Raw genomic sequence first — 227265 nt, forward strand, 5'->3', positions numbered from 1 at the left:
AGATCACTGACATCACCGCGTGATCGACGCCTGACCGGCTCGGCACAGAACCTCTCAAGGAGTAACTGACATGGCACACAAGAAGGGTGCGTCCTCGACCCGCAACGGTCGCGACTCGAACGCACAGTTCCTCGGCGTCAAGCGTTTCGGTGGCCAGAAGGTCAACGCGGGCGAGATCCTCGTCCGTCAGCGCGGCACGCACTTCCACCCGGGTGAGGGCGTCGGTCGCGGTGGCGACGACACGCTGTTCGCCCTCGTCGCCGGCGCCGTCAAGTTCGGCACCAAGCGCGGCCGCAAGACCGTCAACATCGAGCAGCCGGAGACGGCCGCTGCTGAGTGATCGCCTGATCACCGACTGAGTTTCATCCGGAAGGGCGGGCCCGCGCGGCCCGCCCTTCCGCCTTTCCCGGGCACCCGGCACCGCCCATCGGCGTATGCCGTCAGCCCACCCTGATCTGGAAGAGTGACCCCATGGCAGTGACCTTCGTCGACCGCGTCGTGCTGCACCTCAGCGCCGGCGCCGGCGGCCACGGCGTGGCCTCCGTCAAGCGCGAGAAGTTCAAGCCGCTGGGCGGTCCCGACGGCGGCAACGGCGGCCACGGTGGGTCCGTCATCCTCCGGGTCGACCCCCAGGCGACGACGCTGCTCGACTACCACCGTCACCCGCACCGCAAGGCGGTCAACGGTCTGCCCGGTGCCGGTGAGGAGAAGAACGGCGCCGACGGCGACGACCTCGTGCTCTCGGTGCCCGAGGGCACGGTCGTCAAGGACGCCGAGGGCCGCATCATCATGGACCTCGTCGGCATGGGCACCGAGCACGTCATCGCGCGCGGCGGCCGCGGTGGCCTCGGCAACCGGGCGCTGTCGTCTGCCCGCCGCAAGGCCCCCGGCTTCGCCCTGCTCGGCGAGCCCGGAGAGGAGGTCGATGTCGTCCTCGAGCTCAAGACGCTCGCCGACGTCGCGCTCATCGGGTTCCCGAGCGCCGGCAAGTCCTCACTCGTGTCGGTGCTCTCGGCCGCCAAGCCGAAGATCGCGGACTACCCGTTCACGACTCTCGTGCCCAACCTCGGCGTCGTCACCGCCGGTTCGGCTCGCTTCACCGTCGCCGACGTGCCCGGTCTCATCCCCGGCGCGCACGAGGGCAAGGGGCTGGGCCTCGAGTTCCTGCGCCACGTCGAGCGCTGCTCGGTGCTCGTCCACGTCATCGACTGCGCGACGCTCGAGCCGGGCCGCGACCCGATGACCGACCTCGACGTCATCGAGAACGAGCTGTCGCTCTACGTGCCCGACGCCGACCTCGGCGGCAAGCCGCTCTCCGACCGCACCCGCATCGTCGTGCTCAACAAGGCCGACGTGCCCGAGGCGCGCGAGCTCGCCGAGATGGTCAAGCCCGACCTCGAGGCGCGCGGCATCGAGGTGTTCATCGTCTCGGCGGTGGCCCACCAGGGCCTGAACGAGCTGGCCTACGCGATGGCCCGTCACGTCGAGACCGCCCGCGCGGAGGTCGAGGCCGAGGCCGCCGTCCCGAAGCGCGTCGTGCTGCGCCCGAAGTCGGTCGACGACAAGGGCTTCACGATCGTCAAGGAGAACGGTCCCGACGGGCCGATCTTCCGGGTCGCGGGGGAGCGGCCCTACCGCTGGGTGCGCCAGACCGACTTCTCCAACGACGAGGCCGTCGGCTACCTCGCCGACCGGCTGGGTCGTCTCGGGGTCGAGGACGAGCTCTACAAGGTCGGAGCCCTCGCTGGCGACACGGTCGTCATCGGCACCGCCGAGGACGCTGTCGTCTTCGACTGGGAGCCGACCCTGCAGGCCGGCGCCGAGCTGCTCGGCTCACGCGGCACCGACCTCCGGCTCGCGGAGGGCTCACGCCCGACCCGCGACGAGAAGCGCGAGGCCCAGAAGGACCGCTACGCCGCGCGCGCCAAGACCCAGGAGGAGCTCGAGGCCGAGCGTCGTTCGGGCCTCTGGCACCTCGCCGCGGAGTCCGACGACGACGACGCCTGACCCCCGGCGACCCACACCCCAAGTCGAGTGCCCACTTCCCCACGTCGGAAAGTGGGCACTCGACGTAGAGCCGCCCGCGACCCCGGTCGAGTGCTCATTTCCCGACGTCGGAAAGTGAGCACTCGACGGTGGTCCGTGGGCGCTCGACGGGCGTGGGGGATGGCGGATGCCGGCCTGCGTGGCCGTCCCGCACCTTAGGGTGTCGCCATGAGCTCGTGGGGCGCGCTGTGGCGTCGCGGTCATCTCGGCACCGAGGCCGACCGTGCCACCTACCGCACCCTGCACACCGCCCTGCTCGCCTCGCCACCGCTGCGGGGGGGCCTGACCCCGGCAGCCGCCGAGCGCTCGCTCAAGCACCTGCGCTCGCTGCTCGGGGCCCCCGCCGTGGCGATGACCGACACGAGCGGCCTGCTCGCCTGGGACGGCGGACGGTCGCACCACTCGCACCAGCCCGCGGTCATCTCGGCGGGCACGCTCGGGCACGGGCGCACGACGGTCGTCGACGGTGCCGACGTGACGTGCCCCGAGGCGTCATGCGTCATCCGGCAGGCGATCGTCGCGCCGCTCGATGTCGACGAGAAGGTCGTCGGCACGCTGCAGGTCTTCACCGGCAACGCCTCCGCCGGGCTGGTGAGAGCCACCACAGAGGTTGCTCGATGGGTCTCGGGGCAGCTCGAGCTGGCCGAGCTCGACGCCTCGCGCACCCGCCTCATGGAGGCCGAGGTGCGTGCCCTGCGCGCCCAGATCAGCCCGCACTTCATCTACAACTCGCTCACCGCGATCGCGTCGTTCACCCGCACCGACCCGGAGCGGGCCCGTGAGCTGCTCGTCGACCTCGCCGAGTTCACGCGCTACTCCTTCCGCCGGCACGGCGAGTTCACGACGCTCGCCGAGGAGCTGCGCTCGATCGAGGCCTACCTCGTCATCGAGAAGGCCCGGTTCGGCGATCGGCTGACCGTGACCGTGCGGGTCGCTCCCGAGGTGCTGCCTGTCGTCGTGCCGTTCCTCTGCCTGCAGCCGCTCGTCGAGAACGCCGTGCAGCATGGCATCGAGGGCGGCTCCGGCGACGGGCAGATCAGCATCCTCGCCCAGGACGCCGACCACGAGTGCGTCGTGACGATCGAGGACAACGGGGTCGGCGAGGATCCCGAGCGCGTACGCCGGGTGCTCGCCGGCGATCCGGGCAGCGAGTCGGTGGGGCTGGCCAACGTCGACGAGCGGCTCCGCACGGCGTTCGGCGACGACTACGGCCTCGTCGTCGAGACGGCACCGGGAGCCGGCACGAAGGTGATCGTGCGACTGCCGAAGTTCAGGCCGGGGGTGCACGTGTGAGTAGCACAGCGACCACTCCAGCGAGCAACGGCGACCAGCTGCTCCGGGTGCTCGCCGTCGACGACGAGGCCCCGGCGCTCGACGAGCTCGTCTGGATGCTGGGTCGCCACGCGTGCGTGCGCCAGGTCGTGCCCGCCGGTTCGGGTGAGGCAGCGCTGCGCGTGCTGCACGAGCAGCAGGTCGACGCGATCTTCATGGACGTGCAGATGCCCGGCCTCAGCGGCCTCGACCTCGCCCGCGTCCTCTCGCGCTTCTCGACGCAGCCACCCGTCGTCTTCGTCACCGCCCACGAGCAGCACGCCGTCGACGCGTTCGAGCTCAACGTCGTCGACTACGTGCTCAAGCCGGTGCGTGACGAGCGGCTCGACCAGGCCGTGCGCCGCGTGGTGCGCCAGGTGCAGGGTCGTGAGAGCGCCGCCGAACCAGACGACGACGAGCAGATCGTCGTCGAGCTGGCTGGCGTGAGTCGGCTCGTGCCGCGGTCGGAGGTGCTCTTCGTCGAGGCCCAGGGCGACTACGCACGCCTGCACACGACCGGCGAGAGCCATCTCGTGCGTGTGCCGCTGTCGACGCTCGCCGACCAGTGGCGCGAGGCCGGGTTCGTGCGGATCCACCGGTCCTCCCTCGTCGCCCTGGGCCACATCAGCGAGTGGCGCACCGAGGGTGGCCGCACGACCGTCGTCGTGGGCGGTCACGAGCTCGTCGTGAGCCGTCGTCACACCCGTGCCCTGCGTGACCTGCTGGTGCGCCGCGCTCAGCCGCTCGGGCGGGGCGGGTCGTGAGCGAGCACCACGCGAACCCCGGCCGTATGCCGCCGGGCGAGGGGGAGCGCCCAGCGGTCGACCCGCCGGTCTCCGACACGCGTACGCCCGATGGGCGGCCGCCGCGCACCAGGGTGCGGGTGACGAGTCCGCGCACCTCGGCTGCGCGCACGCGTACGGTCTCGATCGCCTCCGAGATCGACGAGCAGACCCGGCTCGGCGAGGTCTACATCACCTCTCTGATGCGCAGCCAGCTGCGTCTCGCCCTCGGCGTGCTGCTGATGCTGGCGTCGACGCTCGGAATGCTCCCTCTTGCGTTCCACCTCTTCCCGGCCATCGGCCGGGTCGACCTGCTCGGTGTGCCCCTGCCGTGGCTGCTGCTCACCGTCGTGGCGTTCGCCGAGATCATCACGCTCGGATGGGTCTACGTGCGGCGCGCCGAGCGCAACGAGGCGACCTTCAGCGACCTGCTCGAGGGCCGGTGACGACGGTGCGCGCGTCGTGGGGGAGCGAGACGTGAGCAACACCGCCAGCATCGTCGCCGTCATCCTCGTGTCGATCGCGTCGCTCGCCGTCGGTGCCTTCGGGCTGCGCCTGTCGCGAACCATGAGCGACTTCTACGTCGCTTCCCGGGGTGTCAGTCCGGTGCTCAACGCGTCTGCGATCAGCGGCGAGTACCTTTCTGCCGCATCGTTCCTCGGTGTTGCCGGTCTCATCCTGGCTCGTGGTGTCGACATGTTGTGGCTGCCGATCGGATGGACCGCGGGCTACCTGCTGCTGCTCGTCTTCGTCGCGGCACCGCTGCGGCGCTCCGGCGCGTACACGCTGCCCGACTTCGCCCAGCTCCGTCTCGAGTCGGTCGCCGCGCGCCGGGTCTCGAGCCTGCTCGTGGTGGCCATCGGCCTGCTCTACCTCATCCCGCAGTTCCAGGGCGCAGGCCTGACCCTGCGCACGCTGACGGGGGCGCCGTCCTGGACCGGTCAGCTCGTGGTCGCCCTCGTCGTCTGCCTCAACGTGCTGCCCGGCGGCATGCGGAGTGTCACGCTGGTGCAGGCCTTTCACTACTGGCTCAAGCTGTTCGCCCTGCTGACCCCACTGTTCTTCTTCCTCGGTGCCGTCGGGTCGCGCAGCGGCGGCCCGGGTGTCGGCGCTGTCTTCGTCGCCGACTGGGTCGAGCCGCTCGGCGGCACCAACGCGCTCTATCTCACCTACTCGCTCGTGCTCGCGACCTTCTTCGGCACGATGGGGCTGCCGCACGTCGTCGTCCGCTTCTACACCAACCCGGACGGCCGGGCCTCACGCCGCACGACGCTCGCGGTGCTCGTGATCCTGTCCGGCTTCTACCTGCTCCCGGTCGCCTATGGAGCGCTCGGGCGCTGGTTCGCCTCCGACCTCGTGGCGGCCGGCCGTGCCGACTCTGTGGTGCTCGAGCTGCCCAGCCGGGTCTTCGACGGGCCACTGGCCGAAGGGCTGACCGCGCTGCTGGCCGCCGGCGCGTTCGCCGCCTTCCTGTCCACGTCCACGGGCCTCGTCGTCTCCGTCGCGGGTGTGCTGAGCCAGGACCTCGTGCGGTGGGGAGGCGGGCACCGTCAGGGGATTCGCGCCTTCCGCATCTCGACCGTCATCGTCGTGGCCGTCTCGCTCGGGCTCACCCTCGTGGCCGCCGGCGTCCCGGTGGCCAGAGCTGTCGAGCTGACGTTCGCCGTCGCCGCGTCGACGTTCTGCCCCATGCTCCTGCTCGGCATCTGGTGGCGCGGGCTGACCGCCGCCGGCGCGATCGCAGGGCTGCTCGTCGGCGGTGGGCTGTCGATGGGTGCCGTGCTCTCGACGACGTTCGGGCTCGGCAGCGCCGGATGGTTCGGCGTCGTCATGACGCAGCCGGCAGCCGTCAGCGTGCCCCTGTCGTTCGCCACCATGGTCCTCGTCTCGCTCGCGACCCGGTCGCGGGCTCCCGAGCACGTGGCGCAGACGATGGTCCGGCTCCACGCTCCGGAGCACATCGACCTCAACCGTGGCTCGTTCCACCCAGAACGCTGGAACCGCAGGCCCGCCCGCGCAGTGGGATCCTCGTCCGACGTCGCGACGGCCCAGCCTTCCGACGCAACCGACCCGGCGACCGCGGCGACGTCGACGGGGGAGCCCCCGGCATACGGGAACGGGCAGCCGACCGCTCGTCGCCCCGGAACGACCGTTCGTCGCGGCTGATCCCGCGCACGGCGAGCGCTCGCCGCCACTGGGCGACGGCCCGCTTGCTGCACCTGCCGGTCCTGCCCGCGCGCTCCTACCTTGGGTGTCGCCGGCCGTACGGCCGTGACGACCAACCGCCCCGGAGGTGGCCCCGTGAGCAAAGAAGCTCCAGAGCGCGTGGTGGACGACGCCAATGTCGCCATGCAGAACTCAGACGAGTTCGCCCAGCTGCGTACCAAGTTCCGCAAGTTCGTCTTCCCGCTGACCGCGCTCTTCCTCGCGTGGTACTTCCTCTACGTCCTGCTGTCCGTGTTCGCCAAGGACTTCATGGGCACCCGTGTCGTCGGCAACGTGACGTGGGGCCTGATCCTCGGGCTCCTGCAGTTCGTGTCGACCTTCGTGATCACGATGGTCTACGCCCGCTGGGCCGACCGTGTCTTCGACCCCGAGGCCGAGGCCCTCGCCCGCAAGATGGGAGAGCAGCAGTGAGCGCGCTCGTCATGTCCGCCCCGTCGATCGCGCCGGCCGCGACCACCGTCGGCAACCCGGCGATCAACATCGGCATCTTCGCCCTGTTCGTCGTCGTGACCCTCGCGATCGTCATCCGCGCGTCGCGCAACAACCGCAGCGCTGCCGAGTACTACGCCGGTGGCCGGGCCTTCACCGGTCGACAGAACGGGATCGCCATCGCCGGTGACTACCTCTCTGCCGCATCGTTCCTCGGCATCGCGGGAGCCATCGCGCTCAACGGCTACGACGGCTTCCTCTACTCGATCGGGTTCCTCGTCGCCTGGCTCGTCGCCCTGCTGCTCGTCGCCGAGCTGCTGCGCAACGTCGGCAAGTACACCATGGCCGACGTGCTCAGCTTCCGGCTGCGCCAGCGACCGGTCCGCATCGCGGCCGCGATCTCGACGCTCGTGGTCTCGTTCTTCTACCTGCTCGCGCAGATGGCCGGGGCAGGCGGCCTCGTGGCCCTGCTGCTGGGCATCGAGGGCGCGATCGGACAGCGGCTGGTCATCGTCGTGGTCGGCATCATCATGATCTTCTACGTCATCTACGGCGGCATGAAGGGCACCACCTGGGTGCAGATCATCAAGGCCGTGCTGCTCATCATCGGCGCCGGCATCATGACCGTCTGGGTGCTCGGCAAGTTCGGCCTCAACCTCAGCTCGCTGCTCGGTGACGCCTCGACGGCCTCGCAGTCCGCCGGCGGCAAGGACCTGCTCCAGCCGGGGCTGCAGTACAAGAACCCGATCGACTTCATCTCGCTGTCGATGGCGCTCGTGTTCGGCACCGCTGGCCTGCCCCACGTGCTGATGCGCTTCTACACGGTGCCGACCTCACGCGAGGCCCGTCGTTCGGTCGTATGGGCGATCTGGCTCATCGGCATCTTCTACCTGTTCACGCTGGTGCTGGGCTTCGGTGCCGCCGACCTCGTCGGTGCCGCCGAGATCAAGAACGCGCCCGGCGCCGTGAACTCCGCCGCCCCGCTGCTCGCCTTCAAGCTGGGTGGCGAGATCCTCCTCGGCATCATCTCCGCGGTGGCGTTCGCGACGATCCTCGCCGTGGTCGCGGGGCTCACCATCACGGCCAGCGCGTCCCTGTCGCACGACATCTACAACACGGTCGTGAAGCAGGGCCGCGCCACCCCGGAGGAGGAGGTCAAGGTCGCTCGAATCGCAGCGCTCGTCCTCGGTGCGATCGCGATCGTCGGTGGCATCTTCGCCCTCGGTCAGAACATCGCGTTCCTCGTCGCCCTGGCCTTCGCCATCGCAGCGAGCGCGAACCTTCCGACGATCCTCTACTCGCTGTTCTGGAAGCGGTTCAACACCCGCGGCGCGCTGTGGAGCATCTACGGCGGCCTGGTGAGCGCGATCACGCTGATCGTCTTCAGCCCGGTCGTCTCGGGCAAGGCCATCGACCCGGTCACCAAGAAGAGCCCCTCGATGCTCCAGGGCGTCGACTTCCACTGGTTCCCGCTCGACAACCCGGGCATCATCTCGATCCCGCTCGGCTTCCTGCTCGGCTACGTCGGCACGGTCACGAGCAAGGAGTACAACGCGGCGAAGTACGCCGAGATGGAGGTCCGCTCGCTCACCGGCCACGGCGCCGAGGCAGCGACCAAACACTGAGGTCGCGCTGACAGGGGAGCGATCAGTGGTCGAGTGGCCGTGCACCGCGAGGTGCACGGCCACTCGCGTGTCGGTGGTGCACGCTGCCCTCAGAGGATGACGAGGTCGTCGCGGTGGATGACCTCTCGCTCGTACGCGGGGCCGAGGTCGTGGGCGAGGTCCTTGGTGGACCGGCCGAGCAGGGCGGGCAGCTCGTTGGAGTCGTAGTTGACGAGGCCTCGCGCAACGGGCGTGCCGTCGGGTGAGCAGACGTCGACCGGGTCGCCGTCGTGGAAGCTGCCCTCGACGGCGGTGATGCCGGCGGGCAACAGCGACTTCTTGCGGTGGACCAGGGCGGCCACGGCGCCGTCGTCGATCACGAGACGACCGCGCGCCGTGGTGGCGTGCTGCAGCCACAGCCGGCGCGACCGGCCCCGGACGCCGATCGGGAGGAAGACCGTGCCGACGTCCTCGCCCGCCAGCACCTGCGCCACGCGGTCGGCGGCGGTCACCGACGTGATGACCCCGGCTGCGGTGGCGATGCGCGCCGCCTCGATCTTCGTCGTCATGCCGCCCGTTCCGACCTTCGACCCCGTGCCGCCGATCTCGACGTCGACCAGGTCGTGGGGGCCGCGCACGATCGGAATCCGTTGTGCGCCAGGCCGACTCGGCGGACCGTCGTAGAGCGCGTCAACGTCGGAGAGCAGTACGAGGGCGTCGGCGTCGATGAGGTGAGCGACGAGGGCGGCGAGCCGGTCGTTGTCGCCGAACCGGATCTCGCTCGTGGCGACCGTGTCGTTCTCGTTGACGATCGGCAGGACGCCCAGGTCGAGCAGCCGCTCGAGCGTGCGGCGCGCGTTCGCGTAGTGGGTGCGCCGCGTGACGTCGTCGGCGGTGAGCAGCACCTGACCGACCGTGATGTCGTGCCCGGCGAACGCCAGGGTGTATGCCGCCAGCAGCGCTCCCTGCCCGACGGAGGCTGCGGCCTGCTGGGTCGCGAGGTCGCGTGGACGGGTGGCGAGGCCGAGCGGGTGGATGCCGGCCGCGATGGCACCGGAGCTGACGAGCACGATCTGCGTGCCTTGGAGGTGCTTGCGGGCCAGGGCGTTGGCGAGCGCGACGAGCCGCGCGTGGTCGAGACCCCCGTCGACCCCCGTCAGCGAGCTCGAGCCGACCTTGACGACGAGCCGGCGCGCGCTGCTGATGACGGACCGAGGAGACACGTCGCCAGCCTAGTGACGGCCGTCGGCCGGAGGCCGCCGCGACCACATGTCGTCCAGGCGATCGCGCGCCCAACCAGGCCGACGGACCGCCACGAACCGGTGCGTCGAGCGCCCATCGCCCGTGGGCGGCCCCGCCGTGGCGGTCCTTCGTCCAGGGCACGGAAGCCACGGCGCACCGTCGCCGGCACGAATTACGCTGGTCGCATGTCCCAGACGATCGATCCCGCCGTCGTCGAGCAGGTCAACGGCCTGGCCGACCGCGCACGCGTCGCCTCCCGCCGGCTCGCCCTCATGTCCCGCGCCGAGAAGGATGCCGTGCTGCTGCGTCTCGCGGATGCCGTCGAGGCCGCGACCCCGGCGATCGTCGAGGCCAACGCGGAGGACATCGAGCGGGGCCGTGCAGGCGGCATGAGCGAGAGCCTGCAGGACCGGCTGCGTCTCGACGAGGCCCGTGTCGCAGCGGTGGCCCAGGCCCTGCGCGACGTCGCCGCCCTGCCCGACCCCGTCGGTGAGATCGTGCGCGGCTCCACGCTCGCCAACGGCCTCCAGATCCGGCAGGTGCGCGTCCCCATGGGCGTCATCGGGATGATCTACGAGGCGCGGCCCAACGTCACGGTCGACGCCGCCGGCCTCTGCCTGAAGTCGGGCAACGCCGTCCTGCTGCGAGGCGGCTCGGCCGCGGCGAGCAGCAACCACGCCCTCGTCCAGGCGATGCGCGACTCCCTTGCGGCGCAAGGCCTTCCGGTCGAGGCCGTCACGCTGCTCGAGGAGGGCGGCCGCGACGCCGCCCGAGCCCTGATGACGGCCCGGGGCCGAGTCGACCTCGTGATCCCGCGGGGAGGCGCCGACCTCATCCAGACGGTCGTGCGCGAGTCCACCGTGCCGGTCATCGAGACCGGTGTCGGCGTCTGCCACGTCTACGTCGACCGCGCCGCCGACCTCGACAAGGCCCAGGCCATCACCCTCAACGCCAAGACCCACCGGCCCAGCGTCTGCAACGCCGCGGAGTCCCTGCTCGTGCACCGTGACGTCGCCGCCGACTTCCTGCCCAAGGCCCTCACCGACCTCGCCGGTGCGGGCGTGCGCCTTCACGTGGCGCCCGAGGTCACCGAGTACGCCGAGGCCGCCGGTGCGGCATACGACCTCGCGAGCGAGACCGACTTCGGCACCGAGTGGCACGGCCTGGAGATGAGCGTGGCCGTCGTCGACGACGTCGACGAGGCGATGGACCGCATCCGCCGCTATGGCACGGGCCACACCGAGGCGATCGTCACGGAGGACCGTGCGGCGGCCCGGCGCTTCACCGCCGAGGTCGACGCCGCCGCGGTGATGGTCAACGCAAGTACGCGCTTCACCGACGGCGGCGAGTTCGGTTTCGGCGCCGAGATCGGCATCTCGACGCAGAAGCTCCACGCCCGCGGCCCGATGGCGCTACCCGAGCTGACCACCACGAAGTGGGTGGTCGAGGGCGACGGCCACACCCGCTGACGGGCGGCCGGAACCCCCACCCCGGACGGGTGGCATGATGTCCGTCCATGGAAGGCACCGAGGTCCGCAAGCTCGCTGAGCTGGAGGACGACCACTGGTGGTACCGCGAGCGGCGCCACCTCCTGGCCAAGGCCATCTCGGGGCTCACCCCCGGGCGCGCGCTCGACATCGGCGCGGCGGGCGGCGGGAACACCCGTGTCCTGCGTGAGCACGGTTGGGACGCCGTCGCTCTCGAGTACGGCGCCGACGGTGCCGAGGTCGCCCAGGGTCGCGGCCTCGCGACCCTCCGCGCAGATGCCACCAGGTTGCCGTTGGCCGACCACTCCCTCGACCTCGTCATGGCCTTCGACCTGCTCGAGCACCTGCACGACGACGACGCCGCCGTCGCCGAGGTGCACCGGGTGCTCAAGCCCGACGGCACCTACCTGGTGGCGGTCCCGGCCGACCCCAGGCTGTGGTCGAGCCACGACGAGGCGGTCGACCACGTGCGTCGCTACACCCGCGACGGCCTGCTGTCGTTGCTCGACCGGGGTGGCTTCGACGTCGTGGACGTGCGCTCCTGGAACGTGCTGCTGCGCCCGGTCGTGGCCATGCGTCGCAAGGTGAGCTCGGGCTCCGACCTCGACGACCTGCACCCGGTCGTGAACTTCGGACTGCGCACGATCATCACCGCCGAGCGCTACCTTCCGGTCAAGCAGCTGCCGGGCGTCAGCCTGCTGGTGCGGGCTCAGCCGCGCAGCTGACTCCGCTCCGGGTCTGCGGGCTGGCCCGCCCCGTTCACGGCGGCTGCCGCCCCGTTGGCGGCTGCCGCCCCGTTGGCGGGGGCAGCCTGCGCGACCTCGGGCGAAGGCATCGACGCAGGTGTCGACGCCGTGTGGGCAGCGCTCGTCGTCGTGGGGATGTGGGCCTCGCTCGGCTGCGCGGGCAGTGGCGTGTCGGTCGGGCCGTGCGCCCCGGTGTCGGCCGTCAGCGAGTCGTAGGCGATGAAGTAGGTGGGGCGCCCCTGCATGTGGGAGTACATCCGGCCGATGTACTCGCCGAGGATGCCGACGCAGACGAGCTGGACGGCGCCGACGCCCGCGACGATCGCCACGGTCGAGGTCCAGCCCGCGACGGTGTGGCCCTGCGACCGTGAGATGAGCGTGTAGAGCACGAGCAGCACGGCGAGCACCGCGCCGCCGAAGCCGGCGAACGTGGCCAACCGCAGCGGGGCCGTCGAGAAGCCCGTCAGGGAGTCGAGCGACAGCTTGATCATCTTGATGAGGGGGTACTTCGACGCGCCGGCCGCGCGCTCCTCGCGCTTGTACTCCACCGTGTCGGAGGGGAAGTTGAGGGCCGGCACGATGAAGCGCAGCACGCGGTTGTGCTCGGGGAGGCTGTTGATGGCGTCGATGGTGGCCCGTGACATGAGGCGGTAGTCGCCGGCGTCGGCGTGCGCGGAGGTCTGGGACATCAGGCCGATCAGCTTGTAGAAGGCCTGCGCCGACACCCGCTTGAACCACGTGTCGGTCGACCGGTCGTTGCGCACGCCGTAGACGACGTCGACACCGTCGTCCTTCGCGGCCGCGAGCATCTCGGGGATGATCTCGGGCGGGTCCTGCAGGTCGGCGTCGATGGTGACGACGTAGTCGCCGAGGGCGCTGACGAGGCCTGCGGAGATGGCTGCCTGGTGGCCGGCGTTGGCGCGCAGCCGCACGACGCGCAGCTGCGGCCACTCACGGTGGTAGCGCTGGAGCAGCGCGGCGGTGAGGTCCTTGCTGCCGTCGTCGACCGCGACGACCTCGTACGTCGTGCCCATGCCGTCGAGGAGGGGGCGGAGCCGCTCGACGAGGAGGGGGAGCACCTCCTCCTCGTTGTACATCGGGATGACCACGGACAACTCAGGAACCATGCGAACAAGGGTACGGCCGCTGGTGGGCTGCCGCTGTCACCGTGCTGTGGCCGGGCTGTGTCGCGTGCCACCGGGCGGGTTCCCGGCCCCGGCGGTAGCGTGCCCGGCGTGACCGAGCCCGACGAAGCCGCTCCCGACGCGTCCGTCAGACCCGGCCGAGGTATGCCGTCCGGCGGGCTCGCGCCGGGGACACGGGTCGCCGGGCGGTTCACGAAGTGGGGCGGCGGTCGGCACTGGGAGTGGGTCGGCCAGTACCTGGGCGCGGACGAGCACGGGCACTGGTGGTACGCGCCCGCCGGGACCCGCTGCGTACGGCCGGGAGCCGACTTCGTCGACGAGCACGGCTGGGTGTCCCTCGTGCCGCACGAGGGGGCGTATGCCGCCGGGTTCTATCCCGAGACGAAGCACGTCCGCGTCTACGTCGACATGACCACCGAGCCGGTGTGGCAGCGCCGCGCCGGTGACGACGGCGGCCCCGAGTGGGAGGTGACGATGGTCGACCTCGACCTCGACGTCGTGCTGACCCGGGACGGACACCTCTACGTCGACGACGAGGACGAGTTCGAGCAGCACCGCGTCGAGCTCGGCTACCCCGCCGAGGTGGCGACGCTCGCCGAGCGGTGGCGCGACCTCGTTCTCGCGGCGGTTGCGGCCGGCGACGAGCCCTTCGCCCGAGTGGGGCACGCCTGGCTGCGGCGCGCCTCTGCGGGCGCTGGGGCGGCTGGTGAGTCGGGGCACGGGTCCGGGCGCTAGGCTGGCCGCATGTCTGATCGTGTCCTCGCACTCGTCACCGAGGGGGAGGAAGCCGCGCGCGAGCTTCCGATGCCGGTGATCGCCTACTTCTTCATCACCTTCGCGCTCTTCCTCGTGGCCCTGGCCGTGACGTGGAGCTTCCGCAACACCGCCTACAAGGTGCAGGCGCCGCGACGCGGCGAGGGCACGCACGGCACGGCGAGCGGACCCGACGCAGCCCGTCACTGAGCATGCGCCTCGGCGTCATGGGTGGGACGTTCGACCCGATCCACCACGGCCACCTGGTGGCCGCCAGCGAGGTCCAGTCCCTGTTCGACCTCGACGAGGTCGTGTTCGTGCCCACCGGCCAGCCCTGGCAGAAGGCCGACCGTCGCGTCTCCCCGGCCGAGGACCGTTACCTGATGACCGTCATCGCGACGGCGTCCAACCCGCGTTTCACGGTCAGCCGGGTCGACATCGACCGGCCCGGCCCCACCTACACGATCGACACGTTGGGCGACATCAAGGCCGAACGTCCTGACGACGAGCTGTTCTTCATCACCGGAGCCGACGCCCTCGCCGAGATCCTGTCCTGGAAGGACGCCGAGCAGCTCTTCGAACTGGCCCACTTCGTCGGCGTGACCCGGCCGGGGCACGAGCTGTCCGACAAGGGACTGCCGGAGCACCGGGTCACCCTCCAGGTGGTGCCCGCGATGGCGATCAGCTCGACCGACTGCCGCGTGCGCGTCGCCGCCGGCGAGCCCGTCTGGTACCTCGTTCCCGACGGGGTCGTCCAGTACATCAACAAGTACCGCCTGTATGCCGCCGACCTGGCGAGCGCAGGCACCGCGCCGGCGACGTCGTCGGCAGTGCCACAAGGAGATCCGTGACCGCAGCAGACCGTTCGCTCCAGCTCGCCAAGGCCGCCGGCCTCGCCGCCGAGGAGAAGCTCGCCGAGAAGGTGCTCGCCATCGACGTCAGCGAGCAGATGCCGCTGACCGACGTCTTCGTCATCGCGTCGGCGCCGTCCGAGCGTCAGGTCGGTGCCATCGTCGACGAGGTCGAGGACCGGCTGCGCGACCTCGGCAGCAAGCCCGTGCGGCGCGAGGGCGAGCGTGAGGGGCGGTGGGTGCTCATCGACTTCGGCGACATCATCGTGCACGTGCAGCACGAGGAGGAGCGCGAGTACTACGCGCTCGAGCGCCTCTGGAAGGACTGCCCGGAGATCGACCTGTCGACCGTCGACGCACCGGCCACACCGGGCGACGACGCAGAGCCCGAGGCCGAGGAGGCGTGACCTCCGGTTCGCCGGGTCCGCGGCGGATCGTCCTCGTCCGGCACGCCGAGACCGTCGACAACGCGGCGCGCATCTGGCAGGGCCACAAGGACACCGCGCTCTCGGAGCTGGGGCGCGAGCAGGTCGCCGCCGCGGCGCCGCACCTCGCCGCCTACGACCCTGCGCTCATCGTCTCGAGCGACCTCCAGCGAGCCGCCTCGACCGCCGATGCGATCGCTGGGCTCACCGGCGTCGAGGTGCGCCTCGATGCCAGGCTGCGCGAGGTGCACGTCGGGGAGTGGCAAGGCATGCACGCCGACGACGTGCGGGAGCAGTACCCCGACCTCGTCGCGGCGCTCGACCGCGGCGAGGACCCGCCGCGGGGCGTCACGGGCGAGACCCGCGCCGAGGTCGCCGTGCGCGCCGGGGCCGTTCTGCGCGAAGTCGCCCGTGAGCTGCTGCCCGGTGAGACCGCCGTCGTGGTCGCCCACGGTGTGTCCGCGCGAGTCGCGGCGAGCGACCTCGTGGGTCTCGACCAGGACGTCTCCGACGCCGTCTTCCGCGGTCTAGACAACTGCCACTGGATCGAGCTCGTCGAGGTCGGCAAGAGCTTCTCCGCACTGACCCGCTGGCGGATCAGCGGGTGGAACCTCGGCCCCTGGAACGTCTGACGCCGAGGGTCGCCCCCGATTTTGGCGATGGGCAGACGATTCGCTATGGTTACGCAGTCGCTTCACGGAGCGGCCACCCGCACGGGGCTGTGGCGCAGCTGGTAGCGCACCTGCATGGCATGCAGGGGGTCAGGGGTTCGAGTCCCCTCAGCTCCACAAATGCAAGAAGACCGGACACGCTTTTCGTCCGGTCTTCTTGCATTTCCGGATGTGTATGGGGGGACTCGGGAGGAGGCGGAGCGCAGCGGAGCCGACGGCTCCCCTCAGCACCACCGTTCAGAGCCGCGGCCGGTTCGTCACGACGAAGACCGAGTCGGTGCGCCAGTCGGCGACCGCGGCGGTGCCGGTGCTCGGCCCGAGCCGCCGCGTCCTCGTGCCGCTGAGCGCGCGCTCCAGGTTGGAGGTCACCGCAGGGGTGTCAGCGCTGCGTGTCGCGCCCGGCGAGACCGACGGCGCCGCACTGACGTCGAGCTCCTCCTGCTCGAGGCTGCGAGGGTCGAACTCGATCGTGCTCGTGACGACCATGAGCTGGTCGCGCAGCGACACGGTCCCGGCCTGCCACAGCGCGTCCGCGACCTGCCCGACGAGGTCGAGGGCGGTCGCCTCCCCGGGGCCGAGGGCGACCGACCCGGCCGGGAAGGCGTCGGTGAAGATGCCGTACGTCTCGGTGAGGTCGATGAGGGCCGCCCACAGCGGGTGCGTGGTGGTGTTCGCGAGACGCACGGTGAAACGGGGTGGCGCGCTGCCGGCATACGCGACCGTGAGGGTGCCTCGCGCTCGCACTGCCCCGCTGCCCGAGCCGACCTCGATGCGCACCGCGTCGTCGGGCAGGCGGGTGGCCGGGTTGGCGAGGGCCGACAGGCGCAACCAGCGCGCCACCTGCTCGAGCGCACGGATCGTGCGCTCCTCCCTGGCGTCACCCTCGACGACCGGCACGAGCGGTCGCGTCACGCCGGGGCGGGTGATCACGAACCCGTCGGCGGTCGCCTCGACGAGCAGGTCGGCCTGCGCGGACTCCGTGCCCTCGGCGAGGTCGAGGAGCGTCTGGTCGGCCTCGTCGGCGGCCTTGCGGAGGGCGGCCGTGCCCGCGCTGTCGCCGACCACGCCGACGAGCACCGGCTCGAGCGGGATCGACGTCACGACGGCGCGGTAGACGAAGGCGGGGTCGAGGGACGCGGTGAGCGTGACGATGCTGCGGTCCGGCAGGACCTTCGTGACCGCCGCGGTCGCGAGCGGTGAACCCGACGTCTCACCGCCGAGCGGGTAGACGGCGAGCTCGGTCGTGTCGTCGCCGATCGGGGCGGGGACGCCGTGCACGGCTCCGGAGTCGATCGACCAGCCGTCGGGCAGGCAGCTCAGCGTGAGTGGTCGCGGTGTGGACGGGATGGCACCGCCCAGGAACGGCCGGTCGAGCTCGGTCGCGTCGGCGGTCTCGACCTGCGGGTGCTGGTCGCGCACCCGGCTCGACACGTCGGCGGTCACGAGGCGCAGGACGTCTCGGTAGGACGGTCGCCCGTCCGTGTCCAGGACGGCGGCCTCGAGCGCCGCCGACAGGGCTCCACGTTGACGGCCCTGGACGGTGACCTCTTTCGCCGTCTCGGACGAGCGGCAGGCGGCGAGCAGTACGTGGCGGCCCGCCGGGGTCCACCGCCCCGAGCGCGTGGCCCGGGCTGCCTCGCCAGGGCCGTCGCCGCTCGCGGGGAAGAGCCCGAGGAAGGTCGACGCGGGCCGAGGTCTCGGGTCGGGCGGCGCCAGGCGTACGACGTCGTCGGCGTCGCGGGTGCCGTCGCCGGCATGGCAGCAGTCGAGGACCACGAGCGTGTGACAGCCGGTCGAGGCGATGTCGTGCAACAGGCCGGCGAGCTCCTTGTCGGCGAGGTCCCAGCTGCCCTCGGTGCGGCTGTCGACACACACGAGGGTCTCGTTGCGGTGGTCCGGCTCGAGGTCCCACAGCTCCTCGGGCGTGGCCTGCTGCGACCCGTGGCCGCTGTAGTAGAAGAGCGCGACGTCCTCTGGGCCGGCCCGACCCAGGTGCCGCGCGCACGTGGCGGCGACGGCTGCCCTGGTCGCCTCCGCGTCGGTGAGCACGGCGAGCTCGAGGGCCGCGTCTCCGACACGTTCCCGCAGCAGTCCCGCCATCCCGTCGACGTCGTTGACACACCCCGACAGGGGCGGGATCGGTGACGGGTAGGCGTCGATCCCGACGAGGAGGGCATAGAGGCGGCCGGCCAACGGTCAGCCCGAGTCGCCGAGGGCGACGCTCTGCCAGCGGGCCGGCAGGTTCTGGTTGGGTCCCGTGCGCTGCGGGTTGCTGCTCAGCATGGTGCGCAGCGTCCAGTCCGCGCCGGAACCCGTGGCGTCGCTGATGTTGACGTTCATCGCCAGCACGTCGCCGCGTTGCGGGGCGACGGTTCGTCCGATCGCCGACCACGGGACCCGGGCCTCGAGCTCGTAGCCGCCGTCGGCCAGGCGTGCGACGACCGAGATCTCCGGCCGCTCGGCGCCCGTCGCGAAGACGGGCCTGCCCTTCGAGCTGAGCCCGACCGTGTTGACGTCGGCCGCTGCCCGGCGGTCGGTGCCGGCGCGTACGGCGAGGATGACGTGGAAGTCCTGTCCCTTGCGCAGGGCAGCCGTGCGGCCGAGGGCGCGCGCGTCTGGACCGATCTCGAACGAGACGGCGTCGCCGTTCCACCACTGCGCGGCGGCCCCCTCCGCCGGGGTGACGAGCGGGTCGGCGACGACGGCGTGGAGGTAGAGGGCCTCGCCGTCCCACAGGCCCTGCCAGGTGCCCGTGAGACCGGCACGCCGGTTGGCTGCGCCGAAGACGGCGGCGTCGACGTCGTGCTCGGGAACCGATCGCCAGTCGTCGAACGAGCCGTCGACCGTCGGCGCGATCGGGGCGCACCCGATGACCAGGTCGGTCGCCCCGGGTCTGGCCGCACTGGACCCGCAGGCCGCGGACACGAGCGGGTCGGCCTTCTGGAGCAGCGTCGGCAGGACACGCCAGGCGATCCAGCCCGCTACTAGCACCACCACGAGGAGGATCGCCCGGACCCACGTGCCGACCGGCCGTTTCCGCCGGCGATCCGGCTGGTCGGGGGTGGGGGAGGGCCTCGGTGCGGTCTCGACCGGGAGGGTGCGCGGGCGGGGTGTCTCGGGCGCCGCCAGGGTCGACGCGGACCCCGTCGTCGCCGGGCCGCTCGCGACGGGCTGGGTGGGCTCGGCCCCGGTCGGTCCGGTCCGCGGGATCGGCTCGTGTCCGGTGTCCAGCTCCTGCTCGGCCGCGGGCCGCACGCGCTCGAGGAGCTGCGTCACGTCCTGGTAGTCGGGGCGTTGCCCGGCGATCTGCTCGAGCAGCGGCAGGGCCATCGCCGGGGCGTCGGCCTTGATCGCACCCTGCGCCGCGTCGTAGAGGGACTCGAGCCGGCTCTCGGGACGGTCCGCTGCCGCGGTGGCGCTCGCGGTGAAGCTGAACGGCTGGTCGGCGCCCGACCGCAGCAGCACGGCGGTGCCCCATTCGGAGGCCTCGTCGGAGACGGCCATCGCCTTGCGCACCTCGCAGATCGCGGCGTCGATGCCGAGCCCACGGGTGAGGAACCAGTAGAACTCGTGGCTGAAGACGAGGGCAGCCCGGTCGGAGATCTCCGTCTGCATCGCGACGACGGCCGGCAGCCCCTGCCGCGCGAGTGCCTGCCCCACGCCGGAGAACGCGTCACGGCCCGACGTGCGGGCGCCCTCGCACGCGTTGAGCACGGCCAGCTGCATCGTCCGGGCGTCGTGGAGCAGGGTGCCGAGGCGAGCGCCGGAGACCCGGTGGGCCGTGCCGTCCTCGCGCTCGAGCACGAGCACGCCCTCCTGGGCCTGCTGGTCGAAACCGCCGTGGCCGATGAAGTGGAACACGTGGTAGTCGTCGAGCAGCGCCCGCTGCAGCCCGGTGAGGGTCGCGTCGTCGAGCACCGTGATGGTGAGCCGGCCGCTCGCGACCAGGTCGCCGGTGGTGGCCCGCAGCAGCTTCTCCTCGCGGTCGACGGCGAGTGGGGGCATGTCGCTCGGGCTGGAGACCATCACCAGCACCCGCAGCGGCGCGTCGACCGTGACGACCGGTGGCCGCTCCAGCGAGTCGATGAGCCGAACCACCGGGGTCTCCTGCGAGAGGGCGATGAACCGGCCCAGCCTCGAGTCGTAGAGGTACTCCCACGGCACCGGGTCGAGGTCGGGCACGGCGTCGAGGCGCAGCCGCAGCCGCAGGTCGCGCCCCTGCGCGCCGGCGGCGGTCAGGCTCTCGCGGAACAGGCGTCCGACGTCGCCCCCCAGCAACGCGTCGCCGAGCCGCCGCCCGTACTCCTTGACGTCGACCACCCGGGCCTCGGCCGGCACGAGCCGGCGTGACGCGACCCGCGGCGGCCCGACGGCGATCATGAACTGCGCGAGGTCGGTGGCGGCGAACGGGAGCGTGAACGGTGCCGTCGCCTCACCGGCGGGCGACGCCACCACGTGGGCGGTGTAACCCTGGCCCTCACGGGTGACGGCGACGTCGAAGTCGAAGTACTCACGACCCATGGCGGTCCTCTGTCCGCAGGAACGCGCTTGCAGAAGACAGTACGCCGGGGGTGCCTGCCTGATACGTCGTTTCGACCCGATCGCGTCGGGTCGGTAGAATCGTGCCGAACGCGTGCTGCGTTCGCGGACGAGGGAGCCGTACCCGCCCAGCGACAAGACGGCCAGATCGGAACGCCATGCTCTGGCTCGTCCTCATCCTCTCCGGCGCGCTCGAGGCGGTCTGGGCCACCGCGCTCGCCGCCTCCGACGGCTTCCGTCGTCGCCGGCCCACCCTCCTCTTCGCCGTCTCCCTCGTGCTGAGCATGCTCGGTCTCGCGTGGTCGATGACGGGGCTCCCCACCGGCACCGCGTATGCCGTGTGGGTCGGGATCGGTGCCGTCGGCACCGTGCTGCTCGCCGTCGCCCGGCGCGAGGAACGCCTCGGCGCGGCCCGTGCCGCATTGCTCCTCGTCCTCGTGGCATGCGTCGCCGGTCTCAAGGCGGTGGCGTGATGCCGTGGGTCGTGCTTCTCGCCAGCGCCGTGCTCGAGGCGGTCTGGGCTTCGGCTCTGGGCGCCTCGGACGGCCTGAGCCGCCCGGTTCCCGCGGGCATCTTCCTCGTCGCGGGTGCACTCAGCATGGTCGGGCTCGCGCGCGCCGTTCGCGTCATCCCGATCGGCACGGCGTATGCCGTCTGGACCGGGGTGGGTGCCGCCCTGACGGTCACGTGGGCGATGGCCACCGGCGGGGAGCCCTTCTCGCTCGTCAGGGTGCTGCTGCTGACCGGGATCGTCGGCGCCGTCATCGGGCTCAAGCTCGTCGGCCACGAGGGGCCCGACCAGCCGGCACCCTCGGAACCCTCCTCGCTGTCGGGGTCCTCGGGGGTGTGACAGGTCCCTGGGCTTCGGTCCGGGGCTTCCGGTCCGGTTGTCGGGAAGTGGACCTGTTTGTCCCGTTCGGGGGTGCGATGTCGGACCGCCCGGTGATGATGGTCGCGTCGCCCGTGGCAGCCGGCCGAGGGCACGACACGAAGGGACTCTCACGTGCGCAGGACCACGACCTGGTCGATCGCTCTCGTCACGTCGCTGGCCATCTCGGGGGCCACAGGAGCAACGGTCGCGTCGGCGGCTTCGACGACAACACCGAGCGCAGCCGGCGCAAGCGCGGCAGCCACCGGACCCGCCACCGCCCCGAGCTCTGCGAGCCTGCTCGCCGCCCTCCGGGCGAGGCTGCCCGCCGACTGGAAGGCCCGCCAGGCAGCCGCCCTCAGCCGCCTCGGGGTCGAGCGGTCGGCAGCACAGGAAGCCTTGGAGCGGGCGATCGACCCGTCGCAGTACCGCTGCGCCCCGACCCGGCTCGACGCGTACGTCGGCGGTGTCCTCGCGGGCATCGACCCGACGAGCCTGGCCATCCTCGGGAACGTCGGTGCGTTCGACTTCGCGACCTTCGACGCGATCCTCTTCGGCTCACCCGGCGACCAGCGCTACGCCCTGCCCAAGGCGTACTCCAACGAGCTGTCCCAGTCGTTCCGCGCCGCCCAGAAGTTCTGGGACACCGACGGCTCCGGGATCCAGCTCATGGCGATGCACGGCGACCTCATGACCGACCCGGCCCGGATCGCCCGGCTTCTCGAGACCCTCTTCGGGATCCCCCAGCCGGACGCGCGGGAGATCGCGGCGATCCTCGCGCAGGTCGTCGCCGCCGACCCGGGGCTGAAGGGCGGCCAGAGCCCGATCTTCACGCTCAACGCGTTCGCCTTCACCGCCGCGGGCGAAACCGACCCGGTCATCTCCGCGATCCCCGACAAGCTCGTCTTCGGCGACGGGATGCTCGATGCGCTGCAGGCGATCGGGGTCGGTGACGTCGGTCCGCGCGCGGTGCTCGGGCACGAGTACGCCCACCACGTCCAGTACGACGCGAGCCTCACGGCCTCGCCCCTGACCGGTGCGGAGGCGACCCGCCGGACCGAGCTCATGGCCGACGCCTTCGGCACGTACTTCGTGACACACAAGCGCGGTCTCGCCCTCAACGCTGCCCGCGTGCTCGAGGCTGAGCAGTCGTTCTTCCAGGTCGGCGACTGCAACTTCGAGAGCGACGGGCACCACGGCACGCCGGACCAGCGTCTCCGGGCATCCACCTGGGGCTGGTCGGTGGCCAAGGCCGCCCAGAAGCAGGGCCAGGTCCTGCCGTCCCGGGCGCTCGACGCGCAGTTCGAGGCAACGCTGCCGCAGCTGGTCGCACCTGACGCCTGACCCGGTGGCGAGTGCCTCGCCGACCGCGGTCGGCGAGGCACTCGCCGCGCTGCCTCCGTCGCACTAGTGTCGCCGCATGGGTTCGTGGTGGCTCGAGGTCATCGGTTGGATCGGGTCGGCGGTGCTCGTCTGGTCGCTGCTCCAGACGCAGCTGCACCGGCTGCGCATCATCAACCTCGTGGGCTGCGTCGTCCTGATCGGCTACAACGCCGTCAACCACGTCTGGCCGATGGTCGGGCTCAACGTCGTGCTCGCCGGCATCAACGTCTTCTACCTCGCCCGGATGTCGCGCGAGAAGCACGACGCCCGCGCGTACGAGGTGCTCCAGGTCGCCGGAGACGACACGTACCTGCGTCACGTGCTGCGTGTCCACGAGGCCGACGTCCGCCGCTACAACCCGGACTTCGTCTACGACCCGTTCGCGGGTGACGTCTGCTATCTCGTGCTCAAGGGGGACGAGATGGTCGGGGTCGTCATCGGGCGCGACGCAGGCGACGGCACCGCCCAGCTGCTCCTCGACTGGGTGACGCCCCGACACCGTGACCTCTCGCCGGGGGAGTTCATCCTCGGCAAGGACGGACTGCTGCGCGGCCGCGGCTATCGCCGGTTCCTGCCCCCGCCCGGCATGGTCGAGCCCTACTACGCCGGGCTCGGTCTGCGCCGTGACGGCGACGCGTACGTGCTGTGACCGGTGTCTGCCGGGGCCCGGGGTGATCCGCCGCACGGTCGGCGTCCGGACCCGGCCAGGCTGCCTACGCTGGACGTAGGGAGCCGCGCGGAACGCGCGCGGCGGCCCGAGAAGGACCGGTGACCACCATGACCGCGAACCAGCTTCCGGTCGATCCCACCTCCGATGCGCCTGAGCCCAGAGTCGGCCCCACGGTCGACCCCACGGTCGACCGCGTGGTCGCCGAGGACGACCTGCGCGGCAGAGCGCTCGACCGGCTGAAGAAGAAGGCGGACTTCCGGGCCCACCTGCTGATCTACTGCCTCGTCAACGCCGTGGTCCTCGTCGTGTGGGCCATGACCAGCCATGGCTTCTTCTGGCCCGTCTTCGTGCTCGCCGGATGGGGGATCGGGCTCGTCGCCAACTTCTACGAGGCGTACGTGCGCGACGACCCCAGCGAGGCGCAGGTGGCCGCCGAGATCGAGCGCCTGCGTCGTCGATGAGCCCGGCGCGTCAGAGGACGCGCTGGCACTTGCTCATGAAGCGGTCGGGGTCGACGACCGCGCGGTGGATCTCGCCCTTGGCGAGCTCCTCGCCCTCGGCGTCGGTGACGGTCACGTGGCACACGAGGCGCCGGCCGTCGTTGATCGGCTCGGCGCAGTGCACGGTCACGTCGGAGCCGACGGGACTGCCCTTGATGTGCTCGATCTTGACCATCGTGCCGACGGTGGTGTGGTCGGCGTCGATGTTCTGCTTGCAGACCTGGAAGGCGGCGTTCTCGCACCACGTGATGATGCGTGGGGTGGCGAGGACGTCGAGGTCACCGCTGCCGACCTGGGCAGCCGTGTCGTCGGCGGTGACGGTGTGCTGGAACTTGCGCATGGGCATTGGACGAGTCTGGCAGAGAACCGATCGTCTGCCGATTCGTCTCGACAGGTGATGCGCTCAGGACGCGTGTTGGCGGGCGGGAGCAGCCGGCGGCTGGGAGCCTTTCCCACGTGACGACCTCCCTCTGGCTCCTCGGCGCGGCTCTCGTGCTGACCGCAGCCGTCAACTGGCGATCGGTGCTGCGCGCGGAGCACGCCGTCGAGAGCATCACCAAGCCACTCGTCGTCGTGCTGCTCATGTGTCTCGCCTGGACGCTCCACCAGCAGGGGCGGGTGGAGGGGGCACCCGCCCTCCTGCCGGTGATGGCGGCGCTGGTCCTCTGCCTGGTCGGCGACGTCGCCCTCCTCGAGTCGACCGAGACCCGCTTCCTCGTGGGGCTCGGGGCGTTCCTGCTGGCTCACCTGGCCTACATCTGGGCGATCCTCGGGACGACGCCGGCAGCCGGCTTTCCCTGGCTGCTGCTCGTGGCGGTGCCGGCGGTCGTGCTCCTTCTCGCCAAGGTCGGGCGGGACATCGTGACCCACTCCGGCGAACAGAAGGTGCCGGTGCTGCTCTACCAGCTCGTCCTCTGCACGATGCTGCTCGTCGCCGCCTCCCGCGGGGACTGGCTGCTCCTGCTCGGGTGCGGCGTGTTCGTCACGTCCGACGCGGTGCTGGGACACAACCGCTTCGTCCGGGCACGTCCGTGGGCGCCGCTGACGGTGATCGTCACCTACCACCTCGCCCAGGCGCTCATCGTCGTCGCACTCTTCCGCTAGACGTACTGACCGAGGGCCGTGAAGGTTTGCCGTCGCCCCGGCGACCGCAAACCTCCACGCGGGCGCGTCGCGGGCTGCGCTAACCTTGGGCGCATGGCCGGCCTGCTGCTCCTTCCGCAGCCGCGTTGACGAACGTCGGGACTCCCGACATCAACGCGGCTCCCCCTCCTGTGTGAGGGGTTTTCTTTTGCCCCGACGAGCAGCGACGAGAGAGACGACATGAGCGAGCAGACGAACGAGACTCCCTTCCGCTACACGGCCGCGATGGCCCAGCAGATCGAGACGGCCTGGCAGGACCGCTGGGAGGAGGAGGGGACGTTCAACGCCCCCAACCCGGCCGGGCCGTGGGCCGAGCCCGGGAAGGTCGCCGCCCGCGGCGAGAAGCTCATCGTGCTGGACATGTTCCCGTACCCGTCGGGTGTCGGCCTGCACGTGGGCCACCCGCTCGGCTACATCGCGACCGACGTCTACAGCCGGTTCCACCGGATGCTCGGCAAGAACGTCCTGCACGCCCTCGGCTATGACGCGTTCGGGCTGCCGGCCGAGCAGTACGCCGTCCAGACCGGGCAGCACCCTCGGAAGACGACCGAGGAGAACATGACGAACATGAAGCGCCAGCTGCGCCGCCTGGGCCTGGGCTTCGACAACCGCCGCACCTTCGCGACCATCGACGACGAGTACTACCGCTGGACTCAGTGGATCTTCCTGCAGATCTGGGACGCCTGGTACGACGCCGATGGGGTCCGTGAGGACGGCGGACGCGGGAAGGCCCGCCCCATCAGCGAGCTGGTCGAGGACTTCGCATCCGGCCGTCGCGCCGTCGATGATGCCGAGGGCCGCGTCTGGGCCGACCTGTCGGTCACCGAGCAGGCGAAGGTGCTCGAGGGGTACCGCCTGGCCTACACGTCCGAGGCGCCGGTCAACTGGTGCCCGGGACTCGGCACCGTGCTCTCCAACGAGGAGGTCACCAACGAGGGACGCTCCGAGCGTGGCAACTTCCCGGTGTTCCGCCGCAACCTCAGCCAGTGGAAGATGCGGATCACCGCGTACGCCGACCGGCTGGCCGACGACCTCGACGGCGTCGACTGGCCCGAGAAGGTCAAGCTCATGCAGCGCAACTGGATCGGTCGGTCCAAGGGCGCCCGCGTCACCTTCCCCGTCGTCACCGGCACGGGCGAGCAGGACGGCATCGACGTCTTCACCACGCGCCCCGACACGATCTTCGGCGCCACGTTCATGGTCATCGCGCCCGAGCACCCGCTGGTGGACTCCCTGGTGCCGCAAGGGAACTGGCCCGAGGGCACCAAGGATGCCTGGAAGGGGACGGACGCCGACGCGAGCGCGACCCCGAGGGAGGCCGTGACGGCATACCAGCTGGCGGCCTCGCGCAAGGGTGACGTCGAGCGACAGACCGAGGGCAAGGACAAGACCGGTGTGTTCACCGGCTCTTGGGCCACGAATCCCCTGACGGGAGAGCGCATCCCGGTCTTCGTCGCCGACTACGTCCTGATGGGCTACGGCACCGGGGCGATCATGGCCGTGCCAGGGCAGGACACCCGTGACTGGGAGTTCGCCGAGAAGTTCGACATCCCGATCATCCGGACGGTCCAGCCCACCGAGGGCCACCCCGACGACGAGCCGTACCTGGGCGACGGCGTCGCCATCAACTCCGCCAGCGAGCGCGTCTCGCTCGACGGCCTCCACGTCGCCGAGGCCAAGGCGCGCATCATCGCGTTCCTCGAGGACGAAGGCATCGGCGAGGGCACGATCAGCTACCGCATCCGCGACTGGCTCTTCAGCCGCCAGCGCTACTGGGGCGAGCCGTTCCCCATCCTGTTCGACGAGGACGGCGTCGCGTACGCCGTGCCCGAGCACGAGCTGCCGCTGGCCCTGCCCGACGTGCCCGACTACAGCCCCAAGACGTTCGAGCCCGACGACGCGCAGAGCAGCCCCGAGCCGCCGCTGTCGCGCGTGCCCGAGTGGGTCGAGGTCGAGAAGGACCTCGGCGACGGGCGTGGCCTGCGGAAGTTCCGCCGCGAGACCAACACCATGCCCAACTGGGCCGGGTCGTGCTGGTACTACCTGCGCTACCTCGACCCCGCGAACCACGACGCGTTCGTCGACCCGGTCAACGAGGCGTACTGGCTCGGCCGTCACGATGCCGCGGTCGAGGGCGCGCCGGCGGGCACCCGCGACCCGGGCGGTGTCGACCTCTACGTCGGCGGCGTCGAGCACGCCGTGCTGCACCTGCTCTACGCGCGCTTCTGGCACAAGGTCCTCTTCGACCTCGGTCACGTGCGCAGCGAGGAGCCTTTCCGGAAGTACTTCTCGCAGGGCTACATCCAGGCGTACGCCTACACCGACAGTCGCGGCCAGTACGTCCCGGCCGCCGAGGTCGAGGAGCACGCGGGGAGCCACGGCACCGAGCCGACCTTCACGTGGGAGGGACAGCCGGTCAACCGCGAGTACGGCAAGATCGGCAAGTCGCTCAAGAACTCCGTGAGCCCCGACGAGATGTACGACGCCTACGGCGCCGACACCTTCCGCGTCTACGAGATGTCGATGGGCCCGCTCGAGCTGTCGAAGCCGTGGGAGATCCGCGCAGTCGTCGGCTCGCAGCGCTTCCTGCAACGGCTGTGGCGCAACGTCGTCGACGAGGCGACCGGTGAGGTGCGCGTCGCCGACGTCGAGGTCGGCCAGGCGCTGACGACCCAGCTGCACCAGGCGATCGCAGGCGTCCGCGAGGACTTCGAGGGCCTGCGGTTCAACACGGCCATCGCCAAGCTCATCGAGCTGAACAACGCCGTGACGAAGCTCGACGCGCCCCCGCGCGAGGTGGTCGAGGCGATGGTGCTCATGCTCGCGCCCGTCGCGCCGCACATCGCCGAGGAGATGTGGCAGCGCCTCGGTCACGAGGGCGGGGTGGCGTATGCCGCCTTCCCCGTGAGCGACCCAGCGAAGATCGTGGAGGAGCAGGTCACCTGCGTCATCCAGATCAAGGGCAAGGTGCGCGACCGCGTCGAGGTGAGCCCCGACATCACCGAGGACGAGCTGCGCGAGCTGGTGCTCGCCCGGGAGAAGGTGCAGGCGGCCACCGCGGGCGGCATCCGGACCGTCATCGTCCGCGCCCCGAAGCTCGTCAACGTCGTCCCCGCCTGACCGGCGCAGCCCCGACCGAACGTCGCCCGATCGAGAGAACACTCCGTCATGACGGAGTGTTCTCTCGATCGGTGTCGGGGCGGTGGTCGGGCGTGAGATCGCGCAGGGGGTGTCGCCGGGGCGCAGCGGGCGCGCGATCTCGCGCACGAGCACGTGCGGGCTACCGCGGGCATGTCCTGGCCGCCACTAGGTTGGGACCAGCCACCGGCCCCGTGCGGAAGGAGCGCGACGTGACCACGCGGATCGTCACCGACTCGACGGCATACCTCCCGGCCGACGTCATCGAGCAGCACGGCATCGAGATCGTGTCTCTGCACGTCGTCGTCGGCGGCCGCGACCACATCGAAGGTCGCGACATCACCGCCCAGCAGGTCGCCGCAGCCCTGCGCGACTACACCATCGTCACGACCTCGCGGCCGACTCCGCAGGTGTTCGCCGAGACCTACCAGCGCCTCGCCGAGGAGGGCGCGACCGCGATCGTCTCGGTCCACCTCTCCTCACAGATGTCGGGCACCGTCGAGGCCGCCCGGCTCGCTGCCGCAGAAGCACCCGTTCCCGTCGAGGTGGTCGACAGTGAGACCATCGGGATGGCGATGGGCTTCGCGGTCGTCGCGGCGGCCGAGTCGGCGGCCGGGGGTGCCGACGTGCCAACGGTTCTCGAGGTCATCCGTGCCCGACTGGAGCCCTCCGGCGTGCTCTTCTACGTCGACACGCTCGAGCACCTGCGGCGGGGCGGGCGCATCGGAGCCGCCTCGGCCCTGCTCGGGTCGGCCCTCGCGATCAAGCCCATCCTCGCCGTGCGCGGCGGCCGCATCGTCCCGGTGGAGAAGGTGCGCACCTCCTCGCGAGCCGTGGCCCGCATCGAGGCCATGGTCGTCGAGCACGTCGAGAAGGGCGGCAACGTCGCAGATGTCGCCGTGCACCACCTCGACGCCGCGGCGCGAGCCGACCAGATCGCCGCCGAGCTGCGCGAGCTCGTTCCCGGCTCCCCGAAGGTGCTCGTCGTCGAGCTCGGCGCGGTCGTCGGCGCCCACGTCGGTCCCGGCACCGTGGCCATCGCCGTGTCGCCGCACCCTGGCGAGTCCCTGCCCGAGCCGCCGGCCCAGGGCCCAGACGGGCACGCCGGGTCGTGAGCACCGGCACCGTGCTCACCTGGGCCGCAGTGGTCCTCGGCGCCTTTCTGATCGGGGCGCTCAACCCGGCGACGATGATCGCGAGGCTGCTCGGCAAGGACCTCGCCTCATCGGGCTCCGGCAACCCCGGGGCCACCAATGCCGGTCGGGTCCTCGGCCGCAAGTGGGGCGTCGTCGTCGGGGTGCTCGACGTGCTCAAGGGGCTGGTTCCGGCCTTCGTGGCCGGCCACTGGTTCGGTGGCGCACATCTGGCCTACGCCGCCGGCATCGCCGCCGTGCTGGGCCACATCTGGTCGCCCTACCTCAGGGGCCGCGGTGGCAAGGGGGTTGCGACGACGCTCGGCGCCCTGCTCGGCGTGCACCCGTGGGTCGCGCTCGTGGTGGTCGTGGTCTTCGCGGTGGGCGTCGCCCTGACCCGATGGGTGGCGGCGGGCTCGATCTTCGGGTCGCTCGCGATGCTCGTGGTGGCGGTCGTCATCTGGACGGGGCATGCACCGGGCGACGTGTGGACCGGCTTGTGGCTCACGGCGATCGGGCTGCTCGTGCTCGCTCGCCACAAGAACAACGTCGTCGGCTGGTGGCGTCAGCGGCACGTCAGCGACGAGACCTGAGCAGCGCCTCGAGTGCGGCGCGGGTGCTCGCCGCGCGGGGCTCGCCGACCTGCTCGCGGATGGCCAGCGAGGCGGTGAAGGCCTCGACCGCGTCGTCGCTGCGTCCCTCGTCCACGAGGAACCGGCCGAGGTGGTGCAGCGCGTAGTGCTCGAGCTCTCGGTCGGCGCCCGCGCGCGCCACCGCCAGCGCCTCGTCGAAGTGGGGCTCGGACTCTGCTGGGAGACCGGCGTAGTGCTCGGCGGTGGCGAGCGCCAGCAACGCCCAGCCGAGGCTCTCGGTGCGGGCGGCGTCGCGAGCGAGCTGCACGGCGGGCGCGGCCAGGGCGATCGCCTCGCCCTCGTGCCCGGCGATCGTGAGCGCCTCGGCCAGGTCGATCGTGGCGTCGAGCAGGTCGGGAGCCCCCGGCTCCGTGAGGTCGGCAGCGACCGCCGTCGTCAGGGCGTCCCGTGCCTCCGCCAGTGCCCGCGCGTTCTCCTCGGGGGTGCGGGTGAAGCGCCCGAAGTGTGGCCGACCGACGACGAACTCCCTGTCGCTCATGCCACGCACGCTACCGGCGCCGACGAGAGGGCCCGCCGGGCGGCATACGCCCTCGGTCGGTCAGAAGACGATGGTGCGGCGACCCGAGAGGAAGACTCGCGACTCGGCGTGGTCGCGAACCGCACGGGAGAGGACCCGCCGCTCGACGTCGCGGCCGAGCGCGACGAGCCGGGACGGCGTCTCGGCATGGGTCACGCGGACGACGTCCTGCTCGATGATCGGGCCCTCGTCGAGGTCGGCGGTCACGTAGTGCGCGGAGGCCCCGATGAGCTTGACGCCGCGGTCGTGCGCCTGGTGGTAGGGCTTGGCGCCCTTGAAACCCGGCAGGAACGAGTGGTGGATGTTGATCGCGCGCCCCGCGAGAGAGCGGCACAGCGAGTCGCTGAGGATCTGCATGTAGCGGGCGAGCACGACCAGGCCGACGCCGTTGGCCTCGACGAGGCGCAGCAGCTCGGCCTCGGCGTCCGCCTTCGTCTCCGACGTCACCGGGATCACGGTGAAGGGCAGCCCGTAGTACTCGACGAGCGCGCGGCAGTCCTCGTGGTTGGACACGACACCGACGATGTCGATGGGCAGGTCGCCGGACTTCCAGCGGTAGAGCAGGTCGAGGAGGCAGTGGTCGAACTTGCTCACCAGGATGATCGTGCGACAGTGCTCGTCCTCGGGACGCACGGCGAGGTGCTGGTGCGCGATGGCCGGGCTCTGCCGGATGGCGTCCAGCACCTGCTCCACGTCCTCGGCCTCGGCGTCGAAGACGGTGCGCATGAAGAAGAGGTCGGTGTCCTCGTCGGAGTACTGCTGGTTCTCGACGATGTTCGCCTGGACCTTGAGCAGCCCCGACGAGACGGCTGCCACGATGCCGGGGCGGTCGTCGCAGGTGAGGGTCATGATGTGCCGAGCCATTGGAGCAGTCTGGACCAGGCGGGCGCGGTGGCGTGAATCGACGCGCGGAGCGTCTCGGGCTGTGGCCGTCCACACCCCCTCGGCTCCGGGGCGCGTTGTCCCCAGTCCCGTGCCGGCCTCCGCACGTCGGTGGTGCGCTTCCTACCGTCGACGTATGCCGTTCCGTGCGTCCCAGAGACCGACCGACCTCGAGCGGGCGGCTCGGGTGCTCGGTGCGCGACGGCACCATTCCGAAACTGCATGGCCCGGGGGTCTCGAGCCTGAACAGGCGACGGAGGAGGCGGACGATCCGTTCGTCGGCCCCATCGAGCGGCTGGCGCAGCCGGCGTCCGACGGGGGCTGGGTGCCGCCGCCCCCTGGTGGGTCGAGGCTTCTTTCGCGGGGCTCGGTGGCGGGCTCGGTGGCGGGCTCCGTGGCGGGCTCGGTGGCCGCAGCGGGGGACGCCGTGCGCCGCCGGACGGCGTCCACTGCCGACGACGAGGTGTCGCAGCTCGACGCCGACCTGCGTCGCGCGCGTCGGCCGGGGCTGCTGACGGTTCCCGACGAGCTGCGGTCGGGTCGGCGCAGCATCAGCAGCGCGGCGCTCATCTCCCTGATCGCCCTCGTGGTGGCCGTCGGGTGCGCGTTCGTGCTGCGGGTGCTCTGGGCCGAGAGGTCGGCGTCGGCGCCCGACGTCGCACCGAGTGCGTCCCGCTCCGTCCGGGTCGTCGGCGGCACGGCTCCCGCCCGGGCCTCGGTGCCGTCCACGGGTGGCGTGGGGTCCACGGGCGCGCGCGAGCCCACCGGGGCAGCCACGCCCACGCCCAGCGCCGAGCTCGTCGTGGACGTCGTCGGGCAGGTCCTGCGTCCGGGACTCGTCCGACTGCGTGCCGGGTCGCGGGTCGCCGACGCGATCAGGCTGGCCGGAGGTGCACGAGCGGGCGCCGACGTCGCCGCCCTCAACCTTGCCCGCGTGGTCGTGGACGGTGAGCAGATCAGGGTGCCCCGGCCCGGCGAGGCTTCAGCCGCCCCGGGACCCGGGCCGGGAGGCGCCGGCGGGTCCGCGTCGGGCAGCGGCGCGGGGCCCGGGACGGCGTCCGGGGCGCCCGTGAGCCTCAACTCGGCGGATGCCGGTGCGCTGGACTCGCTGCCGGGCGTCGGCCCGGTGCTGGCGCAGCGCATCATCGACTGGCGCACCGAGCACGGCCGCTTCACGTCGGTCGACGAGCTCGGCGAGGTGAGCGGCATCGGCGACAAGCTCCTCGAGCGGCTCCGTCCCCGGGTCACACTGTGAGGGCCGAACACGAACCGGCCCGGGGCGCGGCGCGGGGGTCAGCGCGGGAGCAGCAACCGCGGGGTCCGTCTCTCGTCGTCCTGACGGGTCGCTCGACCGTGCGCCGGGTGCGTCCTACGACCGGTCGCCGCCTCGACCTCCGGCTGCTCGTGCCCGTGCTCGTGTCCTGGCCGGTCGTTGCCTTCTGGGGACTCGTCGCCCCGGACTGGTGCGTGGCCCTGGCCGCCGTCGGCGCCCTGCTAGTCGCCATCCTCGCCAGGCACCAGACGGCGGTGCGTGGGTTGGGGATGGGCAGCGCGGTCCTGGCTCTGCTGCTGGGTGCGGCAGCGTGCCATCGGGCCGTGGCCTCGGTGGGTCCGCTCGACGCCCTGACGGCCGAACGGGCCGTCGTGACCCTGACGGCCACCGTCTCGGCCGAGCCTCGTCCCGTGCGCACCGACCGTGGCGGTGGACCAGGCGGCGGCGCCCCGGCGCTCAGCGTGGTGCGTCTCGACGTGACCCAGGTGCTCGGGCGAGGACGCCTGACGACCGTGGCCTCGCCGGTGCTGGTCATCGGCAGTGGTGCGGCCTGGTCGGGGTTGCGTTGGCGCGACGAGGTCGAGGCCGTCGTGCGGCTCGAGCCGGCCGAGCCCGGTGACGACGTCGTCGCGGTGGCGAGTCCCAAGGGTCCGGTGACGCTGGTGGCTCACGCGGGTGGCGTCTTCGCGGCCGCCGACGTCGTGCGCGAACGGTTCCGTGCGGCGACCGACGCCGTGTGGCCCGACGCCCGAGGGCTCGTGCCGGCCCTCGTCGTCGGCGACACCTCGCGCACTCCTCCTGACCTGACGGTGGCGATGCTCGCCACCGGCCTGTCACACCTCAGCGCAGTCTCGGGCAGCAACGTCACCTTCGTGCTGGCGAGCGTGATGTGGGGCTGCAGCCTCGTCGGCGTGCGTCGGCGATGGCGCCCACCGGTCGCCGGGCTCGCCCTGCTCGGCTTCGTCATCCTCGCCAGGCCCGAGCCGAGCGTCGTGCGCGCCGCCGTCATGGGACTCGTCGGCCTGTTGGCACTGTCGACTTCGAGGCGTCGCGCGGGCATCCCGGCGCTCGCCGGCGCCATCACCGTGCTGCTCGTGTGGGACCCGTGGCTCGCCCGCTCCTACGGGTTCGCCCTGTCCAGCCTCGCAACGCTCGGTCTGCTCGTCCTGGCGCCGCCGTGGGGAAGGTCGCTCGGCCGCCTGCTGCCGGGACCGCTGACGTCCCTGGGGCCGGTCCTCGCCATCCCCCTTGCCGCCCAGGCCGTGTGCGCCCCAGTCGTCGTGCCCCTTCAGGGCAGCGTCTCGCTCGTCGCCGTGCTCGCGAACCTTCTCGCCGCCCCGTTCGTGGCGCCGACCACGGTCATCGGCGTCGCGGTGGCGGTCGTGTCGGTCGCGTCGACCACGGGTGCCGCCTGGCTGGCCTGGGCAGCAGCCGCGCCGGCGCAGGCGATCGCCGTTGTCGCACGCTGGTGCGCCGGCCTGCCGTTCGGGAGCGTGGGTTGGGGTGACTCGGCCGGTGCGGCAGTGTTGCTCGCAGCGGTCACGGTCGCCGTCATCGCGCTGGGTCCCTGGGCCTGGCACCGCACCCGGCACCGGCCGACGGTGGCGGTCGCGGTCGTGGTCCTCACCGCGGGGATGGCGGTTCCGACGACGGCGATCTCGTGGCCGCCGCCCGGCTGGGTGCTCATCGCCTGCGACGTCGGGCAGGGAGACGGGCTCGTCGCCGACAACGGCGGGGGCCACGTGGTCGTCATCGACTCCGGTCCCGAGCCCGAGCCGATGCGCCGGTGCCTCGACCGCATCGGGGTCACCGTCGTCGACCTCGTCGTGCTCACCCACTACCACGCGGACCACGTGGGTGGACTCTCCGCGGTCCTCGAACGTCCGGTGGCCGAGATCCGAGCGTCACCCGTGCTCGACCCTCCTGCCGAGGCGCGGCGGGTGTCCCAGCTGGCCGCAGCGCACCACACGCCTCTGGGTGAGCTGCGAGCAGGTGAGTCGCTGAGTGTCGGCGGTGTCACCGCGGACGTGTGGTGGCCGGCGCGTCGCATCGACGCAGGCTCGGTGCCCAACAACGGCTCGGTGGTCCTCACGATGCACGTGCGCGGCGTCACCGTGCTGCTGGCCGGCGACATCGAACGGGAGGCCGCGGCGCAGGTGGTCCGCGAGTCGCAGCTCGACCCGCTGCGCTGGGGCAGCATCGACGTCCTGAAGGTGGCCCACCACGGCTCCAGCAACCGAGACGACCGCATCCTCGACGAGGTCGCGGGCCGCCTGGCGGTGATCAGCGTCGGAGAGGGGAACGACTACGGCCATCCGGCTCCGGCGACCATGAAAGCCTTGCAGGACAGGGGTTTTGCCATCCATCGCACCGACACCGAGGGAGACGTCGCGATCGTCACCGACGGCAACCGAGGTCTCAGCAGAGTCTGGATGACACCCGTGCCTCAGGCCGGGTTCGTGGGCGCCTCGGGGGCGACGGGCTCGTCCTCCGGGCCGGCTGTGGCCCGTTGCACGTCGGCGTCCTCGACCAGCTCGAAGTCCTCGAAGTCGAAGCCAGGGGAGACGAGGCAGCTCACGAGCGCATCGGCGTCGCCCGGCACGGTGCGCTGCCACACGCCCGCGGCCACGACGGCCTGGGCCACCTCGCCGCCCGTGAGGTCGAGACCGACGACGACCGACTGCGCGGCCGCCTCGGGCGCAGCGCCGCCGCCACCGAGCTCGAGCACGACCGACCCGGTGTGCGCGATCCAGACCTCGTCGGAAGCGACCCGGTGCCACGCCGACGACTCACCCGCCGGCAGCAGGAAGTGGATCAGGGTCGCCGTGGCCCGTGTGCGACCGTCGGGAAGCGTCACCGTGTCGGGGGCGGCCCACGTCTGGCGGTACCAGCCGCCCTCGGGGTGCGGTTGCAGGTCGAGGACGTCGGCGAGTGGCGGGCGCATGCCTCCATCATCCCCGACCCCCGCGGCGCACGCGCGGCACCCGCCGAACGAACCGCACCGGGTCAGCGAACCCGCTTCGGAGGCAGGGGGAAGAAGCCGCTCGTGCGGCGGACGTACTCGGCGTACTCCGGTCGGCGGTTGCCGATGTCCTTCTCCAGCAGCTTCTTTCCCGTTCCGCCGTAGAGGTTCCAGACCATGACGGCAGGCGACAGGATCGTCAGGACGCCGGGCCATGCGCTCGCGGCGACGAGGAAGAGTCCCGTCCAGACGCTCGCGTCGCCGAAGTAGTTGGGGTGGCGGGTGTAGTGCCACAGGCCGGTGTCGAGCACCTTGCCCTTGTTGGACGGGTCGTCCCGGAACCGGGTGAGCTGGAGGTCGCCCACCGACTCGAAGACAAACCCGACCGCCCACACGGCGACGCCGGCCCAGAGGACCCAGCCGAGGCCACCACGGACGACCATCGCGACCTGCACGGGCAGCGAGACGAACCACATGATGACGCCCTGCGGCAGGTAGATGTGCATCAGCGCGTACGCGTCGGGGTTGCCGTCTGCGCGAGCCAGCATCGCTTCGTACCGGGGGTCCTCGCCCTTCCCGCGCGAGCGGCGGTAGATGTGCGTGGCGAGCCGGACCCCCCACGCGGCGGTCAGCAGCAGTGCCAGCCACCGACGCAGCGAGTCACCCTGACCGTCGGTCACGACGAACGCGGTCACGGCGATGGCGACGAAGCCCAGCCCCCACGTCACGTCGATGACGGCCTGCTTGCCGACCCGCAGGGCGACGAGGAACGTGATGCCCAGCACCACGACGACGGCGAGAGCCGTGCTGACCATCACTCCGAGGACGCCCACGCCGTCACCAGGTCCGGACCGGCGGCATGCTGCTGAGACCGTCGCTCGTGGGCTTGACCGCGAGGATCTGGTCGACTCCCATCCGACCCTCCTCGAAAGCGAGGGCTCCGCCGACGAGGTAGAGCCGCCAGACCCGCGCGACCTCCTCGCCGACCATCTCGACGACACGGTCCCAGTTCGCCTCGAACGTGTCGTACCACGCGTTCACGGTCCACACGTAGTGCTCGCGCAGCGCGTGCACGTCGCGCACCTCGAGGCCGGCCTGCTCGACGAGGCCGACCGTCTCGCCGACGGGTCGCATGTGCATGTCGGGGGCGATGAACGCCTCGATGAAGGGCCCTCCACCCGGCCTCGACGTGCGCGACATCTGCTGGATCAGCGCACGGCCGCCGGGACGCAGCAGGCGCTCGATCTGGCGGGTGAACGTGGGGTAGTTCCTCTGGCCGACGTGCTCGCCCATCTCGATCGAGCTGACCGTGTCGAACGGGCCGTCGGGCACCTCGCGGTAGTCCTGCAGCCGGATCTCGACCTGACCCTGGAGCCCGCGCTCGCGGATGCGTTCGTCGATGAACGCCTTCTGCTCGCTCGAGATCGTCACGCCGACGACGTGCGCGCCGAACTGCTCGGCGGCGTGCAGCGAGAGCGAGCCCCAGCCGCAGCCGATGTCGAGGTGCCTCCCGCCGGGCTCGATGCCCAGCTTGCGGCAGACGAGGTCGAGCTTGTCGCGCTGGGCGTCCTCGACCGTGTAGCCGGGGCCGGTGCTCGTCCAGTAGCCGCAGGAGTACGCCATGTGCGGGTCGAGGATGAGCGCGTAGAAGTCGTTGGAGAGGTTGTAGTGGTGCTCGATGGCGCTCCGGTCGCGCGACTTCGTGTGCAGCCGACCGCGGAGGCGCGCCTGCGACACGGGCGGCTCGGGCGGGAGCCCCACCACCCCGAGGTCGAGCGCCAGCTTGATGCCGGTCCTCGCCACGGAGGCCAGGATCGCGGCGGACGGTCGGCCGCCGGAGAGCGAGCGCGCCCTCGACCACACCCGTCGGAACCCGTCGAGCAGGTCACCCTCGACGTCGAGCTCACCGGTGACGTACGCCTGGGCCAGTCCGAGCTCGCCGGGATGGCGCACGAGACGCCGCAGCGCCGCCGGGTCGCGCAGCACGACGGTGGGGGCGTCAGTCGGCCCCTCGACGCTGCCGTCCCAGGCCTTGAGGCGCACCGGAAGCCGGCCCCCGAAGAGCGGGGAGACGACGGCGGCCACCCGCGCGGCGACCGCGTCGGGTCGTGCGGGTCTCGGCGCCGCCGTCAGGGAGGCGTCGGCGTCGGGGCGGTCGTCGGTCATGGTCATCGCAGGTGGCCTCTCGTAGGGGTCGACGCGAGATGTTCGGCGCCGGCGGCGACCCGGATGGGTGGCGTGCCGGGTGACGTCCGTCGCACGGGGACACGGTGCGTTGGCGTCAGCCATCAAGGAGATACCCCGACGGCGGCCTCCCGCCGCGCGTCGCCGGCCGCGACGAGGCCGTCGGCTCCGAGCAGGGCTGCGCCGACGCCCCCGAAGTACATGTGGGGTCCCGGGTAGCGGTGCGCGGGCAGGCCTCCGGCCGAGGCGGCCGCGGCGATCTCGTCGGACGGCTCGTGCTCGACGCGCGGCGAGCCGTCATCGAGGAACCGCACGTGCAGCCGCGGTGCGTCGATGGCGTGCTGAAGGTCGTCGCCGAGCAGCAGGCTGCGGCCCAGCACCTGCATCAGCGCCGTCGTGATGCGGTCGGCACCGGGGGAGCCGACGGCGAGCGCGGACCCCATCGCGCTCCGGGCGGTCGTGGGAGCCATGTTGGAGGCGAGCCGGGTTCCGGGCGGGACGGCGTGCAGCCCCAGCCGGTTGAGCTCGGGCTCGCCGAGCGCGTTGTTGAGCAGGATGCCGGTGCCGGGGATGACCATGCCCGCGCCGTATCCGCTCGACATCGTTATGGCACAAGCGTTCCCGTGCTCGTCGACAGCGGACACATGGGCCGTGGAGGCCGACGTCGGCAGGCCGGCGAGCCCGTGGCGCTCGACCGATTCCAGCAGGGCGTGACCGTCGGCGTCGAGGTCGCGCGACCGGTCGTGCACCGAGAGCCGATAGGCGAGGACGTGGCGCTGGATGTCGATGACCTCGGGCCACGTCCAGTGCTCGTGGCGGGCGAGCTGCCCGAGCATCGCCGCCAGCATCGGGCCGCCCACTGAGGGTGGCGGGTTGAGGGCGACGCTCCAGGTGCCGACCGCCCGCATCGTCGGGGCGCGCACGACCGCCTCGTATGCCGTCAGGTCGGCTGCCGTGACGAGCCCTCCGTTCGCGGCCATGTCGTCGACGAGCACCCGACCGACGGCGCCCGTGGTGAAGAGCGAAACGCCCTGCACGGCAAGCAGCTCGAGGATGTCGGCGAGGTCGATGTTGAGGCAGGTCTCTCCCGGTTGCACGGCGCCGCCGTCGGCACCGGTGACAAGGGCGTGCGCCTCGGCGTCGGCTCCGAAGAGGGTGTCCCGGACGATGCCGAGGTAGAGCGCTGCGGCGGCCCCGATGCGGTACCCGTCGCGGCAGGCTCGCGCTGACGGCTCGACGAGCCGGCGCCACGGCAGCAGGGCAAACCTGTCTCGTGCGAGCGAGAGGGCTTGCAGGGCACCGGAGTTCGCGACCGAGCCGTGCCCGGCACCGATGGTGACGCCGCCGCCGTAGTCAGTGCGCACCTCGCGCACGCCGTGACCGAAGGCCGAGGCGTCGAGGCCGCGGCCCGGCATCTCGACGTTGCCGTCGACGACGACGGGATCGGAGCCGGCGGGCCACACGTTGACGTAGGCGCCGCCCATCAGGCTGACGACACCCGGCTCGGTGCTCATCGCGCTGAGTGCCGCCGCGATCGCGGCATCGACGGCGTTGCCGCCGTCGGCCGCGGCCTCGAGGCCGGCCTCGAGCGGAGCTGGACCGGTGGCGGCGAGAGCAACCCGTGTCATGTCCGCATTCTGCCGGTCACGAAGGCGTCCGGCGCGGCGCGGAGGGTGTGAGTGTCAGGCCTTGGCGCCGACGAGCTCGGCCGTGGAGGTCGCCGGATCGGCGCCGGCGGCCTCGCAGAGCGCATCGAGCGCCGCCGCCACGGCCGGTACGCGCTGCAGGTCGGGGGTGGTCACTGCGAGGATCTGGCGCCGTGAAGCGGGCGACAGCGGCAGGGTCGCGACCTCGTCGTGCTTGGCCGCGGTGAGGATGAGGTCGGGGACGAGCGCCACGCCGAGGCCGGCAGTGACGAGGCCGAGCTGCGCCACGTAGTCCTCGGTCTCGAAGGCGACGTTGGGCCGGAAGCCGGCCGTGTCGGCGAGTGAAAGCAGGTGGCCGCGGCACCGGGGACAGCCGGCGATCCACTCGTCATCCGAGAAGTCGGTGAGGACGGCGGCCGCGTCGCGGGCGTGGGGGTGGGAGCCCGGCACGACGAGGCGCACCTCGTCGTCCATGAGGCGTCGGGTGACGAGCAGCGAGAGGTCCTCCTCCAGCTCGCCGAGGTCACCGCCCTCGTAGGCGAACGCGACGGCGACGTCGCAGTCGCCGTTGCGAAGGGCGGCCAGCGACTCGGGCGGCTCTGCCTCGGTGAAGGTCACCGTGATGTCGGGGTGCCTCGCCTTGAGGATCGCCAGGGTGCGGGGCACGAGGGTCGCCGACGAGCTAGGAAAGGCCTGCATGCGCACGCGACCGGCGCGCAGCCCCGCGATCGCGCTGATCTCCTCCTCGGCGGCGTCGAGGGCGGCGAGGACGCCGACCGCGTGGCGGGCCAGCACCTGCCCGGCCTCGGTGAGCCGGACCTGCCGACCGTAGCGCTCGACGAGCACCGTGCCGGTGCGCTGCTCGAGGCGCCGCACCATCTGGGAGATGGCCGGCTGGGTGAAGCCGAGCGCGTTGGCGGCGCTGGTGAAGCTTCCCTCGTCGGCAATGGCCTTCATGACCCGCAGGCCGGCAGCGTCGATCATGCACCGATCATAACCGAAGATTATGGAATCCTGCGCGTTCCTCGCGCTCGAGCGAGGTCGCGTCGCCCACGTAGGCTGGCCGGGTGCACCAGCCGACCGGCATACCTCCTCGGGCGACGGACGCGACAGGCGCCACGGGCGCTCCGGGCGCAACAACCCGGCTGTCGACGTCGCGCACGCTGCCGCTGCAGACGCACGACCTCGGCACCTTCGACGACCTCGTCGACCTCGTCAGCGCCGGCGGCGTGGTCGTCCTGAGCGGCGCGGGCCTGTCCACCGAGTCGGGCATCCCGGACTACCGGGGGCCCGACGGGACGCGCCGGGTCGAGCCGATGACGTACGGCGAGTTCGCGGGCAGCAGCGGTGCTCGTCGTCGCTACTGGGCCCGCAGCTACATCGGCTGGCAGCGGTTCAACGCCGCGTCCCCCAACGAGGGCCACCGGGTCGTCACCGACCTCCAACGAGCCGGCTACGTCGGCCCGGTCATCACGCAGAACGTCGACGGCCTGCACCAGGCAGCGGGCGCGACCGACGTCGTCGAGCTGCACGGGTCGCTGGAGCGCGCCGTGTGTCTGACCTGCGGCGAGTACACCTCACGAATCGGCCTGCACGAGAGGATGACCGAGGCCAACCCTGGCTTCATGGCGCGCTTCGCCGAGGCCGCGACCTCGGTCGGGTCCCAGTGGGGCGAGCAGGTGCGGCCCGACGGTGACATCGTGCTGGCGGACGCCCTCGTCGAGTCCTTCCACGCGCCGCGCTGCCTCGTCTGCGGCAACGACACCGTCAAACCCGACGTCGTCTTCTTCGGCGAGTCCGTGCCCAAGGCGCTCGTCGAGCGCTGCTTCGGCCTGGTCGAAGCGGCCGGCGCCGTGCTCGTGCTCGGCTCGTCGCTGTCGGTCATGAGTGGCTACCGCTTCGTGCGCCGCGCCCACCAGCGCGCCGTGCCCGTCGCCATCGTCACCCGGTCGGCGACCCGCGCTGACGCCGAGGCGACGATCCGCCTCCACGCGCCGCTGGGGCAGACCCTGACCGAGCTGCGCGATGCCCTCGGCCACTGACTCGGAGGGCGGTGCGGACCGCCCCGACGACCCGCCGAGGAGGTATGCCGCCCTGCCGGAGGAGGGGCCCGGCCCCTCCGTGCGCTGGGCGTCCGAGGGGTTCGCCGCCGAGCTCCGTACGTGGCTGGAGGAAGCCCTCGGTGGGCTCGGCAGCGAGCTCGTCCGTCTCGAGCCCGTCCACCAGCGACCATGGTCGACGGTGTGGCGTGCGCTGGCGTCCGACGGCACGACCTACTGGGCGAAGCAGAACTGCGCGCACCAGTCCTTCGAGGCCGCGCTGCTCGTCGTCCTCGACCGGCTCGCCCCCGACCGGGTGGTGCCGGTCGTCGCCGCCGACCTCGAGCGAGGCCTGCACCTCGCGCCCGACCAGGGCCCGGTCTTCGCCGACACCGTGGCCGATGACGACGTCGACGCGTGGTGCCGCGTCGCCGCGGAGGCTATGCACCTGCAGCGCGAGCTCGTCGGGCACGAGCGTGAGCTCGAGGCGGCCGGCGCAGCACTGCTCCACCCGACGCACGCGGCGGCATACGTGAGCGGGAGGACGGCCTCACTGGTCGCGCTGCCCGAGGGGGACCCGCGGCGGATGGGGCCGGAGGTGGCAGCGAGGCTCGACCGACTCCTCCCCACGGTCGCACGCTGGGGCGAGGAGCTCGACGCCCTCGGGACGGGCGTGAACCTCGTGCACAACGACCTGCACCCCAACAACGTCTTCGCCAGGCCGGGGGGCATGCGCTTCTTCGACTTCGGCGACGCAGTGCTGACGCACCCCCTCACCGCACTGTTCATCCCGCTCAACGTGCTTGTGCACCGCTTCGAGGCAGCCCCCGACGACCCACGGCTGCGACGGGTGGCCGACGCAGGGCTCGAGGTGTGGAGCGACGTCGTTCCCGCGACCCGGCTCCGCCGGGCGCTGCCCGCGGCACTGCAGTTGGGACGGCTCGCTCGCGCCGAGTCCTGGCTGCGGGTCGTGGCCACCATGACGGCGGAAGAGCGGACGGAGTACGGCGACGCGGGCACGTGGTGGCTCGGGTCGCTCGGCGAACCGACGCCCCTGTCGTGAGCCGCAGAGGGCTACTCGACGCGGGACCCGAGGTCGCGCGCCTCGTCGGCTGAGACCTCGCCGAGGTCCCACAGCTCCTTCGTCTGGACGCCCCAGTACGTCGCGAAGAGCACGATGACGATCACCTCGGCGACGAGGACGAGGTGGGCGAAGCCCCTGACCGTCAGCGCCGCGACGACCGTGGCGGCCAAGGCGACGGTGAGTGCGACCGCGATGGCGAGGTAGATGCGGCGATAGCCCCGCCCGTCGTCGTCGTCGCCGACCGCCCGGTGGCGCGCCTCGGTGCGCAGCGCGCTGAGCACCATGACGGCGATGACCCCGGCCACCATGGTTGCCGCGGCGATGCCGTGGCTCAGGGCGATGAAACGGTCGCGAAGGACGAGGAAGAGGGTGAGCTCCACCAGCAGAACGCCCGCGCACCCCAGGGTCACGAGCACCGACCGCGTCGTCGGTCGCGCAGCGGCATCGCGCCGCACGGCGCCCCGCTTGAGCGCTGCGACGATGACGGCCGCGATCACGGCGACGACGACGAGCGACCAGATGTTGTTGCGCACCGCCGCCGCGATCTCGGCCGGTGTCTGCGTGTAGGCGTTCGGCCCGCAGCGGTCGTCGGGCACGGTCGGCACCATGGCGACGACGAACGCCATGAATCCCGAGAAGTTGAGCAGCACGTCCTCCTCGGACGAGTGCCCCTTGTAGGCGATGAGGCTCGCGCCTAGGGCGCAGAGGGAGCCGACGAAGACGGTCCGCGCGGGCGTGTAGTAGTAGGCGCTGATCGAGCCGAGCCAGCAGGTGTGGCCGGTCTCCCACCACCACTCGTAGCCCACCGAAAGCAGCAGCATGAGCAACAGCGCGATCATCGCGCCCCGCAGGTAGCGGTAGGTGTAGACGACGTCGCGGGTGCGCCCGGCTGCCATGGCGGTCTCCTCTGCAGGACTCACTCGTCAGAGTGTGGCGCCCGCCGAGGCGATACGCCTACTGGAAGCGGGCCCCCGCCGCGGCGGGCGACCCCGCTCGTCAGATGCGGCGCAGCACGGCGGTGACCTTGCCGAGGATCGTCGCGTGGTCGCCGTCGATGGGGGAGAAGTCCTCGTTGTGCGGCATCAGCCAGACGTGACCGTCGACGCGCTTGAACGTCTTGACGGTGGCCTCGTTGTCGAGCATTGCCGCGACGACGTCGCCGTTGTCGGCGTGCTGCTGCTGGCGCACGACGACCCAGTCGCCGTCGCAGATGGCGGCGTCGACCATGGAGTCGCCGTTGACCTTGAGCAGGAAGAGGTCGCCCTCGCCCACGAGCTGCTTCGGCAGCGGGAAGACGTCCTCGACGACCTGCTCGGCCGTGATGGGGACGCCCGCCGCGATCTGGCCGAGGACGGGCACGTAGGACGCCTCGGGACGGGCGTCGCCGGAGTCGGTCTCGGTGTCGTAGTGGTCTCCGCTGCGGTAGCCGACCTCCTCGGCCGTCGCGTCGGGGGAGACGATCTCGAGGGCGCGCGGGCGGTTGGGGTCGCGGCGCAGGTAACCCTTGGTCACCAGAGCGTTGAGCTGGTGGGAGACGCTCGAGGGGCTCGCCAGGCCGACGGCGTCACCGATCTCGCGCATGCTCGGCGGATAGCCCCGGCGGTCGACGGAGTTGCGGATCACCTCGAGCACGCGCCGCTGGCGCACGGTCAGTCCGTCGCCGGTCTCGCGATCGGGAAGCTCGGTCACGCCCATGGTGATCCCCTTCGTCGGCTCGTCAGACCGTGTGCTGAACCTGGCTCGAGACCGCGTGAGAAGTGCTCGAGGACCGCTCGAGGGCCAGTGTCAGTGGTGGCTGGTGAGGTGTGTGGTGTGAGGAAAGAGTAACGAGGTTCGAACACAGTTGCCAAACACCTGTTCGATGCGTGTCTCGACTTCCTCGAACATACGTGCTACAAATCGTACAGACGTTCTATCGAACACATGTTCGCCAGTTCAGGAGCAAGGGGAGGTCACCATGAGCGCCATCGTCCTCGAGGCCGTTCGTCAGCCGCAGACCACAGAGCAGCCCGCGGCCCGTCCGCACCTCGTGCTGGTGCCGACCGGGCGTGAGGCCGTCCGTGCCGCCCGGGCCGCCCAGCCGCCCCTGCGCCTGACCCGGTTCGGTCGGCTCGTGGTCGCGCTCCTCGTCGCCGCGCTCGTCTCTTTGCTGGCGGTCGGACTGGCCGGCCAGCTGGCCTCGGCGTCCTCCGGCTCCCACACGGTCACGGTCGGCTCGGGTCAGACGCTGTCGGGCATCGCCGCGCGGGAGCTGCCTCAGCTGTCCGTCGCCGACGGTGTCGTCGAGCTCCAGGTCGCCAACAGCCTCAGCACCACCGAGATACACGTCGGGCAGCAGCTCGTCGTCCCGAGTCGCTGACAACGGGAGCCCCCTGGGCCTGAGGCTTCCTTGCGTATGCCGCCCGGCCGGCTCCCGCTCGTCTCGACCCACCCCATCGGCCGCGTTGGCTCCACCTCCAGCGGCTGGCGGTGACGGCGCTTCGACCCCGCCGTCGCCGCCCGGACGCCGCACCCCTGAAGGGGGTGCGGCGTTCTGCTGTGTGCGTTCTGGGTCTGGGGTGCTGCCGTGTCACGACCACCCTCCCGAGCCTGTGGATGACGCCAGCCGGGCCCCGAGTCGGCGACCTAGCGTGGCTGGCCTCGGGAAGGGAGCAGGTCATGAGATACCAGATCGACACCGCGGCACTGCGGGAGAGCGTGGCCACCATCGAGGACGTGCTGGGGCAGGTGCGGCGCCTCGGGGTGGCCGACGACCTCCGGCCGGTGGCGATCGCCCTGCCGGGTGGTCGCTGCGCCTCGGGGCTGTCGCAGGTGGCGGTTGCGTGGCAGGCGCGGCTGTCGACGGCACAGTGGGAGCTGCGCGAGCTCGGTCGCCGCGTCAGCCTCGCCGCCGACGGCTACGACGCCGTCGAACAGGTGGCCCGGCAAGCGCTCCGCGCCACCCGGCGTGACGCACGTGGCGCCGCCGCCGACGGCACGCGGTGAGCACCACGGCCGTGGGCCCGGGCCTGTCCGTGCGCGACATCCGCGCCTCCCGTCCGCAGCTGCTGCTCGAGGTGAGCCGGCGGCTGGAACAGCGGCGGTGCCGGCTCGTCGTGCTCGCCGAGCTGGTGCTGTGGCGCCGCTCGGCCGCGCCCCGCTGGACCGGTGCCGGTTCGGGCGCCGCGGCCGACCGCTACGGCACCGTCGTCGCCGGGTTGGGTCAGCTCGCGAGCAGCATCGCGGTGGCGGCGAACGCCGTGGCCCACGCCGCCCAACGCCTGCAGAGCGCGCTCGAGCTGGTCGGGCGTGCCGACCACCGCGCGTCCGACGAGGGTGCCTGGGTCGACGCCGACGGGCGACTGTTCCTCCCGGTGCGATCCTCCCTCGGCGACCCGGTCGGGGAGTCGCACCGAGCGCGCCTCGACGACCTGCTCAAGGCCGAGGTCCACGCCTGCCTGCAGCAGGCTCGGCGCGCGGCCACCCGCACCGACGAAGACCTGCACCGCGCGCTCCTGGCCGCGGCGCGAGGAGCCACCTCTCTCGCTGCGGCGGGATCGACGGCTCGACCGGCGGCTGAGTCGACCACCGACTCCGACCTCGAAGGGAGCGACCTGACGGTGCCGCCCCAGGCGTCCGCCGGCGTCTTCGCGTCGGCGGCGTGGTGGCGGTCCCTCACTGACGAGGAGCGACACCAGGCCCTTCGCGAGCGACCTGAGTGGGTGGGTCCTCGCGACGGGGTGCCGGCGGCCGCGCGCCACGAGGCGAACCTGGTCCTTCTCGACCGGGCCGAGCGCACGGCGACCGCTCGGGCACGCGAGGCGCAGCGCCAGGCGTCGCCCTGGAACGCCGCCGAGCGAACGCGAGCACAGGAGCAGCTCGACGGCATACGCGCGGTGCGTGACGTCCTCGCCCGCCGTGACGGGGCGCCGCGAAAGCTGCTTCTCCTCGACGCTCGGGAGCCCGACCTCAAGGCCGTCGTCGCCGTGGGAGACGTCGACCGTGCCGAGCACGTCGTCACCTTCGTGGGCGGCCTGTCCACCATGGTGGGTGCAGACCTGGGGCGTTACGACGACACGTTCGTCAGGATGCGTTCCGAGACGCGGGCGATCGCAGAGGGGGAGGATGTCGCCGTCGTCACGTGGATCGGCTACGACGCACCCCAGGTGCACGAGATCACGTCGTCCATCGACCGGAACGTCCTCAACGGCAAGCTTGCCCGCGAGAACGCAGGAGCCCTCGCGGACTTCGTGACCGGGCTCGAGGCGGCCCGTGACGGGCCCGCGCACCAGACGGTGTGGGCGCACTCCTATGGCGCCACGCTGGCCGGGTTCGCCAGTCTGCGCACGAGCTCGATCGACGACGTCGTGGTCTTCGGGGCTCCCGGACTGCCGTTCACCGACATCGCGCAGACCGCACTGAAGCCAGGTGCGCTCAACGTTCTGGGCGCCGTCGGCGACGACGTGTTCAGCTACGGCTGGATGGTGCACGGCACGCGCCCGTCCGAGGTGGATGGGTCCTTGCGGCTCTCGACGTTCGCACTGAAGGACCCTGGCTCAGGCTGTAACCACTGGATGCGGCCCCGGGCCGCCTTCGTCGACGCGGGCCGCACGTCAACAGGCCACTCGGACTACCTGAGGGCGGGCACCGACAGCGCGCACAACCTGGTGGCGGTCGCGGCCGGCCGGCCCGAGCTGCGCATCGTGCAGGGTGCCGACGAGCGCGCCTGCACCACGACGGGGCCGAGTCTCGGGTCCGACCCGCTGCGTTGGCCGAGGCTCGTGCCGTGAGCGGCCCCCTCACACCGGGCCGAGCCACATCGCGTCAGGTGCAGCGTCGGATGCCCGGACCGGCTCACGGCGACGCGACGCGGGCAGACCCGCTGCGATGGGGCGGCCAGGCGAGGGGCCACTCCCACGGACGCCTGGCCCGAGACCGCAGGGACTCCCTCGTCGCGCGGGCATGCCTGGGTAGTGCGGTCGTGCAGGCGGTTCCACCGGTGCTCGTCGCGTGGGCCGGCTACGGCCCGGCCGCGGCCGCCGACGCTGTGCTCATCGCCGCGTCGTCACCGGTGCTGCTGGGTGTCGCCGGCTTCGGCGTCACCTTGGCTGCGGCCCTCACCCGGTCCGGGCTGCAGCCGCGCAGCGACCCGGTGAGCGGGCCCGTCGACGAGCCCGGCGCGCAGCCTGCCGCGCAGGACCGTGCCGAGCCGCTCGGGGAGCTCGGGGCCCTCGAGGCGGTCGGGCCGCTCGATCCGCTCGATCCGCTCGGGCCGGACCGGCTGGTCGGCCTCTCAGGACCGATCCGTCAGGGTGCTCCGTCGGGCACGGTCGGGGAGCGCCTGCGCTGGGCAGCACTCGCAGCTCTGGTCGATGTCGCAGTGCTCGCCGCGGCCGCGGTGCTCGACGGTGGTGTGGCTGCGGGCGCCACGTCCTTCCTGCAGTCGATGGACGACGGCACCGCCGCATCGACGTTCGCGCTGCTGGTCGTCCAGGGCGGATTCATCGACCTGCGTGCGCCGGTGTCGTTCGGGGTCGCCTGGTTGGTGCTTGGGCGGGCGCAGAGGCCGGTCAGGACTCGCGGACCTCGTCGGAGCTGTCGGCCGCCGGTAGCTCGAACCACACGATGGTGCCGGGTCCGTCGACGGGGCTGATCCCGATCGAGCCGCCGTGTGCCTCGATGATGCGCTTGACGGTCGCCAGCCCGATGCCACTGCCGTCGACCGAGGTCTCGACCCGGTTGAAGAGGTCGAACACCCGCCCGCGGTCGGCCGGGGCGATGCCGATGCCGTTGTCGCGCACGCAGATCCGCCACGACCGGTCGTGCTGGTCTGCGGTGATGGCGATGGCCGGCGGCACGTCGGGACGGGCGTACTTGATCGCGTTGGAGACGATGTTGAGCAGCACCGAGTAGAGCTGCTGGGCGTCCGCCGGGATGCTCGGGAGGTCGCCGACATCGACGGAGGCCCGTCGGGCGGAGAGCGTCGGGGCGAGGTCCTCGAGCACCGAGTCGAGCACGGTGCGAAGGTCGGTCGGCGACTTGTGCAGCTCGGCTCCGACACGGGCATGGGCGAGGATCTGCTCGATCATGCCGGCCATGCGCGTGGCGGATCGGAACGCCGTGGCCACGAGGCGACCCGACCACTGGTCCGCGACGACGGCCTCCCGCTGGCCGAGCATCTCGGTGCTCGCCATGATGGCCGTGAGGGGCGTCCGAAGGTCGTGGCTGACCTGGCCCGCGAAGACCGAGAGCGCCTCGTTGGAGCGGTGCAGCTCGTCGCGGGCCTGGGTCAGAGCGGCCAGCGAGTCCTCCAGCTCGCGCGTGCGCAGGCGCAGCTCGAGCACGTCGACGACGCGCTCGGCGATGGCCACCAGTGCCTCCTCCTGCGCCTCGTCGAGCTCACGGGGCACGCCGTCGAAGACGCAGAGGCGACCGACGATCACGCCCTCGGGGGTCGTGAGGGGGGCCGAGGCGTAGAACCGGACGTCGCCCAGGATCCCGGTGACGAACGGGTTGTCGCGAAAGCGCTCGTCGACGCTTGCGTTGGGCACCACGACCCGGTCGGTGTGCTCGAGCACGGCCGCACACATCGAGTCCTCGCGCGCGCAGATCGACGGTTCGAAGCCGGTGGTGGCGATCTGCTGCTGCTCGGTCGACGTGATGAGGTTGATGGCGGCCGTCGGGACGGCGCACAGCTGCGCGGCGATGTCGACGAGCGCTTGCAGCTCGCGGCCCGGCGCGCGACCGAGCACGTCGTAGCGCCACAGGGCGACGTCGCGCCGCTGCGCCTGGTCCGAGTGCTCGTCCACGACCGTCCGGTTTGTCACGAAACGAAGCCTGCGTCATCGAGGTGGCCCTGGGCAAGGATCTGCTGCGTCATGTCGCGCGCGTGAGAGGCGGAGGCCGTCGACGTCATCGCGTGCGCTTCGGGGTTTCGGCTCACGCGACCGTCACCTGGGTCTACCGTCTGAAGAGCGGATTTCTGGTCGCAACCTGTGGTGAGGAGGGCCCATGAGCCTGAAGGACTCGCTGTGCGCCGTCGAGCTCTTCTGCGAGCTGCCGGACGACCTCGTGGAGGAGATGATCGCCCGCGGCTCGACCGTCGAGGTGGGGCCCGGTGTCCCGTTGGTCCGTCAGGGCGACGCCGGCGGCGGGATGCTCATGCTGATCCACGGATCGGCCGAGGTGGACGTGGACGGCAGGCGCTCCTCCCAGCTGTCGACGGGCGACTACTTCGGCGAGATGTCCCTCATCGACGGCGCCGATCGTTCGGCGACCGTCACGAGTGGACCGGACGGGGCGACGGCCTTCCGGCTGTCGCAGGCAGCACTCAACGACCTGATCGCCAAGCACCCGCACACGGCGATCCTGCTGCTCAAGGGTCTGGTCGGGCGGGTGCGGCAGCTCGAGGCACGCCTCACCGAGGTGGCCGGCTGACCGCTCGTCCGTGGCGCCCCGGGGATCCGGGGCTCCGGCGTGCCGACGTGCCCGCAGATGCTGGTGTGGGCGATGCTGGGCACCCCAAGATGTTGGGGTGCCTCGGCGCAGACGCGGTGCCTGGCCTGGGTGCGACACGCCGGGGCGGATGAGGCTTGTGTGACGTTTGTGCAGGTCAGCGACACGTCGCGACGGACGTTCGCGATTCGCTTGCGATCGAGGTCACAGCGTGCCTACAGTTACCCCTACATCTAGTAGTTACACAGATGTAAGACGTCCACATGTAGTCCCCAGCCGCAAGGGGGTTACGCACAGGTCATCCCCACGTCATCCCCAGTTCTGTCCCCAGCCCCGACCGGTCCCACGAACACCGGTCTGCGTTGGGTCCCGACCCGGACGGCATACGGGAGCGGCCGCACCACGCTGAACGACCGGGTCTCGGGGAAGGAAAGGTAACCAGACGTGCACTGCCCGTTCTGCCGCCACACCGACTCGCGGGTCATCGACTCGCGCACCACCGACGACGGCGCCTGCATCCGGCGACGGCGTCAGTGCCCGCAGTGCAACCGCCGCTTCACGACGCTCGAGACCTCGAGCCTCAACGTGATCAAGCGGTCGGGCGCCTCCGAGCCGTTCAGCCGGGCCAAGGTGCTCTCCGGCGTGCGCAAGTCGTGCCAGGGACGCCCGGTCAGCGAGGACGACCTGGCCCTCCTCGCCCAGAAGGTCGAGGAGACCATCCGGTCGCAGGGAAACGCCGAGATCGAGGCGCACGAGGTCGGCATGGCCGTCCTCGAGCCGTTGCGTGAGCTCGACGAGATCGCCTACCTCAGGTTCGCCAGCGTCTACCAGGCCTGGGAGAGCCTCGAGGACTTCGAGGGAGCCATAGCGCTCCTCCGAGCCGAGCGCGACGCGCTGGGGGAGGAGCCTCATGCTCCCTCTCAGCTCGACGCCCAGCGGTGACCACCCTCGACGAACACCCGGACCCGACCACTGTCGGTGCCACCAGCAAGACTCAAACCACCAGCACATCGGTCAGGGAGGCCGCACGAAATGACGGAGATCGGTAACCGCAGCTCACGCTCCAAGGCAAGCGCCAAGGGCGTCAAGATCGAGCGCATCTACACCACGCCCGGCGTGCACCCGTACGACGAGGTGACGTGGGAGAAGCGCGACGTCGTCCAGCAGAACTGGAAGACCGGCGAGACGATCTTCGAGCAGCGCGGGGTCGAGTTCCCCGACTTCTGGTCGATCAACGCGAGCACCATCGTCACCACGAAGTACTTCCGCGGTGCCGTCGGCACGGCCGCCCGCGAGGTCTCGCTCAAGCAGCTCATCGACCGGGTCGTGCTGACCTACGTCGCGGCCGGCAAGAGCAACGGCTACTTCTCGTCTCCCGCCGACGCCGACATCTTCGAGCACGAGCTGACCTACGCGCTGCTGCACCAGGTCTTCTCGTTCAACTCGCCCGTCTGGTTCAACGTCGGCACGAAGAGCCCGCAGCAGGTCTCCGCCTGCTTCATCCTGGCCGTCGACGACTCGATGGACTCGATCCTCAACTGGTACAAGGAGGAGGGCAAGATCTTCCAGGGTGGCTCCGGCGCCGGCCTGAACCTCTCGCGCATCCGCTCCTCCAAGGAGCTGCTCTCCTCCGGTGGAACGGCCTCCGGCCCGGTGTCGTTCATGCGCGGCGCCGACGCGTCCGCCGGCACGATCAAGTCGGGCGGCGCCACGCGTCGCGCGGCCAAGATGGTCGTCCTCGACGTCGACCACCCCGACATCGAGGAGTTCGTCGAGACCAAGGCGCGCGAGGAGGACAAGATCCGCGCCCTGCGCGACGCCGGCTTCGACATGGACCTCGGCGGCAAGGACATCGTCTCCGTCCAGTACCAGAACGCCAACAACTCGGTCCGCGTCAACGACGAGTTCATGAAGGCCGTCGAGGACGGCACGGAGTTCGGCCTGCGCTCGCGCGGCGACGGCTCGGTCATCGACACCGTCGACGCCCGTGAGCTCTTCGGCAAGATCGCCAAGGCCGCGTGGGAGTGCGCCGACCCCGGCATCCAGTACGACGACACGATCAACGCCTGGCACACCAACCCCGAGACGGGCCGCATCACGGCGTCCAACCCGTGCTCCGAGTACATGTCGCTCGACAACAGCTCGTGCAACCTCGCGTCGCTCAACCTGCTGAAGTTCCTCCGCGACGACGACACCTTCGACGGTGTGACCTTCCAGAAGGTCGCCGAGCTCGTCATCACGGCCATGGACATCTCGATCTGCTTCGCCGACTTCCCGACCGAGCCCATCGGCGAGACCACGCGCAACTACCGCCAGCTCGGCATCGGTTACGCCAACCTGGGCGCGCTGCTCATGGCGACCGGCCACGGCTACGACTCCGAGGGCGGCCGCGCGCTCGCCGCCTCGATCACCTCGCTGCTGACCGGCGCCGCCTACAAGCGGTCCGCCGAGATGGCCTCGGTCGTCGGCGCCTACGCCGGCTACGCCCGGAACGCCGACGCGCACAAGCGGGTCATGCGCAAGCACCAGGCCGCTAACGACAACATCAAGACGCTCGACGCGATGGACTCCGACGTCCACGCGCTCGCGACCAAGGCGTGGGACGACGTCGTCAAGCTCGGTGAGAAGCACGGCTACCGCAACGCCCAGGCCTCGGTGCTCGCCCCCACCGGCACCATCGGCTTCATGATGGACTGCGACACCACCGGCATCGAGCCGGACTTCTCGCTCGTCAAGTTCAAGAAGCTCGTCGGCGGCGGCTCGATGCAGATCGTCAACCTGACGATCCCGCGGGCCCTCAAGAAGCTCGGCTACCAGCAGGAGTCGATCGAGGCCATCGTCGAGTACATCGCGGACAAGGGCCACGTCATTGACGCCCCCGGCCTCAAGCCCGAGCACTACGAGGTCTTCGACACCGCGATGGGAGCGCGCTCGATCTCGGCCATGGGCCACGTGCGCATGATGGCCGCGACGCAGCCGTTCCTCTCCGGTGCCATCTCCAAGACGGTCAACCTTCCGGAGACGGCCACGGTCGAGGAGATCCAGGACGTCTACATGCAGGGCTGGAAGCTCGGCATCAAGGCGCTCGCGATCTACCGCGACAACTGCAAGGTCGGCCAGCCGCTGTCCGACGGTGGCTCCACCGCCAAGGACAACAAGGCCGCCGCCGATGCCGCCGCGGCAGAGGTCAAGGTCGAGAAGGTCATCGAGTACCGCCCGGTCCGTCGCCGCCTGCCCAAGCGCCGCACCTCGCAGACGACGTCGTTCGCCGTCGGTGGGGCCGAGGGCTACCTCACGGCCGGCACCTACGACGAGAAGCAGCTGGGCGAGATCTTCCTCAAGTTCGGCAAGCAGGGCTCGACCCTGGCCGGCGTGATGGACGCGTTCTCGATCGCTGTCTCCATCGGCCTGCAGTACGGCGTTCCGCTCGAGACCTTCGTCGAGAAGTTCACCAACCTGCGCTTCGAGCCGGCCGGCCTGACGGACGACCCCGACGTGCGCATGGCGCAGTCGATCATGGACTACGTCTTCCGCCGTCTGGCGCTCGACTACCTCGACTTCGACACCCGCTCGTTCATGGGCATCCACACCGCCGAGGAGCGGGCTCGCCAGGTCGAGACCGGCTCGTACGAAGCCATCGAGGCGGACGAGTCCGACGAGGAGCTGGCGGACGAGCTGAAGTCGCTGCAGCAGTCGGCACCGGTCGCCAAGAAGGCCGAGCCGAAGGCTGAGGAGCCCAGCCCGAAGAGCCAGCCGGTCGACGTGAAGTTCGGGGCCGGCGCCGCCTCGGCCCGCGCAGCGTCGAGCGACGTCCACAGCTCGGCCGAGCTGCTCGAGAAGTTCGGTGGAATCACCGCCGACGCGCCGATCTGCATGACCTGCGGCACGAAGATGCGTCCGGCCGGCTCGTGCTACGTCTGCGAGGGCTGCGGAAGCACCAGCGGTTGCAGCTGATGTCATCGGTCAAGGAATGTCATGAGGGGCTCGGTCACGTGTGACATTCCTTTGGTCAGCAATGTCATCAGATTCGTCAGATGACATTCCCTGAGCAGTAACGACGCCGGCCTGGTCCCTCCACAGGGGCCAGGCCGGCCTTCGTAGGGGGAGCGGGTGAGCACCCCACAAGGTCGGTCTGCGGTCGGTGTGTCTCGGAAGTGCCGTCTGTGCCACGGCCGGGAGCAACGGGATGCTTTTCGGAACAGGGGGTGGCATGTGAGCCAGAGCAGCGACGTGGAGGCCGCGATCGCGGCGCTCAGCGCCCGCAGCTGGCTCCTGCACTATCCCGGCTGGTGGCCGACCCCGGACAGGACGATGCAGCAGCTGCTGAGAGAGCTGCCCCTGCGGCAGGAGCACATCCGCCCCTACGGCAAGACGGTCCCGCAGCCGCGGCTCACCGCGGTGGCCGGCCGGTCGATGGACCCCGCCAGCCGCTACCGGCGCGCCAACCCGGATGCGCCGTGGACAACCACGGCGAGCACGGTTCGTGACGCCGTTGCCGAGGCGGTGTGTACGGTCGCCGGCGGGTGGCAGCCCAACGGCCTGATAGCGAATCTCTACCGCCGCGGTGCCACGGATTCCATCGGGTGGCACGCGGACGACGAGCCGGCGCTCGGCGTGGACCCGGTCGTGGTGAGCGTGTCCTTCGGGGGCACTCGCCGGATGCGGTTCAAGCGCCCCGGCCCGGGGCCGCACCGTCCACGCAGTCGACCTCTCGGCAGGTGACCTGCTAGTGATGGCTGGCGCCACACAGTCCGAGTTCCAGCACGCCATCAACCGACAAGCCGACGCCGGGCCGCGACTGTCCCTGACCTTCCGCCAGTACGCGCGCGACTCCTTGTCCGGAACAGCCAGCTGACGGCGGTCGGTCCTTCAGGGTCAGCCAGGCGGGCCTTGCCGGTTTTAGAGACGCGCCCGTGTTGTCGGAGCTTGTGACGCTCCCTCCAAGGGGGTCGGCGACCCGTCCCTCGATCGACGTCGCTGCGGTCGGCGATCTCGAGTAGCCGCTCGCGCAGCCACCAATGCCCCGCGTCCAACCTCGAGAGCCTATCGGTGACCTTCTGGTCGGTTCGTGCTGCACGCGGCGAGCCCGGCCAAGGCGGTGGCTCGTGACGGCTACCGCCGCCACGAGCGGTCGACTGCAAGTAGGTTCACCGCTCAGGCCGGCCGGGTGGCCGACACGGTCACTGTCACCACGGACTGGCTACCCGCCGGCGCCTTGTCCGTCGGTGTGACGGGCCGCGCCACCACCTCGGCGGCGGTGGCCGGGTCCGCGTTCGGGTCCGGGCCTGGGCGACCACTTGCGCGCCAACCGCCGAGGTCGACGGCGCCGTTGTCGTGGAAGTGCCAGGCCGCGTCGAAACGGGCGTGGAAGTGCTGTCCGACCTCCGTCGGCGTCTGCGGGGTCGCGTACACGAGCGTGACCGTCGACGATGTGCGAATGGCGTTGTTGCCGCCGCCCTTCACGCTGCTGCGGGACAGCTCGGTCGCGCCCGCAGGAACGGTCAGCACGTCGAGCTTCGAGAGCCGGTCGATGACCTTCTGGTCGGCGGCCTCGGTGCTGCACGCGGCCAGTGCGGCCACGGCGACGGCCGTGACGGCTGCCGCCGCCACGAGCCGCCTGCCGCCTCCACGCGTCATGCCTCCAGTGTCCCCCCGGAGGAACCTCTTCATGGGAGACCACCGTCCCCGGCGGTCACAGCGATGCCCGCAGCGTGCTCGCGTACCCGGTGAGCCGGGACCGCCAGTCCGCCTCGACCCCGCCACCGTTGCCGACGTGCGCGATGAACGTGTCCAGCTGCGTGCGCGCGGTCGCCGCGTCACCGCCGGTGATGGCGCGAGCAACCCGCTCGAGCCGGTTCGACTCGGACACGTACAGCCCGAACGGGGAGACGGCCCCGGTGTCCTGGGCTGCCTTCCACATCTGCTGCAGCGTCGTCACGTTCGGCGTGCCGCCAACCCACTGCGCCGCATCGAGCAGCCCCGTCTGCACCGTGTGGACCCGGTCGGTGTTGCGCGGGTTGTCCACCTCGGTCACGGTCAGCCCGGCCAGCGAGTACCGGCCGGAGCCGTTCGCGCCGACGAGCTCACCCGGGAAGTCGATGGTGTACCCGGGCCGTCCAGCCGGCAGCGAGACGGTCTGGTCGAACGTCCCGATGACCAGGCCCGTCGGTGAGAGCAGCTTGGCCGTGACCAGGTAGTCCCCGGCCGCGGGGACGGACACGCCGCCGGCGAACCGCAGGGTGTCGAAGCGCCCGTCGCGGTTGCTGTCGACGCTGGCCGCCGTCGGCTGCCCGAGGGTCACCTGCGCCGTCGCCACCTGCGCGACCTGGAACGGGCCGGTCGTGCCGACCTTGGCCTTCTGCGCCACGATGCGACGGGTGCCGCCACCTTCGGTCAGCACGGCCGAGGTGACGTCGAACGGGCCGTCGACGCCGGTGAGCAGCAGCTCACGGACGGGCACGTCCAGGGTGACGACACCGGCCCCCGCGGGCAGCTGCGCGCTGCCGCCGGCGCTGAGCACCATCCCGGCGCCGGTGGCCAGGTCCGCCGCCACCTGGTACGTCCCGGCGGAGGCGACGTTGACCTGCACGGGGATGCGGAACACGTCCGGCTTCCCGTCGCCACTGGTGTCGACCAGCGCGGTGGCGCCGACACCGGTGAACGAGCCGGTCCCGTCCGCGACGACGAGCCCGGTGGTCAGCATCCGGGAGCGCCCGTCGACGTTCACACTGATGTCGACCGGGACGTACGCCCCGGCCGGCGGGACGAACGAGCCCCGGAACAGGTCCGCCGCCGTGTCGTACGTCAGCGTCGCGGTGCGCCGGGCGGCCCCGTCCCGCCAGGCGGCGGTGACCGTGCCGGCCTTGGCCGCCGCGGAGCTGATCCCCGGAACCTTGACGGCCAGCTGCGTGGCCGCCCCGGCCGCGCCGGGCGTGATCGTCGCGCTGGCCGTGGTCGACCCGGCGATGACGGTGCTGAGCAGCCCGACCTGTGCGGAAACGGCGGGGGTGACCCGCACGAGACGGCTCTTGCCCGCGAGGCCGGTCATGCTGACCTGGTAGCCGGTGTCCCCGAGGAGGTCCACCGGGGTGACCGTGGCGGCGGTGTCCGGGGCGCCGGCAGCGTCGAGAACGCTGACGGTGCCGGTCACGCCGGCCGGCAGCACGACGGTCGCCTGGGCCCGGTCGCCGCCCTCCGGGTTGACCGTGAACACGGCCGGGGCCGTCGGGGTGCCGACCGCGACCTGCGGCACCTGGTCAGCCGAGCCGGCGGTGCCGAAGAAGTCGCCGCCTCCGCTCGAGCCGGACGTCGTAGCACTCGCGCTCGTGCTGGTGCTCCAGGAGGCTGCGAGCGAAGGGCTCCGGGCCCCGCACGAGCCGCCGGTCAGCCACATGTTGTTGACGCTGTCGAGCGGGTAGACCTCGGCGAGCACTCTGGTGACCGGACACTCGTCGGACCGCATGCTGGTGTGGTCGAGAGCGAAGATCGGTGAGAGGGCGTGCGCGAGGCCGCCGCCGGAGGCGGTGGTGCGCGCGAACGCGCTCTCGATGCAGACGACCTTGTCCCCCGGCTTGGACCCCTGGTTTCTCGTCGGGTCCGCCTTGCACCCGGCGAGGGCGTTCATGCTGTTGCACCCGGCGTAGCTGACTCCCGAACCGCTGCAGTCTCCTGCGACGACGACCTTGAGGTGCTCCGGGTGGTCGCGCACGATCTGGTTGAAGAAGTCGCGCATGTAGCCGGTCTGCAGGTCGAACAGGCCGTCGGCCTCACTGTCGCAAAGACCCATGTCTGCCTGCGCCTGGTCGCCCCAGGGCAGGCGCCGGATGAAGCACAGCTTGTCGGCCGAGCCGGAGCCCCCGTTCGGGGTGGCGAGCATCGCGAGGGAGTCGAACAGCTCCGGGTGGTTCCACATCGCCACCTGCGTGTCCAGCCCGCCCTTGGAGTGCGCGATGACGTTCGCCTTCGGCGCCCCCGACCGTCGCAGCAGGCTGTTGCGCGTGAAGTCGATGATCGTCTGCCCGTTGGTCCATACGCTGCTGATGGCGCCGGTGGGCACGCTGTCTCGGACCAGGCCGGGGATGGTGGCGAAGGCCGTGTCGAGCGCGAACGTCATGTCCGCGGCCTGACCGGTGATCCCGTGAGCGCCGAGCAGCGGGTACGTCGTGACCGGCTTGCCGTTGGAGGTGACGTCGATGTTGCGGGTCACGATCTTCTCGGCCGCGTTCTCAGCGCCCGTCGTCACCGAGATCGGCTGCGTCCCGACGAGGGACGCGTCCACGGGTGTCACCGTCCACGTCACCTGCTGGGTGTCGTTCTTGTCGAGGGGTTCCCGCAACGGCACCAAGGTCGGGCCGGAGACGGTGAACCCGGACGGCACGTACAGCCGGGTGAAGCCGCGGGTCGCCGGGCCGGTGCCGACGTTCGTGACGTACGTGCTCACCTGGAACGGAACGCCGAGCGAGGCCTGGGCGGGCGCGAGCAGCGTCACGCTCAGCGGGGGCCGCAGGTCCGAGCTGGTGGCGGCGCGCCCGTACCGGGTCGTGAAGGTCACCGATTTCCCCGGCGGGATCGCGGCACCGTTGGTCGGCGGGCGGAAGTACGTGGCGACCGCGCTGTCCATCGTGATGGCTCGGGTCGGGTCCGTCGTGACCTCCCAGGCGTTCCCGCGCAGGTTCGGCCACGTGCCGAACACGACCCGGTTCGGGGCGATCTCTCCGGGCACCTTGAGCAGGCCGGCGCCGATGTGCTCGAGGTCCTGGAAGTCGGCGAACGCGGCGAAGTAGTCGGGCACTTCCGGGCCGGTGAACTCCCGCTCGGTCGTGACCGGGCCCGCGCCGGGCACCTGGAACGGGGCGCCGTCGTTGTTGTTGAGCTCGGTGTCGAGCATGATCCGCAGCTCGGCCGGCACCGGCTCACCGGTCGGGTTCGCGATCGTGTAGCTCATCTTGAGCGTGTCGAGCCGGTTCGGGGTGAAGCCCGCGTCGATCGACAGCTTCTGGGTGACGCGCAGCCCGGACGGCAGCAGGTACTCCCGTTCGGAGAATGTGTCCGAGCTGCCGGCGACCGGGTCGGTCGAACGGATCGGGGTGACGTCCTGCCCGAGGACGTACGTGTTGCTGCCCGACTTGACGGTGGTGAACGACGTGCCGGGCCCGTACGGCCACCGGTACATCAGGTCCCACGCGCCCGGCTGCAGCTCGCACGCGGCGTTGGTGCCGACGCCCGCGTTGAAGTAGCCGGCCGCGTCCACCTGGTAGGCCATGAAGTCCGTGCACGGGTCAGGCGCCGCAGGTGGCGTCTCTTTCCCCTCGGCGGTCGCTGACGCGACCGGGAACACCAGTGCCGACACCAACGTCGAGCACACTGCCAACAGCCATCCGCGTCGCATCTTTTCCCCTGTCAGCGAACCAGCGATGATGCGAAACGTAGCGGCGGTATGGGCGATTTCGATCGAAAACGCAAACTTGAGTCGTCGTACCTAGACCTGGAAGTGGCTGCACCAACGGGAGCTCGCAAAACCGAATGCTCACGATGACGTCGCGAAAGGCCAGCAGTCAGCCCAGTTTCGACTCGTGACCGCACGGCCGCGGCGACGCCAAGCTCGCCGAACTGGGACGGGCGGCCGATGCCGAAGGTTGTGCGCAGCCCGTTCGCGGCGTGGCCTCACCTGACGCGCCGCCAGGATTCCCGGACTCCGTGCTGACGCCGACTCGCCACGGTCCCGCCGGCCACTCCTTGCCATCATCAGCAGGCTCGTTGCTGCAGATGCTTGGGGCACGCGCTGCGTTTCGCTGTTCGTGGAGGGAGTCGCTGGCATCATCCCCTTGGGTCAAATCGGACAGGACAGGGGAGCGAGAGTGGGTTTCTTCAGACGACTGCTGCGCCGGCAAGGAGCGGCAACGACGCCATCGCATCTGCCGAACGGCGAGGCGTCCGGCGCCTCCCCTGGGAACTTCTGGGAGCTCCCGCGGTTCGCGGTGGTGGATGTAGAGACCACGGGGCTACGTGCGGACGAACACCGAGTCGTCGAGATCGCGGTGGTGACGACCGATGCACGTGGTCGCATGCTGGAGGAGTGGTCGACGCGGGTGAATCCCCAGGGGCCGATCGGCGCGACGCACATCCATGGACTTACGCAGGATGACGTTGCAGACGCACCTGTCTTCGCCGAGGTGCTCCCGGAGCTGAATCGACGCCTCTCGAAGTCCGCGGTCGCGGCGCACAACGCGAGGTTCGACCTGGCGTTCCTGCGTCACGAGTACCGCAGGGCGGGTTGGAATCTGCCCTTCGTGCCGGCGCTGTGCACGTTGGAGGCGTCCGCCTACCACTTGCCGACGCTTGACCGGCGTCGTCTGGCCGACTGCTGCTGGGCGGTCGGCGCTCGCGTGGACGGCGCTCACTCGGCCTTGGGTGACGCGAGAGCGACAGCCTCGCTCCTTGCGGCCTTCATGCATCCCACGACCGGGTACCCGCCGCTGCCGGAGCACACGAGGATGCTCGAGCAGGCGTTCTCGATCGAGTGGCCAACGCGAGCCGGACTTTCGCTGGGGCCGGCCGTAGAGTCTGGCCCGCGCCAGAGCAGGGCTTTGAGCCCGCGGGCGCGGCACGTGATCGCGGTTCAGTCGACGGCGACACCAGCCGCCAGCCTGTTGGCGCTGATCGGGCGCTTTTCTCTCGTGGACGCGCTCGATGAGGGCGCGCCGGAGGGGGCACTGGCCTATCTCGAGAAGCTGGCCGAGGTGCTCGAAGACGGTGAGATCACCGGAGAAGAGGCCGCGGATCTTGCTGCCGTCACGACTTCTATGTCTCTGTCGCCCGCCGAGGTTGCCGTGGCCAACCAGGCGTTCGTCCTGGCCCTCGCGAACGAGGCCCTCGCTGACGGCAGGGTCAGCAGGGCCGAACGCGAGGAACTGACGACCGTCGCGAACCTGCTGGGCGTCAGTCCCAAGGTCATCCCGACGCTGCTGGATCGAGCTGAGGATGCACGGCACGCGCGGCTCAGCGAAGGACTCAAGCCGCTGCCCGAGACGTGGCAGCACGGTGCGCCCGTTCGGGTGGGGGACAAGGTCGTCTTCACCGGGTGTGACGAGGCGGTGAGAACCCGCTTGGAGGAACAGTCCGAGCGGCTCGGCGTTCGGGTGCTGGGGTCGTTGTCTGCCAAGGTCGCGCTCCTAGTCACCGACGGCTCAATGAATGGCGGCAAGGCGCGAAGGGCCGCGGAGCTGGGTACTCGCGTCGTTCACCCCGACGTCTACGCGGTCATGCTGACCTACCTGCAGCCGCCGCTGTCGAGGACGTGGGGCAGCGCCCGTCCGTGCTCGCCTCGGCAGCCCGATGAGGCGCTGGCGGCCGCTGAGGGGTCGATCGGCGCGCCGGTCGTTGTGCCCTCGGTTGGCGGCCCAGGCCCAGCAGCACCGAACCCGGCGCACGTTCGATCCTGGGCCCGAGCAAACGGTCTCGAGGTCGGGGTCCGCGGACGCCTCTCGAAAGACGTGGTGCAGGCCTTCGTGGACGCGCAGGCTGCCGCGTCCTCAGCCCCGGTGTGAAGGTCTGCTGGCAGAGCTGACGCGCATGATCGAGCACGTCACCCCAATGTCATCGTGACCGTCGGACGGACATCGTTTGACCGATGACAGCTGATGGCATCGGTCAGGAATGGTCACGCATGTCCGTGGCCATGAAAAAGTCCCCACTGGTGGCCAGGTGGAGGTCCCCGGTGGCGGCCGAGTAGAAGTCCCCATTCCTCGCTCGTCGTGTCGACCCGGAGCGTGAAGCCCTGGGCGGTGAGGTGGCGGTGTCTAGCCAGCCACGTTCACCGCCCAGGAGGGCTCCATTGTGATGTCTGCGAGGGAACGAATGAACATCATCTCGGCCTACCAGCAGGCGGGCACTTACCGTGGGGCCGCAGCGATCTGCGGGACCACGCACAAGACCGTGAAGCGGGTCATCGAGCGTGAGGAGGCCGACGGTCAGCGGCCGGGCCGGCAGCCGCGTCCGGCGAACTTCGAGGCGGTCCGTGATCTGGTCGCGCAGGCCGTGGGGGCCACGAAGGGGCGGATCAGCGCGAAGCGGCTGCTGCCGAAGGCTCGTGCGGCGGGGTATGCCGGCTCGGACCGCAACTTCCGGCGTCTGGTGGCGCAGGAGAAGCAGGCGTGGCGTCGTGATCATGGCCGGTGGCGGCGTCCGGCGGTGTGGTCACCGGGTGAGCACCTGGTCATCGACTGGGGGGTGATCGCCGGTGTCCACGTGTTCTGTGCGGTCCTGGCGTGGTCGAGGTGGCGGTTCGTGCGCCTCGCTGCGGATGAGAAGGCGGCCACGACGTTGGCGTTGCTGGCGGAGTGTTTCGAGGTCCTGGGCGGGGTGCCGAAGGTCGTGCTCGCGGACCGGATGGGCTGCCTCAAGGGTGGTGTGGTCGCGAATCGTGTTGTCCCGACAGCCGATTACGTCCGGTTCGCGACCCACTACCGGTTCCGGCCGGACTTCTGCGAGGCCGCGGACCCGGAGTCCAAAGGCATCGTCGAGGCCCTCGTCGGGTACGGCAAGGACGACTTCCTCACCCCGCTGCTGCTTCAGGCCGGCGGCCTGGACGCGGCGGCCGGAGCGGCGGTGCTCGGCGAGCTGGCCGGCGCGAACGAGCAGGCCCGGGCGTGGTGCGAGGAGGTCAACACGGCCGTCCACAGCGAGGTCGCGGCCGTCCCGGCCCAGCGGTGGGTCACCGAGCGGGAGCTGCTCACCGACCTGCCGTCGCTCCGACCCTCGATCGGCCCCGCGCCGACCGTCCGGAAGGTCGACAAGCTCGGCACGATCCGGATCGGGTCGGCCCGCTACTCCGTCCCGAACGCGCTCGTCGGAACCAACGTCGCGGTCGAGGTGACCGGGTCGAGGCTGGTCATCTTCGATGCGGCCACCGGGCTCGTGCACGCCGAGCACGCCCTCGTCGGTCCCGGGGAGGCCTCCATCCTCGACGAGCACTACGGCGGCCCCAGGCCCGCGCCGCGGCGCGCGATCCGACCGAGAACTGTTGCGGAGAAAGCCTTCTGCGCGCTGGGTCCGGTCGCGGAGGCGTTCATCGCCGGCGCCTGCGCGGCCGGGCACACCCGCCTCGGGCCGGAGCTGGCCGAGCTGAACACTCTCGCCGCCGCGCACGGTGACCAGGTGTTCGTGGCGGCCCTCGAGCGGGCCGTCGCGTTCCGCCGGTGGCGCGCCGCCGACGTGCGGTCCATCCTCGCCGCCGGAGCGGGCACCCAGCAGCCGGTCGGGGCCGGGGACGCCCTCGTGATCGACCTGCCCGTGTCGCCCGGCCGGTCCCTGACCGAGTACGCCCCTACCCGAGCGAACACGAATCACGTTGGTGAGAAAACGGATTCGTGCCAGTCGGGTACCGCGGATGCCGGTGAGGCGGTGTCCTCATGAGCGTCAAGACCCCGCCGCCGCTACCGGCCGACCTGACCGCGGGCCTGCGCCGACTCAAGCTGGCCACGATCCGCGAGCTCGCACCCGAGCTGCTGCTCACCGCGAAGACCCAACGCTGGGCCCCCGAGGAGGTCCTGCGCACCCTCATCGAGGCCGAGGTCGCCGCCCGCGACGCCTCCAACCAGCGAGCCCGGCTCAAAGCCGCCGGGTTCCCCGTCCTGAAGACCATCGAGGAGTTCGACCTGACCGCCTCCTCCATCCCAGCCCCGACCTGGGCGTACCTCACCAGCCTCGAGTGGATCGCCGCGAAGGAGAACCTCGCCCTCATCGGCCCCGCCGGCACCGGCAAGTCCCACACCCTGATCGCGCTCGGACACGCCGCCGTCACCGCCGGCCACAAGGTCAAGTACCTCACCGCGGCCGACCTCATCGAAACCCTCTATCGGGGCCTCGCGGACAACACCGTCGGCAAGACCATCGAAGCCCTGCTCCGGCACGACCTGCTCCTGGTCGACGAGGTCGGCTTCGCACCCCTGGACGACACCGGCGCCCAGCTGCTGTTCCGGCTCGTCGCCGCCGCCTACGAACGCCGAGCCCTCGGGATCGCCTCGCACTGGTCCTTCGAGGACTGGGGCCGGTTCCTACCCGAACACACCACCGCCGTCAGCCTCCTGGACCGGCTCCTGCACCACGCCACCACCGTGGTCACCAGCGGCCAGTCCTACCGCGTGCGCGAGGCCAGAACCCGGACAGGAGGGCGCCCCACCACGAACTGAAACAACCGCGAGGAGTGGGGACTTCTAGTTGGCCACCAGCGGGGACTTCAGCTTGGCCATTGACAACGCAGGGCTCGGTCACGACTGACATTTCTTTGGTCAGTAGTTTCACCAGATCGGTCAGAACGACATCCCACTAGTGGAACGGCCCGGCCCCCAAGGGGGCCGGGCCGTTCCGCCTCGTGGGCCGGCGGGCCGGCGGGCTGCGGCAGCCGCGGTCATGCCGCAAGTCGACCGTGCTTGCTGACGCCAAGAAGGCATTCTGTGCCACATGGACGGGCTGACTCAAGCAAGGTCAAGCCCCGAGGAGTGGTGTACGACGGTGATCCGTCGTTGAAGGTTGTTTAGGCGCTGAGGGCGGTTGTCGTGGTGGGCTCCTGCTGCTGGTCGGTGCTGGTAGTGGGAACGATGGTGAGCCTGGCCTTGGTGAGGATCTCTAGGCCGAGGTAGCGGCGGCCGTCGGCCCAGTCGTCGTTCTGCTCGGCCAGCACGGCCCCGACGAGCCGGATCACCGAGGCCCGATCGGGAAAGATGCCCACGACGTCGGTGCGTCGGCGGATCTCGCGGTTGAGGCGCTCGTTCGGGTTGTTGCTCCAGATCTGGCGCCACAGCCCGTTCGGGAACGGGGTGAACGCGAGAACCTCTTCGCGGGCGGCGTCGAGGTGGGCCTGGACCTCGGGCAGGGTCGCGGTGTGGTCGAGCAGCTTGTCGTACTGGGCGTGCACGGCGTCGGGGTCGACCTGTTCGAAGACCGAGTGCAGCATCGCCTTGACCCCGCCCCAGGCGTGCGTCGGGCACACGGCCATGAGGTTGACGGTGTAGTGGGTGCGGCAGCGCTGCCAGGACGCGTCGGGCAGGTTCGCCCCGATCGCCTCGACGAGCCCGGCGTGCGCGTCGGAGGTGACCAGCGCGACCCCGTTCAGGCCGCGGGCCACCAGGTCCTTGAAGAAGGAGTTCCAGCCGGCGCCGGACTCGGCGGAAGAGGCTGCGACGCCGAGGATCTCGCGGTAGCCGTCGGCGTTGACGCCGGTGGCGACCATGACGGCGATCTTGACGACGCGGCCGCCCTCACGGACCTTCATCGTCAACGCGTCGGCGGCCACGAACGTGTACGGGCCGGTGTCCAGGGGTCGGTCCCTGAAGTCTGCGACCAGCTGGTCGAGGTCACGGGCCATCACCGACACCTGCGACTTGGACAGTCCGGTGATCCCGAGCGACTGGACCAGCTTGTCCATCCGGCGGGTGCTGACCCCGAGCAGGTAGCAGGTGGCGACCACCGAGGTCAGCGCTGCCTCCGCGCGGCGTCGGCGCTGCAGCAACCAGTCCGGGAAGTAGGCGCCCTCGCGCAGCTTGGGCACGGCCACATCCAAAGTACCGACACGCGTGTCGAGGTCACGGTGGCGGTAGCCGTTGCGCGCGGTGACACGGTCGGGGTCGCGTGTGCCGTACGCGGCGCGCCGCACACCCGGTCCGCATCCGCGGACAACAACGTGTTGACAAAACCTTCCATCAGCTCGCGCAACAGATCCGGGCTCGCCTGGGACAAGTGCTCGTGCAGGAACCCGGCTGGGTCCTCGATACTGGAGCGTGCGGTCATCGCAGTGACTTTCTCTTCGAGTGGGTTGTAGGAGATCTCTCGAAGAATCACGCGGTGACCGCACCTCTGTCGATGCCCGGGCCAGTCACCTCGTCGTACACCACTCTGCTGGACTCGACTCTCAAGCAAAGCTGGACCTAGCGCAAGGAGACGTGCGAAAGGCACGTGACCGGCTCAAGGGACTCGTCACGACCTATCCACACAACAGAGAAGTACGCGCACTCCTGGCCGAGGCGTACAGACGCGACCGCCAGTGGCCAGAAGCCGGCAGGTGGGGGTATCTCGATGGCCCGGCTGCTACCGACGAGGAACGGTCGGCGTTCGAGAGGCACTGCGCCTTCGGGTGGTCAACACGGATCAAGGAGTCGCGCCTTCGATGGCTTCTACGCGTCGACGATCTGGCGGTCATTGCAGACGACACAGGGCGCGCTCTCTTGGCGGACCTACCTCACCGGCGCAATCCCAATCCGCCAGACGCGGAGGGCGTCTTGGCAACCCTGGTTCGCGATTTCGCCGTTTGGCTGGCGAAGCGGCCTCGAGATTGAAACGGCGGACCCGAGGGCGAATCGAGCGCGCGGACTTCCTCTCTTGCCGCTCGACGGTCGTGAACACGACGGGTGCTGTCTTGCGGCACGTCGGGCTACTAGGCGCTTCGAGCCACGAGGTAGAGCGGCAAGAAGAGCACTACGGCCAATAGGCAAAGGGCCGCCCACACTTGTGGCCTGTCAATCGTGAGCTCACCTATGGTCGCGACGACGGGTCGATTGTGCTCCATTTGCGCACGAGCGTCCTCGAGCACCCAAAGGCTGACCGCCCCAACGACCAAGACTGCTGAGAGCACACCCATCACAGTTGGACTCACGCCTTCAGTATCGGCCCTCGGAGGCTCGATGCTGCCACTCGTCGGAGGTCGTCCGACCATGAGGGCGGTGGATTTCAGGTCCCATCGGCCCCGACGACACGGTCCGCGCATGCAATCTCATGCCGCCGATCGTCGTGCCGAGAGTCGGACGTTGCCGAAGGGGTCTTGCGTGGTCGGTCGATTGTGCCCAGGACGTCCGATAGCGCTCATCCGTCCAGCCCCTCGAGGACGTCCACGCACCAGCAAGCAACGATCTGCGTCGGCACTGTGTCTCCAAGGCAAGCCATGTGCCAGTTCCGGTTCAGTGGTGCGCTGTGCGCTGGAGGGCTGAACGGGAATGGTCGTCTGATCACTGCCCGGCGCAGACGCGTCGCCTGCCGCAAAGGTCGAAAGTACTGAGAGGAGCCAACCGTGAATCCACGGCTCGGTGGAGCGGTTCTCAGCGTCTTGCTGGCTGCGGCTGTCGCGGGATGTGGGTCGTCCACGGGTGCCGCGCCGGGGTCGACGTCCGGTTCAGTGGTCTGTCCCACGACCGGACCGGTCAAGGCTTCTGACCTGGGACGGCTTGCCCCGTGCGACTTGGCAGGCCTGGAGATCGTGATGGACGTCTGGACCCACGAGGAGGTCGGCGGGGCGGTCCAGAACGTCGGTGAATGCAGTTCAGCCAGCGAAGGCACCCCAGTGGTCGTCTGCACGTTCGCCGCGCCCGTGGGCACCGGCGGCTACGTCGGAGCAGGTTCGGCGCGGGTTTGGTTCGGAACAGCGGCAGCCATCACCCAAGTGAGATCCGCCCCCGGGTGAGGAGCCGAGTCCCGCGGTCGTGACCGGTATGCCGTCGAAGTATCCCGGGCTTCAGCTGGTGAAGGTGTGGCCAATGGGGCGACCATCACTCCCGGCACCGACGAGATCATCGGGCGACCGGCGGCGAATCCGGACGTTCGGGTCGGGCCAGCCCGCGATCGATCGTGCAGACGTGCGGGCGCGAGCGAGGCGCCGGCCACTTCGTCAAGAAGTCTGCAGCCGGGACGCTGGAATCTGGAAACGCCGCACCTCCTGCGGCCAACCGCAGGCCACCGCGATCCTTCCTGCCCACAGCGCGCCGCGTCCTCGTCGGCCACATCCACGACCGCGAAGCCGCCGAGGTGCTCCTTCGTCTCGACGTACGGGCCATCGGTGAACAGGAGGGTGCCGCTCGACGCGTCGACGCGGAAGACCGCGCTGGCGTCGTCGAGTCCACCCATGAAGATGAGCACTCCCGCAGCCTTCATCTCTGCTCTCAGTGCGCTGACGCGCTTGGAGGCTTCGCTGACATCCTCGTCGGTGAGGGCAGGCAACCACTCGCCGTTGAAGGCGATGAGGTACGCGGTCATGTCTCGTCCCATCTGTGTGGATGGGCCTGTGTGGGCAGCGCCATCCATCTGCTCAACGAACGGCGGAAGCCCTTACGACACTTCACCAGGTCCAAGGCGTCCGCACCGGAGCGCCCTGGCAGAGCCAACTCTGTCGCGCGGGGGTTGCACTTTCGGCACTGCTCCCGCCGCCCCGAGTGGCGAAAGCCGAGCGCTGTCACGTGCTGCAGCCCGAACCACACGTTGTAGCCGGGGGCCATTGCGGGTTCTGTGCTGGGCCGGACCTCTGGAGCCTCGTCATCAAGGGTCATGGCTCGCATCGTGACACGAGGAGCGGACGTGGCAACGCGGAGCGACGACGGTCCGTCGCTTGCGCATCCGTCCCCACATGCCGGGGAGGGCGCCCGGTGCGCGTCACTCCGCGAACCGGATCAAGCCCACGCAGGGGTTGCGTCACTTCCCGGTGCTCGGGCTGGCGTTTCCTTTTCGGCTTCGAGGGCGACTTCGACGCGCCAGCGTTCTATGCCGCTGTTGGCACGAACCCGCGGCGGAGTGGCGCGCCCAGTACCTACCGAGCCGCCCGGAGACTCAGCGGCTGGCGTCGTCGAATCGTTGGCTTCGACGCCTCAGCGTTACTCGGCGACAACGTCGATCCTGCCGACGTCGCGCTGTCCCGGTAACTGCAGGGAGTTGGGAGGGAGCGAACTGGAGGGCCGGGCCGTTCTGCTCCCGACCCGGCATCGGGCCGAGGAAGAAGGCGCCACCCGGAATGTCACGGTCTCATCTCACTTGTCCCGGACCCTGCGGTCCCGCACGGGCAGTCCGGGCACGCTGCTCCTCATGGGAGGGTCACGGTGGCGCTGGGCTGCTACAGGCGGGCTCGCACTCTGGGTCGCGGCTGCCGCGGCCTCCGCGGCGGGGTGCGCCGTGCGGCCCTCGCCGCCATCGTGTGACCCGTGTGCGGCTCCACCGACGTCGCGCCGACCGGCACCGTTGACCACGACGATGTCCCTCGATCTCAAGGTGGGCGGGGAGCTGCCCGAGGACGATGTTCGTGCAATGGTGGCCGGAACCTCCCGGGCATGCCCACTGACCATCCATCGCCCCGGCAACCGGCTCGGCCTGGGACTCGGGAGCGTGGTCCGCTTCACCCCGACCGAGCCCGCCTACGGGCGCAGCGCGTCCATGACTCGAGTGACGGCCACGGTCACGGTGGACACGGCGGTGACGGCATTCATCTACCTCGGACCGCACACCGACGCGGCGGGAAACGCGGTCGGAGCCGGGTGCCGCTTCACCGGGCACGGGGTGATTCCCAACGCCTCCGAGTGGAAGGTGCAGCTGCCCGACGGCACCACGTTCACGCACCGCGCCGGCACAGGCATCACGGACAAGCTCGGCGCGACCTTCGGCAGCGGCTGACGTCCGTAGCCCCGCCGGGCTGCCGCGCCCACCGGATCCGGAGCCACGTCACGGCGTGAGCGGAATGAGTGCCAGCACGTCCTGCGGAAGTGCGTACCATCGGCAGCATGGGGGCAGGTGTCCTCGCGGCTCTGGGTCGTCCGCGTCGTCCGCGTCGTCCGCGTCGTCCGGACATCGTGCGCGTCATCGAGCGGATGTCGCGCATCGGAGCCGCGGGCCTCACCGAGGACGAGAGCCTGCGCCAGGGCACCTTGATCCTCGCCTCGCTCCTGATCGCCGTCGTCTCGACCGTGTGGGTCGGGATCTACCTCGCCTACGGCCTGGTCCGCTCGGCCGCCATCTCGGCCACGTATCAGGTCGTGACCGTCGTCGGTCTGCTCATCCTGGCCCGAACCCACGACTTCGCACGGTTCCGCCGGGTCCAGTTCGTCCTCTTCCTGGTGCTCCCGGGCCTCTTGCAGGTCTCGCTGGGCGGGCTGGTGGCGTCGAGCGGCATCGTGCTCTGGGCCCTCGTCGTGCCGCTCGCGGCGTTGGCGCTGGCAGGGCTGCGACGTTCGGTGCCGTGGCTGCTCGCCTACGTCGTGGAGGTGGCCCTGCTCGCCGTCTTCGACTCACGGATCTCCCAGGCACCGCCCGAGCTGCCCGGCGGTCTGATCACCGCCTTCTTCGTCCTCAACGTCGGGGGCATGACGACCTGCGCGTACCTGATGCTGGGCTACTTCGTGGAGCAACGCGAGCGCGTCCGGCAGGCCTTGGAGATCGAGCAGGAGAGGTCGGAGCATCTGCTCCTCAACGTCCTCCCCGAGGCCATCGCCCAACGCCTCAAGGCGGGGGCCGGCGTCATCGCCGAGCACTACGACGACGTGTCGGTGCTGTTCGCCGACCTGGTCGGGTTCACCGAGCAGACGCAGCTGATGGAGCCCGAGGATCTCGTCACCGTGCTCGACCGCATCTTCACGGCATTCGACCGGGTCGTCGACCGCGAGGGGGTCGAGAAGATCAAGACGATCGGAGATGCCTACATGGTCGCGGGGGGCCCGCCCGACCGACGCCCCGACCACCTCGTCGCCATCGTGAGGGTGGCGCTGAGCATGCGCGAGGACATCTGGCGTCTGGCGCAGCAGCAGGGCGCCGCCTGGCTCCAGGTGCGCATCGGCATCGCGACCGGACCAGCGGTCGCCGGCGTCATCGGTCGGCGCAAGTTCATCTACGACCTGTGGGGCGACACGGTCAACACGGCGAGCCGGATGGAGTCGCACGGGCTGCCCGGACAGATCCACGTGACCGAAGCGGTCGCCCATGCCATCGCGCCCCACTTCTCCGTCAGGCGACGCGGCATCGTCGACGTCAAGGGCAAGGGACCGATGCGCACGTTCCTGGTGGAGGCGCCCCCCGAGACGCCGGAGTGAACGTCCGCCCCCTCCCGGGGGCTCACCCCGGCTGGTACTCGTACGCCCCGCGGTCGTCGTACGCGCGTACGCCGATGCCGGTGTTCGGGGTCGCCGGGTCATTGACACGCGAGTGCGCCAGCGCGTCCGTCGCCGACTGTCCGAGGGCGTTGGAGTTGGCTGAGTCGATGGCGGGGGAGCCTGCTGCGAGGGTGAACACGCTGGTGGACGGGCTGGTGAACCGAGGGTCGGCCTGCAGGCCGCGCGCCTCCTGCCCGCTCGCGGTGCGGAAGGCAGCGACGGTCGAGTAGGACGTCGTGCCCCAGATGACCATGAGCCCGGCAGAGCTGAGGGAGAGCAGGTCGAAGTCCACGCTCGTGCCGAGACGCGAGTTCGTGTCGACCCGGATGTTGCCGCCGTTGCGCGGGCACTTCACGGTCCCACCCGCTCCGTCTGGGCAGCTGATGGCGTTGTCGGTCGAGATGTTGTTCGCGATGGTGAAGCCGCTGGACGTTCCCGCGGGCACACCCTCGAGGTTGATGCCCGACGTCGCGTTGCCGTAGACCGTGTTGCCGACGATCTGCCCGCCGGTCACGCCGCTGCTGTCGATGCCGTGGTCACCGGTCATGCACCCGGCGGTGTTGCCCGTGAGGGGGTGGGTGCAGTTGGTCTGGACAGTCGTCGTGAAGCCCTTGTTGGAGTACACGACGTTGTTGACGATGCGTGTGCGGTCGCCTCCGGGGAAGACCTGGATGCCGGAGTCCTCGTTGTGGTGGACCCGGTTGCCTTTGATGAGGTTCCCCGGGCCGCGCACGTCGATCCCGGCTGCGCTGCGCACGTAGCCGTACGCGTTGCTCGAGACCTCGTTGGACTCCACCTCGTTGCTGTTGGACGTCGCCGACAGGAACATGCCGGAGGCGGAGTTGTTGGTCACCCGGTTGCTCTTGACGATGGAGCCGACCATGCCGTTGAGGTACATGCCGTACGCGCTCGAACCGCTGACTCGCCGGCCGGACGTCTGCACGGTGTTCCCGAGCAGGATCACGCCCCGGGCGTTGGACACGTACAGCCCGATGCCCGTCGTGTTCTGGATGTGGAAGCCCATCACCGTGATGAAGCTCTGGTTCGAGATGGTGAACGCGTGCCGGGGGCCGGAGATGGTCACGGTCGCCCCGGTGGCCGCCCGGTAGGTGATCCGTGAGCTCTGCAGGCCGGAGTGCAACGGGAGGACCTCACCGGTGTAGGTGCCGCTCGAGACGACGACGGTCTGTCCGGCCACGGCGACCTTCGCCGCCTTGACGATCGTGCAGTAGGGCAACGCAGCGGTTCCGGCCCCCGCGTCCGAACAGCTGGTCGGACGGACGTACAGGGTGGCTGCCACGGCTGAGGCGGGGGCGACCGGAAGCGTGACGAGTGCGGCCGCGACCGCGACGCCGACGGCGACCACGCGTCGGGTCGTGGGGGCCAGGGCGTATGGAGATGGTTTCGTACCGAGCATGACGAGGGTCCCCCTTCTTCCAGAGTGCTCCGAGTGGGGCGTATGCGTCCTACTGTGCGTAGCCACCTGGCGGGAGCGCTTCACACAGCGGTGGTGGGCTGCACTACGTCGAACGGCGTAGTCCTGCCGTCGGGTGCGTCTCGCCCTGGTCGTGCGTCTCGTCGTGAAGCCGGTAAGACCCGCGTCGTGCACCGGCGCTAACAGGACTGACCACCGACCCCGCGTCGAGGAGGACACGTGACGATCGCATTCGTGCTCACGGGTGGCGGGAGCCTCGGCGCCGTGCAGGTCGGCATGCTGAACGCCCTCCACGAGCAGGGCATCCACGCCGACCTTCTCGTCGGCACGTCCGTGGGGGCCGTCAACGCGGCATACCTCGGCGGTCCGGGCCGTCGGGCCGACCGTCTTCGTACCCTTGCGATGCTGTGGCGGGGAATGCGCCGACACGACATCTTCGCCGTCGACCTGCGCCGCTGGTTCGGGGCGGCCGTCGGCACCCGCAGCTCCCTCTTCGACGGCCAAGGTCTGGACGGGCTGCTCCGGCGCAACCTCGGCTACGAGGACCTCGAGCAGGCTCGCATCCCCGTCGAGGTCACCGCCACCGACCTCGTCACCGGGCACGGCCTGGTTCTCGCGACCGGTCCGGCCGTCAGCGCGGTGCGCGCCTCGGCGGCGGTGCCAGGTGTGCTGCCGCCGGTCACCAGGGACGGCCGGACACTCGTCGACGGCGCCATCGGCGAGCTCGACGTCCTCGCCCACACGGCGGCGCACGGCGTCAGCGACATCTACCTCCTCCCGGCGGGCTATCCCTGCGCCGGGGCGCCGCCCACGTCCGCCCTCGGCGGTGCCCTGACCGCGTTGAGCCTGCTGCTGCACCGGCAGCTCATGGCGCAGGTGAACGGCTACCGGGGCGACGCCAGGCTGCACGTGGTCCCACCCCTGTGCCCGCTGTCCGTCTCCCCAGCGGACTTCACCCAGACGCCCACACTGCTGGCCCGCGCGCACGAGAGCACCAGCACGTGGCTCGCGGCCGGACGGCGGATCGATGACGCCAGCGTCCTGTCCCTCCATGTGCACCACCGGCCACCGGGAACGGTGGGGGAGCAGGCGACCCACCCCGAGAGAGGACTCATCACATGAACCAGGCGACAGCGGCTCCGTCCGAAGATCCCGACGCACGCCACCGCCAGCACCCGACGTGGCGCGGGACCGGGGCCGTCCCTGAACGCGACCTCGCCCAGGCGACGGCCGGGGCCCGAATCATGCTGGAGGCATTGGGAATCGACCTGGACAGCGAGTCCATGGCGCGGACCCCCGAACGGATGGCCAAATCGTTCGTCGAGCTCGTCAGCCCGCGGCCGTTCCAGATGACGACGTTCCCGAACGACGGCGGCTACGACGAGCTCATCGTCGCCAGGAGCATCCCGGTCAGGTCGCTCTGCGAGCACCACATGCTGCCCTTCGTCGGCACGGCGCACATCGGCTACCTCCCGGGCGAACGTATTCTGGGACTCTCGAAGCTGGCCCGTGTGCTCGAGCACTTCTCGTCGCGCCCGCAGGTGCAGGAACGCCTCACGGTCCAGGTCGCCAACTGGCTCGACGCCCAGCTCGGACCCGTCGGGGTCGGTGTGGTCATCGAGGCCGAACACCTCTGCATGACGCTCCGCGGCGTCCAGGCACCAGGGACGACGACGATCACCTCGAGCCTGCTCGGCGTGCTGCGCGACGACTCCCGGTCGAGAGCCGAGTTCCTAGCCCTGACGCGACCTCCCCACTGACGAGTCCTCCGCGCTGCGGCGTCCCCCGGCGGGGCATCCACGGCGCGGACGCGCCGACGGGTGCAGGATGGGCTGGTCGGCAGTCGCACACGCGAGAGGACGGCCATGGCCACACCGAGTCCTGGGTACTCCATCACCATCCGGGTCGAGGTGCCGGCCGCGTCCAACGCCACGGCCGCCCTGACCACCGCGGTGGCGTCGGCGGGCGGAGCCCTCACCGCGCTCGACGTCGCCGAGAGCCGCACCGACCGACTCGTCGTCGACGTCACCTGTGACACCAAGGACGAGGAGCACGGCCGGCTGATCACCGACGCGATCGCCGCGATCACCGGCGCCGTGGTGCGCAAGGTCAGCGACCAGACGTTCCTGTTGCACCTCGGGGGCAAGATCGAGGTCGTGCCCAAGGTGCCGCTCAAGCACCGGGACGACCTCTCCCGCGCCTACACACCGGGCGTGGCCCGCATCTGCCGTGCCATCGCCGAGCATCCGGAGGACGCCCGACGCCTCACCATCAAGCGCAACACCGTCGCCGTCGTCACCGACGGGACAGCCGTGCTGGGCCTGGGCAACATCGGCCCCCTCGCCGCCCTGCCCGTCATGGAGGGCAAGGCCGCGCTGTTCAAGCAGTTCGGGGGAGTCGACGCGTGGCCGGTCTGCCTCGACACGCAGGACTCGGACCAGATCGTCGAGATCGTGCGGGCGATCGCCCCGGTCTACGGGGGCATCAACCTCGAGGACATCTCGGCGCCGCGCTGCTTCGAGATCGAGCGACGCCTGCGAGACCTGCTCGACATCCCGGTCTTCCACGACGACCAGCACGGCACGGCGATCGTGGTGCTGGCCGCGCTGAAGAACGCCCTCCGCGTCGTCGGCAAGTCCATCGACGGGGTGCGCATCGTCGTCTCGGGCGTCGGCGCGGCCGGCCACGCGATCATCCGGCTGCTGCTCAGCCAGGGCGCCCGTGACATCGTCGCCGCGGGGCGTGACGGTGCGGTCCACAACGGCGACAAGGACATGGAGCCGTTCCGCCAGTGGATCGCCGACCACACCAACGCGCGGCACGAGAACGGCTCGCTCAAGGAGATCCTCGTCGGCGCAGACGTCTTCATCGGGGTGTCGGCGCCGGACCTGCTGACCGGCGACGACATCGCGACGATGGCCCCGGACGCGGTCGTCTTCGCCCTGGCCAACCCGATCCCGGAGGTCGACCCGATCGCGGCGGGCGAGCATGCCGCCGTGGTGGCCACGGGTCGCTCCGACCACCCGAACCAGATCAACAACGTGCTGGTCTTCCCGGGCTTCTTCCGCGGACTGCTCGATGCCGGGGTGTCCGACATCACCGACGACATGATGGTGGCGGCAGCGACCGCCATCGCCGACACCGTCGAGCCCGGTGAGCTCAACGCGAGCTTCATCATCCCGAGCGTCTTCGACTCCACCGTCGCCCCGGCGGTCGCCGAGGCCGTACGCCGGGTGGCGGGGTCGGTGTAGCCGCCCCGGCCGTGTGCCGTGTGCCGTGTGCCGGGTGGTGGGTGGTCGGCGTGGTCGTGTCCCGCACCCGGTGTGACCGATGGATCACGTGGAGACGCCCACGACGCGCTGCCCCCGGTGGGACCCTGAGAGGGACGCGAGGACACCCCGCGCCACGCGCCCACGTCACGGCAGTCCCGGAAGGAACGTGGCCATGATCGCGATCATCGGCGGCACCGGCCGCCTCGGTCGGCTCGTTGCGGCCCGTCTGGTCGACGGGGGGCACGATGTTCGGGTCGTGGCACGTTCCCCGGGCGACCCGCCCGTTCCCGGCGCGCAGTTCGTCGCCGCCGATCTGCGTGTCCCGTCGACGTTGGCGGCGGCTCTCGATGGCGTCGAGACCGTCATCGCGGCTGCGCACGGCATGGACCCGGCCAAGGCTGAGTCCCCGGCATCGGTGGACCGCGACGGCAACATCGCGCTCATCGATGCGGCGCGCGCGGCCGGTGGGGTCGACGTCGTGCTGGTCTCCGTCGTCGACGCGTCACCCGAGCACCCGCTGGAACTGCACCGGATGAAGTGGCAGGCAGAGGAGCATCTGCGAGCCAGCGGTGTCGACTGGACCATCGTGCGGGCCAGTGCCTTCGCCGAGATGTGGATCGAGATGCTCGCGGACTCGGCGCGAGACGGCAAGGGACCGCAGGTCTTCGGGCAGGGCGACAACCCGCTCAACCTCGTCAGCGTCGGCGACGTCGCCTACGCCGTGGCGCGTGCCGCCACGGACCGCAGCCTGCGCGGGCGCGTGGTGGACGTCGGTGGCCCCGAGGACCTGACGTTCAACGAGCTCGCCGACCTCGTGCGACCACGGTCGGCTCCACGTCACGTCCCGCGACTCGCTCTGCGCGTCCTGGGTCAGGCCGCTCGGCCGTTCAGGCCGGCGCTGGCGCGCATGGCACGGATGGGCCTGGCCATGGACCGCGCCGACCTGCGCTTCGACCCCGCAGCCAGCCGCGCGGCATACCCCTGGCTCCCGTGCACCTCGGTGCGCGACCTCATCGGCAGCGCACCGGGCTAGCGACCAGAGGGGAAGCCGCGTCAGGCCGCGCGGCGGCTCCGTGAACCGGGCCGGACGACAGAGCCCTCGGGCACGACGTCATCGCCGTCGACGCGCGCAGCGTCCCAGATGTGGGCGTGCGCGCCGATCTTGACGCGAGCTCCGATCCGGGCCTCCCGTCCGACGACGGCGCCGGTACCGACGTGGACGGTCGAGCCGATGACGGCGTGTGGGTGGACCACAGCCTCACGATCGACCCACGCGCCCTTGCCGATGCGGGCTCCAGCTCCGACGACCGCGTCACGGTCGACGTACGCAGATGGCCCGATGTAGGCGGTCGGGTCGACGTGGGCGTGCGACTCCACGAATCCGCCGCCGTTCTCGTGACGGACGTAGCGCAGCATCGTGCCGTTGTCCTCTTCGAACTCCTCGTACTTCCTCTGCCGCATCGGGTGCACCCCCTTCAGGTCCAGGCGTGGACACTCTGCCCACGCGTCACTCATGCGGACCAACGTTCAAGCGAACATGAAGATTCCGCCGAGGCCAGCAGCGTGACTGCTGGTTTCACCCCAACGTCTGTACCCGCCCCGGCAGTTCCATCGACACCCGTCTCACCACCCGATGTGGCCGTTCCGCCCGAATCGACCCGGCGGCATACGGTGGGGGGATGAACTTCCGATACCTGGGCAACAGCGGACTCAAGATCTCCGAGATCACCTACGGCAACTGGCTGACCCACGGCTCACAGGTCGAGAACGACGTCGCGACGCAGTGCGTGCGTGCGGCGCTCGAGGCGGGCATCAGCACGTTCGACACCGCTGACGTCTATGCCAACACCAAGGCCGAGACCGTGCTCGGTGACGCTCTCAAGGGCGAGCGGCGCGAGAGCCTCGAGATCTTCACGAAGGTCTACTGGCCCACCGGCCCCGGTGGCAAGAACGACACCGGGCTGTCGCGCAAGCACATCATGGAGTCGGTCAACGGCTCGCTGAAGCGACTGCAGACCGACTACGTCGACCTCTACCAGGCCCACCGCTACGACACCGAGACGCCGCTCGAGGAGACGATGCAGGCGTTCGCCGACGTCGTCCGCCAGGGCAAGGCGCTCTACATCGGCGTCAGCGAGTGGACCGCCGACCAGATCCGTGAGGGCGTCGCTCTCGCAAAGGAGCTGGGCTTCCAGCTCATCTCCAGCCAGCCGCAGTACTCCATGCTCTGGCGGGTCATCGAGGGCGAGGTCGTGCCGGCGTGCGAGGAGCTGGGCGTCAGCCAGATCGTGTGGAGCCCCATCGCGCAGGGCGTGCTCACGGGCAAGTACCAGCCGGGGCAGCAGCCTCCCGAGGGCTCGCGCGCCGCTGACGAGAAGGGCGGCGCCGACATGATCAAGCGGTTCATGAACGACGACGTGCTCACTCGCGTCCAGGGTCTCCAGCCGATCGCAGACGAGGCCGGTCTCACGATGGCGCAGCTCGCCGTGGCGTGGGTGCTCCAGAACCCCAACGTGGCAGCCGCGCTCGTCGGGGCGTCCCGTCCGGAGCAGGTGGCCGAGAACGTCAAGGCGGCCGGCGTGAAGCTCGAGCCCGAGCTGATGGCCAAGATCGACGACGTGCTCGGCGACGTCGTCGAGAAGGACCCGGGCAAGACGGCCGAGACGGCACCGCAGCAGCGCGTCGCCTGACAGACGCCGTCACCGAGCACGTATGCCGCCCAGCCGGATTCGCGAGGCTGGGCGGCATACGTGTGCGTGGCTCTGTCAGGCGAGTGTCACGGCGTGATCTTCGTGATGCGCGTGGACCAGTTGCCCAGCGAGGTCCGCGTGCCGCCGCAGCTGCCGAACGGCGTAGCGACGTACTGGGCGAGGGTGCACGTCTGGGCGATGTACTCCGAGGCCATCCAGATCGAGCGGCCGTCGGTGACGGCGGCGCCGTAGTCGCCCCAGCGGGTGCGGATCGGCGAACCCACGAACGCCTTGTAGCTGGTGAACCCGTCTGCCGGGCCGAGGCCCGCTCCGACGATGTGGATCGGGCCCACTGCTCCCGCCGACGAGATCGCGGCGTAGCCGGCGCTCGGGTAGCGGTCGGCGCCACCGACGGTGAACGCGATGGCACCCTTGCCGTTGGGCAGCATCGTGATGGCGGGGTAGGTGAGGTTGCTGTTCGCCAACCCGAGGTAGCCCTGCTTCTCGACCTTGCCGCCGACCTTGCCGGCGCCGTTGATCTTCGGTTCCACGGCGAACCAGGCGACACCGGCCTTCAGCTGGCCGTTGACGCGGACCGCGGTGTCCAGGGCGCCCCAGAGGACGCCGTTGGTGTACCAGGTCTGCTGCATCCGGCTGTCGTTCGCGTCGAGGTGGGAGATCACCTCGTCGTGGGCCGGCTCCGGCGGGTTGAAGAAGAACTGCCAGCAGCCCGGGCCGAACGGGGTCGCGAGCGTCGTGTCGTTGATGCACTGACCGAGGGGGAACGGACCGGGCTTCTGCTCGGCCTTGGGCGGCACGACGTACGTCTCGCTGTTGATCACCCGGTTGGTGACCCGCAGGTCCGGCGTCGCCGCCCCGAGCGAGGCGGTGTTGGTCAGTGCCCAGAGTCCGATGCGTCGGGCCGTACCCGTCGGGTTGCCGGTCTCCGAGCCGTCACCGGCGACCGAGCTGAGCATGAACTCCGTGCCGTTCGCGTCGGTGGCGTACTGGTTGGCCGGCGACGTGGCAGGCCACACCGTGAATCCGGGTGTGCCGGCGAGGTGCAGGTTCGGGACCAGCGTCACGCGCACCGAGGTCGGGTGCGCGGCCAGTTGTGCCTTCGAGAACGCGAAGACCTGCGCGGCGTTGAAGTTCGGGCCGAAGAGGTCGTACTCGTTCGTCGTGATGTAGATGCCGTTGGCGTCGCCGCCGATGTGCGGGTAGTCCTGGAAGCACGGGCCGGGCGTGGTGCCGTCGGTCGTGCAGCCGTGGTTCGGTGTGCCCTCGGTCCCGTCGTTCTGGGCCGGGACGGAGTAGACGGTCCAGGAGCCCGTGGGGTCACCGGTGTTGGAGACGGCGACGTCGATGGTGTTGCGGCCAGTGAAGTCACCCGTGGCAGGCACGACGTGAAGGGTCGTGATGGCCACGACGAAGCGCCCGAAGTCCGGGTCGAAGTGGCAGACGGGGTCGATGACGTCGGGGCCCTGATTGCCGGTGGCCCGGTTGAACGCTGCGGGATAGCCGAAGAACGTGTTGAGGTCCTGCACGCCGGTCACGGGCACGGCGTTCGCGTTGTAGACCCGCAGCACGCTGTTGACCGACTCGACCGTGAAGCCGTTGCCGACGCAGAGGGCCTGGTCGGGCGGCTCCGTCGAGAACTGGTTGCCGCCGTTCGCGAGCCGCTGGTCGCGGTGGTTCAGGCCCTGGATGCTCGCGCGGACCGCCGGGTTGGTGGCCGCGACCGCACTGGAGGCCACGACTGGGGCCTCGAGCGGGTGCTTGGGGAAGATGCCGTGCTTGAAGTTCGGGTCGGGCCGGGTCGACGGGGCGGCGGGCCCCTCGTCGTCCGGTCCGGCCCGGAGCTCGGGCTGCTGGAGCCCGTCGGCGCCGGCGGCGAGGCTGCGAATACTGGTCGTGCCAGAGGACGTGATCTGGCGGGTGTCAGAAGGGGCGGCGTTCGCGGCTCCTGGCAGACTCAGCAGAGCCGCAGCGATGGCTGCGGCTCCGCTGGTGGCGATGATCTTTCGCATGAGCACCTCCGTTGGGGAATCTGCGCTGAATCGTCGCGAGGCCTCTTCCTTGGTCGTACATGCAGAACCAAGCCCACACGACTTTCCAACGTACGCTCGCGTTGACCGGCCCGGAGGGCTTTGCGGTTTTTGCCCTCGACGGCCCCCGCTGACCCCGTACGTCCCCTACGGCTCGCCGGACGGCATACGTCCGAAGTGCCGCACCGTGTCGGCGCGGGTGGCTAGCCTGCGGCCATGGCACAGGGGGAGGGGGCGCGCTTCGCGCACGAGTCCGAGCGTCTCGTCTGGGAGCGGCTGAGCGGCACGGTGGCGGACGGCACGGTGCTGCTGCCCAACCTGCGACTGACGTCGCAGCGCAAGGACCACGAGCTCGACGTCGTCGTGCTGATGCCGGGGGTCGGCGTCGTGGTCGTCGAGGTCAAGGGCGGCAGCGTCTCCGTCGACGCGCAGGGCCACTGGTGGTCGGGCGGCGGCACCCGCAAGAGCCGGGTGCGCCCCGTGGAACAGTGCCGCGACGGCAAGTACGCCCTTCGCGAGTTCGTCGAGGCCGACCCACGGTGGAAGAACCACCGCGGCCGGGTGCGGTTCGGCCACGCGGTCGTCGTGCCGTTCACCGACGTCGCCTCCGACTTCGCCACCCCTGACTGCCCACGGTGGATGATCAGCGGGAGCGGCGACCTCGACGACCTCGCCGGACGCATCCACTCCGTCGCCGCCCACCAGGAGAACGACCAGCGCGTCCCGACCCGCGACGACGTCGACCTGATCGTCGAGATCCTCACGGGCAGAAGCTTTCCCGCGCCCGACATCGCGGCGGATGCCGACGACCGCGAGGCCGCGGCCGACCGGCTGACGCTCGAGCAGGCGGCCCTGCTCCAGGTGACGCGGCTGATTCGGCGGATGGAGATCCGCGGCGGCGCCGGCAGCGGCAAGACGATCCTCGCTCTCACCCAGGCCAAGGACCTCACCCGCGGGCAAGGCGACCGCAAGGCCCAGCGGGTGGCGCTCGTCTGCTACTCGATCGGGCTGTCGCAGTACTTCAAGCGGCAGCTCGCCGGGGTGCCACGCAACCACCGGCCCGCGTTCGTCGGTTCCTTCGAGGACCTCGCCAACCTCTGGGGCATCGTCACGGCCTCGCACGACCGCAATGACGCAGCCTTCTGGGAGCGTGACCTCGCGGCCCGGATGGCCGAGGTGGCTTCGGCGCTGCCCGACGGCAAGCGGTTCGACGCCGTCATCGTCGACGAGGCCCAGGACTTCGCCGACCACTGGTGGCACCCGCTGATGAAGGCCCTGCGCGACGAGGACGAAGGCGGCCTGTACGTCTACAGCGACGAGAACCAGCGCATCTTCGCGCGCTACGGGCGGCCGCCGGTGCCGCTCGTCCCCCTCGTGCTCGACCACAACCTCCGCAACACCCAGCAGATCGCCAAGGCCTTCGGCCCCCTCGCGCCGACCCGGATGCAGCTGCGCGGCGGAGACGGTGCCGAGGTGACCTTCGTGCCGGCCGCCATCGACGAGGTCATCGCCGCGGCGGACGACCAGGTCGACGTCCTGCTGACCGCTGGGTGGCGTCCCGACCACGTTGCCCTGCTGACCATGGGATCGCGCCACCCCGCGCAGGTGGAGCGTCAGGAGGCCGACGGCCACCTCGGCTACTGGCGCTCCTTCTGGGAGGACGACGACGTCTTCTACGGACACGTCCTGGGCTGCAAGGGCCTGGAACGGCGGGCCGTCGTGCTGTGCGTCAACGCGAAGTCGACCGACCGTGCCCGCGAGATGCTCTACGTCGGGATGTCCCGAGCCACCGACCAGCTCGTCGTCGTCGGCGACCCCGACTTCGTCCGCGAGATCGGTGGCGACCAGGTCGCGCAGCGTCTCGGACTCGAACCTCGCTGACAAGCCGTCGCCGGGGACGACGCCGGGGACGACGCTGGGGACAACGCTTGGGGACAACTCTGACGGGGCAGGTCCTGGCGCCGTCACGATGGCACGCATGACCTTCCAGGACCTGCCCCCACGAGCCAGCGAGATCCCTCTCACCGACCCCCGCGTCGCCGGCGACGTCATCGACCTCATCATCGGCGAGACCGATCGGGCCAACGGCTGCGTCGGCCTCATGATCTGCGACGAGCAGCACCGAGGCGTGCAGCCCATCCTGCTGCACGACGTCCCCGCAGACCGCGAGGCCGACGGGCTGGGCAAGCTGCTCGAGCTCGTCCTGCCGCTCGTCGCCCGACGCAACGGCTCGCTCCTCATCGGTCGAGGCCGTCCGCGAGGCACCGTCGCCGACGACGTCGACCGCGTGTGGCACCAGATCACCATCGAGCGTTGCTCCGCCCATGGGGTGCGGCTGCTCGGCTTCCACGTCGCCACGGGCGACGGTGTCTTCCGACTGCCGGAGCCGCTCACCGCCGCCTCCTGACGGCGACGGTGAGGGCTGCCCGATGGGCCGACAACCGCAGTCCCGGGTCGACGACCCACTCTTGCGTGCCTGCCCTCCGGGCGAGGAACGTGCGCTCCATGGACTCCGACCTCGAGCAGCTCTTCACCCGCGCCGCCGCCGAGGGGGCCAGGCACCGTGGGTCCGTGACCGACCGGCCCGTGCACCCCTACCCGGACCCTGGAGCCCTCGCCGAGGCCTTCGGGAGACCACTGGACGCCGGCGCGACCGCGCCCGCGCAGGTGGTGGACGAGCTGGTGGCCGCGGCCACCCCGGGTCTGGTGGGCACCGTCGGCCCGCGCTACTTCGGCTTCGTCATCGGGGGCTCGTCGCCTGCCGCCACGACCGCAGACCTGCTCGCCACCGGCTGGGACCAGTGTGCCTACAGCGAGGTGCTCTCCCCGTCCGCGGCGGCGGCGGAACGTGCCGCCGCGACCTGGGTCAGACAGCTGTTGGGACTGCCCACGACAGCGTCCGTCGGCTTCGTCACCGGCGCACAGGCGGCGAACACGGTCGGGCTCGCCGTGGGTCGGCAGCGGGTCCTGGCCGACGTGGGCTGGGACGTCGCACGCGACGGCCTGTTCGGCGCGCCGCACGTCGCGATCGTCGCGGGCGACGAGCGGCATGCCACGATCGACCGCGCCGCGCGCCTGCTCGGGTTCGGCACCGCGAGCATCGTGCCCGTGGCATCCGGCGCTCAGGGAGCCATCGACCTCGACCAGCTGGCTGTGACGCTCGACGCGGTTGCGGGCCGCCCCGTCGTCGTCTGCCTGCAGGCGGGCAACGTCAACACGGGCGCGTGCGACGACCTCCGCGCCGCCATCCCGCTCGCACGCGAGCACGGGGCCTGGGTGCATGTCGACGGCGCCTTCGGACTGTGGGCGGCCGCGAGCCCCCGCACTGCTCACCTGGTCGACGGGCTCGACCTCGCGGACTCATGGGGCGTCGACGCTCACAAGTGGCTGAACGTCCCGTACGACTGCGGTCTCGCCATCTGCGCCGACGCCGCCCTGCACGCGTCCACGATGTCGTATGCCGCCTCGTACCTCACCGGGTCAGGGGCGTCCTCGGACTGCATCCTCGGAGACCTCACCCCCGAGTCCTCCAGACGGGCAAGGGGATTCGCTGTCTGGGCTGCGCTGCGCGAGCTGGGCACCGACGGCGTGGCAGATCTCGTCGACCGCTCGTGCGCGCTGGCACGACGCATGGCAGAACGGCTGAGCGCAGGTGGTGCGACGATCCACAACGACGTCGTGCTCAACCAGGTGCTCGTCAGCGTCGGGGACCCGGCGTGCACCGACGCCGTCATCGAGCGCGTCCAGCGCGACGGCACCTGCTGGGTCGGCGGCACCACTTGGCACGGGCTGCGGCTCATCCGCATCTCGATCTCGAACGCGACGACGACAGAGGCCGACATCGACGTGTCCGCCGACGCCATCCTGCGAGCCGCGGTCGCGCCGTGATCCTGAGCGGAGGCAGCGGCAGCGTCAGCACAGGAGCACGTCCAGCTCTTCCCTCAGGTGCGCCACGAGGGGGCCGCTGTCCGCGACGACCTCGGGGTCGGTGACGACGCTGATCGCCAGGGTTCCTGCATACGAGAGCGCGACGAAGCTCACGGCGACGTTCCCGGGCGTCACCGCGATCGGCACCAGCCGTGTGACCGCGCAGCCACAGAACCTCAAGGCTGCGTCCGGGCCGTGGACGTTCGTGACGAACGAGTTGACGAGCCGCTGGTGGTCGACGAACCACTGCAGCAGTCCGACGCGTGCAAGCCCGCGGAAGGCGACGCCCAGTGGTCCCGCCGAGGCTGCCCTCGGCCGACCGTGCTGCTGCCTGGTGAGCTGCACGACGCTCCGGAGCCTGGTGAGTGCATCGCTGTCCAACGGGATCCGGAACGGCACGACCCCGGTCGCGTTGCCGAGACTGCCCGCCGTGGTCGCGGCGCGTGACGAGTAGGGCACCGATAGGACCACCGAGTCGGGGCGCTGCCCGTCGTCCGCGAGAGCCCCGCCGATCGCCCCCGACACCGCCGTGAGCAGGAGGTCGTTGAGGGTCGCTTGATGCCGGTGAGCCGCCGCGATGACGGCGGTGAGCGGGGTGTCGAGGACGCATACCTGGCGGCGGTCACCGGTCGGCCGGTTGAGCGACGTCGCCGGGCAGAGCCGGGGGCGCGCCGCGCGTACGCCCAGGTCGCGCAGGCCCGACCGGACCAGGCGCAGCCGCGGGCCGACCGACACGGCGGCCTGGAGTCGCCCGTGCCACGCGTCGGCGGCCAGGGCCTGCCGGCTGGGGGCGGTCCGGCTCCGCCCGGGGCCCGAGGGGACCGCACGTGTTGTGAGGTCGGTGGCGTCGCCGGTGGCGGCGGCGCTGGTGGGGCCGGCATCGGTGAGGGCTGCCAGCACTGCGAGCCCACCGATCCCGTCCGTCAGCACGTGGTGCGAGATGAACACCAGCGCGCCGCGGTCCTCCGGCAGCCCGACGATCCAGTGCGCCGCCCAGAGCGGACGATCACGGGGGAGGGGTCGGCACACGAGCTCGGCGACGCGGCGCCAGAGGTCCGCCTCCCGGCCCACCCGCTCGAACAAGACGTGGCGACCCAGCCCGAGGTCTTCGTCGTCGAGCCAGTAGGGCCGACCACACCCGAGAGGCGCAGTGCAGAGGCGCTGTCGCAGACGCGGGACCCGCGCCACGCCACGTGCGAGAACCGCCGTGACCGCCGACCGATCCAGCGTGGAACCACCGTCGACGACGAGCACCGCCGCGATGTTCATCGGAGCCGGACCGCGGTCGCTCAGCAACGTCGTCAGGTCGTTCGGCGTGACGCGCAGGATCTCGTCGTCCCAGCCGGGGCTGCCGGTCCCACGGGCTTCGGCCGGCGTGCGTGCAGGCGCCCCGGTGCGCATGTCTCCACGCTAGGCCGGTCCGGCCCCCGCTGCGGTGGCTCCCGGAAAGGGGCGCTGTCTCGTGCGTCACGTGTCTCTCCGCCGGTGTGTCTCTGTGGTCACAGGTCGCCGTCGCGGCCGCCGCCAGGCGAGACGATGGAGGTGGCCGGAGCACACGGCCCCGACCAGCATGGAGGGGGAGAGCGATGGGCGCCGAAGCCAGCCCGACGAACACCACCACGAGCCACGGCATCGTCGTCGGCTACGACGCATCGCCCGGGGCACGCCTCGCTTTGGACTGGGCGGTCGAGACCGCGAGGCGTGACGACCGTCCGCTCACGCTGTTGCACTGTGTGGGCCTGACCATGACCCCGACGTTCCGCGCCTACGACCCCGGAGTCCATGCCCACACCTATGAGGAGCTGTCGCGCGGCGTCCTCTCCGATGCGATCGAGGTTGCCTCGAAACAGCTGAGCCGCAAGGACGTCCGCCCGTTGAGCGCCGTCGGCAACGCCTCGGCGGAGCTCGTGGGGGTGTCGGCGCAGGCAGACCTGCTCGTGACGGGGTCTCGCGGTCACGGCACGATCTCGTCAGGGCTGCTCGGGTCCACGTCGTATGCCGTCACCGCCCACGCGCACTGCCCCGCAGTCGTCGTACGTGGTGCCGCGGTCGTCCACGCCGGCCCATCGCACCCCGTCGTCGTCGCCTTCGACGACTCGAAGCCGGCCCAGACGGCTCTCCAGACGGCCATCCAGGTCGCGGCAGCGGCCGAGGCCTCCCTGCACATCGTGTCGGTCGACAACGTCGGGGGCCTGGAGGCGTGGCCCGAGACCGACACGATGCTCGGTCGGGAGGAGGTCGTCGAGACGATGCACCGGCAGTTCGAGAAGACCGTGCTCGACGTCGCCGAGGAGGCGCGGCGAGCCCATCCCGGGCTCGACGTCCGCACCAACATCGTCGCCGGCGCCGCCGGCCAGGCGATCGCCGGCTACGCGAGCGACGTCTCGGCGGGCCTCATCGTCATGGGCTCGCGAGGCCACGGAGGGTTCACCGGGATGCTGCTCGGCTCGGTCAGCCACCGCGTCATCCACGACGCGCCGTGCCCCGTCATGGTGGTGCGCTGACACGACGGCGGTCCGCGGACGATCGAGTCCCTGATCCGGGGCTCGATCGTCCGCGGTCCCTGGCCTGGTGGTCCTCAGCGGGCCGGTGGCCGCTGGAAACCCGGGCGTCCGGCGGTGCCGGCCGCACGCTCGACCGATCGGCCGAACCTTCCGACCGCCTGAGCGAGCGGGCCCGTGCCCCGGTCACCGAGAGCAGGCGGCACCACGACGACGGGGCACCGTGACGCCCGGGCGATCCGGCTCCCGAGCCAGCGCGCGCCCACCTCGGTCGAGCGCCCGGCGTCGATGACGACGAGGTCGGCCGTTCGGCTCTCCTCGAGCATCACGGCGCGCCGTTTACCGCCGACGACGCGGGTCTCGACCACGTGGTCGTGGCCGAGCACCTTCGCGACGTCCGCAGCGAGACGCTCCTCCTCGACGGCACGCGCGCTGTCGTCCGAGACGACCGATGGCACCCGGCCGCCGGTCGCGGTCTCGGGAGCGTGCGGTCGCCAGGCGCGCACCGCCACGACCCGCCCGCCGCGGACTGCGGCCTCCTCGGCGGCCCAACGCAGTGCACCCGGCGACCCGCTCGTCGGGCTCACCCCCACGACGATCGTGTAGGGGCGACCCAGCGCGGCGATGTTCATGCCGCCGCTCCCGACTCCTCCGAGACCTTGCTCAACGGGTCGGCGATGTCCTCGAGGGACTTGCGCTCGGCGTCGATGCCGATGGCGAGGGCCACAGCACCACCGATGATCATGATGACGGCGCCCGCGACGTAGCCCCAGGTCAGCGGCATACGGTCCTTGCCCTCACCGATGAGCGTGCCGTAGAGCACGGGCGCGATCGCGCCGGCGCACTGGGCGATGACGAAGAAGTACGAGATGGCCTGCCCGCGCACCTCGAGCGGGAAGATCTCGCTCACCGTGAGGTAGGCCGCCGACGCACCTGCCGAGGCGAAGAAGAACGACACGCACCAGAAGATCGTGTGGGTCGTCGCCGTCAGGGCCTGGGCCTGGAACAGCCAGGCCGACACCAGCAGGACGATGCCCGCGACGGTGTAGGTGAAGAAGATCATCTTGCGTCGGCCGATGGTGTCGAAGAGATGGCCGAGCAGCAGCGGGCCGAGCAGGTTGCCGGCCGCGAACGGCAGGAAGTAGAGCGAGGTCCCGGCCTTGTCGATGTGGTAGAAGTTCGTCAGCACCAGCGCGTACGTGAAGAAGATCGCGTTGTAGAGGAACGACTGGGTGATCATCATCGTGAGCCCCAGGACCGTGCGCTTGCCGTAGCGGCGGACGAACACGTCCCACAGCACCTTCGGACCCATCGCGTCCTCCGGCTTGACGAGGATCGCCTTGCTCTCGTCGACCTCGGGGAGCTCGCCGCCTTCGCGGCGCACCCGTTCCTCGATCTCCTCGACGGTGCGTTCGGCTTCCTCGGCGCGTCCGTGGGTGAGCAGCCAGCGTGGGCTCTCCGGGATGTGCCGGCGCAGGTAGATGATCGACAGGCCCAGGATCGGGCCGATGAAGAACGCAAGGCGCCAGCCGAGGTTCTCGGCGACGTTGTCGGGGTTGAGCAGGTAGAGGTTCGCGAGGGCGCCGAAGAACGCGCCGAACCAGTAGGTGCCGTTGATGGCGATGTCGACGCGGCCTCGGTAGTGCGACGGGATCAGCTCGTCGATGGCGGAGTTGATGGCGGTGTACTCGCCACCGATGCCCATGCCGGCGATGAAGCGGCACACCCAGAGGAAGCCCATGCTCGGCGCGAAGCCGGCCAGGCCCGAGCCGATGAGGTAGATCACCAGCGTGATGATGAAGAGCCGTCGGCGGCCCCACCGGTCGGTGAGCCTGCCGAAGGTCAGCGCTCCCACGACCTGACCGACGAGGTAGATCGTGCCCGTGAGGCCGACCTGCGCGGCCGACATGCCGAGCGACTTCTGGAAGCCGGACTCGGAGACGATCTGGATCTCGAGACCGTCGAGGATCCAGGAGATGCCGAGCCCGATGACGACGGACCAGTGGAACTTCGTCCATGGCAGCCGGTCCATGCGCGCCGGCACGAGGCTTCTGATTGCCCCGTCCGTGCGTTGTTGTGCGACAGCCTCGCTCATCACATCTCCTTTGATCGATCGCTGTAACCGTCGGGTGGAGTCGTGCGGCGCCACGGCCTCACCGTCTCGGTCCGTACCCTGTGCCGCGTCGCGAGCAACGCCTTCGGCACAACTCGCCACCGCCCGTACGCCGCCGCCCGTATGCCGCCCGTACGCCGCCGGGATGCCGCCCGTATGCCGCTCGTATGCCGTCGCGTCCGCCCGGGTGGGTACGTGAGAGTCGCGTGACGGGTGAGGGATCCCGTCGGTGCCACCCAGGAGGAGCGACATGCCGGCCAGGAAGCGATCGGGCAGCACGGACCTGCCCTCGACCCTCGAGCGCTCGTCGAAGAAGGCCCAGGAGACTTGGCTGGCGACCCACGACGCCGCGGTGGAGCAGTACGGCGAGGGGGAGCGGGCGCACCGCACGGCGTTCGCGTCGCTCAAGCACTCCTTCGAGAAGGTCGGCGACCACTGGGAGGAGAAGGCCGAGAAGGGGCCGAGCGACCCGCAGGCGGCCAGACGCGGCGCGGAGGCGCGGGCGCACCTCGACGACGGGGACTCCGCCGGCGGGGTCGATGCCAACGCCTCGAAGGCGCACCTCTACGAGATCGCCAGACGCCTCGACGTCGAGGGTCGTTCGCGGATGAGCAAGGACGAGCTGGTGGAGGCGATCCAGCGCGCGAACGACCGGGCCACCGCCGCTGCACGCGACTGACGGAAAGACTCGCCCGCCGCTTCCGACAGTTCTACGCTGATCTGTTGGGCCGCCACGGAGACGGCCGGTGCGGTGGGGTGACCACGCCGCCACCGCGGAGGAGTGGGCCATGTCGGTGTCACGAGCACGGAATGGATCTCGCAAGAAGGTTCGGTCGGTAGCCGGAGTGGGGGCAGCCGCGCTCGTCGCTGCCGCTGCGCTGGCGACGGGGGTGGCGGCCGCGGGGGCGACGGCCGCGGGGGCCGCAACGACCTATCTGGTCGTCTACCGGAGCGGGGCTGCGACCAACGGTGCGGCTGCGGCCGTGAGCGCTGCCGGCGGGCAGGTCGTCGCGAGCTACGCACCCATCAGTGTCGTCGTCGCGCGTTCGACCGACGTCGACTTCGCCGCACGGATGAAGACGGTCAACGGGGTCGAGGGCGCCGTTGCCACCACGCGTTTCGCCACTGCTGTCGGCGCCGGCGGAGCGGCCGGTGCCGCGACCGCGAGCACCACGCCCCGGGCAACGGCCGCCGCGGCCGGCGTCATCTCGCTGACCGACTCCCTGTCGGGCCTGCAGTGGGACATGAACCAGATCCGGGTCGGCAACGCCCACACGGTGACCACGGGAAGCCCGTCGGTCCTCGTCGGTGACATCGACACCGGACTGGACTACACGCATCCTGATCTCGCTGCGAACGTCGCCGACGGTGCCAGTGCCAACTGCACCAGCGGCGCTGCTGTGCCCGGCAAGGTCGCCGCCGCGGACGACAACGGTCACGGGACCCACACGGCCGGCACCATCGCCGCCGCAGCCAACGGCATCGGCATCGTCGGGATCGCGCCGTCGGTGCGCATCGCGGGCATCAAGGCCGGCGACGCCAACGGGTTCTTCTTCCCCGAGGCTGTCATCTGCTCGTTCATGTGGGCCGGTGACCATGGTGTCGACGTCACCAACAACAGCTACTTCGCCGACCCGTGGCTCTTCAACTGCAAGAACGACCCCGATCAGCGGGCGATCTGGAACGCCGAGCGTCGCGCCATCAAGTACGCCCAGAAGAAGGGCGTCCTCGTCGTCGCGGCCGAGGGCAACCAGGCCGACGACCTGTCCCACCCGACCCAGGACCAGACCAGCCCGGACAACACGACTCCCGTGACGCGAGACATCACCAACGCGTGCGCGGTCGTGCCGACGGAGGTCCCCGGTGTGGTCGGTGTCAGTGCCACCGGCAACCTGCAGATGAAGTCGTTCTACTCGTCCTTCGGCACGTCGTCGGTCGACGTCGCAGCACCCGGTGGCGACTCGCTCCTGCAGCTGACTGCCGCGGCCCCCAACGGCCGTGTCCTCTCGACGTGGCCGGCCGCGCTGCTCAACGTGACGTGTCTGCCGGCGCGACGGGTGGTCGACGCGAGCGGAGCGGCGTACTGCTACCAGCAGGGCACGTCGATGGCCTCGCCGCACGCGGTGGGTGTCGCCGCACTCATCGCAAGCCGCACCGGACAGAGCGGTAGCGCCCTCGCTGCGGCCCTGCAGCGTGCGACCAACCCGCTCGCCTGCCCTGCGGACGTGACGCCGTACGCCTTCTTCCCGGCCCTCGACGGCGGCGCCCTCCAGCAGTGCCAGGGCGGAGTCGGCCACAACAGCTGGTTCGGCTCAGGGGAGGTCGACGCCTTCAAGGCCGTCAGCTGACCCAACCCGTATGCCGTCGGGTCGGGTCCCGTGACCCGGCCCGGCGGCATACGCGGTCGTGGCCGTCCCCACCTGTCTGAGTGGTCACACCCACCCGCTGGGGACCTTCCCGGGGCGGGACGATTGGGGTGGCCGGAGCGGAGCGGCCCCGGCGACATCGATCGTCACGCCCAGGAAAGGGGCGCACCATGAACCGCCAGGCTCGCACCAAGTACGGCATCGTCGTCGGCTACGACGGATCGCCCGGATCCCGACTCGCGCTGGCGTGGGCCGCCGAGACGGCGCACGTGCAGGGCACGCACCTGACCCTCGTGCACAGCGTCAACGTCGCGACCGTGCCGGCGTTCCCCGCCATGGACCTCAGCCAGCTCGAGCCCACGCTCGCGCACGCGGCCAAGAGCCTCGTCGACGACGGCGCCGTGCGCGCCGGCGAGAAGCTCGACGCCGCCAAGATCGAGACGCAGTACTGGCTCGGCAGCCCCGCCGCGCAGCTCGTGGACGCCTCGAAGGACGCCGACCTCGTCGTCGTCGGCAGCCGAGGGCGCGGGCGGGTGCTCGCCGGCCTGCTCGGGTCGACCTCGTACACGGTCGCGGCCCACGCCACGTGCCCGGTGGTCGTCGTGCGCGGGCCGGTCGACCCCTCGTCCGACGACCTGCCGACGCCGCCACGGCCCGGTCGGGACCACGACGTCGTCGTGGGTGTCGACGACTCGGACAGCTCCACTCGCGCAGTGGACGCGGCCGCCGAGGTGGCCGAGCGGGAAGGCGCCGCCCTGCACGTCGTGCGCGTGGCGCAGTCGGCCTCGATGGAGGCCTGGACCTACGCAGAGGTGGCCAAGGGAGGCACCGAGGAGACCCACGCGATCCGCGACCACGCCGAGCAGTCGGTGACGCGGGCTGCCAACCGGGTGCGGGCCCGGCACCCGAAGGTGCTGGTGACGACGGAGGTGCTCTACGGCGACCCGGGCCAGTCCCTCGCCGACCTCGGCGCTACCGCCGGACTGATCGTCGTGGGCTCGCGCGGGCACGGCGGGTTCACAGGGATGCTGCTCGGGTCGGTCAGCCACCGGGTCATCCACGACGCGACCTGCCCGGTCATGGTCGTCCACTGACGCAGGTCGGCCGCGCTCCCGCCCAGACGAGTGCGGTCTCCCGACGGTCGAGTGCCCAGTTCCCTGCCCAGTTCCCTGACCAGTTCCCTGACCAGTTCCCTACGAGTCGAGGGCCTGGGCGAACCGTCCGAGGGCTTCGTCCCATCGCGACTTGTCGCCCGCACCGTCCTCGGCGATGCCCTGACCCTCGTGGTACAGGTCGACGCGCGTGCCGTCGCCGTCGGGCTTGAGCTGGAGGTCGACGATGCTGAGGGGGCCGTCCTCGTGCGGGTGCCAGGAGACGCGGATCTGCTCCATGGGGTGGTAGCTGCGCACGACGCCGTGGGGACCGTCCGCGCTGTGCCACGACTCTCCCTTGTTGCCGAGCGTGACACCGGGACCGAGCAGGGCCTCGGTGCCGCGGGAGCTGATGAGGTGGCGCCACACCTGGTCAACGGGTGCACCGACGGTCAGCGTCGAGTGCACGCCCGCGGGAGATCCCTCGAAATCTGCGTCCTCTGCGTTCTCGGGGATCGACTGCGTTGAACTGCTCATGGGCACCTCCGGGTCGCGTGGACCGGCCCCTGATGGGCCGGACCCACCACAGACAGTCGACCAAAGACTGGGCCCGAAGACAATGGCTAGCCTGCGGTCATGATCGATCACTTCGGCATCAACTGCTCCGACCTCGCGGCCAGCGCCCACTTCTACGACGAGGTCCTCGGGGTTCTCGGCTACAGCCGCCAGATGGACTTCGGGGTCGCCATCGGCTACGGCTCCGAGGACCACCCCGACTTCTGGATCAGCGCGTGGCGGGGCGCCGAGCCCAACCGTGAGATGCACTGTGCGTTCGGGGCCACGGGCGTCGACGCGGTGCGCGCGTTCCACGCCAAGGCCCTGGAGCTGGGTGCCGAGTCGCTGCACGAGCCGCGCCTGTGGCCGGAGTACCACCCCGGCTACTTCGGCGCCTTCGTGCGTGACCCCGACGGCAACAACGTCGAGGCCGTCTTCCACGGAGCGGGGCCCGACGCCTGAGCGCGCCGGGGCGACGCCCCGGCGTCAGCCGGTGTAGCCGGCCCGGCGCAGCGCGTCGGCCATGGCGCTGTCGGCAGGTGCGTTGCTGCGGCGTGCCGGGGTGGCCAGGGTGGCCCCCTTGTCCCCGTTGCCCCGGGTGTCCCGGTTGCCCCGGGTGCCGTTGTCGCCCTGGCGAGGGCTGCCGCCCCGTCCGCCCCTGGCGCCCTGTCGCTGGCCTCCTGAACCCGTCCGGCGCGAGTCACCACGACCGGAGGTGTCGGCCTTGGACCCAGCGGCCGGCAGCTCGTCGTCGAGCCGCAGCGTGAGGGAGATCCGCTTGCGGGCCACGTCGACGTCGAGCACCTTGACCTTGACGACGTCGCCGGACTTGACGACGTCGTGGGGGTCGCGCACGAAGCTCTTCGACAGTGCCGACACGTGCGCGAGGCCGTCCTGGTGGACGCCGACGTCGATGAAGGCGCCGAAGGCCGCGACGTTGGTGACCACGCCTTCGAGCGTCATGCCCGGCTTGAGGTGCTTGATCTCCTCGACACCCTCCTTGAAGGTGGCCGTCCTGAAGGTGGGCCGGGGGTCACGACCCGGTTTGTCGAGCTCGCTGATGATGTCGGTGACCGTCGGCAGTCCGAAGGTGTCGTCGACGTAGTCGGCGGGCCGGATCGCCTGCAGCGCAGCGGTGTTGCCGATCAGTGAGGTGAGCTTCTGCCCGGTCGACTCGAGCATGCGTCGCACGACGGGGTAGGCCTCGGGGTGCACGGCGGACGCGTCCAGCGGGTCGTCGCCCCCCGGGACCCGGAGAAAGCCGGCCGCCTGCTCGAACGCCTTGGGGCCGAGCCGCGGCACGTCCTTGAGGGCGCTGCGGCTGCGGAACGGCCCGGTGGCGTCACGGTGGGCGACGATGCTGTCGGCCAGTCCGGCCGTGATGCCCGAGACCCGGGTCAGCAGGGGAGCCGAGGCGGTGTTGACGTCGACGCCGACCGCGTTGACGCAGTCCTCGACGACGGCGTCGAGGGAGCGCGAGAGCGCGGTCTGGGAGATGTCGTGCTGGTACTGCCCCACGCCGATGGACTTCGGGTCGATCTTGACGAGCTCGGCGAGGGGGTCCTGCAGGCGGCGCGCGATGGAGACGGCGCCACGCAGCGAGACGTCCATGCCCGGCAGCTCCTGCGAGGCGAACGCCGACGCGGAGTACACCGAGGCGCCCGCCTCCGAGACGACCGCCGTCGTGAGCTTCAGCTCGGGGTGACGCTTCACCAGGTCGGCCGCGAGACGGTCGGTCTCGCGTGACGCGGTGCCGTTGCCGATCGCGACGAGGTCGACCGCGTGATCCTTCGCGAGGCGCGCGAGCGTGGCGAGCGACCGGTCCCACTCATTCTGCGGGACGTGGGGGTAGATGACCTCGGTCGCGACCACGCGGCCCGTGCCGTCGACGACGGCCACCTTGACCCCGGTGCGGAAGCCCGGGTCGAGGCCCATCGTGGCGCGCGCCCCGGCCGGGGCAGCGAGCAGCAGGTCGCGCAGGTTGGCGGCGAACACGCGTACGGCCTCCTCCTCGGCGGCCCGACGCAGCTGCATACGGGCGTCGATGCCGAGGTGGACGAGGATCTTCGTGCGCCAGGCCCAGCGGACCGTGTCGGCGAGCCACTGGTCGGCTGGTCGACCGGCGTTCTCGATGCCGAAGCGCCGCGCGATGGCCCTCTCGTATGCCGTCGGGCCGGGCTGGGGCTCGACCGCAGGGTCATCGGGGCTGATGTCGAGCGAGAGCACGTCCTCCTTCTCGCCGCGGAAGAGCGCGAGGATGCGGTGCGACGGCAGCGAGGCGAGAGGCTCCGAGAAGTCGAAGTAGTCGGAGAACTTGCCGCCCTGCTCCTCCTTGCCGGCACGGACCTTGGAGCCGACGTGTCCCTGCTTCCAGACCCGCTCGCGCAGGTCGCCGATGAGGTCAGCGTCCTCGGCGAAGCGCTCGACGAGGATGGCGCGGGCCCCGTCGAGCGCGGCAGCAGCGTCCGCCACCTCTCGCCCGGCATGAACGAATTCGGCTGCAGCCGTGGACGGCTCGGTGTCTGGCGAGCCAAGAAGCAGATCGGCAAGCGGTTCGAGACCGGCCTCGCGGGCGATCTGGGCCTTGGTGCGCCGCTTCGGTTTGAAGGGCAGGTAGATGTCCTCGAGGCGCGCCTTCGTCTCGGCGCCGAGGATCTGCGCGCGCAGCGTGTCGTCGAGCTTGCCCTGCTCCTCCACCGACGCGAGCACCGCTGCCCGTCGTTCCTCGAGCTCGCGCAGGTAGCCGAGGCGCTCCTCGAGCGTGCGCAGCTGCGCGTCGTCGAGTCCGCCCGTGGCCTCCTTGCGGTAGCGCGCCACGAAGGGAACCGTCGAACCGCCGTCGAGCAGGCCGACCGCCGCGGTGACCTGCCCGTCGCGGACGCCGAGCTCCTGCGCGATACGGCGCTCGATGGATGCAACCTTCACCTGCACGCTCACGGGGCTGTTCTCCTTGTCGCCGACGCTTGACCGAGTCACGCATTCTGCCGTGCGGCCCCGGTCGGGCGTCGAGCAGGGTCACTCGTCGAGCAGCGCCTCGAGGGCGGCGCGCTCGGCCTTGGGGACATAGCTCGCGTAGTAGTCGTGAAGGCTGTGCAGCGAGGCCCGTGCGGCCTCGGGGCCGTTCGGGTCGCCGGGCCGCGACCGCACCACTCCGTTGCTCTCGAGGACGCGCAGCGCCTCGCGCACCGTCGCGCGGCTCGTGCCGAACTGCACGACGAGCTCGCGCTCGCTCGGGAGGCGCTCGCCGGGTCGCAGCTCGCCGCGGGCGATCGCCTCCTCGACCTGCTCGACGATGCGCTCGTAGAGGCGGACCGACCGCACCGGCTCGAAGCCGCGTGCGGTCGCTGCGGCCGGAGGGGTCTCAGGCACGGTCGTCTCCTGTCGGCGGGATCGGCCACACGGGCGTCGCCGCCGTGCCCCGGTGCTGCTCGTACCAGTCGACGGCACGGAGCACGCCGACGTCGTCGAAGCGACGGCCCGAGACCTGCAGCCCGATGGTGCGTCCGTCCGCGGTGAAGCCGCAGTTGACCGACGCCGCCGGCTGGCCCGACATGTTGTACGGCACGGTGAAGCCGATGTGCGCCATGCCCTCGTCGCGGTCGCCCCACGGCATCGGCCACTCCGCCGGGAAGGCCGCGACGGGCGCCACGGGGGAGAGCACGAGGTCGTAGCTCTCGGTGGCCGCGACCGTCGCCTGCTGCAGGGCCATGATGCTGGCGTAGTCGCGCAGGACCGAGCGGCCGTCGACGTCACGCACAGCGAGCACCCACCGCCGGATGAACGGGAGCACCCGCTCCCGGGCCTCGGGCGCGAGGGCGTCGAAGTCGGTGAGTGACCGGACCCGCCAGAACTCGTCGAGGTCGCGGAGCATCTGGGGCGTCATGAACGGGTCGAGCGGCGTGACCTCGGCGCCCGCGTCCGTGAACACCTGTGCTGCGACCTCGACGGCAGAGCGGACCTCGGGGTCGAGCGGGAGCCCGCACCCGGCGTCGAGGTGAAGGCCGACCCGCAGGCCCCGGACGTCGAGCGGCTCGGCTGGCAGCACCGCACCGAGGTCGGACGGGGGAAGGCTGGTCCAGTCGCGTGCGTCGGGTCGGCTGATGACCGAGAGGAGGAGCGCGGCGTCGCGGGCCGAGCGGGTCATCGGGCCGGCGGCGCGGCCCAGGTAGGGCGTGTCGAGGGGCACCCGCCCGGCGCTCGGCTTGAGGGTCGTCAGGCCGAGCCACGTGCCTGGCAGCCGGATCGAGCCGCCGATGTCGGTGCCCACGTGGAGCGGGCCGTAGCCGCCGGCAGCCGCCGCACCCGCACCCGAGCTCGAGCCGCCGGTCGTCAGCGCCGGGTTCCACGGTGAACGCGTGATGCCGTGCAGGCTCGAGACCCCCGAGCTGAGCATCCCCCAGTCGGGCATGACCGTGGAGCCGAGGATGACACCGCCCGACTCCTCGACCCGTTCGACCACCGGGCTGCTGCGGGTCGGCACCACCGGCTCGACACCCGCGTTGCCTGCCGGCATCGGCACACCCGCTCGACCCAGGTTCTCCTTGATCGTGACGGGCACGCCGTCGATGGGGCCGGCGGGCTCGCCTCTGCGCCAACGGCCCTCGCTCGCCCGAGCAGCTGTGGCAGCGCCCTCCAGGTCGAGCTGCCAGAACGCGTTTAGCTCGGGCTCACGGGCGCAGATGACGTCGGCGACGTCGCGGAGCGCCTCGACGGGGGAGAGGTCACCCGACGCGTACGCGTGGACGAGGTCGGTGGCGGTGAGACCGGCCGGTCGGTCGGACGGTCGGCCGGACGGGTGCGGCGGCATGGGCGTCCTTCCGCGTGGGCGGCCCTCGGGCCGCCTCGGCCGCCGGACCAGGTCTCGCCATCCGGCCTGTGATGGGAAAACGGTACCTCTCACGGGCGGGGGGGCGCCGGGCATGTGGACAACGCCGACCCACTGTCACCGGTCACCGGCATGCTCGTTCCATGCGCTTCGAGGATCTGCCGAGGGACTGGGCCCAACGACCGATCACCGACCCTGACGTGCTCGAGGGCGTGGTCGACCTCATCGTGACCGGCCAGGCGAGAGACGACGGCGCGACCTATCTGCTGCTGTGCCACCCGAACAGGCGGCTGCTGCAGCCCGTGCTCCTTCCCGACCAGCCCCGCTGTGTCGACGTCGCAGCCGTTCGAGAGCGGGTTCTGCTGGCAGTCTCCGAGGCCGCCCGGCAGGGCGTGCGAGATGTCGTCATTGCGATCGCCAGGCCGGGGCGCCCCACGGCCACACCACGCGACCACGACTTGCGCACCGCCTTCGAGGGCGTGTGCCGCGTTGCTGGGCTGACGCTTCACGCGGTGGCGATCGCGGCCCCTGATGCCGTTGCCGTCCTGCCGGCGCAGCGCGACAGCGCGGCGGCCTGAGCGGGCGCGCTCGTCCAGCCGCAGACGTCGTTGACAGACCCGCTGCTGCCTCCGTCCCGAGGGAGGCAGATCGGGGTACCGTCCAAGCGGTGGTCGCCGTTGCGGCCCTGAGCCGATCTTGGAGGACCGATGGCGCTGGCTCATTCACCCGGGACGTCCGACCCTCGTTCGCGTCGCGCCGTCGGCTGGCAGTGGTGGGCCGCGCTGGTGATCGTGACGGTGCTGTTGGGTTTCGCAGGGCGTGGCGACGGCGGATTCTGGGGCGTCTTCCTCTGGAGCATCGTCGGTTTCGTCGTCGGCTCGCTGGTGGCCATCGCCATCACGGGTCGGGGAGCAGCGGGGCGAACTGAGCCCGATGCGGCCCCGGGTGACGCGGCAAGCGCGTCAGGGGGTCGGCGATGAAGTGGTGGCTGGTCCTGGTGGCCTTCGTGCTCGGCGTCCTGGTGACCTGGCTTTTGTCGAGGCGAGGCGGTGGCTCCGTCCCGACCACTGGACCCGCGGTCTCACACAGCGAACCTTTGGACGGTGCGGCTCCCTCCGACGCGGCGAGCGACAGTGATGACGACCCCGACGTCTCGGATCCGTCTGCCTTCGCCGGAGCACCCTCGGAGTTCACGTCCGATGTCGGAGCCGCAGAGAGCTGGGACCGAGACGCGCAGGACGAGGACGCGCTGCTGCCGCACGAACCCGTGTCAGCCGCCGGGATCGCCGAGGCGGAGGTACCACCGGTGGCGGAAGCGACTCCCAACGGCGACCTGGCGGGGGTCGGAGAGCCCGAAGCCGTCCAGGCCGTCGACGCCGTCGAGGTCCAAGCCGAGGTGGTCACACAGGACGAGGCGCTCAACCGCGGCCCGTCCAAGGCTGAACAGGGTGCGTTCACCTTCGACGAGGTCGACGCCGAGAACGAGGACACGTCGGCCGACAACGACGACAAGCCGGGCGACTCGCAATCCAGAAACTGAAGTCGGCGCGCCGCACGCCCCTGACGGGGCCCTCTGCGTTGGTTCGCCCCGTGACCCAGTCCACGCCACGACTCAATGCAGAGTAGTCAGCGACGGACGGTCAGTTGTTGACGAGAACGCCCTTCGCCTCACGAACGGTGACCACAGTGCTGGGGCCGGGAACGGTCACGGTTGACGGGATCTCGTCCCAGGTGGCGCCGTCGAGGCTGAAGTCGGCTCCGAACGTCGTGTTGACGCGGACCGGGAACTTGCCCTTCGAGCCGTAGACGTGGGTGATGTCGCCGTCGGGATAGACCCCGCCTGTCGATGTCGTCGGACCGACCGAGGAGCCGTCGCCGAAGACGTACGTGAAGCCGACCAGCTTGGGCCGGATCTGAACCGGGATACCGCGCAGCACGGATCGGTCGACCTCGCCGGGCTGGAACCCGTTCGGAGTCCAGTTGACCTTGTAGAAGGTCAGCAGGTTCACCAGGGTCGTGTTACCAGCTGGCTGGCTCGAGATCTGCGGCTTCGACCAAGGCGTCCGCATGAATTGACCTTTCAGATCGGCCATCGTCAGCGTGGGTCTGGCGCCAGGAGCTACATCAGATGCACAGGTGAAACCACGAACGCTCCAAGGCTCCGTCACCTTGCCCTCCACGAGCGTTCGACGCCATATCCGGAGTAGGGGTCCTACTTCAGCCTTGGGACAATCTCTGAGGGCATGGCTGCACGTGACTTGTTCAGTAACGCTTTCCGGGCGGGCCTGCGCACAGTCATTCAGCGATAGGTAGTCATACCGTGGGGCGGTGGGTGGCAACGGAGCTTCGATCGGACCGCCCTTGTCGTTTGGATGTTTGGGAAGAGCCAGCACCTCATCGCGCGAGAGTAGACCGACACTCGCCTGTGTCGGATCGACATTGCAAGTTGTGTACACCCCGCAGGGCGGGTTGGGGACAGCGCCATCAGCCTCGGGATGCCGCCCATGCACGAAGCCCGAGGGAGCGCCGACGACCAGCGCGAGCGTCGCGGCAACCAGAGTGGACGTGGCAGCCACGACTAGTTCTCGGTCTTCTGAAGGCGCGTGACGATCCAGTGGCCCTCGTACTTGAGGGAAACTACGAACGACGCATTGCCCGTGGGTGTTGTGCCAACCTTTTTGTTGTTGGAGTTGAGGATGGGGACCGCAAGCTGCGACAAGTCCACAAGCACCCTCGCGTTCGGCAACTTGACCTCTAGCGGCGACGAAAAATCGATCCTCGCGAGGTCTGCCCCATAGTGCGTGCCCTTCGCATTCTGCTCCTTGATAGCCGACGCAAAGGCATTGCAAGTAACGCAGTCTGGTTGTGCAAGTCCGTGCACATCGGACGTGCTTCCAGTTCTGAAGCCAGAGTTGACCCGCTCAAAGTAGTACTTGCTAAAGGCGGCGGCGCCGGCATCGGTGCTCGGGCGGGCGGCGGCGGGGATCTTGGCGAGGACCGGGTCGACCGTTGCCGTTGGGGTCGGCGTGGTTGTCGTGGAGGGCGCCGACGAGGTCGTCGTTGCCGCCGCCGACGTCCTTGGGGGAGTCGTCGAGGTCGGCGCAGGCTCACTGCCCGTGCAGGCACCGAGCATCGCCAGCGCGACGAGCGCGGCGGCATACGGAATCAGCCTTCGGTGTCGATGGGCCCTGGCGGCGGCGGTCATCGGCGTCCCCTGTCGATCGTCGACCAGCGTGCGGTTGCGTCCTGGGAAGGGCGTTTCGCCCCTCGTGGTTCCACCTCGGAACCTATGACCATCCTGCCCGAGACGCACCCCGAGCCGCCCGCCTCGTCCACAGCCCCCCGGCTGCGCATCGTCCGGTGCAACAGGTCACAATGATCACGATTCGCTGCCGTCAGGGGCCGTTCGACGCTGCGATTCCGGGGACTCACCGGTGACACACCCACGAGTTCGGAGCACGGGCGACTGGCAGGTAACCTTTCCGCGGTCCTGCGCGCACCTCCACGCGCGCAGTAGCTATTCGCCCTAGAAGTGGGCGTGCAAGGGAGCCCCATGTCTCGCACCGACAGCGTCGACGTCAAGCGTTGGCGCGCGAAGTACGCGCTGATCGAACGTGCCGCCGAGGCCGACAAAGACGCCCAGGCACTGTTCGCCGAGCTCGACTCGGAGCGTGCGTCCCGCAACGGCGAGCTGCGTGAGATCCTCGCCGACCTCGTGGCCTCCAGCGACCTGGTCGCCTTCAAGGAGGCGATCAACCAGTGGACCCGCAAGGACGGTCCCTACGTGGGCTTCGGCCCCATCGGCGGGCCGTGGCTCGCGTCGCTCGTCCGCCGCGCCGAGGAGGAGTACGCCGAGGTCGTCGGGCTGCTCAAGCTGACCCTCCAGACCCCCGCGTCCCCGCAGGACGCCGCCGACAAGCTCCAGTCGATGGAGGCCTTCCTCGCCAGGGGTGGGGCACGCGGCCAGCGTGCACCGGGGCCGGGGCACACGGCATACGTCCTCTCGCTCTTCTGGTCGACCGACGACGGTGGCGAGTGGCCGCTCATGTGGGAGAACGCCCCGCACATGCTCCAGCGACTCGGCTGGCTCGAGCGTGGCCTCAGCCACGCCGAGCGCTACGTCGCGTTCGCCGACCTCTGTGCGGCGCTGCGCCCCGAGGACCCCAAGTACGCCGCCCGCATCCTCTGGTACCTCAAGGAGACCGAGGCCTTCGTGGGCATCGCCCCCAAGGCGCTCGACGTCTGCGTGGAGGCCGCCGAGATCGCGGCCGACTTCCGCCCGTCCTCCGGCTACGGCAACGGCACCCGTGAGGAGCGGGCCGCCGACCTCGCTCGCCAGCTGCGCGGCGAGGCCGACCACATCTCCGACAGCCTCATCGAGCGTCTCTCGTCCGAGACCGGTCTCTACCTCGAGGCTCCCACCCTCGCGCTGCAGCAGCACGCCGGCGAGGACGCCGCCTACCGCTCCGACCTGTACGCCGCGTGGATCCTCGTCGGTGGAGCGGGCGCCCCGGGCTTCCGCCTGTGGATCACGCCCTCCGGCGTCGCGTTCGGGCTGCACGGTGGCTGGGAGGGCGAGAGCGACCAGCAGCACCGCGAGGTCGGCACCATCGTGCAGGAGCACCTGCCGCGTGGACTGACCTTCTTCCGCGTGCACGAGGACGGTCGCCCCGACCGTCTCGAGCCGGTCGGGCGCGAGTACCCGTCGGGCGAGGCGTTCGTCGGTCGCTGGTGGAAGGGCGACGAGGCGCTCGGCCGTGCCGACTTCGCCGACGAGATCATCGCCACCGCCCGTACGCTGACGCCGCTGCTGCGCTTCATGACCTCGAGCCAGCGCGGGCCGCTGGACGACCCCAGCCTCGAGCTCGCGGCCATGGTCGACCTGCAGGGCGAGGTCGAGATCTTCCGGACCGAGCGGCCCTACCCGAGCGAACGAGACGCGTGGCACCAGGAGCAGCGGCGCGTCTTCGCGGCGTGCGTCTCCCGCGACGGCCTCGAGGACTTCGACCTCGCGACGTTCAAGCGCATCGTCTCCACGCGCGGCTACGGCGACATCGGCGGCCAGTCGGTGCTCATCAGCAGCATCAACGCCCTCGACGCATCCGGCATCGACGAGCTGCGCATCATGGTGCGCGACCTGCTGTGGGGCGAGGGCCGCGACGAGGAGCGGATCAACCGCGTCCTCGGCTCCGACGACGTGCCGGTCCAGGGCTTCGGCGAGAGCGTCGTGCTCAAGCTCTTCGCGATCGCCCACCCGGAGCACTGGCTGCCGCTCTTCGCCCTCGGCGGTGACTCCGGCAAGATCGCGATGCTCACCCGCCTCGGTGGCCCGGCGCGCTGGACCGACGGCAAGTCCCGCGGCCGCACCCACGTCGAGACCAACGCCCTGCTCAAGCAGACGCTCGACCCCCTCCTGCCCGACGACCCGTGGGGGCAGGCGCAGCTCGCCTACTGGCTCATGCGTCGCTCGGACAAGGCACTCATGCCCGACCACGACGCGCTCGGCGAGGCCGCCCAGGAGCTGCTCATCGAGGAGGACTTCCTCCGCGAGATCCGCAGCCTGCTCGAGGAGAAGAAGCAGGTCATCTTCTACGGGCCTCCCGGCACCGGCAAGACCTACCTCGCGCAGCGGTTCGCCCAGGCCCTGCAGCCCGACCCCACCAAGCGCGACATCGTCCAGTTCCACCCGAGCAGCAGCTACGAGGACTTCTTCGAGGGCTTCCGGCCGCAGATCGACCACCAGGGCCAGATGGTCTACGAGCTGCGCAAGGGTCCCCTCGCGCTGCTCGCCGAGGCGGCCGAGGCCGACCCGCTGACACCGCACATCATGATCATCGACGAGATCAACCGGGCGAACCTGCCGCGCGTCTTCGGTGAGCTGCTGTTCCTGCTCGAGTACCGCTCTCACTCGGTCAAGACGAGCTACCGCCCCGACGAGGGCTTCGAGCTGCCACCGAACCTCTACTTCATCGGCACGATGAACACTGCCGACCGGTCGATAGCGCTCGTCGACGCAGCGCTGCGCCGTCGCTTCGACTTCGTGCCGTTCATGCCGCACGACGGGCCCATGGAGGGCCTGCTCCGCAGATGGCTCGAGGCGCACGACGGTCCTGTCTGGGTAGCCAACCTCGTCGACCGCGTCAACGAGGACCTGCGGCGTGCCCTGCGTGGCCCGCACCTGCAGATCGGGCACTCGTACTTCATGCGGCCCGGTCTCGACGGTGACGAGGCGACGTTGCGCCGCATCTGGGACTACAACGTCTACCCCTTCATCGAGGACCAGCTCTACGGCCGCGAGCACGAGCTGGCCCAGTTCCGCTGGGAGAACGTGAAGGCTCGCTACGGCCAGCTGGACCTGATGCGACCGTGACGACGCCGCCGCCCCTCGTCGTCAGCCGCCGAGCCGTCGCGCCGATCTACCGATGACCCTCGAGCTGCCCCCGATCCCCGAGCACGGACGCTCGGGGCCGGTCCGCCTGTCCCGCGACACCCGCGCCGCCCTCGTGGCGGCCGCGGGGGAGCGGCTCGTCATCCACGCCACCGCCGATCCCGACGTCGTCACCATCGGGGCGACCAGCTGGGTGGGCGCGCTGGCCGTTCCGGGACTCGTCGTCCGGGTGATGCCGAAGGTGTCGGTCACCAACTTCTTCGCGATGCTGGGCGCCGGCGTCTCACCCGACGCCTTCGACCACGAGCACGTCACGTGGAGCGACACCGACGAGCTCATCGACGGCGTCGCCTACTTCGCGATCCGCCTCATCGACTCCGCGACGATGCGCGGCCTCGTGCACGGTTACGTCGCCCGGGAGGAGCGGATGCGCACCATCCGCGGGCGCTTGCTCGTCGAGGAGTTCGCGCGCCGTCCGTGGAGCGCCGCCGAGCCGCAGTGCCGCTTCGACGACTTCACGGCCGACATCGTCGAGAACCAGCTCTTCCGGTGCACGCTGCAGGCGATGCTCGCGTGGCCGCAGCTCGCGCCGCACGTGCGTCGGGAGGCGCTGCGCGTCCTCGGGCGCTTCGACGGCGTCGCCGACACGCCCGCGACGAAGCACACCGCTCCGCTGCCGATCACCCGCCTCAACGAGCACTACGAGGACGCCATGCGTCTGAGTCGCCTGGTGCTGCAGGCGATGTCGCTGAGCCACGAGGCCGGTGACCAGCAGGCCAACAGCCTCATGGTCGACATGGACGACCTCTTCCAGCGCTGGATCTCGCAGGAGCTCGACCTGCGACTCGCCCCAGACCTGCGCATCGAGACCGACGAGAACGTCTGGCTCGACGAGGGTCGGGCCGTCACGATGGCGCCCGACCTCGTAGTGCGCCGGGGGAGCGAGGTCGTGCTGGTCGGCGACGCCAAGTACTCCATGGGTGCCGACGGCTACATGGCCTCGCGCGACTACCTCGAGCTCATCGCGTACACGACCGCCCTGGGGCTGCCCACTGGCGTTCTCGTGCACTGCAACAGCGACCGGGCGCCCGAGTCCGAGATCGTCATCCGCAACGCGGGCACCCGAATCCTCTGCCGCCCGATCCGTCTCGACGGGTCGTATGCCGCCGTGTGCACGTCGTTGGACGCGCTCGCCGACCTGGTGCGCGAGCTCGCCGAGACGCCGGGCGAGCTCGAGGTGCCGACACTCATCCGCTCGCACCGCTGACCCTGACGGCGCGGCTCGGTGCCAGACCTGTCTCGCACCTCACACTCCTACGGCTTGTAGTAGTGAATCTTCATTACTACGCTTTGTAGTACCGACAGAAAGCCTGCCGGGAACACGCATCGAGTTCTGGAGATGAGTTCCATGGCCACCATCCACCGCGACACACACACTCCCGCGGTCGTCTCGCACGACCCCACCCAGGGCGTCGTGACGTTCCAGGAGGAGGTGGTCCGTTCGGTCGTGGCCCGTCGAGTTCTTGCCGGCCTGCGCATCGTGCTCGGCTTCACCTTCCTCTGGCCGTTCCTCGACAAGCTCTTCGGCCTCGGCTACGCCACCCCCGCCGCCAAGGCGTGGGTCAACGGCGGCACCCCCGCCCAGGGCTTCATGAAGCACGCGGAGGGCCCCTTCGCCGGCTTCTTCAAGAACATCGCCGGCCCGTGGGCCGACTGGGTGTTCATGCTCGGCCTCCTCGGCATCGGCGTCGCGCTCCTCGCAGGTGCGGGCCTCAAGATCGCCGCCTGGAGCGCCGCGCTTCTCCTCGCGCTCATGTACCTCGCCGAGTTCCCCCTCGGGGCCTCGGGGATGACCAACCCGCTCATCGACAGCCACTGGATCGAGGCATTCGGCATCGCGGTGCTCGCCGCGACGCTGGCCGGTGACACCTGGGGCCTCGGCAAGTGGTGGGGCCGTCATGTCGGTAACGGCATCATGCGGTGAACGGGTGGGGCGGCCGGGKCGCGACCCCGCCGCCCCCCCGAGGCGGGTGGCGGTGAAGGCGCAGAACTCGTTGCCCGCGGGATCGCGCATCACGGTCCAGCCGATACCGTCGTCGCCCTTCGCTCGAGCGACCGTCGCGCCGCCCGCGACGAGAGGACCCAGGTCCGCGACTGTCACATCGACGTGGATGCGGTTCTTCGTCGTCTTGTCCTCTGGCACCGGCTGGAACACGATCGACTCGAAAGGCAGCCCAGGGACGTCCTCGACGTGGCTGAACCCGTCGTCGCGGACGGCCCTGCCACCGAGGACGTCAGCCCACCATCGCGTCAGCCGGTGGGCCGCGAACTCGTCGCCCGTGACGTCCCAGACGAGCTCGTAGAACGGCTGGGTCACCAGCTCGTCGCGTACGAAGACGCAGAACTCCTGGCCGTCGGGGTCGAGCAGCACCGTCCAGCGGGGCTGCTCGTCGTGCACCACCGCACCGGCATCGATCGTGGGCTGCAGCGACGTCGCGTTCACATCGAGGTGGAGCCGGTTCTTGACGGTCTTGGGCTCGGGCACGCGGTTGAACCACACCTTCACCTCGTCGCCCACACGCAGGCACGAGTCGCCGTCATCGTGCGGGTGCGGCTCCCAGCCGAGCACCGGGCCCCAGAAGGCCGACAGCGCATGGGGGTCCGACGCGTCGATGCAGAGGTCCTTGTACGTCGCGAGCGGCATACAGCGACGGTAGACGCCGACGGGGACGGCGGGCGGTCAGGGACCGTCGCCGCTCGCGACGGAGCCGCGGGCCGACCCCGTCGTGTCGGTGGCGGACGGCATACTCGGCGGCATGCAGCGCAACGACGGTCACCTGGTCCTTAGCCCGACGGACCTCACGAAGCACGTGGCCTGCGCGCACATCACCACGCTCGACCTCGACGCACTCGATGCCCCAGGGGGTCGCGGCCCCCGGCCCTCGGGCACCGACGACTCGCTCAACCTCGTCTTCGCCAAGGGGCTCGAGCACGAGCGCGCCTATCTCGACCGACTCGTGTCCGAGGGCCTCGTCGTCGAGGACATCGCCGCGCTCGAGCTGCGCGGGGTGGCTGCCGAGGCTGCGACGGTCGACGCCATGCGGCGCGGCGTCGACGTCGTCTACCAGGCCACGTTCTACGACGGCCACTGGGTCGGCCTGGCCGACTTCCTGCTGCGGGTCGAGCTTCCCGATGGCGAGCGCAGCAGGTTCGGCACGTGGCGCTACGACATCGCCGACACCAAGCTCGCGCGCCGGCTGAAGGTTCCCGCGCTGCTGCAGATGGCCACGTATGCCGCCCGCCTCGAGACGCTCCAGGGCCTGCCCCCGCAGTGGCTGACGGTCGTCACCGGCGACGCCGAGCTGCACCCGTGGCGCCTCGTCGACGTCGCACCCTACGCGCGTCGGCGTCGGGCCGAGCTGCTCGACGCGATTGCCAACCCTCGCCAGACCGAGTCCTCCCGGGTGCAGCACTGCGGGCAGTGCCGCTGGAAGGAGCGTTGCGCGCAGGAGTGGCTCGACCGCGACGACCTCATCCAGGTCGCGGGCATGCGCACCGACCACCGGGCCGCCCTCATCGACCTGGGCATCCCCACCCTTCGGGCGCTCGCGGGCTCGACCGACGAGCAGCTCGCGCCCCGGCTCTCGACGACCACCCGACGCAGGCTGCTCCAGCAGGCCCGGCTCCAGCTCGCCGAGCGCGAGACGGGGCAGGCGCAGTTCGAGCTGCTCGACCCCGAGCCCGCGCGCGGCCTGCAGATGCTGCCCGAGCCCGACGACGGCGACGTCTACCTCGACTTCGAGGGCGACCCGTGGGCCGAGGGCGGCGCCGGTCGCGAGTACCTCGCCGGCATCTGGACGCGGCAGGGGGAGTTCGTCGACTTCTGGGCGCACGACTTCGACGAGGAGGGGCGGCTCACCACCGACCTGCTCGACTGGCTCACCGAGCGGTGGCGGCACCACCCGGCCATGCACGTCTACCACTACGCGCCCTACGAGACGACCGCTCTGAAGCGCCTCGTCGGTCAGCACGCGACGCGCGAGGCCGAGCTCGACCAGCTCCTGCGTCACGAGGTCTTCGTCGACCTCTACGCGGTCGTTCGTCAGGGCGTCCGCATCAGCAAGGGCTCCTACTCGATCAAGAAGCTCGAGGAGTTCTACTGGGGCCACACGCGCACCTCCGAGGGCGATGGCGTCGCCGACGGCCTGTCGTCCGTCATCGAGTACGAGCGGTGGCTCACCGGTCGGGTCGAGGGGCGGGCCGACCAGTCGATCCTCGACGACATCCGCCGCTACAACCGCGACGACGTGCGATCCACCCTCGACCTCCACATCTGGCTCGAGGCGCGGCGCGCCGAGCTCGCCGCATCCGGCCACGCGCTCGCGCGGCCCGTGCCCGAGGGGCTGCGCGAGATCGGCGACGACGAGCGGGCGGAGATCCAGCTCGCCGAGTCCCTCGTCGGCGCCGGTCACCACCTGCTTGCCGGTCTCGTCGGCTGGCACCGGCGCGAGAAGCGGCCCGAGTGGTGGGACTTCTTCCGCTACAAGGAGCTCGAGACTCCCGAGCTCGTGGAGGACGGCACGGCCATCGGTGACCTCGGCGAGCCCGAGGAGATGCGCATCGTCAAGCTCTCCAAGGTCTGGCGCTACCCCTTCCCGCCGCAGGACTGCAAGGTGTCGATCGGCAAGTACGTCCCCGACGTCGACACGCACGCGCCGGTCGGCAAGGTCATCGACCTCGACGCTGTCGAGGGCTGGGTCGAGCTGTCGATGAAGAAGTCGCTCGACCCGCCGCGCCCGCGCGGCCTCGGAGGGCCGGGTCCCGTCATGGACCAGGTCCTCCGCGCCAGCATCGCCCGCTCCGGAGCGCTGGCTCTCGCAGGTGGGAGCAACCTCGCCACCCGCCTGCTCCAGCGCGTCGTCCCGGCCGCCGACGTGCTCACCGCCCGACCGGGCGAGACGCCCAAGGACGTCGTGGTGCGGGTCGGTCGCGGGCTCCGCGGTGAGGTGCTCGCGGTCCAGGGGCCACCCGGAACGGGCAAGACCTATGCCGGGTCGGCGCTCATCCGCGAGCTGCTCGACGCCGGGCTGCGGGTGGGGGTCACGGCGCAGTCGCACGCCGTCGTGCTCAACCTCCTCGACGAGGTGCAGCGCCCTGCATGGCACAAGGACGGCACCAACGCCGAGGAGGGTGCCGAGCCCGACGACCCCAACGCGCTGATCCGGCACACCACCGACAATGCCGCGATCGCAGCGGCACTCGCGTCGGGCGAGGCCAACCTGGTCGGCGGCACCGCCTGGCTGTGGTCCCGCGACGACCTGGTCGACGCCGTCGACGTGCTCGTCATCGACGAGGCCGGGCAGTTCTCCCTCGCCAACGCCGTCGCGGTGGCTCCGGCGGCTCGCTCGCTCGTACTGCTCGGAGACCCGCAGCAGCTGACTCAACCCACCAAGGCGGTGCACCCCTACGGCTCCGGGGTCTCGGCCCTCGACCACCTCCGCACCGACGCCGACGGCGTCGTGCACGACGTCATCCCGCCCCAGCGGGGCGTCTTCCTCGACCGCACCCACCGCATGCACCCGTCCCTCACCGCATTCGTGTCCGAGCTCGCCTACGAGGGTCGCCTCGAGTCCGCTCCGGGCCGTGAGCTGCTGGCGGTCGATGCGCCCGGCGCGCTGTCGGGCGACGGACTCCGCTGGGTGCCCGTCGAGCACGATGAGCCCAGCGAGCAGTCGAGCCGACAGGAGGCCGCCGTCGTGCGCGACCTCGTGGCCGACCTCGTCCGCGGCACCTGGACCGATGCTGCCGGTGACACCAAGCCGATCGGCATCGACGACATCCTCGTCGTCGCCCCCTACAACGCCCACGTCGCCACGCTCGCGGCGGCCCTGCCCGAGGGTGCGAGAGTCGGCACCGTCGACAAGATCCAGGGCCAGCAGGGTGCCGTGGTCATCTACTCGATGGCCAGCACGACGGCCGCGCTCGCGCCGCGAGGCGTCTCGTTCCTCTACGACCTGCACCGGCTCAACGTCGCGATCTCCCGGGCCAAGGCGATGGCCGTCATCGTCGGCAGCCCGCTGCTCATGGACGCCGAGGTGCACACGCCCGAGGAGCTGCGTGCCGTCAATGCCCTGTGCCGCTACGTCGACGAGGCCAAGTCTGTCTGACGCCGTCCGGCCAGCGGCCCAGGGCGCCTTCTGTCCTGTGGCGCCCCAGGTGCCACTTGGCGAAAGGGTGGCAGATTGTCTGTGGCACAGCGGAATTCGCTGTCCACAGATCCGCCCATACCCTTGCATTCCAGTCGAACGCCTGTTCTACTGGGGGTAGTCCAAGAGCCGAGGGGAGGGGCCCGATGCCATTCATCGCAGCGTCGAGCCAGTCCCTGCGTCCCGAGCTGCGCGGGTCGCTTCACGTGCTGCGGGTGAGCGCATCCGATGAGCCGACCGAGCTCGCGCGCGCCCTCGAGTCCGCGCTGGCTGTGCGTGCCAGGGTCAGGCCTGTCGAGGACGCTGACGCTGCGGATGCCGACCGTGCCGAGGCGGTCGGAACGGCCGACCGGGCTGAAGGAGTTCGTTCGGTCGAGGTCGCCGGGAGCCTGCTGCGTGCTGGCGATGCAGCAGGCCGCGCCGAGGCGACTGACCGCGCCGAGGCGACTGACCGCGCCGAGGCGACTGACCGCGCCGAGGCGACTGACGTCGCCGCGGCGACGGACCGAGCGCGGTCGGTCGAGGTGACCGAGCGGCTGTTGCGGGCGAGCGAGCGGGTCATGGGCGAGATCGAGGCGCTCGAGGTGGCGAAGGCGCGGGTCGAGGCCGACCTGCTCGCCGCGTACGGGGCGTTGCACTCGATCCAGGCCCAGCAGGTCGCCGCGCTGCCCCGGGGTGGCAGTGCCGTGCGGATGGCGGCGCTGGTCTCGCCCGAGCGGGTCGTCGCCGAGGAGATCGCGCTGGCGACCGGGGTCGGGGTCGGCGAGGTGTCGCGGCGGCTGGCGTTGGCGACGGCCCCGCGGCGGCACCGGCGGGTCCTGGCCGCGTTGCGGGCCGGAGGCACGTCGTTGTACCGGGCGGTGCAGGTCGCGTCCGAGACGGTGCGGCTCTCGGACGTCGATGTCGCGGCCGTGGAGGAGGCGGTGCTGGCGCCGTCGCGGGACGGGCGCCCGGTGGGACAGCGGACGTTCACGGCGCGGCTCACGCGGGCGGTCACCTCGGTCGACGCGCGGAGTGCCGACGAACGGCGGGCGCACGCCAGGTCGAGGCGTGGCGTGTTCGGGCGGATGGTCGGTGACGGGATGGGCTGCCTGACCCTCACGGCCGACGCGGGCACGGTCGCGGCGATCCTGGACCGGCTCGACACGAACGCCCGGAACCTGCGCGGCGGTGGGGACCCGCGCACCCTGGACCAGCTGCGCTGCGACCTGGCCACCGAAGCCCTGCTGCGCAACGCTCTCACCGCCGCCGGTCCTGCCGGCACCGCCCGCGCTGAGGACGGCACCGACGCCAAAGAGGCCAAGGACGACGCTTCGGGGGCGCCCGGGGCGGCCGGTCCCGCCGTCGGCAGCGTCCCGGCGGGTGAGCGACCGGTGTCGTTCACGGGGGATGCCGCGGCGCGGGTGTGGCTGGTCGTGCCGTTCGAGGTCGCCACCGGCCAGAGCGACGCGGCGTGCGAGCTGCCCGGGCACGGTTGGGTCACCGCCGCCCACGCCCGCGAGATCATGACCCGCCCCGGCTCGGTCTGGCAGACCCTGCCGGTCGACCTGCGCGACGGCCACGCGATCACCCGCCCCACCAAGGCCTACCGGCCCACCACGGCGATGCTCGAGCACGTCCAGGCCGTCGACGGCACCTGCCGCGGCCCCGACTGCCAGGTCCCTGCCACCCGCTGCGACCTCGACCACGAGACCCCGTGGCCGAAGGGCGAGACAGCCGTCTCGAACCTGTTCGCCAAGCACCGGCTCCACCACAACGTCAAGACCGACGGCATCTGGACCAGCACCCAAGTCGCCGGCGACGGCCTGGAGTGGACCACCCTCACCGGCCGGACGTACACGACCTACCCCAAGAACTGGCGCGAAGCCCTCGACCCATCGGGTTCAGGGCCCCCCGACCCTCTTGTGGCAGAACGCGATCCGTCAGACGATCCCCCGCCACCTGCCGCACTCGACGACCGCCTACCGCAGTTCTGAGCCGTGCCGAGGTCGACCGGGCCCCTCCCGCTCCGACTTCGCAGCGAGCACCTGCCCGGCCGCGTGCCCGACAGGGTCCGGCCGAGAACGTGTGGCCGAACTGGTGGAGTGGCTCGTCTCGGTCCTCTACCGCCTGACCGACCCTGCCTTGCACCGCGAGGATGGTGTCGCGTGCTGGGAGGGCCGACTAACGATGGGGGAGCGTCGCGAGGTCGGACTCGACCACGGCACGGTCGTCGGCGTCGGTGACCGAGGCCAGCGCCTCGCGGGCCAGCACCTCGAAACGGTCGGCTGCCTCGTGGTCACCGGCGACGGCCGCGGCCCGCGCCGACGCCTCGAACGCCGCGGCGAGGTCCCAGTCGTCGACGTCGCCGCTGCGCGCGATCGAGACGTATCGGGCCGCATGATGCGCCGCGGCATCCGGCAGGCCGAGCACCGCATGGACCCGCGAGACGAGCCAGTGGCCGCGACCGAGGTTGGCCGCCCGCACCTGCGGCACCTGGCTCCAGTGGTGCAGCGACGCGTAGGCGCGGGCCAGCATCGCGTCGTCGTCCTCAGCAGTCCGGTCGTCGCGGTCGAGCAGCTCCCAGGTCGCGTTGAAGAGGTCTGCACCCAGCTGCCGATGGTCGAGGTCGCTCATGGAGGCAACCTAGGCGCCGTGAGCGGCCACGTGCCAGAGGCGACCCTCGCCGCGGATGCCGGGAAGGGCGTCGCGGATCGAGCGCTCGGCGAGCTCGGGGGCGACCCCGAGGTCGACGGCATACCGCAGGGCGACGGCCGGCGTGCGTTGGCTGCCGAGGCGGCAGTGCACGAGCACGCGCTTGCCCTCGGCGCGGAACTGTCGCAGGGCGGACGAGGCGTCGTCGAGGACGAAGTCGAGGTGCGGGTTGGAGTCCTCGTGCTCACCGTCGTTGATCCAGAACTCGATGTGGTCGCGCGCGGTCATTCCCTCGGCCGGGATGTCGTCCAGCCCCAGAGGACACAGCGAGACGATGGCCTGGACCCCGAGCTCGCGCACCCGCCCGAGATCGGTGATGGTGCCGAGCACGATATCGGGGTCGATGGGGTGCGGGATGCCGAGGGCGGGGATGTCGGGGTCGACCATGGTCTCGACGGACGGCCAGACACCGGGGCGTCGGCCGCCCACCGAAACCGAGACGGCGAGCTCGACGAGGTCGTGGGCGCGCAGGCCGGGCCAGCCGTGCACCATGCGACGCCACTGGGTCGGCACCGCCGACGCCCCGTAGCGAGCGCCGAGCAGCGAACCCGCTATCGCGGCCACGGTGTCGGTGTCGTGGCCGGCGCGGACGGCGGCCTGCAGCCCGCGCTGCAGGTGCATGGCCGAGCCGTCGCCGCGGTCGGTGGTGGTGATGGCGGCCCAAGCGTCCTGCAGCGCCGTCACCGTGAATCCGTTGTTGCCGAACTGCCCGGGCTCGGAGCCGGTGGCGGCTTCGATCCAGTCGCCCCACTTGCCGATGTTGGCAGCGCAGACGAGGTCGAGGCCCGCCGTGAGATCGAGGCGACCCTCGGTGACCGCGACGCGGATGGCCTCCGACCACAGCACGGCCGAGTCCCCGGCGAGCGGGTCGGTGTGGGTGAGCCGGGCGATGGCACGGGCCGCGCGGGCCGTGGCGTCGCGGTCGTCCAGTGCCGACAGCCCGACGATCGGGGTGCGCATCAGGGCGCCGTTGCCCGCGGTGAGACCCGTGCGGTCGTGGAGTGCTTCGCTGGCCGCCGTCAGGCGCTCGTGCGGTGACCCCTGCAGAGACTTCGCCTCCGTCAGCACGGCGTGCGTCTGCACGCCGACGTCGGTGGCGCCACCGTCGAGCCAGGCGGTGAAGGCGTCCGACACCGCGTCGAGCGCCTTGGCCGACGTCAGGTCGAGTCCGTCGGCAGCCACGCGGGCGACGCACAGCGTCATCTGGGTGTCGTCGCTCCACTCACCCGGGTCGTAGGGCCCGAGGCCGCCGCCCTTCATGACCGCCTCACCGACCGGCGGGGCCGCCATCTCGTAGGGCACGCCGAGCGCGTCGCCGCAGGCCTCGCCGAGCAGCACGCCGGCGGCACGGTCCATGGCGAGGGGCCGGATCGACACGGTCTCTCCTCGAGGTCGGGCCGCACGACGGTCAGCGGCGGTGGGTGGCTCGTCGAGAGAAAACTACCCGGCGCCTCGCGCCCGACCGGCTGCCGGGCCGCACCCGCGTACGCCGTAGGCTTCTCGCGTGCTCCAACCCCTGACCGTCGTGCTACTCGTCGCGTGCGGGCTGCTCGGCCTGCTGGCCGCCCACCACCTGCTGCGCGGCCGCCTCGTCGACGACCCGCTCGTCCTCGTCGGCGCGGCCCTCGAGCTCGCCCTGCTCGTCCAGCTCGTCGTCGGGCTGAGCAAGGCCTCGGCCATCGGCGACGGGGCCGAGCGCGCCACCTTCATCGCCTACCTCTTCACCGTGCTGCTCGTCGTGCCGGCCGTCGTGGTGATCGCCATCAAGGAGAAGACGCAGTGGGCGATGGGCGTCGTCCTCGGAGGCGCGCTCGTCGTCGCGATCCTCGTGGCCCGCCTGCAGCAGGTCTGGACCCTCAATGTCTGAGTCGTCGATGCCCGAGCCGCCCGCGACCCCGGCGTCGAACCCAGGGCATCACCCGGTCGACCCTGAGCGGCCGCACACCGGTCACGGGTTCGGGCGCCTGCTCGTGGCCGTCTACGGACTGCTCGCCCTCGCGGCGACCGGTCGCTCGATCCTGCAGATCACCGAGTACTTCGACCGCGCACCCGTGCCGTTCCTCCTGTCGGCGCTCGCCGCGCTCATCTACCTCGTCGCCACGATCGGCCTCGCTCGCGGCAACCGGACCTCCGTTCGGGTGGCCACCATCGCCCTCACCGTCGAGCTGCTGGGCGTGCTCGTGGTGGGCACGTGGTCCCGCGTCCAGCCCGAGGCGTTCCCCGAGAAGACCGTCTGGTCGCACTTCGGCTCCGGCTACGGCTACGTCCCGTTGCTGCTGCCGGTCCTGGGCCTCTGGTGGATCCGTCGCACGGTCCGCGCGACCGCTGCCTCTGCCGCTGTGGCCACCACGCCGGCTGACCCTGCCGGCCCCGCTGCGCAGGCCCCGAACGAGCACGGCGACCCGACCGGCACCGACCCCGCGCGGTCTGCGGACTGAGCCCACGCCGATAGGGTTGCGGCCATGACCGAGCAGACCCCTGCCTCCGCGCCGACCTCCGCGCCGACCCCGGATGCCCCGTCCGCGACAGCGCCCGTCGTCGGCCCGCTGACGGTCCGTGAGATCAGCGCCGACGAGGCCGTCGACACGCTCCTCGAGCTCGGCGGCAGCTTCCTGCAGACTCCTGCGTGGGGTCGCGCCAAGCAGGGCTGGCGACGCACCCACCTCGGCTGGTTCGACGCCGGTGGGGCCCGGGTCGGGGCAGGACTGGTGCTCTCCCGCACGATCCCGCGGCTCTCGCGCTCGTACGCGTACCTGCCCGAGGGGCCCGGCCTGCCGTGGGACGTCGTCGCCGGCGACCCGTCCCGGTGGCTCGACCCGCTCGTCGCGTGGGCCAAGGGCCGCAAGGCCTTCGCGCTGCGCCTCGGCTACCCCGTCGTCTCGCGCGTCTGGGACCGCGAGCCGGTGAAGAAGCAGGTCGTCGACAACGGCCTGCTCAGCTTCAAGGACCTTCCCGCGTCCGTCGACAACCCGACCGCGCGCACGCTCGAGGCATGGCTCGACCGCAACGGATGGCTGCCCCTGGGCGCCGACGGCGTGGCCGTCGGCCAGCCCCGGTTGCTCTGCATCGTCGACCTCCGCGGACGCACCGAGGCCGAGCTGCTCAAGGGCATGAACCAGCAGTGGCGGCGCAACGTCAAGAAGGCCGAGAAGGCGGGCGTCCAGGTGCGCGCAGTCGGCCCCGAGGGCCTCGACACCTTCCACGACCTCTACGTCGAGTCGGCCCAGCGCGACAACTTCCTCCCGCGCCCCAAGGCGTACTTCGACGCGATGGCCCGCGCCTTCGACTCCGAGGGTGCCGGAACCAGCGGCCGCGAGCCGCGTGTCTCGGCCCGCTTCTACGAGGCGCACGTCGACGGCGACGTGCTCGCCTCGGCCCTGATGATCCGTTTCGGGCGCACCTTCTCCTACCTCTACGGCGGGTCGACCGAACGCAACCGCGACGCTCGGGCCTCGAACGCCCTGCAGTGGCAGGCGATGCGGGATGCGGCCGCTGCCGGGTGCGACGCGTACGACTTCCGTGGCTTCAACACGTCGCTCGGTGCCACGAGCCCGCTCACCGGACTGCTCCTCTTCAAGCTCGGCGCGGGCGCCGACGTGGTCGAGATGGTGGGTGAGCGCGAGCTCGTCATCAGCCGCTTCTGGCACTTCGCCTTCGCGCGGGCCATGGCCGCCCGAATCGCGATCAACAAGCGCCGCAAGGCCACCCGGGCCAGCGCCGACAGCGCCGACGTCTGACGAGGTGGACCCTCGGCCTGTCGCGCTACGGTAGGCCGAGGGTCCGCAGATTGGGCGTGTCTAGCCCGCCACCGTGGAGGTCGCTGGGGAAAGACGGACCGTTGTCGCGAAACTCGCCTTGCGACCGGTCACCGCCACCTTGACCGTCCTCCCTCGGTCCGCCGCCTGCAACACATAGCTTGTTCCCCGCGCGCCGGTGATCGCCACGCCCGAGCGGTACCACTGGTACGACAGGGACACTGGCGCAGGGCCCCACGTGCCCGCCCGCAGCGTGAGCCGGCTCCCGACGCGGGCCGTTCCCGTGAGGGTCGGGGTGGGGGCGACCAACAGGCCCAAGGCCACAGCGGCCGTGTTCGCCGAGGACCGGGTGGCAGATGCGTATCCGACCGCGCGGCCGACCACCTGGACACGCATGGACTTACCGAGGTCCGCGGGGCCCAGAAGGTAGCTGGAGGTCGTGGCGCCGGCCACCGGCGTGCCCGTGCGGAACCACTGGTAGGACAGCGTGACCATGCCGGGTCCCCAGGTGCCGGGCCGGGCGACGATGCGTGAACCCACCCGGACCGTGCCGGCCACTGTCGGAGTCGGCGCAGGGGTCAGCGTGCCGGCCGCGACGGGCCCGGTCGGTGCCGAGGAACGAGTCACGGGGGTGTAGCCGGCCTGCTGTCCGGTCACGGTCACCGTGATCTTCTGAGCCAGGTCGCCGGCCGTCAGCTTGTACGTCGAGGCACGCGCTCCGGTGATGGCGGCACCGGATCGATACCACTGGTAGGTGAGCGTGACGGCCCCTGGACCCCAGGTGCCCGTGTTGGCGGTCAGCGTGGAACCCACACGCGGACTTCCCGTGACCGTCGGCGTCGGCGTCGGCGTCAGGGTGCCCATCGCCGTGAAACGCCGCCACTCGCTCGCGCCGAGGTCACCGCGGTTGGTGTCGACGGCAACGACCCGCCACTCCCAGACCCCAAGAGGCAGAGCCGAGGTCGGGGCCCAGGCCTGGGCGCTGGTGGAAACGTTCTCGGCCTGGTTCGTCGCCTCGGGCGCACGCCGTTCGAAGCGATAGGTAACGGCACCCGGCACCGTCGTCCACGAGAAGTACGGGCTCGACTGGCTCATCACCGCACCCGAGGTGGGTGACGTCAATGTCGGGGCCGCGCCCGCGGAGAAGAAGCGCCCGGTCTGCGACCACGCGCCGGGGAGGTTGTCTGCGTCGAGTCGAGCGACCCGCCAGACGTACGCAGAGCTGCTTGCCTGTAGCGGGACGGAGTGGGCGTAGGCCACCTGCCTGCCCGTGAACGTGAGCACGCGGTTGACCGGTGACCAGTTCGTGTCGTCGTTCTTGTAAACCTCGAGCACATAGTTGCCGGCGTAGTTCGCGGGCTGCCACCTGAACGGGGCCAGACCGTCGGTCACGGCGTCTCCCACGGGTGAGAGCAGAGCGGGAGGTGGGCTGAGCTTTCGGAACGACCAGCCCGCCTGTCCGACCTGGTCACCGACCGACCACGACAGCCCGTTGCCGGCGGCGTCGATGGCCTGGACCCGCCAGTAGAGCGGTCCCTCGGGGTAGGTCCGGTCCCAGGCGGTGTAGGTCGCCTGGTCGACGAACTGGTCGTCGATCAGGGTCGCGAAGCTACGGGTCTGGGATACCTGGATGTGGTAGCGCATCGCAGTCTGGGTGCCTCGCTCAGCGGTCGCGTCGTATGCCGTCGACTGGTTGGTCGTGAGGTAGTCCGCCCACGTGAACGTCACGTCGTCGGCGACCTGGGCGCCCGACGCCGGCGCGGTGAGGGACACCGGTGGAGACGTCTTGCTGAACCCGTGGTCGGCGGCTGCGAGCGTCGAGACCGGATCCGGGGCGCAGATCCCGTTGGCCTTGCACGGGCGGACATACCAGTAGTACGCCTGTCCAGCCTGACTGTCCGGGAGTGCCATGGGCCCGTGCCACGCCGCGGGCGTCCATCGGCTCGAGGTGGTCCGCGGAGGATCCGTGTAGACGAGGTTGGTGAGCTCACGGTCACGCGCCAGGTAGACCATGTAGTAGGCAGCCTCCGGCACGGGGTCCCAGTCCAGGACCGGGGTCGTGGGCACGTCGTGACAAGGGTCGGGGTCCGTCGCGGGCGAGGTGATGGGAAGCGAGCAACCGAGCCCTGCGTCGAGCGCGGAGCCGTTGAGGGCGATCCTCTGGCCGCTGACCCGGGGCAGCTCGGCGATGGTGAAGTGGCCGACGTCTCCGCGTCCCAGGCTGGCGTTGCTGCTCGTGAAGGCCTCGACCTGGTAGTCGTAGGTTGCGGGCGCGAGCATCTGCGCGGATGTGTCTGTGGCCGCCGGGTAGACGTGTCTGGTCGACAAGATCGGCGCGTAGGAGTCCTCGAACCAGAAGCCACTACCGGAGATGCGGATGTCAACGCGGTAGTAGGCCGCGCCGGCCATCGGCTGCCAGGTCAGGTTCGGAAGGCGCGCCGTCGACGAGCCAGCGGTGAGGGGCGTCAGGGCGCTGGGGCTGGTGGGGATGGTGGCGCTAGCCAGGGAGAAGGTGCGGGGTGGGTAACGCGGCGACATCCGACCGTCGGCGGTGATGGTCTGGACGGTCCACGCGTACGGGCCCCGGGCCGGGTCGAGCGTCGTGGTCGGCGTCCAGCTGAGCGAGTAGGTGGTCGTGTCGGCAATCACGTCCCCCGACGCGTTGGCCAGCACCACGCGGTAGCGCTCGACGTCGCGGGCGGCCGCCCACTCGAGCGTCGGGACGGACACGGTTGCTCCATCGGCCGGCTGGGTCTGGGTGACGACGGACGACGAGTACACGAAGCTGCGGATCGCCGAGTAGAGCCCTTGGACGTTCGCCGGGGCGTCGATCGCGCGGACGCGCCAGTAGTACACGCGACCCTGGGTGGGGAGGCACGCGTCCTGGCCCAGGTAGCCGGCCGTGTAGGTGGTCGAGGCGGTCTCGCACGTCCGGTAGGTCCCCGGCGAGAAGTTGGGGTCGGTACCGAGGTCGACCTGGTAGCGCGTCGCGTGCTGGACCGGAGTCCACTGGAAGTAGAAGTCGTCGCCGGTCGGTGGGGACAGGGTGCTCTCCGGGTGCTGCAACGTCGGCTGGTCCAACCAGTTGCGCTGGAAGAGCCGCTTGGGCGTCACGAGCTGCCAGTCATAGGTCTCGCCCTGGAGGTTGCGAGCCCGGACGCGCCAGTAGTACTGGTCATTGAGGTACGTCGTTGGCGGCGAGTATCTGGTGCTCTTGATGTTCGTCTTGGAGTCGATGATCGTGTTGAAGTCCTGGTCCGTGCTCACCTGGAGCTCGTAGGTCTTCGCGCCCGGGACGGGTTCCCAGGCAAGCACGATGTCCTCGACGGCCGCGCCCTCGGCTGGGAGGCTCGGGGTCACCTGGGCAAGCGGTCCGATGCGGTAGCTCCAGACCGATGAATTGCGTGTGTACCGGCCGTTGCTGAGCTGGGCACGAACGCGCCAGTTGTACGTACCGTCGGCCTTGGCATCGGGCACGACCAGGGAAGTGGTCTTGGTGCTGTAGGTCGAGGCACCGATGAAGTCGGTGTCGACGTCGACGTCGATCTCGTAGCCCACTGCGCCCTGCACCGCAGTCCACGAGAGAAGCGGCGGGTTGGCCGGCTGCGCCAGCGGCTCTGCACCGTTCGGTGGGCTGAGGGGCACCGGGGGCGGAGTTGTGAGCACCGTGAAGCTGGCCGTCGCCCAGGTCCCCGTGCCAGTGGAGTCGACACTCCTGACGCGCCAGTACACCGGCCCTTCAGGCAGCACGCTCGTCGGTACTAGCCGGGTGTTGGTCGTAGACATCGAGACGAGGTTGGAGGAGTAGTCCGGTGCCGACGAGACCTCGACGTCGTAGCGCGTCGCCGCCGTTGCGGGCTGCCAGGCCAGCACCGGGGTGGGGGTGGTCGTGACGCCGCCAGCGGGAGATAGGCCGCTCGGCGCCTGCGGCAACGCCAGGCTGGGCGCCGCGGTCAGCGGTAGCGCCGCGACCGCCACCGCGGCGGCGACGAGCGCCCTGATCCACAACCCGCGGCGGCGCGTCGTCGTCGATGACATGTTCTCCCCCTGATCACCGGATGATTCGGGGGTCAGACTAGGCGGATTGCCAGATGATGGTGCTGGAACAGAAATAATCCGCAAATGGTGCATTTTGCATGCGCGTTCGGTCTGTCGGCTGTAGACACCTCGACCGGTCAGGACGTCAGCGACGCTGGATGTCGTAGTACGGGCTGATGTAGCAGTTCGTGGAGCCGCGACCCTGCTGCGAGGTGACGACGATGCCGTCCACGAGGATGCGGCAGGACACCGCGCCGAGATCACCAGACCCCGCGGGGTCGTAGAGGCGCACCCGCAGGCTGTAGTAGTCGTTGCTCGATGCGTTCTTGGCGAGCGGCGTCTCGAAGGCGAACGGCGCGTTGCGGACGGGGTAGTCGTAGCGGGTGTGCCGGGCGTCCGAGAGGGAGACCTCGACGCGCGCGCCGCCGGCGGCGTACGACTCGAAGCGGATCGTCCTGGCATCCGTGGGAATCGGGGTGACGGGGATGTCGGGCACCTTGACGACACGCGGCGGGGCCGTCTGGGCCGAGCGCGTCGGCGTGGGCGGTGAGGCCGCGCCCGGGGCAGCCGGCAGGGTTGCCGAACGCGGGGGGACGGTCACCGGTCGTGTGACGGTGGGGCGGATGCGGGTGGCGGCCGCGGTAGCCCGGGCCACGGGGTCGAGTCCGTCGCCGAGGCTCGACACGGCCCAGAAGCCTGCCGGGACCAGCAGTCCGGCGGCGATCGCGACGACGTGCCACGGCTGCAGTCGTCCGCCCAGCCGCCTGGTCGCACGACCGCCGCCGCGCCCGCTCAGGTCCAGCGTGCGGGCGGCCGGCGGCATGGGCGAGCCGGGCCCTGGAGGCGCGTGGCCGAGGGGCGGCGGCCCAGAGCGCTGTGGCACCCAGCTGGGCTCGGCCGACGTCTCCCGCCCGAACACCATGTCGTATGCCGGCGCCCCCGCGGGTGCGCGTTGCCCGGGGGAGTCGTCCCGTCCGTCAGGCAGGTCGTCGGGCGTCGCCACCTCGACCGCCGGCAACGTGCCGTGCGCGTCACCGGTGGCGTTACCGGTGGCATCGCGTGCCGGGTCGGGAGGGTCCTGTGGTGGTCCCGGCGGGTGGTCTGACATCCGATTCCCCTGTCTGGCGTTCAGGTCTGGCGAGGTCGCACGGCTGTGCTGCGGCACACGTCCGGGTTTCGGGGCCCACGTCGTGTCACATCTCGGGCGAGCAGGTCACCGTGGCGCCCCCACTGCTGATGGCCACCAGCCGGTCGCCTGCGTACACGCGGCACTGCAGCTGTCCCGTTCCGGACACGACGCTCGCGGTCATCTGCAGCCGCGACGGCCGCTCGTTCAGGTGCACCGTGGCGGCGAACGGGAGCGCACCCGACGACGTGTCGGTGGCGAAGTCGTTGGCAAAGGTCTGGACCATGACCTCGGCCGAAGGGCCGGCGTCGGCCGTCGGGAGGCTCACCACCTCGACACGTAGCTCGGGGGCACCGACGGGCACCGCCGCGGTCTTGGGCTTGCCCGTCAACGGCGGGAGGACGCCTGACGTGTCGGGTGCCATCTCGACCACCACGGGGTCGACCGACACCGGGTCGGCCGCCATCGGGATGTCACCACCCATCGGCATCTCGACGCCGGTGCCGCCGTCACCCGTGTAGCCGTACTGGTCGTGCGAGCCGCTGGAGCAGAAGGCCATCGCCATCGGCACCAGGACGAGTGCGGCGAGCACCTTCGCCCCGGTGGACCCGGTGGACCCGTTGGTCCTGCGGGCAGCGGGCTGGTACGGACGGTTCGGCGGGGTGGTCAGGATCGAGCCGGGTCGCACGTCGGGCTGCCAGGTGCTCGTCGACGATGCAGAAGCAGCCGACGAGGTGTTCTCCACGGGTCGTGGGGCCCAGGCCTCCGGGGGGAGGCTCGCACCGAAGGCACCAGTCGAAGCAGCACGACCGTCGACACCCTCGTCGGGGAAGGCGACATGGTGGTCGTGCTGGGGGTCCGGGAGCTCCGGACGCTTGGTGTCGGGGTCGGACAACGCTGCCTCGTTTCGGGATGGGACCACGGTAGGTCCTGCGGCCCACTGTTCGCCGCACATCAGACCGCGCGCGTGGTCCCGGCGTTCCCGTGCCTGGGACGAATGCTTGCGGCAGTCAGTCGGCGCCCGGCCGCCAGCCGCCGACCCGCACCTCGGTGCCGTCCACGATGTCGACGGGCGACGTCGGGTCGAGCTGCACCACAGCCGGCGTCGAGCCGGCCGTGACCACGAGCCACAGGATGCCCACACGTTCGACCCCGGCCGCGGCGAGGTCGCTCCGCCACCCCAGGTCTGCGTGGGCGCTGCCTCCAGGATCGAGCGGAACGGTCTGCGCCTCGGAGCCCTCGCCCGTGAGCCGGCCGACCGGGTTGCGGAACGTGGTGCCGCCGGTCCCACGCGCCACGACCGTCGCGTAACCGGCGAGCACGCACGGCACACGGCTGTGGTTCGTCACCCGGACGCGCATCTGCCGGTACCCGAGTGCGGGCTCCACCGGGCCCGCGACGACATCGAGCTGACCGGGCGAGCACGGTCCGTCGGGGAAGAGCGGCTCGGCAGGGTCGACGGGCGTCGACGAGCCGCCACCCGGAACGGAGAGGGGTGGTTCGGTGGGCAGCACCTGGCTCGTCGGCGGAGTTTCACCGGGCGGCGTCGACTGGCGGGTCGGCCCCGAGGTGGCGGCCTCCGAGGTCGCCGTGGGCGGAGCCGGCGGCGACGCGCACCCCACGAGTATGCCGGCAGCCACGGTCACGGCGGCCCCGACCAAGGGCTGGGTCAGGCTGGGGCGCACGACCGCAACGCTAGGCGAGGGAGGGCCGTTCGTGCCGCCTGAGCGGTCCTCACCAGCGGACCTTCACCACTCCGTCACCTGTCGACCACGGCGGCACCCGGTGCGGCGCACTGATATCCGTTCGGAGGCACGGACCCGGCACGCCTATCCTGTCGGTCATGTCCGAGGAGCCTGCGCACGCCACCGCGCGTTCGCGGACACCTCGCCGCCGCGGCCGGCGGCGGCCGGCAGGGTCGGACGCGGCGCCGACCCAGCCGCAGGGCCAGACCCCCGAGCAGTCGCCGGACCGCGGGCGACGGACTCAGAGTGGTCGTGCCAGGCCTGCACCGCGACATGTGACGCCCGAGCAGCAAGAGGCGCGGCGTGCCGCGCGCGCGGCAACGGTGCCCCCGATCACCTATCCCGCAGACCTGCCGGTCGTCGACCGGCGCGACGACATCGCCGAGGCGATCCGCGACCACCAGGTCGTCGTCATCGCGGGCGAGACCGGCTCCGGCAAGACGACCCAGATCCCGAAGATCTGTCTCGAGCTGGGGCGCGGGCTCGACGGGGTCATCGGCCACACGCAGCCGCGGCGCATCGCCGCCCGGGCCGTCGCCGAGCGTCTGTCGGACGAGCTCGGCGTCGAGCTCGGCACCGCCGTCGGCTACCAGGTGCGGTTCACCGACCAGAGCAGCCGCGACACGCTCGTCAAGGTGATGACCGACGGGATCCTGCTCGCCGAGATGCAGCGCGACCGCGAGCTGCGCCGCTACGACACGATCATCATCGACGAGGCGCACGAGCGCAGCCTCAACATCGACTTCATCCTCGGCTACCTCAAGCAGCTGCTGCCGCGCCGCCCCGACCTCAAGGTCGTCATCACGTCGGCGACGATCGACCCCGAGAAGTTCGCTGAGCACTTCGCCGACCCCACGACGGGCCGGCCCGCGCCGATCATCGAGGTCTCGGGCCGCACGTTCCCGGTCGAGCTCCGCTACCGCCCCCTCGTCGACCCCGACCGGCCCGGCGACGACGAGCGCGACATGGTCACCGGCGTCTGCGAGGCCGTCGAGGAGCTGTGGACCGAGCGGCACGGCGGCTCGAGCAGCGACATCCTCGTCTTCTTCTCCGGCGAGCGCGAGATCCGCGACGCGGCCGACGCCCTCAACGGCATGAAGCTGCCCGTCACCGAGGTCGTGCCCCTCTACGGTCGCCTGTCCGCGGCCGAGCAGCACCGGGTCTTCGCCTCGCACGCGGGGCGCCGGATCGTCTTGGCCACCAACGTCGCCGAGACCTCACTCACCGTGCCGGGCATCCGCTACGTGATCGACACCGGGACCGCCCGCATCAGTCGCTACAGCCAGCGAACCAAGGTCCAGCGTCTGCCGATCGAGCCGATCAGCCAGGCCTCGGCCAACCAGCGCAGCGGACGGTGCGGGCGCGTCTCCGACGGCATCGCGATCCGGCTCTACTCCGAGGACGACTTCGAGAGCCGGCCCGAGTTCACCGACCCCGAGATCCTGCGCACCAACCTCGCCTCGGTCATCCTCCAGATGACGAGCCTCGGACTCGGTGACATCGCGCGGTTCCCGTTCGTCGACCCGCCCGACTCGCGCCAGATCGTCGACGGTGTCAGGTTGCTCGAGGAACTGCAGGCCTTCGCGCCGGAGGACGACACCCAGCCGACCGGTCGAGGTCGGCGGCGTCCGGGACGCCGCCTGACGGCATACGGCCGCACCATCGCGACACTGCCCATCGACCCGCGCCACGCGCGCATGGTGGTCGAGGCCGACAAGCGCGGGGTGCTCCGTGAGGTGCTCGTCATCGTCGCCGCCCTGTCGATCCAGGACCCGCGCGAGCGGCCGCAGGAGAAGCAGGAGCTCGCCAACGCCTCGCACAAGCGGTTCGCCGACGAGACGAGCGACTTCGTCAGCTGGCTCAACCTCTGGGCGTACCTCAAGGAACAGCAGAAAGCATTGAGCTCCAGCGCATTCCGCCGAATGTGCAAGGCCGAGTACCTCCACTACCTGCGCGTCCGCGAGTGGCAGGACCTCCACACCCAGGTCAAGCAGGCGGCCAAGCAGGCCGGCCTCGACGTCAACCGCGGCAGCGTCCACGGCGAGGTCGACTCCGACGCCGTGCACCAGTCGCTTCTCGCCGGTCTGCTCTCGCACGTGGGCGTGCGAGACGAGCAGAAGCGGGAGTATGCCGGCGCGCGGGGTGCGCGCTTCGGCATCAGTCCCGGGTCGGCACTGTTCCGCAAGCAGCCCCAGTTCGTGATGGCCGAGGAGCTCGTCGAGACCTCGCGCCTGTGGGCCCGGATGAACGCCCGCATCGACCCGGGCTGGGCGGAGCAGCTCGGCGAGCACCTCGTGAAGCGGCAGTACTCCGAGCCTCGCTGGTCGGGTCGACGCGGCTCGGCGGTGGCGACCGAGCGGGTCACCCTCTACGGTGTGCCACTCGTCGTCGGCCGCCTCGTCGGGCTCGGTCGCATCGACCCCGAGCTGGCGCGCGACCTGTTCATCCGGCACGCGCTCGTCGAGGGGGACTGGCACACCGAGCACGCGTTCTTGCGCGACAACGCGGCCCTCGTCGAGCGCCTCGCCGAGCTCGAGGCGCGCACCCGGCGACGCGACATCGTCGTCGATGACGGCACCCTGGTCGCCTTCTACGACAAGCGGATCCCCGCCGAGGTGGTGTCGGGACGCCACTTCGACACGTGGTGGAAGAAGGCGCGGCGCGAGACGCCCGGCCTGCTCACCTTCACCGAGGAGCTGCTGCTCCGCGAGACGGCAGGCAGCCTCGCCGACGACGACCACCCGACGACGTGGACGCAGGGGGAGAACGTCCTGCCGGTCACGTACCAGTTCGAGCCCGGCTCCGCGCAGGACGGCGTCACGGTGCACATCCCCGTCGACCGCCTCAACCAGGTCGCGGCCGACGGCTTCGACTGGCAGGTCCCCGGCTTCCGCGAGGAGCTCGTCACGGCTCTGATCCGCAGTCTCCCCAAGGGGATTCGTCGAAACCTCGTGCCTGCTCCCGACCACGCCCGTGCCGTCCTGCCCGAGCTCGACCCGTCGAGCGGCCCACTGCTCCCCGCCCTCGCGACGGTGCTGCGCCGACGGGCCGGCGTCGCGGTGGGGCCCGACGACTTCGAGGTCGAGCGCGTCCCCGCCCACCTCCGGGTGACCTTCCAGGTGGACGGGCCCGACGGCCGAGCCGTCGCCACCGGGAAGGACCTCGAGGCCGTCCGCGAGGTCGCGACGCCACAGCTGCGGCGACAGGTGAGCCGGGCCGGATCCGGCATCGAGCGCACCGGCCTGACCGAGTTCCCCGACCAGGGGGTCGCGCCCTCGTTCGAGAGCTCGAGCGGCATCCAGGGCTTCCCCGCGCTCGTCGACACCGGCGCAGCCGTCGACCTGCGCGTGCTGCCCACCCGCGCGGAGGCCGACGCCGAGCACCGGCTGGGTGTGCGCCGCCTGCTCCTGCTCGGGATCACCCCGCCGTGGAAGCAGATCCTCGCGCGCCTGACCAACACCCAGAAGCTCGCGCTCGGCCACAACCCGCACGGCAGCGTGCCCGCCCTGCTCGACGACTGCCTCGCTGCAGCGATCGACGCGATCCGCGACGACGCGGTGACCGACCGGGCCGACCACACGGTGCGCACGCGCGAGGACTTCGAGTGGGCCATGTCGGCGGTCCGCACCCACACCACGGCCAAGGTCGTCCAGGTCGTCGGCCTCGTCGAGCCGATCCTGGCCAAGCACCTTGCCCTGACGAACCGTCTGGCCGAGCTCGACCGCTCGAGCAGCCCGGCCATCCGGCCGATGCTCGCCGACGTCCGCGCCCAGCTGCGTGAGCTCGTTCGGCCGGGTTTCGTGGCCGACACCGGCCTGCGCCGGCTACCCGACCTCGACCGCTACCTCAGAGCCATCGCCCACCGGATCGACAAGGCGCCGGCCAACCTGGCCCGCGACGCCCAGTCCCTCGACCAGGTCGACCTCGTCGAAGGCCGTTATGCCGACCTGCTCGACTCGCTCCGGCCGGCGCAGCGCGGCGCGGCAGACGTCGTCGACATCGGCTGGATGATCGAGGAGCTGCGGGTCTCGCTCTTCGCGCAGACGGTCGGCACGGCCTACAGCGTCTCGCCGCAGCGGATCCTCAAGGCCATTGCGAAGGTCGGGGCCTGAGGCTCGGCCCCCGATTCCCGACCTCGCCATGGCTACGGTGGGATCCATGACGACACAGTCCGATCCACGTGCCAGGTCGGTCCGGACGGTGGCGGTCCCGGGTGGTGACCTCGCGTACGAGGTGCTCGACGGCGACACGCGGCCGGTCCTCGCCGTGCACGGCATCAGCAGCCACCGTCGTCTCTGGTCATGGCTTCACGCAGCAGCCCCGGACCTCACGCTCGTGGCCCCGGACCTCCGCGGCCGGGCCGACAGCGTCGACGTGCCCGGGCCGTGGGGCATCGCCTGCCACGCCGACGACCTGGCGCTCCTGCTCGACGCCGAGGGCCTCGACCGCGTGCCGGTGCTCGGCATGTCGATGGGTGGCTTCGTGGCCGTCGCCCTCGCCGACCGGCACGCCGACCGCGTCGAGAGCCTCGTCCTCGTCGACGGCGGCTTCCCGATGACGCCGCCGCCGGGACTCACGCGCGAGAACGTCGCCGGCGCCTTCGCCGACCGGGTGGGTCGGCTCGAGCGGCGCTGGGAGTCGGTCGACGAGCTCCTGGACTACTTCACGGCGACGACGGCGCCGCTGCTCGACCGTGACGACCCGCTCCTGCGGCACTACCTCGAGCACGACCTCCACGAGGGCCTGGTGCGCCTGTCCGGAGACGCGCTCGTCGGCGACGCGAGCGACATCTTCTTCGGACAGGGGGCGTGGCAGCGGGTGGCCCAGCCGATCCGCTTCTTGCGCGCTGAGTGGAGCGTGGGCCGCGACACCCCGCCCGCGTATGCCGCCGCCGACCTCGGGCGCTACGCCGCCGTCACCGAGCGCACCGTCGCCCTCGGCGGCGTCGACCACGCCGCGTCGATCATGAGCCCGCGCGGTGCGGCCGCCACTGCGGAGCTCGTCCGCGAGGCCCTCGGATGACCACCACGGCCGTCTCGTCCGCCGTCCTCGCCGAGGCGCTGGGCCGCGGGATCGCGACCGAGCGCGTCGTCGTCGACCCCGACGTCATCGCCGGCATCTCGGCCGACGACGCCGAGTGGGCCCCGGTGGGGCGCGCGGCCGTCGCCCTGCGACCGCGCACCGAGGCCGAGGTCGCCCACGCCGTGACGGTCTGCGCCGAGCTGGGCGTGCCGGTCGTCCCGCGTGGTGCCGGCACCGGGCTGTCGGGCGGCGCCAACGCCGTCGACGGGTGCCTCGTGCTCGACCTGTCGCGGATGAACGAGATCCTGGAGATCGACGCCGACAACCTCGTCTGCCGGGTGCAGCCGGGCGTCGTCAACGACGACCTCAAGGCCGCGGTGGCCGAGCACGGCCTCTGGTACCCGCCAGACCCCGCCAGCGCGCCGTGGTCGACGATCGGCGGCAACGTCGCGACCAACGCCGGCGGCCTGTGCTGCGTGAAGTACGGCGTGACCCGCGACTACGTCCTCGGCATGCGGGCGGTCGTGGGGGGACCGGCCGGCTACGGCAGCGTCGTCCGCTACGGGCGGCGCACCGCCAAGGGAGTCGCGGGCTACGACATGACTGCGCTCATGGTCGGGTCGGAGGGCACGCTGGGCGTCGTCACCGAGGTGACGCTCCGGCTGCGCCCGGCGCTGCGCGGCACGCCGCGGACCGTCGTCGGCGCCTTCTCCAGCCTTGTCGACGCCGGCCGGGCCGTGGCCTCGGTGACCCGCCGCGGGCTCACGCCGTCGGCGCTCGAGCTGCTCGACCGCGAGTGCCTGCAGGCCGTCGAGGACTGGAAGCACCTCGGCATCGAGGCCGACGCCGAGGCCCTGCTCCTCGCCCGGGTCGACAGCCCGGGCGACGGCGGGGCGATGGAGGCCCAGGGCGTCGTCGACGCCTTCGAGGAGGGCGACCCCCTGTGGGCGGTCGTCTCGGGCGACGACGCCGAGGCCGAGACCCTCTTCGCCGCGCGACGCCTCGCCTACCCGGCGCTGGAGCGCTTGGGCCCGGTGCTCACCGAGGACGTCTGCGTGCCGCGGTCGGCCGTGCCCGAGATGCTCGGCCGGCTCGTGGAGATCTCGGGTCGCCACGGCGTCCGGATGGCGACGATCGCCCACGCGGGCGACGGCAACCTCCATCCGCTGCTGCTCACCCCGGCCGGCGACGACGCCGCCCGCGACGCGGCCCAGGCCGCGTTCGAGGAGATGCTCGACGCGGCCATCGGGCTCGGTGGCACGGTGACCGGCGAGCACGGCGTCGGTCTGCTCAAGCGCGACGGGATGCGCCGCGAGGTCGACCCGCTGTCGCTGCGCATGCAGGAGGCCGTCAAGACGGCCCTCGACCCACTCGGCATCTTCAACCCCGGAAAGGTGCTCTGACATGACGGTCCCAGGAGTGCGCGACCTCGACCCCGTGCGGCTCCCCGATGGGCGGACGCTCGCCGTGACCCAGGTGGGCGACCCCGCTGGGCGTCCCGCCTTCTACCTCCACGGCACGGGGTCCTCCCGCCTGGAGACGCACCTGTATGCCGCCGCTGCCGCCGAGCAGGGCGTCCGGCTCATCGGTTGGGACCGCCCGGGCAGCGGGCGTTCGCCCGCCCAGCCCGGCCGCACCATCCGCGACGTCGTCGGCGACGCGCGCGCCGTCGCAACCTCGCTGGGCGTCGAGTCCGTCGCCGTCGTCGGTCTGTCGGGCGGCGGCAGCCACGTGCTCGCCCTGAGCGCCCTGGGCGACGGGCTCGTGCGACACGGCATCGCGATCAACCCCGGGCCCCCGTCCGACCCCGAGGTGCTCGCCGTGCTGCCTGACCAGGCCGCAAAGCTCATCGGGCTCGCGCGCACCCGTCCGGCGCTGTTCCGTGTCATCGCCGACGTCCTGCAGGCGCGCGGCAACGGGCCGGTCGGCAGACTGGCAGACCGGCTCCGCCGCCGGCAGGTCGACCCGAGCGACGCCGCCGTCCTCGAGCGCCCGGACGTGCGCCCGGTCATGGAGGCGGCCGCTCTCGAGGGAGGCGTCCAGCCGCACGCGTGGCGCACCGAGGCGCTCATCCTGTGGCAGCAGCCGTGGGGCGTGCCGCTCGACCGGTTCCCGGTGCCGCTCGACGTGTACGTCGGAGCCGACGACCCGTTCCGGCCGTTCGGTGAGAGCCTCGGCCGCGGTGGGGCGAACGTGCACGTCTTCCCGGGTGGCCACGTGTCCGGCTTCGTGCCGGAGGTCATGGGCCAGGTGATGGCGCTCGCCGCCCGCGAGTGAGGCGCGCCCGAGCATTCGTCGCCGACCCGGCCACACGGCATACGTCCTCGGCGGCGATGGGGAATCATGGGTGGTAGCGGGACGTTGGACGTGAGGACCGCGTACGACGAAAGGCCACACCGTGCAGGACCCGACCGAGCTCTTCCAGTTCGAGAGCGACACCTCGCCGAGCATGCTCCAGGAGCTGCAGGCCTCGGTGCTCGTCGTCGCCCTCGGCGGATTCATCGACGCCGGCCACACGCAGCGCCTGATGGCCGAGCACATCCTCGAGACCCACGAGTCGCGGGTCATCGCCTCGTTCGACGTCGACCAGCTGCTCGACTACCGCGGTCGCCGGCCCGTCATGGTCTTCGACCGCGACCACTGGACGAGCTACGACGACCCGAGCCTGCTGCTGCACCGCGTCGTCGACAAGGAGGGTGTGCCGTTCCTGCTGCTCGTCGGCCCCGAGCCCGACTACCAGTGGAACCGCATGGTCGAGGCCACCACGGCCCTGATCCGTGCCTTCGGCGTCGACCTCACCGTCAGCGTCCACGGCATCCCCATGGCCGTGCCGCACACCCGTCCGCTAGGCGTGACCGCGCACGGCACCAACCCACGGCTCATCGTCGGCAACGACCCGGCGTTCGGCCAGGTGCAGGTGCCCGCGAGCTTCTCGTCACTGCTGGAGTTCCGCCTCGGCGAGGCCGGCCTCGACGCCATCGGCTTCGCTGTGCACGTGCCCCACTACCTCGGCCAGAGCGAGTTCGCCGACGCCGCCGTGCTCGGGCTGGAGCGCGTGCGCGCCGCCACCGGTCTCGACCTCGACCTGCGTGAGCTCGCCGCGACGGCAGGGCTCAACCGCGCCGAGATCGCGCGCCAGATGGAGGAGAACGACGAGATCACGGCCGTCGTCCGGGCGCTCGAGCAGCAGTACGACACGTTCCTCGAGGGACGCCAGCAGCGCAGCCTCCTCGCCACGGACCTCTCCGACCTGCCCACGGCCGACGAGATCGGGGCCGAGTTCGAGGCCTTCCTCAAGGACGTCGCCGACGACTCCGACAACCCGGGCGACCCTCCCGCCTGAGGCGCGCCGGCCCTCGCACCACCAGGCCCCGCTCCGTCAGGTCGAGTGCCCAGTCCCGACGCACCAGGTCAGGCCTTGGCTTCGCTCCAGCGGCGGATGATCGAGGTGTCGGCGACGAAGCGGACCTGGTCGGTGCCGGCCCACGTGCGGGCGGCGCTGACGAGCGTCTGCTCGACCGCCTGAGCGGCGGCATCGGCGTGCCGCTCGGGCACGTGCACGAGCAGCTCGTCGTGGAGGCAGAGGACGATCTGCCCGTCCAGCGGACGCACAGCGTGCCGCACGGTCGCGGCCCAGGCCTTGAAGAGCTCTGCCGCTGATCCTTGGATGACGGCGTTGCGGGCGTAGCGGCCACGCGCGCCGTCGGCGCCGGTGGCGGAGAACTCGCCGGCTCCCGGCGAGGCGGCGGTGACGTCCTCCGCCTGGGCGCCGGCGACGGGGGCGCTGCCGAAGCGGATCAGCCGGCCACCCCACGTGCGCACCGGTCGGCGGGCGACACCGTCGGCGTACGCCTGGTCCAGCAGGCCCATGGCCACCGGGTAGGCGCGCTCGAGGTCCTTGAGGGCCTCGCCCGCCGCACCGGAGCGCTGGCCGTACATCGCGGCGAGCACCGCGATCTTGGCCTTGGGCCGTTCGGCCCCGAGCTTCGCCGCGACCGGTGCGTAGAGGTCATCGGAGCGGGTCGCCTCGGCGAAGGCCCGGTCGGCGCTGACGACGGCGAGCACACGCGGCTCGATCTGGCCGAGGTCCGCCCGGACGAAGACGTGCCCCGGCGCGGCGCAGATGGCCGGGCGCAGGGGGGCCGGCAGGTTGTGCAGGCCGTTCTGCGCCGTCATCCGTCCGGCCGCGCCGTCGCACGCCGTCCAGCCGCCCCGCAGGCGGTCGTCGGGGCCGACGTGCTGGTCGAGCCACCGGTAGCCGTAGGTGGTCGCGATGCGTTCGTCCTTGCGCCAACGCAGGAGGGCGTCGACGAGGGGGTGGGTGTGACGGTAGGGCTCGAGCACCCACGCGCGGGTGTTGGGCACGTCGACCCCGACCGACAGCAGCAGCTCGCGCACCTGGCCCGGGTTCCGCAGGTCGGTGCCCTCTCGCCCGCGGGCGTGGCGCAGCACCGCGGCGTCGCGCCCGCCCCGGATCTCGACGGCGTGGGCGTCATCGCGGGCCCGTGGGCCGGCCGAGGCCGCGATGAGGTCCTCGGCGGCGGGGCGGTCGACCGGCAGGCCGTCGCGCTCGAGCTCGAGGCAGAGCACGGCCGCGGCGGACTCGGACCAGACGGTGCGCTCGAGCCTGGCGGCGTGTTCCCCGCCGATGCGGTCCAGCGCCTCGCGCTGGCCGCGCTGGCACTCGAGGGCGAGCTGCGCGAGCCCGCGCAAGGCTGCGTCGTCGCCGACCCGGGTGAGTGCGTCGGCAATCAGGTGGCCGTCCGCGGTGAAGAGGGACACGTCGTCGCCGGCCGCGAGGTCGAACAGGTCGCCGTCGAAGCCGCTCAACCGAGGGGCTCGAGGGGCCGGCACCTGCGACTCGTCGAGGCCGCGGCACCCCGCGACGACGTGACCGGGAGTGGCCCACCACCCCCCGTGGATGATCCGGTGGGCCTCGGCGAGGTCCCACGTGCGGTTGACCTCGACCCCTGATGCGACGACGCCACGCAGGGCTGCCGCCGCAGACCAGACGACCCAGCGGGGCGACAACCGCGCGGTGGTGTCGACGAACCGCCGAGTCACCTCGGCGAGCGGCCACGGCTCGTCGACACCCGGCCCGACGGCATACGCCCCGGACGAACCCAGCACGAGCGCGACGAGGGATGCGCCGGAAGCCTTGTCAGCCAAGGGAACCCGCGATGCGGTCGACGGCCTCGCGGAGGATCTCGGGTGAGGTGCCGTAGTTGAGCCGCGCACAGGTGGTGTTGCCGCGGCCGAAGATCGGGCCGGGGGAGAGGGCGACACGGGAGCGTTGGAGCAGCTCGAGCGCTGGGTCCGGGCCGAGACCGAGTCCGTCGAGGTCGAGCCAGGCGAGAAACGTCGCCTCCGGCAGCAGGAGACGGACGCCCGGGAGCTGCTCGGCGACCAGGGTGGCGAGCAGGTGCCGGTTGGCATCGAGCTCGGCGACGAGCCGGTGCAGCCAGTCGCGCCCGTCGCGGTAGGCAGCGGTCTGTGCGATGACCCCGAGCTGGCTCGCGCCGTAGGTCAGGAAGGGATGCAGGCGCCGGAGGTCGTCGACGGCTCCGGGGCCGGGCACGATCACTGCGGCCTTGAGCCCAGCCAGGTTCCAGGTCTTCGAGGCCGACGTGACGACGAAGTCACGCTCGGTGCCCGGGACCGTGAGGTAGGGCACGAAGGTGCTCGTGGGCATGACGAGCGGACCGTGGACCTCGTCGGAGACGACACGCACTCCGTGCGCGTGGGCAAGGTCGGCGAGGGCGGCCAGCTCTGCGGCCGAGTGCACCGTGCCCGTCGGGTTGTGCGGGTTGGAGAGCAGGTATGCCGTCCGCTCGCCGGCCGCGGTCAGCTCACCGAAAACCGTTGCGAGACGGTCGAGGTCGAGTCGGTGCCCGACGGTCAGCGGAGCCTGGACGACACGGCGACCACACGCCTCGATCACCTCGAAGAAGGCGTTGTAGGCCGGCACGCTGGTCACGACCGGTCCACCCGGATCGGTGAGGAGGCGGAGCAGGTGCGTCACACCGGAGAGCACGTCCGCGACGCCCACCGCTGAGGCACCGTCGACGTGCCAGTCCCACTCGGCAGCCACGAACTCCGTGAAGGCCTCGACGTAGGGGCCGCCCATGGCGTAGCCCGTGTCACCGCGCCTGACTGCGGCCTCGACGGCCTCGACGACGGGTGGGCAGGGGAAGGCGTCCATCTCCGCGATCCACATCGGGATGACGTCGTCGGGGTATCTGCCCCACTTGACCGAGGTGCGCTCGCGACGCAGCTGCGCGAGCGGGACCGACAGGATCGCCGGCTCGGCGCCGGGCCGCTGGAGCTCGTCGCACGTCTCACCCATGGCTCGACCCTACGAGACGGGGCCGACGACCGTCGGACCGCCGCCTCGCTGGTGGTGACGCGCCGACCGCGGGTAGGGAAGGGGCAGGCAACGGCATACGGTGTCGTGGGCGAGCCGGCCGGCCGCGCACAGAGTTGTTCGAGCGAAGGAGTGGAGCCCGTGGGCATGTTCGGTTGGGGCAAGAGCGAGACCGTGGAGGCGTCGGACGCCACCGCAAAGCGAGTCCGCGACGCCAAGAACGCCGGGGCCCTCGAGCGCGCCGCCCAACCGGCCGAGGGCGGGCTCTCGGGCGCCGCCACCCGGCTCGTCGAGCGGCTGCTCGATGTCGGCATCGACGGCAAGGGCCCGTTCGACTCGGCCCACAAGGTCGCCACGAAAGCGCTCGAACAGGCCCACGGCGACCGCGACCAGGCCTTGCGCGTGCTGATGCGCGACCACCGCCAGCTCGGAGCCGTCGGCGGTTTCGCGACGGGGCTCGGTGGGTTCTTCACCATGCCGGTCTCGTTGCCCGCCAACATCCTCGAGTTCTACCTGCTGGGCACGCGCCTGACGGCCGCCACCGCGAAGGTGCGCGGCTACGACATCGACCAGCCGGAGATCCGTTCGGCGGTCCTGCTCACCCTTGCGGGGGCCGACAGCGACGACCTGCTGAAGAAGGCCGGGCTCCAGGTCGCGGGCGGCAAGCTGTCCTCGCTCGCCTTCGAGCGTCTGCCCGCACCCGCCCTCATGGTGCTCAACAAGGCCGTCGGTTTCCGGCTGCTCGGTCGCATCGGGCAGGGCACGTTCGCGAAGCTCGGGCGCGCCGTACCCCTCGTCGGGGGACTGATCGGCGCCGGCGTCGACGTCTACATGCTCGGGCGCATCGGCAAGCAGGCGGCCAAGGAGTTCCCGCCCGTCGCGACCTTCGGCCGTTGAGCGGCCGCACCCGTGCGAGCGGCGCGCACATCACTGTTTCGCAACGCCCGCGGCGTGGGGGAATCGCGTCGCTGACCCGCTCGTTGGGCCGGGCATGAAGACCCCGTCCCGCATCAAGATGGCCGCGACCGTCGCGTCCGTCGTGCGTGCCTCCTCACGACCCGGCGCTCCGGGCCTCGCGCAGCGGGCGCAGGCGGTGCCGCGCCTCGTGCGGTCCACTCTCGACGGCACGTATGCCGGCACGACCGTGCGGCGCCTCGGCCTCGTCGGTGCAGCGGTCGCGTACGTCGTGTCTCCCGTCGACCTGCTGCCCGAGGCGGTGCTCCCCGTGCTGGGGGCGGCCGACGACGCCGTCGTGATCACGTGGGCCATCAAGGTCCTCCTCGAGGAGACCGACCGTTTCCTCGCGTGGGAGGCCCGTGACGTGCCTGTCCGGGCGGGCGGCGTCAGCGACGGGATGCGCCGCGACCGCGACACCACGGGGGCTGCCGCGCCGGGGCGCGTCGCCGGATCGCGCACGGATCCGGGGCGGTCCGAGCGCGTGAGCCTGCCCGAGGGTGTGCGCCAGGCCGCGACGGACTATGTGCTCGAGTCGGTGCGCAAGCGTCTGGAGCGCTGACTCTCGAGCCTGCGACGACCGCTCCTCCAGCCCGGGTGCCGGTGGCGATCCACACCCCCTCGGGCCGAGCGGCCTTGGTCCACAGGCCTGCCCGGGGGCCTGTCGGCGTGTGGCCGGCGCGACCACGCTCGATCCATGCCGAAGATCTCATTGTCAGGGCCAGCTGAGCTGCTGACCATCATCCCCTTCCACCTCGGATTCCAGCCCGAGCGCAGCGTCGTCGTCGTGTGCTTCCACGGCAAGCGGCTCGGACTCGTGGCCCGCCAGGACGCCGTCGACCATCCGGTCGCGACCGAGTCCGCTCCCCAGCTGCTGCCGACCGTCCTCGACGGGAAGCCCTCGTCGGTGGCCGTCGTCGGCTTCGAGGACGAGCCCGACCAGTCGCTGCCCCTCCTCGAGGAGCTCGTCGAGGGTCTCGAGCGGGCAGGTGTCGTCGTGCGCGAACGGCTCGTCGTCCGCGGCGGGAGGTGGCGCTCGGTCGGGTGCGACTGCTGCCCCGACGAGGGGTGGCTGCTGCCCGAGCAGGCGGACGTGCCTGCCGTCGCGAGCTACGTCGCCCTGGGCCACTCCGTGCTTCCCGACCGAGCCTGCCTGGCCCGACTGGTCGAACCTCTCGACGCGGGCGCCCCGCGCCATGCCCTGACGGTCGCAGCCATCGACGACTGGCAACGCCGCTACGCAGATGCCGGCGGCTCGATCTCGGGTTCCGTGCCGGGCCCGGAGGCTGCCCGGTCGCGCAGGTCGGGTTGGAGGCGCCGGCCCGCTGACGCCGGTCTCAGTGTCCTCGACGGTGGTGACCTGTCGGCGAGACAGTTCCTCGTGAACGACGCGCTCGTCGCCTGGAGCGGCCTGCTGCACGGCGAGATCGAGGGCTTCGGGCTGGAGCACTGGCTCCCGGCGGTCGTCGGACCCCTGCGTGACGTGGAGTTCCGTGACGCCGTCGTGGGCTGGCTCTGCCCGGGCTCGGTGTCGCTGGAGTCGTTCCCCGACGAGCTGGTCGCCATGCTGGAGGTCTTCCTCGGCCCCGATCTGCACGTCCGCTCCTCGGCCGTTGCGGGTTCGGCATCGGCACCCGCGTCGCCCGCCTCCGCCTTCTCGTCTGGTGCCGGGCGCGGCAGTATGGCCGAGTGGATGAACGACCTCGACGGTGACTCGGAGGTACGAGACGACGCACTCGCGCCGAGCGCGCTCGACGGTGGCTGGGACGACTGGGACGATGCAGCAGCACCGCGCCTGCTGCTCTCGCGGCTCGAAGTGGTCTGCCGCATGACGCCGGCGGCCCATGCCGCGCCGCTGCTGTCCGTCGTCGCGTCGCTCGCGTGGTGGTGCGGTGACGGGGCCCGTGCCGGCGTCGCGGCCGACAGGGCGCTCGACCTCGAGCCAGACCACTGTCTGAGCCTGCTCGTCCGGCAGTCGCTCGACGTCGGGCTCCGACCTCCGGCGTGTGCCTAGGTGGTGCGTCCGCGACCCCACGGGGCTCGCTCGCGCTCCCGCGCTGGGGCGTCCCATGTCGTGGACCAGAGGGTCTGCTGCGGTGCGGCCCTCGGTTATGGTGGGCGAAGGTCATGAGTACCAGCGACAAGCCCCGGCTCGCTGGTCGGCAACCCTCCGTCGCGGTGGGGTGCCCCGGGTGAAGACCTGGCCGCACCCGCCGCGGGTGTGCGCAAGCGCGAACACCAGGAGTGCCTCGATGACCGTTACGCACCGGAAGCAGAGCACGCGTCGTCTCGCGCGCCCGGCCCCGGGCGCTGAGCTCGCGGGCGGGTCTCGTCCGGTCGGGCACGAACCTGCGCACGACGAGCCGTTCCGACGACAGCGCCCGGACGGCGCGTGGCGTGACGGTGACCACGTGGGCCACCGCCAGTTCGCGGACATCGGCGACGTGGAGCTCGAGCGCGGGGGAGCGGTGCCCGACGTCCGCATCGCGTACGAGACGTGGGGCCGGCTCAACGAGGCCGGAGACAACGTCATCCTCGTGGAGCACGCCCTCACCGGCGACAGCCACGTGGTCGGTGAGGCCGGCGACGGTCACGCCTCGCCGGGTTGGTGGAACTCCCTCATCGGCGCGGGTCGCACGGTCGACCCCGACGAGTGGTTCGTCGTCGCCGCCAACGTGCTCGGGGGCTGCCAGGGCAGCACCGGTCCCTCCAGCCCCGCCCCCGACGGGCGGGCCTGGGGAAGCCGTTTCCCGTACGTCACCGTGCGAGACCAGGTGGCGGCCGAGCGGGCCCTGCTCGACCACCTGGGCATCCGCCGACTGGCGGCTGTCGTCGGCGGATCGATGGGGGGCATGCGCGCCATCGAGTGGGCCGTCACGCATGCCAACGACGTCGACCGGTGCATCGTCCTCGCGTCGACCGCCTACGCGACCGCCGACCAGATCGCCTGGTGCCAGCCACAGCTGCTCGCGATCCGCAACGACCCCGACTTCGCCGGCGGCGACTACTACGCCGGCGACCGTCGCCCCGATGTAGGGCTCGGCCTCGCGCGCCGTATCGCCCACATCACCTATCGCACCGAGAGCGAGCTCGACGAGCGCTTCGGGCGCGAGGCGCAGCTGGGTGAGGACCCGTTGCGTGCCGGCGACCGGGGCAGGTTCGCCGTCGAGTCCTACCTCGACCACCATGCCGGCAAGCTCGCGCGCCGCTTCGACGCCAACTCGTACGTCGTCCTCACCGAGGCGATGAACTCGCACGACGTCGGCCGCGACCGCGGTGGTGTCGCGGCGGCCCTGGCGAGCGTCGAGGCTGACTGCACCATCGTGTCCGTCGACACCGACCGGCTCTACCCGCCGCGCCTCTCGGACGACCTCCATGCGGCGCTGCCTCGCTCGCACCGCGAGCACATCACGTCGGCGTTCGGGCACGACGGCTTCCTCATCGAGGAGGACCAGGTGGGGCGCATCGTCAGTGCCGCGCTCGCGCGCGGGCGGGCCGACCACACCTGAACCGTCCTGCGGCTCGGGGTGTTTCGGGCCGCGTCGGAGGCACCGACCGCAGGCTCAGCGCGGCACGCGCCGTGTGACGTGATTTCGGGTACGGTGCGAGCACTGCTTGTTTCCGTCCCAAGGAGGTCCGGGAAAGTGGCCATCGTCGTTGGTTATGTCGCCACCAAGGAAGGTCGCGCGGCGCTCAAGCGAGCCGCCGAGGAATGCGTCCTGCGAGGCACGAAGCTCGTCGTCATCAGCTCCCACCGGGGAGGCAAGGACTTCGACGCCAACGAGGCGCACCAGTTCGAGACCGAGCTCGCCCGCGTGCAGGCACTCCTCGATGAGAGGGGCCTCGAGCACGAGGTGCGCCAGCTCGTCCGCGGCAACGACCCCGCCGAGGACCTCATCTCCGTCGCCGAGGAGGAGAAGGCCGACTTCATCGTCATCGGCCTCCGGCGCCGCAGCCCGGTGGGCAAGCTCATCCTCGGCTCGAACGCCCAGCGGATCCTGCTCGACGCGAGCTGCCCCGTCCTCGCCGTCAAGGGCGATTGACGCCCCTTCCACCCGGTCGCGACGGACCCGGTTCACGTCCCGCGGCTGGTCCGGCGCCACGCTGCACACCGGTGCGTTCGCTCGGACGCCCTGAGGCGCTTTATAATGTCTGAGTACCGGATCGCACGAGGCGGACCGAGAGATCGACTCAGGGGTCGACTCCGACAGGCCAAGCCCTTCCGGCACCAACCCCCATTCTCGTTCGTTGTGATGATGCATGCCCGCTTTCGGGTCGATCATCCGACGAGACCGTGCGACGAAAGGCGACTGCATCCGTGCCCAAGGCAACAACCGCTGGAGCTCCGAAAACCCTGCCGAAGGTGTTCCAGCACGAGGCGATCATGCAGCTCCTGGTCAAGGGCAGCACCAACGGAACCATCACCGGCACTGAGATCGCGCGAGCGCAGGTCGACGCAGGTCTCGACCTCAAGCAGATGAAGCCGGTCCTCACGACTCTCGAGGCCCACGACATCGAGATCGTCGTCGACGCGCCGCACTCCAGCACGACGAAGAAGACCCGTTCAGGGACCAAGGGAGGCAGTGTGGCCACCGCACGCAACACGACTGCCGCCGCGACGAAGTCCGCCACACGGACGACGACCGCGACGACGAAGACCGCCGCCAAGAAGGCTGCCACCAAGACGACGTCGGCACCCGGCGCCGTCGAGGGTGACGAGACGGCCGGCGCTGCTACCGGCCGGTCGACGGCAGCCAGGACGACGGCCAAGAAGGCCACGACGAACGCCGGTGTGGCCAAGGCCGCCGCCAAGCCCGCGGCGAAGAAGACGGCTGCCAAGAAGACGGCGGCGAAGTCCGCCGCCACCTCCGCCGACGGTGCCGCAACCGCCGGTGCCGAGGACGCTGACGACGCCGAGCCCGACGACGCCCCGGTGGGCGAGCTCGAAGAGGTCGTCGACGATGCTGCCGAGGACTCCGACGACGGCGAGGGTGGTCCTGCTGCCGGAGCCAAGGCCGAGGAGGCAGAGGAGTCCGGCTTCGTCATCCGCGACGACGACGAGGACGACGCCCCCGCGCAGCAGGTCGTCACGGCTGGTGCCACCGCCGACCCGGTCAAGGACTACCTCAAGCAGATCGGCAAGGTCGCCCTGCTCAACGCCGAGCAGGAGGTCGAGCTGGCCAAGCGCATCGAGGCCGGCCTCTTCGCCGAGGAGAAGCTCAACTCGGGCGACAAGATCGAGATGAAGCTCAAGCGTGAGCTCTGGTGGATCGCCCAGGACGGCAAGAAGGCCAAGAACCACCTGCTCGAGGCCAACCTGCGACTCGTCGTCTCGCTGGCCAAGCGCTACACCGGCCGCGGCATGCTCTTCCTCGACCTGATCCAGGAGGGCAACCTCGGTCTCATCCGTGCGGTCGAGAAGTTCGACTACACCAAGGGCTACAAGTTCTCGACGTACGCGACGTGGTGGATCCGCCAGGCCATCACCCGCGCCATGGCCGACCAGGCGCGCACCATCCGCATCCCGGTCCACATGGTCGAGGTCATCAACAAGCTCGCCCGTGTGCAGCGTCAGATGCTCCAGGACCTGGGCCGTGAGCCCACCCCGGAGGAGCTGGCCAAGGAGCTCGACATGACGCCCGAGAAGGTCGTCGAGGTCCAGAAGTACGGCCGCGAGCCGATCTCGCTGCACACCCCGCTCGGCGAGGACGGCGACAGCGAGTTCGGTGACCTCATCGAGGACTCCGAGGCCGTCGTCCCGGCCGACGCCGTGAGCTTCACGCTCCTGCAGGAGCAGCTGCACTCGGTGCTCGACACGCTCTCCGAGCGCGAGGCCGGCGTCGTCTCGATGCGTTTCGGCCTGACCGACGGCCAGCCGAAGACGCTCGACGAGATCGGCAAGGTCTACGGCGTCACGCGTGAGCGGATCCGCCAGATCGAGTCGAAGACGATGAGCAAGCTGCGTCACCCGAGCCGCAGCCAGGTGCTGCGCGACTACCTCGACTGACGGATCAGCCCGCAGCGTTGCGCAGGTCAGGTGCCCATCCGGGCGCCTGACCTGCTGCATTTTCGGGTCGCACAGCGTGCGAGGACGTCGACGCCGCCCGGCTCGAGCGGGCCAGCCGCCGCGGCTCCGCTGCGCCCGGATCCCTTCCCGTCGTCCTGCGGCTGTAGTCGTTGTCGTTGCGCTGACTGTCAACGCGCCGGTAAGGGAATGCGCAGGATGAGCGGTTTGTGCGAACTGCTGACCCAGAGAGACCCGAATGCGATGACGACGCTTCCGGAGGTGAATCCGTCGCCAAGGGTGTAGCGGTGGAGGTACGTGCCGTCGTCTCCAACGTGGACGAGGTATCCGGGGGCGTTGGGGGAATAGTCCGGATCGCCGCCGGTGACGAACCACACGGTGTCGTGGTCGCCCGCCATCCAGATGACCCTCCCGCCGGTGTCCATGACCGTTGTCGCCGTGTTCGTTCGCGGGTCGATGCGTCCGACGTGGTTGCCGTCCAGGCACTCGGAGACCCAGATCGCCCGACTGGTGGCCGCGACCCCACCGCACGGCTCCATCTGGTCGTGGAACGAGATCGTGGCCAGAACCTTGTCCGACCGGGCGTCGACGCGCACGACGGAGGCGTTGTTGCCCACCCCGACCCAGACGCTGCCGAAACCGGTCGTGGCGAACTGGGCGCCGCTGCTGCCTGGACGGGTGATGGGTATGCGTTTCACAACCGTGTTCGTCGCGGGGTCGATTCGGTCGAGTGTGCCGCCATGGTGCGAGGCGATCCAGACTGCCGAGGCGGTGATGGCGATGCCCTCGCCAAGCCCTGTGTAGCCCGGTGCCTCGATGGTGACGGTTGCGGGGGGGAGTGGTGACGCGGCGGGGCCGGGCGGCGTCGTGGTGCCGGCTAGAGCCGGGCTGGGGGCGAGCGACGAGGCGTTCGGCGATGACGCGGTCGCCGACGACGTCGTAGGTGACGAGTTCGAAGCCGCACTGGTGCAGGCGACCACAGTCAGCATGGACCCCGTCACCGTCATGAGTAGGACCGCTGTCCGGAGTGCTGACCTCACGACGCGGACCCCCTCGGTCGAGGTGACGGTGCACAAGTCCACCCACGTCAACCAGCTGGCTTGGTGAAATCAGTCTGGTTCCGCCATCAACCGGGAGTCAATCTGGCAGGTTGACTCGCCGGGCCTCGGGTGTGCTCATTTGAGCTGCCACGACGGTTGCGGGTGGAAGGGCGAGTTGTCGTCACCTATCACCAGCACGCTGGGGAACCCGCCCTCGGTCACCAGGAACCGGGGGAGTTCGGCTTCGGGGGCCGTCAACCCGATCGGCGGAAGATGGCGGCTGGATCCGCCGGGCAGCCTGGAGGCGAGTCCCGGCACGATGACTTCGTCTCGTCGGCCGTGGTGGAGCAACCACGCCCGGGGCGTGTCCGGCGCCTGCTCCCGGTGTCCTTGGTTCTGCACGGCCAACACGACCTGGACGGTGTCGCCGGTCCTGACCGCCGAGGTGACCGAGACGCACCAGTCGTCGAAGCACTTCCACTCCCCGTTGGCCAAGCTCCGAGCCGGAGCGGTCGCGCTGACGCCTAACAGCGAGACGGCGTAGACGGCCACCAGCAACCCGGCCGCGAGCGCAGCCCTCAGCGACTGACGCCAGCGTCTGCGTGCTGCCCAGGTCACCGCGGCGATCCCCAGCACGAGGAACAGGAGCATCGCCCCGATCAACACCAGCGATCCCAGTGCGCCCACGCCGCCGTTCGCCTCGACCGGTCAGCGGCGGCGGAGGCTGAGCAGCCGGTTGGGCAGGGAGCGCCAGAACGAGACCGCCGCCTCGGGCCAGAGGAAGCCCCGGACGCGGGTCTGCCAGGCGCGGGTGCGTCCGACCTGCCTGCGGATCGTCTGGATGTCGTGGTGCAGGCGGACGGCCTCCTGCGGTGAGGTGCGCTCGGGCCGGTCGTAGCGGGACTTCTCCAGGGTGGCGGTGACCCGGCTCATCGCCGTCGCGTTCTCCTGGTCGAGGTGACCGTCCGTGACGTAGCGCCGGGTCAGCTGTCGAAGGGTCACTCCGTCGGGTGCACTCAGTCCGAGGTCACCGAGGTGGGAGGTGAGGTCCTGCCACTCGGCCTCGATGAGGTCCTGCTGCGTCACGGCGGCGCGCCGTCGACGCAGGCGCAGCCACCAGGCGGTGATCGGCATGATGAACGCCGCGAGCAGCCCGATGAGCACGGCCAGGACGGTGACGACGTTGCGCAGCGTGAACGCGGACCCGAGGGAGTCGAGCAGTGACACCTCCTGGGGGACCGGGACGGCAGTCGGCGTGGCGGAGGTCGTGGGGGTGCGGGATGCCGTCGCACCCGGCGTCTGGCTGTCGACGTTGCGACCACCGCCGGTCGGCCCGCCGCCTGGACCCAGCACGGCGTACGGCGGTGGGGTGCCGGAGCGGGAGCCCGGGGTGGGCTCGAACCGGAGCCAGCCGTAGCCCTGGAAGTACAGCTCGGGCCACGCGTGGGCGTCGCTCGCGCGAACGGTGTAGCGGTTGTCGCCGGAGGCGAGCCCCGGTAGGAAGCCGATGGCCATGCGGGCCGGGATGCCCTGCGCCCGGGCCATCATGATCATCGCCGTCGCGAACTGGACGCAGTAGCCGCGGCGGGTCTGGTAGAACGCCTGGATCGGTTCGAGCAGCCGGCCCTGGTCGTCGCGGGGCTGCTCGCCGAGGTCGAGCGTGTAGGTGTAGCGCGAGGTGTCGCGCAGGTGGGTCTGGATCGCGATGGCGCGGTCGAGCGGGTTGTCCGCACCCTTGGTCACCTGGTTGGACCAGCTCTGGATGAGGTCGCGCGACCGGTCGGGGATCGTCAGGTCGTCCTCGGTGATGTCGGGCGAGTCGGGCGTGCCCGACTGGCGCAGCTGCGGTGGGGTCGGGGCGAGGTCGGCGTAGGTGACCTTGTAGTTGCTGACGGCCCGGCCGACCCGCACGTCGCGCGTGACGGGATCGATGGTCCAGGGCGTGCCCTCCATGGCTACCGCCACCACGGGATACGGGGCGGCGATGCGGGGAGCCGCGAGCGTGTTGTCGCTCACGGTCATCTCGTAGTGCTGCTGCGCGGCCGGCAGGGGCGCGGGGTTGTCGGGAGGGTTGCCCCCCGACCCGACGACCATCCACTGGCCGCGTGAGTAGTACGACGTGGCGAGCACCCGAAGGGGAGCTCGGGTGAACGCGGTCGTGGTGTAGGTCAGGACGGGGGACTGGTCCTGGTTGTTGAGGCTGCGCGCCAGGTCGAGGGTGTCGTTGAATCCGACCGAGCCCTCGCCGCCGCCATCGCCCGACCGGCCGAGACCCTCGGTGAGGTAGCGCGGCGGGAAGTGCGGCGTGACCGCCGGCACGAGCAGCGCCACGACGACGCCGATGGCGCCGAGCTTGAGCGCTCCGGCGGTGAACGAGCGCAGGGCGTCGCGGTCGTGTGCGGCCTCGTCGATCTCACTCTGCTCGTTGGCGCTGGCCGTGCCCCAACGGCCGAACTGCGCGCGTGCCGTGGTGTGCAGCATGACGAGCCAGAGCGCCACCGGCACGACGAAGTAGCGCAGTGCCAGCGCGGTCTGCCCGTTGGCCGCGGTGATGAGGTATGCCGTCAGCAGTGGCAGTCCCGCTGCGGCGGGGCTGCGCCAGGTGGCGGCCATGGCGTCGACGGCGATGGCCACCGCAGCGATCGCGACGAGCAGGCAGAAGGTGACGCCGTCGTTGAGCGGGGCCGGCGCGGAGTACCGCTGGACCGTCTCGAGGGCTTGCAGGCCAAAGGAGTTGGCGGCCTCGAGGGTGGTCGGGGTCGGCAGCGCGAACCAGAAGCTGTCGCCCGTCCACCGGGCGAGGATGACGTAGGTGGTGACGAGGACCTGCACCGCCACGATGAGCAGGCGCGAGCGGGTGAGGCCACGGGCGACGAGGCCGAGCCCGGCCACCAGCGCCACCACGAAGATGGCCTGGGGCAGCCAGCTCGACTCGATGAAGAGGCTGGTGATGGGGAAGACCGCGGCGAGCGTCGCGAGCGCCCCGAGCAGCGTGATCCTCCATCGGCGACGGGTCATCGACTGCCTCCCACGGTTGCTGCCGTCAGGACGGCCCAGACGTGTGCGACGTCCTCGTCGCGCTGCACGGCCACGGCGCGCCACCCGGCGAGGCGCAGCGAGTCGACGTGCGGCTCGGCCTCGTCTGCATCGGTCGAACCGAACGTGCGGGCATCGAGCACGAGGGCCAGCCCGGTCGTGCCGGGCTGGCGCAGGCTCGCCACACGCGAGGTCACATCGCGCCCGTGCGCCCCGACGATCGCGACGAGGAAGCCCCCGGCCGCCGCGAGGGCCTGCGCCGCCCGGAGGATCTCGTCCTCGCCGGTGTCGTCGCGGGGTGCCGCCACCGCCAGCACCTCGAGGATCTCGTCGGGCGTCATCGTATCGGCGGCACGGCTCGTCTCGACGGTCTCGGCGCAGACGAGGTGGACGGCATACCCGGACTCGCAGAGGTGCACCGCGACCGACGCAGCCGCGGTCACCGCCCACTCGAACGAGCTGCTGGCCCCGGACCCGCCGTGCGCGGAGGGACGCGGGTCGAGCAGCACGACGGCCCGACGCTGGGCCGGCCGGTCCTCCTGGCGCACCATGAGGTCGCCGGTGCGGGCGGTCGCGGGCCAGTGGATGCGGCGCAGGTCGTCGCCGTCGCGGTACTCGCGGATCGTCACGTCGTCCTCGCCGTGCAGGGCGATGAGGTGGGCCTGCTCGCCCTCGGAGCCGACACCCGCGCTGGGCTGCCGGTTCGAGGAGAGGGGGTGGACGGCCGGCAGCACGACGAGCTCGGCCGTTCCCTGCAGCACCGCGTGGCGGTTGGCGAGGCCGAAGGGGTCCTGCACCTGCACCCCGAGCGGGCCGAGGTGGTGGCGGCCGCGCAGGTGCGACCGGACGGCGTAGTCGATGGCGCGCACCCGGCCGGGCGGGATGCGGCCGACGACGAAGCGCGGGCGGTCACCGAGCACGTAGTCGAGGCGCTCCTCGGCCAGGAAGATCGGCGTCGTCGTGGTCGAGACGTTCTCGAACGAGAGGGTGACGTGGGCGTCCTGGCCGACGCTGATGCGCTCGGGGTGGGTGTGCCGCTCGATGCGCATGCGGGTCTTGCGCGTGCGCACGAGCACCGACGAGATGAGCGGGAGCGCGACGAGCAGGACGCCGAAGCGCGTGATGTCACGGAACCCGAGGACGACCCCGGCCAGGAAGAGCAGGATGCCGGAGAGGAAGAAGGCCATCCCCCGGGTGGTGAGGACGCTGCGCAGGGCGCGCACGGCAGTTCGCCCCGCTCAACGTGCTGCCGGGGGCACCGGCACCTGGCGCAGCAGGTCGGTGACCACGTCGGCGGTCGTTCGGCGGGCGAGCTGGGTCTCGCTCGAGGGCATGAGGCGGTGGGCCAGCACGGGGCCGGCCAGCACCTGGACGTCGTCGGGGATGACGTGGTCGCGGCCCTCGAGGGCGGCGTAGGCGCGAGCCGCGCGGAGCAGGTGCAGGGCGGCGCGTGGAGACGCACCGAGCCGCAGCGCCGACGTCGATCGCGAACGGCTGACGAGGTCGACGATGTACTGGCGAACGGCAGGGCTCGCGTGCACGTGCGCAACCGCCTGGACGACGCGATTGATGGTGTCGGCGTCGGTGACGGCGGTGAGCCCCTCGAGGGGCGAGGACGCGCCGTGGCTCTCGAGCAGGTCGAGCTCGGCGCCGGGCGAGGGGTAGCCCATCGAGATGCGCGCCATGAAGCGGTCGCGCTGGGCCTCGGGGAGGGGGTAGGTGCCCTCCATCTCGATGGGGTTCTGCGTCGCCATCACGATGAAGGGGGCCTGCAGCGGGTAGGTCGTCCCGTCGACCGTGACCTGCCGCTCCTCCATCGACTCGAGCAGGGCGGACTGCGTCTTGGGTGACGCGCGGTTGATCTCGTCGCCGACGACGACGTTCGCGAAGATCGCGCCGGGACGGAACTCGAAGCGACGCGCGTCCTGGTTGAAGATGCTGACGCCGGTGACGTCGCTCGGCAGCAGGTCAGGGGTGAACTGGATGCGACGCACCGTCGCGTCGATCGACTTGGCCAACGTCTTGGCGAGCATCGTCTTGCCGACGCCCGGCACGTCCTCGATGAGCAGGTGACCACCGGCGAAGAGCACCGTCACCGTCGTGCGGACCACGTCGGGCTTTCCTTCGATGACGCTGGTCATCGCCGCCATCAGCCGGTCGGCCACGTCATGGATGAGGCCGAGGTCGGCCGCGCCGGCTGTGGTGCCCCGGTCTGCCGTGGTCTCGAGCCCGGTGTCCGTCGTCGTCACACTGTCCTCCGCTTGTCGTCCCCATGTCCTGCGCCTCGGGTGGCGCAGCCCTGCCCGTCGCGGGTGCGCGACCCGTCAGGAGATCTTCTCCCATGGACCCCGGCCGCGGGTAGGGATGCCGCACTCGTGTCATGCGGAACTCGGCCCCGACGGTGCTCCGGGCGCTGCCGAGCACCTTTCCACTTTCCTCCACAGGCAACGTCTGTGGGACTCGATCGGTTCGTTTCGGGGGGTTGCACGAGACCTCTGAGCACGGGCGGACCCTCCGACGAGGGACGTCGTGCCTCCGCCGGGCGGCTGCCGGCGTGGCTGTGCCGTGATCGTGGGCCGTCGTCGCCTCGAGGCACTCCACATCACTCCACCCCGGCTGACCTGCACAAATGCAGGACGCGCCCGCCCAATTTGGGCCAAAGTTCGTTGACGGTGGAGCAAAGTGGAGTATCGTGGGGCATCAAGGTAGGGAATGGGGATGCCCGCGGGTCGACAAAGGGGAGGTGGCGGTCCATGTTTCTCGGCACGCACACCCCCAAGCTCGACGAGAAGGGCCGGCTGTTCCTTCCCGCGAAGTACCGCGAGCGCATGGCCGGCGGTCTGGTCGTGACTCGCGGCCAGGAGCGCAGCCTGTTCATCTACCCGATGGACGAGTTCGTCAAGGTCGCCGATCAGATGCGCCAGGCGCCGACGACGAGCAAGGCGGCGCGCGACTACATGCGCGTGTTCCTCTCCGGCGCCTCCGACGAGATCCCCGACAAGCAGGGTCGTTTCACGATCCCCGCCAACCTGCGCCAGTACGCCGGCCTCGACCGGGAGGTCACCGTCATCGGTGCCGGTTCCCGCCTCGAGGTCTGGGACAGCGCCGTCTGGAACGCCTACCTCGAGCAGACCGAGCAGAGCTTCGCCGACACCACCGAGGAGGTCATCCCCGGTCTCTTCTGACCCACCGCTCGAGGCACGACGCACCTGAGTGCCGGCCTCCAGCCGCTCCGCTCCCGGGACGACTTCCCCCGTACCGGGCGAGGCAGCGGATGGGGACCAGCCCCCAGGTCGACACGCCGGACAGCGCAGGCCACTCCAGACCAGCAGACCCCCGACCGACACCGACGAGCCACCCGACGAGCCACCCGACGAGCCACCCGACAGCCACCCGACAGCCGACCCGGCCCGACCAGCACCCTCCACCTGGTCACCGCCCCCGGCAGCAGGCGCACCACCCCCCAAACCCCGACATGGCGCACCTCCAGGCTCCGCCAAGTCACACCAGCCACATCAGACACATCTGTTTACAGGCGCCCCAGCGGGCGAGCAGGGCCACCAGCAGCACCAGCGTGAGAGGGACGCACCCATGAGTGATCGAGGACCGGCGCACGGACGCCACGTCCCCGTCATGCGCGACCGGATCCTCGAGCTTCTCGCGCCGGCCCTCGAGCGCCCCGGCGCCGTTCACGTCGACGGCACGCTGGGCATGGGCGGTCACGCCGAGGGAGTGCTCGAACGCTTCCCGGAGTGCGTCGTCGTTGGCATCGACCGCGACCGCGAGGCGCTCTCGCTCGCGGGGGATCGGCTGGCGCGCTTCGGCGATCGGTTCCGGCCCGTGCACGCGGTCTACGACGAGATCAAGGACGTCGTCGCGGACCTGGACGTGCCGACCGTCGACGGCATCCTCTTCGACCTGGGTGTCAGCTCCCTCCAGCTCGACGAGGCAGACCGGGGCTTCGCCTACCGCGTCGACGCCCCGCTCGACATGCGCATGGACCAGTCGACGGGCAAGACCGCGGCCGACGTGCTCAACACCTACTCGGTCGAGGACCTCACCCGGATCCTGCGCGACTACGGCGAGGAGCGGTTCGCCCGCAAGATCGCGAAGATCATCGTCACCGACCGTGCGGCCGAGCCGTGGACGACCTCGGGACGCCTCGTCGAGATGCTCCGCCGGGTGATACCCGCCGCGTCCCAGCGACAGAGCGGGCACCCGGCCAAGCGAACCTTCCAGGCCCTGCGCATCGAGGTCAACGACGAGCTCGAGGTCTGGCGCCGCGCCATCGACGAGGCGATCGACGTGCTCGCCGTCGGTGGGCGGATCGCGGTGCTGTCCTACCACTCGCTGGAGGACCGGGCCACCAAGCGTGCCTTCGCCGAAGGCGCGACCTCGAGCACGCCGCCCGGACTGCCGGTCGAGCTCCCCGAGCACGCGGCATACCTCCGCCTCGTCACGCGCGGCGCCGAGGCGCCCCCGGACGACGAGGTCACCACCAACCCCCGGGCCGCCTCGGCCCGTCTTCGCGTCGCCGAGCGCGTCCGCGACACGCACTCCTCAGCCAGCACCACCAGGAAGGGAACCCCCCGATGAGCCAGATGACCGCCACGGCCCGGCCGCTTCGCGTCCCGCGGCGTGGCCCCGCTCCCGCGCCGCTCCGCGTCATCCCGGCGCGGATCACGCGCTCCGGGAACGGCTCGTTCGTGGCCACCTGCATCGGGCTCCTGACGGGCGGCCTCATCGCTCTGCTGCTGCTCAACACCGCCCTCGCCCAGGGCTCCCTCGCCCTCGGTGACCTGAACCGCGAGTCCGCTCGCCTCGGCGACACGGCCGGCAACCTGCAGGAGGAGATCGACCGTGCCTCCGCTACGGGTGCGCTCGCCCGCAGCGCAGCCGAGATCGGCATGGTGCGGATGAACACGCGCGGCTACATCGACCTCGCCAAGGGCACCGTGACCGGGCAGGCCGAGGCCGCGACGACGAACAACGCCTTCCCGATCGTCACGAGCCCGACGCCGCCGGCCGTGACGGCCAAGGTCAAGAAGCTGCTGTCGTCGGCGACAACAGCCACCAATGCGGCGTCCGCCGCCGACCTCGCGCTCGCGGCGGAGAAGGCCAAGAACGACCAGGCGAAGGCCGACCAGGCGAAGGCCGATAAGGCGAAGGCCGATAAGGCTGCCAAGGCGAAGAACGGCACGAGCAAGAACGGCAAGGTGAAGCCCGGCCAGACCGCTGGCGGCGCGGACGCCACGCCGACGGCACCCGGTGCAACGACCGGGACGTCTGCGGCGCCCACACTGGGCACGACGGACTAGCAGACCCGAGAGACGACGGTGAGGTGAGACCGTGACGCAGGACCGAGGTGCCGCCCCCAGGCGGACCGGCCGCGGCGCCACGCCCGCTCGAGAGACCCCCCGCGACCGCGGGGGCGTCCGAGCGTCCACGCGAGGCTCGGGCGGGACGGCCCAGTCCCGCGCTGCGACCTCGGGCTCCTCGTCGCGAACGGGCCAGCCCCGCAAGCCCGCCGGAGTCGCCCGCGACTCGGCGTCCCGCGCCGCCGCGACCGGGCGGGGAGCGTCGGGCTCCAAGGCCGACGCCAGTCGGCCCGCACGTTCGTCGGGTGCCGCTTCCACGCGTACGCGTGCTGCACGTCCCGCTGCGCGCGCCGGGAGCGCCGCAACACCCTCCTCCCGCGGCCGCGGGCCGGCTCCGAAGCGGGCCGGCGCCGCACGCGCCCCCCTCGCGGCGTTCGGCCCACGCGGTCCACGGGGACCGCGCGGTCCACGGGGTCCCCGCGACCCCCGGCGCCCGCTGAGGATCTCGAAGGCCAACCCGCGCCGCAGGGCGCGGGTCATGTTCGTGGCCATCCTGTTCGTCTTCACGATCTTCGCGGGGCAGCTGCTGCGCATCCAGGCGTTCGACGCGTCCGCGACGCAGGAGGCAGCGCAGTCGAAGCGCACGACTAAGACGACCACTCCGGCCATGCGTGGGCAGATCCTCGACACCAACGGCCAGGTGCTCGCCGACTCCGTCGAGCGCTTCACCATCGCCGCCGACCCGACGATCATCGGCTGTTTCGTCAAGGTCGCGGGCGAGTGCACCCCCGAGGGCGTCACCAAGGCGTCCGCGGCGCTGGCACCGCTCCTGCAGCGCAGCGCCGATGACCTCACGCCGCTGCTGACCCGCCCGAACAAGCGCTACGTCGTGGTGGCCCGCGACGTCAACCCGGCGATCTACCGGGAGATCCGCGCGCTCGGCATCCCCGGCATCACCGGCACGCGCACGGCCCAGCGGATCTACCCGACCTCGATGGCCCTCGGCCAGCTCGTCGGCTTCGTGCGTCCCGACGACCAGAGCGGCGCGGGCGGCGTCGAGCAGATGCTCGACACAGAGCTCAAGGGCACGCCGGGCGTCAGCGTCTCCGAGCGGGCCCGAGACGGCTACATCATCCCCGGGTCGCAGCGGGTCGACACCCCCGTCGTCAACGGGCGCGACGTCAAGCTGACCATCGACGCCGACCTCCAGTGGTACGCCCAGAACGCGCTGGCCAAGCAGGTCACGGGTGTCGGGGCCGAGTCGGGCACCGCGGTCGTGCTCGAGGTGGCCACCGGCAAGGTGCGCGCCGCCGCGAGCTACCCGACGTTCGACCCCAACGACCTCGCGGACGCCAAGAAGGCCGCTCTGGGCAACTACGCCTTCAACGACGCCTTCGAGCCCGGGTCGACCGGCAAGCTCATGACGATGGCGGCCGCACTCGAGCAGAAGGTGATCACGCCCGACACCGGCGTCATCGTGCCGCCGCGCCTGCCTCGAGCCGGCACCTCGTTCAAGGACAACGAACCGCACGGCGTCGAGAACATGACCGCCACCGGGGTGCTCGCCAAGTCATCCAACATGGGCACGATGCTCATCGGCGAGCGCGTCCCGCCGGCGGTCATGGAGGCGTACTACCGCAAGTTCGGCATCGGGTCGAAGACCCCCGTTGGCTTCCCCGGTGAGTCCGCCGGCCTGCTGGCGGGTGCGAAGGACTGGGTGTCCACCCGCCGCTACACGATCCTCTTCGGCCAGGGCTACGCCGTCACCGCGATCCAGCAGGCCGGAGTCTTCCAGACCATCGCCAACAAGGGCGTACGCGTGCCCCCGTCCCTCGTCGAGGGCACGGTGAGCGACAGCGGGACCTTCATCCCGTCGGCGCCCACGACGCCGTCACGGGTCGTCACCGAGGACACCGCCGTCAAGCTGTCGCGGATGATGGAGGAGGTCACGGGCCAGAACGGCACCGCGAGCGCCGCTCGCATCAAGGGCTACCGCGTCGCCGGCAAGACGGGCACGGCCGACCGCTACGACGACAAGCTGAAGCGTTACAACGGCTTCACCGCCTCGTTCATCGGCTTCGCACCTGCCGAGGCGCCGAAGTACGTCGTCGCCGTCTTCATCCAGAAGCCGTCCGCCGGCATGTTCGGCGGCATGCTGGCGGGGCCGGTCTTCAACCAGATCATGAGCTATCTGCTCGAGCGCACCAGCGCACCGCCGAGCCCCAAGTCGAACCTCGACTACCACGTCTGGGCCGAGAAGCCGCTGTCGTCCGACGACCCCCAGGTGATCAGCAATGCGCGGGCCCAGCGGGATGGCCTGTAAGTTGGGATGACGTGTCACCTTCCCTCCCAAGACCCGCCACGTCCGGCGTGCACCTTCGCGACCTGACCGCACGGATCGGGGCCCCGGACGGCGCCGACGGCGTGCTCGTGACCGGAGTCACGCTCGACAGCCGTGCTGTGGTCCAGGGCGACCTGTATGCCGCCCTCCCCGGCTTCAACGTGCACGGCGCGCGCTTCGCCGCGGACGCCGTGGCCGCCGGCGCGGTGGCCGTGCTGACCGACCCGGAGGGCCGCGAGCAGCTGACCGACTGCCCCGTGCCGGTCGTCGTGAGCGCCGACCCGCGTGGCGTCCTCGGCGACGTCGCCGACCTCGTCTACGGGCACCCGTCCGCGGCGCTGACGATGCTCGGGATCACGGGCACCAACGGCAAGACCACCACCGCCTACCTGGTCGAGTCGGCGCTGCGGGCCCACGGCCGGCGCACCGGGCTCATCGGGACCGTCGAGACACGCATCGGCGACGAGCGCATCGAGTCGGTGCGCACCACTCCCGAGGCCACCGACCTGCACGCGCTGCTCGGCGTCATGCGCGAACGGGGCATCGACGCCTGCGTCATGGAGGTCTCGAGCCACGCGCTCGAGCTGCACCGCATCGACGGGGTCGTCTACGACGTCGCCCTGTTCACGAACCTCTCGCAGGACCACCTCGACTTCCACGACTCCATGGACGACTACTTCGCTGCGAAGGCGTCGCTGTTCACACCACGGCGCTCGCGCTCCGCCGTCGTCTGCGTCGACGACGAGTGGGGGCGACGGCTGGCGGGGGAGTCGGGCGTGCCCACCACGACGCTCTCGACGAACGCGGCAGCCGCGAGCACGCAGACGGCGCGGGCTGACTGGTCGGTCGACGAGTCGACGGGTGGTGAGTTCACCCTCGAGGAGCGCGCGACCGGCGCGACCCTCTCTCTGGTGTCGCACCTGCCCGGCCACTTCAACGTCGCCAACACCGCCCTGGCCGCCCTGGCACTGCTGCGCATCGGGCTCGAGCCCGCCGCGGTCGAGGCCGCCATGGCAGTGCCGCCGGAGGTGCCCGGGCGCATGGAGGTCGTCGCTGCCGGCGGCCGCGGTGCCCCCCGCTGCATCGTCGACTTCGCCCACACGCCCGACGCCGTCGACGCCGCCCTGGCGGCCCTGCGCGCCTCGACCGAGGGCCGGCTGATCGCCGTGCTCGGCGCGGGAGGCGACCGCGACCGCGGCAAGCGGCCCGCGATGGGGGCTGCGGCAGCGCGCCAGGCCGACGTCGTGGTCGTCACCGACGACAACCCCCGCTCCGAGGACGCCGCCCAGATCCGGGCCGCTGTCGCCGCGGGGGCCCGCGAGGTGGTGCGTGACGGCAGCGCGCGGGCGACTGACATCATCGACGGCGGCACGCGCGCGAGCGCGATCGCCGAGGCCATCGCGCTCGCGGTGGTCGACCCGGGGGACGACCGCCCTGTCGACACCGTCGTGGTGCTCGGCAAGGGACACGAGAAGGGTCAGGAGATCCACGGAGTGAAGCACCCGTTCGACGACCGCGACGCCGTGCGCGCCGCCCTCGCAGCCGCCACCTCGTCGGGGGTGACGGCTTGATCCCCTTGTTGCTGAGCGAGATCCGCGACCTCACGGGTGGTGAGGTCCACGGGACCGGCACCCCCGAGGCGATCTCGGTCGACGGCACCGTCACGACCGACTCGCGTGAGTGCGGCCCCGGCAGCCTCTACGTCGCCCGTCTCGGCGAGACCGCCGACGGGCACGACTTCGTGCCTGCCGCCGCCGCCGCAGGCGCCGTCGCGGCGCTGACGTCCCGGGTCGTCGACGGGCTCCCGTGCGTCGTCGTCGACGACGTCCAGACGGCGTTCGGTCGCGTCGCGCGCGGCGTCGTCGACCGCGCGCCCGAGCTGCGCGTCGTGGGTATCACCGGCTCGTCCGGCAAGACGAGCGTCAAGGACCTGCTCGCCTCGGTCCTGTCGTCCGTCGCCGAGACCGTCGCTCCGGTCAACTCGCTCAACGGCGAGATCGGCGTGCCGCTGACCGTCTGCAGGGTCACGCCGACCACCCGTTTCCTGGTCGCCGAGATGGGCGCCCGCGGCATCGGTCACATCGACTACCTCACACGCATCGCGCCGCCGCAGGTGGCGATCGTGCTCAACGTCGGCACGGCGCACGTCGGCGAGTTCGGCTCGCGAGAGAACATCGCCGTCGCCAAGGCCGAGCTGCCCCGGTCCGTGCCCGCTGAAGGGCTGTCGATCCTCAACGCCGACGACCCCGTCGTCGCCGCGATGGCCGCGGGCCTCAGCTCACGCGTGCAGCTCGTGGGCCTCGCGCCCGAGGCTGAGGTTCGCGCCGAGGACGTCGTGCTCGACGAGCGCGGCCGGGCGGCATACACCCTCGTCTGCCCTCAGGGCAGAGCGTCGGTCTCGTTGCGGCAGAGCGGCGCCCACCACGTGGGCAACTCGCTCGCCGTCGCGGCCGCAGCCCTCGAGCTCGGTCTCTCGCTCGACCAGGTCGTCGCCGGTCTCTCTGCTGCTGAGGCCGTGAGCCGGTGGCGCATGGAGATCACCGACCGGCCCGACGGGGTCGTCGTCGTCAACGACGCCTACAACGCCAACCCCGACTCGATGCGCGCTGCGCTCGACGCCGTCGCCACCATGCGGACGACGGGAGAGCGCTGGGCCGTGCTGGGCGGGATGCTCGAGCTCGGAGCCGACAGCGACGCCGAGCACGCAGGCGTGGGGGCGTATGCCGCCGAGCTGGGTCTCGACCACGTCGTCGCCGTGGGCGAGGGGGCCCGTCCGATCGCCGACGCCTTCCCGGGGGCCGATTGGGTCGCCGACACCGACGCGGCCCACGAGCTCGTGGCATCGCGCGTGCGACCGGGCGACGTGGTGCTGCTCAAGTCGAGCCGTGACAGCGGTCTGCGCTGGCTCGGCGACCGACTCGCCGCGGAGGGTGGCGCCTCCGCCGACCCGGCGGCGGTCCCGGCGGGCGACGAGGCGGTGACGCGGTGAAGGGCGTCCTCCTCGCAGCGTCGATCTCGTTGCTGATCTCGCTGTTCGGCACACCGCTGTTCATCAAGTTCCTCGTCAAACGCGGCTACGGCCAGTTCATCCGCGACGACGGCCCGACCTCGCACCACACCAAGCGCGGCACCCCGACCATGGGCGGCGCGGTCATCCTCGCGGCGACGCTGGGCGCGTACCTCCTGGCCCACCTGCTCACCCTCAACCCGCCGACCGCGAGCGGACTGCTCGTGCTGTTCCTCATGGCCGGACTCGGTTTCGTCGGGTTCCTCGACGACTTCATCAAGATCCGCAAGCAGCGCAGCCTGGGTCTGCGGTCCAAGCAGAAGCTGCTCGGCCAGGCTCTCGTCGGCATCACGTTCGCAGGGCTCGCCCTGCAGTTCCCCAACGAGCAGTACCGCACGCCGGCCTCGCTGCTCGTGTCGTTCGTGCGCGACACGAACATCAGCCTCGCGCTCGGCGGCAGCACCGTCGTCGGCGTCATCCTCTTCGTCATCTTCGCCAACGTCATGATCGCCGGCGCGTCCAACGGGGTGAACCTCACCGACGGCCTCGACGGCCTCGCGACGGGTGTCTCGACGATGGTCTTCGGCGCGTACGTCCTCATCAGCATCTGGACCTACAACCAGAACTGCCAGACCAACCCGGGCATCAAGTGCTACGAGGTGCGCGACTCGCACGACCTCGCCCTGGTCGCGGCAGCCGGCATGGGCGCGTGCTTCGGGTTCCTCTGGTGGAACGCCACCCCGGCGAAGATCTTCATGGGCGACACCGGCTCGCTCGCCCTCGGCGGTGCGCTCGCGGGTCTGGCGATCGCGACGCACACCGAGATGCTGCTCGTCATCCTCGGCGGCATGTTCGTGCTCGAGACGCTCTCGGTCGTGGCGCAGGTCGCCTCGTTCAAGACCACCGGTAAACGGGTGCTGAGGATGGCACCGCTGCACCACCACTTCGAGATGGTCGGGTGGAACGAGGTGACGGTCGTGGTCCGCTTCTGGATCATCGCCGGACTCTTCGTCGCCTTCGGCCTCGGCGTCTTCTACGCCGAGTGGGTGGTGGGGTCACAGTGAGCTTCGACCCGCTCTACGAGCCCCGCGAGGGGCTCACGCACCGCGACGCCGACTGGTCGGGCATCAACGTCCTCGTCGTCGGCCTCGGGGTCTCCGGCTTCGCCGCCGCCGACGCCCTCGCCGAGCGAGGGGCCCGCGTCACCGTCGTCTCGCGCGACACCACGGACGTCATCACCGAGCGCGCGACGATCCTCGGCATCCTCGACGTCGACGTGCGCCTCGGCGCCGAGCACGTCGCCGAGCCGCCTCCCGGCACCGAGCTCGTCGTCACCTCGCCGGGCGTGCCGCCGCACGACCCGCTCATGCTCGCGGCCGCCACGGCCGGCACACCCGTCTGGGGCGAGGTCGAGCTGGCGTGGCGCATGCGGGCGCGCGAGGGCGCCGCGCCGTGGCTCACCGTCACAGGCACGAACGGCAAGACGACCACGGTCAACATGCTCGCCTCGATCCTGCGGCACGCCGGCCTTCGAGCGACGTCGGCCGGCAACGTGGGCACGCCGCTGCTCGAGGCAGTGCTCCACCCCGAGCCCTACGACGTGCTCGCGGTGGAGCTGTCGAGCTTCCAGCTGCACTGGCAGCGGTCGATCTCGGCCGTCGCGTCGGCCGTGCTCAACGTCGCCCCCGACCACATCGACTGGCACGGCAGCTACGCCGAGTACCTCCGGGCCAAGGGCAAGATCTACGAGAACACCCACCTGGCCTGCATCTACAACGTCGCCGACATCCAGACCGAGCAGCTCGTCATGGAGGCCAACGTCGTCGAGGGCTGCCGTGCCGTCGGCTTCACCACTGGCATCCCGGCACCCTCGATGGTCGGCATCGTCGAGGACGTCCTCGCCGACCGCGCGTTCGTCGAGCAGCGACAGCGCTCCGCGGCCGAGCTGTGCACGCTCGCCGACCTGCAGGGCGACGCGCCGTCGGTGGCTCCCCACTACGTGGCCAACGCCCTCGCGGCGGCCGCCTTGGCTCGCGCGTACGGCGTGGGTCCGATCGCGGTGCGCGACGGGCTGCGTGCCTTCCGCCCCGACCGCCACCGCATCGCCGAGATCGCCACCGTCGAGGGCGTGCGCTTCGTCAACGACTCCAAGGCGACCAACCCGCACGCTGCCGCGGCGGCGATCCGGTCCTTCGACTCCGTGGTCTGGGTCGCGGGCGGACTGCTCAAGGGCGCCGACGTCGACAGCCTCGTCGAGGAGATGGCCTCGCGGCTGCGCGGCGTCGTGCTGATCGGGGCCGACCGGGCGCAGATCGCCCTGGCCCTTTCCCGACACGCGCCCGATGTGCCGGTCGTCGACGTGTCCGAGACCGACACTGGAGTCATGGACCGTGTCGTCAGGGAGGCCGCCCGCCTCGCCCAGCCGGGCGACGTCGTGCTGCTCGCACCTGCCGCCGCGTCGATGGACATGTTCACCAACTACGGAGCCCGCGGAGACGCCTTCGAGGAGGCGGTCCGGCGGCACCAAGAGGCACACGGGGGCCCGGAGTGAGCGCGACGACCGCCGACGACAAGGCGGGCACCGCCTCCTCGGGGCCGAGGCCGCTACCGGTCATCGGCAAGCTCGAGTCGCCGCTGACGACCTACTACCTGATCCTCGGCGCCACCTCGACGCTGGTCGTCTTCGGCCTGATCATGGTGTTCTCCGCGTCTAGCGTCGAGGCGCTCATCGCCGACCAGGCCTCCTACTCGATCTTCGTCCGCCAGCTGCTCTTCGCCGTCATCGGGGCCGTCGTCGCCGGCTTCGCCAGCCGACTCGACGTGAGCTGGTGGAAGCGCCTCGCGTTCCCGACGATGGTCGTGTCGGTGATCCTGCTCGCCGCCGTCATCCCGTTCGGCAAGTCGGTGAACGGCAACCGCAACTGGATCGCGCTCGGACCGGTCCAGTTCCAGCCCGCCGAGTTCGCCAAGGTCGGACTCGTGCTCGTCGGCGCGGTCATCTTCGCCAACAAGTCCTCGCGGATGACGAGCATGGTCCACGTCGTGCTGCCCTACCTCATCCCCATCTCGACCGTCGTGCTCGGGCTCATCCTCGCGGGGCACGACCTCGGCACGGCCATGGTGGTCCTCGTCATCATCGCAGCGGTCCTGCTCGTCGCGGGGGCGCCCAAGCGCGTCTTCGGCATCGCCGGCGGCCTCGCCCTCGTCGGGGTCGCGGTCATGGTGACGGGCAGCAACAACCGCATGGACCGCATCGCCCGCTGGCTCGACCCGACGTGCCAGGCCGACCCCGACGGCTGGTGCGGTCAGTCCGTGCACGGGCTCTACGCGCTGGCCGACGGCGGCTGGTGGGGCGTCGGCCTCGGGGCGTCCAAGGAGAAGTGGGAGTGGCTCTCCGAGGCCCACAACGACTTCATCTTCGCGATCATCGGTGAGGAGCTCGGACTTCCGGGCACCTTGATGATCCTGCTGCTCTTCGGCATCCTCGCGTGGGCCTGCTTCCGGCTCGTGAGCCGCACCCAGGACCGCTTCGTGCGCGTTGCCGGCTTCGGCATCATGGCGTGGCTGCTCGGCCAGGCCATCATCAACATCGGTGCAGTGATCGGTCTCTTCCCGGTGATCGGGGTGCCGTTGCCGCTCGTCTCCGCCGGTGGCTCGTCGCTCGTCACGACGCTCGTGGCCCTCGGCATCCTGCTGTCCTTCGCCCGCAACGAGCCGGGCTGCAAGGCCCTGCTCGACGCCCGCCCCAGTCTCGTCCGTCGGTCGCTCTCGGTGCTCCCGTCACGCGTCCGCTCGGTTCCGCAACGTCGCAGAAGTCGGTGATCCCCCTGTCCTCGCCCACCTCCGTCCTGCTCGCCGGGGGAGGCAGCGCCGGCCACGTGTCGCCCCTGCTCGCCCTCGCCGACGCGCTGCGTCGACGTCACCCGGAGATCAGGGTGACGGCGCTCGGCACGCAGGAGGGGCTCGAGGCGCGCCTCGTGCCGGCCCGTGGCTACGAGCTGCGGGTGGTGCCCAAGGTGCCGCTGCCACGACGCCCGAGCGCCGACCTGCTGCGCCTGCCGGGCCGCCTCAAGGCGGCCGTCGACGCCGCCGGCCGAGCCATCGACGAGACCGGGGCCGAGGTCGTGGTGGGGTTCGGTGGCTACGTCAGCACGCCGGCGTACCTCGCCGCCCGACGCCGTGGCGTTCCCATCGTGATCCACGAGCAGAACACCCGACCCGGCCTCGCCAACCGCCTCGGCGCCCGCTGGGCCGATGCCGTCGCGACGACCTTCGCGAGCACGTCCCTGCCCGGCGCCCAGCGCATCGGGATGCCGCTCCGCCACGAGGTCGCGACCCTCGACCGGGCCGCGGTGCGGGCCGAGGCCCTCGCACACTTCGGCCTCGAGCCGCAGTGGCCGACCGTCCTCGTCACGGGTGGGTCGCTCGGCGCGCAGCGCCTCAACGACACCTTCCGGGCCAGGGTCGAGGTGCTGGGCCGCGCCGGCATCCAGGTCCTCCACGTGACCGGCCTCGGCAAGGAGTTCACCCCCGAGCCCTCGGCCGACGGGGCTCCCTACGTCGTCGTCCCCTACGCCGACCGCATGGAGCTCGCGTATGCCGCCGCCGACCTCGTCGTGGCCCGCTCCGGCGCCAACACGGTCTGCGAGCTGACCGCGGTCGGACTCCCCGCCGTCTACGTGCCGCTGCCCGTCGGCAACGGCGAGCAGCGGGCCAACGCGGCCGAGGTCGTCGCCGCCGGTGGGGGAGTCCTCGTCGACGACAGCGCCTTCACGCCCGCCTGGGTCGACGCCGAGCTGGTGCCGCTCGCCACCGACGGCGAGCGTGTCTCACGGATGGCCGCGGCGGCCAGCGCGCTCGGCGAGCCGGCTGCCGACGAGAAGCTCGCCGACCTCGTCGACCGCGCAGCAGAGAGCAGGAGCTCGTGACCCAGACCCCCCGCACGCCCACCGTCGACGATCCCTTCGCGGCGGCGCGCTTCGACTTCCGGGCGGCGGTCCCGAACGCCGCAGACCTCGGCCACGTGCACTTCCTCGCGATCGGCGGCGCCGGCATGTCGGGCGTCGCACGGATCATGCTCGCCCGCGGCATCCGCGTCACCGGTAGTGACGCCAAGGACGTCCCGGTGCTCAAGGCGCTGGAGAGCGAGGGAGCCGGCGTCTGGGTCGGTTTCCACGAGGGCCACCAGGAGCGCGCCGACGCCATCGTGATGAGCAGCTCGATCCGCGACGACAACGTGGAGCTCGTGGCCGCGCGTGGGCGCGGCGCCACGGTGCTCCACCGGGCCCAGGGGCTCGCGGCGCTGATGCAGGGCCGTCGGCCGGTCGCGGTGGCCGGCGCCAACGGCAAGACGACGACGACCTCGATGCTGACGGTCGCCCTGCAGGGGTGTGGTCTCGACCCGTCGTTCGCCGTCGGCGGCGAGCTGGCCAAGCACGGGACGAACGCCCATGACGGGTCCGACGACGTGTTCGTCGTGGAGGCCGACGAGAGCGACGGCTCGTTCGTCGTCTACCGACCCGAGGTCGCGATCGTCACGAACGTGCAGCCCGACCACCTCGACTTCTACTCGAACTTCAAGGTTGTGCAGGCGGCCTACGACGCGTTCGTGGCCACGATCCGGCCCGGTGGGCTGCTGGTCACCTGCGCCGACGACCCCGGCGCGGTCGCCCTCGCCGAGCGGGCCCGCACGACCGGAACGCGCGTGCTCACCTACGGCTTCGACGCCGGAGCCGACGTCGTCCTCGGCGACCACCAGCAGGACGGCGTCACCTCGTCGGTGACCGTGCTCGACCGGGTGGACGACCCGGACGCCGGTCCCCATGGCGGCGACGGGGTCGCTGCTGCGGGCGCGCGTGCAGCACGTCTGCGGATGACGCTCGGCGTGCCCGGCCGTCACAACGCCCTCAACGCCGCGGCCGCCTATGTCGCGGCGGTCCACGGACTCGGCCAGCAGCCCGAGAGGGTGCTCGCAGGGCTCGCCTCCTTCACCGGCACCCGGCGCCGGTTCGAGCCGAAGGGTGAGGCGGGTGGTGTCGTCGTCGTCGACGACTACGCCCACAACGCGGGCAAGGTCGCGGCCGTCGTCGAGACGGCGAAGGCGCTCGTCGGTGAGACCGGCCGGCTCGTCGTCGTCTTCCAGCCGCACCTCTACAGCCGCACCCGCGACTTCGCGACCGAGCTCGGTGCAGGCCTCTCCCCGGCCGACGTCGTCGTCGTCATGGATGTCTACGCGGCCCGCGAGGACCCCGTGCCCGGGGTCTCGGGGCAGCTCGTCGCCGATGCCGTCCGGGCCGCGCGGCCCGAGGCCGAGGTCCACTACGTGCCCTCGTGGTCCGAGGTCGCAGGACGTACGGCCTCTCTCGCCCGACCGGGTGACCTCGTGCTCACCGTCGGTGCCGGCGACGTGACCATGGTCGGCCCGGAGGTGCTGCGCATCCTCGGGGGCGAGGCGTCGTGATGCTCGAGCGCGGGGCTGCGCGGCGCGTCGCGGGCACCGGCCTCGCGTCGTCGCGCACGCGCTTCGAGAGGCGCGCCGCGGCCGCGCGCCGCCGGCCGCGGCTGGTCGCGGGCGTGCTCATCGGTGCGCTCCTCGTGGTCGGCTTCCTCGCCTGGCTCGGCTGGTTCAGCAGCCTGCTCACCGCGTCGAAGGTCGAGGTGACGGGCGTCGGTGCCGGCGCCGCGGCGCAGGTGCGCAGCGTGGCCGCCGTTCCCCTCGGTGGCCCCCTGATGGGGGTCGACACCGACGAGGTGGCGCGACGTCTCGTGGAGGGCAAGGCCTGGAGCGGCGTCGCGGTGAGCCGGAGCCTGCCCGACACCATCGTGATCGACGTGACGCCGAGAGTGGCAGTCCTGGCGGTGCGCAACCCTCGAGGTCAGGTGGACGTCGTGGATCGCGACGGCTTCGCGTTCCGCACCGTGGCCACGGCCCCGACCGGCGTGCCGCTCGTCAGCTCGGGCTCCGCCCAGGTGACCAAGGCCGGCGTGACGGCGGCGCTGCAGGCGATCGGCTCGCTGGAGTCGGCGCTGCGGGCCGACGTCTCCGGCGTGTCGGTCTCGTCGGCAGACCAGGTGTCGTTCACCGTGCAGTCGGGGGAGCGGCGCAAGACGGTCGTGTGGGGCGGAGCCGGCGAGGGGGAGCGCAAGGCCAAGCTCGTGAAGATCCTTTTGGGAGAGCCGGGTTCGACGATCGACGTCAGCGTGCCGTCGTCTCCCGTGACGCGCTGAGCCGTCCCCGGTGAGCGAGGTCGCGGCGATCCGTGAGTCGTGTGTTCCATGGGGCTGCTGGGACCACTGGGACGCGCTAGCGGTAAATGTGGCAATCACCCTGACGACACGCCGCGACGTGGGTTGATCGGCCTTGCGGCTCGTCATACCGTCGGGGCACTGGTTCGTGACCCAACTGTAACCTTTATCTCGACGTTTAAGGTTTGAGGGCTTACAGGCTCGGAACGAGCCGCGACACCGACAGCTCCACGCACGTCCCCAGCCCATCGCAGCACCGGCACCACCAGTCAGGAAGGCCCACTCTCGTGGCAGCAGCACCGCAGAACTACTTGGCCGTCATCAAGGTCGTCGGCATCGGCGGCGGCGGCGTCAATGCCATCAATCGCATGATCGAGGTCGGCCTCAAGGGCGTCGAGTTCATCGCCATCAACACCGACGCGCAGGCGCTGCTCATGAGTGACGCCGACGTCAAGCTCGACGTCGGCCGCGAGCTGACCCGCGGGCTGGGCGCCGGCGCCGACCCCGAGGTGGGCAAGAAGGCCGCCGAAGACCACGCCGAGGAGATCGAGGAGGTCCTCAAGGGGGCCGACATGGTCTTCGTGACGGCCGGTGAGGGCGGTGGCACGGGCACCGGTGGCGCTCCTGTCGTGGCCCGCATCGCCCGACAGCTCGGCGCGCTGACCATCGGTGTCGTGACGCGTCCGTTCACCTTCGAGGGCCGGCGCCGCGCCAACCAGGCCGAGTCGGGCATCGGCAGCCTCCGCGAGGAGGTCGACACGCTGATCGTCATCCCCAACGACCGCTTGCTGTCGATCAGCGACCGCAACGTCTCGATGATGGATGCCTTCCGCTCGGCCGACCAGGTGCTGCTGTCGGGTGTCCAGGGCATCACCGACCTCATCACGACGCCGGGCCTGATCAACCTCGACTTCGCCGACGTCAAGTCGGTCATGCAGGGCGCCGGCTCGGCCCTGATGGGCATCGGGTCCGCCCGCGGTGAGGACCGCGCCGTCCAGGCGGCCGAGCTCGCCATCAGCAGCCCGCTGCTCGAGGCTTCCATCGACGGTGCCCACGGCGTGCTCCTGTCGATCCAGGGTGGCTCCGACCTCGGTCTCTTCGAGATCAACGAGGCGGCGCGTCTCGTCCAGGAGGCGGCACACCCCGAGGCCAACATCATCTTCGGTGCGGTCATCGACGACGCGCTCGGCGACGAGGTCCGCGTCACGGTCATCGCGGCCGGGTTCGACAGCGGCGGTCCCACCCAGCGTCACGACGACCGTGCGCTCGGACAGGTCATGGGACGCCCGCAGGCCCAGCAGCAGCGCCCGGCGGCGCCGGCACCGCAGCACACCGCCCCGCAGCACACCAACGGTGTGGCCCAGCAGCCGAGCGCTCCGCAGCAGTCCCCGCAGTACGCCGCGCCCGCTCCGGCACAGGCCCAGCAGCTGCCCACCCAGCAGCCGGTCGGGGCCCCGGTGCAGCAGCACCAGCCGGCCCAGCACCAGCAGGCGCAGCAGCCCCAGCACCACGCCCCGTCGCAGCCGGTGCAGCAGCCCCCGCGTCAGGTGACGTTCGACGAGGGCGACGACCTCGACGTGCCCGACTTCCTGAAGTAGGCCCTGCAGCAACCACTGTCGAGTGCCCACCTCCCCACACCTGCGGATGCCCGTCCGGCCCGCCGCGTGGGGACGTGGGCACTCGACGTAGGTTGTCCTCGTGTTCTACTGGCGCTCCGCGATCGGCGGCGACTCTCCCGGCGGCCGCGTCGAGCTGGGCTTCACCGGACGGTCCGCCGGGCGGGGGAGCGGCCCGTTTGCCGGGCTGAACCTCGGCGGCCACGTGGGCGACGACGCCGACGAGGTCGAGGCGAACCGCCGGGCCCTGGCGGGTGAGCTCGACCTCGATCGCGAGCAGATCGTGTTCATGAACCAGGTGCACGGGGCCGACGTCGTCGAGGTGGACTCGCCGTGGCACGGCGAGCCACCGCCGGTCGACGGGATCGTCACGCGCACACCGGGCCTCGCCCTCGCGGTGCTGGTGGCCGACTGCGTGCCAGTCCTTCTCCACGACGTCGACGCCGGCGTGCTGGGCGCGGTGCACTCGGGTCGGCCCGGGATGGTCGCCGGCGTGGCCGTGCGCGCGGTCGAGGCGATGCGCGACCTCGGCGCGCGCGAGATCTCTGCGACCGTGGGGCCGTCCGTGTGCGGGCGCTGCTACGAGGTGCCGGAGGAGATGTCCAGGGCTGCTGCCGCGACGGCACCGGCCTCGGCGGCGAGATCGTGGACGGGCACGCCCGCCATCGACGTCGCAACGGGGGTCGTCGAGCAGCTCGCCTCGGCCGGGGTCGCCGTCCACTGGGTGCCGGGCTGCACGCGCGAGAGCGGCGACCTCTATTCCTACCGCCGCGACGGTCGCACGGGGCGGTTCGCCGGTGTCGTCCTGCGTCGGGCGGCACACGCATGACCGGCCCTGACGGCCCGCAGCTCGAGCCGCAGGACGAGCCGCAGGACGAGCGGCAGGACGAGCGGCAGGACGAGAAGAGGCTGGGGCAGCTGCGCGATAACCTCGCCGCGGTCCACGCGCGCATCGAGCGCGGCTGCGAGGCGGCGGGCCGTGACCCCGGCGAGGTCACCCTCGTCGTCGTCACCAAGTACTTCCCGGCGTCGGACGTCCTGATGCTCCATCGCCTTGGGATGCGTCACTTCGGCGAGAACCGGGACCAGGAGGCCGGGGAGAAGTTCCGCGTCGTCCGCCACTCCCTCGCGGAGGAGGGCGAGACCGAGCTGACGCTGCACTTCATCGGGCAGCTCCAGAGCAACAAGGCAGGGCACGTCGCCGGCTACGCCGACGTGGTCCAGTCGGTCGACCGGCCCAAGCTCGTGGCCGCGCTCGACCGCGGGGCGCACGCCGCCGACCGGCAGCTGCGGCTGCTGCTCCAGGTGAGCCTCGACGGCGACACCGCGCGTGGCGGGGTCCTGCCCGAGGCAGCCGCCGGTCTTGCCGACGCGGTCGCCGGGCACGGGCTGCTCACCCTCAAGGGCGTGATGGCCGTCGCCCCGCTCGGGGCCGACCCCGACGAGGCCTTCGCCCGGCTGCGCGAGGTGGCTGACGGCATACGTGCCCGTCACCCCGGAGCCGACTGGCTGTCGGCGGGCATGAGCGCCGACCTCGAGGCCGGCATCCGGCAGGGGGCGACACACCTGCGTGTCGGCACGGCAATCCTCGGATCACGTCCGTCACTTCTGTAACGTCGGCAGCGACCGCAATCGAGCGTTTGGGAGTTGGCCATGGCAGGGGCACTGCGCAAGACGATGGTGTACCTCGGACTCAGCGAGGAGGACCAGCGCCACGACCGTTACGACGACTACGACGCCTACGACGAGTCCGACCGCTACGACGACGAGCCCGAGCACACCGCAGCCGTGACGCAGCTGCCGACCAAGCGCCCCGTCGCCGCCGTGGTGCGCGACGTGGAGGTCGGGTCGCTCAACCGCATCACGACCATCCACCCGCGCACCTACAACGAGGCCAAGAACATAGGTGAGTGGTTCCGCGACCAGGTGCCGGTCATCATGAACCTCAGCGACATGGACGACGCCGACGCCAAGCGCCTCGTCGACTTCGCCGCCGGCCTCGTCTTCGGACTCCACGGCACGATCGAGCGGGTCACCTCCAAGGTGTTCCTGCTGTCGCCGGCCCACGTCGAGATCGCTGCCGACGAGCCCGAGACCCCCACCACCTCCACCCGCGGCTTCTTCAACCAGAGCTGACCCCACCGGTCCGTCACGAGTCCGATCGGGGGTCACGGTCGCATATGGATCATGGCCCCGGTTCACACTCTTGCCCGCACATCAGGGACACTGGCCGACATGGACGCGTTCTGGACCATCTACGGGGTGGTGGTCTTCACCTTCTTCATCGCCCTCATCGGTCGCTTCGTGATCGACTGGGTGCAGGTGCTCGCCCGGTCGTGGCGGCCTTCCGGGGTGGTCCTGGTCCTGGCCGAGGCGGTCTACACCGTCACCGACCCACCCCTGCGTGCCCTGCGCAAAGTGATCCCGTCACCGAGCCTCGGTGGCGTCCGGCTCGACCTCAGCTTCCTCGTCCTGATGCTGCTGACCTCTCTCGCCCTCAACGTGCCGAGCTTCTTCTGACCCCTCGGCGCACGTCGGATCCCGCAGCTCGGGAGGCGGCGCGCGCGCCGATCGGTGAGGATGGCTTTGGTTCGTGACCGGAACGTTAGATACCGTTGACCCGAACCATTCCGTCTGTATCGAGGTGACCCATGGCGCTTACGCCGGAACAGGTGCTCAACAAGCACTTCCAGACCACGCAGTTTCGCCGTGGCTACGAGGAGCGGGACGTTGACGACTTCCTGGACGAGATCGTGGCGGAGATGCGCTCGCTCATCGAGCAGCGTGACGACTACCTGAAGCAGCTCAACGACTGCCGCGCGAGCAAGAACCAGTCGGCGGTCCGTGCCGACGGCGCCACCGCGGCCATGCCGGCCGTGGGTCGTCCCGGCGACGACGCCAAGCTCGGCGGCCTCACCGCGAAGATCCAGGACGCCGAGCGCGCCTTCAAGGCGGCCACGGACCGCGCGGCCAAGGCCAAGGCCGACGCCGAGAACGCCGAGCGCGCGGCCAAGGAGCGCGTCGAGCGTGCCAAGGCCGAGGCCGAGCGTGCCGAGGCCGCCGCGAAGTCCGCGGTCGACTCGCAGGCGCTCAACGACGCGCAGGCCAAGCTCAACGGCCTGAACTCGCAGGTCGCCGAGGCCGAGGCCAAGCTGAGCAAGGCGCAGGAGAACGCCCGGGCGGCCGACGAGCGCGCCGCCAAGGCCCAGTCCGACGCCGAGGCTGCTGCCGCCGACGCGAAGCGTCTGCGCGAGGAGGCCGCCGCCGACGCCAAGCGCCAGCGCGACGAGGCCGCCAAGGCGCCCGCCGTTTCCGCCGCCGCTGCCGCTGCCCCTGAGGCCCCGGCCGTGTCCGGCAACCTCGACGCCGCCGGGGTCATCGCCCTGGCCCAGCGCCTGCACGACGAGCACGTCGCAGCCGGCGAGACGCGACGCAACGAGCTCATCTCCGAGGCGGAGAACCGCCACCGCGACATGCTCGCGGCTGCACAGGCCCGACACGACGAGCTCATCAACACCGGCCAGGCCCGCCACGACGAGGCCACGCAGCAGGCCGAGCAGCTCGCGGCCGCGGCGGCGACGCAGCGCGACCAGATGATCGCCGAGGCCACCTCGCAGCGCGACCAGATGATCGCCGAGGCCACCTCGCAGCGCGACCAGATGCTCAGCGAGGCCGGCTCGCAGCGCGACCAGATGCTCACCGAGGCCCGCGAGCGGGCCACCGGCATGGTCGCCGAGGCGCAGCAGAAGAAGGCAGCCCTGCTCGAGGAGCTCGACAAGCAGAAGGGCCTGCTCGACCGCAAGATCTCCGAGCTGCGCGGCTTCGAGAAGAACTACCGCACCAACCTCAAGTCCTACATCGAGGGTCAGCTCCACGACCTCGACTCGAGCGTCCAGGAGCCGGCCCACGCCGGCGCCGGTGACGGCAACCAGGGCTGAGCCCCTAGCTCGATCAGACGCACGCAGGCCGTCCGGGAACCCTCCCGGGCGGCCGGCGTTGTATTCGAGGGGCGAACTCTTGAGCCGCATCTGCGTTTCGCGTTTGTGCGGGCACCCCGAGGGGCTTATTGTCAGCCCCACTTGTCAGCGTCGACGGCTCGAGCGACGGAGGATCTGATGGCGGCGAAGAAGACGACGGCAGCGGCGACCGCGGCCACGCGTTCCACCGCGACCAGCAGGACGGGCGCCGAGACGAAGGCGACCACGAAGGCGACGGCGGCGAAACGCACCGCGGGAGCGACGAAGACCGCTGGCGCGCAGAAGGTCTCACCCCCCGGATCCACCGCCAAGAGCGCCGCCAAGAAGAGCCCGGCCACCAGCCACACCGGCAAGGCCGCGTCCGCCAACGGCACGAACGCCCGAACGGCGGTCGCTCGCACTGCAGCCAAGGCCGCCGGCGCGGTGAAGGGCGCCGTCGCACGTGCCGCAGGCCGCAAGGCGACGAGCGCCGGTGCGGCAACGGCGGCCCCGACGAAGGCCGTCGGCACGAAGTCGTCGCCCGCGAAGAAGGCAGCGACAAAGGGCGCGGCAAAGGGCGCGGCGAAGAGCGCGACGAGGGCCACGACCGCGAAGACGACCGCGAAGAAGGCCCCCGCCGCCAAGACGACCGCGAAGACGGCCCCCGCCGCGAAGGCCACCGTGAAGAAGGCGAGTCCGACGAAGAAGGCCCCGTCGAAGCAGAGCGTCGCTGCGACGAAGGTTGCGACGAAGGCAGTCCCGGCTGCGAGGTCAGCGGCCGGGTCCGGCAAGGGCGGCGCGACGAAGAAGGCGACGCCCGCCACGAAGGTCTCGACGGCGAAGAGCTCCACGCCCGCCAAGAAGGCCGCCACGAAGAGTGCGTCGGGGTCGGCCCCGCGCACGTCCCCCCGAACCGCAACGGCCGCCAGGCCGTCTCCCACGACATCCACCAGAGCGGGTGCGGCGAGCGCGAAGCCCGCCACCAAGGCCCCCGCCACGCGTACGAAGAAGGCAGCAGTGACGACGAGCTCAACCGCAGGTCCCCGCGCCAGCGCGACGAAGACCTCATCGAAGACGGCAAGCAAGCCCACCGCCCGGTCCATCGCCGAGCGCCTTCGGGTCAAGGACGACGAGAGCCCCTGGAACGAGGACGAGATCCGCGAGGTGCGCGGTGTCCTGGTCGACGAGATCGAGCAGCACCGGGTCGAGCTGAAGCTCGCCGAGGACGAGCTCGACGACCTGCTGCGGGCGTCCGGAGACGGCGCCGGCGACGACCAGGCCGACGCCGGAGCCAAGACGGCCGAGCGGGAGCACGAGATCTCGGTCGCGGCGAACGCGCGGGCGAGCCTGCTCCAGGCGGAGCACGCGCTCGAGCAGCTCGAGGCCGGCACGTACGGCATCTGCGAGAACTGCGGCAACCCGATCGGCAAGCTTCGACTTCAGGCACGTCCTCGTGCGACCCTGTGCATGACATGCCAGCAGAAGCAGGACCGCCACTGACGCCCGACCACGCCACGACGACGCCCCCTGTGGGCGTCGACGGCGTGTCCACCACTACGACCCGCGAGACCGTGAGCTCGACCCCCGTCGACGAGAGCCGCCCGACGCCTGCCCGGCGCAAGCGGCTTTTCGTCGTGCTCGGGGCCGTCGCGGTGCTCGCCTACCTCAGCGACCAGCTGAGCAAGATGGTTGCCCTCGATGCGCTCGCCGACGGCGAGCCCCGGCCGTTCATCGGTGACCTCATCCGCTTCAAGCTCATCGGCAACCCGGGGGCGGCGCTGTCGTTGGGGGCCAGCAACACGTGGGTGATGACCGGTATCGCGCTCGCGGTGCTCGTGGCCATCGTGGTCGTCGCGCGACAGCTCGGGTCGCGCGCCTGGGCCGTCGCCCTCGGGCTGCTGCTCGGGGCGGCCATCGGCAACCTCACCGACCGCTTCGTGCGTCCGCCGGGGGGCGGCCAGGGTCACGTCGTCGACTTCATCGACTACAACCGGTGGTTCATCGGCAACGTCGCCGACATCTGGATCGTGTCGGCCGCCGGCCTCATCGTGCTGCTCGCCCTGCTCGGGATCGGGGTCGACGGCCGACGCGACCGCGGTGGGCCGAGATCCGACGACCGGTCGCCGCTGCGTCACGACGACGACACGCCCAGGGGGCGGGGCGACGATGCCTGACGTGCGCACCGTCCTCGTCCCCGACGGTCTCGAGGGTGAGCGCGTCGATGCCGGCGTGGCGCGCCTCTTCGGCGTCTCACGCACCAAGGCGGCCGACCTCGCCGCCGACGGTCACGTCGTCGTCGACGGCAAGACCGTCGCGAAGTCCGAGCGGCTCTCGGCCGGCGCGATGCTCGAGGTGTCACTGCCAGCGGCCGAGCAGAGCCCGAGCATCGCGGTCATCGCCCAGCCCGTGCCGGGCATGACGATCGTCCATGACGACGACGACATCGTCGTGGTCGACAAGCCGGTGGGGGTCGCTGCGCACCCGAGCCTGAACTGGACCGGGCCCGACGTCGTCGGTGGACTCGCCGCCGCGGGCTACCGCATCTCGACCTCGGGTGCGCCTGAGCGCCAGGGCATCGTGAGCCGCCTCGACGTGGGCACGTCGGGCCTCATGGTCGTCGCCAAGAGCGAGTACGCCTACTCCCGCCTCAAGCAGATGTTCCGCAGCCGCCAGGTCGACAAGACCTACAACACGCTCGTCCAAGGGCTGCCCGACCCGCTCGTCGGCACGGTCGACGCGCCGATCGGTCGACGCCCGGGCGCCGAGTTCAAGTTCGCGGTCATGAGCACCGGCAAGCACTCGGTCACCCACTACGAGGTGCTCGAGGCCTTCCGGCACGCGAGCCTGCTCGAGATCCACCTCGAGACCGGGCGCACCCACCAGATCCGCGTCCACATGGCTGCGCTCAAGCATCCCTGCTGCGGCGACCCCCTCTACGGCGCCGACCCCAAGCTCGCGTCGCGGCTGGGCCTCGACCGTCAGTGGCTGCACGCGACCGGCCTGGGTTTCGAGCACCCGGGCACGGGGCAGTACGTCCACTTCGAGAGCGCCTACCCTGAGGACCTGCAGCGCGCCCTCGACGTCGTCGCAACCCTCTGAGGGTTAACCCTCGAGAAGAGGGTGAACGCTGCCCCGAGCGTGGGGCGGGTGCCGTCTCCGACACCCCCGACGACACGCGCGGGGGCGTCGGTGGGCGGGCTTAGACTCGTCCACGATGTCGACCGAAGCAGCCCCGCGCAACGACCAGAACTTCGTGCACCTCCACGTGCACACGGAGTACTCCATGCTCGACGGTGCGGCCCGCATCGGCGACCTCTTCTCCGAGGCGGCACGCATGGGCATGCCGGCGCTTGCGACGACCGACCACGGCTACGTGTTCGGCGCCTACGAGTTCTGGAAGAAGGCGCAGGGCACCGGCGTCAAACCGATCATCGGCGTCGAGGCCTACATCACGCCCGGCACGCATCGCACCGACCGCACGAAGGTCAGCTGGGGCGACGGCGGCCGCGACGACATCTCCGGCAGTGGCGCCTACACCCACATGACGATGCTCTCCGAGAACAACGAGGGCATGCACAACCTCTTCCGGATGACCTCGATCGCGAGCCTCGACCAGGTCTACACGAAGTGGCCGCGCATCGACCGTGAGCTGCTCTCGACCTACGGCAAGGGCCTGATCGTCACGACGGGCTGCCCCTCGAGCGAGATCCAGACCAAGCTCCGGTTCGGGATGTACGACGAGGCTCGTGAGGTCGCCGGCGAGCTGCGCGACATCTTCGGCAACGAGAACGTCTACGTCGAGCTCATGGACCACGGCCTCGACATCGAGCGGCGCACCCAGAAGGACCTCATCCGCCTCGCCCGCGACCTCAAGCTGCCCCTCGTCGCGACCAACGACCTCCACTACACCCGCGCCGAGGACGCCAAGGCGCACGCAGCCCTTCTCTGCGTCCAGTCAGGCTCGACCCTGATGGACCCCAACCGGTTCAAGTTCGACGCCGAGGACTTCTACCTCAAGTCCGCCCAGGAGATGCGCCACCTGTGGCGTGAGCTGCCCGAGGCGTGCGACAACACGCTGCTCATCGCCGAGCGCTGCGAGGTCTCCTTCGAGGAGGGGGAGGGGCGCTACATGCCGCGCTTCCCCTGCCCCGAGGGTGAGAACGAGACGTCGTGGTTCATCAAGGAGGTCGAGACCGGCCTGCAGCGGCGGTTCCCCGAGGGGGTGCCCGACTACGCGCGCAAGCAGGCGGCCTTCGAGGAGGACGTCATCGTCTCCAAGGGCTACCCCGGCTACTTCCTCGTCGTCGCCGACTTCATCAACTGGGCCAAGCGCAACGGCATCCGTGTCGGCCCCGGCCGTGGCTCCGGCGCCGGCTCCATGTGCGCGTACGCCATGGGCATCACCGACCTCGACCCCGTGCCCCACGGACTCATCTTCGAGCGGTTCCTCAACCCCGAGCGCATGTCGATGCCCGACTTCGACGTCGACTTCGACGAGCGCCGGCGCGGTGAGGTCATCCGCTACGTCACCGAGAAGTACGGCTCCGAGCGCGTCGCGCAGATCGTCACCTACGGCACCATCAAGGCCAAGCAGGCCGTCAAGGACGCCAGCCGCGTCATGGGCCACCCCTTCGCAGTCGGCGAGCAGCTGACGAAGGCGATGCCGCCCGATGTCATGGGCAAGGGCGTGCCGCTCTCCGAGATCTACAACCCCGAGCACAAGCGCTACAACGAGGGCGTCGACTTCCGGGCCCTCGTGCAGACCGAGAAGCACTTCCAGGACGTCGTCGACACCGCCAAGGGCCTCGAGGGGCTCAAGCGCCAGTGGGGCGTGCACGCGGCCGGCGTCATCATGAGCAGCGAGCCGCTCGTCGACGTCATCCCGATCATGAAGCGGCTGCAGGACGGCCAGGTCATCACGCAGTTCGACTACCCGAGCTGCGAGTCGCTCGGCCTGGTCAAGATGGACTTCCTGGGCCTGCGCAACCTGACGATCCTCGACGACGCCATCGAGAACATCAAGGTCAACCGCGACGAGGACATCGACCTCGACGCGCTGTCCAAGGACATGACCGACAAGGCGACCTACGACCTGCTCGGGCGGGGTGACACGCTCGGCGTGTTCCAGCTCGACGGCGGCGGCATGCGGGCGCTGCTGCGTCTCATGCAGCCCGACAACTTCGAGGACATCTCGGCCGCCCTGGCGCTCTACCGGCCCGGTCCGATGGGTGTGAACGCCCACACGAACTTCGCGCTGCGCAAGAACGGCAAGCAGGCCCTCACCCCCCTCGACCCGAAGCTGGAGGGCAAGCTCCAGCCCGAGATGGTGGAGGCCCTCGACCCGATCCTCGGCATGACCTACGGCCTGGTCATCTACCAGGAGCAGGTCATGGAGATCGCCCAGAAGCTCGCCGGCTACACGCTCGGCAACGCCGACCTGCTGCGTCGTGCCATGGGCAAGAAGAAGAAGGAGGTCCTCGACGCCGAGTACGTCCCCTTCTCCACGGGCATGAAGGCGCAGGGCTTCAACGAGGCGTCGGTCAAGGCCCTGTGGGACGTCCTGGTCCCCTTCTCCGACTACGCGTTCAACAAGGCGCACACGGCGGCATACGGCCTCGTCTCCTACTGGACCGGCTACCTCAAGGCCAACTACCCCGCCGAGTACATGGCGGCACTGCTCACCAGCGTGCGCGACGACAAGGACAAGTCGGCGCTCTACCTCAACGAGTGCCGGCACATGGGCATCAAGGTGTTGCCCCCCGACGTCAACGAGTCGGTCGCCAACTTCGCGGCCGTGGGCACCGACATCCGCTTCGGTCTCGCCGCCATCCGCAACGTGGGCCTGCCCGTCGTCCAGGCCATCGTCAAGGCCCGCGAGGAGAAGGGCGCCTTCGCCTCGTTCAAGGACTTCCTCTCCAAGGTGCCGGCGGTCGTCTGCAACAAGCGCACCATCGAGTCGCTCATCAAGGGCGGCGCCTTCGACTCGCTCGGTGAGAGCCGCCGCGGCATGGTCGAGGTGCACGAGCGCTACATCGACGCCCTCGTCGAGGTGAAGAAGCAGGAGGCCATCGGCCAGGACAGCCTCTTCGGCAGCTTCGCTGACGAGGCCGACACCGGTGCCGCTGGTGAGGCCGGTGCCTTCGACGGGCTCCCGCCGGTGCCGACGATGGAGTGGGACAAGGCGACGCTGCTCTCGTTCGAGCGCGAGATGCTCGGTCTCTACGTCAGCGACCACCCCCTGTTCGGCATCGAGCACATCCTCGCCACCCACGCCGACACCTCGATCGCCTCGCTCATGGGCGACGACCCGAAGGGTGACGGCACGCCCGTCACGGTGGCCGGCCTCATCACGAGCCTGCAGCTGAAGCGCACCAAGAAGGGCGACCTCTGGGCCATCGCCACGGTCGAGGACCTCGACGGTGCGATCGAGTGCCTCTTCTTCCCGTCTGCCTACATGACCTACTCGACGATGCTCGCGCAGGACACCGTGTGCGCCGTCAAGGGTCGCATCAGCGCGCGCGACGACTCGATCTCGATCTTCGCGCAGGAGCTGATGATCCCCGACATCAAGGAGGGTCCGCGCGGTCCCGTCGTGCTGACCCTCCCACTCGGGCGCGCCACCGCGGCGGTCGCCGAGAGCCTCAAGCGTGTGCTGGGCGAGCACCCCGGGGCCACCGAGGTGCAAGTCAAGCTGACCCAGCCCGGGCGATCGGTGCTCATGTCGCTCGACGACTCCCTGCGCGTCAACGCGACGTCGGCGCTCTTCGGCGATCTGAAGGCCCTCCTCGGTCCGGCGTGCCTGAGCTGACGTGAGCCCGATGGCGGCGGCCGACCGCAAGCGTCTGCGCCGGGCGCGGATGGCCGCGCTCGGACTCGCCCCCGCCCTGGGCAGCGCAGCGGCTTCCGTCCCGGCCCTCGAGGTCACGCGCAGCCTCGGAGCCCTGCAGGCCCAGGACTACGGCAGCGGCGTCTGGTCGCTCGGAGTCCGCTCCGGGCTCACCCTGGCCGAGGTCGAGCAGGCCGTCGAGCGCCGCGAGATCGTGCGCACCTGGCCGATGCGCGGCACGATCCACTGGGTGCCGGCCGAGGACGCCCGTTGGATGTGCGAGCTGCTCGCCGCGCCGCGCGGCAAGCAGCTCGCGACCCGCTACGCGCAGCTCGGCATCGGCGCAGCCCACATCGACCTCGCCGGTCGCCTCTTCGAGGAGCACCTCAGAGAGCCGGTGAGCCGGCCCGACGTCATCGCCCTGCTCGTCGATGCTGGCATCGACCCGACCGGCCAGCGGGCCTACCACCTCGTCGGCCACCACTGCATGACCGGGCTGCTCTGCCAAGGACCGATCATCGGCCGGCAGCCGAGCTTCGTCCTCATCGACAGCTGGGTTCCGCACTCGCGCAAGCCTTCCCGCGAGGAGGGCCTCGCCACCATGGCCGAGCGCTACCTCCGTGGCCACGGCCCGGTCACGGAGAAGGACCTCGCCGGCTGGCTGCTCAAGCCGCTCGGCCTCACTCGCGAGGCGCTCGCGCTCGTCGAGCACCAGCTGGTGCGCGAGGAGGTCGACGGCCAGGTGTGGCTCTCTCATGTCGACAGGGCGGGTGGACCTCGCGCCGGCGCCCTTGACACGTCAGAACCCTTGGGGCACAGCGGCGTCCACCTGCTCCCGCAGTGGGACGAGTTCCTCCTCGGCTACAAGTCCCGTGACGTCACGCTGCCGCCCGAGCACTTCCACCGCGTCGTCCCCGGCCGCAACATGGTGTTCAAGCCGACTCTCGTCATCGACGGTGAGGTGGCCGGCACGTGGCGGCGGCAGCAGGGCACCCGCCGCACCGTCGTCGAGGTGTCTCCGTTCGTCCCGCTGGGCGCGAGCCGGAGGCGCGACGTCGAACGGGCCGCGGCGGCATACGGCCGGTTCCTCGGTGCCGACGTCGAGGTCGCGCTCGCCGAACCCGCGAAGGTGCGCTGAGTGGCGCGCGGCGCCATCCCGCCGTCGCCGCTACCCCTTCGTGACGGCGTCGACGCCCAGCGCTTCCGTATGCCGCAGGGTGGACCGTGGACGTCCCTGCGCGACCACCTCGTGGAGCGTCTGGCTGGCGGCCTGACCCCGAACGAGGTCGACCGAATGCTCACCGCCGGCGAGTTCGTCGACGCCGCAGGGACGCCCGTTCCCGCCGATGCCCCGTTCGTGCCGCAGTCGGTCGTCTGGGCACACCGTGACCTGCCCGCCGAGGTCGTGCACCCCGACACGCTCGACGTCCTGCACCGCGACGACCGCATCGTCGTCGTCGACAAGCCGCACGACATGGCCACGATGCCGCGCGGCCGGCACGTCGTGCAGAGCGCCCTGGCGCGCACGCGCGTCCTCACCGGTCTCGACCGGCTGACCCCGGCCCACCGGCTCGACCGACCGACCGCGGGCGTGCTGATGTTCACCGCCGAGCAGCGGTGGCGCGGTGCCTACCAGCGCGTCTTCGCCGAGGGTCTGGCCCACAAGGAGTACCTCGCCGTCGCGCCCGTGCGTGACGACCTCGTGCTCCCGGTCGTGCGCCGCACGCATCTGGTCAAGCGGCACGGCACACACCAGGCGCACGAGGTGCCGGGTGCCGAACCCAACGCCGAGACGCTCGTCGAGCTGCTCGAGACAGCGCGACGACCGGGAAGGGGCCCGGGCGTGGGGGAGCTCATCGGGCTCTACCGGCTGAGCCCGCGCACCGGTCGCACCCACCAGCTGCGCTGCCAGCTCGACGGGCTGGGCATCCCGATCGTCGACGACCCGCTCTACCCCGTCGAGATCGACGTGCCCCTCGACGACTTCTCACGTCCGTTGCAGCTGCTCGCGGCCGTCCTCGCCTTCGACGACCCGGTCGACGGGAGACCGCGCCGGTTCGTCACGCGACGCCGACTGTCAGCGTGGCCGGGCAGCTGCCCGGACCTCGGGCAGGGGGCGGGGGAGAGCCTCGGTCCGACGCCCTGACGAGGTGCCGGACCTACCGTGCCCGCCACCCCTCCGGGCGCCGCTGCGATGTCACCGGCCGTTCAGCAGGCCGTCGGGATCTCGACGCGCGAGACGGCGCGACCCCGTCTAGGGTGACCCGCAGACCGAGCGGAAGAGCCGGTCCCAGGGAGGATCTTCAATGCGTCAATCTCGTCCTGCCCTGCGTCGGGTAGCCGCGGTCACCACCGCTGCGCTCGCCGTGGGCATCACCCCTTTCGTCGCGGCCGCACCGGCCTCAGCGGCGGCCCCGTCGGAGCTGTTCATCAGCGAGTACGTCGAGGGCTCGAGCAGCAACAAGGCCCTCGAGATCTACAACGGCACGGGCGCGACCATCGACCTGGCCGCGGCCAAGTACGACGTGCAGGTCTTCGCCAACGGCGCCACGGCCGCCACGAGCACGATCGCCCTCACCGGCACCGTCGCATCGGGTGACGTCCACGTGCTCGCCAACAGCGGCGCCGTCGCCGCTCTCACGTCGCTGTCCGACCAGCAGAGCGGCAGCGCCAACTGGAACGGCGACGACGCGGTCGTGCTCCGCAAGGACACCACGGTGGTCGACGTCCTCGGCCAGGTGGGCGTACGGCCGACGAACGAGTGGGGCACGGGCCTCACCTCGACGATGGACAACACGCTTCGCCGCCGGTCGTCCGTCACGAGCGGCGACACCAACGGTGCCGACGCGTTCGACCCATCGGTCGAGTGGAACGGCTACGACAGCGACACGTTCGACGGTCTCGGCAGCCACACGGTCGACGGCGGCCCGGCGAACGACGTCGCCCCGTCGGTCACCTCGACGACCCCGACCGAGGGGAGCAGCTCGGTCTCCGCCGGTGCGAACGTGTCGGTCACGTTCTCCGAGCCGGTCACGGCGCCTGCGAGTGCGTTCTCCCTCGTCTGCTCCGTCAGTGGCACGAAGGCATTCGCGCTGAGCAACACGGGGCAGACCACCTACACCCTGGACCCGGCTCGCGACTTCGCCGCGGGCGATGCGTGCACCCTGACCGTCACCGGCGGCTCGGTCTCCGACGTCGACGCGATCGACCCGCCCGACACCCTCACGTCGGACTTCGTGCTGCACTTCGCCACGCCGGCGGGCAACCCGTGCGAGGCACCGACGACGTCGATCCCCGTCATCCAGGGCAGTGGCGACACCGCGGCCGTGACCGGCCGGGTCACCACCCGCGGCGTCGTGGTCGGCGACTACGAGGGTGCCTCCCCGGCCCTGCGTGGCTTCTTCATCCAGGACCCGAACGGCGACAACGACCCCGCGACGTCCGACGGCATCTTCGTCTTCGAGAGCAGCAGCGCCGACTCGGTCAAGGTCGGTGACCTCGTCACGGTGACCGGCACCGCGGGCGAGAACCAGGGCCAGACGCAGGTCAGCGCGAGCACCGTCGCCGTCTGCGGCACGGGCTCGGTGACCCCCACCGACGTGACGTTCCCCGTCGCCTCGGCCACGACGCTCGAGCGCTACGAGGGCATGCTCGTGACGCTCCCGCAGGCCATGAGCGTCACCGAGCACTTCCAGCTCGGTCGCTTCGGGCAGGTCACCCTGTCGCAGGCAGGCCGCCTCGAGCAGCCGACCAACGTCGCCGCCCCCGGCGCCGATGCTGCTGCGGTGCAGGCCGCCAACGACAAGCGCAAGATCATCCTCGACGACACGTCGCAGGCCCAGAACGTCGACCCGATCGTCTTCGGGCGCGGTGGCCAGCCCCTCTCTGCCGCGAACACGCTGCGCGGCGGCGACACGGTGACCGGACTGACGGGCGTGCTCAACTACACCTGGGGCGGCAACGCGTCGAGCCCCAACGCCTACCGCATCCGGCCGGTCACACCGGCCGACACTGTCGACTTCCAGCCGACCAACCCGCGGCCGGAGACGTCGCCGGCGGTCGGTGGCCACACCCGCGTCGTCGGGATGAACCTACTCAACTTCTTCAACACGCTCGACTCGAAGGCGAACAACTGCAAGGGAGGCACGATCGGCGCCCCGATGGACTGCCGTGGCGCCAACACCCCAGCCGAGTTCGACCGGCAGTGGCGCAAGACCGTCGCTGCCGTCTCGGGCACGAAGGCCGACGTCGTGGCCTTCATGGAGATGGAGAACGACGGCTACGGCGCCGACAGCGCAGAGCAGTTCCTCGTGGGCAAGCTCAACGAGAAGGACGGCGACGGCGTCTGGTCGTTCATCGACGCCGACGCCCGCACCGGGCAGGTCGACGCGATGGGCACCGACGCGATCAAGGTCGGCATGCTCTACAAGCCCACGGCCGTCACCCCGGTGGGCACCACCGCCGCGCTCAACACCGTCGACTTCGTCAACGGTGGCGACTCGGCCCCGCGCAACCGGCCGTCCCTCGCGCAGGCCTTCCGCGACAACACCACCGGCGGCACGTTCGTGGCCGTGGCGAACCACCTCAAGAGCAAGGGCAGCGCGTGCGACCAGCCCGACGCCGGTGACGGTCAGGGCAACTGCACCGCGGTGCGCGTCCGTTCGGCCCAGCTCCTCGCGGACTGGCTCGCCGGCGACCCGACGGGCACGGGCGACCCCGATGTGCTCATCCTCGGCGACATGAACTCCTACGCCAAGGAGGACCCCATCACGACGCTCGAAGGGGCTGGTTTCACCAACCTCATCGAGCAGCGCAACGGCCGCGAGGCGTACTCCTACGCGTTCGACGGGCAGTGGGGCTACCTCGACCACGCGCTCGGCTCGGCCTCCATCAGCAGCCAGGTGGCCGGGGTCGCCGACTGGCACATCAACGCCGACGAGCCCTCGATCCTCGACTACAACACCGAGTTCAAGACGGCGAACCAGGTCGGCACGCTGTACGCGCGTGACGAGTACCGCATCTCCGACCACGACCCGGTCGTCGTGGGTCTCGACCTCACCAACGCCGCTCCCGTGGTCGGCGCCGTGAGCGGGCCGTCGGCCGCAGTCCCGGTCGGCTCCCCGGTCGCTGTGAGCGCCTCGTTCACCGACGCCGACGGCCTCGACACGCACACCGCGTCGGTCGCCTGGGGCGACGGATCCACCGGTGCCGGCACCGTGACCGGTTCTGCCGTCAGCGGGAGCCACACCTACGCGGCCGCCGGTGTCTACCCGGTGACGGTCACCGTCACCGACCAGTGGGGCAACAGCGACACGAGCACGACGACGGTCGTCGTCTACGACCGCGCCGCAGGGTTCCTCACCGGCGGTGGATGGTTCGCGTCGCCGAAGGGCGCCATCACGGGCGACCCATCCGCCACCGGCAAGGCGCAGTTCCAGGTGTCGGCGCGGTACGCGTCGCGGACGAGCCGCCCCGACGGCTCGTTCACGCTGTCGACGCCCGGGATGGTGCTTGCCTCGAGTGGCCTCGACTGGCTCGTCGTCACCGGTGACACGGCCCGCCTCGCTGGCTCGGCCACCGTCGGGGGCGCCCCGGGCTACCGGTTCGAGGTGACCGCCACCGACGCGGCGAGCGGCGACACCCTGCGCCTCGTCGTGCGTGACCCGGCCGGTGCCGTGGCCTACGACAGCGGCACGCAGCGGGTGCAGGGCCAGGTCAAGATCCACTGACCTGCCACACCCCCGTCTTGAGGACGGCCCGGGATCCCTGCGATCCCGGGCCGTCCCGCGTTCGGGCACACCACGGCGACGCCGTGCAGCGTGTCGGGCGCACCGCCCCACCTGCCGGGTCGCACCACGCTGCCCTCCTAGACTGCACGGATGCTGGAGCCCCCCGTCGCGCGACGCGACCCCGTCGTCCGTGAGCACCACGGTGACCGCTTCGAGGACCCGTACGCCTGGATGGCCGACCGCGACTCGGCGGAGCTCCGCGCGCTGCTCGCGGCCGAGAACGCCTGGGCGACCGAGCGCACGGAGCACCTGCGTCCGCTCGCCGACACGATCTTCGAGGAGTTCCGTTCGCGCATCGAGGAGACCGACCTGTCCGTGCCGGTGCGCCACGACCGCTGGTGGTACTACTCGCGCACCGTCGAGGGCGAGCAGTACGCCGTCGAGGCGCGCGTGGTCACCGCCGACCACCCCGAGCGCCCCGTTCTCGACGAGGGCCGCCCGCCGGTGGGAGAGCAGGTGCTGCTCGACCACAACGAGGAGGGCCGCGACCACGAGTTCTTCGCCGTGGGCGCCAGCGAGGTGTCACCCACCGGCGACCTGCTCGCGTATGCCGTCGACGTCGTCGGCGACGAGCGCTACGACGTGCGGGTGAGACGGATCGCGGACGGGGTCCAGCTCGACGACACGGTGCGCCGCACCGGGGGCTCGCTGGCGTGGTCGCTCGACCAGCGTCACCTGTTCTACACGAGGGTCGACGACGCGTGGCGCCCGCACCAGGTGTGGCGCCACGAGGTCGGCACGCCCGCAGAGGCCGACGTGCTCGTGCACGAGGAGACCGACGAGCGGTTCTTCGTCGGGGTCGGCTCCTCGCGGGACGACCGGCTCGTCATCATCGCCATCGGCTCGAAGACGACGAGCGAGTTCCGGCTCCTCGACGCACACGACCCGCTGGGCACACCTCGGGTCGTGGCACCACGCCGGCAGGGCGTCGAGTACGACATCGAGCCGTTCGGCGACCAGCTGCTCGTCACCCACAACGCGGGGCGCGTCAACTTCGAGCTCGCCATCGCGCCCGTCACCTGCACCTCAGCCGATGAGTGGGTGTCGCTCGACGTCACGTCGGAGGACGAGTACGTCACTGGCGCAGAGGGATTCGACGACTTCATCGCGGTCTCGCTGCGCCGTGAGGGCGGCACGGGCATCCGTGTCGTGCTGCGCGACCCGTCGGCGGCGAACGGGCTCGGTGAGGCGCACGACGTCGCCGTGGGCGAACCGATCGGCACGCTGCTCGTCGGCGTGAACCCCGAGTCGACCACGCGCACGCTCCAGGTCGTCCACGAGTCGCTCGTCACGCCTCGCACCGTCGAGGACTACGACGTGCACACGCGTACGTTCGCGCTCCTCAAGCAGCAGCACGTGCGCGGAGACGTCGACCTCGGTCGCTACCGCCAGCGCCGCGAGTGGGCCACGGCGCCGGACGGCACTCGCATCCCGATCTCCGTGGTCCACCGTGACGACGTCGCGGCCGACGCCACCGCGCCGGGGCTGCTCAACGCGTACGGCGCCTACGGCATCCCGAGCGACCCGTGGTTCTCCGTGCGGCGGCTGTCGCTCCTCGAGCGTGGCTGGGTCTTCGCCATCGCGCACGTGCGCGGCGGTTCCGAGATGGGCAGGACGTGGTACGACGACGGCAAGCTCGAGGCCAAGCCCAACACCTTCACTGACTTCGTGGCCTGCGCCGACCACCTCGTGCAGGCACGCATCGTGGCGCCGGGCCGCCTTGCGGCAGAGGGCGGTTCGGCTGGCGGTCTGCTCATCGGCGCGGTGGTCAACCAGGCGCCGGACCGGTTCCGCTTCGTGCACGCGCAGGTGCCGTTCGTCGACGCCCTGAGCTCTGTGCTCGACCCGAGCCTGCCGCTCACGGTCGTGGAGTGGGAGGAGTGGGGCAACCCGCTCGACGACCATGCGGCCTACGACCTCATCCGGTCCTACACCCCCTACGAGAACGTGAGTCCGGGCAGGCGGCCCAGCATCCTCGTGACGGCCGGGCTCGACGACACGCGAGTCTTCGTCACCGAGCCGGCGAAGTGGGTGGCGGCCCTCCGGCACGCCGACCTCGCAGCTCCTCCGGGCACCGAGACGCCGCAGCTGCTCTTCCGCACGGAGATGGCGGCGGGGCACGGAGGCCGCTCGGGCCGCTACGACCTGTGGCGCCAGTGGGCCTGGGAGACGGCCGTGCTCATCGACCAGACGTCGTGAGCACGGCCGGCGCCCTCGTGTAGGGGCAGCGAGGGTCAGGATCCCCAGATCGCGGTGACCCACTCGGGGTGATCGATGAACGGGTTGCGGTTGTGCTGCCACGTGTCGTAGATGACCTGGTTGCGGCGCTTCTCGAACGCGTCCGGCGGGTCACCGGCGCTCCACGCCTTGAGCACCGAGAGCTTGCCGATGGAGGGAGCCGTCCCGTTGTTCACCGACTCGTTGGGCTCGAGGTTCGGCCAGCCGTCCTCACCCTCGTAGCGCAGTGCCATGTAGAAGATCATCCGGGCGACGTCGCCCTTGACCGAGTCGCGCGGCTGGAAGGAGTCGCCGTCGCGCAGGCACCCGGTGCACTGGGCCACCGCGGAACCACCGTTGTCGAAGTCGAGGTTGCCGCGGTCGCTGTTGACGGTGACGTCCTCGGGACGAAGGTGGTGCACGTCGGTGCCCGGGCCGTTGACCGTGCCGAAGTCGCCGTGGCTCTTGGCCCAGACGTGCTCGCGGTTCCACTGGTCGGCGCCACCACCGTTGTCGGACTTGGCGATCGAGCGGCCCGAGTAGATCTCGATGACGTTGTTGGTGTTGTTCGGGTCCTGGTCGGTGTCCTTGAGAGCCGTCCAGACCTGGTCGTAGGTCAGCACGGTCTGCGCCTTGATGATGCTGTGGAGGGACGTCCGAAGAGCGGAGCCGGTCTTGCCCATGGCCGGTGCGTAGTACGTCGAGTCGTACGGCCCGCTGGTGCCGGTCGTGCTGGTGGGCGGCGTCGTGGTGGGTGGCGTGGTCGTCGACCCGCCGCTGAAGGCGAAGGCGGACGTGCCCGTCATGCCCGGGTGGGAGAAGTACGCGGCCAGCGCGCCCGTCACGTCGATCTGGCGGCCCATGAGCGAGGGGTTGGTCCTGAGCCCCCACGACGCCCGGAAGGCGGAGGGGATCTGGAGGTAGAGCATCCGGCTCGTGGCCGTCTCGGACGCCGAGTCGGCGACGGCGAGCGCGTAGTCGTTGGGGAAGCCCGAGGTCACGACCGTGCTCGTCGCGGTGGGCTGGCCGACGACGAAGCCGCGCACCGTTGCGCTCTGGCCGGTCTGGCCCGCGATGGCCTGCGAGACCGTGAGCGGTGTCGCCGCGACGGCTGCCGGGGCGACGGCCGGGATGGGCAGCGCCGCAGCGGGCGAACCCGCCGCCGTGGTCAGCGCCACGCTGGCCGGCACGACGGCGACGACGACGCCCGCGAGCGCGGCGGCGATGCGACGCCTGGGGATGATGACGGGCACGGGATCTCCTGTCGGGTGGGGGAGTCGGAGCGCTGGCGCCCGGTCGGGTGTCAGCCCCACGAGCGTGGCGGAGGCGCGGTGGGTGCCGGGTCAGTCGTTGGTCAGTCCTTGCCCTGACGCGGGTCAGGATTCAGCAGGCCGGTGACGGCGGGGAGAGACGGCCGCGGATGTTCACGCGTCGTTCGCGGTGCGGACGCAGGCGCGGGGTCGGCTCGTTACGTCGCGTACCTATGGTCCGCTCATGGGTGACACCGCGCTCGAGCTCGTCCGTGGCGTCATGACCTCGCCGTGGCTCTATGCCCTTCTCGTCGGGCTGGCGGTCCTCGACGCGTTCCTGCCCCTCGTGCCGAGCGAGACCGCCGTGCTGCTCGCCGGCACCTTCGCTGCCGGTCAGGGTCCCGACCTCGCGCTGGTCGTCCTCGCGGGGGCCTTCGGCGCCGTGGTCGGCGACCACGTCGCGTATGCCGTCGGCCGCGTGCTCGGCGCGCGCGTCCTCTGCCGCGTCCCGGCGGGCACGCGCACGGCGAGGGCGCACGCGTGGGCCGCCGAGGCGACGGCACGCGGCGGCGGCCCGGTGCTGGTGGGCGCGCGCTTCGTTCCCGGTGGTCGCACCGCGACGACGTTGACGATGGGGGCGACCGGGTTCCCGCTGCGATGCTTCACCGGCTACGACGTCGTGGCCTGCGTCCTGTGGGCGAGCTGGTGCTCGGGCATCGGCTACCTCGGGGGTCGCGTCTTCGCCGACCACCCCTTCGTGGGCGCTGCGACGGGCACCGGCCTCGCCCTTCTCGTCGGCCTCGTCGCCGCCCTCCTGCGCGGCCGGTCCGCCGCTCGCTGAGACGTGGCGCCGGGCGATCCCGGGCGGCTTTTAGACTTGGGCGCATGATGTCCTCCCTCGACCTGCGCGGACGCACGCTCGACGTGCGCTTCCTGCGCCGGGCCCTGCCCCGAGCCGAGTTCGACGTCACGGCCGCCCTCGAGCAGGTGCGGCCGATCTGCGAGGACGTCGAGCATCGGGGAGCCGCGGCGCTTCGCGACCTCGGCGAGCGCTTCGACGGCGTGCGCCCCGGGCACCTTCGCGTGCCCCGCGCCGTGCTGCGGTCCGCCCTCGACCGCCTCGACCCCGACCTCAGGGCCGCGCTCGAGGAGTCGATCCGGCGCGCCCGACTCGTCCACGCCGACCAGCGACGCACCGACACCACGACGCAGGTCGTGCCCGGCGGCACGGTGACCGAGCGCTGGGTCCCCGTCGACCGCGTCGGGCTCTACGTGCCGGGCGGGCTCGCGGTCTACCCGAGCAGCGTCATCATGAACGTCGTGCCCGCCCAGCTGGCCGAGGTGGGCTCGCTCGCCGTGGCCTCGCCGCCCCAGCGCGAGAACACCGGAGAGTTCGCCGGCTACCCCAACCCGACGATCCTCGCGGCCTGTGCGCTGCTCGGCGTCGACGAGGTGTACGCCGTCGGCGGGGCGCAGGCAGTCGCGATGTTCGCGCACGGTTTCGTCGACGACGACGCCGAGTGGGGCACCGTCGACGGCGAGCAGGTCTCGTGCGACCCCGTGTCGCTCGTCACGGGGCCCGGCAACATCTGGGTCGTCGCTGCGAAGCGTCTGCTCAAGGGGCTCATCGGCATCGACGCGGAGGCGGGTCCGACGGAGATCGCGATCCTCGCCGACGACTCCGCCGACGCCGACCACGTCGCGGCCGACCTCGTCAGCCAGGCCGAGCACGACCCGCTGGCGGCCTCGGTGCTCGTCACCGACAGCGAGTCGCTCGCAGACGAGACCCAGCGCGCGCTCGCGCGCCGGGTGCCCGCGACGAAGCACTCCGAGCGGGTCACCGAGGCGCTCGAGGGCACGCAGTCGCGCATCGTCCTCGTCGACGACCTCGACGCCGGGCTCGAGGTCGTCAACGCGTACGCCGCCGAGCACCTCGAGATCCAGACTCGCGACGCCGCCGACGTCGCCGCCCGGGTGCGCAACGCCGGCGCGGTCTTCGTCGGCTCCCACAGCCCGGTGAGCCTCGGCGACTACGCCGCAGGCTCCAACCACGTGCTGCCCACGGCCGGATGCGCCTGCCACAGCAGCGGCCTGTCGGTGCAGTCATTCCTCCGCGGCATCCACGTCGTCGACTACGACGAGGCCGCCCTGCGCGGTGTGGCCCGGCACGTCGTCACCCTCGCCCAGGCCGAGGACCTCCCGGCCCACGGCGAGGCCGTGACCGCTCGCTTCGGCGACGAGGTGCCGAAGTGAGCGACGACAGCACCGTCGAAAGCGCTGCGACGACGGTTCCGAGCGCGGCGCAGGAGGTGCAGCGGCTGCTGCGCCCCGACCTGCGCGGCCGCTCGCCGTATGGCGCGCCTCAGCTCGACGTCCCCGTGCGGCTCAACACCAACGAGAACTCCTACCCGGTGCCGCAGGTCGTCGTCGACGCCGTGCTGTCGGCGCTCGCCGGTGACGTCGCAGCGCTCAACCGCTATCCCGACCGCGAGTTCACCGAGCTGCGCAAGGCCCTGACGGCATACCTCGAGAAGCAGTCGGGGGTGGCGCTGACGCCCGAGCAGGTCTGGGCCGGCAACGGGTCGAACGAGGTGCTGTCCCACGTCGTGCAGGCGTTCGGCGGTCACGGCCGCGTCGCTCTCGGCTTCACGCCCAGCTACTCGATGCACCCGATCATCAGCGAGACGCTGGGCACGACCTGGGTCGACGGACTGCGCTCTGCCGCAACCGAACCCGATGCATTCGACCTCACCACGGAGTCGGCCGCGCGGCAGGCGCGCGAGCACGACCCGTCGATCGTCTTCCTCTGCTCGCCCAACAACCCGACGGGCACGGCGCTGCCCTTCGAGGTCATCGGCGCGGTGCTGCAGGCGGCGCCCAACGCCGTGGTCGTCGTCGACGAGGCCTACGCCGAGTTCGCCCGGCCCGGCACCCGGTCCGCCCTGTCGCTCCTCGCCGACCACCCGCGGCTCGTCGTCACGCGCACCATGAGCAAGGCCTTCGCGTTCGCCGGTGGCCGACTCGGCTACCTCGTCGCGGCTCCCGAGCTCGTCGACGCGCTGCGCCTCGTCCGCCTGCCCTACCACCTGAGCAGCCCGACGCAGACGATCGCCCGCGTGGCGCTCGAGCACGCCGACGTCATGCTGGGCACCGTCGAGGTGATCAAGCACCAGCGCGACCGCATCGTCGAGCGGCTCGGCGAGCTCGGCGCGCGTCCGGTCGCCAGCGACAGCAACTTCGTGCTGTTCGGCGGCCTGCACGACGAGAAGGCCACGTGGCAGGCGCTGCTCGACGAGGGGGTGCTCGTGCGTGACATGGGCATCGCCCGTCATCTGCGCGTCACGGCCGGCGACCCGCACGAGACCACTGCGTTCCTCGAGGCGATGACCCGTCTCGCCCCCACCCACGTCGACCGCCAGGAGCCCACGCCATGAGCACCTCGAGCCCCGCCAGCCCCGCCTCCCGCACCGCGAAGATCACGCGCGCGACGTCCGAGTCGTCCGTCGAGCTCTGGCTCGACCTCGACGGCACCGGCACGTCCGACGTCTCCACCGGCGTGCCGTTCTACGACCACATGCTCGCCTCGCTGAGCAAGCACTCGCTCATCGACCTCACGGTGAAGGCCACCGGCGACATCGACGTCGATGTTCACCACACGGTCGAGGACACCGCGATCGTCCTCGGGCAGGCGCTGCGCGAGGCCCTCGGCGACAAGGCCGGCATCTCCCGCTTCGGTGACGCCACCGTGCCGCTCGACGAGGCGCTGTGCCACGCGGTGGTCGACGTCGCCGGCCGTCCCTACGTCGTCCACGAAGGTGAGCCCGATGGCCAGCAGTACGCCCTGATCGGTGGCCACTTCACCGGTTCGATGACACGCCACGTCCTCGAGTCGTTCGCCTACAACGCCGGGCTCTGCCTCCACGTGCGCGTGCTCGCCGGTCGCGACCCGCACCACATCGTCGAGGCCCAGTTCAAGGCGGTCGCGCGGGCACTGCGTGCCGCCGTCGCTCCCGACCCGCGTGTCGTGGGCATCCCCAGCGCCAAGGGAGCGCTCTGACGATGGCGGACTCCCGGTGAGCGCCGACGTCGTCGTCCTCGACTACGGCAGCGGCAACGTCCGATCGGCCGTCCGCGCCCTCGAGCGGGTCGGTGCGACGGTCACCCTGACGGCCGACCCCCACCGCGCGCTCGAGTGCGACGGCCTGTTCGTCCCCGGCGTCGGCAACTTCCACGCGTGCATGGCCGGACTCGCCGCCGCGCACGGCCCGCGGATCATCGGCCGCCGCATCAGCGGAGGCCGGGCGGTGCTCGGCGTCTGCGTCGGCATGCAGGTGCTCTTCGACGGCTCGGCCGAGCCGTCGGCGCACCCCCTCGAGGGCCTGGCCGAGTGGCCCGGCACCGTCGAGCGGCTGCCCGCCGACGTCGTGCCGCACATGGGCTGGTCCGAGGTCGAGGCGGCCGAGGGGTCGCGGCTCTTCGCGGGTGTCGAGCAAGAGCGCTTCTACTTCGTGCACTCGTATGCCGTCCAGCAGTGGACCCTCGAGGCCACCGGAGCCTTCGCGCGGGTCGCGCCTCGAGTGACGTGGGCGCGTCACGGTGCGAAGTTCGTCGCGGCGGTCGAGAATGGCCCCCTGAGCGCGACGCAGTTCCACCCAGAGAAGTCCGGCGATGCCGGCATCCATCTTCTGGAGAACTGGGTCCGCAGCCTGTGAGCTGAGCCCGGATCCCTTTGTCAGTCAAGGGGACCGGGTCGAAGAGGAGGAGCCATGGCGACGAGGAAGTCGGCAAGCACGAAGCGTTCGACGTCCAGGGGGACGGCGAGCCGGGCCTCGACGCGCCGACGCACGTCGTCGGGGTCGCTCTACCCGCGCCGCCGCGCCAGCCGGCCCGGTCTGCCCACCACGGTCGGCACGGCCATCGGCGCCCTCGTCGTCACGACGTTGCTCGACCTGTCCTGGCCGATGCGACTGCTGCTCATCGGCATCGTGCTCGTTCTGGGCCTGGCCTACGTGCTGTGGCGCCACCGGGCCGAGATCACGGCAGCAGCCTCGCCCGAGCCGGACGACCCTGCCGCCCCCACCACCACCCCAACCCCCTGATCGAGAGAACACTCCGTCACCCCGTTCCCGATCGAGAGAACACTCCGTCCTGTGCCCGGCGCCCGACTGACGGTCCGGTCGGTCGGGATCCCGGACCCCACGGCATACTCGGAGGTCGACGATCGACCCGAGGAGTGCGTGACCGAATGACCACACCCACCGACCAGCCACGGCTGGAGCTGCTGCCCGCCGTCGACATCTCGGGGGGCCAGGCGGTGCAGCTCGTGCAGGGCGTCGCCGGCAGCGGCGGCCAGTTCGGCGATCCCTGGGAGGCCGCGCAGGCGTGGCAGCACGCCGGAGCCGAGTGGATCCACCTCGTCGACCTCGACGCGGCGTTCGGCCGCGGCAGCAACCGCGAGCTCATCGCCTCGATCGTGGGCCGCCTCGACCTGCAGGTGGAGCTCTCCGGGGGCATCCGCGACACGGAGTCGCTCGAGGCGGCACTGGCGACGGGCTGCCGCCGGGTCAACATCGGCACCGCAGCGCTCGAGGACCCCGAGTGGACGGCCCGCATCATCGCCGACCACGGCGACCGCGTCGCGATCGGCCTCGACGTGCGCGGCACGACCCTCGCGGCCCGGGGCTGGACCCGCGAGGGCGGCGACCTGTGGGACACCCTCGAGCGCCTCGACCGCGAGGGCTGCGCCCGCTACGTCGTCACCGACGTCAACAAGGACGGCATGCTCCAGGGCCCCAACGTCGAGCTGCTCCGTGACGTCTGCGCCCGCACCGACCGTCCGGTGGTCGCCAGCGGTGGGGTCTCCACCCTCGACGACATCGCGACCATCCGCACCCTCGTCGGCGACGGCGTCGAGGGCGCCATCGTCGGGTCTGCGCTCTACCGGGGCGCGTTCACGTTGCCCGAGGCGCTCGACGTCGCCGGTCGTCCGTCCGCATGAGCGGATCCTCCGAGCTCCGGGCCGGGCAGGGCCACGTCGACGCGCAGGGCCGCCCTGCTGACTCGGCGGGTCAGGCGTGGGAGGGCAAGTTGATCCCGTCGCACGGGTTCTCCGGCGACGACGGGTCTGCGGACCAGCGGCTTCTGGCTGCCCTCCGTGCCGCCCAGTCGGCGCCTGACGACGACACCGAGTCGCTCCTGATGTCGAGCGTCGCGCGGAGCCGGTGGCTCGTGCCCGTCGTCGCCGTCGCCACCGAGGTCGACGAGACCGGCGAGCACGCCGTCGACACCCGCAGCGACATGGCCGCCGTGACGCTGACCTCACCCGACGGCTCGCGCGCCCTGCCGATGTTCACCTCGCTCGAGAGCCTCACCGCCTGGGACCCCGCCGCGCGACCCGTTCCCGTTCGCGCTGCCGCCGCTGCGCAGGCCGCGATCAGCGAGGAGTGCCACGTGCTGGTCGTCGACGTCGCGTCGCCGCACGCGACCGTGCTGCGGCCCAGCATGCTGTGGTCGCTGGCCCAGGAAAGGACGTGGCTGCCCAGCCACCTCGACCCGCACGTGGCCTCGGCGGTGAGCGCCGCGGTGGCCGCCGAGCCCCGTGTGGCACGTCACCTCCTCGAGGCGGGCGAGCCTGCGGGCGCCGGTGTCCTGCGCGTCGTGCTGACCCTCAGCCCGGGTCTCGTGGCCGACGAGGTGAGCGCGATCGCCACCCGCATCGGCGAGCGCATAGCGACCGATGGCGAGACGCGTGCGAGGATCGATGCTCTGACCTTCGCGCTCGAGACGGCGCGCTGAGCACACCATCCTCGGAGGTGCCGCACGTGGACACCACACCCCAGGCGACGCGAGAACGCGACCCGGAGGGCAAGCACACGCCTGCCCCCGGCGCCGGAGCACACCCGGGCTCGAAAGACACCCCGTCCGCCACGCCGGCGACCAGCCCCGGCGCGTCCGAGCCGACCGGCGCGAGCCCAGACAGGCCGGAGGGACGCACGGGGGGCCGGCGGCGCGGGAGTGGCGCGGGCGGACCGCTCGGGTTCATCGTCGACCCCGCCCTGGAGGCACAGCGACGCCGTGACCTGCGCCAGATGCGGCTCGTGGCCACGGGCCTGCTCGTGCTCGCGGCGATCGTCTACGTCCTCACCCGCGGCCACGACGACGGCATCCTCGGTTTCGTCAACGCCGGGGCCGAGGCCTCGATGGTGGGTGCCTGCGCCGACTGGTTCGCCGTGACGGCCATCTTCCGGCACCCGCTCGGCCTGCCGATCCCGCACACCGCCCTCATCCCCCGCAAGAAGGAGATGATCGGCCGCAGCCTCGAGGAGTTCGTCAGCGAGAACTTCATGCGCGAGGACATCATCCGCGAGCGGGTGCTCGACGCCGAGCCGACCCGGCGCGCCGCCGAGTGGGCGCTCACCCCGGGTCACGCCAAACGCCTCGTCGACGAGGTCGCGACGGTCACCGTCCACGCCTTGCACCGCATCCCCGACGAGGACGTCCGTGCCGTGATCGAGCAGGCCGTCCTGCCTCGTCTGGCCCAGGAGCCGATCAGCTCGCTCGCGGGTGGCCTGCTCGACCAGGTCGTGCGCGACGAGGCGCACGTCGGGCTGGTCGACCTGGCGCTCGACGAGATCCGCGTGTGGCTCGTCGACAACGAGGACCTCTTCGAGTCACTCATCACCCAGCGCGCTCCCGCCTGGGTCCCCGACGCCATCAACGACATCGTCGCCCGCAAGATCCACGTCGAGGCCCTCAAGTGGCTGGCCGACATCCGCAACGACCCGCGCCACGACGTGCGCCAGGCGCTCGACAAGCTGCTCATCGACCTCGCCGACGACCTCCAGCACGACCCGGTCACGCAGGCCAAGGCGGAGCGCCTCAAGGAGCGGGTGCTCTCACACCCGCAGGTGGCCGACACGGCGATGTCGCTCTGGGGCTCACTCCGTGCCGTGGTGGTGGCTGCACTCGAGGACGAGGGCGGGCCAGTCCGCGCCCGCGCCGTCCAGGAGGTCACGGCGCTGGCCAAGCGCCTCCTCGCCGACGAAGCGCTTCGCGACCGCATCGACGCCCGCATCTGCGACGCCACCGTGTACGCGGTCGACCGCTACGGCACCGAGCTGACCCGCATCATCAGCGACACCGTCGACCGGTGGGACGGCAAGGAGACGGCCGAGCGGGTCGAGCTGCAGGTCGGCCGCGACCTGCAGTTCATCCGGATCAACGGCACCCTCGTCGGCGGTCTCATCGGCATGCTCATCCACGCGATCTCGATCGTGCTGCCCTCGTAGGTCCCAGCACGGGACGCGACTGGTCCCCGCGTGGTTCAGGGCCGCGTGTCGATCATGTAGCCCCGGATCTTGCGGTAGATCGTGGCGCGCGACATGCCGAGGTGCCGAGCCGCCAGACCCTTGTTGCCGCCGTGGTCGTCGAGCGCGCGCGTGATCGCGTCGCGTTCCAGCGCCTCGAGCGGGGTGAGACTGCGTCGTCCCACCGCCATGCACTCGGGCGGGAGGTCCGCGAGCTCCACGGTGCCGCTCCGCTTCGTCGCCACGATCTTGCGCAGGGTGTCTCGCAGCTGGCGCACGTTGTTCGGCCACGGGTGGCGCGTCAGCTGGTTGACGGCAGACTGCGAGATCTGCAGCTCACGGTTGGGCGAGAGCGATCGCAGCAGGTGCGGGATGACGACCCGGATGTCCTCCGGACGGTGCCGCAGCGGCTCGAGCACGACGGTCCGGTCGAAGCACGGCATGAGCTGCGTCTCGACGGGCTCGCTGCGGCCTGCGCGGGTGCAGGTGGCGACGACCCACCGGGCCGCGCCCCGTGAGCGGTCAGCGTGCTCGACGAGCAGCGTGGCCACCGACTCGACCAGGTCGGGGTCGATCCGGTCGAGGTGACGGATGACGAGCGTGCCCTCCTCGGTCTCGAGCTCGTCGACGAGCGATGCGAACCACGAGTCCGGGTCGGTCGGAGAGGCTGCGGCGTCCAGCACCCGGAAGTGCCGCTCGGGGGAGTGGGCCAGGTGGATGCCCCGCGCCAGCGAGAACGACCCCACCCCGGGCTCGCCCTCGACGACGACCCAGGCGCCGGAGCGGTGGGCTTCGCGCAGCTGCAGGATGACCCGCACCCACTCCGGGCTGGTGCCGGCCACGCCGGGCAGCGACACCGACACGGGCCGCAGCTGCTTGGGCCCGCCGCCGATAAGCTTCGACGGCTGCTGCAGCTGCACCCGGAAGACGCCCCCGACGACTCGGGGACCCACCGAGGTGGGCCGGTAGTCGAGCCGGGCCACCGTGCCGCTCGGCAGGTCGGCGACCAGGGTCAGGGGCGAGCCCTCACCGATGACGTCGCCGGTGCGAGCCACCAGTGCCGTGCGGTCGGCGACGTCTAGCCGTTGCTGGGTCAGGTGGTTCATCATCACGACCTCGTCGCCCAGGGCCAGGACCGGGCCGGTGGCGTGACGGCAGGCGGCGAGGTAGTCGCGCAGCAAGGTCAGCTCACCCACCGAGACCTTGGCCAGGATCTCCGACTCGATGCGCTCGGCGATCGATCGCGCGTACGACAGCAGGAGCCCGTTCGAGACGCTGGCCGAGCACGTGAGATCCACGACCCCCACCAGCGCCCCGCTGATCGGGTGGTGCACCGGTGCGCCGGCGCACGCGAACATCATCAGCGGTTCGGTGAAGTGCTCGCCGCCGGTGATGAGGGTCGGCGTGCGGGTGAGCAGGGTCGTACCGATTCCGTTCGTGCCCACGGCCTCCTCGGCGTAGGTGAAGCCGGGCGCGAGGCTCACCCGTTCGAGCCTCTTCGCCAGAGACCGGTCGGTGCAGAGCCGGTGCACGACGTGTCCCTCGGCATCGGCGAAGATCATGCTCACGGGCTCGTCACCGAGCTGCTCGGCCGCCCTCGCGAGCACCGGCCACACGAGCCGGTGGACCTCGGACTCACCCAGCGTGGCCGCATACTCGGGCAGGACGAGCTCGGGATTGACGCCGGCCTGCGTGCTGCGCTGCCACGACTGGCCGACGACCTCGCGCACGGTGCCCTCGAGGACGCCCGACTCGATGAAGTGGCCCCTGGCGAGCTCGAGGGCCTGGGTCCGGTCGGCCACCGCCACCTCCTCGTCACGGGGCGCCTCAGTGCGCCCGAACGTCCTGCCCCAGTGTCAGTTCCCGGCCGCCGTTCGGCAAGGAACCGTCCGACCCGCACGCTGGGACCGTCTCAAAGTGAGACGGCGCAGGTCCGGGCCTGCGCCTGCTCTCACATTGAGACACCTGCGCACGCTGCCGCCGACCAGTCTCCTGCCACACGGCGAAACGATCCGCCGAACCGGCTCGGTCCACCCGGACCGACCCGACACCAGGAGGCAAGAGTGAGCAGACAGAGTCTGACGAAGGCCCACGCCAAGATCTCCGAGCTGACGTGGGAGCCGACCTTCGCGACGCCCGCGACCCGCTTCGGCACGGACTACACGTTCGAGAAGGCCCCGAAGAAGGACCCGCTCAAGCAGATCATGCGGTCCTACTTCCCGATGGAGGAGGAGAAGGACAACCGCGTCTTCGGAGCCATGGACGGCGCGGTGCGCGGCAACATGTTCCGCCAGGTGCAGCAGCGCTGGCTCGAGTGGCAGAAGCTGTTCCTGTCGATCATCCCGTTCCCCGAGATCTCGGCGGCCCGCGCGATGCCGATGGCGATCGACGCGGTGCCCAACCCGGAGATCCACAACGGGCTCGCGGTCCAGATGATCGACGAGGTGCGTCACTCGACGATCCAGATGAACCTCAAGAAGCTGTACATGAACCAGTACATCGACCCGGCCGGCTTCGACATGACCGAGAAGGCCTTCGCGAACAACTACGCGGGCACCATCGGCCGCCAGTTCGGCGAGGGCTTCATCACCGGCGACGCGATCACCGCCGCCAACGTCTACCTCACCGTCGTCGCCGAGACGGCCTTCACCAACACGCTCTTCGTCGCGATGCCCGACGAGGCGGCGGCCAACGGCGACTACCTGCTGCCAACGGTCTTCCACTCCGTCCAGTCCGACGAGTCGCGCCACATCTCCAACGGCTACTCCATCCTGCTCATGGCCCTTGCCGACGAGCGCAACCGGCCGCTCCTCGAGCGCGACCTGCGCTACGCCTGGTGGAACAACCACTGCGTCGTCGACGCGGCCATCGGCACCTTCATCGAGTACGGCACGAAGGACCGGCGCAAGGACCGCGAGAGCTACGCCGAGATGTGGCGCCGCTGGATCTACGACGACTACTACCGCAGCTACCTGCTGCCGCTCGAGAAGTACGGCCTGACGATCCCGCACGACCTCGTCGAGGAGGCCTGGAACCGGATCACGAACAAGGGCTACGTCCACGAGGTCGCCCGCTTCTTCGCCACCGGCTGGCCGGTCAACTACTGGCGCATCGACACCATGACCGACACGGACTTCGCCTGGTTCGAGGAGAAGTACCCCGGGTGGTACAGCAAGTACGGCAAGTGGTGGGAGAACTACAACCGCCTCGCCTACCCCGGCAAGAACAAGCCGATCGCCTTCGAGGACGTGGGCTACCAGTACCCGCACCGGTGCTGGACGTGCATGGTGCCGGCCCTCATCCGCGAGGACATGGTCGTCGAGAAGGTCGACGAGCAGTGGCGGACCTACTGCTCCGAGACGTGCTACTGGACCGACGCCGTCGCGTTCCGGTCGGAGTACGAGGGCCGCGAGACGCCGAACATGGGCCGCCTCACCGGCTTCCGCGAGTGGGAGACGCTGCACCACGACAAGGACCTCGCCGACATCGTCAAGGACCTCGGCTACGTCCGCGACGACGGCAAGACCCTCATCGGTCAGCCGCACCTCGACCTCGACCCGAAGCGGATGTGGACGCTCGACGACGTGCGCGGCAACCGGTTCATGAGCCCCAACGTGCTCCTCAACCAGATGTCCGACAGCGAGCGCGAGGCCCACGTCGCGGAGTACCGCGCGAACGGCACGAAGGTCGCCTGACCGATCTCGTGACCGGGGCGTGCTGCTCCACGCCAGATCGGGTTGGCGGCGCCACCAGGGATGAGTGTCGCCGCCAACCCCCGGCGGGCCCGTGCCCGCCCCGATCCCGTCCACACCCCACCCGAGAGGAGGCCACCGTGGCCGACACCCACAAGATCCGCTTCGAACCCGTCGACATCGAGATGGAGGTCGCCGAGGACGAGAAGATCCTCGACGCCGCCTTCCGCCAGGGCATCCACCTCATGCACGGGTGCCGCGAGGGCCAGTGCTCGGCCTGCAAGAGCTACGTCCTCGACGGCGAGATCCAGATGGAGCGCTACTCGACATTCGCCTGCAACGACGCCGAGGTCGACGAGGGCTACGTCCTGCTCTGCCGGGCACACGCCTTCAGCGACTGCACCATCGAGCTGCTCAACTTCGACGAGGACGAGCTGCTCGGCGGCGTGCCCATCCAGGACGTCCGCGCCCGGGTCACCGCCATCGAACCGGTGACGCGCGACATCGTGTCGCTGCGCCTCACGGCGGTCGAGCCCGCGGCGTACGAGTTCAAGCCCGGCCAGTACAGCGACATCGGCATCCCCGGGACGGACGAGCACCGCTCGTTCTCCATGGCGACGACGCAGTCCACGCCGGGCGAGGTGGAGTTCCTCATCAAGAAGTACCCGGGCGGCCGCTTCTCGGCCCTGCTCGACGACGTCCTCCGGGTCGGCGACGAGCTGCACGTCAACGGCCCGTACGGCTCCTTCACGATCAAGGAGGGCCACGTCCTGCCGGTCGTGTGCATCGGCGGCGGCGCGGGCATGGCCCCGATCCTGTCGCTGCTGCGTCACCTCAACGAGACCGGCAGCACCCGGCCGGTGCGCTTCTACTACGGCGCCCGCACGGCTGAGGACCTCTTCTACGTCGACGAGATCCTCGCCCTCGGGGAGGGGCTGCGCGACTTCGAGTTCGTCGCCTGCCTCTCGGAGGCGGTCGACGCGACGCCGTCGCCGAGCGGGCGTATGCCGTCCGCCGTGGTCCCCGAGGCCGGCAACGTCACCGACGTGGTGGCGCGCCGGGAGGCCGAGCTCGCGAGGTGCGAGGTCTACCTGTGCGGTCCGCCGCCGATGGTCGACGCCGCCCTCGTCTTCCTCGAGGGGCAGGGCGTGCCCGGTGACCAGGTCTTCCACGACTCGTTCACAAGCCCGGCGGTCGTCACGGCCTGACCGCTTCACATCCACGAATCACCAACACCAACAACGGAGTTGACATGGTTGACATCACCGACCAGAAGACGCGCAGCTTCCCGAAGATCGAGTTCACCGACTCCGAGGCCGGCGCCCTGGAGTTCCCGAGCTCGAAGAGCCGCACGTACAACTACTACAAGCCCGCGAAGCTGCGGGCGACGATGTACGAGGACGTCACCGTCGACGTGCAGCCCGACCCGGACCGGCACCTGACCCAGGGTTGGATCTACGGCTTCGGCGACGGCCCCGGTGGCTACCCCAAGGAGTGGACGAAGGCCCAGTCGTCCGACTGGCACGCCTTCCTCGACCCCAACGAGGAGTGGGAGCAGACGATCTACCGCAACAACGCGGCGGTCGTCCGGCAGGTCAACCTCTGCCTCGAGAACGCGAAGCGGGCCCGGGCCTACGAGGCCTGGAACCACGCCTGGGTCTCCTTCATCCAGCGCAACCTCGGCGCCTGGATGCACGCGGAGAACGGCATCGCCCTGCACGTCTTCACCTCGATCCAGCGGTCCGCACCGACGAACATGATCAACAACGCGGTCGCGGTCGCCGCCGCGCACAAGATGCGGTTCGCGCAGGACCTGGCCCTCTACAACCTCGACCTGTCCGAGGCCGGCATCGACTTCGACGGGGCGGCCCACCGCGACGTGTGGCAGAGCGCGCCGGAGTGGCAGCCGACCCGTCGGACCGTGGAAGAGCTGACCGCAGTGGGTGACTGGGCCGAGCTGACCTTCGCGACGAACATCGTCTTCGAGCAGCTCGTCGGCCAGCTCTTCCGCAGCGAGCTCGTCATGCAGATCGCCGCGCGCAACGGCGACTACATCACGCCGACGCTCGTCGGCACCGGTGAGAACGACTACGCCCGGGACCTCGCCGCCTCGCGCAACCTCTTCCAGCTGCTCGTGCGCGACGAGGAGCACGGCGCGGCCAACAAGGTCCTCTTCGGGCAGTGGCTCGCGACGTGGGTCCCGAAGTGCCTCGAAGCCGCCCAGGCGCTGCAGCCGATCTGGTCGCAGCCCGCCGAGAAGACCGTCACCTTCGCCACGTCCCTCGACGCGGCCAAGGACAAGTTCCGCAGCCTGCTCGACGAGATCGGGCTCGACCTTCCGAAGGAGCTGGACCAGTGAGCATGCAGTTCGGACCCTCTGCCTCGTTCTCCAACATGTGCGGGGTCACCCTGATGAACACCCCGGTCGGGCGCGTCGTCGCCGAGGTCATGGGTCGCAAGGAGGGCGTCGAGCTCACCGAGTACCCGTCGATGATCCGGGTCGACGGGACGAAGCTGCTGAGCTTCGACTACGACGAGCTGACCGACGCGCTCGGCACCGAGTTCGACGGCTCCGTCTTCGAGGAGATCAGCTCGACGCACTACGGGCGGATGGTCCACCTCGACGACAAGACGATGCTCTTCGCGAGCCCGGAGGACGCTGCCGAGTACATCGGCTTCGACCTCAGCGTCCACTGAGCACAACGGAGATCCACTGGCGCGCAAAGCAGTTCGTATGCCGCTGGGCCGGCCACCAGCCCGGCGTGGCCCCGCAGCCGGCCCAGCGGCATACCGCGTTTCATCCCGACACCACGAAGAAGTGAGGAAGAAATGTACGAGAAGAACGGCGAGAAGTACTACGTCGTCGACGCGCACGTCGCCCTGTGGGACGCGCGTGAGCCGAACCTCAAGAACGTGCACGGAAAGCAGTTCATCGACTGCTTCTACGACTACCACAAGAACCTCAGCCCCGAGGAGGTCGTGTGGGACTACGACACGTACACGTACTACGGCGGCGAGCGCCTGATGAAGGACCTGTTCGAGGAGGGCTACGTCGACCACGCGATCTTCCAGCCCGCCCACCTCGGTGACTTCTACAACACCGGCTTCGGCCAGACCGAGGAGGCATGGGCACTGACGCAGGCCAACCCCGGGAAGCTCACCTACAACCACAACTTCGACCCGCGCAACGAGCAGGCGGGGCTGGACCAGCTGCGCCAGGACGCCGAGCGGTTCGGCCTGAAGGGGGTCAAGCTCTACACCGCGGAGTGGCACGGCGACTCGCGCGGCTACAAGCTGACCGACCCGTGGACGTACAAGTACCTCGAGGCGTGCGAGGAGCTCGGGGTCACGAACATCCACATCCACAAGGGCCCGACGATCATCCCGCTCGACCGTGACGCCTTCGACGTCGCCGACGTCGACGCGGTGGCCACCGACTTCCAGGGACTCAACTTCGTCGTCGAGCACTGCGGGCTTCCGCGGCTCGAGGACTTCTGCTGGATCGCGACCCAGGAGACGAACGTGCACGCCGGCCTGGCGGTCGCGATGCCGTTCATCCACACCCGTCCCCGGTACTTCGCGCAGATCATCGGTGAGCTCCTCTACTGGATCGGCGAGGACAAGATCCAGTTCTCGAGCGACTACGCGATCTGGACCCCGAAGTGGCTCATCGAGAAGTTCGTCGACTTCCAGATCCCCGAGGACATGACGGAGTACCCCGAGCTGACGGCCACGGCCAAGAAGAAGATCCTCGGGCTCAACGCCGCGAAGATGTACGGCTTGGACGTGCCAGCGCAGCTGCGGCTGGCCGACGACGAGGAGGGCGAGCCGGGCCTGGAGGTAGCGGCGGGTGCCAAGGAGAGTGCGCTCTCATGAGCGCCGTCGCCACCCCGGTGGCGTCATCGACCCGACGGGGAGCGGTGACGCGACACGGGGCATCCCTGGCGAACGAGGTGCTCGACGCGCTGGCCACGGTGATGGACCCCGAGCTGGACGAGCCGATCACAGAGCTCGGCTTCGTCCGGTCCGTGGCCCTGCACCCGTCCGGCGTCACGGTGCACCTCCGGCTGCCCACGTCGTTCTGCTCCCCGAACTTCGCCTACCTCATGGTCTCGGACGCCCAGGACGCGCTCCGGCGGGTGCCGGGTGTGGGGCAGGTGACGGTGCTGCTCGACGACCACCACGACTCGGACAAGATCAACGCCGGCATCGCTGCCGACGCCGGCTACCTGGGCACGTTCGGTGCCGAGGCCGAGGAGAGCCTCGACGCGCTGCGGCTCACCTTCCAGCGCAAGGCGCACACCGCGGCGATGGAGCGGTGCGTCATGGCGGCCCTCACCTCGGGCAGCGCCCGGCTCGAGGATCTCGGGTGCCTCACCCTCGGCGACCTGCCGGCCGGGCGCACCAAGGAGGCGCTGCTGCGACGTCGCACCGACCTCGGGCTCGGGGTGGCGCCGGATCACCCGGTGGTCGTGGACGAGCACGGTGTCCCCGTGCCCGACGACGAGCTGCCCCTCCGGCTGCGCCTCGCGACGTCGGTGCGGATCTCCATCGAGGGCAACGCCCACTTCTGCCGCGGACTGCTCGCGACCCGCTACGCGGACGGCGACGCCACGGCCATCACCACGCAGGTCACGGACACGAGGAGCACGTCATGAGGGCCGTCCAGGTCGTCGGGTACCACACCAAGCTGCAGCTGACGGAGGTGCCGGAGCCGAAGGTCGAGGGACCGCTCGACGTCATCGTCAGGATCGGGGGCGCCGGTGTGTGCCGCACCGACCTCCACATCCTCGAGGGCCAGTGGGAGGCGAAGAGCGGTGTCGCCCTGCCGTACACGATCGGCCACGAGAACGCCGGCTGGGTGCACGCCGTCGGCGACGCCGTCACCAACGTCGCCGTCGGCGACACGGTGATCCTCCACCCGCTGATCACGTGCGGGCTGTGTCGCGCGTGCCGCTTCGGCGACGACGTCCACTGCGAGAACAGCCAGTTCCCCGGGATCGACACGAACGGGGGGTACGCGGAGTACCTCCGGACCACGGCCCGCAGCGTCGTGCGCATCGACGCGTCCCTCGAGCCGTCGGACGTCGCGGCGCTCGCCGACGCGGGCCTCACGGCGTACCACGCCGCCGCCAAGGCGGCCCGGGTCACCCGCCCGGGTGACGTCTGCGTCATGATCGGCGCCGGCGGTCTGGGCCACATCGGCATCCAGGTCATGAAGGCGATCTCCGGGGCGACGGTCGTCGTCGTCGACCGCAACCCCGACGCCGTCGCCCTCGCGGTCGAGATCGGCGCGGACCACGGCGTCGTCGCCGACGGCACCCACGTCGAGAAGGTCCTCGAGCTGACCGGCGGGAAGGGCGCCGAGGCCGTCATCGACTTCGTCGGCGAGGGCGGGGCGACCAGGGAGGGCACGGCGATGCTCCGCCGGGCCGGCAGCTACTTCGTCGTCGGCTACGGCGAGAACATCGACGTCCCGACCATCGACGTCATCTCGACGGAGATCAACTTCGTCGGCAACCTCGTCGGTTCGTACAACGACCTCCAGGAGCTCATGGTCCTCGCCGCCCAGGGCAAGGTCACGCTCCACACCACGAAGTACCCCCTGGACGACTTCCAGCAGGCGATCGACGACCTCGACGCCGGGCTCGTCCGCGGACGCGCGATCCTCATCCCCTGACGCCGGGCCCGGCCACCGTGCCCTGACGGGTGCCGGCCGGGCAGCGTCGTCGCCATTCACCCGAAGGACTGAAGACCATGGCAAAAGAACTGCGCTTCAACGAAGAAGCCCGCCGCCTGCTCGAGGTCGGCGTCAACGCCCTCGCCGACGCGGTCAAGGTGACGCTCGGCCCGAAGGGTCGCAACGCGGTGCTCGAGAAGCTCACCGGGCCACCCACCATCACCAACGACGGCGTCACGATCGCCAAGGAGATCCAGCTGCGGGAGCCGTTCGCCAACATGGGCGCCCAGCTCGTCAAGGAGGTCGCCATGAAGACGAACGGCGTCGTCGGCGACGGCACGACCACCGCGACGGTGCTCGCGCAGGCGATGGTCCGTGAGGGCCTCCGCGCCGTCGACGCCGGGGCCAACCCGATGCGGGTGCGTCGTGGCATCGAGCAGACCGTCCCCGTCGTCGTCGACACCCTGCGCCGCCTGGCCACTGAGGTGACCGGTCAGGCGGCCCTCGAGCGCATCGCGACCCTGGCCGCGAACGACGACGACGCCATCGGCTCGGCCGTGGCGGAGGCGGTGACCCGGGTCGGCAAGAACGGCATCGTCGCCACCGAGGAGTCGGAGACGCTCGGGCTCTCGGTCGACGTCGTCGACGGCATCGAGTTCGACCACGGCTACATCTCGCCGTACATGGTCACGGACCGCGAGAAGATGGAGGCGGTCTACGACAACCCGGTCATCCTCCTCACGAACAAGAAGATCACCCAGGTCCAGGACCTCATGCCGACCGTCGAGGCGGCCAAGCGGGCCGACCGTCCGCTCGTCATCCTCGCGGAGGACGTCGACGGCCCGGCGCTGCAGCTGCTCGTCGGCGGCAACATGCACCACACGATGCAGTCGGTCGTCGTCCGGGCCCCGGGGTTCGGGCACCGCCGCCTCGCCGAGCTCGAGGACCTCGCCATCGCCCTCGGTGGACGGGTCGTGGCCAACGACACCGGCATCGAGCTGCACGAGATCAGTGCCACCGACCTCGGCACGTGCGACCGCATCACGATCACCGAGCACGAGACCACCATCGTCGGCGCCCATGGCGACCCGGCGCTCGTGGACGCGCGGATCTCCCAGCTGGAGAAGCAGTTCGAGCGGTCGAAGATCGAGGGCGACCAGGACAGCCTGCAGCTGCGGCTGGCGCGGATGACGGGTCGGGTGGCCGTGATCAACGTCGGGGGAGCGACCAGCGTCGAGCTCAAGGAGCGCATGCTCCGGGTCGAGGACTCCCTGGCCGCGGCCCGGGCGGCGCTCGCGGAGGGCATCGTCGCCGGCGGTGGCACGGCACTGACCCAGGCGCAGGACGCGGTGTCGCGCATCGAGCTGACCGGTGACGACGCGGTGGGACGCGAGATCGTGCGACGGGCACTCGTCGAGCCGCTGCGGTGGATCGCCATCAACGCCGGGTACGACGGCGACGAGGTGGTCTCCCGTGTGGCGGCGCTGCCCATCGGCCACGGGTTCGACGCCGTGACCGGGCACTACGGCGACATGCTGGAGGCGGGGGTCATGGACCCGCTCAAGGTGACCCGGGCGGCCCTCGAGGCGTCCGCGTCCATCGCCGGGCTCATCATCACGACCGAGACCGCGATCGTCGAGGAGGTCATGGGCAACCCGGGCGCCATCTACGCACCCGGCTTCGGTGACCTGGCCGAAGGTCTCGTCCGTCCGAGCAACATCTACTGAGATGGTCGTGCTCGAGGTCCTGCTCGTCCTCGCACCCGTCGTCGTCCCGCGGGTGCTCTGGGCACGGGCGCAGCAGCAGCGCCTGAGCGACCTGGTGTCGCCCCGACGTCTGCCGACCGCCTGAACACACGCAGCCGCCCCCGCCGCGAACGGCGGGGGCGGCTGCACTGTGCGGTCGCAGCGGTCGCGGCGGTCGCGCTGCTCAGGTGGGGACGTCGGGGTCCTGCAGCGCCGCCGTGACGTCGCGAAGCGTGCGGTGGAGGTCGACGAGCTGGCCCCGCGTCAGGCCGCTGCGCCTCGCGATCTCGAGGGGGACGTCCCCCAGGGCGGCAAGTCGGTCGCGGCCCGTCGGGGTGATGGAGACGAGCACGCGGCGCTCGTCCTCGGGGTCGCGTGCGCGCCCGACGAGCCCGGCCTTCTCCATGCGCTTGAGCAGGGGGGAGAGCGTGCCGGAGTCCAGGTGCATGAGCTCGCCGAGGCCGCTCACGGTCAGCGGGCCGTGCTCACCGACACCCATGAGGGCGATGTACTGGGGGTAGGAGAGCCCGTGCTCGCCGAGCAGCTCTCGGTAGACCGCGTCGAAGGCGCGCACGGTGGTGTGCATGGCGTAGCAGATCTGCTGCTCGAGGCTCAGGTGGCCGGCCGCGGTGGTCGGATTGGACGGGCTCATGGCTCAAGCGTACTATCAAATTGCGCACAACTTAATTGCTGACCATTCCTTGACTGAGGAGCCACATGACCACCGCCACCCAGACCGCCCAGTACGTCGCCTCCGCCACCGCCTCCGGCCGCGAGGGACGCGCCGTCAGCACCGACGGCCGCCTCGACGTCACCCTCGCGGCGCCCCGCGAGCTCGGCGGCAGCGGCGAGGGCACCAACCCCGAGCAGCTCTTCGCGGCCGGGTATGCCGCGTGCTTCGCGAGCGCCCTGGGTCTGGTCGCGCGCAAGCGCCGGGTGGAGGACTTCGACGTCGCGGTCACCGCGGACGTGAGCCTCAGCGGCTCCTCGAGCACCGGCTTCGGCCTCGCCGTCGTCCTGCACGTCGAGCTGCCCGAGGGCATCGACGCCCAGCTCGGTCGGGAGCTCGTCGAGGTCGCCCACCAGGTGTGCCCCTACTCCAACGCGACGCGCGGCAACATCCCCGTCGAGATCATCATCGACTGACACCACGCACCCACCAACCCCAGAACCACTGTCGTACAAGGAGATCCGATGACCACCCCCCGTGAGGTACAGCTCGTCAGCCGCCCCGTCGGCTGGCCCAAGCCCGACGACTTCGCCCTCGTCGAGAGCGCACCCGTCGACCTCGCCGACGGCCAGGTCCGCGTCCGCAACGAGGTCATGTCGGTCGACCCGTACATGCGCGGCCGCATGAGCGACGCCAAGTCGTACGCCGAGCCGTACGCGCTCGGCGAGGCGATGCACGGCGGCGCCGTCGGCGTCGTGACCGAGTCGCGGGCTGACGGCATCAGCGTGGGCGACCACGTGCTGCACGGTCTCGGATGGCGCGAGCAGGCCGTCCTCGACGGCACGGCCGTCCGAGTCGTCGACACCTCGGTGGCCCCGGCGTCGGCGTACCTCGGCGTGCTCGGCATGACCGGCCTGACGGCATACGCCGGCCTCACCCGCATCGCCAAGATCAAGGAGGGCGACGTCGTCTTCGTCTCCGGCGCGGCCGGGGCCGTCGGCTCCGTCGTCGGCCAGGTCGCGAAGGCACTCGGTGCCAGCCGGGTCATCGGGAGTGCGGGGTCGCAGGAGAAGATCGACCACCTGCTGAACGACCTCGGCTTCGACGCCGCGTTCAACTACAAGGACGGCAAGGTCTCCACCCTCCTGCGCGAGGCCGCTCCCGACGGCATCGACGTCTACTTCGACAACGTCGGAGGCGAGCACCTCGAGGCCGCCATCGGCTCGCTGCGCCTCGGCGGCCGCATCGCGGTCTGCGGCGCCATCTCGGTCTACAACGACACCGAGCCGGCGCCCGGCCCGCGCAACCTGGCGCGGCTCATCCAGACCCGCGGCACGATCACCGGCTTCCTCGTCGGAGACCACTGGGACCTCGGCGGCGAGTACGCGCAGCGGGCGGCCGGGTGGATCGCGGACGGCTCGCTGACCTCCCGCGAGACCTTCGCCGACGGCCTCGACCACGCCGTCGACGCGTTCCTCGGCGTCCTGCGCGGCGAGAACACCGGCAAGATGGTCGTCCGCCTCTGAGCCGGCGGACCCCGCACACGCGTTACCCCCCTTCATCCAATCGAGAGAACGCTCCGTCACGTGACGGAGCGTTCTCTCGATTGGATGAAGGGGGAGGCCTTTCGGCGGCGTTCAGGCCTTGAGGAGGTCGCGCAGCTTGTCGGCCGGGAGCAGGTCGTGGCGCACCGGCTCGCGCGCGAACGAGCCGGTGCCGTGCGACACCGAGCGCAGGTCGATCGGGTAGCGCGACAGCTCGGCCTGCGGCACCTCGGCGTGCACGACCGTCCAGCCGCCCTCCGGGCCCATCTCGTCGGCGGGCTCGGTGCCGAGCACCTGGCCGCGCCGGCCGCGCAGGTCTGACATGACGGCACCGAGGTACTCGTCGGCGATCGTGATGTCGACCCGGTCGATCGGCTCGAGCAGCGCCATCGTCGACTCGTTGGCGGCCTCCTTGAGCGCGAGCGCTGCCGCCGTCTGGAACGCGACGTCCGACGAGTCGACGGAGTGGGCCTTGCCGTCGGTGAGGGTCACGCGCACGTCGACGACGGGGTGGCCGGTGAGCAGGCCCTTCTCGAGCTGCATCCGCGCCCCCTTCTCGACCGAGGGGATGAACTGGCGCGGAACGGAGCCGCCGACCACCTTGTCGACGAACTCGAAGCCCGACCCGCGGGGGAGCGGCTCGATCTCGATCGAGCACACGGCGTACTGACCGTGCCCGCCGGACTGCTTGACGTGGCGGCCCTGAACGCTGCACTTGCGCACGAAGGTCTCACGCAGCGCAGTGCGGTAGGGCTCGGCCGCCACCGTCACCCCGTAGCGCTCGGCGAGCTGCCCGATGAGGTCGTCGACGTGCGCCTGCCCCATGGTCCAGAGCACGACCTGCTCGGTCTCCGCGGAGTGGTCGAGCCGCACCGTGACGTCCTCGGCCACGAGACGCTGGAGGGCTGCGGCCAGCTTGTCCTCGTCGGACTTCGTCGCCGCGCGGATCGCCACGGGGAGCAGTGGCTCGGGCAGCAGCCACGGAGCCACGACCGCAGGCCGCTCGAGCGACGAGAGCGTGTCCGACGTCTCGGCCCGCGTCAGCTTCGACACCAGAGCCAGGTCGCCGGCGATGGCGGTGCCGCGTGGTCGGTGGCCGTCGACGAAGGGCGATGCGAGCGGACCGACGCGCTCGTCGTCGTCGTGCGCGGGGTGGCCCGTCACCTCGTGACCGACGAAGTCGCCGAGGTGGCCCGACACGTGAACCGTCTCGTCGACCCGGAGGGTGCCGGAGAACACGCGCACGAGCGAGAGGCGCCCGACGTACGGGTCGGTGGTGGTCCTCACGACCTCGGCCACGAGCGGCTGGCTGGGATCGCACGCGACCCCAGTGATGGCCCCGCCGGCCGGGCTGGTCACCGTGGGCAGCGGGTGCACGGTCGGGTCGGGGAAGGCGCGCTCGACCATGCCGAGCAGCTCCTCGACACCCGCGCCGGTGAGCGGCGACACCGGGACGATGGGGAAGAAGGTGCCCTGCGCGATCGCGGCGCGCAGGTCGGTGAGCAGGGACTCGGTCTCGATGGTCTCGCCCTCGAGGTAGCGGTCGAGCAGCGTGGCGTCCTCGGACTCCTCGATGACCGACTCGATCAGGGCCGACCTGGCGTCCTCGTGCTCCACGGACGTCTCGCCCGTGAGCAGGCCGACGACCCCGGTGACCTCACCGGCGGTCATGGTGGGCCAGTGGGTGGCGCGAGCGTCGCCGAACGTGCGGCGGCACGTCTCGACGGTGGCCGCGAAGTCGGCGCGGGGCTGGTCGAGGTGCGTGACGACGACGGCGCGGGGCATTCCCACGGCTGCGCACTCGCGCCACAGCAACGAGACCGGGCGGTCGATGTCATCGGCACCCGAGATGACGAACACGGCGGCGTCGGCGGCTCGGAGCCCGGCTCTCAGGTCACCGACGAAGTCGGGGTAGCCGGGGGTGTCCAGCAGGTTCAGCGTGACCTGACCCGACTCGAACGAGGCTGCGGTGAGGGTGGTGGTGCGCACGTGGTCGGTGGTGCCGGTGCGCTGACCGGGCACGCGCGCCGCCACGAGCGCCTCGAAGAGTGCGGTCTTGCCGGCCCCGCCGGGTCCGACCAGCACGACGTTGCGGATGTCCTGCGGCGAGGCGGGGTTGGGGGCCGCAGGAAGGTCTGATCTGCCGGGCGTCTTTGCCATGACCCCACCCTTCTCCTGTCGCCCACCCGTCACAAGACCCAGGCGTATGCCGTCTGGCCGCCTCCGCTACGACGCCGACGACGCGACCACGCGGGACCACGACGGCACCCCGACAGGACCCGACGAGGACCCCGACAGGACCCCGAGGACGCGCATGGCCACGAGCGCGAAACGCGCGTGCGTCCTGTCGGTGCGGGGTGACAGGCTGGCGTCATGGATCTCGGGGCCTACCGGCCGGTGCTGGCCAACCGCGATACGCGCGGCGCCCTGCTGCTGGGCTTCTTCATCCGGGTGCCGATGTGGGCCGGGGGCGTCATCCTCACCCTCCACGTCGTGTCGTCCCTCGGCCGCAGCTACGGCGAGGCCGGCCTGGTCACGGCAGCCTCGACCATCGCCGTCGCGATCTCCGGGCCCTGGCGCGGGCGCCTGCTCGACCGCATCGGCCTTCGGCGCACCGTCGGGCCCTCGCTCGTGGTCCAGGCGGTCTGCTGGTCCATCGCACCGTGGGTCGACTACGCCCCCCTCATCGGTTTCGCGGCGCTCGCCGGCCTCTTCGTCGTGCCGACCTTCTCGATCCTGCGACAGGTCATCATCCGATCGGTCCCGCCCGAGCAGCGGCGCACTGCCCTCTCGCTCGACTCGTCGGCCACCGAGCTCTCCTTCATGGTCGGACCCGCCATCGGGGTCTGGCTCGCCACGACCCACGACACCGGCTGGGCGTTGCTGATCTGCGAGCTCACCTCGGTCGCGGCGGGGTTCGTGCTGTGGCTCGTCAACCCGCCTCTGACGTCCGAGACGTCGACGCCGGCCACCGACGAGGGCGAGAGCGCCCGCGCCGACGCGATCGCCAACGCCGAGGCGGGTCCCGACGACGAGGCAGAGGCCGCGCGGCCGCCCAGGTCGCGAGCGGTCCGCGGCTTCATCACCGTGCCCGTCGCGGCCGTCTACCTCGCGGCGGCCTGCTCCACCCTCGTGCTCAGCGGCACCGACGTCTCGATCGTCGCAGCCCTCCGCAGCTTCGACGCCACCCAGTCGATCGGCTGGGTCCTCGCCCTCTGGGGCGCCGGCTCGCTGGTCGGTGGCCTCGTCTACGGCGCCTGGCACCGGTCGTTCTCGGTGTTCTGGCTCCTCGGCGGGCTCGCGGCGCTCACGCTGCCCGTCGCCCTCGCCGTCGGCGTGCCGACCTTTGCCGTGCTCGTCACGCTCTCGGGCCTGCTCTGCGCCCCGACCATCACGGCGACGGTGGAGCAGCTGAGCAGACTCGTTCCCGAGCGTTTCCGAGGCGAGATGATGGGCTGGCACGGCTCGGCGATGACGGCCGGCTCGGCGCTCGGGGCGCCTCTCGCCGGCTTCGCCATCGACCGTGGCGGGTGGGCGTGGGGGTTCGTCGTCGTCTCGCTCGTCGGGGTCGTCGTCGCCGGGGCTGGGCTCGTCGCGGCGGGTCGCCGCAGCGCGGCGACCGCCGAGGCCGACGAGGCGACCACGGCGACCGAGCCGACCGAACCGGCGGGCCCGGTGCCGCTCGGGGCCGATTCGGAGCGAGGCGTCCCGGCTGCTAACATGGAGCACTGACCAGCCGTCACCCTGTTCCCGCTCCGGCGGAGTCGGGTGACGACGTGCAAAGAGAAGCTCGCTTCCACCCGCGTCGACCTCACGGTTGCCGGGTCAAGGTCTGCTCGACAGGCGTGCCGCTGCCGCGGTGTGCGTGCCGAGCCGTGTGACGCGACGGCGACCGTCCGGCATACGCGACCCTTGGGCTCCTCGTGCACACACGGGGAGCCCTTTTCTCGTTGTGGTCGCAGCAGGACAGCAGTACCCGTCTGGTCACCCATTTCTCGAACTTAGGAGCACCACATCAGCGAGCCTCGCATCAACGAGCGCATCCGGGTCCCGGAAGTGCGCTTGGTTGGCCCCAACGGCGAGCAGGTCGGCATCGTCCGCGTCGAGGACGCGCTGCGTCTGGCCGAGGAGGCGAACCTCGACCTCGTCGAGGTGGCCCCCATGGCCAAGCCGCCGGTCGCCAAGCTCATGGACTTCGGCAAGTTCAAGTACGAAGCCGCCATGAAGGCACGGGAAGCGCGCAAGAACCAGGTCAACACCGTCATCAAGGAGATCAAGCTCCGACCGAAGATCGACCCGCACGACTACGGCACCAAGAAGGGCCACGTCGAGCGGTTCCTCAAGGCCGGCGACAAGGTCAAGGTGACGATCATGTTCCGCGGACGCGAGCAGTCGCGTCCCGAGCTCGGACGCCGTCTGCTCGAGCGCCTCGCCGAGGACATCGCCGAGCTCGGCTTCGTCGAGTCGGCCCCGAAGCAGGACGGCCGCAACATGATCATGGTGATCGGCCCGACCAAGAAGAAGGCCGAGGCCAAGGCCGAGCAGCGCCGCTCGCGGGAGCAGCACGACCAGCGCCCGGAGGCGGACGAGCAGGAAGCGGCCGCCCAGGCCGACACTCCGCAGCCCGCAGCCGCACCGGCCGCAGCCGCACCGGCCGCAGCCGCACCGGCCGACGCCCCGCAGACCGACGCCCCGCAGACCGACGAGGCCACCGCAGCCGCCGAGTGATCGGCCCACGATGACCCGCCGGAGGCCCGAGCACAGTCTCGAGCAACCGGCACGACAGACCACGTACGTCCACTGACGCACGCAACACGAAGGAGATCGGCCCCCATGCCGAAGATGAAGACGCACAGCGGTGCGAAGAAGCGTTTCCGCCTGACGGGCACCGGCAAGGTCATGCGCGAGCAGGCCGGCGGCCGCCACCTGCTCGAGCACAAGTCGAGCAAGAAGATGCGTTCCATCGCGAACGACGTCGAGCTCGCCAAGCCGGACGCCAAGAAGGCCAAGAAGCTCCTCGGCAAGTGAGCCGGGACCCCCAACAGTCAGCATCTCGCTGAGCAGCCGGGTCCCCGGTAAGCCAGCAGCACGAAGCACTGCACCAAGCAGAGAAGGAGTATTCACGTGGCACGCGTGAAGCGGGCGGTCAACGCCCAGAAGAAGCGTCGCGTCGTTCTCGAGCGCGCGAGCGGTTACCGCGGTCAGCGGTCGCGTCTCTACCGCAAGGCCAAGGAGCAGGTCACCCACTCGCTGGGCTACGCCTACCGTGACCGTCGCGCCAAGAAGGGTGACTTCCGTCGCCTCTGGATCCAGCGCATCAACGCTGCGGCCCGCGCCAACGGCATGACCTACAACCGGTTCATGCAGGGCCTCAAGGCCGCCGGGGTCGAGGTCGACCGCAAGATCCTTGCCGACCTCGCCGTCAACGACGCGCCGGCCTTCACCGCGCTCGTCGAGCTCTCGCGCGCCAACGTGCCGGCCCAGGCCGACGCCAAGGCCGGCGACGCCGCCTGAGCGACGCCGCCGCTCTGACCACCACAGCGCAGACCGAGCGCCGGGACGCCCCGTGCTGACCAACCCCCGATCCGATCGGGTCAAGGCAGTCCGGGCGCTGTCCCGGCGCTCGGTGCGTTCGCGCACGGGCGAGTTCCTCGCCGAGGGGCCGCAGGCCGTCCGTGAGGCGGTGGCGTTCCGTCCCGATCTCGTGCGCGACGTGTACGTGACGCCCGACGCCGCCGAACGGCATACGGCCATCGTCGAGGCGGCCCGGTCCGCCGAGCTGTGGGTGCACGAGGTGACCGCCGAGGTGCTCGCGGCCATGGGCGACACCGAGTCCCCGCAGGGCATCGCGGCCGTATGCCGGGTGTTCGACGTCCCACTCGAGGAAGCCCTGGCGGGCCTCCCCACCGACGCGCTGGTGTGCGTCCTCACCAACGTGCGCGACCCCGGCAACGCCGGCACGGTCATCCGGGGGGCCGACGCGGCCGGTGCCGACGCCGTGGTGGTCAGCGACGCGAGCGTCGACATCTACAACAGCAAGGTCGTCCGCTCGACCGTCGGCTCCCTCTGGCACCTGCCGGTGAGCACGGGGTCCACGGTCCCCGCGATCCTCGCTGCCCTCAGGGCGCGCGGCATCCGGCTGCTCGCCGCCGACGGGGTCGGCACCACGCTGCTGCACGACACCGACCTCGGCGGCGCGCACGCGTGGGTGATGGGCAACGAGGCGTGGGGCCTGCCCCAGGAGACCCGCGACGCGTGCGACGACGTGGTGCGCGTCCCGATCTACGGGCACGCTGAGTCCCTCAACCTCGCCATGGCGGCCACCGTGTGCCTGTACGCCTCGGCCGAGGCGCGCCGCACCCGCCGCTGACCCCGATCCACGCGGACCCGTGGCTATCCTCGGACCCATGACCACCGACGGGACCGGTTCCGACCTTCCCGAGACGCCGGCCTCCGTCGCCCCGGTCGCACAGATGGGCGAGATGCTGCCCGACGGGCTCGTCGTCGTGGGCGGCGACCGCCGCATCCGCTTCGCCAACTCCGAGGCGCTGCGCATCCTCGAGTGCGACAGGGCTGACCTCGAGGGCAGGCCGCTCGACGAGGGCCTGCCGTTCACCGACAAGTACGGCCGTGACTGGTGGGCGCACACCGACCCGTGGAACGGGCTCGCCAGCCGGCCCGGCCATCGCGAGAAGCTGCTCGTCGCGCCCAAGGGCCACGACGTCCTCGTCACCGCCCGCTACATCCGCAGCGAACCGGGCGGCGCCGTGGCGCGGGTCATGCTCGGCCTGCGCGACGCCGAGGCGCGCCAGCGCGCCGAGCGCGACCAGGCCACGGTGCTCTCGACGGTCGCGCACGAGCTGCGTGCGCCGCTGACGTCGGTCACGGGGTTCACCAGCAGCCTGCTGCGACGCTGGGAGCGCTTCACCGACGAGCAGAAGCGCCTCATGATCGAGACCATCGAGGCCGACGCGACCCGCCTCACCCGGCTGATCACCGAGCTGCTCGACATCTCTCGCCTCGACTCCGACAACCTCAACCTGCGTCGAGGGCCGGTCGACCTGCACGCCCTGCTGTCGAAGCACATGGTGCGCTACGAGCTCGGTCGCTCGACCGGCACGGTCCGCCTGCGGCTGGGCGTTCAGGCCACGGCCGACGGCCTGCCCGAGATGTGGGCCGACACGGACCGCCTCGAGCAGATCTTCTTCAACCTCATCGAGAACGGCCTTCTCCACGGAGACGGACGGGTCACGGTGACCCTCGACCGTGGCGGCGAGCTCGACGGTTCACCGGAGTCGGTCGTCGTCGAGGTCGACGACGAGGGCGACGGCATACCCCCCGCCGACCGCGAGAAGATCTTCGGCCGCTTCTGGCACGGGCCGTCCAACGCGAGCACCGGCCTGGGCCTGTACGTCGTCCGCGGTCTGGTCGAGGCACACGGCGGCACGGTGCGCGTGTGCGACAGCGACGCCGGCGGCGCCCGCTTCGTGGTGCGCCTGCCCGCTGGGCTGCCCGAGGCCTTCGGAAGCTGACCGCGGGCCGGGCGGGCGGCAGGCAGATTTGGCGCCGCCCCTAGACTGACTGCCCAGAACCGACCCCAGCGAGACCCCCACCGAGCGAGAGCAGCGAACGCACGCCGATGTCCGGACCCAACACGAACTACGACCCGGTCGAGGTCTCAGCGCTCGACCCGGCCAACGTCGACTCAGCCGTTCAGGAGGCCCTCGCCGCGATCGCGGCCGCCGCCTCGCTCGACGACCTCAAGGCCGTGCGCATCGCGCACCAGGGCGAGAAGAGCCCGCTCGCGCTGGCCAACCGCGAGATCGGCGCGCTGCCTCCGAGCGCCAAGGCCGAGGCGGGCAAGCGCGTCGGCCAGGCTCGTGGGCGAGTGGGCCAGGCACTCTCGGCGCGGCAGGCCGAGCTCGAGGTCGAGCGCGACGAGCGGATCCTCGTCGAGGAGCGCGTCGACGTCACCGTCCCCGCCCTGCGTCGTCCGACGGGTGCGCGGCACCCGATCGAGCTCGTGGCGCAGCGCCTGGTCGACGCGTTCGTCGGCATGGGCTGGGAAGTCGCAGAGGGTCCCGAGCTCGAGAGCGAGTGGCTCAACTTCGACGCCCTCAACCTGGGCCCCGACCACCCTGCGCGCCAGATGCAGGACACCTTCTTCCTCGACCCGGTGGACTCGGGCCTCGTCCTGCGCACCCAGACCTCCCCGGTCCAGATCCGCACCATGCTCGAGAAGGAACCGCCGATCTACATCGTGGCGCCGGGCAAGGTGTTCCGCACCGATGACCTCGACGCGACGCACACGCCGGTGTTCCACCAGATCGAGTGCCTCGCCATCGACAAGGGCCTGACGATGGCCCACCTGCGCGGCGCGCTCGACGCCTTCGTCCGCATCATGTTCGGGGCTGAGACCCGCACGCGGGTGCGCGCCAACTACTTCCCCTTCACCGAGCCCAGCATGGAGACCGACTTCCTCTGCTTCGCCTGCCACGGCGAGGAGACCTGGGGCAGCGCCGAGCCGTGCCGCACCTGCGGCGGCTCCGGCTGGATCGAGCTGGGAGGCTCCGGCATGGTCAACCGCAAGGTGCTGCGGACGTGCGGCATCGACCCCGACGTCTACTCCGGCTTCGCCTTCGGGCTGGGCATCGAGCGCGCGCTGCAGCTGCGCCACGGCGTCCAGGGCATGCACGAGATCGTCGAGGGCGACACGCGCTTCTCGCAGCAGTTCGGGATGGGGGCCTGACATGCGTACGCCGCTGAGCTGGCTCGCCGAGTACACCGACCTCGCGCCCGGGGCGCGGGGCGCCGACGTCGCCGCGAGCCTCGTCCGCGTCGGCCTCGAGGAGGAGGACCTCCACGGGGGCGACATCACCGGTCCGCTCGTCGTGGGGCGCGTCCTCGAGCTCGAGGAGCAGGTGCAGAAGAACGGCAAGCCGATCCGCTACTGCGTCGTCGACGTCGGGCAGAACGGCCAGATGCTCACCGAGGGCAGGCACCAGGAGATCGTCTGCGGAGCCGTCAACTTCGAGGTCGGCGACCTCGTCGTCGTCGTGCTGCCGGGCGCGGTGCTGCCCGGCGGCTTCGAGATCTCGGCACGCAAGACGTACGGCCGCATGTCCAACGGCATGATCTGCGCCGAGGACGAGATCGGCCTGGGCCACGACCACGAGGGCATCATCGTGCTCAGCCGGCTGCTCGGCGAGGACCGGGCAGCGACCCTGAGCCCTGGCGACGACGCGATCGCCCTGCTGGGACTCGCCGACGAGACCGTCGAGACCAACGTGACCCCCGACCGCGGCTACTGCTTCTCGCTGCGCGGGCTGGCCCGCGAGTACTGGCACGCCCAGGGCAGCCCCGAGGGCGGCTTCCGTGACCCCGCAGACGTGGCGACCCCCGAGGCCAACAGCGACGGCTACACCGTCGAGCTCAAGGACGACTCGCCGATCGACGGCAACGAGGGCTGCGACCGCTACGTCGCGCGCATCGTCCGCGGCATCGACCCGACACGACAGACGCCGGCGTGGATGGGCCGACGGCTGACGCAGGCGGGCATGCGGCCGATCTCGCTGGCCGTCGACGTGACCAACTACGTCATGCTCGCCGTCGGCCAGCCGCTGCACGCCTTCGACGTCGACAGGCTCTCCGGCTCGGTCGTCGTGCGCAGGGCGCGCGGGGGCGAGAAGCTCACGACGCTCGACGACGTCGAGCGCACGCTGCACCTCGACGACCTGCTCATCACCGACGGCGGAGAGCTGCCGCTCGCGATCGCCGGCGTCATGGGCGGTGCCTCGTCCGAGGTGTCCGACACCACCACCGACGTGCTCATCGAGGCCGCGCACTTCGACCCCACCACGGTCGCGCGCTCCTCCCGGCGCCACCGGCTCATCACCGAGGCCTCCAAGCGGTTCGAGCGGGGCGTCGACCCGAAGGTGACCGCGGCCGCCGCGCAGCTCGCCGTCGACCTCCTCGTCGAGCACGGCGGTGGCACCGCCGACGACGGCGTGACCGACGTCGACCGCACGACCGACCGCGTCGCCTACCGCCTCGACGTCACCGAGCCGGCCCGCATCGTCGGCGTCGACTACTCCCGTGAGCGGGTCGTCGGCATCCTGCGTGACCTCGGCTGCGCCGTCGACGAGCACGCGGCAGGCAGCGACGACCTGCACGTGCTCGTGACGCCGCCCTCGTGGCGGCCCGACCTCGTCGACGCGCCGGACTACGCCGAGGAGGTCGCGCGGATCGACGGCTACAACAACATCCCGTCGATCACGCCGACTCCGACCGAGGGTCGTGGCCTGACTCATGCGCAGAGAGCCCGTCGCGTCGTGGCGGACGCCCTCGCGGGTGCCGGTCTCACCGAGGTGCTCAGCTACCCCTTCGTCGGCGAGGGGCTCGCCGACCAGCTGATGCTCCCCGCCGACGACGACCGCCGACAGGCGGTCCGGTTGGCCAACCCGCTCTCCGAGGAGCGGCCGCTGCTGCGCACCTCGATCCTGGCGAGCCTGGTCGACACGCTGCGCCGCAACGTGGCCCGCGGCCAGAAGGACGTCGCGATCTACGAGCTGGGGCTCGTCTTCCGCCCCGGCGGGCCGCTGGGCACCGCGCCGATCCCGAGCGTGGCGGCTCGTCCAGACGCCGAGACCCTCGAGCGACTGTATGCCGCCGTGCCGGCCCAGCCGCGCCGTGCGGGCATCCTCGCGACCGGCCAGGCCGAGCCCGCCGGGTGGTGGGGCCCCGGACGCGCGGCCGACTGGAGCGACATGGTGGCTGCGGTCCAGACCGTCGCGGCGGCGCTCGCGGTGCCGATCGTCGTCGCCAACGACGCCGGTCACGCACCGTGGCACCCCGGCCGGTGCGCGCGTATCTCCCTGCCCGACGGCACCCTCCTGGGTCATGCCGGCGAGCTGCATCCGAAGGTGCTGGCCGCGCTCGAGCTGCCCGAGCGCACGGTGGCGGCGGAGATCGACGTCGACGTCCTCGTCGCCGCCAGCGTCGAACCGGTCCAGGCGCGCCCGTTCTCGACGTTCCCGCCGGCACTCACCGACGTGGCCCTGCTCGTCGGTGCCGACGTCGCAGCGGCGGACGTCGAGGCCGCCCTGCGCTCCGGCGCGGGGGAGGCGCTCGAGTCGGTCGCCCTGTTCGACGTCTACGAGGGCGAACACGTCGAGGCGGGCCGCAAGTCACTGGCCTACCGGCTGACGTTCCGCGCGCCCGACCGCACCCTGACCACCGACGAGGTCAACGGCTTCCGCGACGCGGCCGTGGCGGCTGCGGCCTCGGCGACCGGAGCCGTCCAGCGCTGAGGCCAGCCATGCACGAATATGCATGATCGTGTATAGTCATGCATTGTGATCAGGGCAGCAGTAGCGGGGGCGAGCGGCTACGCCGGAGGAGAGATCCTCCGGCTGCTGCTCGCCCACCCGCAGTTCGAGGTCGGTGCCGTCACGGCGGCGAGCAGCGCGGGGGAGCGGCTGGGGGCGGTGCACGCGCATCTCGTGCCACTCGCCGACCGTGTGCTGGAGGCCACCACCGTCGAGATCCTGTCGGGTCACGACGTGGTCTTCCTCGCGCTGCCGCACGGTCACTCGGCCGCGCTCGCGGCGCAGCTTCCCGAGTCCCTCGTCGTCATCGACTGCGGCGCCGACTTCCGACTCGAGTCCGAGTCGGCATGGACCACCTTCTACGACACGGCGTATGCCGGCTCGTGGCCCTACGGGCTTCCTGAGCTCCCCGGGCCGGCCGGCTCGGTGCAGCGCGAGAGGCTCGCCGGCGCACGGCGCATCGCCGTCCCCGGCTGCTACCCCACGGGCATCTCGCTCGCCCTGGCCCCCGGCTTCGCCGCTGGGTTGCTCGAGCCCGACGACGTCGTCGTGGTCGCCGCCTCGGGCACGTCCGGCGCCGGCAAGTCCCTCAAGCCGCACCTGCTCGGCAGCGAGGTGATGGGCTCGATGTCGCCGTACGGGGTCGGCGGTGGGCACCGGCACACCCCGGAGATCGAGCAGAACCTCGGTCGGGCGGCGGGTGAGCCGGTCACCGTCTCGTTCACGCCGACGCTCGCTCCCATGCCGCGCGGCATCCTGGCAACCTGCACGGCCCGGCTGCGGCCCGACGCCGACCCGGCCGCAGTGCGCGAGGCCTGGGAGAAGGCATACGCGGCAGAGCCCTTCGTCCACGTGCTCCCCGAGGGCTCCTGGCCCACCACCGCCTCCGTCATCGGCAGCAACCACGTCCAGCTCCAGGTCGCGGTCGACGAGCGCCTCCGCCGTGTCGTGGTCGTCTCGGCCGTCGACAACCTCACCAAGGGCACGGCGGGCGCAGCGGTGCAGTGCGCCAACATCGCCCTGGGCCTCGACGAGACCCTCGGCCTCCCGGTGGCGGGGGTGGCGCCGTGAGCGCGCCCGGGGTGCAGCTCCCCGCCGGCTTCCGGGCTGCCGGGGTCACCGCAGGACTCAAGGCCAGCGGCACCCCCGACCTGGCCCTCGTCGTCAACGACGGCCCCGACCACCACGCCGCGGCCGTCTTCACGACCAACCGGGTCGAGGCGGCTCCGGTCACGTGGTCGCGGCAGGTCGTCGCCGACGGCCGGGTGGACGCCGTCGTGCTCAACTCGGGCGGCGCCAACGCCTGCACCGGCGCCCAGGGCTTCCTCGACACGCACCGCACCGCCGAGCACGTCGCCGAGGTGCTCGGCGTCTCCGCGGGTGACGTCGTCGTCTGCTCGACGGGCCTCATCGGCGAGCTCCTGCCGATGGACAAGATCGTCGCCGGCACCGACGCGGCTGCGGCCGCGCTGTCGGCCGGCGGCCACGAGGCGGCCGCGGTCGCCATCAAGACCACCGACACCGTGCACAAGGTCGCCGCACACGACGGTGAGGGATGGTCGGTGTCCGGCATGGCCAAGGGGGCCGGCATGCTCGCTCCCGCGCTCGCCACGATGCTCGTCGTCCTCACCACCGACGCCGTCGTCGATCCCGCCGACCTCGACGCAGCCCTGCGCTCCGCCACCGCCGTCTCCTTCGACCGCATCGACTCCGACGCCTGCATGTCGACCAACGACACCGTGGTCGTCCTCGCCTCCGGAGCCTCTGGCGTGCGCGTCGACCTGGCAGCCCTCACCGAGGCCCTGACGGCCGTCTCGTCCGACCTCGCGCGGCAGCTCATCGCGGACGCCGAGGGTGCGGCACACGACATCGCCATCGAGGTGACTGGGGCCGCCACGGTCGACGAGGCCCTCGAGGTGGCCCGCGCCGTGGCCCGCAACAACCTGTTCAAGTGCGCGATCTTCGGCAACGACCCCAACTGGGGCCGCGTCCTCGCGGCCGTGGGCACCACCAAGGCTGCGTTCGACCCTGCAGCCCTCGACGTGACGATGAACGGCGTACGCGTGTGTCGGGCCGGCGGCGTCGGCGACGACCGCGCTCTCGTCGACCTCACGCCACGCGAGGTCCACGTCCTCGTCGACCTCCACGCCGGGCCCGAGACCGCCACGGTCTGGACGAACGACCTCACCCACGACTACGTCCACGAGAACTCGGCCTACAGCACATGAGCCGCAACGCCACACGCCAGAGCTCCACGCAGGGCAACCTGCGCGGTCTCATCGACGCCGCCGCCATCCGGGTCGCAGCCGGCAAGGCCGCCACGCTCGTCGAGGCGCTGCCCTGGCTCGAGAGGTTCCGGGGCGCGCTGGTGGTCGTGAAGTACGGCGGCAACGCCATGGTCGACGACGAGCTCAAGGCCGCGTTCGCCGAGGACATCGCCTTCCTCCGGTATGCCGGCCTGCGCCCGGTTGTGGTGCACGGCGGCGGCCCGCAGATCAAGGCCATGCTCGAGCGCGTCGGGCTCGAGAGCGAGTTCAAGGGGGGACTGCGGGTCACCACGCCCGAGGTGATGGACGTCGTGCGGATGGTGCTCACCGGTCAGGTGGGGCGCGAGCTCGTCGGACTGCTCAACCAGCACGGGCCCATCGCGGTCGGTCTCTCCGGTGAGGACGCCGGCCTCCTCGGGGCCCGGCGCCGCGGCACCGTCGTCGACGGCGAGGAGGTCGACCTCGGCCTCGTCGGTGACGTCGAGAGCGTCAACCCCTCGGCGATCATCGACATCCTCGACGCCGGGCGCGTGCCGGTCGTCTCCACCGTGGCGCCCGACCTCGACGTCGACGGCCAGGTGCTCAACGTCAACGCCGACACCGCAGCGGCGGCCATCGCCGTCGCGCTCGGCGCCGAGAAGCTCGTCGTCCTGACCGACGTCGAGGGCATCTACGCGAGCTGGCCCGACCGCAGCTCGCTGCTCTCGACGATCACGGTGAGCGCGGCGCGCGAGCTGCTCTCACGCGTCGACCACGGCATGGTCCCCAAGCTCGAGGCCTGCATCCGCGCCGTCGAGGGCGGGGTGCCGCAGACGCACGTCGTCGACGGGCGCAAGCCGCACTCGATCCTGCTCGAGATCTTCACCGACGAGGGGATCGGCACCATGGTGCTGCCCGAGATCACCGGTTCGCTGCGCGGGCCTGACCAGTCAGGCCAGTCCGGCGAGTCCGGCGAGTCCGGCCGCTCCACCGAGGAGGACGCATGACCACCGGAAGCGACCTGCTCGGGCGCTACGCCGGCGCGATGGTGCAGGTCTTCGGCACCCCGCAGCTCGTCCTCGCCGAGGGCCACGGCTGCTGGGTGACCGACGTCGACGGCAAGCGCTACCTCGACCTGCTCTCGGGCATCGCCGTCAACGCGCTCGGGCACGGCCACCCGGCACTGGTGCAGGCGGTCGCCAAGCAGGCGGAGTCGGCGATCCACGTCTCGAACTTCTTCACGTCCGAACCAGCCATCGCGCTCGCCGAGCGGATCCTGTCCGTGAGCGCCGCCCCGGCCGGCTCCGGGGTGTTTTTCGCCAACTCCGGCACGGAGGCCACCGAGGCGGCGGTCAAGCTGTCGCGCCGCACCGGCCGTAGCCGCATCGTCGCGCTCGAGGGCTCCTTCCACGGGCGGTCGACAGGGGCCCTGGCCCTCACCCACAAGGCTGCCTACCGCGAGCCCTTCGAGCCGCTCATCCCCGGCGTGGTCTTCGTGCCGCCCAACGACGTCGAGGCCCTGACGGCGGCGGTGGACGAGACGACGGCCGCGGTCTTCCTCGAGCCGATCCAGGGCGAGGCCGGCGTGCGCGAGCTCACGGCCGACTACCTGCAGGCAGCGCGGCAGGTCACGTCACGGCACGGGGCGCTGCTCGTGCTCGACGAGATCCAGACCGGCATCGGCCGCACCGGTGACTGGTTCGCCCACCAGCCCTCTGGCGTGGTCCCCGACGCGATGACCCTGGCCAAGGGCCTCGGCGGCGGCGTGCCCATCGGCGCCCTCGTGACGTTCGGTCCCGCGGTCACCGGTCTGCTGGCCGCAGGCCAGCACGGCACCACGTTCGGCGGCAACCCGCTCGCGTGCGCCGCGGGCCTCGCCGTGCTCGACACCATCGAGCGCGACGGCCTTCTCGAGCACGTCCGCGAGGTCGGCGCCCTGCTCGACGACCTCCACGTCGACGGCGTCGCCGGCACCCGCGGGCGTGGGCTGCTGCGCGCGATCGAGCTCGACGGCATACCGGCGGCGGCGGTGATGGCGGCCGCGCGCGAGGCCGGCTTCATCGTCAACGCCGTCACCCCGACGGCCATCCGTCTCGCGCCGCCGCTCGTCATCTCCGAGAGCGAGCTGGGCGGCTTCCTCGACGCCCTGCCGGCGATCCTCGAGGCCGCTCGGGCGACGGAAGCCACGCCGTGAGCCGCACCCAGCGTCAGCGCCGCATCGTCGAGCTCCTCGGCGCCAACGCCGTCCACAGCCAGGGCGAGCTGTCCGACCTGCTCGTGGCCGAAGGCACCGAGGTCACCCAGGCGACCCTGTCGCGCGACCTCGTCGAGCTCGGCGCCGTGAAGGTGCGCCGCGGGCGTGCGCTCGTGTATGCCGTCCCGGGCGATGGCGGAGAGGTGACCGCCGTCGGGTCGATCGGCGACGCCGCCTCGGCTCGCCTGCGCCGCACGTGCGAGGAGCTGCTCGTGTCGGCGACGCCGGCGCAGAGCCTCGTCGTGCTCCGCACCCCGCCGGGCGCCGCAAACTACCTCGCGTCGGCCATCGACCAGGCCCGGGACCCCGAGGTCGTCGGCACCATCGCCGGCGATGACACGATCATGATCGTCACGGCCGGCGCCGAGCAGGCGGTCACGGTGGCCGCGCGGCTCCAGGCCCTCGTCGGCACCCGCGACTGACCGGACCCACGACCACCACTCCGTCCCACTGCAGGAGGCACCACCGATGACCACCGACGCCCCCACCGGCACCGGCGAGCAGACCGCCGCCCGCGTCAGCCTCTGGGGCGGCCGCTTCGCCGGTGGTCCCGACCAGGCCCTCGCCGCGCTGTCGAAGAGCACCCACTTCGACTGGCGTCTGGCCCCCCACGACATCGCGGGGTCGCGGGCCCATGCGAGGGTGCTCCACGCCGCCGGCCTGCTGACGCAGGAACACCTCACAGGCATGCTCGACGGCCTCGACAGGCTGGAGGCCGACGTCGTCTCGGGCGTCTTCGTGCCGGCCGAGGACGACGAGGACGTCCACACGGCTCTCGAGCGGGGGCTCATCGAGCGGGTCGGACCCGACCTCGGCGGCCGACTCCGCGCGGGGCGCTCGCGCAACGACCAGGTGGCGACCCTGTTCCGGATGTACCTGCGCGAGCACGCCAGGGTCGTGGGCGGCCTCGTCCTCGACGTCGTCGACGCCCTCCTGGCGCAGGCGAAAGGGCACCTCGGGGTCTCGATGCCCGGTCGCACCCACCTGCAGCACGCGCAGCCGGTGCTGCTCAGCCACCACCTGCTGGCGCACGCCTGGGCGCTGCTGCGCGACGTCGACCGCCTGCGCGACTGGGATGCCCGCACCGACGCCTCGCCCTACGGTTCCGGCGCCCTCGCCGGGTCCTCGCTGGGGCTCGACCCCGAGCTCGTCGCGAAGGACCTCGGTTTCGCCCGTGCCGTCGAGAACTCCATCGACGGCACGGCGTCGCGCGACTTCGTGGCCGAGTTCGCGTTTGTCGCGGCGATGACGGCCGTCGACATCTCCCGGTTCGCCGAGGAGGTCGTCATCTGGGCCACCAAGGAGTTCTCCTTCGTCACGCTCGACGACGCCTACTCCACGGGGTCGAGCATCATGCCGCAGAAGAAGAACCCCGACGTCGCGGAGCTCGCGCGCGGCAAGGCCGGTCGCCTCGTCGGCGACCTCGCGGGCCTCCTCACGACGCTCAAGGCGCTACCCCTCGCGTACAACCGCGACCTCCAGGAGGACAAGGAGCCCGTCTTCGACGCGGTCGACACCCTCGAGGTGCTCCTTCCGGCGTTCTCCGGGATGGTCGCAACCCTGACGTTCCACACCGACCGGCTCGAGTCCCTGGCACCGCAGGGCTTCGCGCTCGCCACCGACATCGCCGAGTGGCTCGTGCGCGAGGGCGTGCCGTTCCGGGTCGCCCACGAGGTGGCCGGGGCGTGCGTCCGCGACTGCGAGGCCCGCGGAATCGAGCTGTGGGACCTCACCGACGACGACTTCGGGCGCATCAGCGAGCACCTGACGCCCGAGGTGCGAAGCGTCCTTTCGGTGGAGGGTTCGCTCGCCTCCCGCGATGCCGTGGGTGGCACGGCACCGGTCCGGGTCGGCGAGCAGCTCGTCGCCGCCACCGAGCGGACGGCACTCGCCCGAGCCTGGGCCGACGCCGGAGTCTGACGCCCCGGCTCTTCGACCGGCGGCGCCTGCGGTTTACGGTGACGACGTGAGCGCCGACGAACGCCTGCCACGGGACTTCTTCGCCCGCCCGTCGGTGGAGGTTGCGCCAGACCTGCTCGGTCGCCACCTCTCGTACGGCGGGGTCACGCTGCGCCTCACCGAGCTCGAGGCGTATGCCGGTGAGCTCGACCCGGGGTCGCACGCGTACCGCGGCGTGACCCCTCGCACCCGCCCGATGTTCGGGCCGGCAGGCTTCACCTACGTCTACTTCACGTACGGCCACCACTGGTGCGTCAACCTCGTGGTCGGCGAGGTCGGCACCGCCTCTGCGGTGCTCGTCCGTGCCGGAGAGGTGCTCGAAGGCCACGACCTCGTCCGGGGCCGCAGGGGACCCGTGCGTGAGCGCGACTGGGCGCGCGGCCCCGGCCGGCTCGGCCAGGCCATGGCGATGGGCCGTGAGCAGACCGGCCTCGACTTCTGCCGGCCGCCCATCGGCGAGCCCATCGACCTCGTCGTGAGCGCGGGGGAGCGCGTGGCCCCTGCCGACGTACGCGTGGGGCCGCGTGTCGGGGTCAGCGGACCGGGAGGCGACGGCACCGTCTACCCCTGGCGCTTCTGGGTCGACGGTGAGCCCAGCGTGTCGGCGTACCGGCCGGGCGTCGTGCGCAAGCGACGCTGACGACGGACGAGCCTGCGGCGTTCACGGTGGCCCTCGGCCAACGGGCGGTACTCGGTGGCTGCGGCAGGGCGGCATACGGCAGGCTTGGCAGCGGCGGGCAGCGAGCCCGCCCGACAGAGAGGACACCGATACCCGTGACGGACATCTTCGACGAGCTGCAGTGGCGCGGCCTGGTGGCACAGTCCACCGACGAGGCGGCGCTGCGCGAAGCACTCGCTGAGGGACCCCTCACGCTGTATTGCGGGTTCGACCCGACCGCGCCGTCGCTGCACTTCGGCAACCTGGTGCAGCTCGTGGTGCTGCGGCACTTCCAGCGGGCCGGGCACCGGGTCATCTGCCTCGTCGGCGGGTCCACCGGCCTCATCGGTGACCCGCGGCCCACGTCGGAGCGGCTGCTCAAGACGAAGGAGCAGACGGCCGACTGGGTCGCGCGCATCCAGGAGCAGGTGCGCCCCTTCCTCGACTTCGAGGGCGACAACGCGGCGCTCCTCGTCAACAACCTCGACTGGACGGCGCCGATCAGCGCGCTCGACTTCCTGCGCGACATCGGCAAGCACTTCCGCGTCAACCAGATGGTGCGCAAGGACGCGGTGGCCGCCCGGCTCGAGAGCGAGCAGGGCATCTCGTACACCGAGTTCAGCTACCAGATCCTGCAGGCGCTCGACTTTCTCGAGCTCTACCGGTCGCACGGGTGCACGTTGCAGACCGGCGGCGCCGACCAGTGGGGCAACCTCACGGCCGGGGTCGACCTCGTGCACCGGGTGGAGGGGAAGTCGGTGCACTGCTTCACGACGCCGCTGCTCACCGACGCCGCCGGCACGAAGTTCGGCAAGTCGGAAGGCAACGCCGTGTGGCTGAGTGCCGACATGACGAGCCCGTACGCGTTCTTCCAGTACTGGATCAACGTGGAGGACGCGTCGGTGGTCAAGCTGCTCAAGGTGTTCACCGACCGCACGCCCGACGAGATCGCCGACCTCGAGAAGCAGGTGGCGGAGGAGCCCTTCCGGCGCACCGCTCAGCGCATCCTCGCGGCAGACGTGACGACGCTCGTCCACGGTGCCGACGCGACCGCAGCGGTGCAGGCGGCGTCAGAGGCGTTGTTCGGCAAGGGCGATCTCGCGGGACTCGATGCGCGCACCCTCGGCGACGCGACGGCCGAGCTGCCGGGTGCGGACGTCGAGGTGGGCACCTCCCTCGTCGACGCGCTCGTTGCCGTGGGGCTCGTCGACTCCCGCAACGGGGCGCGTCGCGCCATCGGTGAGGGGGGCGCCTCGCTCAACAACGTCAAGGTCACCGACCCCGACCAGGTGCTGGCTGAGGACGACTTCCTGCACGGCGCCGTTGCGGTGATCAAGCGCGGGCGGCGCAACCTCGCGGCAGCCAGGCGAGGCTGAGCACGCCGGCAGGCACGCATCGGCTCTCTGAGGGCTTCTGAAGGGGCGGATCTCGTTGTGACACAACGGGATCCGCCCCTTCAGCACTCTCCGGGGTGGACGGATTTGTGTTTTCCGCCGAGCCCCGGTTAATGTTCTCTTTGTCAGCCCGACAGGGAGGAACGGACACCACCGCAGAGCGAGTGATCGCGACGCGAAGCAGGCCGGTCCCGGGGTTGAGAGAAGGTCCGAAGCACACTGGTTCGTCCGGTAGGCTTTGGTGGGTAGGAACCGCTGACACCAAGCGGGTTGAATCTGGACGGTCTGAAGGCTGGTTCGCGGGTTTGACTCCCAAGCTTGAGGCGGGTAAGTTTGAAGGGTTGCCCCGGAGGCC

187 protein-coding genes, 1 tRNA gene, 4 pseudogenes and 2 riboswitches (1 of these 194 running past the window's edge) are annotated in these 227265 nt (G+C 71.0%); of the genes and pseudogenes, 142 read left to right on the plus strand and 50 right to left on the minus strand.

Annotated elements, in window-relative coordinates; translation table 11 throughout:
- The 9 genes from rplU to AB4091_RS18615 form a co-directional block, all read left to right on the plus strand.
- Window positions 1-23: the 3' end of a 50S ribosomal protein L21 gene (gene rplU, locus AB4091_RS18575; protein ID WP_045190103.1), read on the plus strand. The gene continues 286 nt to the left of window position 1, outside the view; only the last 23 of its 309 coding nucleotides appear in the window; the start codon falls outside the window, past its left edge; it ends in the stop codon at window positions 21-23.
- Window positions 24-70: 47 nt separating this feature from the next.
- Entirely contained in the window at window positions 71-340 is a 270-nt protein-coding gene (gene rpmA, locus AB4091_RS18580; protein ID WP_030200289.1) for a 50S ribosomal protein L27, read from the plus strand.
- 131 nt (window positions 341-471) lie between these two features.
- Window positions 472-2007 carry a GTPase ObgE gene (obgE, locus tag AB4091_RS18585; RefSeq protein ID WP_442293741.1) on the plus strand — a complete coding sequence of 512 codons (1536 nt, stop codon included), beginning with the start codon at window positions 472-474 and terminating at the stop codon, window positions 2005-2007.
- Between the two features lie 207 nt (window positions 2008-2214).
- Window positions 2215-3339 (plus strand): sensor histidine kinase, encoded by a 1125-nt coding sequence (locus AB4091_RS18590; RefSeq protein WP_442293743.1) that lies wholly within the window; start codon window positions 2215-2217, stop codon window positions 3337-3339.
- On the plus strand, window positions 3336-4121 hold the full coding sequence (locus AB4091_RS18595; RefSeq protein WP_442293745.1) for a LytR/AlgR family response regulator transcription factor: 786 nt from the start codon (window positions 3336-3338) through the stop codon (window positions 4119-4121). The genes AB4091_RS18590 and AB4091_RS18595 overlap by 4 nt, the downstream gene beginning before the upstream one ends.
- Window positions 4118-4585 carry a hypothetical protein gene (locus AB4091_RS18600; protein ID WP_442293747.1) on the plus strand — a complete coding sequence of 156 codons (468 nt, stop codon included), beginning with the start codon at window positions 4118-4120 and terminating at the stop codon, window positions 4583-4585. Before AB4091_RS18595 ends, AB4091_RS18600 begins: the two co-directional genes overlap by 4 nt.
- A gap of 31 nt (window positions 4586-4616) precedes the next feature.
- Window positions 4617-6305: a sodium/solute symporter gene (locus tag AB4091_RS18605; protein WP_442293749.1), complete on the plus strand. Its 1689-nt coding sequence runs from the start codon at window positions 4617-4619 to the stop codon at window positions 6303-6305.
- Window positions 6306-6488: 183 nt separating this feature from the next.
- Window positions 6489-6776, plus strand: coding sequence for a DUF485 domain-containing protein (locus AB4091_RS18610; RefSeq protein ID WP_442294092.1), 288 nt, complete (start codon window positions 6489-6491; stop codon window positions 6774-6776).
- Window positions 6777-6787: 11 nt separating this feature from the next.
- Complete coding sequence (locus AB4091_RS18615) at window positions 6788-8419, plus strand: solute symporter family protein (protein WP_442294094.1); 1632 nt, start codon at window positions 6788-6790, stop codon at window positions 8417-8419.
- An 89-nt stretch (window positions 8420-8508) separates the two neighbouring features.
- On the opposite strand, the gene proB is transcribed toward AB4091_RS18615, so the two are convergent.
- On the minus strand, window positions 8509-9621 hold the full coding sequence (proB, locus tag AB4091_RS18620; protein ID WP_442293751.1) for a glutamate 5-kinase: 1113 nt from the start codon (window positions 9619-9621) through the stop codon (window positions 8509-8511).
- A 204-nt stretch (window positions 9622-9825) separates the two neighbouring features.
- Between proB and AB4091_RS18625 the strand changes: the two genes are divergently transcribed.
- The gene (locus AB4091_RS18625; protein WP_442293753.1) at window positions 9826-11109 is read left to right on the plus strand and encodes a glutamate-5-semialdehyde dehydrogenase; all 1284 of its coding nucleotides are present in this window, start codon (window positions 9826-9828) and stop codon (window positions 11107-11109) included.
- 47 nt (window positions 11110-11156) lie between these two features.
- Complete coding sequence (locus tag AB4091_RS18630; RefSeq protein WP_442293755.1) at window positions 11157-11852, plus strand: class I SAM-dependent methyltransferase; 696 nt, start codon at window positions 11157-11159, stop codon at window positions 11850-11852.
- Here AB4091_RS18630 and AB4091_RS18635 read toward each other — a convergent pair.
- The gene (locus AB4091_RS18635; RefSeq protein ID WP_442293757.1) at window positions 11837-13000 is read right to left on the minus strand and encodes a glycosyltransferase family 2 protein; all 1164 of its coding nucleotides are present in this window, start codon (window positions 12998-13000) and stop codon (window positions 11837-11839) included. The genes AB4091_RS18630 and AB4091_RS18635 overlap by 16 nt on opposite strands.
- A gap of 108 nt (window positions 13001-13108) precedes the next feature.
- Between AB4091_RS18635 and AB4091_RS18640 the strand changes: the two genes are divergently transcribed.
- The 6 genes from AB4091_RS18640 to AB4091_RS18665 all read left to right on the plus strand — a co-directional run bounded on the left by AB4091_RS18640 (window position 13109) and on the right by AB4091_RS18665 (window position 15835).
- The gene (locus AB4091_RS18640; protein WP_442293759.1) at window positions 13109-13753 is read left to right on the plus strand and encodes a DUF402 domain-containing protein; all 645 of its coding nucleotides are present in this window, start codon (window positions 13109-13111) and stop codon (window positions 13751-13753) included.
- Window positions 13754-13762: 9 nt separating this feature from the next.
- Window positions 13763-13981: a hypothetical protein gene (locus AB4091_RS18645; RefSeq protein ID WP_442293761.1), complete on the plus strand. Its 219-nt coding sequence runs from the start codon at window positions 13763-13765 to the stop codon at window positions 13979-13981.
- 2 nt (window positions 13982-13983) lie between these two features.
- The gene (nadD, locus tag AB4091_RS18650; RefSeq protein ID WP_442293763.1) at window positions 13984-14622 is read left to right on the plus strand and encodes a nicotinate-nucleotide adenylyltransferase; all 639 of its coding nucleotides are present in this window, start codon (window positions 13984-13986) and stop codon (window positions 14620-14622) included.
- On the plus strand, window positions 14619-15029 hold the full coding sequence (gene rsfS, locus AB4091_RS18655) for a ribosome silencing factor (RefSeq protein WP_442293765.1): 411 nt from the start codon (window positions 14619-14621) through the stop codon (window positions 15027-15029). The genes nadD and rsfS overlap by 4 nt, the downstream gene beginning before the upstream one ends.
- Entirely contained in the window at window positions 15026-15679 is a 654-nt protein-coding gene (locus AB4091_RS18660; protein ID WP_442293767.1) for a histidine phosphatase family protein, read from the plus strand. The genes rsfS and AB4091_RS18660 overlap by 4 nt, the downstream gene beginning before the upstream one ends.
- A gap of 83 nt (window positions 15680-15762) precedes the next feature.
- Window positions 15763-15835, plus strand: a tRNA-Ala gene (locus tag AB4091_RS18665).
- Window positions 15836-15955: 120 nt separating this feature from the next.
- Here the strand turns inward: AB4091_RS18665 and AB4091_RS18670 are convergent.
- Together AB4091_RS18670 and AB4091_RS18675 are read right to left on the minus strand one after the other, a co-directional pair.
- Window positions 15956-17911 (minus strand): caspase family protein, encoded by a 1956-nt coding sequence (locus AB4091_RS18670; protein WP_442293769.1) that lies wholly within the window; start codon window positions 17909-17911, stop codon window positions 15956-15958.
- A 3-nt stretch (window positions 17912-17914) separates the two neighbouring features.
- The gene (locus tag AB4091_RS18675) at window positions 17915-20239 is read right to left on the minus strand and encodes a CHAT domain-containing protein (protein ID WP_442293771.1); all 2325 of its coding nucleotides are present in this window, start codon (window positions 20237-20239) and stop codon (window positions 17915-17917) included.
- A gap of 103 nt (window positions 20240-20342) precedes the next feature.
- Window positions 20343-20405: riboswitch (guanidine-III (ykkC-III) riboswitch) on the plus strand.
- 10 nt (window positions 20406-20415) lie between these two features.
- Between AB4091_RS18675 and AB4091_RS18680 the strand changes: the two genes are divergently transcribed.
- The 5 genes from AB4091_RS18680 to AB4091_RS18700 all read left to right on the plus strand — a co-directional run bounded on the left by AB4091_RS18680 (window position 20416) and on the right by AB4091_RS18700 (window position 23639).
- Window positions 20416-20730 carry a DMT family transporter gene (locus AB4091_RS18680; protein WP_442293773.1) on the plus strand — a complete coding sequence of 105 codons (315 nt, stop codon included), beginning with the start codon at window positions 20416-20418 and terminating at the stop codon, window positions 20728-20730.
- A complete protein-coding gene (locus AB4091_RS18685) occupies window positions 20730-21107 on the plus strand; it encodes a DMT family transporter (protein ID WP_442293775.1) in 378 nt (125 codons plus the stop codon). Before AB4091_RS18680 ends, AB4091_RS18685 begins: the two co-directional genes overlap by 1 nt.
- Before the next feature lie 153 nt (window positions 21108-21260).
- On the plus strand, window positions 21261-22469 hold the full coding sequence (locus AB4091_RS18690) for a hypothetical protein (RefSeq protein ID WP_442293777.1): 1209 nt from the start codon (window positions 21261-21263) through the stop codon (window positions 22467-22469).
- 76 nt (window positions 22470-22545) lie between these two features.
- Window positions 22546-23157: a hypothetical protein gene (locus tag AB4091_RS18695; RefSeq protein WP_442293779.1), complete on the plus strand. Its 612-nt coding sequence runs from the start codon at window positions 22546-22548 to the stop codon at window positions 23155-23157.
- 128 nt (window positions 23158-23285) lie between these two features.
- Window positions 23286-23639 carry a 2TM domain-containing protein gene (locus AB4091_RS18700; RefSeq protein ID WP_442294096.1) on the plus strand — a complete coding sequence of 118 codons (354 nt, stop codon included), beginning with the start codon at window positions 23286-23288 and terminating at the stop codon, window positions 23637-23639.
- Window positions 23640-23649: 10 nt separating this feature from the next.
- On the opposite strand, the gene AB4091_RS18705 is transcribed toward AB4091_RS18700, so the two are convergent.
- Window positions 23650-24024, minus strand: a complete 375-nt coding sequence (locus tag AB4091_RS18705; protein WP_442293781.1) for a thioesterase family protein — start codon at window positions 24022-24024, stop codon at window positions 23650-23652.
- A 110-nt stretch (window positions 24025-24134) separates the two neighbouring features.
- Between AB4091_RS18705 and AB4091_RS18710 the strand changes: the two genes are divergently transcribed.
- From AB4091_RS18710 to AB4091_RS18725, 4 genes are all read left to right on the plus strand, one after another.
- The gene (locus tag AB4091_RS18710) at window positions 24135-24782 is read left to right on the plus strand and encodes a lysoplasmalogenase (protein ID WP_442293783.1); all 648 of its coding nucleotides are present in this window, start codon (window positions 24135-24137) and stop codon (window positions 24780-24782) included.
- Between the two features lie 219 nt (window positions 24783-25001).
- Entirely contained in the window at window positions 25002-27941 is a 2940-nt protein-coding gene (gene leuS, locus AB4091_RS18715; protein WP_442293785.1) for a leucine--tRNA ligase, read from the plus strand.
- A gap of 230 nt (window positions 27942-28171) precedes the next feature.
- Window positions 28172-29074, plus strand: coding sequence for a DegV family protein (locus AB4091_RS18720; protein ID WP_442293787.1), 903 nt, complete (start codon window positions 28172-28174; stop codon window positions 29072-29074).
- Window positions 29071-29685 carry a glycerol-3-phosphate acyltransferase gene (locus AB4091_RS18725; RefSeq protein ID WP_442293789.1) on the plus strand — a complete coding sequence of 205 codons (615 nt, stop codon included), beginning with the start codon at window positions 29071-29073 and terminating at the stop codon, window positions 29683-29685. Before AB4091_RS18720 ends, AB4091_RS18725 begins: the two co-directional genes overlap by 4 nt.
- On the opposite strand, the gene AB4091_RS18730 is transcribed toward AB4091_RS18725, so the two are convergent.
- Both AB4091_RS18730 and purU read right to left on the minus strand, forming a co-directional pair.
- Window positions 29669-30223: a tetratricopeptide repeat protein gene (locus AB4091_RS18730; RefSeq protein ID WP_442293791.1), complete on the minus strand. Its 555-nt coding sequence runs from the start codon at window positions 30221-30223 to the stop codon at window positions 29669-29671. The two genes, AB4091_RS18725 and AB4091_RS18730, sit on opposite strands and share 17 nt — an antisense overlap.
- A gap of 60 nt (window positions 30224-30283) precedes the next feature.
- Window positions 30284-31126: a formyltetrahydrofolate deformylase gene (gene purU / locus AB4091_RS18735; RefSeq protein WP_442293793.1), complete on the minus strand. Its 843-nt coding sequence runs from the start codon at window positions 31124-31126 to the stop codon at window positions 30284-30286.
- 400 nt (window positions 31127-31526) lie between these two features.
- Between purU and AB4091_RS18740 the strand changes: the two genes are divergently transcribed.
- Window positions 31527-32399, plus strand: coding sequence for a helix-hairpin-helix domain-containing protein (locus AB4091_RS18740; RefSeq protein ID WP_442293795.1), 873 nt, complete (start codon window positions 31527-31529; stop codon window positions 32397-32399).
- Between the two features lie 833 nt (window positions 32400-33232).
- Window positions 33233-34576, plus strand: a pseudogene (locus AB4091_RS18745) (ComEC/Rec2 family competence protein); the annotation flags it as partial.
- A 287-nt stretch (window positions 34577-34863) separates the two neighbouring features.
- On the opposite strand, the gene AB4091_RS18750 reads toward AB4091_RS18745, so the two are convergent.
- The 5 genes from AB4091_RS18750 to AB4091_RS18770 all read right to left on the minus strand — a co-directional run bounded on the left by AB4091_RS18750 (window position 34864) and on the right by AB4091_RS18770 (window position 40193).
- Window positions 34864-35361, minus strand: a complete 498-nt coding sequence (locus AB4091_RS18750; protein ID WP_442294098.1) for a cupin domain-containing protein — start codon at window positions 35359-35361, stop codon at window positions 34864-34866.
- A 62-nt stretch (window positions 35362-35423) separates the two neighbouring features.
- Complete coding sequence (locus AB4091_RS18755; RefSeq protein WP_442293797.1) at window positions 35424-36212, minus strand: DUF1295 domain-containing protein; 789 nt, start codon at window positions 36210-36212, stop codon at window positions 35424-35426.
- Between the two features lie 4 nt (window positions 36213-36216).
- Complete coding sequence (locus AB4091_RS18760; protein WP_442293799.1) at window positions 36217-37551, minus strand: class I SAM-dependent methyltransferase; 1335 nt, start codon at window positions 37549-37551, stop codon at window positions 36217-36219.
- Between the two features lie 116 nt (window positions 37552-37667).
- The gene (locus tag AB4091_RS18765) at window positions 37668-39191 is read right to left on the minus strand and encodes a gamma-glutamyltransferase (RefSeq protein WP_442293801.1); all 1524 of its coding nucleotides are present in this window, start codon (window positions 39189-39191) and stop codon (window positions 37668-37670) included.
- A gap of 54 nt (window positions 39192-39245) precedes the next feature.
- The gene (locus AB4091_RS18770) at window positions 39246-40193 is read right to left on the minus strand and encodes a LysR family transcriptional regulator (protein ID WP_442293803.1); all 948 of its coding nucleotides are present in this window, start codon (window positions 40191-40193) and stop codon (window positions 39246-39248) included.
- Window positions 40194-40276: 83 nt separating this feature from the next.
- Here AB4091_RS18770 and AB4091_RS18775 point away from each other — a divergent pair, with 83 nt between their 5' ends.
- Window positions 40277-41251: a Sir2 family NAD-dependent protein deacetylase gene (locus AB4091_RS18775; protein WP_442293805.1), complete on the plus strand. Its 975-nt coding sequence runs from the start codon at window positions 40277-40279 to the stop codon at window positions 41249-41251.
- Window positions 41235-42311, plus strand: coding sequence for a phosphotransferase (locus tag AB4091_RS18780; RefSeq protein WP_442293807.1), 1077 nt, complete (start codon window positions 41235-41237; stop codon window positions 42309-42311). The genes AB4091_RS18775 and AB4091_RS18780 overlap by 17 nt, the downstream gene beginning before the upstream one ends.
- Window positions 42312-42322: 11 nt before the next feature.
- Here AB4091_RS18780 and AB4091_RS18785 read toward each other — a convergent pair whose 3' ends face one another.
- Together AB4091_RS18785 and lexA are read right to left on the minus strand one after the other, a co-directional pair.
- A complete protein-coding gene (locus AB4091_RS18785; protein WP_442293809.1) occupies window positions 42323-43252 on the minus strand; it encodes a hypothetical protein in 930 nt (309 codons plus the stop codon).
- A gap of 76 nt (window positions 43253-43328) precedes the next feature.
- Window positions 43329-44027, minus strand: a complete 699-nt coding sequence (lexA, locus tag AB4091_RS18790; protein ID WP_442293811.1) for a transcriptional repressor LexA — start codon at window positions 44025-44027, stop codon at window positions 43329-43331.
- A gap of 262 nt (window positions 44028-44289) precedes the next feature.
- Between lexA and AB4091_RS18795 the strand changes: the two genes are divergently transcribed.
- The 4 genes from AB4091_RS18795 to AB4091_RS18810 all read left to right on the plus strand — a co-directional run bounded on the left by AB4091_RS18795 (window position 44290) and on the right by AB4091_RS18810 (window position 47964).
- Window positions 44290-44691, plus strand: coding sequence for a LysM peptidoglycan-binding domain-containing protein (locus AB4091_RS18795; protein WP_442293813.1), 402 nt, complete (start codon window positions 44290-44292; stop codon window positions 44689-44691).
- A gap of 299 nt (window positions 44692-44990) precedes the next feature.
- Window positions 44991-45317 carry a hypothetical protein gene (locus AB4091_RS18800; protein WP_442293815.1) on the plus strand — a complete coding sequence of 109 codons (327 nt, stop codon included), beginning with the start codon at window positions 44991-44993 and terminating at the stop codon, window positions 45315-45317.
- Window positions 45314-47101: an alpha/beta hydrolase gene (locus AB4091_RS18805; RefSeq protein WP_442293817.1), complete on the plus strand. Its 1788-nt coding sequence runs from the start codon at window positions 45314-45316 to the stop codon at window positions 47099-47101. The genes AB4091_RS18800 and AB4091_RS18805 overlap by 4 nt, the downstream gene beginning before the upstream one ends.
- Window positions 47102-47292: 191 nt before the next feature.
- Entirely contained in the window at window positions 47293-47964 is a 672-nt protein-coding gene (locus tag AB4091_RS18810; RefSeq protein WP_442293819.1) for a hypothetical protein, read from the plus strand.
- Here the strand turns inward: AB4091_RS18810 and AB4091_RS18815 are convergent.
- Window positions 47882-49138, minus strand: a complete 1257-nt coding sequence (locus AB4091_RS18815; RefSeq protein WP_442293821.1) for a sensor histidine kinase — start codon at window positions 49136-49138, stop codon at window positions 47882-47884. The two genes, AB4091_RS18810 and AB4091_RS18815, sit on opposite strands and share 83 nt — an antisense overlap.
- Before the next feature lie 184 nt (window positions 49139-49322).
- Here AB4091_RS18815 and AB4091_RS18820 point away from each other — a divergent pair, with 184 nt between their 5' ends.
- From AB4091_RS18820 to AB4091_RS18835, 4 genes are all read left to right on the plus strand, one after another.
- Window positions 49323-49748, plus strand: a complete 426-nt coding sequence (locus AB4091_RS18820; RefSeq protein WP_442293823.1) for a Crp/Fnr family transcriptional regulator — start codon at window positions 49323-49325, stop codon at window positions 49746-49748.
- Between the two features lie 462 nt (window positions 49749-50210).
- The gene (gene nrdR, locus AB4091_RS18825; protein WP_442293825.1) at window positions 50211-50708 is read left to right on the plus strand and encodes a transcriptional regulator NrdR; all 498 of its coding nucleotides are present in this window, start codon (window positions 50211-50213) and stop codon (window positions 50706-50708) included.
- Window positions 50709-50798: 90 nt separating this feature from the next.
- Window positions 50799-53720 (plus strand): vitamin B12-dependent ribonucleotide reductase, encoded by a 2922-nt coding sequence (locus AB4091_RS18830; RefSeq protein ID WP_442293827.1) that lies wholly within the window; start codon window positions 50799-50801, stop codon window positions 53718-53720.
- A 258-nt stretch (window positions 53721-53978) separates the two neighbouring features.
- On the plus strand, window positions 53979-54488 hold the full coding sequence (locus tag AB4091_RS18835; RefSeq protein ID WP_442293829.1) for an alpha-ketoglutarate-dependent dioxygenase AlkB: 510 nt from the start codon (window positions 53979-53981) through the stop codon (window positions 54486-54488).
- Between the two features lie 432 nt (window positions 54489-54920).
- Here the strand turns inward: AB4091_RS18835 and AB4091_RS18840 are convergent, their stop codons facing one another.
- The gene (locus AB4091_RS18840; RefSeq protein WP_442293831.1) at window positions 54921-55403 is read right to left on the minus strand and encodes a hypothetical protein; all 483 of its coding nucleotides are present in this window, start codon (window positions 55401-55403) and stop codon (window positions 54921-54923) included.
- 55 nt (window positions 55404-55458) lie between these two features.
- Entirely contained in the window at window positions 55459-59028 is a 3570-nt protein-coding gene (locus AB4091_RS18845) for a hypothetical protein (protein ID WP_442293833.1), read from the minus strand.
- A 595-nt stretch (window positions 59029-59623) separates the two neighbouring features.
- Between AB4091_RS18845 and AB4091_RS18850 the strand changes: the two genes are divergently transcribed.
- From AB4091_RS18850 to istB, 3 genes and pseudogenes are all read left to right on the plus strand, one after another.
- The gene (locus tag AB4091_RS18850; protein ID WP_442293835.1) at window positions 59624-61312 is read left to right on the plus strand and encodes an exonuclease domain-containing protein; all 1689 of its coding nucleotides are present in this window, start codon (window positions 59624-59626) and stop codon (window positions 61310-61312) included.
- 289 nt (window positions 61313-61601) lie between these two features.
- Window positions 61602-63086, plus strand: a pseudogene (gene istA / locus AB4091_RS18855) (IS21 family transposase); the annotation flags it as partial.
- An 89-nt stretch (window positions 63087-63175) separates the two neighbouring features.
- Window positions 63176-63955 (plus strand): IS21-like element helper ATPase IstB, encoded by a 780-nt coding sequence (gene istB / locus AB4091_RS18860; RefSeq protein ID WP_442293837.1) that lies wholly within the window; start codon window positions 63176-63178, stop codon window positions 63953-63955.
- A 344-nt stretch (window positions 63956-64299) separates the two neighbouring features.
- Here the strand turns inward: istB and AB4091_RS18865 are convergent.
- A pseudogene (locus AB4091_RS18865) lies at window positions 64300-65552 on the minus strand (IS256 family transposase).
- Window positions 65553-65572: 20 nt separating this feature from the next.
- On the opposite strand from AB4091_RS18865, the gene AB4091_RS18870 reads away from it, so the two are divergent.
- Complete coding sequence (locus tag AB4091_RS18870; protein ID WP_442293839.1) at window positions 65573-66097, plus strand: DUF6584 family protein; 525 nt, start codon at window positions 65573-65575, stop codon at window positions 66095-66097.
- 1039 nt (window positions 66098-67136) lie between these two features.
- On the opposite strand, the gene AB4091_RS18875 is transcribed toward AB4091_RS18870, so the two are convergent.
- Window positions 67137-67784, minus strand: a complete 648-nt coding sequence (locus tag AB4091_RS18875; RefSeq protein WP_442293841.1) for a YciI family protein — start codon at window positions 67782-67784, stop codon at window positions 67137-67139.
- 1164 nt (window positions 67785-68948) lie between these two features.
- On the opposite strand from AB4091_RS18875, the gene AB4091_RS18880 reads away from it, so the two are divergent.
- Window positions 68949-69185, plus strand: a complete 237-nt coding sequence (locus AB4091_RS18880; RefSeq protein WP_442293843.1) for a hypothetical protein — start codon at window positions 68949-68951, stop codon at window positions 69183-69185.
- A gap of 107 nt (window positions 69186-69292) precedes the next feature.
- Window positions 69293-70594: an adenylate/guanylate cyclase domain-containing protein gene (locus AB4091_RS18885; RefSeq protein WP_442293845.1), complete on the plus strand. Its 1302-nt coding sequence runs from the start codon at window positions 69293-69295 to the stop codon at window positions 70592-70594.
- Between the two features lie 22 nt (window positions 70595-70616).
- Here the strand turns inward: AB4091_RS18885 and AB4091_RS18890 are convergent, their stop codons facing one another.
- Window positions 70617-72071 carry a right-handed parallel beta-helix repeat-containing protein gene (locus tag AB4091_RS18890; protein ID WP_442293847.1) on the minus strand — a complete coding sequence of 485 codons (1455 nt, stop codon included), beginning with the start codon at window positions 72069-72071 and terminating at the stop codon, window positions 70617-70619.
- Window positions 72072-72308: 237 nt separating this feature from the next.
- Between AB4091_RS18890 and AB4091_RS18895 the strand changes: the two genes are divergently transcribed.
- The 4 genes from AB4091_RS18895 to AB4091_RS18910 all read left to right on the plus strand — a co-directional run bounded on the left by AB4091_RS18895 (window position 72309) and on the right by AB4091_RS18910 (window position 76394).
- Complete coding sequence (locus AB4091_RS18895) at window positions 72309-73211, plus strand: patatin-like phospholipase family protein (RefSeq protein ID WP_442293849.1); 903 nt, start codon at window positions 72309-72311, stop codon at window positions 73209-73211.
- Entirely contained in the window at window positions 73208-73849 is a 642-nt protein-coding gene (gene folE, locus AB4091_RS18900) for a GTP cyclohydrolase I FolE (RefSeq protein ID WP_442293851.1), read from the plus strand. The genes AB4091_RS18895 and folE overlap by 4 nt, the downstream gene beginning before the upstream one ends.
- Window positions 73850-73954: 105 nt before the next feature.
- Complete coding sequence (locus AB4091_RS18905; RefSeq protein ID WP_442293853.1) at window positions 73955-75340, plus strand: NAD-dependent malic enzyme; 1386 nt, start codon at window positions 73955-73957, stop codon at window positions 75338-75340.
- A gap of 193 nt (window positions 75341-75533) precedes the next feature.
- The gene (locus AB4091_RS18910; protein WP_442293855.1) at window positions 75534-76394 is read left to right on the plus strand and encodes an SDR family oxidoreductase; all 861 of its coding nucleotides are present in this window, start codon (window positions 75534-75536) and stop codon (window positions 76392-76394) included.
- A gap of 20 nt (window positions 76395-76414) precedes the next feature.
- Here the strand turns inward: AB4091_RS18910 and AB4091_RS18915 are convergent, their stop codons facing one another.
- Window positions 76415-76822 carry a transferase gene (locus AB4091_RS18915; RefSeq protein ID WP_442293857.1) on the minus strand — a complete coding sequence of 136 codons (408 nt, stop codon included), beginning with the start codon at window positions 76820-76822 and terminating at the stop codon, window positions 76415-76417.
- A 218-nt stretch (window positions 76823-77040) separates the two neighbouring features.
- Here AB4091_RS18915 and AB4091_RS18920 point away from each other — a divergent pair, with 218 nt between their 5' ends.
- Window positions 77041-78051, plus strand: a complete 1011-nt coding sequence (locus AB4091_RS18920; RefSeq protein WP_442293859.1) for an aldo/keto reductase family protein — start codon at window positions 77041-77043, stop codon at window positions 78049-78051.
- 86 nt (window positions 78052-78137) lie between these two features.
- Here the strand turns inward: AB4091_RS18920 and AB4091_RS18925 are convergent, their stop codons facing one another.
- A complete protein-coding gene (locus AB4091_RS18925) occupies window positions 78138-80081 on the minus strand; it encodes a hypothetical protein (RefSeq protein ID WP_442293861.1) in 1944 nt (647 codons plus the stop codon).
- A gap of 234 nt (window positions 80082-80315) precedes the next feature.
- On the opposite strand from AB4091_RS18925, the gene AB4091_RS18930 reads away from it, so the two are divergent.
- The 3 genes from AB4091_RS18930 to AB4091_RS18940 all read left to right on the plus strand — a co-directional run bounded on the left by AB4091_RS18930 (window position 80316) and on the right by AB4091_RS18940 (window position 83987).
- Window positions 80316-81980, plus strand: coding sequence for an NERD domain-containing protein (locus tag AB4091_RS18930; RefSeq protein WP_442293863.1), 1665 nt, complete (start codon window positions 80316-80318; stop codon window positions 81978-81980).
- A 97-nt stretch (window positions 81981-82077) separates the two neighbouring features.
- Window positions 82078-82506, plus strand: coding sequence for a hypothetical protein (locus tag AB4091_RS18935; RefSeq protein WP_442293865.1), 429 nt, complete (start codon window positions 82078-82080; stop codon window positions 82504-82506).
- 98 nt (window positions 82507-82604) lie between these two features.
- The gene (locus AB4091_RS18940; protein ID WP_442293867.1) at window positions 82605-83987 is read left to right on the plus strand and encodes a pyridoxal phosphate-dependent decarboxylase family protein; all 1383 of its coding nucleotides are present in this window, start codon (window positions 82605-82607) and stop codon (window positions 83985-83987) included.
- A 24-nt stretch (window positions 83988-84011) separates the two neighbouring features.
- On the opposite strand, the gene AB4091_RS18945 is transcribed toward AB4091_RS18940, so the two are convergent.
- Window positions 84012-85427, minus strand: coding sequence for a wax ester/triacylglycerol synthase domain-containing protein (locus AB4091_RS18945; RefSeq protein WP_442293869.1), 1416 nt, complete (start codon window positions 85425-85427; stop codon window positions 84012-84014).
- Window positions 85428-85612: 185 nt separating this feature from the next.
- Between AB4091_RS18945 and AB4091_RS18950 the strand changes: the two genes are divergently transcribed.
- On the plus strand, window positions 85613-86530 hold the full coding sequence (locus tag AB4091_RS18950) for a universal stress protein (RefSeq protein WP_442293871.1): 918 nt from the start codon (window positions 85613-85615) through the stop codon (window positions 86528-86530).
- 74 nt (window positions 86531-86604) lie between these two features.
- Here AB4091_RS18950 and AB4091_RS18955 read toward each other — a convergent pair whose 3' ends face one another.
- Both AB4091_RS18955 and AB4091_RS18960 read right to left on the minus strand, forming a co-directional pair.
- Entirely contained in the window at window positions 86605-87159 is a 555-nt protein-coding gene (locus tag AB4091_RS18955; RefSeq protein WP_442293873.1) for a universal stress protein, read from the minus strand.
- A complete protein-coding gene (locus tag AB4091_RS18960; RefSeq protein WP_442294100.1) occupies window positions 87156-88559 on the minus strand; it encodes an MFS transporter in 1404 nt (467 codons plus the stop codon). Before AB4091_RS18960 ends, AB4091_RS18955 begins: the two co-directional genes overlap by 4 nt.
- Before the next feature lie 331 nt (window positions 88560-88890).
- On the opposite strand from AB4091_RS18960, the gene AB4091_RS18965 reads away from it, so the two are divergent.
- The 3 genes from AB4091_RS18965 (at window position 88891) to AB4091_RS18975 (ending at window position 92100) form a co-directional block, all read left to right on the plus strand.
- Window positions 88891-89319 (plus strand): ChaB family protein, encoded by a 429-nt coding sequence (locus AB4091_RS18965; RefSeq protein ID WP_442293875.1) that lies wholly within the window; start codon window positions 88891-88893, stop codon window positions 89317-89319.
- A 166-nt stretch (window positions 89320-89485) separates the two neighbouring features.
- A complete protein-coding gene (locus AB4091_RS18970) occupies window positions 89486-90988 on the plus strand; it encodes a S8 family serine peptidase (protein WP_442293877.1) in 1503 nt (500 codons plus the stop codon).
- A gap of 188 nt (window positions 90989-91176) precedes the next feature.
- Window positions 91177-92100 carry a universal stress protein gene (locus tag AB4091_RS18975; RefSeq protein ID WP_442293879.1) on the plus strand — a complete coding sequence of 308 codons (924 nt, stop codon included), beginning with the start codon at window positions 91177-91179 and terminating at the stop codon, window positions 92098-92100.
- A 99-nt stretch (window positions 92101-92199) separates the two neighbouring features.
- On the opposite strand, the gene AB4091_RS18980 is transcribed toward AB4091_RS18975, so the two are convergent.
- Window positions 92200-92634: an SRPBCC family protein gene (locus AB4091_RS18980; protein WP_442293881.1), complete on the minus strand. Its 435-nt coding sequence runs from the start codon at window positions 92632-92634 to the stop codon at window positions 92200-92202.
- A gap of 99 nt (window positions 92635-92733) precedes the next feature.
- On the opposite strand from AB4091_RS18980, the gene AB4091_RS18985 reads away from it, so the two are divergent.
- Window positions 92734-93114 (plus strand): VOC family protein, encoded by a 381-nt coding sequence (locus AB4091_RS18985; protein WP_442293883.1) that lies wholly within the window; start codon window positions 92734-92736, stop codon window positions 93112-93114.
- Between the two features lie 24 nt (window positions 93115-93138).
- Here AB4091_RS18985 and AB4091_RS18990 read toward each other — a convergent pair whose 3' ends face one another.
- The 3 genes from AB4091_RS18990 to AB4091_RS19000 form a co-directional block, all read right to left on the minus strand.
- Window positions 93139-95589, minus strand: coding sequence for a Tex family protein (locus tag AB4091_RS18990; RefSeq protein ID WP_442293885.1), 2451 nt, complete (start codon window positions 95587-95589; stop codon window positions 93139-93141).
- A 78-nt stretch (window positions 95590-95667) separates the two neighbouring features.
- Window positions 95668-96021: a FadR/GntR family transcriptional regulator gene (locus AB4091_RS18995; RefSeq protein ID WP_442293887.1), complete on the minus strand. Its 354-nt coding sequence runs from the start codon at window positions 96019-96021 to the stop codon at window positions 95668-95670.
- Window positions 96014-97459, minus strand: a complete 1446-nt coding sequence (locus tag AB4091_RS19000) for an amidase (protein ID WP_442293889.1) — start codon at window positions 97457-97459, stop codon at window positions 96014-96016. The genes AB4091_RS18995 and AB4091_RS19000 overlap by 8 nt, the downstream gene beginning before the upstream one ends.
- Before the next feature lie 161 nt (window positions 97460-97620).
- Here AB4091_RS19000 and AB4091_RS19005 point away from each other — a divergent pair, with 161 nt between their 5' ends.
- From AB4091_RS19005 to AB4091_RS19015, 3 genes are all read left to right on the plus strand, one after another.
- Window positions 97621-98055, plus strand: a complete 435-nt coding sequence (locus tag AB4091_RS19005) for a hypothetical protein (RefSeq protein WP_442293891.1) — start codon at window positions 97621-97623, stop codon at window positions 98053-98055.
- Between the two features lie 129 nt (window positions 98056-98184).
- On the plus strand, window positions 98185-98457 hold the full coding sequence (locus AB4091_RS19010) for a hypothetical protein (protein ID WP_442293893.1): 273 nt from the start codon (window positions 98185-98187) through the stop codon (window positions 98455-98457).
- A complete protein-coding gene (locus tag AB4091_RS19015) occupies window positions 98454-99017 on the plus strand; it encodes a hypothetical protein (RefSeq protein ID WP_442293895.1) in 564 nt (187 codons plus the stop codon). The genes AB4091_RS19010 and AB4091_RS19015 overlap by 4 nt, the downstream gene beginning before the upstream one ends.
- Before the next feature lie 100 nt (window positions 99018-99117).
- On the opposite strand, the gene AB4091_RS19020 is transcribed toward AB4091_RS19015, so the two are convergent.
- The gene (locus AB4091_RS19020) at window positions 99118-99546 is read right to left on the minus strand and encodes a hypothetical protein (RefSeq protein WP_442293897.1); all 429 of its coding nucleotides are present in this window, start codon (window positions 99544-99546) and stop codon (window positions 99118-99120) included.
- 509 nt (window positions 99547-100055) lie between these two features.
- The gene (locus AB4091_RS19025) at window positions 100056-100682 is read right to left on the minus strand and encodes a DUF6318 family protein (protein WP_442293899.1); all 627 of its coding nucleotides are present in this window, start codon (window positions 100680-100682) and stop codon (window positions 100056-100058) included.
- 348 nt (window positions 100683-101030) lie between these two features.
- Between AB4091_RS19025 and AB4091_RS19030 the strand changes: the two genes are divergently transcribed.
- The 3 genes from AB4091_RS19030 to AB4091_RS19040 all read left to right on the plus strand — a co-directional run bounded on the left by AB4091_RS19030 (window position 101031) and on the right by AB4091_RS19040 (window position 105849).
- Window positions 101031-103847: an McrB family protein gene (locus AB4091_RS19030; protein WP_442293901.1), complete on the plus strand. Its 2817-nt coding sequence runs from the start codon at window positions 101031-101033 to the stop codon at window positions 103845-103847.
- Window positions 103848-103899: 52 nt separating this feature from the next.
- Window positions 103900-105132, plus strand: coding sequence for an McrC family protein (locus AB4091_RS19035; RefSeq protein WP_442293903.1), 1233 nt, complete (start codon window positions 103900-103902; stop codon window positions 105130-105132).
- Window positions 105133-105273: 141 nt separating this feature from the next.
- A complete protein-coding gene (locus tag AB4091_RS19040; RefSeq protein ID WP_442293905.1) occupies window positions 105274-105849 on the plus strand; it encodes a DoxX family protein in 576 nt (191 codons plus the stop codon).
- Between the two features lie 69 nt (window positions 105850-105918).
- On the opposite strand, the pseudogene AB4091_RS19045 reads toward AB4091_RS19040, so the two are convergent.
- Window positions 105919-106569: pseudogene (locus AB4091_RS19045) on the minus strand (VOC family protein); the annotation flags it as partial.
- A 112-nt stretch (window positions 106570-106681) separates the two neighbouring features.
- Between AB4091_RS19045 and AB4091_RS19050 the strand changes: the two are divergent.
- Both AB4091_RS19050 and AB4091_RS19055 read left to right on the plus strand, forming a co-directional pair.
- Window positions 106682-110032, plus strand: coding sequence for a TM0106 family RecB-like putative nuclease (locus tag AB4091_RS19050; RefSeq protein WP_442293907.1), 3351 nt, complete (start codon window positions 106682-106684; stop codon window positions 110030-110032).
- A gap of 185 nt (window positions 110033-110217) precedes the next feature.
- A complete protein-coding gene (locus AB4091_RS19055; protein WP_442293909.1) occupies window positions 110218-112047 on the plus strand; it encodes an HNH endonuclease signature motif containing protein in 1830 nt (609 codons plus the stop codon).
- A gap of 187 nt (window positions 112048-112234) precedes the next feature.
- Here the strand turns inward: AB4091_RS19055 and AB4091_RS19060 are convergent, their stop codons facing one another.
- The gene (locus AB4091_RS19060) at window positions 112235-112687 is read right to left on the minus strand and encodes a hypothetical protein (RefSeq protein WP_442293911.1); all 453 of its coding nucleotides are present in this window, start codon (window positions 112685-112687) and stop codon (window positions 112235-112237) included.
- 9 nt (window positions 112688-112696) lie between these two features.
- Entirely contained in the window at window positions 112697-114142 is a 1446-nt protein-coding gene (locus AB4091_RS19065; RefSeq protein WP_442293913.1) for an ADP-ribosylglycohydrolase family protein, read from the minus strand.
- Window positions 114143-114269: 127 nt separating this feature from the next.
- On the opposite strand from AB4091_RS19065, the gene AB4091_RS19070 reads away from it, so the two are divergent.
- From AB4091_RS19070 to AB4091_RS19080, 3 genes are read left to right on the plus strand one after another with little or no spacing between them, the layout of a single operon-like run.
- Window positions 114270-114632, plus strand: a complete 363-nt coding sequence (locus AB4091_RS19070) for a hypothetical protein (protein ID WP_442293915.1) — start codon at window positions 114270-114272, stop codon at window positions 114630-114632.
- Between the two features lie 7 nt (window positions 114633-114639).
- Entirely contained in the window at window positions 114640-115203 is a 564-nt protein-coding gene (locus AB4091_RS19075; RefSeq protein WP_442294102.1) for a hypothetical protein, read from the plus strand.
- Window positions 115204-115227: 24 nt separating this feature from the next.
- Window positions 115228-116502, plus strand: a complete 1275-nt coding sequence (locus tag AB4091_RS19080; RefSeq protein WP_442293917.1) for a lipid II:glycine glycyltransferase FemX — start codon at window positions 115228-115230, stop codon at window positions 116500-116502.
- Between the two features lie 60 nt (window positions 116503-116562).
- Here the strand turns inward: AB4091_RS19080 and AB4091_RS19085 are convergent, their stop codons facing one another.
- The 4 genes from AB4091_RS19085 to AB4091_RS19100 form a co-directional block, all read right to left on the minus strand.
- Complete coding sequence (locus tag AB4091_RS19085) at window positions 116563-120558, minus strand: hypothetical protein (protein ID WP_442293919.1); 3996 nt, start codon at window positions 120556-120558, stop codon at window positions 116563-116565.
- Window positions 120559-120703: 145 nt separating this feature from the next.
- Window positions 120704-121666 carry a hypothetical protein gene (locus AB4091_RS19090; protein WP_442293921.1) on the minus strand — a complete coding sequence of 321 codons (963 nt, stop codon included), beginning with the start codon at window positions 121664-121666 and terminating at the stop codon, window positions 120704-120706.
- An 85-nt stretch (window positions 121667-121751) separates the two neighbouring features.
- A complete protein-coding gene (locus tag AB4091_RS19095; protein WP_442293923.1) occupies window positions 121752-122579 on the minus strand; it encodes a hypothetical protein in 828 nt (275 codons plus the stop codon).
- A 115-nt stretch (window positions 122580-122694) separates the two neighbouring features.
- Window positions 122695-123369 carry a DUF4232 domain-containing protein gene (locus tag AB4091_RS19100; protein WP_442293925.1) on the minus strand — a complete coding sequence of 225 codons (675 nt, stop codon included), beginning with the start codon at window positions 123367-123369 and terminating at the stop codon, window positions 122695-122697.
- Between the two features lie 158 nt (window positions 123370-123527).
- Between AB4091_RS19100 and hrpA the strand changes: the two genes are divergently transcribed.
- The 5 genes from hrpA (at window position 123528) to AB4091_RS19125 (ending at window position 131794) form a co-directional block, all read left to right on the plus strand.
- Window positions 123528-127541: an ATP-dependent RNA helicase HrpA gene (gene hrpA / locus AB4091_RS19105; protein WP_442293927.1), complete on the plus strand. Its 4014-nt coding sequence runs from the start codon at window positions 123528-123530 to the stop codon at window positions 127539-127541.
- Between the two features lie 46 nt (window positions 127542-127587).
- The gene (locus AB4091_RS19110) at window positions 127588-128451 is read left to right on the plus strand and encodes an alpha/beta fold hydrolase (RefSeq protein ID WP_442293929.1); all 864 of its coding nucleotides are present in this window, start codon (window positions 127588-127590) and stop codon (window positions 128449-128451) included.
- Window positions 128448-129854, plus strand: a complete 1407-nt coding sequence (locus tag AB4091_RS19115; protein ID WP_442293931.1) for an FAD-binding oxidoreductase — start codon at window positions 128448-128450, stop codon at window positions 129852-129854. The genes AB4091_RS19110 and AB4091_RS19115 overlap by 4 nt, the downstream gene beginning before the upstream one ends.
- Before the next feature lies 1 nt (window position 129855).
- Window positions 129856-130728: an alpha/beta fold hydrolase gene (locus tag AB4091_RS19120; RefSeq protein WP_442293933.1), complete on the plus strand. Its 873-nt coding sequence runs from the start codon at window positions 129856-129858 to the stop codon at window positions 130726-130728.
- A 121-nt stretch (window positions 130729-130849) separates the two neighbouring features.
- Complete coding sequence (locus tag AB4091_RS19125; protein ID WP_442293935.1) at window positions 130850-131794, plus strand: proteasome assembly chaperone family protein; 945 nt, start codon at window positions 130850-130852, stop codon at window positions 131792-131794.
- 68 nt (window positions 131795-131862) lie between these two features.
- Here the strand turns inward: AB4091_RS19125 and AB4091_RS19130 are convergent, their stop codons facing one another.
- Both AB4091_RS19130 and AB4091_RS19135 read right to left on the minus strand, forming a co-directional pair.
- Entirely contained in the window at window positions 131863-133620 is a 1758-nt protein-coding gene (locus AB4091_RS19130) for a DNA polymerase (RefSeq protein ID WP_442293937.1), read from the minus strand.
- Entirely contained in the window at window positions 133613-134797 is a 1185-nt protein-coding gene (locus AB4091_RS19135) for a MalY/PatB family protein (RefSeq protein ID WP_442293939.1), read from the minus strand. Before AB4091_RS19135 ends, AB4091_RS19130 begins: the two co-directional genes overlap by 8 nt.
- Window positions 134798-134962: 165 nt before the next feature.
- Between AB4091_RS19135 and AB4091_RS19140 the strand changes: the two genes are divergently transcribed.
- The 6 genes from AB4091_RS19140 to AB4091_RS19165 all read left to right on the plus strand — a co-directional run bounded on the left by AB4091_RS19140 (window position 134963) and on the right by AB4091_RS19165 (window position 141776).
- The gene (locus tag AB4091_RS19140) at window positions 134963-135712 is read left to right on the plus strand and encodes an EcsC family protein (protein WP_442294104.1); all 750 of its coding nucleotides are present in this window, start codon (window positions 134963-134965) and stop codon (window positions 135710-135712) included.
- A 94-nt stretch (window positions 135713-135806) separates the two neighbouring features.
- Window positions 135807-136331 carry a YkvA family protein gene (locus AB4091_RS19145; RefSeq protein ID WP_442293941.1) on the plus strand — a complete coding sequence of 175 codons (525 nt, stop codon included), beginning with the start codon at window positions 135807-135809 and terminating at the stop codon, window positions 136329-136331.
- A 135-nt stretch (window positions 136332-136466) separates the two neighbouring features.
- A complete protein-coding gene (locus tag AB4091_RS19150; protein WP_442293943.1) occupies window positions 136467-137783 on the plus strand; it encodes a DUF4192 domain-containing protein in 1317 nt (438 codons plus the stop codon).
- A 109-nt stretch (window positions 137784-137892) separates the two neighbouring features.
- Window positions 137893-138007: riboswitch (SAM riboswitch) on the plus strand.
- 14 nt (window positions 138008-138021) lie between these two features.
- Window positions 138022-139278 (plus strand): homoserine O-acetyltransferase MetX, encoded by a 1257-nt coding sequence (gene metX, locus AB4091_RS19155; protein WP_442293945.1) that lies wholly within the window; start codon window positions 138022-138024, stop codon window positions 139276-139278.
- Between the two features lie 135 nt (window positions 139279-139413).
- On the plus strand, window positions 139414-139812 hold the full coding sequence (locus tag AB4091_RS19160; protein ID WP_442293947.1) for a universal stress protein: 399 nt from the start codon (window positions 139414-139416) through the stop codon (window positions 139810-139812).
- Window positions 139813-140132: 320 nt separating this feature from the next.
- Entirely contained in the window at window positions 140133-141776 is a 1644-nt protein-coding gene (locus AB4091_RS19165) for an RNA polymerase sigma factor (RefSeq protein ID WP_442293949.1), read from the plus strand.
- Window positions 141777-141964: 188 nt separating this feature from the next.
- Here AB4091_RS19165 and AB4091_RS19170 read toward each other — a convergent pair whose 3' ends face one another.
- Window positions 141965-142492: a hypothetical protein gene (locus tag AB4091_RS19170; RefSeq protein WP_442293951.1), complete on the minus strand. Its 528-nt coding sequence runs from the start codon at window positions 142490-142492 to the stop codon at window positions 141965-141967.
- Between the two features lie 118 nt (window positions 142493-142610).
- Here AB4091_RS19170 and AB4091_RS19175 point away from each other — a divergent pair, with 118 nt between their 5' ends.
- Entirely contained in the window at window positions 142611-142901 is a 291-nt protein-coding gene (locus tag AB4091_RS19175; protein ID WP_442293953.1) for a hypothetical protein, read from the plus strand.
- Window positions 142902-142969: 68 nt separating this feature from the next.
- Here the strand turns inward: AB4091_RS19175 and AB4091_RS19180 are convergent, their stop codons facing one another.
- From AB4091_RS19180 to AB4091_RS19195, 4 genes are read right to left on the minus strand one after another with little or no spacing between them, the layout of a single operon-like run.
- Window positions 142970-143521: a hypothetical protein gene (locus AB4091_RS19180; protein ID WP_442293955.1), complete on the minus strand. Its 552-nt coding sequence runs from the start codon at window positions 143519-143521 to the stop codon at window positions 142970-142972.
- Between the two features lie 21 nt (window positions 143522-143542).
- The gene (locus AB4091_RS19185; RefSeq protein WP_442293957.1) at window positions 143543-145852 is read right to left on the minus strand and encodes a transglutaminase family protein; all 2310 of its coding nucleotides are present in this window, start codon (window positions 145850-145852) and stop codon (window positions 143543-143545) included.
- Window positions 145849-147093, minus strand: a complete 1245-nt coding sequence (locus AB4091_RS19190; RefSeq protein ID WP_442293959.1) for a DUF58 domain-containing protein — start codon at window positions 147091-147093, stop codon at window positions 145849-145851. The genes AB4091_RS19185 and AB4091_RS19190 overlap by 4 nt, the downstream gene beginning before the upstream one ends.
- A gap of 15 nt (window positions 147094-147108) precedes the next feature.
- Window positions 147109-148119, minus strand: a complete 1011-nt coding sequence (locus AB4091_RS19195) for an AAA family ATPase (RefSeq protein WP_442293961.1) — start codon at window positions 148117-148119, stop codon at window positions 147109-147111.
- A gap of 504 nt (window positions 148120-148623) precedes the next feature.
- On the opposite strand from AB4091_RS19195, the gene mraZ reads away from it, so the two are divergent.
- The 18 genes from mraZ (at window position 148624) to AB4091_RS19285 (ending at window position 169335) form a co-directional block, all read left to right on the plus strand.
- Entirely contained in the window at window positions 148624-149055 is a 432-nt protein-coding gene (mraZ, locus tag AB4091_RS19200) for a division/cell wall cluster transcriptional repressor MraZ (protein ID WP_442293963.1), read from the plus strand.
- A 406-nt stretch (window positions 149056-149461) separates the two neighbouring features.
- Complete coding sequence (gene rsmH, locus AB4091_RS19205; RefSeq protein ID WP_442293965.1) at window positions 149462-150466, plus strand: 16S rRNA (cytosine(1402)-N(4))-methyltransferase RsmH; 1005 nt, start codon at window positions 149462-149464, stop codon at window positions 150464-150466.
- Complete coding sequence (locus tag AB4091_RS19210; RefSeq protein WP_442293967.1) at window positions 150463-151188, plus strand: hypothetical protein; 726 nt, start codon at window positions 150463-150465, stop codon at window positions 151186-151188. The genes rsmH and AB4091_RS19210 overlap by 4 nt, the downstream gene beginning before the upstream one ends.
- 538 nt (window positions 151189-151726) lie before the next feature.
- Window positions 151727-153511: a peptidoglycan D,D-transpeptidase FtsI family protein gene (locus AB4091_RS19215; protein ID WP_442293969.1), complete on the plus strand. Its 1785-nt coding sequence runs from the start codon at window positions 151727-151729 to the stop codon at window positions 153509-153511.
- An 11-nt stretch (window positions 153512-153522) separates the two neighbouring features.
- Complete coding sequence (locus AB4091_RS19220; protein WP_442293971.1) at window positions 153523-155100, plus strand: UDP-N-acetylmuramoyl-L-alanyl-D-glutamate--2,6-diaminopimelate ligase; 1578 nt, start codon at window positions 153523-153525, stop codon at window positions 155098-155100.
- A complete protein-coding gene (locus tag AB4091_RS19225) occupies window positions 155097-156518 on the plus strand; it encodes a UDP-N-acetylmuramoyl-tripeptide--D-alanyl-D-alanine ligase (RefSeq protein WP_442293973.1) in 1422 nt (473 codons plus the stop codon). The genes AB4091_RS19220 and AB4091_RS19225 overlap by 4 nt, the downstream gene beginning before the upstream one ends.
- Window positions 156515-157600: a phospho-N-acetylmuramoyl-pentapeptide-transferase gene (mraY, locus tag AB4091_RS19230; RefSeq protein ID WP_442293975.1), complete on the plus strand. Its 1086-nt coding sequence runs from the start codon at window positions 156515-156517 to the stop codon at window positions 157598-157600. Before AB4091_RS19225 ends, mraY begins: the two co-directional genes overlap by 4 nt.
- Window positions 157597-159087: a UDP-N-acetylmuramoyl-L-alanine--D-glutamate ligase gene (gene murD / locus AB4091_RS19235; protein WP_442293977.1), complete on the plus strand. Its 1491-nt coding sequence runs from the start codon at window positions 157597-157599 to the stop codon at window positions 159085-159087. Before mraY ends, murD begins: the two co-directional genes overlap by 4 nt.
- On the plus strand, window positions 159084-160358 hold the full coding sequence (gene ftsW, locus AB4091_RS19240; protein ID WP_442293979.1) for a putative lipid II flippase FtsW: 1275 nt from the start codon (window positions 159084-159086) through the stop codon (window positions 160356-160358). Before murD ends, ftsW begins: the two co-directional genes overlap by 4 nt.
- The gene (gene murG / locus AB4091_RS19245) at window positions 160355-161464 is read left to right on the plus strand and encodes an undecaprenyldiphospho-muramoylpentapeptide beta-N-acetylglucosaminyltransferase (RefSeq protein WP_442293981.1); all 1110 of its coding nucleotides are present in this window, start codon (window positions 160355-160357) and stop codon (window positions 161462-161464) included. Before ftsW ends, murG begins: the two co-directional genes overlap by 4 nt.
- Window positions 161461-162996 (plus strand): UDP-N-acetylmuramate--L-alanine ligase, encoded by a 1536-nt coding sequence (gene murC, locus AB4091_RS19250; RefSeq protein ID WP_442293983.1) that lies wholly within the window; start codon window positions 161461-161463, stop codon window positions 162994-162996. Before murG ends, murC begins: the two co-directional genes overlap by 4 nt.
- Complete coding sequence (locus tag AB4091_RS19255; RefSeq protein WP_442294106.1) at window positions 162996-163763, plus strand: cell division protein FtsQ/DivIB; 768 nt, start codon at window positions 162996-162998, stop codon at window positions 163761-163763. The genes murC and AB4091_RS19255 overlap by 1 nt, the downstream gene beginning before the upstream one ends.
- 305 nt (window positions 163764-164068) lie before the next feature.
- Entirely contained in the window at window positions 164069-165379 is a 1311-nt protein-coding gene (gene ftsZ, locus AB4091_RS19260; protein WP_442293985.1) for a cell division protein FtsZ, read from the plus strand.
- A gap of 100 nt (window positions 165380-165479) precedes the next feature.
- Window positions 165480-166226 (plus strand): peptidoglycan editing factor PgeF, encoded by a 747-nt coding sequence (gene pgeF / locus AB4091_RS19265; protein ID WP_442293987.1) that lies wholly within the window; start codon window positions 165480-165482, stop codon window positions 166224-166226.
- Window positions 166223-167011, plus strand: a complete 789-nt coding sequence (locus tag AB4091_RS19270) for a YggS family pyridoxal phosphate-dependent enzyme (RefSeq protein ID WP_442293989.1) — start codon at window positions 166223-166225, stop codon at window positions 167009-167011. The genes pgeF and AB4091_RS19270 overlap by 4 nt, the downstream gene beginning before the upstream one ends.
- Before the next feature lie 39 nt (window positions 167012-167050).
- Complete coding sequence (locus AB4091_RS19275; protein WP_442293991.1) at window positions 167051-167533, plus strand: cell division protein SepF; 483 nt, start codon at window positions 167051-167053, stop codon at window positions 167531-167533.
- 99 nt (window positions 167534-167632) lie between these two features.
- Window positions 167633-167917, plus strand: a complete 285-nt coding sequence (locus AB4091_RS19280) for a YggT family protein (protein WP_150988137.1) — start codon at window positions 167633-167635, stop codon at window positions 167915-167917.
- 131 nt (window positions 167918-168048) lie between these two features.
- Window positions 168049-169335 carry a DivIVA domain-containing protein gene (locus AB4091_RS19285; RefSeq protein WP_442293994.1) on the plus strand — a complete coding sequence of 429 codons (1287 nt, stop codon included), beginning with the start codon at window positions 168049-168051 and terminating at the stop codon, window positions 169333-169335.
- 131 nt (window positions 169336-169466) lie between these two features.
- Here the strand turns inward: AB4091_RS19285 and AB4091_RS19290 are convergent, their stop codons facing one another.
- A complete protein-coding gene (locus tag AB4091_RS19290; protein ID WP_442293996.1) occupies window positions 169467-170294 on the minus strand; it encodes a hypothetical protein in 828 nt (275 codons plus the stop codon).
- Between the two features lie 76 nt (window positions 170295-170370).
- On the opposite strand from AB4091_RS19290, the gene AB4091_RS19295 reads away from it, so the two are divergent.
- The 8 genes from AB4091_RS19295 (at window position 170371) to AB4091_RS19330 (ending at window position 184167) form a co-directional block, all read left to right on the plus strand.
- Window positions 170371-170853 carry a TraR/DksA family transcriptional regulator gene (locus AB4091_RS19295; RefSeq protein WP_442293998.1) on the plus strand — a complete coding sequence of 161 codons (483 nt, stop codon included), beginning with the start codon at window positions 170371-170373 and terminating at the stop codon, window positions 170851-170853.
- Window positions 170826-171527, plus strand: coding sequence for a signal peptidase II (gene lspA / locus AB4091_RS19300; RefSeq protein WP_442294000.1), 702 nt, complete (start codon window positions 170826-170828; stop codon window positions 171525-171527). Before AB4091_RS19295 ends, lspA begins: the two co-directional genes overlap by 28 nt.
- Window positions 171520-172452 carry an RluA family pseudouridine synthase gene (locus AB4091_RS19305; protein ID WP_442294002.1) on the plus strand — a complete coding sequence of 311 codons (933 nt, stop codon included), beginning with the start codon at window positions 171520-171522 and terminating at the stop codon, window positions 172450-172452. The genes lspA and AB4091_RS19305 overlap by 8 nt, the downstream gene beginning before the upstream one ends.
- Window positions 172453-172567: 115 nt before the next feature.
- Window positions 172568-176161: a DNA polymerase III subunit alpha gene (dnaE, locus tag AB4091_RS19310; protein ID WP_442294004.1), complete on the plus strand. Its 3594-nt coding sequence runs from the start codon at window positions 172568-172570 to the stop codon at window positions 176159-176161.
- A gap of 10 nt (window positions 176162-176171) precedes the next feature.
- Window positions 176172-177317: a winged helix DNA-binding domain-containing protein gene (locus AB4091_RS19315; protein ID WP_442294006.1), complete on the plus strand. Its 1146-nt coding sequence runs from the start codon at window positions 176172-176174 to the stop codon at window positions 177315-177317.
- Window positions 177318-178325 (plus strand): pseudouridine synthase, encoded by a 1008-nt coding sequence (locus tag AB4091_RS19320; RefSeq protein WP_442294008.1) that lies wholly within the window; start codon window positions 177318-177320, stop codon window positions 178323-178325. It begins immediately after the preceding gene.
- Between the two features lie 160 nt (window positions 178326-178485).
- A complete protein-coding gene (locus tag AB4091_RS19325) occupies window positions 178486-181908 on the plus strand; it encodes an ExeM/NucH family extracellular endonuclease (protein ID WP_442294010.1) in 3423 nt (1140 codons plus the stop codon).
- A 150-nt stretch (window positions 181909-182058) separates the two neighbouring features.
- Window positions 182059-184167 carry a S9 family peptidase gene (locus tag AB4091_RS19330; protein ID WP_442294012.1) on the plus strand — a complete coding sequence of 703 codons (2109 nt, stop codon included), beginning with the start codon at window positions 182059-182061 and terminating at the stop codon, window positions 184165-184167.
- 35 nt (window positions 184168-184202) lie between these two features.
- Here the strand turns inward: AB4091_RS19330 and AB4091_RS19335 are convergent, their stop codons facing one another.
- Window positions 184203-185438 (minus strand): endonuclease, encoded by a 1236-nt coding sequence (locus AB4091_RS19335; protein WP_442294014.1) that lies wholly within the window; start codon window positions 185436-185438, stop codon window positions 184203-184205.
- Window positions 185439-185679: 241 nt separating this feature from the next.
- On the opposite strand from AB4091_RS19335, the gene AB4091_RS19340 reads away from it, so the two are divergent.
- The 9 genes from AB4091_RS19340 to AB4091_RS19380 all read left to right on the plus strand — a co-directional run bounded on the left by AB4091_RS19340 (window position 185680) and on the right by AB4091_RS19380 (window position 193723).
- Window positions 185680-186276, plus strand: a complete 597-nt coding sequence (locus AB4091_RS19340; RefSeq protein WP_442294016.1) for a DedA family protein — start codon at window positions 185680-185682, stop codon at window positions 186274-186276.
- A 44-nt stretch (window positions 186277-186320) separates the two neighbouring features.
- A complete protein-coding gene (gene hisD, locus AB4091_RS19345; RefSeq protein ID WP_442294018.1) occupies window positions 186321-187688 on the plus strand; it encodes a histidinol dehydrogenase in 1368 nt (455 codons plus the stop codon).
- On the plus strand, window positions 187685-188869 hold the full coding sequence (locus AB4091_RS19350; protein WP_442294020.1) for a histidinol-phosphate transaminase: 1185 nt from the start codon (window positions 187685-187687) through the stop codon (window positions 188867-188869). The genes hisD and AB4091_RS19350 overlap by 4 nt, the downstream gene beginning before the upstream one ends.
- Window positions 188866-189492, plus strand: coding sequence for an imidazoleglycerol-phosphate dehydratase HisB (gene hisB / locus AB4091_RS19355; RefSeq protein WP_442294022.1), 627 nt, complete (start codon window positions 188866-188868; stop codon window positions 189490-189492). The genes AB4091_RS19350 and hisB overlap by 4 nt, the downstream gene beginning before the upstream one ends.
- Window positions 189493-189508: 16 nt before the next feature.
- A complete protein-coding gene (gene hisH / locus AB4091_RS19360) occupies window positions 189509-190147 on the plus strand; it encodes an imidazole glycerol phosphate synthase subunit HisH (RefSeq protein ID WP_442294024.1) in 639 nt (212 codons plus the stop codon).
- Between the two features lie 54 nt (window positions 190148-190201).
- Window positions 190202-190534, plus strand: coding sequence for a hypothetical protein (locus AB4091_RS19365; protein WP_442294026.1), 333 nt, complete (start codon window positions 190202-190204; stop codon window positions 190532-190534).
- Window positions 190535-190680: 146 nt separating this feature from the next.
- Entirely contained in the window at window positions 190681-191433 is a 753-nt protein-coding gene (gene priA, locus AB4091_RS19370) for a bifunctional 1-(5-phosphoribosyl)-5-((5-phosphoribosylamino)methylideneamino)imidazole-4-carboxamide isomerase/phosphoribosylanthranilate isomerase PriA (RefSeq protein ID WP_442294028.1), read from the plus strand.
- Window positions 191430-192230: an SseB family protein gene (locus AB4091_RS19375; protein WP_442294030.1), complete on the plus strand. Its 801-nt coding sequence runs from the start codon at window positions 191430-191432 to the stop codon at window positions 192228-192230. The genes priA and AB4091_RS19375 overlap by 4 nt, the downstream gene beginning before the upstream one ends.
- A gap of 26 nt (window positions 192231-192256) precedes the next feature.
- Window positions 192257-193723 carry a DUF445 domain-containing protein gene (locus AB4091_RS19380; RefSeq protein WP_442294032.1) on the plus strand — a complete coding sequence of 489 codons (1467 nt, stop codon included), beginning with the start codon at window positions 192257-192259 and terminating at the stop codon, window positions 193721-193723.
- Window positions 193724-193758: 35 nt separating this feature from the next.
- Here the strand turns inward: AB4091_RS19380 and AB4091_RS19385 are convergent, their stop codons facing one another.
- Complete coding sequence (locus tag AB4091_RS19385) at window positions 193759-195543, minus strand: sigma-54-dependent Fis family transcriptional regulator (protein WP_442294034.1); 1785 nt, start codon at window positions 195541-195543, stop codon at window positions 193759-193761.
- Between the two features lie 261 nt (window positions 195544-195804).
- On the opposite strand from AB4091_RS19385, the gene AB4091_RS19390 reads away from it, so the two are divergent.
- From AB4091_RS19390 to AB4091_RS19430, 9 genes are all read left to right on the plus strand, one after another.
- Window positions 195805-197436 carry a hypothetical protein gene (locus tag AB4091_RS19390; RefSeq protein WP_442294036.1) on the plus strand — a complete coding sequence of 544 codons (1632 nt, stop codon included), beginning with the start codon at window positions 195805-195807 and terminating at the stop codon, window positions 197434-197436.
- A gap of 137 nt (window positions 197437-197573) precedes the next feature.
- Window positions 197574-198641 (plus strand): FAD-binding oxidoreductase, encoded by a 1068-nt coding sequence (locus AB4091_RS19395; protein ID WP_442294038.1) that lies wholly within the window; start codon window positions 197574-197576, stop codon window positions 198639-198641.
- A 44-nt stretch (window positions 198642-198685) separates the two neighbouring features.
- Window positions 198686-199792 (plus strand): aromatic/alkene monooxygenase hydroxylase subunit beta, encoded by a 1107-nt coding sequence (locus AB4091_RS19400; RefSeq protein ID WP_442294040.1) that lies wholly within the window; start codon window positions 198686-198688, stop codon window positions 199790-199792.
- Between the two features lie 2 nt (window positions 199793-199794).
- Entirely contained in the window at window positions 199795-200130 is a 336-nt protein-coding gene (gene mimD, locus AB4091_RS19405; protein WP_442294108.1) for a propane 2-monooxygenase effector subunit MimD, read from the plus strand.
- A 132-nt stretch (window positions 200131-200262) separates the two neighbouring features.
- Entirely contained in the window at window positions 200263-201309 is a 1047-nt protein-coding gene (locus tag AB4091_RS19410; protein WP_442294042.1) for an amidohydrolase family protein, read from the plus strand.
- Window positions 201306-202091 carry an iron-sulfur cluster assembly protein gene (locus AB4091_RS19415; protein WP_442294044.1) on the plus strand — a complete coding sequence of 262 codons (786 nt, stop codon included), beginning with the start codon at window positions 201306-201308 and terminating at the stop codon, window positions 202089-202091. Before AB4091_RS19410 ends, AB4091_RS19415 begins: the two co-directional genes overlap by 4 nt.
- A complete protein-coding gene (locus AB4091_RS19420) occupies window positions 202088-203113 on the plus strand; it encodes an NAD(P)-dependent alcohol dehydrogenase (RefSeq protein WP_442294046.1) in 1026 nt (341 codons plus the stop codon). The genes AB4091_RS19415 and AB4091_RS19420 overlap by 4 nt, the downstream gene beginning before the upstream one ends.
- A gap of 77 nt (window positions 203114-203190) precedes the next feature.
- On the plus strand, window positions 203191-204840 hold the full coding sequence (gene groL, locus AB4091_RS19425; protein WP_442294048.1) for a chaperonin GroEL: 1650 nt from the start codon (window positions 203191-203193) through the stop codon (window positions 204838-204840).
- A 1-nt stretch (window position 204841) separates the two neighbouring features.
- The gene (locus AB4091_RS19430; protein ID WP_442294050.1) at window positions 204842-204964 is read left to right on the plus strand and encodes a hypothetical protein; all 123 of its coding nucleotides are present in this window, start codon (window positions 204842-204844) and stop codon (window positions 204962-204964) included.
- A gap of 78 nt (window positions 204965-205042) precedes the next feature.
- Here AB4091_RS19430 and AB4091_RS19435 read toward each other — a convergent pair whose 3' ends face one another.
- The gene (locus AB4091_RS19435; RefSeq protein ID WP_442294052.1) at window positions 205043-205510 is read right to left on the minus strand and encodes a MarR family winged helix-turn-helix transcriptional regulator; all 468 of its coding nucleotides are present in this window, start codon (window positions 205508-205510) and stop codon (window positions 205043-205045) included.
- A 65-nt stretch (window positions 205511-205575) separates the two neighbouring features.
- On the opposite strand from AB4091_RS19435, the gene AB4091_RS19440 reads away from it, so the two are divergent.
- Window positions 205576-206004 (plus strand): organic hydroperoxide resistance protein, encoded by a 429-nt coding sequence (locus tag AB4091_RS19440; protein WP_442294054.1) that lies wholly within the window; start codon window positions 205576-205578, stop codon window positions 206002-206004.
- 48 nt (window positions 206005-206052) lie between these two features.
- On the plus strand, window positions 206053-207054 hold the full coding sequence (locus tag AB4091_RS19445) for an NADP-dependent oxidoreductase (protein ID WP_442294056.1): 1002 nt from the start codon (window positions 206053-206055) through the stop codon (window positions 207052-207054).
- A gap of 111 nt (window positions 207055-207165) precedes the next feature.
- Here AB4091_RS19445 and AB4091_RS19450 read toward each other — a convergent pair whose 3' ends face one another.
- A complete protein-coding gene (locus AB4091_RS19450; RefSeq protein WP_442294058.1) occupies window positions 207166-209232 on the minus strand; it encodes an elongation factor G-like protein EF-G2 in 2067 nt (688 codons plus the stop codon).
- 213 nt (window positions 209233-209445) lie between these two features.
- Here AB4091_RS19450 and AB4091_RS19455 point away from each other — a divergent pair, with 213 nt between their 5' ends.
- The 16 genes from AB4091_RS19455 (at window position 209446) to tyrS (ending at window position 226892) form a co-directional block, all read left to right on the plus strand.
- The gene (locus tag AB4091_RS19455) at window positions 209446-210804 is read left to right on the plus strand and encodes an MFS transporter (protein WP_442294060.1); all 1359 of its coding nucleotides are present in this window, start codon (window positions 209446-209448) and stop codon (window positions 210802-210804) included.
- Window positions 210805-211128: 324 nt separating this feature from the next.
- Complete coding sequence (gene infC, locus AB4091_RS19460; RefSeq protein ID WP_442294062.1) at window positions 211129-211800, plus strand: translation initiation factor IF-3; 672 nt, start codon at window positions 211129-211131, stop codon at window positions 211798-211800.
- A 105-nt stretch (window positions 211801-211905) separates the two neighbouring features.
- Complete coding sequence (gene rpmI, locus AB4091_RS19465; protein ID WP_020144695.1) at window positions 211906-212100, plus strand: 50S ribosomal protein L35; 195 nt, start codon at window positions 211906-211908, stop codon at window positions 212098-212100.
- A 96-nt stretch (window positions 212101-212196) separates the two neighbouring features.
- Window positions 212197-212586, plus strand: a complete 390-nt coding sequence (gene rplT / locus AB4091_RS19470; protein WP_188031732.1) for a 50S ribosomal protein L20 — start codon at window positions 212197-212199, stop codon at window positions 212584-212586.
- 52 nt (window positions 212587-212638) lie between these two features.
- Window positions 212639-213442, plus strand: coding sequence for a TrmH family RNA methyltransferase (locus tag AB4091_RS19475; RefSeq protein ID WP_442294064.1), 804 nt, complete (start codon window positions 212639-212641; stop codon window positions 213440-213442).
- 37 nt (window positions 213443-213479) lie between these two features.
- Window positions 213480-214604, plus strand: a complete 1125-nt coding sequence (locus AB4091_RS19480) for an ATP-binding protein (protein WP_442294066.1) — start codon at window positions 213480-213482, stop codon at window positions 214602-214604.
- Window positions 214605-214711: 107 nt separating this feature from the next.
- Window positions 214712-215821 (plus strand): phenylalanine--tRNA ligase subunit alpha, encoded by a 1110-nt coding sequence (gene pheS, locus AB4091_RS19485; protein ID WP_442294068.1) that lies wholly within the window; start codon window positions 214712-214714, stop codon window positions 215819-215821.
- A 1-nt stretch (window position 215822) separates the two neighbouring features.
- A complete protein-coding gene (gene pheT, locus AB4091_RS19490) occupies window positions 215823-218381 on the plus strand; it encodes a phenylalanine--tRNA ligase subunit beta (RefSeq protein WP_442294070.1) in 2559 nt (852 codons plus the stop codon).
- 45 nt (window positions 218382-218426) lie between these two features.
- Window positions 218427-219470 (plus strand): N-acetyl-gamma-glutamyl-phosphate reductase, encoded by a 1044-nt coding sequence (gene argC, locus AB4091_RS19495; RefSeq protein WP_442294072.1) that lies wholly within the window; start codon window positions 218427-218429, stop codon window positions 219468-219470.
- Entirely contained in the window at window positions 219467-220627 is a 1161-nt protein-coding gene (argJ, locus tag AB4091_RS19500; RefSeq protein WP_442294074.1) for a bifunctional glutamate N-acetyltransferase/amino-acid acetyltransferase ArgJ, read from the plus strand. The genes argC and argJ overlap by 4 nt, the downstream gene beginning before the upstream one ends.
- Window positions 220624-221652, plus strand: coding sequence for an acetylglutamate kinase (argB, locus tag AB4091_RS19505; protein WP_442294076.1), 1029 nt, complete (start codon window positions 220624-220626; stop codon window positions 221650-221652). The genes argJ and argB overlap by 4 nt, the downstream gene beginning before the upstream one ends.
- Window positions 221649-222839, plus strand: coding sequence for an acetylornithine transaminase (locus tag AB4091_RS19510; protein WP_442294078.1), 1191 nt, complete (start codon window positions 221649-221651; stop codon window positions 222837-222839). Before argB ends, AB4091_RS19510 begins: the two co-directional genes overlap by 4 nt.
- A complete protein-coding gene (gene argR, locus AB4091_RS19515) occupies window positions 222836-223321 on the plus strand; it encodes an arginine repressor (RefSeq protein WP_442294080.1) in 486 nt (161 codons plus the stop codon). Before AB4091_RS19510 ends, argR begins: the two co-directional genes overlap by 4 nt.
- 46 nt (window positions 223322-223367) lie before the next feature.
- Window positions 223368-224819 (plus strand): argininosuccinate lyase, encoded by a 1452-nt coding sequence (gene argH, locus AB4091_RS19520; protein WP_442294082.1) that lies wholly within the window; start codon window positions 223368-223370, stop codon window positions 224817-224819.
- A 46-nt stretch (window positions 224820-224865) separates the two neighbouring features.
- Entirely contained in the window at window positions 224866-225498 is a 633-nt protein-coding gene (locus AB4091_RS19525) for a DNA-3-methyladenine glycosylase (protein ID WP_442294084.1), read from the plus strand.
- A gap of 134 nt (window positions 225499-225632) precedes the next feature.
- The gene (tyrS, locus tag AB4091_RS19530) at window positions 225633-226892 is read left to right on the plus strand and encodes a tyrosine--tRNA ligase (protein WP_442294086.1); all 1260 of its coding nucleotides are present in this window, start codon (window positions 225633-225635) and stop codon (window positions 226890-226892) included.
- Window positions 226893-227265 lie beyond the last annotated feature (373 nt).

The sequence above is a fragment of the Terrabacter sp. 2RAF25 genome, assembly GCF_052115265.1.
Taxonomy (GTDB): Bacteria; Actinomycetota; Actinomycetes; order Actinomycetales; family Dermatophilaceae; genus Terrabacter.

Bases quoted from the DNA above. Each gene is read 5' to 3' on its own strand.
- AB4091_RS19450 (WP_442294058.1), bottom strand. From the start codon at position 209,232: ATGGCAAAGACGCCCGGCAGATCAGACCTTCCTGCGGCCCCCAACCCC.
- AB4091_RS18875 (WP_442293841.1), bottom strand. From the start codon at position 67,784: ATGACCGCGTACCTCATCGCCTTCAACGGCGAGTGGTTGCCTGCCCTC.
- hrpA (WP_442293927.1), top strand. From the start codon at position 123,528: ATGTCCGAGGAGCCTGCGCACGCCACCGCGCGTTCGCGGACACCTCGC.
- rpmA (WP_030200289.1), top strand. From the start codon at position 71: ATGGCACACAAGAAGGGTGCGTCCTCGACCCGCAACGGTCGCGACTCG.
- AB4091_RS18765 (WP_442293801.1), bottom strand. From the start codon at position 39,191: ATGACACGGGTTGCTCTCGCCGCCACCGGTCCAGCTCCGCTCGAGGCC.
- metX (WP_442293945.1), top strand. From the start codon at position 138,022: ATGACCGTTACGCACCGGAAGCAGAGCACGCGTCGTCTCGCGCGCCCG.
- lspA (WP_442294000.1), top strand. From the start codon at position 170,826: ATGCCAGCAGAAGCAGGACCGCCACTGACGCCCGACCACGCCACGACG.
- AB4091_RS19030 (WP_442293901.1), top strand. From the start codon at position 101,031: ATGTCTCGCACCGACAGCGTCGACGTCAAGCGTTGGCGCGCGAAGTAC.
- AB4091_RS19020 (WP_442293897.1), bottom strand. From the start codon at position 99,546: ATGCGGACGCCTTGGTCGAAGCCGCAGATCTCGAGCCAGCCAGCTGGT.
- AB4091_RS19325 (WP_442294010.1), top strand. From the start codon at position 178,486: ATGCGTCAATCTCGTCCTGCCCTGCGTCGGGTAGCCGCGGTCACCACC.
- AB4091_RS18680 (WP_442293773.1), top strand. From the start codon at position 20,416: ATGCTCTGGCTCGTCCTCATCCTCTCCGGCGCGCTCGAGGCGGTCTGG.
- AB4091_RS18590 (WP_442293743.1), top strand. From the start codon at position 2,215: ATGAGCTCGTGGGGCGCGCTGTGGCGTCGCGGTCATCTCGGCACCGAG.
- AB4091_RS19025 (WP_442293899.1), bottom strand. From the start codon at position 100,682: ATGACCGCCGCCGCCAGGGCCCATCGACACCGAAGGCTGATTCCGTAT.
- AB4091_RS19040 (WP_442293905.1), top strand. From the start codon at position 105,274: ATGGCCACCATCCACCGCGACACACACACTCCCGCGGTCGTCTCGCAC.
- lexA (WP_442293811.1), bottom strand. From the start codon at position 44,027: ATGGGCGTGACCGAGCTTCCCGATCGCGAGACCGGCGACGGACTGACC.
- AB4091_RS18610 (WP_442294092.1), top strand. From the start codon at position 6,489: ATGCAGAACTCAGACGAGTTCGCCCAGCTGCGTACCAAGTTCCGCAAG.
- pheS (WP_442294068.1), top strand. From the start codon at position 214,712: ATGTCCGGACCCAACACGAACTACGACCCGGTCGAGGTCTCAGCGCTC.
- AB4091_RS19060 (WP_442293911.1), bottom strand. From the start codon at position 112,687: ATGAGCGACCTCGACCATCGGCAGCTGGGTGCAGACCTCTTCAACGCG.
- AB4091_RS18750 (WP_442294098.1), bottom strand. From the start codon at position 35,361: ATGCGCCCGCCACTCGCCGACGTCCTCGACCTGCAACCGCACCCCGAG.
- AB4091_RS19145 (WP_442293941.1), top strand. From the start codon at position 135,807: ATGAAGACCCCGTCCCGCATCAAGATGGCCGCGACCGTCGCGTCCGTC.
- AB4091_RS19185 (WP_442293957.1), bottom strand. From the start codon at position 145,852: ATGACCCGTCGCCGATGGAGGATCACGCTGCTCGGGGCGCTCGCGACG.
- groL (WP_442294048.1), top strand. From the start codon at position 203,191: ATGGCAAAAGAACTGCGCTTCAACGAAGAAGCCCGCCGCCTGCTCGAG.
- AB4091_RS18920 (WP_442293859.1), top strand. From the start codon at position 77,041: ATGAACTTCCGATACCTGGGCAACAGCGGACTCAAGATCTCCGAGATC.
- AB4091_RS18705 (WP_442293781.1), bottom strand. From the start codon at position 24,024: ATGCCCATGCGCAAGTTCCAGCACACCGTCACCGCCGACGACACGGCT.
- obgE (WP_442293741.1), top strand. From the start codon at position 472: ATGGCAGTGACCTTCGTCGACCGCGTCGTGCTGCACCTCAGCGCCGGC.
- AB4091_RS18935 (WP_442293865.1), top strand. From the start codon at position 82,078: ATGACCTTCCAGGACCTGCCCCCACGAGCCAGCGAGATCCCTCTCACC.
- AB4091_RS18915 (WP_442293857.1), bottom strand. From the start codon at position 76,822: ATGCGGCAGAGGAAGTACGAGGAGTTCGAAGAGGACAACGGCACGATG.
- AB4091_RS19305 (WP_442294002.1), top strand. From the start codon at position 171,520: ATGCCTGACGTGCGCACCGTCCTCGTCCCCGACGGTCTCGAGGGTGAG.
- AB4091_RS18985 (WP_442293883.1), top strand. From the start codon at position 92,734: ATGATCGATCACTTCGGCATCAACTGCTCCGACCTCGCGGCCAGCGCC.
- argB (WP_442294076.1), top strand. From the start codon at position 220,624: ATGAGCCGCAACGCCACACGCCAGAGCTCCACGCAGGGCAACCTGCGC.
- AB4091_RS19420 (WP_442294046.1), top strand. From the start codon at position 202,088: ATGAGGGCCGTCCAGGTCGTCGGGTACCACACCAAGCTGCAGCTGACG.
- AB4091_RS19285 (WP_442293994.1), top strand. From the start codon at position 168,049: ATGGCGCTTACGCCGGAACAGGTGCTCAACAAGCACTTCCAGACCACG.
- AB4091_RS18635 (WP_442293757.1), bottom strand. From the start codon at position 13,000: ATGGTTCCTGAGTTGTCCGTGGTCATCCCGATGTACAACGAGGAGGAG.
- AB4091_RS19455 (WP_442294060.1), top strand. From the start codon at position 209,446: ATGGATCTCGGGGCCTACCGGCCGGTGCTGGCCAACCGCGATACGCGC.
- AB4091_RS18840 (WP_442293831.1), bottom strand. From the start codon at position 55,403: ATGACGCGTGGAGGCGGCAGGCGGCTCGTGGCGGCGGCAGCCGTCACG.
- AB4091_RS19330 (WP_442294012.1), top strand. From the start codon at position 182,059: ATGCTGGAGCCCCCCGTCGCGCGACGCGACCCCGTCGTCCGTGAGCAC.
- AB4091_RS19175 (WP_442293953.1), top strand. From the start codon at position 142,611: ATGGTGACGGTTGCGGGGGGGAGTGGTGACGCGGCGGGGCCGGGCGGC.
- AB4091_RS19090 (WP_442293921.1), bottom strand. From the start codon at position 121,666: ATGTCAGACCACCCGCCGGGACCACCACAGGACCCTCCCGACCCGGCA.
- AB4091_RS19115 (WP_442293931.1), top strand. From the start codon at position 128,448: ATGACCACCACGGCCGTCTCGTCCGCCGTCCTCGCCGAGGCGCTGGGC.
- AB4091_RS19135 (WP_442293939.1), bottom strand. From the start codon at position 134,797: ATGGGTGAGACGTGCGACGAGCTCCAGCGGCCCGGCGCCGAGCCGGCG.
- AB4091_RS19140 (WP_442294104.1), top strand. From the start codon at position 134,963: ATGTTCGGTTGGGGCAAGAGCGAGACCGTGGAGGCGTCGGACGCCACC.
- AB4091_RS18955 (WP_442293873.1), bottom strand. From the start codon at position 87,159: ATGAACATCGCCGCGCTGGGTCGCCCCTACACGATCGTCGTGGGGGTG.
- AB4091_RS18795 (WP_442293813.1), top strand. From the start codon at position 44,290: ATGAGCGCCATCGTCCTCGAGGCCGTTCGTCAGCCGCAGACCACAGAG.
- AB4091_RS19365 (WP_442294026.1), top strand. From the start codon at position 190,202: ATGGCGACGAGGAAGTCGGCAAGCACGAAGCGTTCGACGTCCAGGGGG.
- AB4091_RS18645 (WP_442293761.1), top strand. From the start codon at position 13,763: ATGTCTGATCGTGTCCTCGCACTCGTCACCGAGGGGGAGGAAGCCGCG.
- AB4091_RS19215 (WP_442293969.1), top strand. From the start codon at position 151,727: ATGTTCGTGGCCATCCTGTTCGTCTTCACGATCTTCGCGGGGCAGCTG.
- AB4091_RS18770 (WP_442293803.1), bottom strand. From the start codon at position 40,193: ATGATCGACGCTGCCGGCCTGCGGGTCATGAAGGCCATTGCCGACGAG.
- AB4091_RS19035 (WP_442293903.1), top strand. From the start codon at position 103,900: ATGACCCTCGAGCTGCCCCCGATCCCCGAGCACGGACGCTCGGGGCCG.
- AB4091_RS18960 (WP_442294100.1), bottom strand. From the start codon at position 88,559: ATGGACCGGCTGCCATGGACGAAGTTCCACTGGTCCGTCGTCATCGGG.
- AB4091_RS18975 (WP_442293879.1), top strand. From the start codon at position 91,177: ATGAACCGCCAGGCTCGCACCAAGTACGGCATCGTCGTCGGCTACGAC.
- priA (WP_442294028.1), top strand. From the start codon at position 190,681: ATGACCACACCCACCGACCAGCCACGGCTGGAGCTGCTGCCCGCCGTC.
- leuS (WP_442293785.1), top strand. From the start codon at position 25,002: ATGAGCGAGCAGACGAACGAGACTCCCTTCCGCTACACGGCCGCGATG.
- nadD (WP_442293763.1), top strand. From the start codon at position 13,984: ATGCGCCTCGGCGTCATGGGTGGGACGTTCGACCCGATCCACCACGGC.
- AB4091_RS19430 (WP_442294050.1), top strand. From the start codon at position 204,842: ATGGTCGTGCTCGAGGTCCTGCTCGTCCTCGCACCCGTCGTCGTCCCG.
- AB4091_RS19280 (WP_150988137.1), top strand. From the start codon at position 167,633: ATGGACGCGTTCTGGACCATCTACGGGGTGGTGGTCTTCACCTTCTTC.
- AB4091_RS18940 (WP_442293867.1), top strand. From the start codon at position 82,605: ATGGACTCCGACCTCGAGCAGCTCTTCACCCGCGCCGCCGCCGAGGGG.
- AB4091_RS19055 (WP_442293909.1), top strand. From the start codon at position 110,218: ATGCCATTCATCGCAGCGTCGAGCCAGTCCCTGCGTCCCGAGCTGCGC.
- AB4091_RS19510 (WP_442294078.1), top strand. From the start codon at position 221,649: ATGACCACCGGAAGCGACCTGCTCGGGCGCTACGCCGGCGCGATGGTG.
- AB4091_RS19080 (WP_442293917.1), top strand. From the start codon at position 115,228: ATGACCGAGCAGACCCCTGCCTCCGCGCCGACCTCCGCGCCGACCCCG.
- AB4091_RS19010 (WP_442293893.1), top strand. From the start codon at position 98,185: ATGGCGCTGGCTCATTCACCCGGGACGTCCGACCCTCGTTCGCGTCGC.
- hisD (WP_442294018.1), top strand. From the start codon at position 186,321: ATGATGTCCTCCCTCGACCTGCGCGGACGCACGCTCGACGTGCGCTTC.
- rsmH (WP_442293965.1), top strand. From the start codon at position 149,462: ATGAGTGATCGAGGACCGGCGCACGGACGCCACGTCCCCGTCATGCGC.
- AB4091_RS18820 (WP_442293823.1), top strand. From the start codon at position 49,323: ATGAGCCTGAAGGACTCGCTGTGCGCCGTCGAGCTCTTCTGCGAGCTG.
- AB4091_RS19375 (WP_442294030.1), top strand. From the start codon at position 191,430: ATGAGCGGATCCTCCGAGCTCCGGGCCGGGCAGGGCCACGTCGACGCG.
- AB4091_RS19120 (WP_442293933.1), top strand. From the start codon at position 129,856: ATGACGGTCCCAGGAGTGCGCGACCTCGACCCCGTGCGGCTCCCCGAT.
- AB4091_RS19445 (WP_442294056.1), top strand. From the start codon at position 206,053: ATGACCACCCCCCGTGAGGTACAGCTCGTCAGCCGCCCCGTCGGCTGG.
- AB4091_RS19315 (WP_442294006.1), top strand. From the start codon at position 176,172: ATGGCGGCGGCCGACCGCAAGCGTCTGCGCCGGGCGCGGATGGCCGCG.
- AB4091_RS19340 (WP_442294016.1), top strand. From the start codon at position 185,680: ATGGGTGACACCGCGCTCGAGCTCGTCCGTGGCGTCATGACCTCGCCG.
- AB4091_RS18700 (WP_442294096.1), top strand. From the start codon at position 23,286: ATGACCGCGAACCAGCTTCCGGTCGATCCCACCTCCGATGCGCCTGAG.
- AB4091_RS19005 (WP_442293891.1), top strand. From the start codon at position 97,621: ATGCGCTTCGAGGATCTGCCGAGGGACTGGGCCCAACGACCGATCACC.
- AB4091_RS18890 (WP_442293847.1), bottom strand. From the start codon at position 72,071: ATGCTCGGTACGAAACCATCTCCATACGCCCTGGCCCCCACGACCCGA.
- AB4091_RS19440 (WP_442294054.1), top strand. From the start codon at position 205,576: ATGACCACCGCCACCCAGACCGCCCAGTACGTCGCCTCCGCCACCGCC.
- AB4091_RS18885 (WP_442293845.1), top strand. From the start codon at position 69,293: ATGGGGGCAGGTGTCCTCGCGGCTCTGGGTCGTCCGCGTCGTCCGCGT.
- AB4091_RS18950 (WP_442293871.1), top strand. From the start codon at position 85,613: ATGGGCGCCGAAGCCAGCCCGACGAACACCACCACGAGCCACGGCATC.
- AB4091_RS19255 (WP_442294106.1), top strand. From the start codon at position 162,996: ATGCTCGAGCGCGGGGCTGCGCGGCGCGTCGCGGGCACCGGCCTCGCG.
- purU (WP_442293793.1), bottom strand. From the start codon at position 31,126: ATGGCTCGGCACATCATGACCCTCACCTGCGACGACCGCCCCGGCATC.
- AB4091_RS18965 (WP_442293875.1), top strand. From the start codon at position 88,891: ATGCCGGCCAGGAAGCGATCGGGCAGCACGGACCTGCCCTCGACCCTC.
- AB4091_RS19210 (WP_442293967.1), top strand. From the start codon at position 150,463: ATGAGCCAGATGACCGCCACGGCCCGGCCGCTTCGCGTCCCGCGGCGT.
- AB4091_RS19275 (WP_442293991.1), top strand. From the start codon at position 167,051: ATGGCAGGGGCACTGCGCAAGACGATGGTGTACCTCGGACTCAGCGAG.
- AB4091_RS18630 (WP_442293755.1), top strand. From the start codon at position 11,157: ATGGAAGGCACCGAGGTCCGCAAGCTCGCTGAGCTGGAGGACGACCAC.
- AB4091_RS18930 (WP_442293863.1), top strand. From the start codon at position 80,316: ATGGCACAGGGGGAGGGGGCGCGCTTCGCGCACGAGTCCGAGCGTCTC.
- AB4091_RS18880 (WP_442293843.1), top strand. From the start codon at position 68,949: ATGACTCGAGTGACGGCCACGGTCACGGTGGACACGGCGGTGACGGCA.
- hisB (WP_442294022.1), top strand. From the start codon at position 188,866: ATGAGCACCTCGAGCCCCGCCAGCCCCGCCTCCCGCACCGCGAAGATC.
- AB4091_RS18830 (WP_442293827.1), top strand. From the start codon at position 50,799: ATGACGGAGATCGGTAACCGCAGCTCACGCTCCAAGGCAAGCGCCAAG.
- AB4091_RS18905 (WP_442293853.1), top strand. From the start codon at position 73,955: ATGGCCACACCGAGTCCTGGGTACTCCATCACCATCCGGGTCGAGGTG.
- rpmI (WP_020144695.1), top strand. From the start codon at position 211,906: ATGCCGAAGATGAAGACGCACAGCGGTGCGAAGAAGCGTTTCCGCCTG.
- AB4091_RS18685 (WP_442293775.1), top strand. From the start codon at position 20,730: ATGCCGTGGGTCGTGCTTCTCGCCAGCGCCGTGCTCGAGGCGGTCTGG.
- AB4091_RS19085 (WP_442293919.1), bottom strand. From the start codon at position 120,558: ATGTCATCGACGACGACGCGCCGCCGCGGGTTGTGGATCAGGGCGCTC.
- AB4091_RS18730 (WP_442293791.1), bottom strand. From the start codon at position 30,223: ATGAGCGACAGGGAGTTCGTCGTCGGTCGGCCACACTTCGGGCGCTTC.
- mraZ (WP_442293963.1), top strand. From the start codon at position 148,624: ATGTTTCTCGGCACGCACACCCCCAAGCTCGACGAGAAGGGCCGGCTG.
- AB4091_RS19050 (WP_442293907.1), top strand. From the start codon at position 106,682: ATGCAGCGCAACGACGGTCACCTGGTCCTTAGCCCGACGGACCTCACG.
- istB (WP_442293837.1), top strand. From the start codon at position 63,176: ATGAGCGTCAAGACCCCGCCGCCGCTACCGGCCGACCTGACCGCGGGC.
- AB4091_RS18760 (WP_442293799.1), bottom strand. From the start codon at position 37,551: ATGACCATGACCGACGACCGCCCCGACGCCGACGCCTCCCTGACGGCG.
- AB4091_RS19015 (WP_442293895.1), top strand. From the start codon at position 98,454: ATGAAGTGGTGGCTGGTCCTGGTGGCCTTCGTGCTCGGCGTCCTGGTG.
- AB4091_RS18780 (WP_442293807.1), top strand. From the start codon at position 41,235: ATGCCCTCGGCCACTGACTCGGAGGGCGGTGCGGACCGCCCCGACGAC.
- AB4091_RS19075 (WP_442294102.1), top strand. From the start codon at position 114,640: ATGCCCGAGCCGCCCGCGACCCCGGCGTCGAACCCAGGGCATCACCCG.
- AB4091_RS18925 (WP_442293861.1), bottom strand. From the start codon at position 80,081: ATGCGAAAGATCATCGCCACCAGCGGAGCCGCAGCCATCGCTGCGGCT.
- AB4091_RS18910 (WP_442293855.1), top strand. From the start codon at position 75,534: ATGATCGCGATCATCGGCGGCACCGGCCGCCTCGGTCGGCTCGTTGCG.
- AB4091_RS19000 (WP_442293889.1), bottom strand. From the start codon at position 97,459: ATGCCGCCGCACCCGTCCGGCCGACCGTCCGACCGACCGGCCGGTCTC.
- AB4091_RS19270 (WP_442293989.1), top strand. From the start codon at position 166,223: ATGACCGGCCCTGACGGCCCGCAGCTCGAGCCGCAGGACGAGCCGCAG.
- dnaE (WP_442294004.1), top strand. From the start codon at position 172,568: ATGTCGACCGAAGCAGCCCCGCGCAACGACCAGAACTTCGTGCACCTC.
- AB4091_RS18800 (WP_442293815.1), top strand. From the start codon at position 44,991: ATGAGATACCAGATCGACACCGCGGCACTGCGGGAGAGCGTGGCCACC.
- mimD (WP_442294108.1), top strand. From the start codon at position 199,795: ATGCAGTTCGGACCCTCTGCCTCGTTCTCCAACATGTGCGGGGTCACC.
- AB4091_RS18945 (WP_442293869.1), bottom strand. From the start codon at position 85,427: ATGCGCACCGGGGCGCCTGCACGCACGCCGGCCGAAGCCCGTGGGACC.
- argH (WP_442294082.1), top strand. From the start codon at position 223,368: ATGACCACCGACGCCCCCACCGGCACCGGCGAGCAGACCGCCGCCCGC.
- AB4091_RS18675 (WP_442293771.1), bottom strand. From the start codon at position 20,239: ATGGGTCGTGAGTACTTCGACTTCGACGTCGCCGTCACCCGTGAGGGC.
- AB4091_RS19435 (WP_442294052.1), bottom strand. From the start codon at position 205,510: ATGAGCCCGTCCAATCCGACCACCGCGGCCGGCCACCTGAGCCTCGAG.
- AB4091_RS18615 (WP_442294094.1), top strand. From the start codon at position 6,788: ATGTCCGCCCCGTCGATCGCGCCGGCCGCGACCACCGTCGGCAACCCG.
- AB4091_RS18695 (WP_442293779.1), top strand. From the start codon at position 22,546: ATGGGTTCGTGGTGGCTCGAGGTCATCGGTTGGATCGGGTCGGCGGTG.
- AB4091_RS19410 (WP_442294042.1), top strand. From the start codon at position 200,263: ATGTACGAGAAGAACGGCGAGAAGTACTACGTCGTCGACGCGCACGTC.
- AB4091_RS19480 (WP_442294066.1), top strand. From the start codon at position 213,480: ATGACCACCGACGGGACCGGTTCCGACCTTCCCGAGACGCCGGCCTCC.
- folE (WP_442293851.1), top strand. From the start codon at position 73,208: ATGAACCAGGCGACAGCGGCTCCGTCCGAAGATCCCGACGCACGCCAC.
- AB4091_RS19110 (WP_442293929.1), top strand. From the start codon at position 127,588: ATGACGACACAGTCCGATCCACGTGCCAGGTCGGTCCGGACGGTGGCG.
- pheT (WP_442294070.1), top strand. From the start codon at position 215,823: ATGCGTACGCCGCTGAGCTGGCTCGCCGAGTACACCGACCTCGCGCCC.
- AB4091_RS19400 (WP_442294040.1), top strand. From the start codon at position 198,686: ATGGTTGACATCACCGACCAGAAGACGCGCAGCTTCCCGAAGATCGAG.
- AB4091_RS19415 (WP_442294044.1), top strand. From the start codon at position 201,306: ATGAGCGCCGTCGCCACCCCGGTGGCGTCATCGACCCGACGGGGAGCG.
- AB4091_RS18845 (WP_442293833.1), bottom strand. From the start codon at position 59,028: ATGGCCTACCAGGTGGACGCGGCCGGCTACTTCAACGCGGGCGTCGGC.
- AB4091_RS19150 (WP_442293943.1), top strand. From the start codon at position 136,467: ATGCCGAAGATCTCATTGTCAGGGCCAGCTGAGCTGCTGACCATCATC.
- AB4091_RS18980 (WP_442293881.1), bottom strand. From the start codon at position 92,634: ATGAGCAGTTCAACGCAGTCGATCCCCGAGAACGCAGAGGACGCAGAT.
- AB4091_RS18625 (WP_442293753.1), top strand. From the start codon at position 9,826: ATGTCCCAGACGATCGATCCCGCCGTCGTCGAGCAGGTCAACGGCCTG.